This is a genomic window from Rhizobium sp. TH135 (assembly GCF_002855515.1).
GTDB lineage: Bacteria > Pseudomonadota > Alphaproteobacteria > Rhizobiales > Rhizobiaceae > Allorhizobium.
On sequence record NZ_PKRP01000001.1, the window covers coordinates 1 to 222,522 of the forward strand.

Genomic DNA, 222,522 nt, shown 5'->3' on the forward strand with positions numbered 1-222,522 from the left:
ACGGCGATGTCCTTCTCGGGGAATTCCTCACGGAAGATGCGCTCGATCTCGTCACCGGTGCCGACCGGTACGGTGGACTTGGTGACGACGACCGTGACGCCGGTGACGGCAGCGGCAATCTCGCGGGCGGCGGCGTAGACGTAAGTGAGGTCGGCATGGCCGTCACCACGGCGGGACGGCGTGCCCACCGCGATGAAGACAACATCGGCATTGGCGACCGGGCCTGCGAGGTCGAGCGAGAAACTCAGGCGTCCGGAGGCGCGGTTATGCGCAATGATCGCTTCGAGGCCCGGCTCGAAGATCGGCACCTCGCCGCGCTCCAGCGCCTCGACCTTCTCGGTCGACTTATCGACACAGATCACCTCGTGACCGAAGTCCGCCAGACAGGCTCCCGACACCAGGCCGACATAACCCGAACCGATCATCACAATGCGCATTTTCAACCACACCTTGGGCTTCAAGGACCCTTACGTCGAAGCTCCATCAACGGGCTCAGAACGAGGATGGCAGTTCGTAAAGTTTTCGACAGGCGTCGTGATAACGAATCCTCCTAGAGAGGCAATGTGAAATTTAGTTCAAATATACAAATCGCGGCTCCCATTAACCATATCGGAGCTGTCCGTTCCGGATGCGTTCTATTTGCCTTGTCGGCGAGCCATCTCCGGGCTAAGTCTGGGCTGTGCCGGAAAAATAACGATCTCCAGAACTTAAGCGGCCCACGCTGGTGTTCGAGCACCAAACGAGGGCCTGACCCGCAACCTTGGCAAGAAGGAATTGGGCTATGAAGACCCTTAACCGCTTCGCTTCCGTGATGGAAGCACTCCCCACATGGATCCTGTTGATCCCCTTTTCGATCATACGGCGGCAACCAGGCGCTCTGCCTTCGCCGGCGCAGGTTTGACGGCTGCGCTTCCGCAAGCCTGATCGAACTCTTATGACATCGCTGGCATCAGTTGAGGTCGAGCGCGCCGGACGACGTCCTGAGCCGGGCCATGGACTTTGCCCTGATGTCGCTCAACACAGGATACATAATATGACCAACACCGTTTCCGGTGCGGCTTCCTCACCAACCCATCCGCATGCTGTAAATCCAGATGTGCTGCATCCGAGGCTTGATGGACTATGCCGTCAGGTGCTGACATCAAGCTTTGGCTCGACCTCTCTGATGGCCGCGCTTGAGTAAGGACTTTCTGACGTTTCCAGCCTGCTGCGCGGTGTGCCGGCGGCCGAGAGCCGCCTGATCGAGCGCGGCATTCAGATGATTGTCGGCCTCTATCCCGAACTCGTTGTGCTGACGGAAAACATTCGTCTGCCGGTGAGCAAAGCAGCGCTGGATGTCGTCGAGCGCAACGAACCTCGTCAATATGCATCCTTGACGCGACGGCTGGCCGAACTCGATCTCTACCAACAGGCAGCCGTCGCAGGTCTGCTTGACGAGCGCACTTATGACGCTGGTGGGAGTGCTGGTCCGACCTGGATCAGTCACTGGGTGCCGACAGCTGAGCTGATGCATCTGTTATCGCTTGGACCTCCGGGCAAAAAGATCCTGTGTCGCAGGCTCGGACATGACGGCCAGCACCGCGATCCCCTCGCGGAGGCCTCGCAGTCTCAGCCGGCGTCAACGGCACCCGATCGAAAAACTCCGATGTCGACGTCGTCATTGGTATCGTCGTCAGCATCAGATACGGATTCTCAGCGCCAAGCCGCATGGCACTGGGCTGCTCTCCGTGAACACCTGCCGCTTACGAAAGCAGCACCCGTCGCGGTGGCTCTGCTGATTGCCCGCGCAGTCGGATCACACCTTGGCGGATGGGAGGCGCTGCGGGCGATCCTGCGCCGCCCCGACCCGTTCATCGTGATGTGCATCCCAGTCCCCGGCTTCCAGCGCCATTGTGGCCGCTCCCTGGAGGACGGACTGCTCATCCTCCAACCGCACAAAGAAGATGAAGTCCGGACGCAATATCCGATTCTCGTTGGCATCCTCATAGATGAGGCCGAGTGAATCCTGACCAGAGCGGGCTGGGTTGCGATACCAGCCGATAGCCTCATTGCGCGCCAGTTCCGCTTTCAGAACTGCTGACTCCCAGGTTGAAGTGAAGTCTTGCGGAAAGTGTCCCTTTTCATCACAAAGCAGGTGGCGCTCATAACGAGGCAGATCGACCTCTTTGCCGTTTTCGCGCGCGGTCGTCATTTGCAGCCACATATGCGGGCGGACCATTTCGACCGGCAGCGGGTCGGCGCTCATTTCCCTGATCTGGCGATAGACGTCTTGCCGCGAGCTTGTAAACCGTGGACGGAGGCAGAACATCGATGACCTGAACCATCCATCCATATGGGCCGATCGCTATCCTCAATGGAAGCAATGAGCAGTTAAAATTCGAACGAAATTTTCCATCCCAGATTCAAGTATGCGTGCTACCTCCGATGGAAATGCGGAGATGTATTGTGGTTATTCTATATTCAGTGGCTTCCATCTTATTTTTGTGTGTAACTATCTCAGTCGTATCGCTCGAATGGTTTAGGCACCTGGCTAAGCAACTACAGCTCTACATGCTACTTACTGCCCTGGTGAGCGGCATGTGGTGGTTCGCAAGTTCGCAATTGTCCGCGTTTGCGATGAAGCCTGGGGCTAACGAACTTATGAATAACCTGAACCGTTGGGCAGCCGGTGCAGCAGTGCTCTCAGCGGCCTTAGGAATAGGGATTTACGTAGGTAACGCCTCATCCAAAACAATCGAGAAGCGGCGAAGGGAGAAGAAGCGGATCCAGGACGCTGCCATTGAGGCAGCCATTCAGAAGCATGCCTCAAATTCTGATACGCCGTAGCATTTGAAAGATCAAAGAGTTGCCAGAACTGGCAATCGCTTGAGCAAAGGCAGACTTTGCGTGCCTCAAGCGAGGCTCTACCATCCTCGATACTTTTGCAAGGCACCCCAACACACTAGATACTGGTGGGGAAACCCTTGCACCCCAAGGGTTCACGATGGCGGAGAGGGTGGGACACTAATCCACGCCGGATAGGCAATTAAATTCAAATACTTAGCTGCAGCCCATCACTGTGTTTGCAGTCCATTTTGTAGCTAGGTTTGGGGGCGGAAAACTGTGGATTTCCGCCCCTGCCCTACTCTAGCTGCTAGGCATGGCCGTTCTGTTCAGCGTCGGCCTTGATCGTCTCGGGCCAAATGTCACCGAAGACGCCGATCGCTTCCTTCACGCGGGTTTCGTCCAGGTCGCCGGTGACAGGGCAAACCAGATCCCCCGAATTGATGGCGCTGCAAAGCTGATCGATCAGGCGATCATATGCGGTCTTCTCAAGATAGATGGCGTTCATGTTCGGCGCTCCATTGGCTGGTTGATGCACCGATTCTGATTCAAGTCGCGAAACTTATAAAGAGATATTAATAAATAATTTCAGATACTTAGGATAAGTAAGTAGTGACTTATCAGTCTAGTTTGCTGCAACTGCCTACCGCCACAAAGAGGGTATCTGTGCTGTCGTTGTAGTGGGAGAAGAGATAGGCGCTTATGAATTTGCGGGTTTCGAAGCTGAATCGAAGCGAGCCTAGGTATGTGCTGCAAATCAATTCGTCGGAGATCAGCGCTTCAGTCGTAGGGATATTCATACAAGTGACGTCGTTCTTAAGATCGGTGTCAGTGAATGTGACCTTGTAGGAGTCGGGGCCGCTACCCGGACGTATCTTAAGGATCGATCTAATCCGTGTGGTATCGAATGCGCCGGCAATCCATTGTTTCGTTTCTTTGTTGTAAGCCATCCCGCCGGCCGCGTCTGCGAGGCAAAGGTAGTTGCCGGTAACGCCTTCAGCCTGTGCCGCGCCAAATGCGCCGATCAGTGCCAGGGTAAGAGCGAGCCGCTTCATATGGAATCCGCTTAAGGTTGTTCTTTCGACAACCTAGCGTGACAATTCGAGCGCTGCAATCACGGCGCACCGGGGCTTGTGAGCGGGTGGGTTTCTTTGACTCATAGCGGGCCGCTGGCAAGCGCCTGGGCTTCGCGCTGTCATTGGCCGGCGAGGCCTTAGAAACGCGCGGGCGGGCTGCTGTGGCCTTTTTGGAGCCGTGCCAGGCTTCAGCTTCACGCCGGAAGCTTTCGGTGATGAAGTAGGGCTTGCCAGCGAGCCGTTCGCCGGTCTTCGCGAAGTCCTTCAGGGTGTAGCCATGCCAGCCGGTCGAGTCTGAAATAGGAACCAGTTCCACCATGCGGCCCTGTCCATACTTCGATTCCGCCTTCCCGGTCGTGCTGTAGAGCGCGGCCCTGATCTGGTCCGGATCATGAGCGCCGGGAATGATGACGCCGTGAGCGTGAAGCTTGCCGGTGAGCGGTGAGAATTCGAAGGCGAAGGCATATTCGAGCGCGTGGCCGAGGTGCTTCTTCAGAGCGCGATTTAGCGAACGCGACAAAGCGCGCGCCGGATCGTCAGACTTCCGCAAGCGGGCTTCGTTGGCCTTGGAGAATTGAAGGGTGAGCGCGAGGCCGTCACGTTGGGCTGCGAACCTGAAGGTGAGAAGAAGGCGCTGTTCCGGGGTGAGGCTGCACCATTGCCGGCGGATAGGCATCACCTGGGCTGCACGCTTGTCGTCGGCTTCGCGTTGGCGGGTCTTCCTATTCTCTTCAGCCTTCCGGATGGTGTCGAGAAGAGACGGCGGGCGAACGATCGGCGCACGTGGCGAAGTCGTCGGCTTGTCCAGGTCGGTGAAGATCGCGGCGAGGTCGGAAGCTTCAGGTGTAAGGGTTGTGGTAGGAAGGGGAAGAGAGAGGGGTGAAGGGCTAACTACACCTTCACCTTTCGAAGCCGGTTCTTCAGGCTGCGGAAAATAGGGTTCCGGCTCTTCCTGAGCTTCAAAAAGTTGCACTGTTTCGCAACTCTCATCTTCCGAAAAATCGAGCGCGGCGATCTCATCCAAGATGGATTGCGCAACGCCGCAATTCTTCGTGACGATGAATTCGGGGGAAGCGGCGACCTGTTCGCCATCGAAGAAATTTTCAAGGCGACGTGTTTTTTCTGCAAAATCGTCGCGGTCATTGCTATAATGCACTTAGTGATCCTTCAGCACAAGGATTGCGTTAAGAAAACCGAAGCCGGAAGGATTGCGCCCCTTCCGGCTGTTTCTTTTTCAGCAACTATTATAGCAAGCCGATCAGCGATATTTGCGAAAAAGTGACGCCGCGTGTCGATTTATATTGAACGACTGCCCAAGCGTTGCTTCAGCGGTCCTTACGCGGGCATTACACCTTACTGCCGGGAAGTGTGCCCGATTGATAGCGTCGTGCATCTGTCCAATCATCGAACCGGTCTGGTCGATCAGATACCGTCCCGCCGATGACTGATCTTCATGCCCCATGATCAGCCTCATCGCGGCTTCAGGCGCGCCGCCGCGCGTCATCGTCGCTTTCATCGTGTGCCTGAAGGTGTAGAAATCATTGTCTTCCGTCTTCACGCCGAGGCCTGGGAGGAATGTCCTGTTGATCCATCTGTTGATGTTATCATCCGTCACCCAATCAGGTAGCAACCTCTTATCACTTCGCCGGTTCGCGGCTTCGACGTGTTTTAGAAAGCCGAGATTGATCAGGTCATCGTGCAACGGAACCAACCGCTTCGAACGCCTGTTTTTTGTGGCGGTGTTTAGGTCGATCACCCAATGTCCATTTTCCTTATAGACCCGATCAGCCGTAGCCAGACGCAACTCACTAGAGGGGCGCGCCGCCGTCAAAAGGGTGAGTAGGATTGCCCATTGCCGGGTTCCCCAAGTCGGTTCCGAGAACAGATCACTTTCGAATATCTTGGCTAGCTGGTCCGGTGTGAAGATCGCTCTAGTGGTGTCACCATCGACCTTCTTAGCCTTCACCTTCACCCCCTGGGCCGGATTCGCGGGCATGAATTTTTGACGCACCGCCCATCCGAGGATAGTTGATAGGTGCATTAACCACTTGTCATTTATGGTTTTCTTGTCGAGCGGCGCATACGGTCGCGCAAGGGCCTTGTTCAATTCGATCGCTTGAGGGAGCGTCGCCCCTTTAAACCGCTTCGTGTAACTTGATGGCAACTCGACAAGAGCATTCTTGTAGGCAATCACATGATCATCCGTGATCTGGTCTAGATAGAAGTCACCGCCGAGAAACTCGCTAAACATGCGGATAGCAACCGAATGCTCTCTAACGGTTCGTGCTGCCAGGTCATCGTTCTCCTTCTCGAAGCGCTCCACTAGTCCAGAGAGCCTTATGCGGTTCCTGGCGCCCATTGCCTTTGTGGGGGATGCCGGCCCTGCCTCTTCCGGGGCTGTCGCTAAGATCGCCGCGCGGGGTTCGGGATCGTGAGCCTGCCCCGATCGGCGCGAAGCTTCTATCTGCAACGTGTCTAATCGAACCTCTGCCAAGGCGGGAAGCAAGGCCGAACGGTCTTGTGTGGTCATGTGCTGCGATTGTAGGTCCTCGTCGATCGCGTAGCCTAAGAGTGCTTCGGCCTCATCGTCGGGAAGCGAACCATTCGCCACGGCCCGAAGCTTGTTCGCCAGGACGCCGGCACTGAGCTTGAAGAACTCTTCATTCTGCGACGGAAGGGCCGATAGCTGTTCGGCCAGGATCGCCGTTTTTTTCACGTTCGAAGAATTCGCGCGCCATCTTGCGAGCATCGAATGCGCTAGCCGGATTGGCTAACGACATACGCGCGGCATTTAGGATCTGCTCAAACTCTTCGAGGATTTTTGCGGCCTGCCGGCGAGCTTTGATCGTATCGGGGCCGAGGGGTCGCAGAAGTTCTCGCTTCCCAACGATTACCCGTAACTCTTCCGGAACGGCCTTTCAAGCCACCCATTGATTCTTGATCCACGGGACATTGACCATGAGTTTCTTAGGCATCGTCAGCGGTCGCTTTTGTAGTTGATTTTGTAGCGAGCTTTGGATGCTAAACGCCGGATTTTCAAGGGGTCTTGAGCGATATCAGGGCGTTAGGATCGTTATGGCGGAGAGGGTGGGATTCGAACCCACGATACCCTTGCGAGTATGCCGCATTTCGAGTGCGGTGCTTTCGACCACTCAGCCACCTCTCCGGTCACATTGGTCGGCGCTTGTTGGCGCGGGCTGTCTCATAGCGGCAACTCACCCCCCACGCAAGAGCGATATGACGCTTTTTCCACTCTTCTGCAGAAACAGCGGCGCCCTCCCCCGCGCGCTGCTTCCTTCAGAGATCCCGGCCGTCAGTTCAACGCCATATCGTTACTCACGAGTCGCAGAAGAGGCGCGTCAAGGATCGCCGATGAGAGCGACTGTAGAGCCCCGGTGAACATCGACCTGTCCAAACGCGTTGGCAAATCAAAGCCAAAGATCCGGAACCCGAGATAGTCGATTCCGCCGATCTGGGATGGTGGAGATTGTCGAACCACTTCCTTGAAGTTGAACGGACTCCGTACGCGGACTCCGCAGCCCTCCCCCCCTCACCTCACGCCACCTCCGGCAAGCCGCCAATCAGCTTATCGAGCGTCACAGGATATTCGCGCACCCGCACTCCGGTCGCATTGTAGACAGCATTCGAGATCGCGGCGGAGACGCCGCAGAGGCCGAGTTCGCCGACACCCTTGGCCTTCATCGGCGACGACATCGGATCGGTCTCGTCGAGGAAGATCACCTCCTGATGCGGGATGTCCGCATGCACAGCCACCTCATAGCCGGCGAGATCATGGTTGACGAAGAAGCCGCGGCGCGTGTCGACCGCCAGCTCCTCCGAGAGGGCCGCACCCACGCCCATGGTCATGGCACCAATCACCTGGCTGCGCGCCGTGATCGGGTTCAAGATGCGCCCGGCGGCACAGACGGCCAGCATGCGTCGCACACGGCACTCGCCGCTTGCCATGTCGACGGCAACTTCGACGAAATGCGCACCGAAGGTCGATTGCTGGTGAGTCTTGGAAAGATCGCCCCATTCCATCGTGTCCTCCGCCACCAAACCTTCGGGCCCGGCGACCTCCGCGAGCGGGACGGCGCGATTTCCGGAGCGAACCTGGCCACCCTCGAAGACCACGTCTTCAGTGTTGAGACCGATCGTCTTGACGACAGCATCGCGCAGCTTCACGCAGGCCGCATAGACGCCCGCGGTCGAGCAATTGGCCCCGAACTGCCCGCCGGAGCCGGCAGAGACCGGAAAGCGGGAATCGCCGAGGCGTACATCGACCTCCTCGACCGTGACCCCCATCATCTCGGCCGCCGTCTGCGCGATGATCGTATAGCTGCCGGTGCCGATATCCGTCATGTCGGTCTCAACGGTCACGCGGCCCTCCCGTGTAAGCCGGACACGGGCGCCCGAGGGAACGAGGAGGTTGTTGCGGAGTGCCGCAGCGACGCCAGTGCCGATGAGCCAGTTGCCCTCGCGGCGGGAGCCTGGCGTCTGGCGCCCTTGCCAGCCGAAGCGCTCGGCGCCGAGGCGCAGGCAGCCAATGAGGTCGCGGTGCGAGAACGGCCGCTCAGGATGCTCCGGGTCGACCTGGGTATCATTGATGATCCGGAACTCGACCGGATCGATGCCCAGCTTATCCGCCATCTCGTCCATGGCAATTTCCAGCGCCATCAGGCCCGGCGCTTCGCCGGGCGCGCGCATGGCGTTGCCTTCGGCGAGATCGAGCGTTGCAAGGCGCATAGCGGTCATGCGGTTCGCCCCGGCATAGAGAAGCCGCGTCTGGTTGACCGCCGTCTCGGGTTTGCCGCCCGGCAGGTCGCCGGACCAGCTCTCATGCGCGATCGCCTCGATCTTGCCATCGGCCGCAGCGCCGATCCGGATGCGCTGGACAGTAGCCGGTCGGTGGGTGGTATTGTTCATGATCATAGGCCGCGGCAAGGTCACCTTGACCGCACGCCCGGCGGCTTTCGCGCCCAATGCTGCGAGCACGGCATCGGCCCGGAGGAACAGCTTGCCGCCGAAGCCACCGCCGATGAATGGCGACATCAGCTGGATCTTCTCCTTGTCCATGTCGAGGAAGGTCGCCAGATCCTGCCGCCACCAGTCGATCATCTGGCTGGATGTCCAGACGCGCAGCGCATCGCCAGCCCAGGCCGCGATCGAGGCATGCGGCTCCATCGCGGCATGCGACTGGTCGGGCGTCCGGTAATGCGCATCGAGCGTCACGGGGGACCGAGGGAAGGCTGTGTCGAAATCGCCAAATTCGGTGTCGGGCTCTTCCTCTTCGTCCGGCTTGACCGCCGTCTTCATCGCTTCATCGAGGTCGTAAGAGCCCGCCTCCTCTTCGTATTCCACCTTGATCAGCGACGCGGCGGCACGTGCCTGTTCAAAAGTTTCGGCAATCACCAGCGCCACGGCCTGGTGATAGTGCTGCACCTTGCTGCCGCCGAAGAGGGTCGCGGTGTTATACTCACCCTTCTCGCGGTCGCCGACATCAAGCGTCGTCACAATGGACAACACGCCGGGCGCGCTCTTCGCCGCCTCGACGTCCATAGCCAGTATCCGCCCTTTTGCGATGGCGGCTCCCAGAGGGTAGCCATAGGCATAGTCGAGATCGGGCTCGTGTCCCTCATAAGCGTAGGTCGCCTGGCCGGTGACCTTCAGCGCACCGTCGATGCGGTGGATTGGACGCCCGACAACCGTCAAATTGTCGATGGGGTTCGTCGTGGCGGGTCTATCGAATTTCATTGCCTCAACCCCTCGCTTCCAAGATCACGGCGCTCAAGACGCGCTCCACCAGATCAAGCTTGAACCGGTTCTGCTCGGTGGGACGAGCGCCGGAGAACAGTACAAACGCAACCGCAGCCGCGCCCTTGGGCAATTCCGCCTCGGCTTCGGCCTTCCGCCAGGGTTTGTGCGCAACCCCGCCAAGGGCGACCCTGCCCGTCCCGTCCGGATGGATCACGGCGCCGACGGAAACGAGGGCAAAAGCATAGGACGCACGGTCGCGGACCTTGCGGTAAATCTGCCGTCCACCGACCGGCGGTGGGAGAACCACAGCCGTGATGATCTCGCCCTGCTCCAGCACCGTCTCGACGTGAGGCGTATCGCCCGGAAGACGGTGGAAGTCTTCCATGGCGATCATGCGCTTGCTACCGTCAGGCTGGACGGTCTCGACCACTGCATCCAGAGCACGCATAGCAACCGCCATGTCGCTCGGATGCGTCGCGATACAGGCATCGCTGACGCCCACCACCGCGTGCTGGCGGCTGAAGCCACCAATGGCGGAACAGCCGCTGCCGGGCTGACGCTTGTTGCAAGGCTGGTTGGTGTCGTAGAAATACGGACAGCGCGTCCGCTGCAAGAGATTGCCTGATGTCGTTGCCTTGTTGCGCAGCTGGCCGGACGCGCCGGACAGCAGGGCGCGCGTCAGAAGCGGATAGTCGCGGCGTACCGTCTCGTGAGCCGCGAGATCCGTGTTGCGCACCATGGCGCCGATGCGCAGCCCACCGTCCTCGGTCACCTCGATCTCATCAAGGCCAAGCCCGTTGACGTCGATCAGATGGGTCGGCGTTTCGATCTCAAGCTTCATCAGATCCAGCAGGTTGGTGCCGCCAGCGATGAATTTCGCGTCTGGATTGCTCGCAGCCGAGCTTGCGGCCGCCTCGATCGAGGAGGCACGTTCATAGGTAAAGGCTCTCATGCGCGTGTTCCCGCCACTTCGGTGATGGCATCGATGATGTTGGAATAAGCCCCGCACCGACAGATATTGCCACTCATCCGCTCGCGAAGTTCGTCGGCGGTGATCTCGGCCTTGGCGGTGAGATCTTCAGTGACATGGCTCGGGATATTGGCCGCGATCTCCTCCAGCACGGCAATGGAGGAACAGATCTGGCCCGGGGTGCAGTAGCCGCATTGGAAGCCGTCATGTTTCACGAAGGCGGCCTGTATCGGGTGGAGGTCGCCCGGCTGGCCGAAGCCTTCGATCGTTTTCACGCTGGCTCCGTCATGCATGACGGCCAGCGTCAGACAGGCATTCACCCGACGCCCGTCGATCATGACGGTGCAAGCGCCGCACTGCCCGTGATCACAGCCCTTCTTGGTGCCGGTCAAGTGGAGATGCTCGCGCAGAAGGTCGAGAAGGCTCGTCCTGTTGTCGACATCGAGTTGGTGTGGCTGGTCATTGACCGTCAGGGAAAGCGTGGTGCTGTGGCTCATCGAATGTCCTGGTCTCTGCATCGCCGACCCGCAGGCGGGACTTTTGGCGGTGATGGTAAGGGGGGATTTTCGTGGAATGTGGCTTCAAAGGGGGAACGCTGGAGAGGATGCCGGTCGGTGGAAAACCGATCGTCTCGCGGTCCGTCAGCGGTTACCAGACCTCCACTGTCGATAGGGTGCCAGAAGCTGCCCTGGAAAGCGGCGTTCGATCTCGTCCTCGACAAGCGCGATCCTGGCCAGGATCTCATCCCGGTCACTGGTCGAATCTTCACTGCGCATTTCCAGGGATTTCATGGCAGCGAAGACCTCATCATCGGTCATCGCCTCAAGCCGGGACGCAAGGTCCGATACGTCTTCTGTCTGAATATCGCTGGCCATGATCATGCGCCTCCCAATGGCTGGGAAAGGCAGACGACGGCAGATTGTTCCCGAAGCTTTTCAGGAATGAGACCGGAAAATGCCGACAGCGATTACCTTCGCAACCCGGAGGCACAGGTTCAATACCGGTCAGCGCTGCAGGTTATGATGGGAAGCAGTATGAGCGGCTGACCGCCTTCCGGGCGGCCAGCCAGGGACATTACGCCTCGACAGTCTCGCGGACGTCATCGAGCAGGAAATGCACCACCACATAGCGTGTCGAATAGGTCCGCCCGCTGTCGGAGACGCTCTCGACCGTGCCGCCGTCTGCCGGGTGCCACTGGCTGTAATGAGGATTGTTGACGATGAGCGTGATCGCCTTGCCGGCGAAGGCTCCCTGCAAACGGTAGCGCGCTTCAGCGAGCGGCCAGATGCGTTCGAAATCGGCTTGCGTTACCCGGACTTTCAGCGCCTGGCGGCGAATGGCCTCGCTATGCGAACCATCTTCTCGCTGACGCGCCGCACTTTCGAGCGTCACTTCCTCCGCCCCGTCGAGAATAGAGCTGAGTTCCTCCGGCCACATGCGTCTCATAGAATTGCTCCTCCCCGAGCGTGTTCATGGTGACACGGTCGAGTGTAGCGCGTCTGGCGCGGGATACAACGCGCCAGTGCTTGGTCGGATCAATTCGACGCAGAAACTGCCGCCGGTCGCCGAACTTTAGGAGAAGCCAGGAGGCTCACTCCGTGCAGCCGGTATCCTTTAGAGCCTGGGCATGGAAGCGGCGCAGTGCTGCTTCGATATCGGCCTTGGTAAAGCTGTGGCCGGCAGTCGCGAGGTCACGCGACAGGCGTGCAATTACATCGCCGTCACCGCTCACCACATGGTCGACCATGTGCAGGTCGCGGGCATAGCGCCCGAGGTCATCACCGGCAAAGCCGATCAACGATCCGGCCCAGTAGCCGGCGAGCAGATTACGACGGGCGCGAATGCTGCCGAGACCGTCCTCTTCGTGCGGATGGACGGAATGGGCGGTGGTCGTAACAGCGGATAGGGGCATGGCGCGATTCTCCTCCTCGGTCATGGATCAGGCTTCAGCTTCAGCGGAAACGAGATAGCTGGCAAGCGGCGCACAGGCCGGGTTTGCGGCATCGAGCAATTCAGCCGGGCTTGTCAGGCCGCTGACGACCGAAACCACGGTCGTGCCGGCCCACCAGAGATCACCGGTCGCGCGATCGATAAGCTGCGGGCCTGTGGTGCGCAGGCAGTCACCGGCCTGGCTGACAACCTCGACCGGGGCCTTCATCTCTTCGAGGCGCTGACGGATGTCGGCCTCGATCGGATCGACGACAAGCATGGCGAAAATCGATGCAATCCACTCGGCGATCATCGGGCAGTCCTCTGAAGCGAGGACGAGGGGCCGAACTGACGCTGCGTCTGCAGGCGTGGCTTCGGCTCACCGGGGCGCGCGTATGCCCCGTCGGCCGACGGAAAACGGCCGGGTGAAATCAAGATGGAGTGGTGGCGTCTCATGAACTGGTCCTTGGACCGGCAGCGGTGTCGAAAAGGTCCGACATCGCAAGAGCGCCGGGAGCTCTTACCAGAGGGGCCCGGACCAGCGGGTTGATCGCCATATGGGGAGCGATTCGGGCGTCTTCAAGGCATCGGCACATGACGATATGGAAAAGTCGGGCCATGCAGCCGGGGTCTTGTCTGGCCCCATTCTGCATGGCCCGGGCGGCGGGCGATCAAGGCTCGAGCCTCAGGGCGAAAGCCGTCCGGCTCCGCAGCCATTCCTCATCAGTAGCGGATGACCGGGCAGCCGCGGACATTGGCGAAGACCATCCGGTCGCGGCCGCCGTGGCGAACACCGGCAACCACCACGCGACGCGGCGTCACATCGGCAACGAAGGCACGACGCAGGCCGTTCCAGCGGGCCTTTTCTACGGCATGGTGCGGACGGCACTCGCCGCGGTGCGGACGGTCACGACCGGGGCCATCCCAGCCCGGGCCACGGCCGGGACGATCCCAGCCGGGACCGCCATGGCGCGGGCCTTCGATATAGACGCCCCAGCCGAAGCTGTCGGCAGATGCGGTGGAAGCGACGCCCGTGGTCGCCATGACCGAGACGAGGGCAGCAAGACCGATTTTGCGAAGCATGCCGAACATGTTCTCTCTCCTTGAAAGGCGCATCCTTGCGCCGTCGTTTCCATCCCGCCGTTGAAAGCGATTGATGTGAGAGTAGAATCGGTCGCCTGAATGCAGTCCGAATCCCGTATTCAGCAAGTGTTCACCTAGTTACCACAAGCCGGTTCGAGGCGTCAGACATGCAGGACGACTTCGCGGCGATGGGGGCTGTCGCGGTGCTCGAAGAGGTAGATCCCCTGCCATGTGCCGAGCAGCAGGCGCCGATCGGCAAAGGGGACCGAGAGCGAGACCGGCAAGAGGGCTGCCTTGATATGGGCCGGCATGTCGTCAGGCCCCTCGTCGCGATGCGTGATGAAATCCATCGCCGGATCCGTCGTCGGCGGCACGAGGCGGCGGAAAAACGCCTTGAGATCGGTCTGCACCAAAGGATCGGCATTTTCCTGGATCAGCAGCGAGCACGAGGTGTGGCGCACGAAGACCGTCATCACGCCCTCCTCCTCCGCTGCGCTCTCTCGCAAAAACTCCCGGACAGACTGGGTAAACTCGTAGAGGCCTTGTCCGCGGGTGGAGATTGCCAGTCGCATCATCGCCATGTGTAACACCCTTCTCCTGCTCCGGGGAAAGCTGCGCCGCCGCCCCTAGTCAGCCCCGGCCGACCTCTGTAGTCTCCCGCTGAAAAACGGAGGACGACGCACCGATGAGCCTGATCGAAACCATCGAAAGACAGGAAACCCAGCTCGTTTTCAAGAGCTTCGACGAGTTGGTGGCCTTCGAGGTCGGCCGCCGTCTGGTGGATCTCGCGCTGTCAGAAAAGGCGCCCGTGGTCATCGACATCCGCACCCCGGACCGCACCCTGTTTCATGCCGCCCTGCCCGGCGCCTCACCGGATAACGACCATTGGGCACGCCGCAAGAGCAATGTGACGCTGCGCATGCACAAGGCCTCACTGCGCGTCGGCGAAATGAATCGAGCCCGCGGGCGTAGCGTGTCTGCAGAAATCGGCCTCGATCCTATGGAATACGCAGACCATGGCGGCAGCTTCCCCGTCCGGGTCGCCGGCACCGGCGTTGTTGCGGCGATCACCGTCTCCGGCCTCAAGTCCGAGGAAGACCACGCGATGATCGTGACCGTCCTCGAAGCCTATCTCGGCGAAAGCTGAGCAGTCTCGGCCTTAGGGACGGGCGCCGGCAAACAGACTGAGGCGCGAGAAGAGATCATTCTCGCGCTCTAGCACCAGGACTGCCGGCAAGGCGTAGGGCCCCTGGTCTCCGGAGGGACCGCCTTCCGCATCGCGGCGATCAGAGCCATTAAGCGTACACTCGACCGCAACCCGGAAACCGGCCCGGTCGGTCATGACGACATGGTCCGAGAGCGTGATGCCGTGGCGCAGCACATAGGCCGCCAGCGTATCCCGAAAAGACGCGTGCCCGATCACCCTGATACCGTCGGGAAGATCGAGCACCGCCTCCTCCGCGAACATCGGGAGAAGCGCGTCGAAGTCGTGCCGGTTGAGGGCATCAATGACGGCAAGTGTCTGGTCTTCCAATGACATGGGCCTCTCCTTCTTTGTCTTGAACATAGGCCCGGCATTTGCCGTGGCAAGTCTGGACAAGCCGCCAGAGTGCCTCATCCAAGGGGGCGCAGCACGCCGCTCGCGGCCTGCAGCACGGCGTCCGTGACAGGTTTCATAGCCGGGGCTACAGTGCGGCTCACATGCCAGTAGAGCGGCACGTCGAGCGGGTTTCCGGGTATCAACTCCCGCAGCCTCCCGTCGGACAAGGCGTCAGCGGCCAGCGGCTCCGGGTTCATGCCCCAGCCAAGACCGGCAATTGCGGCATCGACAAAGGCATGGCTTGACGGCAGCCAGTGGGACGGTCCGGTAACGCCCACCCCGAGCGCCTTCTCGGCCCAGCGGGTCTGGAGCCGATCCTTGGCATTGAAGGTTATCACGGGCGCATCCTTCAACCTGGCCGCGGTGACTTCCTCCTGTCCGAACCAGCGCTCGACAAAGGCGGGGCTTGCCGTCGCCAGATAGCGCAGCGATCCCAGTGGCCGGCAATCGCAGCCCTGCACCGGTTTCGGCGACCCGCTGATCGCCGCCCGCACATCCCCGCGCTGCAGCCATTCGGCGCTGTGATCCTGATCGTCGATGACGAGATCGAACAGCATGTCGTCCACCGCCGCCATCGCCGGGATGAACCATGTGGCGAGACTGTCGGCATTCACCGCAAGCCGCAGTGTCGGCCAAGCGCCCGTCTCCCCGCCCGTTTTCGATGAAAGACCGAGATCCCGGCGCACGCCCTGCTCCAGCAGGCGCAGCTCCTCGGCATGGCGGAACAGCCTTTCCCCGGCCTCCGTCGCCCGGCAGGGCTGCGACCGGATGATCAGCGACGTGCCGACCTGTTCCTCCAGTTGGCGTACCCGCTGGGAAATCGCCGACTGCGTGACATGCAGCGTCTGGGCCGCACGCTCAAAGCTGCCGGTTCGGAGCACCGCAGACAGAGCAGAGAGCTGGGCCGGGTCAAACATTAGCAACGCTTATGCAGGATTAGGATTATTATCTTTCCTAATGAAAAGGCCCTGGCTAGTCAAAGCGGCATCTCAGGAGAGTTTAACATGGTGCTTGCAGCCACTGCCGGTTTTTTCCTCGGGCTCAGCCTGATCGTCGCGATCGGTGCCCAGAATGCCTTCATCCTGCGCCAGGGGCTACGCCGCGAGCATGTGCTGCCGCTGGTGCTGACCTGCGCCATCTCGGACGCCATCCTGATCGCGGCCGGTGTTGCGGGCTTCGCAACCGTGCTGTCACGCCTCGATTGGCTCGAGCCGGCGCTCCGCTATGGCGGTTCGGCCTTCCTCTTCGCCTATGCGCTGCGCAGCGCCCATTCTGCCTGGACGGGTGGCAACAGCATGCGCGCCGGCGACACCACGGCAACGGGTCTGCGCACCGCGCTCTTGACCTGCCTCGCCTTCACCTGGCTCAACCCGCATGTCTATCTCGACACCGTCGTCCTGCTCGGCTCGATCTCGACCCGCTATGCCGGCCACGAGGTGGCATTCGCCCTGGGCGCCATGACGGCATCCTTCTGCTTCTTCTTCAGCCTCGGTTACGGTGCCCGCCTCCTCGCCCCACTGTTTGAAAGGCCCGTGGCGTGGCGTGTGCTCGATGGGGTGATTGCGCTGGTGATGGCTTCGATTGCGGTCAAGCTCCTGCTCTGAGGCCCGCAGCTCCCCTTGGGTGACCTGGCTGATTGATGTAAATACCGGGTCGAACAAGGGGAGACGATGCGCATGTTCCTGACCAACCGTGACGTGGTGGAGCTTCAAGCCTTTAGGCATGACCTGCACCGACACCCGGAAGTCTCGGGCGAAGAGCGCGAAACGGCGCGTCGGGTTGTGGAAGCGCTGCGTCCGCTCGCACCGTCGAAAGTCCTGACCGAGCTTGGCGGTCACGGCGTGGCGGCGGTCTTCGAAAGCAATGAGCCAGGCCCCACCCTCCTCTTCCGCGCCGAGCTTGACGCGCTGCCGATCGAGGAAAAATCGCAAGCGGACCACCGCTCGACCGTCGCTGGCAAAGGGCATTTGTGCGGCCATGATGGTCACTCGACCATCCTTCTGGCACTGGCGACAGGCCTGTCGCGACAGCCGTTTGCCCGCGGCCGTGTCGTGCTGCTCTGGCAGCCGGCCGAGGAGGACGGCAGCGGCGCCGCAGCTGTGCTTCAAGACCCGCGATTCGCCGAGATCTGCCCGGACTTCGCCTATTCGCTGCACAACATGCCGGGTCTTGCCTTCGGTACCGTCGCGCTGAAGAGCGGACCGGTGAACTGCGCCTCCCGCGGCATGAAAATCCGGCTCTCTGGCAAGACGGCCCATGCCTCCCAGCCGGAAACCGGCCTCTCGCCCATGGCCGCGATGTCGAGACTGATGCCGGCACTGACGGCGCTCTCGAACGGCGCGCCACCTGCGACAGACTTCACGCTCGCAACCGTTACCCACGCCTCGCTCGGCGAACAGGCCTTCGGTATTGCCCCGGGCGATGCCGAAATCTGGGTGACGCTGCGCACTCTCATCGACGATCGGATGGCCGAGCTTTGCGAGAACGCGGAACAGCTGGTGGTCGAGGCGGCACGGGAAGCCAGCCTTGAGCACGCCATCAGCTACCACGACATCTTCTTCCACTGCGAAAACGCACCGGAGGCCGTTGCCCATCTTGAAGAGGCATTGACGTCGGAGGGTGTACGATTCGACGAAGGGACCCTGCCGATGCGCGCCTCGGAAGACTTTGGCCGCCTGCGCGCCATCTGCCCCTCGGCGATGTTCTTCCTCGGCGCGGGCGAGAAACACCCTGCCCTGCACAATCCCGACTACGACTATCCCGATGACCTGACCGCTATCGGCGCCCGGGTCTTCATGGCAGTGATCCGCAAGGCCTTGGACTAAGCGACACCGCCGTCACGTATCGGGAAAGCCTCGCTCGGCCCATTCGGTGCGCGGCACGGTCTTTCCAATGGAGAGCGAGAAGCGCACCACCTGTGTGGCATCGTCATCGACTTCACAGCGCACGGAGATATTGATCCAGGCGCCGTTTATGTCACGGAAAGCCGCGAGCGGCACATCCACAACATTGCCGTCCTTCAGACGCAGGATCGGTAGGAGATAGGGAACATATGCCGGGCTGCCGTTGCGAAGCTGCTGGCTGAGTTCGGTACCGCAAAGCTGATCGCCGCGCTCCTGCCGCGTCAGCCCTGCCATTGCGGTCATTGCAGCCTGGTCGCCGGAGATGGCAGAAGAAAACAGCTCAGTCACCTCGCGCGGCTCAAGTTGCGCCTCCTGGAGCGCAGCCTCCGACGGTAGATCCGACGGCTGCGGGGTAGCCGAGGTTTCCGCTTCGCCGCTGGTCTCACTCGTCACGTCAGCCGCTTCGGCAACCTCCGTCTCGACCGGCGGTGCTTCCGGCAAGGTGATCTCCGGCTGCGCGACGGTAGGTGCAGCTTCTTCGGTCTCCGCTTCGTCTGGGGCGGTCGCCTCCGCCGCTGCCTCGGGTTCAGCCTCAGTGCCGCGCGAGAGTTCCGGCCCTTGGTCCTGCTCACCGAATCGGACCACCGGCCTCAAAACGGGAATGGGCACCTGCGCTGCATCCGGCACCTCCGGCTCCGGCACTTCGGGCGCCGGGACAGGCTGTTGCGGTTCTGGTTCTGGCTGCGGCTCGACGTCAGGCTCCGGCGCAGGTGGCGGCGCCTCAGGTTCGGGTGCGGCGGCCTCTTCCGTTTGCTCCGGTTCCGGTTCCGGCGCCGGCGGCTCTGGCGCCGGCTCCTCCGGCGGCGCAACCAGCGTCACCTCGATCGCCGGCTCCTCTTCGGCAAGCTCGACGGGGCTGTCGAAACTCAACAGAAAGACTTCCACTGCAAGCGCGTGCAGCAGCAGGGAAATCGTCATCCCGCCGCCGAGACGCCGCCAGCCTGTCTTCCTCGTTTCCGTCATGGCGTGATCCATAACGACGATTGCGGCGAAAAGGGAGGAGAAAGCGAGTTTGCTGAATTAAACACTGTACCACCGGCCTTTTAACGCACAGCACCTGATGCTACTATGACCATAATTCTAGTCATCTAGTTCAAACGGGTGCAGCGTCAATGACCACTGTCAACATCGCGACCGCCAAGGCGCATCTCAGCGAACTGGTCAGCAAGGCGGAACAGGGCGAAACCATCGAGATCGAGCGGCACGGCAAGCCGGTCGCCAGGCTCATGCCTGCGGAACATCCGCGCGAGCCTATAGACTTCGCCTGGCTCGACAGTGTGATCAATCAGATGCAGAAAACAGAGGCGGACGGCACCCGCCGCCTCCGCGATGAAGACCGCTACTGATGATCTATCTGGATACATCGGTCCTTGTCGCTCTTCTGACGCGTGAACCAGCAGCAGAATGCGTGTCTGCATGGCTGAGGCAGCAGGGATCGGCATCGCTCCACATCAGCGGTTGGACCATCGCGGAATTCTCCTCAGCCCTTTCCCTGAAACTGCGCACTGGCCAACTCGACGTGTCACAGAAGACAAGCGCTCTCGCCGCCTTCAATCACCTCGTTACGCGTTCGCTGGTAACCTTGCCTGTTTCACCGTCCGACTACCACGCCGCCGCCCGGCTCTGCGATCGGACCGAACTGGGCCTGCGGGCCGGCGACAGTCTCCATATTGCGATCGCCGTTAGCAACGGTCTCCCGGTGGCAACGCTTGACAAGGTCATGGCCGGAGCCTGCAGCACGATCGCCCATCCTATCCTGCCAATCTAACGCAAGCAAAAAACCCGCCGGATTGCTCCGACGGGCTCTGATTACAAACCTCAATGTCCAGCTTAGCTGTCCAGGAAGCTCCGCAGCTTGCGGCTACGGCTCGGGTGCTTCAGCTTGCGCAGCGCCTTCGCCTCGATCTGACGGATACGTTCGCGAGTAACCGAGAACTGCTGGCCGACTTCTTCGAGCGTATGGTCGGTGTTCATGCCGATGCCGAAGCGCATGCGCAGGACGCGCTCTTCACGCGGCGTGAGCGAGGCGAGAACGCGGGTCGTCGTCTCGCGCAGGTTCGCCTGGATGGCGGCATCGATCGGCAGAAGCGCGTTCTTGTCCTCGATGAAGTCACCGAGATGCGAATCCTCTTCGTCACCCACGGGGGTTTCGAGCGAGATCGGCTCCTTGGCGATCTTCAGGACCTTGCGGACCTTTTCGAGCGGCATGGCGAGCTTTTCGGCCAGTTCTTCCGGCGTCGGTTCGCGGCCGATTTCGTGCAGCATCTGGCGCGATGTGCGGACGATCTTGTTGATCGTCTCGATCATGTGCACCGGAATACGGATCGTGCGGGCCTGGTCGGCGATCGAGCGGGTGATCGCCTGACGAATCCACCAGGTCGCATAGGTCGAGAACTTGTAGCCGCGGCGATACTCGAACTTGTCGACCGCCTTCATCAGGCCGATATTGCCTTCCTGAATGAGGTCGAGGAACTGCAGGCCGCGGTTCGTGTACTTCTTGGCGATCGAGATGACGAGACGCAGGTTCGCCTCGACCATTTCCTTCTTGGCGATACGCGCCTCGCGCTCGCCCTTCTGGACCATCGACACGATACGACGGAATTCGGCGATCGAGATGCCGGTTTCGGTGGCGAGGTTCTGGATCTCACCCCGGATGTCGCGGATCGTCTGGTATTCTTCCTTGGCGAATTCCTTCCAGCCACGGCCAGACAGGTTGGCAACAGACTTCATCCAGTTCGGATCAAGTTCGGCACCCTGATACTGCTCGAGGAAGGCTTCGCGCTTGACGCCGTAGCTCTCGGCGAGACGCAGCAGGCGACCTTCGTTCTGCATCAGACGCTTGGAGATGTCGTAGAGCTGCTCGACAAGGCTGTCGATGCGGTTCTGGTTCAGCGACAGCGACTTGACGGCCGTGATCAGCTGATCCTTGAGCTCCTTGTAGCGGCGCTCCTGGCCAGACGACAGCGTGCCGGCGCAGGCAAGACGTGCCTCCACCTGCTGGTCCTGCAGCTTGCGCAGCTTCTTGTAGGTGTCGGCAATGAGGTCGAGGGTCTCCATGACCTGCGGACGCAGCTCCGATTCCATCGCGGCCAGCGACAGGTTCGATTCGTCCTCGTCTTCTTCCTCTTCTTCCGGCGGCATGCCTTCGCCGCCGATCGCGGTGATGTCGTCGTCGTCACCGGAGGCAGCCTGCGGACGGCGCTTGGCGCGCTCCTTTTCCTTCTCTTCGGCAGCCTTGCGGTCCGCCTCGATCTTTTCAGGAGACTGGAACTGCGGAGCAGCCTTGGCTTCCGGACCGGAATAGGTGGTTTCGAGATCGATGATCTCGCGCAGCAGCGTCGTGCCTTCGTTCAATTCGTCGCGCCAGATGATCAGCGCCTGGAAGGTCAGCGGGCTCTCGCAGAGGCCCGAGATCATCGTCTCGCGGCCGGCCTCGATGCGCTTGGCGATGGCGATTTCGCCCTCGCGCGACAGAAGCTCCACGGAACCCATTTCGCGCAGATACATGCGCACCGGATCGTCGGTACGATCGGTCGGCTCTTTCTTCTTGGCAGTGGCAACGGCAGTACCGGCGGATGGCGCGAGTTCGCCGCCCTCGCTTTCGCCGTCTTCGTCATCGCTCTCTTCGGCAGCAGCCGGCTCATCAACGTCTTCGTCTTCGATGACGTTGATGCCCATATCAGAAAGCATGGCCATGGTGTCTTCGATCTGCTCCGAGGTCACTTCCTCAGACGGCAGAACCGAATTCAGTTCATCCATGGTGACATAGCCGCGCTTCTTCGCGGCTTTGATCATCTTTTTGACCGCGTCATCGGAAAGATCGAGAAGCGGACCGTCCGTCGCGCCGTCGCGTTCGCCGTCGGCTTCTTCGTTTTCTTTGACTTTCGATGCCATTTATCTTGTCGCTTTCCCTGACGTCTGATCATGCTGCTGGTCGCCTGAGGAATGGGAGACGGACCACTCACCCGGGCGGATAGCTGTCACTGACCTAACGGAGTGTTGCTTAATTCCTGATTAACTATGGGCATTGCGGTCACAGCCCCGAAACCTTGATTGTCTGCATGACCGGTCATCATACCAGAGATCCGTCCGAACCCACTTCACCCTTGTGTGCTTGGATTGGTGATTCCCACAATTTTTCCTGACGTCAAGCCTTTCCGCAGGCTGGATCGGGAAAATCAACAAAACAAGCCGTATTACGGCGCCTTTATCACCGATCTTCGCAGATGTAGGACGTGACGCACCAGAAACAAGGGGTAACCACCCGCAAGCCCGCCTTCAGAGAGAGGCAGCGACCTCGGCCTTTACGCCGGTCAAAAACCAGACTCGCATCGCTCCCTTGCCCTTGACCTCGATATTGCCCCGCAACTCGAAATCGAAACGGTCCTCGAGCCTCGTCTTCAGACAGTCGGCAACCTGGATCCGGCTGGCCACGCCATGTGATTCCATATGTGCGGCCGTGTTCACCGTATCACCCCAGACGTCGTAAAGCAGCTTGTTCGGCCCGATCACACCGGCAACTACCGGACCCGTGTCGAGCCCGATCCGCACCTCGACCGGCTCGCCCACCTGTTCCGAGATCCTCCGACAACAGTCGAGAAGATCGAGCGCCATCAGCGCCACCGCCGCCTCGTGGTCTGGCTGCGGTTCAGGCAACCCGCCCGCCACCATATAGGCATCGCCGATCGTCTTGATCTTTTCGAGCCCATGCGCGCTGGCGATCGCATCGAACTGGCTGAACACGCGGCTCAAGAATGCGATGACCTGCTGCGGCTCCCAGCGCGCGGCCCGGGGCGTGAAGTCGACAATATCTGCAAACAGGATCGTTGCAGAAGGGATCTGGTCCGCCACCAGTTGCGTGCCATGATCCCGAAGGCGCATGGCGACCGCATGCGGAAGAATATTCTGAAGCAGCCGCTCGGAAAACTCATGCTCCGATTCGAGCGCCATCTCCGCCTGGGAGGCCTCCTTGAAAGCGAAATAAGACGTCGTGAAGATCAAGAGAAAGGCAAAGGGAACCGTCAGGTAGTAGAGCGCATCCAGAAACAGCGGTTCGACCTGAATGAAGTCAAGCGGCGCAACGAACACCACCTCCGTCACCAGGAAGGCAATGATCGCAGCGATCGTCACGCAGGCGGAGAGGACGAGGCGCTCCGGTCCGAAAACCAGCATCGAGGCCGCAGCCCCCGGCAGAAAATAGAAATGCAGGCCGGATTCCCGCCCGAAAAACATGCAGTAGCCGATGCCGAAGATCAGCCAGATACTGCAGAGGTAAAGTGCAGCAGAGGTGGGACCGAAGCGATGGAAAAAGGGCGTGACCGCATAGAGCACGATCTGCGGCGAAAACGCGATGATCGCCGGCAGAAGACCATACCAGTCGTAGAAGGCGTAGATCAGGATGTAGGGAATGGTCATCAGGCTGACCATGGCCGAGATCACATTGGTCACCGCAAGCCTGCGGCGCACGCGCGGTGGGTAACCTGACGTGCCGATCCGCGCCACCCACCAGACCGCATTCGGCAATCGCCAGAACGATCGGAATTTTCGCCCGTTGCGGGCTATGAAATCGAACTCGTCCTGCGACACTCTTGCTTCCGGCAGCCATGGAACAGGTCCTGAATCCCCTATTTGCCGCCGCAGTGCAACAGATTTATGCAAACGATTACATTAGCCGTGTCCCGTCGCCGGCCCCTTCACGCGACCGGACATCACGCCGAAGCCATCGATGATCGCCTCCTGGTTTTCCATTCGCGCAACCTCGAGCTGAACCTCGTGCAGCGCGCTGATCACCTGCTCGATGCGGCCGGCATCGTCTGTCTCGGTCGCCTCGGCGATTTCGCGCTCGAGTTCCATGCGCTGCCGCTTCAGAGCTCGCGCCCGCTTGTAGAGGGCGAGAGCCTGGCCATAGCCCTCCCGCGCATCTTCGGAAGCCGCAATCTCGGTTGCGATCCAGAGCCTTGCATTGCGGATCTGCTGATCGAGACCGCGCAGCAGCGTGCCGTGGCCATGCGCCTCCAGCTTCTGGATCAGAACCTCACGCGTCAGTGAAGCGCCGGCTTCAGCAACCGCCGTCAAAAGCGACGACCACAGCTTCTGCAAGCCGACATGTTCATAGTCGATGGCAGCGATCTCGTCATACTCGTCTTCGAGCAATTGCGGATGGTTGACGATGGTCAGTGCCAGCACGCTCTCGCGCAGGGTCGGCTGGTCGAGCGCACCACGCACAAGCCCGGAACGCGCCAACCGATCTGATATCGCTCCACGGCTCGACGCAACCGGCCCTGGAGGCCGTCCGCCATTGCGCGCACCCTGCCCCTGCCCCTGCCCACGGCCGCCACCCTGGAAATTGCCGCGCTCGCCACGCCCAGGCTGGGCGCTCTGGAAGAAGCCGTAGAGCCTGTCGCGCACATCCTGCTGGTAATGACGCCGTACGTTTTCGTCGCCGATGACGTTGACGATCTGCTTGAGTTTGGCTTCGAGTTCTGCCCGCTTCTCCGGCGTATCGAAACCGCCGCCCTGCGTCTCGCGCATCCAGACCATCTCGGCCAGCGGCCGCGCCTCTGACAGCACACGATCGAAGGGCTGGCGTCCATCACGCGTGACGAGATCGTCCGGATCCTTGCCATCAGGCAGCATGGCAAAGCGCAGCGACTGGCCGGGCTTGATATGCGGCAGCGCCAGATCGACGGCCCTGAAAGCCGCCCGCTGGCCAGCACCATCGCCATCGAAGCAGAGCACCGGCACCGGCGTCGTCTTCCACATCAGCTGCAGCTGGTTTTCGGTGAGTGCCGTGCCGAGCGGCGCCACGGCATTCTCGATCCCCGCCTGATAAAGCGCGATCACATCCATATAGCCTTCGACGGCAATCAGCGTATCGGCACCGTCCGCTCCTTGCATCGCCCGGCGGGCGCGCGAGAAGTTGTAGAGAACGTTGCCCTTGTGGAAGAGCTCGGTCTCGTTGGAGTTGAGATACTTCGCCATGGCATCCGCCGCCATGGCGCGACCACCGAAGGCGATGACCTTGTCGCGGGACGACAGGATCGGAAACATGATGCGATCGCGGAAGCGGTCGTAGGAGACGGGAATGTCCGGTCCGTGCACGACGAGCCCGCAGGCCTCGATCTGCTCCTTCGGTACGCCCTTCGACGCCAGATACTCTTTCAGCGCATTGCGGCTCTCCGGCGCATAACCAAGCCGAAACGTCTCGATCGTGCGGCCAGACAGCCCGCGTTCGCGCAGATAGGCCCGCGCCCTCGCCCCACTCGCCGTCTGCAACTGATCTTGGAAGAACTGCGTCGCCATCTCCATGACGTCTTGCAGCGTCGTGCGTTCCCGCTCGCGGCGTTCCGCCTGCGGATCGGGCTGCGGCATGGAAATGCCGGCCATATCGGCGACCTGCTGCACCGCCTCGACGAAGCTCAAGCCTTCGAGATCAGTCAAAAAGCGGAAATGGTCGCCGGACACACCGCAGCCGAAGCAGTGATACCGACCCTTGCGATCTTCACAGTGAAAGCTTGGGCTCTTCTCGCCGTGAAAGGGGCAGCAGGCCCAATAGTCCTGGCGCGACACATTGGTTTTCTTTCGATCCCACGTCACGCGGCGACCAACGACGGCCGAAATAGGCACGCGGTCACGGATCTCGTCGAGGAAGTCGCTGGAAAAACGCATCTGTATCCCTGGGAAGCTGATCCTCCATATAGGCGCCCCGCGCGCAGAGCGCCAAGGCTTTCGCGCGGCATACCCGTTATTCACAGAGGTTGATTGTCATGACGTCTGTATATACAATCGCGCCTTCAGACTTTGCCGGACCTCGCCTTGAGACGATGACTGTTACCAACGGAGAGCATCATATCCTTGCGACATGCCCGGAAAGCGGCCGATTGATTACAGCAGTCTACACCATGAGAGGAAACGCCTGCCGGATCATCTCCGCCCGCGTTGCGAGAAAAAATGAGCGAAGAGAATATCACGCGCACTACCATCGCTGAAATTCAGGAAAAGCGAGCGCGCGGGGAAAAGCGTCAGACCGATTGGGCCCGCGTCGATGCCATGACGGACGAGGATATCGAGCGCGCCATGCGCGACGATCCCGACTGGAAGGACCACATGGACATAGACTGGTCCAAGGCGAGAATGGTCATCCCGGATAGGAAGAAGGCGATCTCCATCCGCCTCGACCCCGATATCATCGATTTCTTCCAGGCGACCGGCAAGGGATACCAGACGCGGATCAACGCGGTCTTGCGCCATTTCGTCGACGAACAGAAGCGCTCCAAGCCCTGAAACGCAAGACGCCGCCCGAAGGCGGCGCCAAAGATCGGACAAGGCGCAAGTCGAACCTACTTCAAAAGGTCCTTGACCACGCCCGAAGCCTTGCCGAAGTCCATCTGACCGGAATAGCGCTCCTTCAGCGTACTGATGCACTTCCCCATGTCGCGGAGGCCCTGAGCGCCCGTTTCGGAGATAACGGCCGCGCAGAGCTCGCGCACTTTCTCCTCAGGCAACTGCTCAGGCATGAAGGACTTGATGATGACGATTTCCTCACGCTCCTGCGCTGCGAGTTCCGGCCGGTCGTTGTCGGAATAGATCTTGGCCGATTCATCCCGCTGTTTGATCATCTTCATCAGGATCTGCATGATCTCGTCGTCCGTGACGGGATCCTTGCCGGTTCCGCGGTTGGCAATGTCGCGATCCTTGATCGCCGTCTGGATCAGACGAACGGTCGAGGTCCGGCGGACATCCTTGGCTTTCAGGGAGTCTTTCAGCGAGTTGGCGAGCGTGTCGCGTATCATTTTTTTCTCCGGGGAAGCGCCGTTTCACCGTCGGTGATTGTGGCTTTTCCGTGTTCGTTGAGTGGTTCTCATAGCCAGACGCGTGCTGCAGTGCAAACGAATTGAACAAACCATTGAAATGGCTTGGTGGAAATCAGGCCCCCAAGCAACTCCGGAATTGACCTCGCCACGCGATATGTCTATTGCTCGGCACCTGCACGCAAATTGTCATCAGGGCTGAAAACGCGCGACCTCGCGCGCCCTCGATCTGCAACATAAATGGTCCTGCGACACCGCTCCGACAAGGGGCCGGGACGCGGGCGAACAAGGAACGACCATGACCGCGACAGCCCCCTGGACGACCCGCAAGCCGACCGCCCTCCTCGTTCTCGCCGACGGCACCGTCATCGAAGGCCACGGTATCGGCGCAACGGGCAAGGTCCAGGCAGAAGTCTGCTTCAACACGGCACTGACAGGATACGAGGAAATCCTTACAGATCCCTCCTATCTCGGCCAGATCGTCACCTTCACCTTCCCGCATATCGGCAATGTTGGCACCAATGACGAAGACATCGAAGACCTGACGCCGGCTGCCCGCCACGGCGCGGTCGGCACCATCTTCAAGGCCGACATCACGGAGCCTTCAAATTATCGTTCCGCAAGCCATCTCGATGCCTGGCTGAAGAGCCGCGGCATCATCGGCCTGTCGGGCGTCGATACCCGTGCGCTGACCGCCTGGATCCGCGAGAACGGCGCGCCGAACGCCGTCATCGCCCATGATCCGAACGGCGTCTTCGACGTGGAAGCTCTGAAGGCAGAAGCCAAGGCCTGGGGTGGCCTCGTGGGCCTCGACCTTGCCAAGGTCGCGACCTCGGGCCAGTCTTCCGTCTGGGACGAAAAGGCATGGTCCTGGACCGAAGGCCACACAACGCTCGGCGCCGCTGACGCCAAGTATCACATCGTCTGCGTCGACTTCGGCGTGAAGCGCAACATCCTGCGCCTCTTTGCCGGCCTCGACTGCAAGGTCACAGTAGTCCCCGCCACGACATCAGCCGAAGACATCCTCGCCCTGAACCCGGACGGCGTCTTCCTGTCGAACGGCCCGGGCGACCCGGCTGCCACCGGCGAATATGCCGTGCCGGTCATCCAGAACCTGGTCAAAAGCGACAAGCCGCTCTTCGGCATCTGCCTCGGCCATCAGATGCTGGGCTTGGCACTCGGCGGCACGACCGAGAAGATGCACCAGGGCCATCACGGCGCAAACCACCCGGTCAAGGACTTCACCACGGGCAAGGTCGAGATCGTCTCGATGAACCACGGCTTTGCAGTCGACTCGAAGTCGCTGCCGGAAAGCGTTGAAGAGACTCATGTTTCCCTGTTCGACGGCACGAATTGCGGCCTGCGTTTGAAGGGCAAGCCGGTCTTCTCCGTGCAGCATCACCCGGAAGCGTCGCCCGGCCCCCAGGACAGCCACTACCTCTTCCGCCGCTTCATCAACATGGTGCGCGAGACGAAGGGCGAACCGGCACTCGCCGAACGCTGAGCCTATTCAATCAGAGTGGAAATTGGCGGCCCGGGTTCATCCCCGGGCCGTTTGCATTTCATGCCGGACCTTCAGATAGAAGCGCAGGCTGAGCATGACTGCGGCACTCGCAAGCCCGAGGCAGAAGCCGTACCAGATGCCGATGCCTCCGATCCCAAGCGGAAAGGCCATCAGCCAGGCGAGGAAAAAGCCGATCGGCCAATAGGATACGAGCGCGAGGATCATCGGCACGCGCGCATCCTTCAGTCCGCGCAAGAGCCCGGCCGCGATCGCCTGGAGGCCATCGACCAGCTGGAACAGCCCCGCCACCATGACAAGCGGCCCCGCATAGGCGAGCACCTCGGCAGCGGCCGGGGCATTTTCGTTGATGAACGCAGCCGACAGCTGCTCCGGCACGATCAGGAACAGGATCCCGCCCGACAGCGACAGCAGTCCGGCAATGGCAAGCACCGTGATCGACGCCCGCACCAGTTCCGGATAATTGCCCCGTCCATGGGCAAGGCCGACCCGAACGGTTGCTGCTTGCGCCAATCCGAGCGGCAGCATGAAGGCGATCGATGCGAGCTGCAGCGCGATGCCATGCGCCGCGAGTTCGATCGTCCCGATCCTGCCCATCAGCAGGGAAGCCGCGCTGAACAGGCTCACTTCAGCAAGTACAGTGACGCTGATCGGCATGCCGAGATGCAGCACTTCGCGAAAGGCCTGCCAGTCGGGTCGCCAAAAACGGATGAAGAGCTCATAGCGCTTCGTCTCCTCGCGGGTCTGGATATAGATGACCATCGCCACGAAGCTCACCCATTGCACGATAACGGCAACGATCGCCGCCCCGGTCATGCCGAGCGCCGGCAGGCCGAAATGGCCGAGTACAAGCGCATAGGCGAGGATGGCGTTGAGCACGAGGATGCCGAGCGTGACCCAAAGCACGATCCGTGCCCGTCCCGTCGCGCTGACCAATGCACGCAGAACCGCAAAGAGAAGCGCGGGCAAAAGACCAAGCTGGATGATGAAGACATAGCCCGCCGCAAGAGCGGCCACTTCAGGCTTCTGCCCAAGCGCAAGCAGGATAGCCTCCGCATTGAAGAAGAGCGGCATCGTGAGCAGCACATAGAGGATCGACACCCACATGCCCATGCGGATGGAGCGCCGAACGGACACCACATCGCCGCGGCCATAGGCCTGCGCCACCATCGGCATGACGGCCATGGAGAAGCCCGAGCCGAAGATGAAGATGGTGAAGAAGAACTGCCCTGCAAGCACCATCGCGGCCAGCGGCACGGCCCCGAGCTGACCGACAATCACGACATCCGTCGTATGGATCCCGAGCTGTGCCAGCTGCGCCCCGATCAGGGGAATGCCGAGCGAGAGCGTCGCACGGATGTGAGACATCCAGCTGCCGGCACCGATTGGCGCAGGGCTATGGGTTTCGAGCGAGGCGATGTCGGTGTGCATGGCAATAATCTCAACGAAAAAAGCCGCTTCCAGGATACTGGCGAGCGGCATGTCGCAACGGGATAAGCGCCATCGCGCATTCCAGCAAGATGGAATCACGAGGCTGCAGAATTTTTGCGCGATACATCAGAGATATTGATGGAAAATTCGCCGGCGCCTGCAGGCGGCCTCTTCGACATCAGCGGAAAATGCAGGGCCCGAACGGAAGCGGGCCAAACCGCCCTTTTCTGCCTGATCGGAACCCGCTTATGGTCGCCGCTCCTGAAAGCAACAAGAGATTGATCGAGACATGTTGGAACTGGTTTGGCGCGGCGTGATCATCGGCCTCGGAGCAACCGTCGCCATGGATATCTGGGCGATCCTTCTCGCCACTGTCTTCAAGCAGCCGAAGCCAAACTGGGCGCCTGTCGGGCGCTGGTTCTACCACCTGAAGTCCGGCCGCATCTTTCACGACACCATCGCGACTGCAGAACCCTACCGCCACGAACTGGCCCTTGGCTGGATTTCGCACTACGCCGTCGGCATCGCCTACGGCATGATGCTCGCTCTCTTCGTCGGGCCGATCTGGTTCGCGGAGCCGACCTTTCTGCCAGCCTGGATCTGGGGGATCCTGACGGTTGCCGCTGGCTGGTTTCTGCTGCAGCCTGGCCTCGGCATCGGATGGGCCGCCTCGAAGACCCCGAACCCGACCAAGGTCCGCACCCTCAATCTTTTGGCCCACACCGTTTTCGGTCTTGGCCTCTGGCTGACGGCCCTGCTGATCCGTTGAAGGGGCCGGCGCGTTAGATCGCGCCGGAGAAGGTGTCGCAGGCACCGACATTGCCGCTATCATAGCCCCGCTTGAACCACTTCATCCGCTGTGCGGAGGTGCCATGGTTGAACGCGTCTGGCACGACATAACCCTGACTGCGCTTCTGCAATGTGTCGTCGCCAATCTGCTGGGCGGCATTCAAAGCCTCCTCAAGGTCGCCGTCGGACAGGATGCCCTCCTTGTCTGCGGACTTGGCCCAGATGCCGGCATAACAATCGGCCTGCAGCTCGACGCGCACGGACATCTGGTTCGCCTCGCGCTCGCCCATGGAGCGGCGCTGGCGGTTGAATTCCGGTAGCACGCCCGTCAGATTCTGCACGTGGTGACCGACCTCATGGGCAATGACATAGGCCTGGGCAAAGTCACCGGCCGCGTCAAACTGCTGCTCAAGCTGATCGAAGAACTGGGTGTCGAGATAGACCTTGCTGTCAGCCGGGCAATAGAAGGGACCGGTGGCCGAGGAGGCCTGGCCGCAGGCAGAAACCGTGCCGCCGCTGAAGAGAACCAGCGTCGGCTCGCGATACTGCTCCCCCGACGCCGAGAAGATGGCATTCCAGGTCGTTTCCGTCTCCGCCAGAACCGTGCGGACGAACGCTGTCGTATCGTCGCTGGACTGCCCCGCCGGACGCTGGCCGATCGATTGCTCGTAACCGGACCCCGCACCTCCGACATTGCCTTCGCCCAGGACCTGCAGCATGTCGATGCCCATGGCCTTGAGCACGAAATAGATGATCACCAGAAAGATGATCGTCCCCAAGCTCAAGCCACCGCCACGGCGCCCACCCATCGGGATCTGGATGCCGGATCGACCAAAGGGGCTGCGGCCCAAGCCTCCGCCGGAGGATTGCCCACGCCGGTCCTCGATATTGTCCGACTGACGACGGCCCTTCCATTCCATGATGCTTCCCCTCTGCGCTCTAGCCCTCACAATGAAAAGATAGCCGAACTGTTCCCTAACACCAGTGACGGCATGACGTTTGCGCCGTCAATGCGTCAACCAGAACGCTGGCGGGAGCTAGAACGCTGGAGGAAGAGCGTCCGCGTCAGGCTTTGGCATAACCGTATTCCCCACCCCGCGCCAGCGCGCGCTGATAGGCCGGTCGCGCCCGGATCCGCTCGATCCAGCCGCGCAACGCGCTCGTGTCCTTTCCCTGAGAAATCCGGGTCAGCCCCGCCTCGACCGGGAAACTCATGGCGATATCGGCTGCGGAAAAATCCTTTCCCGCAAACCAGCCATCTCTAGCAACTTCGGCCATCCAAAGGTCCAGATGGTCGGAAAGTTGCGGATCGAGCAGCTTGCGCGAGACGCCCTGGCTGATCATCTTCGCCACCGGCCGAATGAAGAAGGGCACTTGCCCCGGGATGCGCGAGAAGATCAGTTTCATCACCAGAAGCGGCATGGCTGACCCTTCCACATAATGCATCCAGTAGCGGTAGCGCAGGCGCTCGTCGGTACCGGCAGCGGGACGCAGCCCCTCCCCGCCATAGGTCTCGATCAGATATTCCATGATCGCGCCGCTCTCGGCGACAATCCGGCCGTTATCTTCGATGACGGGCGACTTGCCCAGCGGATGCACCGCCTTGAGCTCCCTAGGCGCCAGGTATTCCTTTGTCCGATGATAGACCTTGACCTGATAGTCGAGCCCGAGCTCTTCCAGCAGCCAGAGGATCCGGTGGGCACGCGAGTTGTCCAGGTAGTGAACGGTGATCATCAGAAAGTGCCCTTCGATTGTCGTTGATTGAACTATCTAGAAGCTGATGACCGCCCCGTCGAGGCGCAGGTCGCAACTTTCTCAGGCGCCGACGAACCGATCACACGTCAGGACCGCTTGGCAGCCCACCTCCCGCATGCAAGTCTCGGCCCCATCAAGCGCTTTGGGAGGAGTAGCACATGAAGGCAATGCGACTGGAGGCGACGGGCCAGCTTTTCACGCGTGAGGTGGAGAAGCCTGAGGCCGGGCCGGATGACCTTCTGGTCCGGGTCGAGGCCTGTGGCGTCTGTGGCACCGACCGACATCTCTTCCACGGTGAATTTCCCTGCACCCCACCGGTGACCCTCGGCCATGAATTCAGCGGCCTCGTGGAGGCCGTGGGAAGCGCAGTCACAGGCTTTGCGGTCGGAGACCGGATCACCGGCGACCCCAATATCGCCTGCGGCCGCTGCAGCCACTGCGTGAACGGTCGCATCAATCTTTGCCGGAACCTGAAAGCCATCGGCATCCACCGCGACGGCGGCTTCGCCGATTATGTCGTGGTTCCCCACAAACAGGCCTTTCTCCTGCCAGCAGACCTCGATCCCATGCATGGCGCCTTTTGCGAGCCGCTAGCCTGCTGCCTCCACGGCATCGACCTTGCCGAGATCAAGGCCGGGGCCTCCGTCGTCGTTCTCGGTGGCGGGGTCATCGGCCTGCTCACGGTACAGCTCGCAAGGCTGGCAGGCGCAACCACGGTGATCCTCGTCACCCGCCAGGCTACCCGCCGCAAGCTCGCGGAAGACCTGGGCGCCACGGCCAGCGTCGATCCCACAGCAGGCTACATCATCGCCCAGATTGCGGGTGAGACGGGCCTTGTCCCTGGGGGCGTCGATGTCGTCATGGAATGTGCCGGCGTCGGCGAAACCGTGATCCAGGCGACGAAGCTCGTGCGTCCGGGTGGTACCGCCGTCATCCTCGGCGTAATGCCGCAAGGCGAAAAGATCGCAATCGAGCCCTTCGACTTGCTCTTCAGGGAAGTGAAGCTGGTCACATCCTTCCTCAACCCCTTCACCCATCGCCGCGCAGCCGACCTGATCGCTTCGGGCAAGATCGAGGTCAACAAGCTCATCTCGCGCAAGGTCTCGCTCGACGAGGCACCGGCGGTGGTCAGCAACCCGCCACAGCCCGGCGAGGTCAAGGTCCTCGTCGTCCCCGGCCTCTGATCGGCAACGTCACAGCAGCGGGCGCTTGTCCTTCCAAGGCCGCGCATGCTCCAACTGACCGGCGAGCGAGAAGAGCGTGTTCTCGTCGGCAAAGCGGCCAACGAACTGCATCCCGATCGGCAGGCCTTCGGGCGACCACCCTGTCGGCACCGACATGGCCGGCTGGCCGGTAACGTTGAAAACCGGCGTCCACGGGATGAATTCGAATGTCTGGGCGGCCAACTGCTCGGCGATCCCGAGTTTCTTCAAGAGCCGCCCACCGCCGACATAACCAAGCACCGTCAGGAGCTTCTTCTCGATTGCACTCGGCTGCAGCGCGCCGATCTTGACCGGTAGCGTTGAAAGCACCGGCGTCATTAAGACGTCGACATCCTCGAAAAACCCAAGGATCGAGCGTGCCGAGAGCGTGAGATAGCGATGGGCGGTGATGAGGTCGGAGGCCGTGAACCCCTCGCCCAGAAGGCCCATGCCGAAGGATGAGGCATCGTAATCGCCGGGACGGATCTTCACCCCGAAGGTCTTTGCCGTGAATTCGATATCGGCGCGCAGCTCCCCGGCCAGCGCCGTCAGGAAGGCCATGGAGAAGGCCTCTCGCTCGACGGGCGGCGCAGCCTCGATCACCTCGTGGCCGAGATCGACGAGCAGCTTCACCGTGTCGTCGAAGGCAGCGATCACCTCAGGGGCCACCGCCTTGCCGAGCATCGGTTGCCGTGACACCGCAATCTTCAGCTTCCCCGGCTGGCGCTGCGACGCGGCGAGGAACGTGCCCTCCTGCACCGGCAGCGGATGCGGCGAGCCGCGATCCGGCCCATGTGTCAAATCGAGTACGGCCGCGCTGTCGCGCACCGATCGTGTGAGCACATGTTCGACCGCAAAGCCCGACCACGCCTCGCCGATAAAGGGACCGGCCGGTGTCCGCCCACGGGTCGGCTTCATCCCGAAGACACCACAGGCCGAGGCCGGAATGCGGATCGACCCGCCCCCATCGCCACCGGATGCGATCGGCACCATGCCCGCGGCGACCGCAGCGCCGGAACCGCCGGACGAGCCGCCGGGTGTCCGGGTCAGATCCCAGGGATTGCGCGTCGGTCCATTGGCGCCGGGTTCGGTATAGGGCGTGAGGCCGAATTCCGGTGTATTGGTGCGCCCGGCAATCACAAGGCCGGACCGCTCCCATCGCTCGACGAGCTCGCTGCTGCCGCTTGCCACCCGCGTCGCCCAAAGCCGGTTGCCATTCCCCGTCGGCACGCCGTCGATCTGTGCCAGCAAATCCTTGACCAGGAACGGCACGCCAGAAAGAGCACCCTCCGGCACGCCGGACGCCACTTTCTGGCGCGCCCGGTCGAACAGCGGACGAACGACGGCGTTGAGCTGCGGATTGACCGCCTCAATACGCGCGATCGCCGCTTCGAGGACCTCCGAGGCAGAGACCTGTCCGCGCCGGATCAGATCGGCCAGCCCTAACCCGTCATGATCCGCATACTCCGTGAACATCGGCACTCCCCCCAGATCGACTCGCGAAATCCCGGCCACCTTCCGGTCAATCGGTCTGCCAATCAAGCAGCGCAGCGCATAACGGCTTCGTCGAATATAAATATCTACTTAACCATGGGCAGCTAAAGTCTGCTTCAAAGGCCGGCGCAAATCCGGCGCGGCGGCGGTTGTCCGCTGCCTTGCAGTCATAGGCTCATGAGGGAACGGCCCATGTTATTCAAATCCGCCACCAGCCGGAACATCTTCTCGACCGTCGGATTGGGCGTCGTCACCACGATCGGCGTCGCAGCGACGCTGGTCGGGCTGAGCTACGGGACGATCCGGGGGGCCGGTATCGACAAGATGCAGACAGCCGCATCCGACGCGGCAGCTGAGGTCAATCGAACCCTGAGCGTCGCCCACGAAATGGTGGCTGGTCTCGACTATTCCGTCTCCGCACTGCGAGAGAAGGGAATAGTCGATCGCGACGTGGTGATGGCCGTTCTGACGAAAACGCTCGAAGGCTTTCCGGGCGCCATCGGCCTCTCCACGGGCTGGGAGCCCAATGCCTTCGATGGCAAGGATGCAGACTTCGTTGGCAAACCCGCTCACGATCAGACGGGCCGCTTCGTGCCATACATCTATCGCGCGGGCGGGACCATCAAGACGGATGTGCTTGTTGACTACGACAAGCCGGGGACGGGCGACTATTACCAACTGCCGGTCACGACCGGGAAAACGGTTCTGCTCGAGCCCTATGTCTATCCCGTGGACGGCAAAGACGTCCTGATGACCACCATCTCCATCCCGGTGATGGAAAACGGCAAGGCCCTCGGCTATGTCGGCGCCGATATCGACCTCGACAAGACAGCCGCCGATCTCGCCGCCAAACGCCCCCTGGGCGACGGCTATGTGGCACTCCTGTCCTCTGCCAACGCCTTCGTCAGCCATCCGGACAAGGCGGCCATGGGCAAGGCGCTGAAGGATAGCGGCCTTGACGCCACCGCCTGGGAAAGCCTGCTGAAGTCCCCAGGATCTGTTGGCACCATGGTCGACAAGGACGGTGTGGAGCGCATGGCAATCGCGGTTCCGATCGAGCCTTTCCCCGGCGCCGTCTGGAACGTCGTCGTGGCCGTCCCGAGCGCAACGGTTCTCGGCGCAGTCTCTGAGACCGTCTGGACCTCGGCCCTCGTCATCGCCGGTGCGACCCTGATCCTGATTGTCGTCGGCTGGTTGCTCGCCCGCCGCTTCATCGGCCGCATCAACCGCGTCATCGGCCAGACGACCGATATCGCCGCCGGCCGCCTCGACGTCGAACTGACGGACAAGGACCGCGCCGACGAACTGGGCGACCTCTCGCGTTCGCTGGCCGTGCTTCTGGAAAGCAATCGCAAGAAGGTCGAGCTCGAAAAAGCCGCCGAAGCCCGTTATGAGCAGGAAGAAGTCGAACGCGTCGAACGCTCCAAGGGCCACAAGGCGCGTGAGGAAGAGATCCGCTTCGTCGTCGACGAACTGCGCTCCGGCCTTGCTCGCCTGTCGGACGGCGATATGACCGTGCGTCTGGAAAAGCCCTTCTCTCCGGCACTCGACGAGATCCGCGGCAACTTCAACGACTCGATCGAGAAGCTGCGCGCCGCGATGATCTCCTTCCGCGACAATGCCACCACCATCGAGAACGGCTCGAACGAGATCCGCTCGGCCGCCGACGATCTCGCCCGCCGCACCGAACAGCAGGCAGCCTCGGTCGAAGAAACCTCGGCGGCCCTCTCCCAGATCACCCGCTCGGTCAAGGAATCGACCCAGCGCGCGGAAGAGGCCGGCCAGCAGGTCAGCCGCACCAAAGAAAGCGCTGAACGTTCGGGCGAAGTGGTCCGTTCGGCAATCGATGCCATGAGCGCGATCGAACAGTCCTCGCAGTCGATCTCCAACATTATCGGCGTAATCGATGAAATCGCCTTCCAGACGAACCTTCTGGCGCTCAATGCCGGCGTCGAGGCTGCCCGCGCTGGCGAGGCCGGCAAGGGCTTTGCCGTCGTCGCCCAGGAAGTCCGCGAACTTGCCCAGCGTTCGGCCAATGCGGCAAAGGAAATCAAGGCCCTGATCACCGCCTCGGGCGAACAGGTCAAGCACGGCGTGTCGCTCGTCGACGAGACGGGAGAGGCCCTCTCGGCCATCGTCGCCGAAGTGCAGCAGATCAACACCAATGTTCATGCGATCGTCGATGCCGCCCGCGAACAGTCGACAGGCCTCCACGAAATCAATGCGGCTGTGAACATCATGGATCAGGGCACCCAGAAGAACGCCGCCATGGTCGAGGAGACCAATGCGGCCTCCCACACGCTGGTCTCGGAAGTGCAGTCGCTCTCGGCCCGCCTTGCCCAGTTCAATCTCGGCTCCGGTCCGCGACAGCAGGCATCATCGGCGCCTGCCGCTCGCAGCTTTACCGCGCCCACACAAACGGCAGCCCGTCCGGTCGCCCCGTCTCGTCCTGCAACGGTCGCAGAAACGGCGCGCCCGGTCGCCTCCCCGGCCCGCGCCCTTGCCGGCAAGATCGCCTCCGCCATGGGCGCCAAGCCCGCCCCGAGCGGCGCGGAATGGGAAGAATTCTGAGATCGTCTGAAAGACGCATGCCTAATGTGGCGGGCCTCGGCCCGCCATTTTTCGTTGGCGACGGCCTCAAGCCGGCTCGAAAACCAAAAGCTCTTCGAAATGGTTCATGTCATCGAAGGCGCAGAAGGCCGGCGCCCTGAGTTCGATGACGGGAGCGCGGCGGCGTATATCCGCGGCGACCTCCTCAAGAAACGGGATCCAGGCCGACAGCGTCGCATCGTCGAAACGCTCGATCATGTAGGCGAAAGTGATGTGGAAGGCATAGGTCTCGTGGTCCGGATGCCGATAGCCCAGGAGATCCGCGAGCCGGTCGCGCCAGTCCTTGAGGACGGCCCGATCATCGTCGGTTACCCCATCAACGACCAGCCCGAGCGGCGTCGCGTGTTTCACCTCGACGGCAAAGGCTTGCCCTGAACGGAAATGCGCCAGACGGTCCATGAAGATCCCCGTCATGTCGTCGACCGGCGTTTCGACCGGCACATCGCCCGGCCAGTAGGGCAGCGCCCGTCGCGTCTCGATGATCCCCTGGAAGAGAGTCATATGCAGGCTGGACGGTGCCGTGAAGGCGAGTTTATCCGCACGCGGCATCGACGTGTAACGGGTCCGAGCCTCGAGAATCGCAGCAGCTGACTCCGAACCCTCGACCAGATGGCAGACCACGGTATTGCCGCGCTCGGTCAAAAACCTGCCGGTGGTATCGTAGCGGATCCCGAGATGCGGGATTGGCCCGGGATTGAGGCTGCGGGAGGAGAAACGAAGATGGTCGGGGAGTTCTGGAATGGTCATGTGCAGTTCCTTCGGGTCTGATCCGCTTGCGGTAATCGTCCTGCACGAAGCGCGTATGACGGCCACCCCGGGAGAGCGCCAAAGTCCCTCCCCAACTTTCCTGTCGGAGGCTGCAAATATGGGGTTCCTTCCCGGCCAACATTTCCCTATAAGCCGCTTCTAGCCTGAAAAGACCATCTCTCTGCGCCCGGCCGGTGACCTCCCTCACCCAGGCCGGTTTTTCGCGCAGGTCAAAGAACGGATAGATCCATGCCCAAGCGCCAAGACATTAAGTCCATCCTCATCATCGGCGCGGGGCCGATTGTCATCGGCCAGGCATGCGAGTTCGACTATTCCGGCACCCAGGCTGTGAAGGCGTTGAAGGAAGAAGGCTACCGGGTCATCCTGGTGAATTCCAACCCGGCCACGATCATGACTGACCCGGGCCTTGCCGACGCAACTTACGTTGAGCCGATCACGCCTGAAGTCGTCGCCAAGATCATCGCCAAGGAACGCCCGGACGCGCTGCTCCCCACCATGGGCGGCCAGACGGCACTCAACACCGCGCTTTCGCTGAAGCGCATGGGCGTGCTCGACCGCTACAATGTCGAAATGATCGGCGCCAAGCCCGCCGCCATCGACATGGCCGAAGACCGCGCCCTCTTCCGCGAAGCCATGACCCGCATCGGGCTTGAAACGCCGAAGTCGATGCTGGCCAATGCGACCGAGATCAAGGACGCCGACCGCAAGACGCATGAAGTCGCCCGCAACGAGCTGAAGGCGAAACTGTCAGGCGCCGAACTCGACAAGGCTCTCGACGAACTCGAAAACCAGTGGAACCTCGGCGAGACGGACCGCAAGCAGCGTTACATGGCGCATGCCATGGCAATCGCTGCCCAGGCACTCGACGTTGTCGGCCTGCCCGCCATCATCCGTCCGTCCTTCACCATGGGCGGCACCGGCGGCGGCATTGCCTACAACCGCTCGGAATTCTACGAGATCATCAATTCCGGCCTCGACGCCTCTCCCACCACCGAAGTCCTGATCGAAGAATCGGTGCTCGGCTGGAAGGAGTATGAAATGGAGGTCGTCCGCGACAAGGCGGACAACTGCATCATCGTCTGCTCGATCGAAAACATCGATCCGATGGGCGTTCACACCGGCGACTCGATCACCGTTGCTCCGGCACTGACGCTGACGGACAAGGAATACCAGATCATGCGCAACGCCTCGATCGCGGTTCTCCGCGAGATCGGCGTTGAAACCGGCGGCTCGAACGTGCAGTTCGCCGTCAACCCGGCCGATGGGCGTCTGGTCGTCATCGAAATGAACCCGCGCGTCTCGCGCTCGTCCGCGCTCGCTTCGAAGGCAACCGGCTTCCCGATCGCCAAGATCGCCGCCAAGCTCGCGATCGGCTACACACTCGACGAACTGGAAAACGACATCACTGGCGGCGCAACGCCGGCCTCGTTCGAACCGTCGATCGACTACGTCGTCACCAAGATCCCGCGCTTCGCCTTCGAAAAATTCCCGGGCGCAGAACCGACGCTGACCACCGCCATGAAGTCGGTCGGTGAAGTCATGGCGATCGGCCGTACCTTCTCGGAATCGCTTCAGAAGGCACTGCGCGGGCTTGAGACCGGCCTCACCGGTCTCGACGAGATCGAAATCCCCGGCCTTGGCCAGGGCGACGACAAGAACGCCATCCGGGCTGCCATCGGCACCCCGACGCCCGACCGTCTGCGCATGGTCGCCCAGGCGCTTCGCCTCGGCATGTCGCCGGAAGAGGTGCACGAAGGCTGCAAGATCGACCCGTGGTTCATCGCCCAGTTCAAGGCGATCACCGACATGGAAGCACGCGTGCGCGAGCACGGCCTGCCGGAAGACGCCGAAAACCTGCGCATGCTGAAGGCCATGGGCTTCTCCGACGCCCGCCTCGCCTCGCTCTCCGGCAAGCGCCCGAAGGAAGTCGCCGAGCTCCGCAACGGCCTCAACGTCCGCCCGGTCTTCAAGCGCATCGACACCTGCGCTGCCGAATTCGCATCGCCCACCGCCTACATGTACTCGACCTACGAGACCCCCTTCGTCGGCGCGCTGCGCTCCGAGGCTGAAGTCTCTGATCGCAAGAAGGTCGTCATCCTCGGCGGCGGCCCGAACCGTATCGGCCAGGGCATCGAGTTTGACTATTGCTGCTGCCACGCCGCCTTCGCCCTGAAGGATGCCGGCTTTGAAGCGATCATGATCAACTGCAACCCGGAAACCGTGTCGACCGACTACGACACCTCCGACCGCCTCTATTTCGAGCCGCTGACGGCCGAAGACGTGATCGAAATCCTGCGCGCTGAGCAGGAAAAGGGTGAAGTCGTCGGCGTCATCGTCCAGTTCGGCGGCCAGACCCCGCTGAAGCTCGCCGAAGCGCTCGAAAAGAATGGCATCCCGATCCTCGGCACGGCGCCCGACATGATCGACCTCGCCGAAGATCGTGACCGCTTCCAGAAGCTCCTTATGAAGCTTGACCTCAACCAGCCGAACAATGGCATTGCCTACTCCGTCGAGCAGGCCCGCCTCGTCGCGTCCGAGATCGGCTTCCCGCTGGTCGTGCGCCCGTCCTACGTGCTTGGCGGCCGCGCCATGCAGATCATCCATTCGGAATCGATGCTGCAGTCCTACCTGCTCGACACGGTTCCGGGTCTGGTCCCCGAGGACATCAAGCAGCGCTACCCGAACGACAAGACCGGCCAGATCAACACGCTGCTCGGCAAGAACCCGCTGCTCTTCGATAGCTACCTGACCAACGCCATCGAAGTCGACGTCGACGCCCTCTGCGACGGCGAGAATGTCTTCGTCTCCGGCATCATGGAGCATATCGAGGAAGCCGGCATCCATTCGGGTGATAGCGCCTGCTCGCTGCCCTCGCGTTCGCTCTCCAAGGCAACGCTCGATGAACTGGAACGCCAGACGGCCGCCATGGCCAAGGCGCTCAATGTCGGCGGCCTGATGAACGTCCAGTACGCCATCAAGGATGACGTGATCTACGTTCTCGAAGTCAACCCGCGCGCCTCGCGCACGGTGCCCTTCGTGGCGAAGACCATCGGCGCCCCGATCGCCAAGATCGCTGCCCGCATCATGACCGGCGAAAAGCTCGACGATGCGATCGCCGCCTATGGCAAGAAGCCCGATCCGCGCAACCTCAAGCACATCGCGGTCAAGGAAGCCGTCTTCCCGTTCGCCCGCTTCCCCGGCGTCGACACGTTGCTCGGCCCGGAAATGCGCTCGACGGGTGAAGTCATCGGCCTCGACACCGATTTCGCTCTGGCCTTTGCCAAGAGCCAGCTCGGCGCATCGGTTGAGCTACCGCGCGACGGCACGGTCTTCGTCTCCGTCCGCGACGAGGACAAGGCACGCGTCCTGCCAGCAATCCTGATCCTGACTCAGATCGGCTTCAAGGTTCTGGCAACCGGCGGCACCCAGCGCTTCCTCGCCGAAAACGACATTCCGGCGATCAAGATCAACAAGGTGCTCGAAGGTCGTCCGCACATTGAGGACGCCATCCGCAACCGTCAGGTTCAGCTGGTCATCAACACGACCGACGGCAACAAGGCGATCTCGGATTCGAAGTCGCTGCGCCGCGCCGCCCTGATGCAGAAGGTGCCCTACTACACGACCATGGCAGGCGCCCTTGCCGCCGCCGAAGCCATCCGTGCACTGAAGGGCGGCCAGCTCGAGGTTCGCCCGCTGCAGAGCTATTTCTGAGGCGCCAGCGTCTTGGCCGCTCCAAGGGTGGCTTGAGCAAGCGCTGAGAAGACATTGTCGCCGCATCCTCGGATGCGGCGATTTTTGTTTGTAGGCAATGTGTATTGAGGCTGCGGCTAAACTCCTGATCGCCCCAGCTGGAAATCCATCTCCGCCGCCTATGTAAGAGTGATCGCTCCTCCTGACCGGCAGACGAGACAGGTCCACAGCCATGTTTCTCGACCTCAACAACTACACGCCGCCACCGGACCCGCCGGGAGAACCGGACCGCCCCTCCCTGACACCCCGCCAGCAGAAGACGCTGATGGTGATCGTCGGCTTCAACATCTTCCTGCTGTTCGTTGCCCCGATCGGCGGCGCGACGGTCATCTCGGCACTTCTGGAATTGTTCGGCTGATTGTGGGCCCCCTGGCCCGCCGGCGTCAGTGATCGACCACGCGAGCCAGCGCACACCTCTACCAGCGCTTGACGCCCTGCGCCGGACAGGTTAATAAACCAAGCAGTTAATTAACCTGGTGGCTAATCATGAGCAGCGATCCCCTGTCCCTGACATTGGCCGCCCTGGCGGACCCGACGCGCCGTGCCATCCTTGCGCGCCTGTCAACGGGCGAGGCAACGGTGAACGAGTTGGCAGAGCCTTTCGCTATGAGCCTGCCGGCCGTCTCCAAGCATTTGAAGGTGCTGGAGCGCGCCAAGCTGATTTCGCGCGGCCGCAGCGCCCAATGGCGCCCCTGCCGGCTTGAACCTGAACCCTTGAAGGCCGTCGATGGCTGGCTGGGCGACTACCGCAAGCTCTGGGAGCAGCGTTTCGATCGCCTGGAGGAGTATCTGGCGGCGATCCAGAAAGAACGCGAAGACGTGAAGGAAGACGAGACATGACCGAAAAGCTGGAAATCGTAAACGAGCGCCTGCTGTCCGCAGAACCCACTGCCGTGTTCAATGCAGTCGCCGATCCCGAGACACTGGCGCTCTGGTGGGGACCGCATGGCTTCACCAATCGTATCGACGAATTCGATTTCCGCGTCGGCGGTGACTGGCGCGTGACGATGACCTCCTCGGACGGCACCGATTTTGCCAACCGCTGGACCTTTCACGAGATCGAACCCGCAAGACGGCTGGTCGCCCACCACCATGAACCGATGCATGTCTTCACACTGGAGATGACATTCGAGGAAGCCGAAGCAGGCACGCGCCTCACATGGCGCATGCTGTTCGAACCGACGGATGAGAACCGGGAACTGCAAAAGTTCATCCACGCAGCAAACGAGCAGAATTTCGAGCGCCTCGAACAGGTGCTTCTGGAAGCGGAAGGCTGAGATGGCTACGGAACTGGATCCTGCCCGTATTCTTCAGGTCGAGCGTCTGGTCGGCGCGCCGATCGATCTCGTCTTCGAGATGTTCACCGATGCGCGCCATCTGGATGCCTGGTGGGGGCCGGACGGCTTCCGCAACGAGACGCACGAGATGGAATTCTCCGTCGGCGGGCTCTGGCGCTACACCATGCATGGTCCCGACGGTAAGGACTGGCCCAACTGGATCCGCTATCAGGAGATCACGCCACCCACACGCATCGCCTATGAACACGGTGGCGAGATGGGCGAGGCCGCACATTTCCACGGCGTGATCACGCTCAAAACCGAAGGCGACCAGACCCGCGTCACCCTCACCCTGATCTTCGCAACGCCTGAAGCGCGCGATGCGACGTTGAAATTCGGAGCGGTCGAGGGCGGCAAACAGACGCTGGCCCGCCTCGACGCCTACGCCCGGGATATTAAAGCCTTAAGCTGAGGCGCCCTCTCGGCAGACTGGCTTCAGGTTTGACGCTGCTGCTTTGCGAGAATGGCAAAGGCGATGCCGCCGATGACGAAGGCCCCGGCGACCACGAAGTGCAGCGTCAATTGCTCGTCGAGAAACAGGATCGCGCCGAGCGAGGCGATGACCGGCACCGAAAGCTGGATCAGCGCCGCCCGGAATGTCGTCAGACCCCGCAGCGCCCGGTACCAGATGGAGTAGCCGAGCCCGGACGCGACGATGCCCGAGCCAAGCGCAAGCGCTAGGCCGGTCATCGTCGTGGTCTCGTAGAGGACAGCAAATACCGCGAGCGGCACACAGAATGCCGAGGCACGCACAAAATTGCCGGCAGTCTCGCCGATCGGATCCCGGGAGCCACGCCCGCGAAGGGTATAAACCGCCCAGGCAATGCCGGAGGCAATCATCAGAAGGCTCCCGCCAAGATCCGGACGCCCGACACCCGGCAGGATCAGGTAGACGAAGGCTGCAAAAGCAACTGCAAAACCAATCGCTTCGCGAAGGCTGGGCCGGTCCCCGCGCAGCAGGCCGAAGGCGAGCATGCTGGCCTGGACGGACGAGAAAAGAATGAGCGCACCGGTCGCGGCACCCAGAGAAAGATAGGCGGCCGAAAACGCGATGGCATAGACAAAGAGTGCGGCCGCTGCCCACCAGTCGCCAGGCAACGCAGCCTGCCTGTCCGAGCGTAACGCAGTTCCACCACGCCGCATCAGGGCGTAAAGCACAATGGCACCGGAGACGATCCGGACCGCCGTATAACCGGCGGCCTCGATCGACACGGTGCCCAGCGCCTCGCGCGCAAGCAACGAGTTGGCGGCAAAGGCGAGCATGGCCACCGCGGTCAGAACGAATGTCGATTGCAACGAGGCTCTCCTCCACGCCATGCCCGGCACTGACCTGTTAAGGCGCGCCGTGCGCCTGTTAAACGTGAGCTCCCCGGGCATTACAAGCCAGGACTGCGAAAAAGCTGCCATCCGGCAAGCGAGATCAAGGACTTCGTCCCCAAACTCCCACGTCCTTAGCCCGCCGGGCGCCCTGCTAAATAAAGTTGCACAATTTCACAAACGCAACCAAAATGACCCATCGCACGACCACGGGCACAACGGGAGAAATGAAATGTCGAAGAACATCGTCATTCTGTTCGACGGGACCTCCAACGAGATTTCTGCAGACCGCACCAACATCCTGCGCCTGTTCGGTTGCCTGAAGCGCTCCGAGGAGCAGATCGTCTATTACGATCCTGGGGTCGGAACCTTCGGCGCCGCCAATGCCTGGTCAAAGATGCATCGCGGAGCCTCCGAAGTCTGGGGTCTGGCCACAGGCTGGGGACTGGATGAGAACGTCAAGGAAGCCTACCGCGTGCTCGTCGACCATTACGATGCAGGCCCAGTCGACAGCGACGGCCGCCACACCGACCGAGACCGCATCTATATCTTCGGCTTCAGCCGCGGTGCCTATACCGCGCGGGTTCTCGCCGGCTTCATCCATGCCTTCGGCCTGACGAATAAGATCCACCTCAACTTGCTCGACTACGCCTACCGCACGTACAAGGGCATCTCCGAGCACGAACAAAAGGGACAGAAACAGGCGACAGGGGACGCCCCTTCCGCGTTCGACAGCATGCGCCTCTATGAGCGAACTCTCCGCAACGACCGCCCGCCGATCCGCCTGCTGGGCCTGTTCGACACCGTCGCCTCGGTGATCGAACCCGGCAAATGGGGCCCCCAACTGAAGACCCATCCCTTCACGCATCGCAATGCCAGCGTCGAAATGGTCCGCCATGCTGTCGCGATCGATGAACGGCGCACGATGTTTCAGCCCGAACTCTGGCCATCTGATCAGCCCTATTGGGGTGGGCCGTTTCAGCCGAGAAATCCGGAAGCGATCCGGCCGCAGGACGTGAAGGAAGTCTGGTTTGCGGGCGTCCACGGTGATGTCGGCGGCGGAGAGCCCGAGAAGGAAAGCGCGCAGATCAAGATCCCGCTGCAATGGATGATCAAGGAAACACAGACCACCGGCCTCATCTATCGACCACGCATGGTGGAGCAATTGGTGGAGGGAAAAGGCAATACGAAATATGTCCAGCCGGATGCCACCGTGCCGCTCCACGACTCCATGAAGAAGCTTTGGCCCCTAGTCGAATGGGTACCAAGAAGGATCCCGTCCACCTCCTGGCGAAACCGCGGCAGGCCTGCCGGGGGCATCTACCTTCCACGCCAGGATTACCGCCTTATTCCACAGGAGGCCCTCATCCACGGTTCCGTCCGCCTTCGTCAGGCCGCGACGTCCTACAACCCGCCAAATCTTCCCGCGGGTGTCGTCTTTGTGGAATGATCGCCGAGGCCTGCACGTCTCGTCTCGCGCCGCATTTGCCAGGATGTGAGCAGGATGGGATCCGGCCAACACATAAAAGCAGCTCAAGCGTTCCATCAAAATTTGACGTTTGTCGAAAGCCTGCCGCTACGGCACTCTGCCGCAGTTTGAAACTCGAGATATTCGTATGTCCGTTACGATTGACGGCCCCGCCGAAAGGGCGACGCGGCGGGAGTGGATCGGCCTTCTGATCCTGTCCATCGCCTGCCTGATCTATTCGATGGACCTCTCGGTCCTGTTCCTCGCCATGCCGGCGATCGTGGCCGACCTGGATCCATCGGCCACCCAGCTCCTCTGGATCAACGACATCTACGGCTTCATGGTCGCCGGCTTCCTGGTCACGATGGGCACGCTCGGCGATCGCATCGGCCGCCGCAAGGTGCTCCTGATCGGCGCCTTCTTCTTCGGCGCGGCCTCGGTCTTTGCGGCCTTCGCCAACACCGCCTCGATGCTGATCATCGCCCGTGCCCTGCTTGGCATTGCCGGCGCCACCATCGCCCCCTCCACGCTGTCGCTTGTCGTCAATCTCTTCCGCGACGAGCAGGAGCGCAACCGCGCGATCAGCATCTGGGGCACGGCCTTTGCGCTGGGTGGCCTGATTGGCCCGCTGATCGGCGGCGTGCTTCTGCAGTATTTCCATTGGGGATCGGTCTTCCTGATCAACGTCCCGATCATGGCAGCACTTCTGGCAAGTGCCCCCTTCCTGCTGCCGGAATACAAGGACGAAAATGCCGGCCGCCTGGACCTCTTGAGCGTTGCGCTATCGCTCCTGACCGTGCTGCCTGTCGTCTACGGGTTCAAGAAGATGGCCGCCGAAGGCTTCGAGCTGCTCCAGCTCCTGCCTATTCTCTTCGGCCTTGCCATCGGTGTGGTCTTCGTGAAGCGCCAGAAGGTGCTGGAGCACCCGATGATCGACCTCGCGTTGTTTCGGATCCCGGCCTTCACCGCCTCGCTGATGGTCAATCTCGCGGGCGTCTTCTTCATCTTCGGCATCTTCCTGTTCCAGAACCTCTTCCTGCAGCTCGTGATCGGGCTGACTCCACTCGAAGCTGCCCTCTGGTCCATCCCCTCCTCGCTGGTCTTCACCGTCATGTCCTTCCAGGCGTGGCGTGTGACCAACCTGCTGGGGCCGGTCAAAACCGTCCTGCTGGGCCTCGTCGTCAATGCGCTCGGCACCGGATTGATGGCAGTCGCGGCCTGGAATTCGAGCCTCGTCGGCGTGCTCGGCGCCAGCATGATCATGGGCCTCGGCTTCGTGCCTGTCATCCTCACGACAACAGGCCTGATCGTCGGCACGGCACCGCCCGCGCGAGCCGGTTCGGCCTCCGCTATCTCGGAAACCAGTGCGGAATTCGGCGGAGCGCTGGGCGTCGCAGTCCTCGGCAGCCTCGGCACGCTCTTCTATCGCTTCGGGATGCAGACGGCGGACCTCAGCGGCCTTTCCGCGGCGAACCAGACGGCGGTCACATCAGCGCTTGGCACGGCGCTCGAAGTGGCGCGCACGACCGGCAACGAAGCTGCCCCCTGGATCGTGGTGGCACGAGAAAGCTATGCCGGAGGCTTCGCGCTCTGCTGCGCGCTGGCGACCGTCACCCTGCTCCTGCTCGCGGTGATCGCCGCACGTGTCTATGCACGCACGGAGCTGGATGAGAGCCGCATCGGTGGGCATTGAAGACCGTGGTCAAACTGCAGGCAGCGTCTCATAGAGACGCTTCACGCCCTGTAGGTCGGAGCGGAACGCTGCGAGGCTGCGTGCCTTCAGATCCGCATCCGGCATGCGCAAGATTGCAGCGGGGTGCGTGGTGACGAGCAGCATCCGGTCATCCTGCATCGGGATCGGCATGCCGCGCACTTCGGCGATCGGTCGGCTTTCTCCGGTGAGGGAAAGATAGGCCGTCGCCCCCAGGGCCACCACGATGCGCGGCTTGATCACCTCGATCTCCCTGGCCACCCACCATCGACAATGGGCGACCTCTCCGGCATCGGGAGGCATGTGGATGCGGCGCTTGCCGCGCCGCTCGTATTTGAAATGCTTGACGGCATTGGTGACGTAGACCTCGCCCCGCTCGATCTCAGCCGCCCCCACCGCCTCGTCAAACACCTGGCCCGCCGGGCCGATAAAGGGCCTGCCCGCCAGATCCTCGGTATCCCCGGGCTGTTCGCCCACAAACATGATATCCGCTTGGTCAGGCCCCTCGCCGAACACCGTCTGCGTTGCATGGCAATGCAGGGGACAGCGCGTGCACCCGGCCGCCTCTTCGCGCAGCCGCGCCAGTGGTGAGAGATCAGCGTCCCCGCCCTCGTCTTCCCGCCCACGCCATTGCGCCTGCAACCGCTCGTGAAAGGCCGGCGGCTGGCTTGCCTGTCGCGCAGCCATTTCGGCCACCCGACGTTCCGCGCCCGCGATCAGGTCCGGAATAAGCGACGCCTCCGGCATGTTCTTCCAGTATTTCTTCGGCATCTCCGACTGCATGGCCCGGATCTTCAATCGTGCCGGGTTGAAGATGTTGGCAAAATAGGTGCGCCAGAGTTCGTCCGTCTCATCCTCGGCCTCAGGCCGGGCAGCCGGCTCACGCGAGGTCTTCAACTCCTCGCCGTTCCAGGCCGCAGAACCCTTGGGCGTTGCGATCAGCCAGTCCATGTCGGTGAATCGCCGCTGAAAGAAGCCAGCCGTGCGCGAGACGATGAAATGCTCCGGCTCGAACCAGGCGACGAAACGCCGACGCGCCGCCTGCAAGCCTTCCACCTCGCGGAACCGCACGAAGGCCTTCATTTTGTGGCTGTCGCGCCTGACATTCTTGATCAGTCGCGTCAGCTGAGAAATGTCGACATCGGAGGAAACCTGCAAGAGGCTGCGCTCCTCCTGCAGCCGCCAGAGAATACGATAGAGAAGTGCAAAACGATCCGGATCGGAATGGCAGATCGCCGCTTCTGCGGCCTCGATGAAGCCCTTCGGCACGACAATATCAGACGTCCCGCCTTCGTTGGTCGTCGCTTCCGCCATGGATCCGAAGAGATCACCGCCCTGCCCCGATAGCTGCCACCGCACCTGATCGGGCGTGACTGCATCGACAAGCAACCGCCGAGCCGCATCCCGCCACTCGCCGAAATCGCCCTGTCCCTCGAGCGTGACCGTGCGCATCAGAAAAGCGATAGCTGTTCGGCGGGTGGCGCGAACACGGCGCGCAGATCGGAGCGGTCGAGGCTGTTATGCGGCGACCAGCCTTCAGCCACGATGAAGGACCGCACCTTCTTCAAGGACACACCCAGCCGTGACAGATCTTCCAGACGCACACGCCTATGGCGCCGCGCCGACAAAAGCCCATTCACCGTCTTCGTGCCGAAGCCCGGCACCCGCAAAAGCGTCTCGCGGTCCGCCTTGTTCACGTCGACAGGAAACCGGTCGCGATTGGCGAGCGCCCAGGCGAGTTTCGGATCAAGCTCCAGATCGAGCATACCGCCCTGCCCGATCGAGGCGATCTCCTCGACGGAGAATCCATAGAAGCGATAGAGCCAGTCCGCCTGGTATAGTCTGTGCTCACGCATCAGCGGCGGCTTGATCAGCGGCAGATTGCGGGAACTATCGGGGATCGGACTGAACGCGGAATAGTAGACACGTTTCAGACCATAGCTGCTGTAGAGCCGAGCACTCGATCCGAGAATGGTTGCATCATCGGCGCCATCAGCCCCGACGATCATCTGCGTGCTCTGCCCGCCGGGCACGAACTTCTTGCGACGGCCTGTATGTGTCGGCTCGCGAGCTTCGTCGATCTTGAGCCGCAAGTCGGCCATGGAGCGACGAATGTTCACCGGCCGCTTCTCCGGCGCGTAGCGCTCCAGCCCGTGATCGGTCGGAAGCTCGATATTGATCGACAGGCGATCGGCATAGAGGCCGGCCTCTTCGACCAGATGCGCAGAGGCCTCCGGGATCGTCTTCAGATGGATATAGCCACGGAAGTCATGCTTCGTCCGGAGATCCCGGGCGACCTTGACCATCTCGGCCATCGTGTCATCAGACGATCGGATGATGCCGGACGAGAGGAACAGGCCCTCGATGTAATTCCGCCGATAGAACTCGATCGTCAGCCACACCACTTCATCAGGCGTAAAGCGCGCGCGCTCCACATTGCTCGAGGACCGGTTGATGCAATAGGCGCAATCGTAGATGCAGAAGTTCGTGAGCAGAATTTTCAACAGCGAGATGCAACGCCCGTCAGGGGCGTAGGCATGGCATATGCCCGACCCTTCTGTCGAACCGAGACCACCCGAGGCCGAGGAGTCGCGTTTCGTCGTACCGCTGGACGCGCAGGATGCATCGTATTTTGCGGCGTCGGAGAGAATGGCGAGGCGTTCTTTGAGCGACTTCTTCATAAGCTCGTTCTCTAAACGTTCTCATGACTTTCGTCAAGAAACTCCCCTGCGGCATTCCGTCCGTCCACGAATTTACCCTCTGATATTGCTCGGTTTTTGGCGCAGAAATGAGCGGTCGGGGATGGCATGTCGAAAACTCTGGAAATTGCGGCGGGCATTCTGCTATAGTGTTGGTCAACCTGATTTGTGACACGGTTCCGCAGCTTTGCTTCGGAACCTGTTTTCTTTTGTGCCCGCGCCTGCGGCCATGAAGACGAAGGATAAAGAAATGGTAGAAAAGGTACCGATGACGCAGAACGGCTTCGCCAAGCTCAACGAAGAGTTGCGCTGGCGCCAGCAGGAAGAGCGTCCGCGCATCATCGAGGCGATCGCAGAGGCGCGCGCCCATGGCGACCTTTCCGAAAATGCGGAATATCACGCAGCCAAGGAAGCCCAGAGCCACAACGAGGGCCGTGTCGGCGAACTCGAGGACCTGATCGCCCGCGCAGAAGTCATCGACCTCTCGAAGATGTCCGGCTCCACGATCAAGTTCGGCGCGACCGTCAAGCTGATCGACGAAGACACCGACGAAGAGAAGACCTACCAGATCGTCGGCGACCAGGAAGCCGACGTGAAGGCCGGCCGCATCTCGATCTCTTCCCCGATCGCCCGCGCCCTGATCGGCAAGGAAGTCGGCGACAACATCGAAGTCGTCGCCCCCGGCGGCTCTAAGGCCTACGAGATTCTCGCGGTCAAGTGGGGCTGATGGACCGGTCCCTGTGATGCCGAAGCGTAAGATTTACGTGGACCCAGCAGGGGTCCACGTCATCGCACCGAACTTCAAGCAACGCCTCTCCGGCGTCACCTCGACAATTATCCAGCTCGTACCTGTCCAGAACCGCCTCGGCCAGAAGGTCGCGGTTCTCGGACCGGGTCTCCCGCCCCATCTCCCGCACTTACGTTTCCGCGACCTTTGGAAGCTCTGGCGCGCACCGGAGGGCAGGAGGAACCGTGTCTGGCACGCGCGCCGCAACATCGAAATGCTGCCGGGCATATTGCTGCGCGACATCCTGCGCATGCCCCTGAAGCTTGTCTTCACCTCCGCTTCGCAACGCAAGCATTCCGGCTGGACGAAATTCCTGATCCGCCAGATGGACGCCGTGATCGCGACGAGCGCCAAGACGGCCGGCTATCTGGAAGTTCCCAGCACCGTCGTCATGCACGGCATCGACTGCGAGATTTTTAGGCCAGCCGATGATAAGGATCAGGCGAAACGCGCCTGCGGCCTCGATCCTGACCTGAATTACATCGGCTGCTTCGGTCGCGTCCGCCACCAGAAGGGTACCGACCTCTTCGTCGACGCAATGATCGAGCTCCTGCCGTCGCATCCCGGCTGGGCCGCCATCATCGCCGGTCGCGCCACCGCAAAGCATATCGACTTCGAAAACGGACTGAAGGCGAAGGTCAAGCAGGCAGGCCTCGCCGACCGCATCCTTTTTGTCGGAGAACACACCAACATCGCCGACTGGTACCGGACCCTCGACCTGTTCGTCGCCCCTCAACGCTGGGAAGGCTTCGGCCTGACGCCCCTGGAGGCCATGGCGACCGCCGTGCCAGTGGTGGCCACCGATGTCGGGGCATTCTCGGAGCTGATTGTCGAAGGAGAGACAGGAAAGTTGATTCCGGCAAACGATCTGTCCCGCATGGTACTTGCGGCCGGAGTGATGATGGGTGATGTGGACGCCCTGCAGGATCATGCGATGACGGCGCGGGAACGCACGAAAACACTGTTTGCTCTTGAGGGCGAAGCGGAGACTCTGGGAGTATTATACAAAAGAGGCGCAGCCTGACGCTTGATCACTGCAATCAGCTTCACGATAAAGTCGCCCTTTCCTCGTATTGAGAAGAAAATGAAGGCATTAGTGATCAACCTCGAAACGGCGGCGGAGCGGCTAGTTTTCCAGAATTTACAGCTGTCGCATCTCGGCATTGCGTTTGATCGCCTGCCGGCGGTTGACAAAAGCGCGGATGAAGTTGCGGATCTTCCCTATTGGGACACCTGGGAACGTCCGCTCGGGCGGGCCGAACGCGCCTGCCTCCTTAGCCATCAACAAGCCTGGCAAGTCGTGGCAGCTCAGGACAAACCTGTGCTGATCTTGGAGGATGACGCCATCCTATCGCAGACGCTCCCCGCTTTGCTTGTCCGTCTCGAGGGGGCAGCCGGGATCGACTTCATCACCTTGGAGACACGTGGCCGCAAAAAACTGCTCTCCCGGGTGCCTGCCAACGATCTGCCGTTAAAAAGGCTCTACCAGGATCGAACTGGAGCTGCCGCTTACATCCTCTGGCCCACCGGCGCGCGCAAACTCCTAGCAGCGAGCGAGACTAGCTGTGGCCTAGCTGATGCCATAATCTGCGCCTGCTACAGCCTTAAGGCATTCCAGGCAGTCCCGCCCCTCGCATTTCAGAGCGACAGAGCCTCAGCGGAACAGGTAAAAGTCCCCCTCCAGACAAATTCCTCCATCACGCACGGAGCGGTGGTGTGTAAGAACCGGACATGGCATCAGCGCCTCCGGCGTTTGACAGCGCAGGCGAGAATGGGCCTGCGTCAACTGCAAGTCTGGAACCGCGCAGAACGAGTGCTGCTTTCGGTCCGTCCCGAGGATTTCAATCACCTTAACCGACTACAGGCGATCACTCCGACCACCACCCGGTCCTCTCACGGCGATGATGCGCCTTGAGCCGCGCGTAGGCTGTGTCTTCCACCTGTAGACGGTCAAAAACGGTCTTGAGAATGAGCCCGACAGGCCCCTTCTCCATCAGCGGATCAAGGCGCCAGCGCATGTTGCGCAAGGTATCGTCTGTACCAACAGTGAAACAGGAAAGCCCTGAAAACAGTGGCACTAGCTCGTCCTGCACCCGCTCTATTTTCGCCTGCGAAAGCGGCAGAGCCCCCCCTTCAGCGAGCGCTCTCTCTGTCTCATAGATCTTGACGGTGTTGACAAGCAAAGACACCAAGGTAGCAAGTGTCGCGGTCTCCGCATCCCGGGAATGGTCGGCAAAGGTATCCGTGGCCGAGACCAGCCAGCGCAAATTGAGCGCTGCTGCGAGGAACGCCCCCTCCCGCTCCCAGAGACTCTCGAACTGAGCAAACACCTTGTCAGTCTCGACTCCGCGGCGGAGGAGAACGATCAGTTTCGCATGATGCCAGAGCAATTCCGGCTGTCCCACGAATTCGCGCCTGAGATCCTCCAGATGCGCATCGAGTGACTTCGACGAGCCACGTGTCTGCACAGGAACGTCGCCATCAACTACCGCCATCTTCATCGCGGCAAAGTCAGCAAAGGATTGAATATGCTTTGCGCCACCCAAACGCTTTCGATGCCAATTCAGAGAAAAGAACCGCTCAAAAGAAGTCTTTTTTCGTACCACGAAGGTCACCCTTTCAGCCGCCAGCTGCTTTCAGCATTCTCGTCCCCGCCTTCCTCAGATCTCCACCATACCCAGCTTCTTCACCTGCCGGATCGTCAGCATCGTCCTGACCGTGTCGACGTGTTCGTTCGCGGTCAGCACTTCGATGACGAAGTCCTGAAAGCGCGTCAGGTTTTCGGCCACGCAATGCAGCAGGAAGTCACTGTCGCCGTTCACCATCCAGGCCTGGCGCACGATCGGCCAGCTGTCGGTGGCAGCGGCAAAGGCCTTGAGATTGGCCTCCGACTGGTGTTTGAGCCCCACCATGCAGAAGGCGACGAGATCGTAGCCCAGCCGGCTGGCGTTCAAGTCTGCGTGATAGCTTTCGATCACGCCCGCCTCTTCCAGCTTGCGCACCCGGCGCAGGCAGGGCGGCGCGGAGATGCCGACACGCTCTGACAGTTCCACATTCGTCATCCGCCCGTCCCGCTGCAATTCTTTCAGAATTCGCAGGTCGATGGCGTCGAGTTCTACCTTGAGCACAGCCGCTCCTTTTAAAGATGTGTCCGTTATCTACTCCAACGATGGGAATTGGCAAGAATCCTCCGCACTCACGCACAATTATTGCGCGCCAGCGCAAAGCTCTGTTGCTAATGCAGCGCTACGCCTTGATCTGCGCTTCGCTTCGATCCTAAATGGGCGACAGTTGCGCGATGACTGGGTGAGCCCCATATCGAGGCCCCGGTCGAAAAGACGGACCGCGCGTTGAAAGGAAGCGACATGACTGCCCGCCACACCAAGGTGCTGATCATCGGCTCCGGCCCTGCCGGCTACACCGCCGCCATCTATGCTGCCCGCGCCATGCTGAAGCCGGTCCTGATCGCCGGCATGGAACAGGGCGGCCAGTTGATGATCACCACAGATGTGGAGAACTATCCGGGCTTCGCGGACCCGATCCAGGGTCCCTGGCTGATGGAGCAGATGCTCAATCAGGCCATCCACGTCGGCACCGAAATCGTCAGCGATCTCGTCACTGAAGTCGACACAAGCCATCGTCCCTTCACGGTGAAGACCGACAGCGGCCAGGTCTGGACGGCCGATACGCTGATCATCTGCACCGGCGCCAAGGCCAAGTGGCTCGGCATCGAAAGCGAACAGCACTTCCAGGGCTTCGGCGTCTCCGCCTGCGCCACCTGCGACGGCTTCTTCTATCGCAACAAGGATGTGATCGTCGTTGGTGGCGGTAACTCCGCCGTCGAAGAAGCGCTCTATCTCTCGCATATCTGCAAGTCGGTCACCGTCGTCCATCGCCGCGACAGTTTCCGCTCCGAGAAGATCCTGCAGGAGCGCCTCTTCGCAAAGGAGAACATCCGCGTTCTCTGGAACACGACCGTCGAGGAAATCACCGGCGCCCCGGCCAAGCCGCCGATGCCGCCCTCCGTCTCGGGCGTGAAGCTGAAGGATGCCCTGACCGGCGCCGTAACCGACATGCCGATTGACGGTGTCTTCGTCGCGATCGGCCATGCGCCCGCCGTGGAACTCTTCAAGGGCAAGCTGAAGATCAAGTCCAACGGCTATCTCTGGACCGCTCCAGATTCGACCGCAACCGACGTGGCCGGCATCTTCGCCGCCGGTGACGTCACCGACGATGTCTATCGCCAGGCCATTACTGCGGCCGGCATGGGATGCATGGCGGCTCTTGAAGCCGAACGCTTCCTCTCGGCCTTGCCCCTCGAGACACAACAAGCGGCGGAATAACCGCCATGAGAGGGGGCGGCATGCCGCTGGACTGGGACAAACTGCGCATTTTTCATGCGGCTGCGGAAGCCGGGTCCTTCACCCATGCCGCCGACAAGCTGCATCTGTCCCAGTCGGCGATCAGCCGCCAGGTCTCGTCGCTGGAGCAGGACATCGGCGTCAAGCTCTTCCACCGCCACGCCCGCGGCCTGATCCTCACCGAACAGGGCGAACTGCTGTATCGCACCGCCCATGACGTTCTCCTGAAGCTGCAGACCGTCAAGATGCAGCTGACCGAGACGACGGAAAAGCCGTCCGGCAAGCTGCGCGTCACGACGACCGTCGGCCTCGGTCAGGGTTGGCTCACCGACAAGGTGCAGGAATTCCTCCAGCTCTATCCCGACATGTCGATCCAGCTGATCCTCGACAACGAGGAGCTGGATGTGAACATGCGCCACGCAGACTGCGCCATTCGTCTGCGCCAGCCGCAACAGTCGGACCTGATCCAGCGCAAGCTGTTCACCGTGCACATGCACGTTTATGCGGCCCCCTCCTATATCAACCGCTATGGTGAGCCGCAGTCGATCGAGGATCTCGACAACCACCGCATCATCACGTTCGGCGAGCCCGCCCCCAACTATCTGCTCGACGTCAACTGGCTGGAAGTCGCCGGTCGCTCTTCTGACAATCCGCGCCTGCCGCATCTGCAGATCAACAGTCTGACGTCGATCAAGCGCGCCTGCCTGCTCGGCATCGGCATCGCGATGCTGCCGGACTATATTGTCGGTCGCGACCCGGGCCTGCTGCAGCTAGTCACCAGCGCAGACGTCCCCTCCTTTGATACCTATTTCTGCTATCCGGACGAGATCAAGAACGCCGCAAAGCTCAAGGCTTTCAGGGACTTCATCGTCGCCAAGGCCCGCAACTGGAACTTCTGAAGGCAGCTTTTTAGCTGCCTTTTTTGTTGTCCATCAAACAGACTTGCAAGTCACGCATGCCTGACATGCATAAAAAACCATTGTTCACTGCACAAAAAACCACCATATCGCACACAGCTGATGCACATGGTGGCTTTTTCCTCCCAGTTCCACCGCAGCAGCTGTTCCCCTCTGGAGGTTTTTGACCTTCACAATTCAAAGGGCCCTGGTTTTTCCGGTGGCCCTCTTTTTTTGTTTTCTCGATGGAACGATATGTTCCATTTTGCGTTTACGCGTCAGGCATAACTGGCGCCCTCCGTAAACGAAGCGCGAGAAGCGTTCGGTCAGCCCTAAACTCGAATGACTGTACGAATTGGAGGGGACATGTTCCTTGAGGACGTGATGAAAGCGCTGGCACATCCGGCACGCATGGAAATGCTGATCTGGCTGAAGGACCCGAAGGAATACTTCGGCGTGCCTAAGGAAGAGGCTGTCGACGGCATAAGCGCCGGGCAGTTCGAGCGATCCGGCCTGTCGCAATCGGCTGTGTCAGCTCATCTTGCAACGCTGCAGCGAGCCGGCCTGATCAGCTCCAAGCGGGTTGGCCAGCGTGTTCTTTATCGTCGCAACGAAGATGCCATCGCTGAGTTCGTCAAGACCTTGAACGGAACCCTCTAACGCCCCACATCGGGTCTCCCAATGACCAATCCTCCCATCATTGGAAGCTTCCGAGAGGTTTTATGTCCAAGCTTTTTGAACCGACATCCGTCGGCACGACCGCCGTTTCCAACCGTATCGCCATGGCGCCGCTGACGCGCAACCGCTCCCCGGGCGCCGTGCCGAACGAACTGAACGTCGAATACTATCGTCAGCGCGCGACAGCCGGCCTGATTATCAGCGAAGGCACGGCGATCACCCATCAGGCCCAGGGTTACGCGGACGTTCCGGGCCTCTACAAGTCCGAAGCGATCGAAGGCTGGAAGAAGGTGACCGACGCCGTGCATGCCGCGGGTGGCAAGATCGTCACCCAGATCTGGCATGTCGGCCGCATCTCGCACACGAGCCTGCAGCCAGGCGATGGCAAGCCCGTTGCCCCCTCGCCCATCGCCGCCAAATCCAAGACCTATGTCTTGAATGCCGATGGCTCCGGCGCTTTCGTCGAAACTTCCGAACCCCGCGCCCTTGAAACCGCCGAACTGCCCGGCGTGATCGAGGACTACCGCAAGGCCGCCCGTGCTGCCATGGATGCAGGCTTCGACGGTGTCGAGATCCACGCAGCCAATGGCTATCTGCTCGAACAGTTCATGCGTTCGAACAGCAATCAGCGCACGGACCAATACGGCGGCTCGATCGAGAACCGCATTCGCCTGACGCTCGAAGTCGTTGAGGCCGTGACCAAGGAAATCGGCGCCGACAAGACCGGCATCCGCATTTCGCCCACCACCCCGGCCAACGACGTCTCGGATCCGGATCCGAAGGCCGTCTACACCGCGCTGGTCGAGGCACTGGCGAAGTTCGATCTGTCCTTCGTGCATGTCATCGAAGGCGCGACCGGCGGCCCGCGCGACGTCCTGCCCTTCGACTGGAAGGCGCTCAAGGCCGCCTATCGTAATGCCGGCGGCAGGGGTGCCTGGATCGTTAACAACGGCTATGACCGTGCTTCGGCCATCGAAGCCGTCGAAAGCGGCTACGCCGATCTCGTCGCCTTCGGCCGTCCCTTCATCGCCAATCCGGACCTCGTCCGTCGCCTGAAGGAAGACGCAGAGCTTAATCCGCTCGACCAGGCCACGCTGTATGGCGGTGGCGCGGAAGGTTACACGACCTATCCTGCACTGGCCTAAGAAAGAAGGGCTCCCGGCAAACTCCGGGAGCCCTTTTCGCATCAGGCCTTCGCCGAGCGCAGCCTACATGCGAGACAGAAGGCGCACAGTCAGACTTGATGCGAGCAATCCCATCAGCAGCCCATTGACCGGATGCAGCGCCCCGATCAATGGCAAAGCTTCGCCGAGAGCCGCGAGCGTCACCTGCAGCAGATAGAGACCGAAGAGCAGGCTCGCCTGGGTCCGATGGGCCCGTAAACTCGTGCGGAACGACATCAGGAAGAGCCCGAGGATCGGCAGCCCCACCGCTCCTCCTGTTGCCGCATGGGCCTCCCATCCAGTCCCTGCCCCGAAGACCGTCATGCCCGCGAGGAAGAATTGAGCGGCGATGCCGCCAAGGGTGAGCACGGCGAAAGCCCGGAAAATCCGCGAAGCCGTGGGCGAGATTGATGTCACGGCACTCATTGTCCGCCTCCAGCGACCAGAGTTGCATGATTGCGGACCGCTGGAGAGGCGATCTCCGGAAGACAGCCGAGGCTCCGCAGCGTTGCCTTCACCGCGACATCGATCGGCGTGCGCGGTTCCTCGCCCAGGAATACCACGAGTGCACTGTTGTCGAGCCGGATCGTCTCCCGCCAAAGATAGCGCATCTCATGCAATTCCTTCAGCAGCGGCACGAAGCGCCGAGCAAGCCCCGCCAACCGCCAAGGAAAACCAAGCGTGAAGATGCGAGGCCGCCCAACGGTACGGCCGATCGCCTTCGCCATCTGCGTCCCGTCATGATCGTAGAAGCCGGCCATATGGAAGCGGGCAAAGTTGGGCAGGGCATCGGCTCTGTCCAGCAGCCGCATAAAGGTTTCCGCCACGTCAGGCAGATAGGCCCAGGCATGCCCCGCCCCCTTCCGACCGGGATTGATGACAAAGCGAACGGGCTTGCCCGGCTGGACCAGCCCCTGCGCGAACCAGTTGTTGCCGGCGTCAGGCCCGAAGAAGTCGCCAGCGCGCACGAGGATCACCGGCACCCCCTCACCCGCTGCCCGCTCGAGGCGTTGCTCCAGCGTCACCCGGATTCGCCCTTTGACCGTCTGCGGCTGCTGGTTGCTTTCCTCGACAAGCAAAGGAAACGCATCGGGGCCGAAATTGTAGATCGTGCCCGGCATCAGAATGCGCGCGCCAACCGCACGAGCGGCCGCGATCGTGTTGTCGATCATCGGCAGGACCAGCTCGCCCCAGTTCTGATAGCCGCGCGGATTGACGCCGTGCACGATGACGCTCGCACCCTCGGCGGCATGCAGCACGTCGCCAGCATTCATCGCATCGCCTGAAACCCATTCGAAGCGCGGGCGCGCGGCGATCTGCTGATCGGCTCGCCGGTGCATCGCCCGCACCCGGTAGCCGCGCTGCAGCAGTGCCTCGGCGAGCGCGCCGCCCACCCCGCCGGTTGCCCCGAGAACGAGAGCAATGGGCTTTGCAAGAGCTGCATTGGAAAGATCGGTCATGGTCGTCTCCTGTGTTTGAACTGCGGAGACACTGCCACTGATCTCAGATATTCAGAATTGCCAAAGAATGTCGAGTTGATATACAAAAATGTATGTCAATAGATCAGATCAGCTGGGACCACTATCGCACCTTTCTCGCCGTTCTCGAAACCGGCTCCCTGTCTGGCGCCGCCCGCTCTCTTGGGCTCACCCAACCGACGGCCGGACGCCATGTCGAAGCGCTGGAGGAAGCCTTTGGCGCCCCACTCTTCCTGCGCACGCCACAAGGTCTGCTGCCGACAGAAAAGGCGCTCGCCATGAGGGGCCACGCCCGCAGCATGTCCGCCATGTCAGCGGCGCTGGCACGCATCGCATCCGGCGATATGGAGGAGGTCCGCGGTACGGTGCGCATCAGCGCCAGCGAGGTGATTGCCGCCGAGACGCTTCCCGCAATCCTGGCGAGGCTACAAGATGCGAACCCGGCTCTCGAGATAGAACTCTCCGCATCTGACGCGGTCGAGGACCTGCTACAGCAGGAAGCGGATATCGCAATCCGCATGGTGCGCCCCAGCCAGTCGGCACTGCTAAGCCGGCGCATCGGCAAGATTACGCTCGGATTTCATGCGCACCGAAGCTATCTCGACCGGCACGGCATACCCTCCAGGCTTGCCGAACTGCCCAATCATCGCTTGATCGGCTTTGACCGGCAACTCGCCTATATCAGGGACATCCTGAAGCAGCGGCCGGATCTGGCAGGCATCGGCTTCGACTTCCGTGCCGACAGCAATCTGGTCCAGCTTGCCGCTATCCGCGCGGGTCTCGGCATCGGCATGTGCCAGCACGCCTTTGCAGCCAGAGACCCAGAGCTGGTCGAAGTGCTGCCTGGAACGCTGGAGATCGCGCTCGAGACCTTTGTCGTGATGCATGAAAACCTGAAGACGGTGCCACGCTTCCGCGCGACCTTCGACGCCTTGGTCCAGGGGCTGGACGACTGGATACGCCTGCCAAAGCAGCTTTCGCCGAGCGCCAGTCAACCGGAATCATGATGCGAACAAGAGGCCACAAACCTCTGTAATGACGGCCTATTCTCTGCCAAAAATCACGCGGATGGAGGCTGCTCGCCGACGAAACTGTCGATGATCTCGACCTCCGGTCGATCGCCGCCGTCGCTGTATTCCTCACGCCAGCGACCACTCTCATCCTGATAGCTGATGGTCACCGGCTCATCGCCGACCTGCTGCTCTTCCATCACGATGCGTGCGGCTTCCAGGGCCTGGTCATGGGTCGGAAACGCCTCCGAATAGACGCCGCCGAGCCGGTAGGCCCAACCGCCATCATGAGGAACGATCTCATAGATGATCTTCACCATGGCCTTCTCCTCCTAGGCTGCGAGGAGTATTCCATCAAAAGTCCCGAGGCGCAAACATGATCGGCCGGGCGGGAACAGCATACCCGTCGGCACCGTTACCGGACGTCGATCGGCAGAAGGAGAAGCACGTGTCGCGCATCAGGCAGGAAAGACTTCTTCTGATCCCGATTTTTGCGGCGATCCTCGCCCTTGCATTGGAACATGCCATCCTCGGTGCAGGCCAGGTGGCATCGCTGCTCGGGGCTGCAGCCCTGATCGCCGCCATCGTCGTAGGCTCCATGCGCGTTGCCCATCATGCCGAGATCCTCGCCCACAAGGTCGGCGATCCCTATGGCACAATGATCCTCACCCTTTCGGCCGTCGCCGTAGAGGTGTTGATCCTCGCGATCATGATGAGCAACGGCTCGTCACCCACGCTGGTGCGCGACACGATCTATTCGGCGGTCATGCTGGATATCAACGGTATCCTCGGCCTCGCCGCCCTCCTCGGCGGCCTGAAGCACGGCGAGCAGGCCTATAACGACGACAGCGGCAAGACCTATGGGGTGATGATCCTGACCGCCATGGGCATCTCGATGATCGTGCCCGAATTCATCCCGCGCGACCGCTGGCAGTATTATTCCGTCTTCACGATCGGCGCGATGATTGCGCTCTATGCACTCTTCCTGCGCATGCAGGTGGGCACGCATAGCTATTTCTTCTCCTACAGCTATCCGGGTCGCCAGGCCGGCCGGCCCTGGGATCGGCAGGACGAGACACCGGCGGACAGCGCGCCCCATGCCGTGAAAGACGAGCATGAGGGATCAACCCTCTGGTCGATCGGCGTCATCCTGTTCGGCGTCGTTCTGATCGGTGTTCTCGCGGAAGTCATGTCGGTCCTCATGGATGCCGGCCTCGAAGGCACCGGTGCGCCGGTTGCCCTGACCGCTATCCTGGTTGCCGGCATTTCGGCTGCGCCTGAAATCCTAACCGCGCTGCGCGCCGCCTTGCGAAACCGGATGCAGGCGGTCGTCAACATCGCGATGGGCGCATCGCTTTCGACAGTCATTCTGACGGTCCCGGTGATGGAGGCGATTGCCCTCTACACAGGCCAGCCCTTCGTCATGGCCATGACCCCGGTGCAGACCACCATGGTTGCGATAACCCTGGTCGCAGCAGCTATCAATCTCAACGACGGCGAGACCAATGCGATTGAGGGCATGACCCATTTCGTCCTCTTCGCCACCTTCATCATGCTCGCCTTTCTCGGCCTCTGAACACCACTGATTCGCTCGCCTCTGCGACATCTGGGCACGGATCCGTGAGTACTTTTGCGCGGAACTTTTGGGGAAAGCTGCCGTTCCCCCCGCACGGATCGGCCCCCATTGGGCCTCCCGCCGCATTCTCAACATGATGCGGATGATGATCGCCGCCGCGGGTTACCGGGGGGCCAACTCGGGAGTCGAACGTGAAGAGATTGGACGTGATCGACGGCATGCGGGGTTACTTCCTCGTCTTCATGCTGATCAACCACCTGGTGTTCACGGGGGGCCTTTGGCTCGTTGAAATCAACCACCGCAACCTTGCCTTCGTCGAAGATGCGCAGGGCTTCGTTTTCCTGTCGGGCCTGCTGACCGGCATGGTCTACAGCCGCAAGATGATGAAGGATGGCTATACCGTCGGCCGCGACAAGATCTGGTCCCGGGCTCTCGAGCTCTATCGTTATGCCATGGCGATCATCCTGATCGTCCTTGCCCTGCAGCTGATCCTGCCGGGCGCGGTGTCCGCCTGGGAAAACTGGCTGGGCGACGCAAGTCTGCTCAACCCGAGCTCGCTCGCACCGATCGCGACCTTCCTGGTCCAGCCGACCTTCATGGACATCCTGCCCCAGTACATTGCCTACATGGTCTTCGCGCCGGTCGTGATCTGGCTCTGCCTGCGCGGCCATTGGCTTGGCGTCGCCGTCGGCTCCCTGCTCGTCTGGCTCGCTGCCCAGCTGGGCCTGCACCGCATTGTCACCTACCCTCTCGACACGTGGCTGGCCGGCGCACCGGATGAGGAAGGGTTGCGCGTCTCCTTCAACCTGCTCGGCTGGCAGATCGTCTTCTTCGCGGGCATCATCGCAGGCACGCTGACCTCGATGAAAAAGATCGAGTGGCAGAAGGTCTTTGATCCCAACCGCACCACGCTCGCCTGGACGGCGCTTGCCATCACCCTCTTCTTCCTGCCGCTCCGCGTCGCGACCGCCCATGGCTTCATGCCGGGCTTCGTGTTGGAAAAATTCGGCCTCATGGAAGTGCGTGCCGACTTCGGCCCGGTCTATCTGATCAACTTCGCCGCCGTCGCCTATGGCCTCGCCTGGATCCTTATCGCCGGCCCGCGCCACGAAAGCCCGGTCATCCAGAAGATCGCCTCGGCACTGACCAGCCTCTTCACGCTGAACTTCCTTCAGCTGCTGGGTCGCCACTCGCTGCAGATCTATGTCTGGCACGTGCTGATTGTCTATGCGGTCTATTACCTCGACGCCCGCACCCCGGAACTGTCGCAGCTGACCAAAACCTTCATCACCATCGCCGCGCTTGGCATTCTTGCGCTTCCGGCCTTGTGGCGAGACCGTGAGAAGATCTTCGCAAATGCGCCATACCTTGGCAGCTGGATCAAATCCCCGGCATGACGAGAAACCATCAAAACGGGCCGTCGGGGCCCGCTCTTTCGTTTGAGACCACGCCTCTCCTCACCAACAGATAAAGCGAACTTGATCTCACCTGCCCTACCGGTCGGGAGCTTTGTGACCACTTGAGGCGTTGAACGGGTCCAATCATTCGACCAGGAGGAACTGATGAAACGACTGCCGCACATTTTCGCCGGAACCATGCTGAGCCTTGGTGTCGCGACAATCCCCGCTATCGCCCAGCAGGCCGGCACTCCGGCGGAGACACAGGCACCCAACGCGCCGGACCAGCAGCCGGCTTTCACCGGCCAGACCCGCGCGCCCCAACCCGCTCAGGCGGTCGAGATCAAGCAGGAAGTCGTAGCCGAAGGACTGCCGCATCTGTGGGCAATGGAGTTCCTGCCCGATGGCCGGATGCTGGTGACCGCCAAGCAGGGCGCAATGCACATAATCGGTGAAGACGGCAAACCCGGCCCCGAGATCGCAAACGTGCCAGAAGTCCTGGCTGACGGTCAGGGCGGCCTGCTCGATGTCGCGCTTGCACCCGACCACGAAACCTCAGGCAAGATTTTCTTCTCGTTTGCCGAACCGCGCGATGACGGCAACGGCACCTCGGTCGCCTCCGCCCGCCTCGTCCCCGATGATCAGGGCGGCGGTTCGCTGGAAGACGTGAGCGTCATCTTCCGCCAGACACCGGGCTATGACGGCAACAAGCATTTCGGCTCGCGCCTGGCATTTGGCCCTGAAGGCCAACTCTACGTGACCGTCGGCGAGCGTTCCGACGCCGAACCGCGTGTCCAAGCGCAGGATCTGCAGAGTGGACTGGGCAAGATCTTCCGCATCAGTCAGACCGGTGAAGCCCTGCCCGACAACCCCTTTGTCGGCCAGGAAAATGCCCAGCCGGAAATCTGGTCGCTCGGCCACCGCAATCTCCAGTCTGCCACGGTCGACGGCCAGGGTCGCCTCTGGACCGTCGAGCACGGCCCCAAGGGCGGCGATGAGCTGAACCTGCCTGAACCCGGCAAGAACTATGGCTGGCCGGAAGTCACCTACGGCGTCGAATACAGCGGCGCCAAGGTCGGCGACGGCGTCACTCAGATGGCCGACACGGAACAGCCCGTCTACTACTGGGATCCGGTCATCGCGCCCTCGGGCATGGCCTATTATGACGCCGACGCCATCCCGGAATGGAAAGGCGCCTTCCTGGTCGGCGGCCTCGTCAGCCAGGGCGTCGTCGTCCTGCACATGGAGAACGACCGCGTGAAATTCGAGGAGCGCGTCAATCTTGATGCTCGTATCCGCGATGTGAAGGTCGGGCCCGATGGCGCGGTCTACGCCGTCACAGAACAGCGAGGCGGCGGCAACTCGACCATCGTCAAGCTGACCAAGGGTTAAGCGAGTTTTCCGCCCCTGGTCTGAAACGATCAGGGGCGGAACGCCAAGGGGTGATTGACGAGGGCACGATCAACCGTGATCAATTTGCGCCCTTCCACATGACATTGGGCGAGCAACAGCCGGTCGAAGGGATCCCGGGTGGGCGGCTCGGGATCGAGTGTGTGAAGAACGTGAGGCATAGAAACGGGCAGGATCGTCGCGCCAATTTTCTCAAGTGCTATGGGAATTCTGTCCAGATCCGTTAAGGGGTAAAGCTTGCCAAGCCTAGACTTGAGAGCAATTTCCCAGACACTCGCCACACTGACAAACCCGAAGAAACCTGGAGCTTGGACTACCCGAGCGGGCCCCGGAAAACGCTCGATCAGCTCATCCTGCAACATCGAAATTACGATGTGGGTGTCGAGCAGGCAGCGCATGGTTAGGGAAGCGGCCTGAGCAAGAAGTCTTCGGGCAGTGGCTCGTCAAAATCCTCCGCGATATAATCGAAGGCTTTCGTTACGCCTATTGACCGCAAATACGCCTGCCCAGCTTCAAAATCCAAACCGCCCTTCTTCTCCTGCGCCGATCCCGCCCCCACATGCGGCACCAGATCCACCACCGGCTTGCCGTCCCGCGTCACAGTCACGACCTCGCCCTGCTCGACCGCACGGGCGAGCGCATCCAGATCACGTGTGGCTTCCTGCAGGCTGACCGTCTTCATGCAACCGAGAATACCACAAGCACTCGGCCCCCTCAACAAACCCGGAAAATGCGAAAACGGCCCGCCGTTCGGCGAGCCCTTCCCAAAACCGATAAAGCTCAGTGCTTACTTCAGCGAAGCGCAGAAGCGCTGGATGCGGCTGCAGGCCTCTTCCAGCTTAGCATTCGAGGTCGCGTAAGAGACGCGGAAGTTCGGGCCAAGGCCGAAGGACGAGCCGTGAACGGTCGCTACACCTTCGGTCGCCAGCAGTTCCATGACAAAGTCCTCGTCCGTCTCGATGACCTTGCCCGACGGGGCGGTCTTGCCGATCAGGGCTGCGCAGGACGGATAGACATAGAAGGCGCCCTCCGGCTTCGGGCAAACGATGCCGGACGCCTGGTTGAGCATCGAGACAACGAGGTCACGGCGCTCCTCGAAGGCCTTCTTCGATTCCGTGATGAAGTCTTGCGGACCATTCAGCGCCTCGACAGCCGCCCACTGGGCAACCGAGCAGGCGCCGGAAGTCTGCTGACCCTGGATCATGTCCATCGCTTTGATCAGCGGCAGCGGACCGGCTGCATAGCCGATACGCCAGCCGGTCATCGCATAGGCCTTTGAAACGCCGTTCATCGTCAGCGTGCGCTCATAGAGCGCGGGCTCGACCTGGGCCGGCGTGTAGTAGACGAAGTCGCCGAACACGAGATGCTCGTACATGTCGTCGGTCAGCACCCAGACATGGCTGTGCTTCATCAGCACGTCGGTCAGCGCCTTCAGCTCGTCCTTGCTGTAGGCCGCACCCGACGGGTTCGACGGCGAGTTGAACATGAACCACTTGGTCTTCGGCGTGATCGCCTTGTCCAGCTGCTCGGCCGTCAGCTTGAAATTGTTCTCGATCGTCGTTTCGACGAAGACCGGCGTGCCGCCGCACAGCGCGATCATTTCCGGGTAGGACACCCAGAACGGTGCCGGGATGACGACTTCATCTCCCGGATTGATCGTTGCCATGAAGGCGTTGAAAAGAATCTGCTTTCCGCCGGTACCGACGATCACCTGCTCGGGCTTGTAGTCGAGCCCGTTCTCGCGCTTGAACTTGTCAGCGATCGCCTTGCGCAGTTCCGGAATGCCGGCAACCGGCGTGTACTTCGTCTCGCCACGGGCGATCGCAGCGACAGCCGCGTCCTTGATGTTCTGGGGCGTATCGAAGTCGGGCTCGCCGACGGAGAGCGAAATGACGTCTTTCCCCTGCGCTTTGAGCTCCCGGGCCATCTGCGTGACGGCGATGGTCGCGGAGGGCTTGATGCGGGAAAGGGCGTCGGCAAGGAAAGCCATTTTTGCGTGTCCTGAGCTGATTGAACATCGACCCCGCTGTCCGGGGCCTCAGGTTCAAGCTCTATGGCGAAAGAGCCCCTGGCTTTCAAGCGGAAAGCACCGCGTGCCGAAGAGATTTGCGTCACCATGGCAATGGCGGAATTCGCCACGATTTCGCGCCACCGCCGAAATCACAATTCGGCACGGGGACCGCCACATTTCCGTCGCTCTACCGACGCGATCACGCTGTTTCATGCGGTCAACGCAACGAGACGGAGGTTCTCGCCATGGATTTCGAACTGGAGACATTTCGACGGCCCTCCCGCCGCAGCCGCCCCCTCGCTTGGCTCGCAGCGATCAGCGGCGTTGCTTTGGTCACTTTGGCGCTCGCCAGCACGCCTGCGACCCTGGCACCCGGTTCTAGGTCTTTCGCCGCGAGCACAGAGATTTCTCACACCCGCCCAGACGCAATAACCACCTCGAGCATCGCCGCATCCACCACGCCGCTAAATGTGTCGGCCGCCATGGTTGATCGCAACCACCAGACGCCCCTGCCCCAGAACGAGCGCCATTTGCTGATCCTTCTGATCTTCGCCTGCTTCACAGTGATGGCGATCGGTGGTTTTGCCCTGTGGAAGCGTGGCTGGCAGGACCTGGTCCAGCGAGCGCGTGGGCACCAGAACCTATAAAATAGTCTACTTGTTATCTATGTAGTTTCGTAGATACTTCCTCTTATCAAATGGGAGGAACCGTCATGAAACGCATTGCAGTCCTGGGTGCCGGTCTCGGCGGCACGATCATGGCCTATGAATTGAGAGATCGCCTCGGCAAAGAGGTCGAGATCCATCTGCTGAGCAAGGGAGCGACCTATTCCTTCGTCCCCTCCAACCCTTGGGTCGCGGTCGGCTGGCGAGGACGCGAGGAAATCGAAGTCGACCTCCGCCCCGCCTGTGCCAAACGCAATATCACCCTGCACAGCCAGGGGGCGACACGCGTCCACCCCGCCGAGAACCGGATCGAAATGCTCGATGGCAGCTCTCTCGACTATGATTATCTGGTGATCGCCACCGGCCCCGATCTCGCCTTCGACGAGATCGAAGGCTTCGGCCCGCATCAGCACACCCAATCCGTCTGCCACATCGACCACGCACTGGCTGCCAAGCAGGCCTTCGACAGGCTGGTCGCCAATCCCGGACCGGTGGTGATCGGTGCCGTGCAGGGTGCCTCGTGCTTCGGCCCGGCCTATGAATTCGCCTTCATCCTCGACAAGGCCCTGCGGGACGCCAAGGTTCGCGACCGTGTGCCGATGACCTTCGTCACCTCGGAGCCCTATATCGGCCATCTCGGCCTCGACGGCGTCGGAGATACCAAGGGGCTGCTCGAAAGTGCGATGCGCTCCAAGCACATCAAGTGGGTCACCAACGCGCGTGTGAACCGTTTCGAGAGTGACAAGGTCGTTGCCGAGGAGATCAATGACGACGGCAGCATCAAGGCGACCCACGAGATCCCGTCGCTGTACACGATGATGCTGCCGGCATTCCGTGGCGTCGAGGCCATCAAGGGCATAGAAGGCCTGACGAACCCGCGCGGCTTCGTGCTGGCCGACAAGCACCAGCAGAACCCGACCTTCAAAAACGTCTTCTCTGTCGGCGTCTGCGTCGCGATCCCGCCGATGGGCAAAACACCCGTGCCCGTCGGCGTGCCGAAAACCGGCTTCATGATCGAATCCATGGTAACGGCCACAGCCCACAACATCGCCAACTTGATCGCTGGCGAGGAAGCCAATGCTCAAGGAACCTGGAACGCCGTCTGCCTCGCCGATTTCGGCGATGGGGGTATAGCCTTCGTCGCGCAGCCGCAGCTGCCACCGCGCAACGTCAACTGGTCGTCCCAGGGCAAATGGGTTCACGCAGCCAAGATCGGCTTCGAGAAATACTTCCTCTACAAGGTGAAGCTCGGAAAGTCGGAGCCCTTCTACGAGAAGCTGGCGCTTCAGGCGCTTGGCATCGACAAGCTGAAAGCGGTGAGCTTCGACACCTGACGCCACGTCGGCGCCTCTTCACTTTTCGGTCAGGAGGCGCCCTCCGTCATCGCGCTGCCTTGTCGCCGGCACCGCTGTTCCCACATTCTGAGCGGGTTAGCCGCCGGACAAGGAGATGACGATGCCAAACCGCTTGAACCAGACTGCGTGGATGGTCGCGCCGCTTCTCGCTCTGTCCATGGCTCTACCACTCTCGGCGCAAGAAACCCGCGAGCATGCTGTCGGCACCGTCAAGATCGAGGTCACCAGCATCGCCGGCGGCCTGGAGCACCCCTGGTCGGTCGAGGTCGTGCCTGATGGTGCCTATATCGTGACCGAGCGCCCCGGCCGCATCCGCATCATCCGTGACGGCGAGGTCGGCCAGCCCTTGGGCGGCTTGCCGAGGATCGCTGCCGTCGGCCAGGGCGGCCTACTCGACATCGCCCTCGCCCCCGATTTTGCCGAAACGCGGCGCCTCTTCTTCACCGCAGCCACTCCCGGCCCGGGCGGCCAGGGCACTGGCGTCTTTTCTGCCCGCCTCAGCCAGAATGAGAGGCGCCTTGAAGACGTGCGCCGTATCTTCCTGATGAACAAGCTGACCCGCGCCGGCCAACATTTCGGCTCACGCATCGCGATCGCTGCAGATGGCAGCCTGTTCTTCGGCATCGGCGACCGCGGTGAGGAAGATCGCGCGCAGGATCCCGCCGATCACGCCGGCAAGATCATGCGCATCAATGCCGACGGAAGTCCGTCCGCAGCCAACCCCAAGGGCCAGCCCTTGGCCGAAGTCTGGTCGAGCGGTCATCGCAATCCGCAAGGCCTCACCATCGATCCCGCCGACAACAAGCTCTACACCGTCGAGCATGGTGCGCGCGGCGGCGACGAGATCAACGCTCCGGATGCCGGCAACAATTACGGCTGGCCGGTCATCTCCTACGGCAAGCACTATTCGGGCGCCGAAATCGGTATCGGTCAGTCCGCCGACGGCTACGAACAACCCCTCCACTACTGGGATCCCTCTATTGCTCCGGGGGCGCTTGCCATCTATCGCGGCGCGATGTTCCCGGAATGGGAGGGTGACTTCCTCGTTGCGGCCCTCAAGTACCAGCTTGTTGCCCGTATCGATCGCAGCGCCGATGGCTCGATTGGCGCAGAGGAGCGAATGCTGCAGGGCGAGTATGGCCGCATCCGCGACGTCAAGGTCGCCCCTGATGGCTCGATCCTGCTCGTGACCGACGACGAAGATGGTCAGCTCCTGCGGATTACCCGCAGCGGCGAGAGCTGAGTACCGGCTCAGCGCCCTCTCAAAGCCGTCAATCGTCCCTTTTAGGGGCTAATTTGCGGCTCTAGCGCCGCTCGTTTCCACGCTGCGCAGAAGCGAACACGGAAAATTTTCATCCGCAATTTTCCGTGTTTGCGCAGGCTTTTCCCGCGATCTCCATCGCAAGCGATGCAAATTTTCGCCAAAACGACGCAAAGCGGGCTTGCCGCCAATTCGAATCACCCTGTTCGCACTGAAAACAAAGGACTCTCCCCTTCGGAAGGGTTAAAACTTTCACTTGCCAATTTCCGCCAAACCAAGCACTCTTCGTGAGTTCGGGCAATTTTGCGAGCATGGGAAGACCTATAAAGTAATGCGCGCCGGGGACGCTATAACAACCCCGGGCAGTCGAACTTGAGAAGATGGAAACATTGACTGGAGTTAGTCTGCGGTAACAGGGCCCCTTTCCTCCAATATCGACAAATGCCTGTCGCTCACCCGCTTGCGGGTACATTGCAATGCTGCCCCGCCGAATACGGGCAGAGAGAAAAGGACCTGACGCATGGCCGAGACTGGCACTGTAAAATTCTTCAATACCGACAAGGGCTTTGGCTTCATCAAGCCCGACAATGGCGGCGCGGACATCTTCGTCCACATCTCCGCTGTTCAGGCATCGGGCCTGTCGGGTCTGACCGAAAACCAGAAGGTCAGCTTCGACACCGAACCCGATCGCCGTGGCAAGGGCCCTAAGGCCGTAAACCTGCAGATCTCCGGCTGATATCATCCGGTTTTCGACGAATTGCGGCCCGGCATTTTTGCCGGGTTTTTTCGTTCAGTTTGCGTTCAGGCGGCGCCTCATAGATTGCAATCATCGCCGGTGGCCCGAACAGCCCGCACCGGCCCCTGGTTAGCCAAGGCTTGAGGAACAGACGTCATGATGAAATTCGCGCAAAACGCTCTTCTCGCGGCCGCAGTCACCCTGACGCCGATCGCCGCTACAACACAGGCCGAGGCCGGTGACCGCTACTATCGCCATCACCGTGGCGATGATGCACTCGCCCTCGGCGTGATCGGTCTGGCGACCGGCGTGATCGTCGGCTCCGCACTCGCAAATCCGGCACCGCAGCGCCGCGTCTATATCGACCGTCCGGTCTCCGTTTATGACGACCGCGACTACTATGTCGACGATTATCCGCCGCCGCCGCCGCGTCACACCTATCGCCCGCGCCCGGTCTATCAGCAGCCGCGCCCTGTTGTTCAGTCCTACGGTGTCGAGCCCTGGACCGGCGCCTGGTATGACTACTGCTCGCAGCGTTACCGCAGCTTCAATCCGCGCACCGGCACCTTCGTCGGCTATGACGGCCGCACCCATTTCTGCACGGCCGGCTGAGCCAAGCAGTGCCGCACAAATGAAAAAGCGCCGGTCATCCGGCGCTTTTGTCGTTCAGAGACCCTGGATGAAGGGATTGGAGCGACGCTCGTCCCCAATCCGGCTGCCAGGGCCGTGGCCGCAGATGAAGCCGACGTCATCGCCGAGCGGCAGGACCTTGTCGCGGATCGAGTTCATCAACGTCTGATGATCGCCGCCCGGAAGGTCCGTGCGTCCGACGGAGCCACTGAACAGCACGTCACCGAGATGGGCGAACTTCTGCGACCGGTTGAAATAGATGACATGCCCGGGGGCGTGGCCCGGGCAATGATAGACCTCGAATATGTGGTCGCCGAACGAAACCGTTTCGCCGTCTTCCAGCCACTGGTCCGGAACGACGCTGCGCAAACCGTCGATGCCATAGGTCGCCGCCTGGGTTTCGATCCGCTGCAGAAGCGGCAGGTCGTCCTTGTGCGGCCCGATGATGGTGAGGCCGGTCTTTTCCTTGAGTTCGGCCGCACCGCCCGCGTGATCGAGGTGACCATGCGTCAGCCAGATCGCCTTGAGCGTGATCGCATTCTCCGTGATCACCTGCAGGATGACGTCGACATCGCCGCCCGGATCGACGATCACGCCTTCGCGCGTCTCGTCATCGAACAGGATGGTGCAGTTCTGCTGAAAAGGGGTGACGGGGATGATGCCCGCTTGAATCTGTCCCATCGGCTGGCGGTCCTTCCATCGGTTCGGTGAAGCGCATTAACACGCCTTGGAAACGAGAGAAACCGCAAGCGAAGCGGCGCAGAGATCAGCGCGACAGGCCGTAGACCTGCGACACCGGAGATGCCGGCAGAATTGAGGCCTGGGCCACCAGGAAGCTCGCAACCATGATCTTTGCGGTAAAGACCAGCATGGCCACAGGGCGCAGGCTGGATGTCTCGGTGGTCTGCTCACGATCCGTCATGGTGAAAGTCCTCTCTCCTTCGCCAAGCTTCGCCCAAATGGCTTGTCCCGGGCTTGCGCTTGATCAGTGCTGTAGTAACGAGGCTGGTGGCGATAGGTTTCGCATCCCGCTCGTAAGCTGTGCGATCAGCGTAAATTTGTTGGAAATTTGCTACACTTGCGCATAGTTTTGCCGGCAATCACCGTCAGTGAGACGTGGATCAATGGCCGCCCAGAAAACGGACCGGCCACGGGGGAAGCATCGGCCCTGAGCGATGAGTGGATGAACCGGCGTGGGCGATCTGACAGTCGCTTGCGCCGGAGGAAAGGAATGACGAGCGTGGCCCGACAGTCTGCGACGAAGACTGCCAAGAAGACCCTGCCGGACCTGCCGGTGGTCGATGACAAGACGATTGACTTCGAAACCATCGAAAGCCTGTTTTTCGCCTATCGCGATTTCGTGTCTGATCCGGATGCCATCCTGGCCAAGCTCGGCTATGGCCGCGCCCATCACCGCGTTGTACATTTCGTCAGCCGCCGGCCGGGCATGACGGTCGCAGACCTCCTGGGCATCCTGCAGATCACCAAGCAGAGCCTCGCCAGGGTTCTGAAGGAGCTGATCGACAGCGGCTATATCCGCCAGATGGCTGGTCCCGCCGATCGCCGCCAGCGCCGCCTCTATCCGACGCTTGCCGGCCGCGAGCTGTCGCTGGCGCTCTCCGAGCCGCAGTCCCGCCGCATTGCCCACGCCATGGACGGCATGACATCAGACGAGCGCGCGACCGTGCGTCGCTTCCTTGAAGGCATGCAGAAACAGACCGTGACCCAGCCCCTCGAGACGGATGGAGCCGACTGACGTGTCGAAGAAGATTGAGCTCACTGACGACGCCCCGCACCTTCTCGTGGTCGACGACGACACCCGCATCCGCGACCTGCTACACCGCTTCCTGACGGAAAAGGGATTTCGCGTCTCGGTCGCCGCCGACGCCGCAGAGGCTCGCCGCAAGCTGGAGGGGCTGAGCTTCGATCTCCTCGTCCTCGACGTGATGATGCCCGGCGAATCTGGCCTGTCGCTCACCCAGAGCCTCTCCGATGAGAAGCGGGTGCCGATCATTCTCCTCACCGCCCGCTCGGAAGCCGACAGCCGCATCGCAGGCCTTGAAGCCGGCGCCGACGATTATCTCGCCAAGCCCTTCGACCCGCGCGAACTCGTGCTCCGGATCAACAACATCCTGAAGCGCAACATGAACCCGGACGCGCCAAAGATCGAGCAGGTCATGTTCGGCCCCTACACCTTCTCGGTGCTGCGCAAGGAATTGCGCAAGGGCGCCGAGGTGATCCGCCTCACCGACCGCGAGCAGGATATCATGTATCTCTTCGCCACCCGCGCGGGCGACACGATTCCGCGCCACGAACTCGTCGGCAACGATGCCGAGGTGGGCGAGCGCACGATCGATGTGCAGATCAACCGCTTGCGGCGCAAGATCGAAGACGACCCGGCCAACCCCGTCTGGCTGCAGACAGTCCGTGGCATCGGCTACCGCCTGAGCATGGATTGAAGCCCTCGGCAACGGCGCAGAATGCGTCGAGGAAAGTGACATGACGCTGTTCGATCAGATCCGCCGCGATCAGGACCGCAGCCCGGCGACCGGCATCTCCGGCATGCTGCGCTGGCTGCGGCACCGTCTGCCGACCGGCCTCTATGCCCGCTCGCTGCTCATCATCATCCTGCCGATGCTGATCCTGCAGACCGTAGTCGCCTTCGTTTTCATGGAACGCCACTGGCAGCTGGTGACCGAACGCCTCTCCGAAGCCGTCACCCGTGACATTTCCGCGGTGATCGAACTCATCGAGCTCTATCCGGAGCGGGAAGACTTCGACAAAATCGTCAACGTCGCAGCCAGCCGCCTGAACCTCATCGTCTCTCTGGAACCCGGCACCGAACTCCCCTCACCCCGCCAGCGGCCCTTCTTCTCCATTCTTGACCAGATCCTGTCCGACGAGATCGCCGAACAGATCCGCCGCCCCTTCTGGATCGACACCGTCGGCATGTCGCGGCTGGTCGAGATCCGCATCGTGCTCGAAGACCAGACGCTGCGCATCTTCGCCTCGCGTAACTCCGCCTATGCGTCCAACACTCACATCTTCCTTGTCTGGATGGTCTCGACGGCGCTCGTGCTGATCGTCATCTCGATCCTCTTCCTGCGCGGCCAGATCCGGCCGATCACGGCGCTCGCAAACGCAGCCGAGAGCTTCGGCAAGGGCCAGCGCCCGCCGGAAGGCTTCTCCCCCCGCGGCGCCGACGAAGTCCGCCGCGCCGGCCTCGCTTTCATCCTCATGCGCGAGCGCATCGAGCGTCAGATGGAACAGCGCACGGCCATGCTCGCCGGCGTCAGTCACGACCTGCGCACCATCCTCACACGCTTTCGCCTGCAACTGGCGCTCGCCGGCGACGGGCCGGAACTCGACAGCCTGAACCAAGATATCGACGACATGCAGAGCATGCTCGAAGGCTACCTGGATTTCGCCAAGGGAGAGGTCGAAGAAGATGTCGGCAGGCTCGACCTCAGCGAACTGTTCGAGCGGGTCGAAGCAGACTTTGCGCTGCATGAGCGCGCGCTCACCTGGAAGCTCGAGGGCGATCCGCTGGTCTTCGTGCGTCCGACCGCCTTTACGCGCCTCGTCACCAACCTCGCGTCGAATGCCCGCCGCTATGCGAACCGGCTCGACATCGATGCGAGACACACCGCGAAATGGCTGGTGATCATATTCGACGACGATGGACCGGGCATCCCCAAGGAAGCCCGCGACGACGTCTTCAAGCCCTTCTACCGCCTCGATGAAGCGCGCAACCTCGACGCATCGGGCACGGGCCTCGGCCTTGCCATCGCCCGCGACATCGCGCGCAGCCATGGCGGCAACGTCACGCTCGAAGACAGCCCGCTCGGCGGCTTGCGCGCCGTGATCCGCGTGCCCGTTTGAGGGCTTGAGAAAAAGAAAGGGCCCGAAGGCCCCGCAGATCACATCAGCTTCTTGCCGTTGGGCACCGGCTGTTCGACTGCCGCCAGGACGATCGCGCCATGCTCATCCTCGAAGCCGAGGGTCAACACCTCGGAGCGAAACGGTCCGATCTGGCGTGGCGGAAAGTTGACCACACCCAAAACCTGACGGCCGACCAGCGTCTCCGGCGTGTAATGCACGGTGATCTGCGCAGAGGACTTCTTGATGCCGATCTCGGGACCGAAATCGATCTTGAGCTTGAAGGCAGGCTTGCGCGCCTCCGGAAATGCCTCGACCTCGACGATCGTGCCGACACGGATGTCGACCTTTTCGAAATCGGCAAAGGTGATCTCGGTGCCGCTCACTGGGCGAGTTCCTCTGCTCGCTTGCGCGCAGCCTCGATCGCCACATCGAACAGCGGCTGCATGCCATCCTCGGCCATCAACACGGAGAGTGCTGCCGCCGTCGTGCCACCGGGCGATGTCACGTTCTTGCGCAATTGAGAGGCAGGGTCGGGGGACTGGTGCAACAATTCACCAGCCCCCGCGACCGTTTCTCGTGCGAGACGCATGGCGAGGTCCGCCGGCAGGCCCGCTTTCCGGCCTGCCTCTGCCATGCATTCGACGAGGTAGAATACATAGGCCGGACCACTGCCTGAAAGCGCAGTCACGGCATTGATGTCTGCTTCGCTGTCGACCCATTCGACGGGCCCCGAAACCTGGAGCAGACGGTGAACGATATCACGCTGAGTGGCGGAAACAGCCGCATTGGCATAGGCACCAGTGACGCCACGGCCGACCATGGCTGGCGTATTCGGCATGGCGCGCACCATGGCCGCCTTGCCGAGATGGGCTTCCATCGAGGCGATGGTCTTGCCGGCTGCGACGGAGACGACCGTTGTCGGCGGGCCAACGACGGATGCCAGTCCCGGAAGAACGGCGTCCATCACCTGCGGCTTCAAGGCAAGGAAGAGAATGTCCGCGACCAAGCCATCCGGCGGCGCAATAGAGTGGCTTGCACCCGCCTCGCGGATCGCGGCCATCATTTTATCAGAAGGACCGGGATCGAGCACCGTGACCGACGCCCCCGGCACGCCACTCTTCAGCCAGCCGGCCAGCATCGCGCCGCCCATATTGCCGGCCCCGACGAGGACGATGCGTCCGAATGCGGCATTCGTCATGCTCAGGCTTCTCCGACGGTCTCGAAAAGGACCGCATCCATGGCGCTCTTGGCGTCCATGCCGGACCAGACGACGAACTGGAACGCCTGGTAATAGGCTTCGCAGGCATCGACGGCTGACGAAAGCAAGACCTCGACCTGTCGATTGGTCGGCTCGGCACCACCGGCCAGCAGCAGAGACTGGCGAAAGATTACCACGTCCTCGTTCCGCCACAGGTCGAAATGCCCCATCAGCACCTGGCCATTGACGTAGGAGAGAAGCTTGATGACTTCGTTGAGCCGGTTCTCAGGGATTTTCAGATCGAAGGCAGAGGCGAGATGCAGTGCCTCGAACTCCTCCATCCAGGAGAAGGAGACGTGATAGTCGGCCCAACGGCCTTCGACTGTCATCGCGATTTCGTCTTCGCCCGAACGTTCGAACGACCAGTCATTGGTCGCCGCAACAAACTCGATCATGTCGACCGGGTTTGACTGGCGTTCGATTTCGATTTCCATGAGGCTCATGCATCACCTTCTTGACCGGAATGAATACGGGCACCCGGCGAACCGCCGGGCCACTCGGACACCTGAACCGGAAACTACTGAAAACGATTCCGAAGGACCCCAGGGTAGAACACGCACCCTGCCCGAAACTTACGCGGCCCCCGCTCAGAATCATCGTTGAAAATCAGTGTATAATCGTGGGGGGCCAGCACCAGCCCCCTCAGCCACATTTGGCTCAGACGCCTGTGGATGGCGCTTTCAGAATCGCCTTTGCATCACCCCATAAGCGACTCTGCCGATTGGCTTTTTGGGAGATGTCCACAAGCTGCAATTTTTTCGTGAGAAAACACCTTGGCGTCGCCGGTCAAGGCTCTGAAAAGACAAAAAGACCCAAAGCCACAGGCAATGGGTCTTCGACACACATGACAGCGAAGCGCTAAGCGTTTCGAAACGGAACAGCGGCCTTACTTGGCCTGGGCCGAAAGCTGTGCTTCCAGGGCCTCGAGGCGCGTTTTCAGTGCCTCGTTCTCCTCAAGCGCCTTCAGTGCCAGTTCCCTGACCACATCGAACTCCTCGCGCTTGACGAGGTCCATGCTGTTCAGCCAGCGCTCGGCCTGGGCGTGGAAGGCGGTTTCCACCTCTTTGCGAACGCCCTGCGCCGCACCCGCGGCATCGGTCATCAACTTGGCGAAATCATCGAGAATACGGTTGGGGCCGGTCGACATGGAAAACTCCTCTCAAGCAGACAACGGACTGGGATTGAACCCTTGGAAAAGGAGGTAGGACCAGATCCGTCGGCATGCAAGACGGCAGCAGCAGATAAAGGTGGTTGACGGTGTCGCAGACGGCCCGATTCCATCTTGACCCTGCCTATCCGCAACGCCATTTTCCAGCAGCATTAACGAAAGTACTCCATTGTTGTCAGTCCTGGACCTTTTCGCCGCCGTATCCTTTCCCGCGATCGACCCGGTCGCCTTCTCGATCGGCCCGCTGGCGGTCCATTGGTATGGGCTGGCCTATGTCGCCGGCATCCTTCTCGGCTGGATGATCGCCCGCGACTTGCTGAAACGCCCGCATCTGTGGCCGAACGGCCAGGCTCCGGCCACCCTGCAGCAGATCGACGACTTCGTCCTGTGGGCCGCAATCGGTGTCGTCGCCGGCGGTCGGATCGGCTACATCTTCTTCTACGATTTCGCCTCGGTGGCTGCCAATCCGATGCGCGCCATCGAGGTCTGGAACGGTGGCATGTCCTTCCATGGCGGCTTCATCGGCGCCACGCTGGCCATGGTCTTCTTTGCCCGCAAGCATCAGATCCGGCTCTGGAGCCTCTTCGATCTCGTGGCGAGTGTCGTCCCGCTCGGCCTGTTCTTCGGCCGCATTGCCAACTTCATCAATGGCGAGCTCTGGGGCCGCCCCGCCGATGTGCCATGGGCCATGGCCTTCCCGACCGGAGGCCCCTTCCCCCGCCATCCGAGCCAGCTCTATGAAGCAGCCCTCGAAGGCATCGTGCTTCTGATCGTATTGCAGATCCTTGCGCGCGCCTTCGGAGCCTTGGCCGCACCCGGACGCATCACCGGCATTTTTGTCGCCGGCTACGCCGCCGCCCGCATCTTCGTCGAATTCTTCCGCGAGCCGGACGTACAGATCGGCTACCTCTTCGGCGGCTGGCTCACCATGGGCATGGTGCTCTCACTACCCATGGTGTTGATCGGGATTTGGATTTTCGTGCGATCGGGCCGACGCGCCCCCGCGACGCAAGGCTGAGGAGCGCCGATGGCCACACCGCTCTCCGAGAAGATCAAGTCGCTGATCGCAGCCAATGGGCCGATCAGCGTCACCGACTATTTCGCCCTTTGCCTAGCCGACCCCGAGCATGGCTACTATCGCACGCGCCACCCCTTCGGCCGCGCCGGTGATTTCGTAACCGCCCCTGAGATCAGCCAGCTCTTCGGCGAGATGCTCGGCATCTTCATGATCAACGCCTGGCAGCGCCACGGCGAACCCCGGGACGTGCGCCTCGTCGAGATCGGCCCCGGCCGCGGCACGATGATGGCAGACATGCTGAGGGTCATCGCGCGTGCGGCCCCCAATCTCTATGAGACAGCGACCGTGCATCTGGTCGAAACCAGCGCGCTCCTGAAGCTCACCCAGATGGAAACCCTCTCCTCGCATGGCGACAAGGTTTCCTGGCACGAGAGCTTTGACGGCGTGCCCGACGGTTTCACCCTGCTCGCCGCCAACGAACTCTTTGACGCGATCCCGATCCGCCAGTTCGTCAAGACGCCGAATGGCTTTCGCGAGCGCATGGTCGGGCTGGACGAAAACGACGAGCTCTGCTTCACGCTCGGCGTCGCGACGCTGGATCCTGCCATGCTGCCCCAGGGCATCAGCCAGCCGCCCGACGGAGAAATCTTCGAGGTGGCCCCTGCCCGCCAGTCGGTGATGCTGACGATCTGCGAGCGTCTGATCGCACATCACGGCAGCGCCTTGATCATCGACTATGGCCACATGGTCAGCAATTTCGGCGACACGCTCCAGGCCGTGCGCGCCCATGAATACGATCCGCCGCTCGCCCATCCCGGCCTCGCCGACTTGACCAGCCATGTCGACTTCGAGAACCTCGCCCGCACAGCGCTCGCAGCCGGGGTGCATCTCAACGGCTGCATGCACCAGGGCGACTTCCTCGTCGGCCTCGGCATCGAGCAACGTGCCGCCTCTCTCGGCCGCGACAAGGACGACGCGAAACAGGCCGAAATCGTCGATGCGCTGCATCGTCTGGCCGGTTCCGGCAACGGCTACATGGGCGAATTGTTCAAGGTGCTCGCCGTCTCCATGCCTGCCGTACAATTGCTGCCATTCAAGCCGAAGCATTGACAGGGGCGGGTGCGATCTGCACGATCGCGCCTGCTCCGAACGGCTAAAATCGACAAAAGCCAATTGAATTCAACACTTTCGCCGCATCCGCATAGCATACGCGTGATTTGCCAAGGCTCAGGAGACCGATCATGAGCACAGCCGACCAGCCGCGCCCCGTCACAGCCAACAGCCTCGAAAATCTTGGCACAGCCGGCATCCGCCACGGTTTCTTCACCCGCGACGGCGGCGTCTCCGAGGGCATCTATCGCGGCCTCAATGTCGGCCTCGGTTCCAACGACGATCCCGACAAGGTGCGGGAGAACCGTCGCCGCGTCAGTGCCTGGTTCGGCCTGCCACTGGAACGCCTTGCCACCGCCCATCAGGTGCATTCGCCCGACGTCGTGGTGGTGACAGGCGATTACGATGGCAACCGTCCCCAGGCCGATGCGCAGGTCACCGCAAGCCGCGGCATCATCCTCGGCGTACTCACGGCCGATTGCGGCCCTATCCTCTTCGCCGATCCTGAAAACCGGGTCATCGGTGCTGCCCATGCCGGTTGGAAAGGCGCCCTTGGCGGTGTGCTGGAGAATACGATCGAGGCGATGATCGGCCTTGGCGCAAAGCGCGACAACATCCGCGCCACGCTCGGCCCGTCGATCTCCCAGGCCAGCTACGAAGTCGGCCCCGAATTCGTCGATCGCTTCCTCGCATCCAACCGCGACTTCGAAGCCTTCTTCACGCCGTCGCCTAAACCCGGCCACGCAATGTTCGACCTGCCGGGCCTCACCGTCCGGCGCCTGACACAAGCCGGTGTCACCGCCGACAGCGTCGGCCTCTGCACCTATGCCGCCCCTGAAACGTTCTTTTCCTATCGCCGGACCACCCATGCGGGCGAACCCGATTATGGGCGGCAGATTTCGGCGATAGCGATCAAGGAGGACTGAGATGGCCCTGCACTTCCCCGAGAGCGAATTTTCCGCCCGCCGCGCCCGCCTGATGGCCCGCATGGCCGAGGAAAAGCTCGATGCCCTGCTGCTCTTCGCGCAGGAAAGCATGTACTGGCTGACCGGCTTCGATAGCTTCGGCTACTGCTTCTTCCAGACCCTGATCGTCCGGGCAGACGGCAGCCTCACGCTGCTAACCCGCACGCCCGACTTGCGCCAGGCTAAGCACACCTCGACCATCGACAACATCGTTGTCTGGGTCGACAGGCCGAATGCCGACCCCGCCGTCGACCTGCGCAACCTGCTGAGCGACCTCGATCTCCTCGGCATGCGCGTCGGCGTCGAATACGACACTCATGGCATGACGGGCCGCGTCGCGCGCCTCGTCGACAATCAGCTGACCAATTTTTGCGAGGCGATTGATGCCTCCTACATCGTCAGCAACTTGAGGCTGGTGAAATCCGCAGCCGAGATTGCCAAGGTAACCCATGCGGCAGAGCTTGCCGACCTCGCGTTTGATGCGGCGCTGCCATTGATCGGCGAGGATGCCGACGAAGCAGAGATCCTAGCCGCCATGCAGTCTGCAATCCTGGCCGGCGGGGGTGACTATCCCGCCAATCCCTTTGTCATCGGCTCGGCCGCAGACGCACTTCTCTGCCGCTACAAGTCCGGGCGGCGCAAGCTGTCGGCCTCGGATCAGGTGACGCTGGAATGGGCGGGCGTCTCCTCGCACTACCACGCGCCGATGCTGCGCACCGTCTTGGTCGGCGACCCCTCGCCCCGCCACCGCGAGCTTTATGCCGCCGCCCTCGAAGGCATGCGGGCAATAGAGCATGTCCTGCGCCCCGGCCACACCTTCGGCGAGGTCTTCGACGCGCATGCCAAGGTGATGGATGATCGCGGCCTCACCCGCCATCGCTTCAATGCGTGCGGCTATTCGGTCGGCGCCCGTTTCGCGCCCTCCTGGATGGAGCACCAAATGTTCCATGCCGGCAATCCGCAGGAAATCTCCGCCGACATGAGCCTCTTCGTCCATATGATCATCATGGACAGTGATCGGGAAACCGCCATGACGCTCGGCCACACCTACCTGACGACCGAGACCGCGCCGCGGGCGCTCTCGCGTCATTCACTCGACCTGATCAACTTGTGAGGCCGATGAGCCGGAAAGCGTGAGGTAAAGAGGCATTGCCCGCTTGTTCAGGGAATTGACAGGCTGAGAATGCTAGTCACATTAATTGTGACAGAGTGAAGGGGAAGGACCCGCAGTGGTGAGACGTTCCCGTAGAATGACCACGAGACTGGCCGGAGCCTTCGGCCTTCTCCTCATGCTTGCCGGCTGCAACAGCACCGAAGTGCTGACACCGCCTGCGGAGGTCGGTGACGGCAGCCAGCCTGCCACCTATTCCCAGCAGCTCGCCTCACCGGCAGTCGGCACCCAGCCGGTGCAAAGCGCACCGCTCGGCCAGCCGGGCGGCTATGCAGAACCTGTCCGCGGCCCGCAGAACTCGCTGGAAGCCCAGGCTGCGGCTCTGGCGCAAGGCGGTCGCAACCCCGTCGCCTCCGCCCCCCTCGAAGGTGCCGACACCCAGGCCTTCCCAGCCGCCCCGCAACAAACGGCGGCCCAGCAGCCCGCAAGCCAGTCACAACCCGCCCCGCAACAGGCACAAAGCCAGCAGGCCGCCCTACCCCCTGCCGCTCAGGCGACCGGCAGCATCCGCTTTCTGCCGATCATCGGCGCGCCGGTTCAGGCCGTCACGCCGCTCTCCCGCCAGCTTGGTGCCGAGGCTCGTGCCCGCGGCCTCACCATCAAGAGCGCGAGCGACGCTTCGAGCGAGCACATCCTCAAAGGCTACTTCTCCGCCTTCGCCGACAGCGGCAATGTGACGATCACCTATGTCTGGGATATCCTCGATGCCAGTGGCGGTCGCCTGCACCGGATCCAGGGCCAGGAGATCGTCCCCTCCGGCGCACAGGACCCCTGGGCTGCCGTTCCCGCCTCGGTCATGCAGCAGATCGCCACGAAGAGCATGGCAGAATATGTATCATGGCGGAACAGTCGCGCCGGCTGAGAACCGAGCGATATCCGTCCTGTAAAACCGCAAATCATGCGCCCCATTTGGCGCATCAACCGAAAATATGGGCCTTACCGTCCAAACCTCTTGCATTCAGGGGGAAGGGCGCTAAAAAGCCCGCATCTCAGCATGGTAACAGGCGGGCCAAGATGAAGGTTTTCGCAGGTAATTCGAACCGGCAACTTGCCGAAGCGATCTGCTCCTATCTCAACGTACCACTCGGCAAGGCCAGCGTCCGCCGTTTCGCAGACCAGGAAATCTTCGTAGAGATCCAGGAAAACGTGCGCGGCGAGGACGTCTTCGTCGTTCAATCGACGTCCTTCCCGACGAATGACCACCTGATGGAACTGCTGATCATGATCGACGCCTTCCGTCGATCCTCGGCACGCCGCATCACGGCCGTTCTTCCCTATTTCGGCTATGCTCGTCAGGACCGTAAACCCGGCCCGCGCACGCCGATCTCGGCAAAGCTCGTTGCCAACCTGATCACCGAAGCCGGTGCCGACCGTGTTCTCACGCTCGACCTGCATGCCGGTCAGATCCAGGGTTTCTTCGATATCCCCACCGACAACCTTTATGCCGTGCCGCTTCTCGCCCGCGACATCAAGGAACACTACGACACGAACAATGTCATGGTTGTGTCGCCCGACGTCGGCGGCGTTGTGCGTGCCCGTTCGCTGGCCAAGCGCCTCGACTGTCTGCTCGCCATCGTCGACAAGCGTCGTGACCGTCCGGGTGAATCCGAAGTCATGAACGTCATCGGCGAAGTATCCGGCAAGGATTGCATCCTGATCGACGATATCGTCGATTCCGGTGGCACGCTCTGCAATGCGGCGGAAGCGCTGCTGAAGAACGGTGCGACCAGCGTGACCGCTTATATCACGCATGGCGTGCTCTCCGGCGGCGCCGTCACCCGCGTGGCCTCGTCGAAGCTCCGCGAGCTTGTGATCACCGACTCGATCCAGCCGACCACGGCCGTCCAGTCGGCACACAATATCCGCGTACTCTCGACCGCCACGCTGCTCGGTGAGGCAATTAACCGCACCAGTCAGGAAGAGTCGGTTTCCAGCCTCTTCGACTGAGGAAAACGCGGCCTCGCAAGTTAACTCTAAGCAACGAAATGCAGTGTCAGCGGTGTCACGGCCTCTTGCACTGCGTCTACGCTTTGCATACAGCTTGCCGCGCATTGTTCCATCTTGGAACGGGGCATTTCGGACGACGACACCCTTACGCGTGATTTGATGTCACTGACCGTTGAACAGCTGCTTGCCAATCTGGACCTGCATGAGGCGGTGAGAGACCAGTCACGGGCACTCCTGCAAGTCAATGACGAAACCCCTCGCCTGGCAGCCGTCTTCGGCACACAGCAGCGCTGGCTGCTCGGCCATCTCGCCATGGGACAGTATTTCTCGGAAGTCGCACGCGGTAATCCAGAACCCGTCATCCTGATGGCCCGCTACCTCGAGCAGGTGAAAACGCTCGGCATCTCCTCGGTCAACACCGCAGACGCCTTCATCAAGGAAATGCTGGTCTACGGCATCGCGCAGCACGGTCAGACGCCTGACCGCCGCAACCGCCCCTTCGTGCCGGCCCCGCAGACCATCGCCGCCACCCGCCGCTGGGTCTCCATTCACTTGGCCACCCTCGATCGCCTCGACGGTGGCAGGAGGCTCGATGGCCTGGAGACGGACGACAGGATCCTGTCGCGCCTGCACCCGGAAATCACGACCCGCGCCATGATCTCGCCGGAACTGCGCAGCCCCACCCAGACCTGGTCGCTGTTCACCTGGCTCAACAACGGCGGCATTGTCATGGACTGGCTGATGGTAGGCGTGGAGCCGGTCGATCCGTCGGTCAAGCGCATTCCGACCCAACTCCGCTCGGTACCTGAACTGGCCGAAAACTTCCGCCTGTCGCGCACCCACCTCACCCGCAAGCTGCGCGAGGCAGAAGCAATCGGCAGCATCGGCTGGGAGGGTAATCGCGGCCGCTCCGTGATGTGGATCTCAAGGGAATTCCTGCTCGAATATCACACGACGCAGGCCTACAAGCTCGCGATCATCGATGCCGCCTGCGAAAAGATCGGCCTGCGCTGAAGCCTGCCCCGATCTCAGCCCCGCTGTAGCGGCAGCGGACAGGCCTCATCTCCGGAAAACAAACGTGACCGTGTGAGGAAGCGCCGCTCGCGGCCATTGTCGAGCGAGAACATACCCCCTCGCCCCGGCACGACATCGATGATCAGCTGCGTATGCGCCCAGACGGCATACTGGCTGCCGCTGATGTAGAAGGGCACGCCACCGATCTCGCCGAGCTTCACGTCGGTCTCGCCGACCCGGTAGTCGCTCGCCGGATAACACATCGGCGAAGACCCGTCGCAGCATCCGCCGGACTGGTGGAAGAGGATCTCGGGATGATCCCTCTGGATTTCGGCGAGAAACGCGAGTGCGGCGTCCGTTGCCACCACACGCGGCTGAATTTCGCTGGTCACTGTCTGCCCTCCTGGTTTCAGAACGAAAGAACCCCTCCCCCTGAATAGGAACAGGAAGAGGGGTATCGGGGCGGTATTGGCGGAACACCGCCCCTGGGGAGGGCCTCAGAAGAAGCCGAGTGCCTTCGGGCTGTACGACACCAGCATGTTCTTGGTCTGCTGGTAGTGGTCGAGCATCATCTTGTGCGTCTCGCGACCAATGCCCGACTGCTTGTAGCCACCGAAGGCGGCATGCGCCGGATAGGCGTGGTAGCAGTTGGTCCACACACGACCGGCCTGGATGTTGCGGCCGAAGTTGTAGCAGGTATTGGCATCACGGCTCCACACGCCGGCCCCCAGGCCATAAAGCGTGTCGTTGGCAATTTCGAGCGCCTCTACTTCGTCCTTGAAGGTCGTGACGGATACGACGGGCCCGAAGATCTCCTCCTGGAAGACGCGCATCTTGTTATGGCCCTTGAACACCGTCGGCTTGACGTAATAGCCGCCGGCCAGCTCGCCTGAAAGGCTGTTGCGCTCGCCGCCGATCAGCACTTCCGCGCCCTCCTGGCGACCGATATCCATATAGGACAGGATCTTTTCCAGCTGCTCGGAGGATGCCTGCGCGCCGATCATGGTCGACATGTCGAGCGGGTCACCCTGTTTGATGGCGGCCACACGCTTCAGTGCCTTTTCCATGAAGCGGTCGTAGATCTTCTCATGCACCAGGGCACGGCTCGGGCAGGTGCAGACTTCACCCTGATTGAGGGCGAACATAGCAAAGCCTTCAAGCGCCTTGTCGAGATAGTCGTCATCCTCGCGCATCACGTCTTCAAAGAAGATGTTCGGCGACTTGCCGCCCAACTCCAGCGTCACCGGAATGAGGTTCTGGCTGGCATATTGCATGATCAGGCGGCCGGTCGAGGTCTCGCCGGTAAAGGCGATCTTGGCTATGCGCGGGCTCGTCGCAAGCGGCTTGCCGGCTTCGAGGCCGAAGCCGTTGACGATGTTCAGCACGCCCGGCGGCAGGAGATCGCCGACCAGTTCGATCCAGACGAGGATCGAGGCTGGCGTCTGTTCGGCAGGCTTCAGCACAACGCAGTTTCCGGCGGCAAGCGCCGGTGCCATCTTCCAGGCCGCCATCAGGATCGGGAAGTTCCAGGGAATGATCTGCCCGACAACGCCGAGCGGCTCATGAAAGTGATAGGCGATCGTGTCGTGATCCACCTCGCCGATCGTCCCTTCCTGGGCGCGGATGCAGGAGGCGAAATAACGGAAATGGTCGATGGCGAGCGGAATGTCGGCGGCCATGGTCTCGCGCAACGGCTTGCCATTGTCCCAGGTCTCGGCCCGGGCGAGCAGTTCGAGGTTGTCCTCCATCCGCTGGGCGATCTTCATCAGGATGTTGGAGCGCTCGGTGGTCGAGGTCCGGCCCCACTTGTCCTTTGCGGCATGGGCTGCATCGAGGGCGAGGTTGATGTCATGCTCATCGGAACGGGCGATGTCGCAGAGCTTTCCACCGGTGACCGGCGTCGTGTTCTCAAAGTAGCGCCCATTCACCGGCTCGCGGAATTCGCCGCCAATAAAGTTGCCGTATTTCAGCTTGAACGGCGAAGCCGCAATTGTCTGGACCTGAATGTTCATCTGTCATCCTCCCTGTGAAAGGACCCCTCCTCGGGTCCCGATGGCAGGATGATTGCCGCCTTCTCTCTTCAGGAATAGTGCCGCGAAACAGTGCTGCAGCGCACAGTGTTTCAGTCTTGCGACACATATTGGAGATCAGTGCAGCTGGAAGCGCTTCATCTTCCGGTGCAGCGTCGCGCGGCTGATGCCGAGCATCTGGGCTGCCTGCGAAACATTGCCATTGGCACGCGACAGCACCCGGCGGAGCGCCGCCCGCTCGGCATCGTCGAGATCGCTGGTGCGGCCATTATGGGTTTCGCGAAGCGCATCGGCGGCCGGCAACCCTTGCGCAATCAACCCGTCATCGAGCTTCAGCGCCACCCGTGCAGCCTTGGTCGCACCGAGGATCAGGTCGTCGCCATCGACGGCGATCAAGGCTGAAAGCGACTGGGCCTGCGGCACCACGACGATGCGTGCGCCGGCAAAGGCCTGCCGAAACAGATTGCTTTCCACCCTTGCCGCCGCATCGCGCACCGCCTGAGACAGGACAGCGAGCGTCATGTCGGAAACATCGTTGCGGCAGGTGGATACATCGAGTGCCGCTGTAACACGGCCGAGATGGTCTCGGATCGGCGCCGTCGCGCAGGAGAGTTCGATATTCGCGCTCATGAAATGCTGATCGCGATGGATGACGACGGTCCGCTCGTCAGCGAGTGCGGTGCCGATCCCGTTGGTGCCGACACTCGCCTCGCTCCACAGCGTCTGCTGCCAGAGCCCAAGCGCCCGGAACTCGACATCATCACCCGGCGCACCACGCCTGTCGACCACGATCCCACTATGATCCGCAAGGACGATGCAGCAACCGGATCGCCCGACCATCTGGTAAAGCCGATCGACCTCATCGGCGGAACTGCCGATCAAGCGCTCCATGCGCTCCCGCGCCTCGCGAAACGTCGCCTCGTCCACCTGGACTGGCTTTCGCGCCTCTTCCGGCTGCAGGCGATAAAGGTTGAGACACCGGCTCCACGAGGCGGCGACCGGTGAGGTCACCGCCGCGGATGCCTTCTGCGCCGTCGAGTAGACGAGATCGGAATGACTGATATCCTGACGCATCGGCTCCTCCCAAAGCACTGGCATCAGTATGCGCCATCCGCCTGAAGAGGCAATCGCTCATGTGAGCGTCAAATGACCACCCCTCACGGCCGTCCGCAAAGTGGCGCAAATCTGCGACAGTTCACCCAGACAAAGACCAAAGCGCTTAAGCCGCAAGCCCGTCCTTCGTATCATCGGCCACAATCCGCTCATCTGCATCAGCGGGCGCTGCCGGATTGACGATGGCCTGGAGTTCGGAAAGCGGCACCGGGCGACCGTAGAAATAGCCCTGCACCTGCGCGCAGCCTTCGTCCTGCAGGAACCGCAGATGCTCGGCATTCTCCACGCCCTCGGCCAGAACCGGGATATCGAGGCTCTGCGCCAGGATCAGCGTCGAGCGCACGATCGCCGCCGACTGCCGGTTATCGGCAACGTTGTCGATGAAGCCCCGATCGATCTTGATCTTGTCGAAGGGGAAGAGCTTCAGCGTCGAGAGCGACGAGTAACCGGTGCCATAGTCATCCATCGCGATCTTCACGCCGATCGTCTTCAGCTGCCGAATGATCGAGAGCGCGTTCTGCTGGTCGGCGATAATGCCGGATTCGGTGATTTCGAGCTCAAGGCGGTCGGCGGCAAGGCCGGTTTCCTTGAGAATATCCCGCACACGCTGCGGGAAATTGCTGTTGGCGAGCTGCTTCGGCGCGACATTGACGGCGATCCGCAAGGGATTGTTCCACTTGATCGCAGCCAGGCAGGACTGCCTCAACACCCAGTCGCCGAGCTCCATGATGAAGCCGGTCCGCTCTGCGATCGGGATGAACTCGACGGGCGATACCATGCCGCGCTTCGGATGCAGCCAGCGCAGCAAAACCTCGAAACCGACGACTTCGCCCGTCACCGTGTTGTTCTGCTGCTGGAAGTAGAGCATGAACTCGCCGCGTTCGAGACCGGCCCGCATGTCCATGGCAAGGGCGCTGCGTTCGCGGGCTGCCTGGTCCATCGACCGGTCGTAAAAACAGATCTGGTTGGAACCGATGGACTTGGCGCGGTACATCGCCGTATCCGCCTGCGCCAAGAGGTCATCGATCGTCTCGGCGCCGTCAGGCGAGACGGAAATACCGATGCTGGTGCCGATGGAGAGTGTCATGTTCTCCCACTCGATCGGCTCACCGAGATCCCTGACGATCCGTGCCGCCATCTGCTCGGCTTCCGAATGCGTAAACAACCGGGACGTCACGGCGACGAATTCGTCCCCGCCGATGCGGGCAACGAACTCACCCTCGCGAAGGCGGCGCCCCAGTCTCTCGGCAGCAATCCTCAGAACGTGATCGCCAGCCGCGTGCCCATGCACGTCGTTGATTTCCTTGAAGCGGTCGAGATCGAAGGACAGGAGATAGACCCGGTCGCCCCCTGCCGCCGGCCGCTCCAGCATGTCGCTCAGTCGCTCGACAAAGGCGCTCCGGTTCGGGAGGCCTGTCAGCGCGTCATGCAGCGAAAGCTGGCGGTAGCGCTCGACGGCCGACTTGGTGGACTGCCGGTCGATCACATAGGTCATCGAACCGATGGAGAGGATAAGGACCGTGACCAGCATCAAGACGACGGTCAGCACGCTTTCGGGTAGCATGTCGGCCGGCAGGGCCGCGGATGCATCCGGCACGACGGTGACGCCGGTCATGCCGATGAAATGAGTGGAGGCAATCGCCAGCACAAGCGCCACACCGCCGCCATAACGGCAGAACCGGGTCACGGGCCGCGCCACGCGACTCGTCGCAATCGCTCCGAAAAGCGCACCGGCCACGAGCGAAACGGCAACATAAGTGCCGTTCCATTCGAGATGCCCCTGCACCTGATAGCCCGCCATGCCGACGTAATGCATGGCGGCGATGCCGGCGCCCACCACCGCACCGCCCGCCTCGATCAGCAGGCTGCGCTGGGTCGCCGCTGCAATCGCAAAGCCGATCCCGGTAACGGTGATGGCAAGAACAAGCGACGCCAGCGTCGCCTTTGGCTCGTAACCGGCCAAGACGTCTGCCTCATAGCCCATCATCGCCACGAAATGGGTTGTCCAGATCGCGGCGCCACCGATCACGCTGGTCAGCGAGATCCAGCTCGCCCGTGCCACACCCCGCGTGTTTCTCACCCTGCCGAAGAGCCGCATGGTCAGCAGCGAACCGAAGACGCAGATTGAGACAGCCGCAATCAGCGACAGCGGGTCATGTTCAACAACGATACAAGTGAGAACTTCGAGCATGAAATGGGACCACGTGAAAAACCAGAGCCTGATTTAGCATTGGTCAATTTCGAAGTGCTTGAGCGGAATGGTTACCAAATCGACTTCGCCGCACCGAATGCACTTAACGCGATCACAAATGTGTAATCGGCACCGGCAGCCCGCAGAACCTTGCTATTGCGCATCATCTGGTCTATAGGCGCCCGATCCGCACAGACACCCTTGGAGGCAATGTGGATGGGACCGGCAACGGTCTCCGGTTCTGGCATGGCATCTAAGCCGCCAGGGCTCTCCAGTAACTTGAAAGGTAAAAGCCATGAGCCACGCTTCTTACGAGCTCAAGGCCGTAGCACGCGAACGGGTAGGTAAGGGGTCCTCCCGCGAACTTCGCCGCAACGGTCTCATCCCGGCTGTCATCTATGGTGACAAGCAGGCCCCGATTGCGATCTCGATCAATACGAACGAGGTCACCAAGCGCATCCACGCCGGCGGTTTCATGACCACGGTTGCAACCATCGATCTCGATGGCCAGAAGATCCGCGTTCTGCCCAAGGACTACCAGCTCGACGTCGTTCGTGATTTCACGATGCACATCGACTTCCTGCGCGTCTCGGCAGACAGCCAGGTTTCGGTTCAGGTTCCGGTTCACTTCGTCAACGAAGAGAAGTCGGCCATCAAGACCGGCGCCGTTCTCAACATCGTTCGTCACGAAGTTGAACTGCACTGCCCGGCTTCCGACATTCCGGAAGCGATCACTGTTGACCTCGCCGGCCTGAAGGTTGGTGATGCGATCCACATTTCGGCCGTCAAGCTGCCGAAGGGTGTGACCCCGGTCATCGCTGACCGCGACTTCACGATCGCCACGATCGTAGCTCCGGCAGGCGGCGTTTCCGAAGAAGAAGAAACGACCGAAGCCTGATCTTCAGCTCGGTTGTAACAATTGAGCCCATCCCTTCGCGGGGATGGGCTTTTTGCTGTCCGATAGACTCGATTCCGACCATTTCTCTTTAGTTAGATTTAAAGTATTTCGTGAAAGCCTTCGCCTCGCAATTATTGCGTGAGGGGAGTTTTGAGCATCATGCTGCATCATCCCGCGCCTCCCGAGGCGGACTGCTGATGACACGTTCGGTCGAGAGCCGATTTCTCGCCATTGTGGGGATCACGATCTTTATTCTGGTCGTGCCGCTCTTTGCGCTGTTCCTGTCTCTGGCGACGGAACGCGCTTCCAACGAACTGCAGCAAAACCTGGACATCCTGCTGGCGGCCAACGCTCAGGCCCTGGCAAAACCGCTCTGGGACTTCGACGAGGAAAGCGTCGAGCAAATCACCGCCACCATCGTCTCCAACGGCCCCGTCAGCCGCGTCAACGTCAAGGATATCTCCGGCGGCATCTCGGTCTCCATGCCAGCGCTGCCAAAATGGCCGAAGAACGGCCTGGAATCGATCACCCGCGAAATTTTCTACCGCGCCGTCGAAGGCCCCAAGTCGGTCGGCACCATCACCATCTATTATAGCCGCATCGACATGTTTTCCTCGCTGCGCCAGGCAGAGGTCATGCTGATCGGCATCTTCATGCTCGCGGTCGTGGGCGTGGTCGGCGCAGCCATCGTCGGTAACCGGCTGATGGTCATGAAGCCGCTCCTGAAGCTCACAGCAGCAATTGAGGCGACCCGCCGGCTCGGCTCCCGCCACCATGTCGACTGGCAGTCCAACGACGAGATCGGGCGGCTGGCGCGCAGCTTCAACGCCATGCAGATCAAGCTGGAGCAAGAAGAGGCCGAACTTCGCCTCGCCCACCGGCGCTCGACCGATATCTACAACACCACCCCCGCCATGCTGTTTTCCCTCGACGAGGAAGACCGTATCACCGGCGTCAGCGACTACTGGCTCGTCGCCACAGGCTATCAGCGCCACCAGATCGTCGGCCGTCGCTTCATCGAACTCGTGCCTGCTGAGGCCCGCTCCGGCTACCTGGAGCGCAAGAAAACCCGCTCCATCGCCGACGTGCTGGAGGCCACCACCCAGTTCGTCTGCGCCGATGGATCCGTGATGGATGTGCTAATTGCGGAAGCAAACCGCACGATCGAGGGTGCACAGGAAGACTTGTCCCTGTCGGTCATGACCGATGTCACCGCGCTTAAGCAGTCCGAAGAGCGCAACCATCGCCAGGCGATCACCGACCATCTGACCGGCCTGCGCAACCGCCAGGGCTTCGAGACCGCCCTCGACAGCGAGATTATCGCAACCGATGCCGCAGGCGAGGAACTGGCCTGCATCTTCGTCGATCTCGACCGCTTCAAGTGGATAAACGACAATCTCGGCCATCAGGCCGGTGACATCGTGCTCTGCCGTTTTGTCGAGCGCATGAATGATCGCCTGCCAAAGGGTGCGATTGCCGCCCGTCTCGGCGGCGACGAATTCGCCGTTCTCTTGCGCGGTCATGCGATCGAGCCTGTCGCAACCGAAATCAGCCGCGCCCTCTGCGAGATCTTCGTCGACCCCTTGACGATCGAAGGCTCGACGGTGCGCCTCAGCGCCAGCATCGGCATCGCGCTTTATCCCCGCCACGCCGCCAATGCCGCCGAGCTGCTGCAGAAGTCGGACATGGCGATGTACAGCAAGAAGCGCGACGGCAAGAACGGCGCGATGCTCTACAATTCGGAGATCCAGGACCACACCCGCCGCCGCGCCGAAATCGAGCACGACATCGAAGAAGGCTTGGCGGAAGACTGGTTCGACGCCTTCTTCCAGCCGATCGTCGAAGTCGGCACCGGTCGCACCGTCGGTTACGAGGCCCTGATGCGTCTCGTTCATCCAGAACGTGGCGTCATCCCGCCGGCCGAACTCATCTGCGTGGCGGAAGAGACCGGCGCGATCAGCCGCCTCGGCGGCCAAGTGCTGGAAAAGGCGCTCTCGAACCTTGCCCGCCTGAGTGCCGCGACCGGCGATCACGACGCCTATCTCGCCGTCAACTTCTCGCCGCTGCAGTTCGATCAGTCACTGCCCGTCCGCCTCGCCGCGCTGACCACCCATTTCGACATCGCCCCGCACCGCATCGTCATCGAAATCACCGAAGCGACGCTGCTGCATGACAATCCGCAGATCCGCACGATCCTCGATGAATTCAACCGCTACGGCTATCGCCTCGCGCTCGACGACTTCGGCACGGGCTACTCCTCGCTCAGCTACCTGAACCGCTTCCCCGTCGACATCGTTAAGATCGACCAGTCCTTCATCCGCTCGCTGACAGAGGATGAAGCGGAACTGCGCCACAAGAGCCGCATGCTCGTGGAAGGCATCACCGCAATCTCCCACAAGATGGAATGCGCCGTGGTCGCAGAGGGCATCGAGACCGATGAACAACGGCAGATCCTGGAAGAATTCGGCGTCGACTACGGCCAGGGCTATCTCTTCGCCCGGCCACAGCCGCTGGCCAAACTGATCGAACAAGCCACCGCCACACCGGCCCGCCTGCAAATGGCCTCCGCCGGCTGACACCAAACGCAAGAGGGAACCGCAATGAAAGTCCTTGGCCTTCTACTTTCACTTGCGGCGGCCCCGGTCGCCGCCGCAGACATCGTCCACTTCACGACGGAAGACTACCCACCCTACAACTTCCGCGTCGGAGCGGAGATCCGTGGCGCAGGCTACGATCAGGTCCTCCTGATGATGGAAGAGATCAAAGTCCCCTACACGCTCGAGATGATGCCCTGGGCGCGCGCCATCGCCCTGGCTGAAACCGAGCCAATGCATTGCGTCTTCACGACCGCCCATATTCCGGAACGTGACAAGAAGTTCAAATGGGTGGAGCCCATCGCCGTCGGCCGCAACTTCATGGTCTCCGACAAGAGTTCGGGCATCAAGGTCGCCAATATCGAAGAGGCCAAGCGCTACATCGTTGGCACCCAGCGCAACGACTACACCCAGACGCTTCTGGAAAACGAAGGCTTCCCCAAGATCGACCTCGCCACCGACCTGAAGCTGACGCTGAAGAAACTGCAGAGCAAGCGCATCGACCTGATGCCGATTTCCGAGCAGCATTATATCGAGCTGCAGGAAAAGGGTGAGGAGCTCGAGGCTCAGTTCGTCTTCTCGGAGCAGAAATTCGCCATCGCCTGCAACGCAAATTTCCCGGAAGATCTGCTTGCCCGAATGCAGGGCGCGCTCGACAAGCTGATCGCCGACGGCACCCAGGCCGAGATCTTTGAGACCTATAATCTGCGCTATTCGAACTTCGGAATGGTTGCCGCCAAACCGTGACGATCCGACATCCGTCTTGACATTCAAGCCGTTTCGCTGTCGGGAAAGGCAAAGAACCTCAAGACGGATCTCGGGCAATGATCATCCTGGCCGGCCTCGGCAATCCCGGTGCGCAGTACGCGAAGAACCGGCACAATATCGGCTTCATGGCGGTCGACGCGATCCAGCGTCGCCACGGCTTCTCGCCATGGGCGAAGAAGTTCAAGGCCGAGATCGCCGAAGGCACGCTCGCCGGCGAGAAGGTCATGCTGATCAAGCCGCAGACCTTCATGAACCTCTCGGGCGAGAGCGTCGGCGAGGCCATGCGCTTCTACAAGCTCGGCCCCGAAGACATCGTCGCGATCTATGACGAACTCGACCTCCTGCCCGGCAAGGCCCGCATCAAGACCGGCGGCGGTCATGGCGGCCACAACGGCATCAAGTCGCTCGACGCCCATTGCGGCCTGAACTACCGGCGCCTGCGCCTCGGCATCGGTCATCCCGGCGACAAGTCAAAAGTCCACAACCACGTGCTCGGGGACTTTGCCAAGCTGGACGCCGAATGGCTCGATCCGCTGCTCGAGGCGCTCGCCGACAATGCCGAGATGCTGGTGCGCGGTGAGGATTCGCAGCTGATGAACAAGCTCGCGCTCGCAACCGGCGGCAAGGCCGAGGACGAGAAACCAGCCAAGGCCCCAAAGGCTCCGAAACCGGCTCAGTCCCACATCCACCAGGCCCGCAACTTCAACCAGCCGAAGAAGCTTCCCGAGAGCGGCCCCATGGCCGAGATGCTGAAGAAGATGTTCGGCCCCAAGGGCGACTGACCACACCCTAACGGGCGCGCCCTGCCCCGCCCTAAAACAACAGCCGCGCAAACGACCGGAAGACGACCATGAGCCACGACATCACCACCGACCTCGTCACCCTGCGCGACTACTGGCGTTATGCCATCTCCCGCTTCAATGCCGCCGAACTCAGCTACGGCCACGGCACCCACACCGCCGTCGACGACGCAGCCTTCCTCATCCTTGACAGCCTCGACCTTCCGATCGACACACTCGACCCCTTCCTCGACGCGAAACTGCTGCCCTCGGAACGCCGCCTACTGGCAGACCGCATCGAGAAGCGTGTCGCGACCCGCAAGCCCTCGGCCTATCTGACCGGCCGTTCCTACATTCAGGGTCTGCGCTTCTTCGTCGACGAGCGCGTGATCGTACCCCGCTCGCATATCGGCGAGATCCTGTTCAACGAATATGGCGGCGAATTCGGCTCGACCTTCCTGCCCGATCCCTTCGCGGTGGAAAGCGTGGTCGACATCTGCACCGGCTCCGGCTGCCTCGCCATACTCGCCACGCGTTTCTTCCCGCTCGCTGCCGTCGACGCCGTCGATCTCTCCGCGGATGCGCTGGAAGTTGCCGAAAAGAACCGCCAGGCCTATGGCCTCGAAGACCAGCTGATGCTGCATCAGGGCGACCTCTTCACGCCGCTATCAGGCCGCAAGTTCGACCTCATCATCACCAACCCGCCCTATGTTGACCACGAAGCGATGGAGACCTTCCCGGCCGAATACCGCGCCGAGCCCGCCATGGCCCATGACGGCGGCGAAGACGGCCTCGATCTCGTCCGCACGCTGCTCACTGAGGCCCCCAAGCATCTGAACCCGGGCGGCGGCATGCTCTGCGAAATCGGCCGCGGCCGCGATATCCTCGAAGCCGAATTCCCCGACCTGGACTTCCTCTGGGTCGAGACGACGGAAGAGGAAGACGCGGTGTTCTGGATCAGCGCGGAAGCATTGGGGGTGAAGACGAAGAAGGGCAAGTGAGGTTAGCGTATCACCAAGTGAAGGTTTCGATCCGGTACCAGAAGAGATCGACGAGCGCTGCGAGGCTCCAGTCGATCCAGTAGGCAATGACTTTCGAGACATCGGGAACGAGCAGCAGCACGACAAACCCGCTCAGCATGGCCCAGCACACCGCGAGCCGTAAGTTATGCAGGCTGTCGAGGCGGTAATAGCCCGCATCGTCATACTCGGTCTTGAAAATCATGTCGGTCCAGCTGTAACCGTCGCTGATCACGAGATCCATGACAGGTCGATCCGACAGGCGGTCCGGCAAGAGGTTGAAAACGGCGCGCGAAACATGCCCCAGCGCACCCAACAGGGCAAACACAGCCAGCGCCACGACATAGTGCCAGGTGGCTGCTTCGGCGAGTGTCTGCGGATCGGGCGTCATGGGGCAAGTCTAGCCAGCAGACGTAATGATTTGGTTTCTGGCCTTAAGTCTGCACCGGCTTCGCAAGCAACCCTTCAACAAGTGCCCGAAACGCCTCCTGCGCCCGCGGCAGCACGCTCTCGGGCTCCGCGCTGGCGGCAATCCACATCGCAGCATTGAGCGCTGCCCCGCTGATCAGCCGCGCCGCGGCTTCCGCATCGACCGGTTTGAGGATCCCTTCCGATATCAGGTCCTCGACGGCCTGACGTGTCACCTGGAGGCAGGAATTCTGGCTCGGCCACTGCGAAGGGTCACCCAGCACCGCCGGACCGTCAAGCAGCACGATCCGCTGCACCTCGGGATCGAGCGCCATCTCGATATAGGCTGCCCCTTCCGCCAGCAGTGCATCCCATCCCTCCGCGGCCGCAGCACCGCGCGCCTTGGCCCGTTCGGCCATGTCGCTGTCGATCTGGTTTACGACAGCGGCGAACAGCCCGCGTTTGTCGCCGAAATTGTGGTAGAGCGCGCCGCGTGTCAGCCCCACATCTGCGGTCAGCGCATCCATGGACGCATCCGCATAGCCCTTCTCCGCAAAGGCTTTGCGCGCAGCCGCGATCAGCTTGCCGCGATTTTCCGCCATGCTTTCTGACCGTGTGCGCTTCACGCCAATCTCCTGACTTCACATACATTGCGTATATGAATTTGACATACGACCCGTATGCGGATAAATCTACATACGCAACGTATATGAAATCTTCAGCCTGCAGCCAAGCGGCATTTCACCGACCCACCCACGGGCGGAAGGATGCCGCATGCCCGAAAGGATACCCATGACCAAGCCTGAACCCGTTTTCCCCGCAAACCGCCACGCCCTTTACGAAGAGCACGGCTATTCCGCCGCGATCCGCACCGGCGACCTGCTCTTCGTCTCCGGCCAGGTCGGCAGCCGCGATGACGGCACGCCCGAGCCAGACTTCGAGGCCCAGGTCCGCCGCGCCTTCGCCAATCTCGAGGCAACACTGGCCGCCGCCGGCTGCAGCTTCGCCGATCTGGTCGATGTCACAAGTTTCCACACCGACCCGGAAAACCAGTTCGCAACCATCATGAAGGTCAAGGCGGAAGTCTTCCCCGCTCCGCCCTATCCGAACTGGACGGCGGTCGGCGTGACCTGGCTCGCCGGTTTCGCTTTCGAGATCAAGGTCATCGCCCGCATTCCACAGGCGCGATGAGCAGGCGCAGGTACTCGCTTGCAAATGAAGAGGACGCGAGCAACGCGTCCTCACTCCTCCGGTTCGGCCGTAAACAACAGCGGCATGCCCGCCTCCTTGGCGAGATCCATGGCTTCCGTCACCTTCGTCTCGGCGATCTCCCGCGTGCAGACCACGACCACCGCCGAGCCGAACTTGTGCGCCGTCATCATCACCCGGTAGCCCGTCTCCTCGCTCATCCGGAACACCACCTTCAGGACGATCGTAACGAATTCGCGCGGCGTATAGTCGTCATTGTGCAGGAGCACCTTGTAGAGCCGTGGCTTCTCCACCTTGGGCTTGGTCACCGTCTTCGGCGTCAGTACCGTATCTTTCGCCATAGGTTCCTTCCGGATCTAGAGGCCGCATCAGGCCCGCAACACTTGACCATGCCCTTCCTATACCCCATAGGCGTGGGCAACGAAAATCCATCCCGAGCAGGTATATAGAGCCATGGGCTTCAAATGCGGTATCGTCGGGCTGCCGAATGTCGGCAAGTCCACTCTTTTCAACGCGCTGACCAAGACGGCGGCAGCCCAGGCAGCCAACTATCCCTTCTGCACGATCGAGCCGAACACCGGTGAAGTGGCAGTTCCCGATCCGCGCATGAAGAAGCTGGCCGATATCGCCGGCTCCAAGGAAATCATCCCGACCCGCATCTCCTTCGTCGACATCGCCGGCCTCGTGCGCGGCGCCTCGAAGGGCGAAGGTCTCGGCAACAAGTTCCTCGCCAACATCCGCGAAGTCGATGCCGTGGTCCACGTGCTGCGCTGCTTCGAAGATGACGACATCACCCATGTGGAAGGCAAGATCGACCCGGTCGGCGACGCCGACACGATCGAGACCGAGTTGATGCTCGCCGACCTCGAAAGCCTGGAACGCCGCGTCGAGCAGACCCGCAAGCGCGCCGCCTCCAAGGACAAGGAATCGACCGCCCAGCTGCCGATCATGGAGCAGGTGGTGAAGCTCCTCAACGAAGGCAAGCCCGCCCGTCTTCTCCTGAAGACGCTTGCCCCCGACGAGATCGAGATCCTCAAGGGCCTCAACCTCCTCACCTCGCATCCGGTCCTCTACGTCTGCAACGTCGCCGAAGGTGACGCCGCAACCGGCAACAAGCACACCGAAGCCGTCGCCAAAATGGCAACGGAACAGGGCGCCGAATGCGTCATCATCTCGGCAGCCATCGAAGCCGAAGTGGCCCAGCTGCCGGAAGAGGAGGCAACCGAATTCCTCTCGGCCCTTGGCCTCGACGAAGCAGGCCTCGACCGCCTGATCCGCGCCGGTTACCACCTGCTTGACCTGATCACTTACTTTACCGTAGGCCCGAAGGAATGCCGTGCCTGGACCATCGTCCGCGGCACCAAGGCGCCTGCCGCAGCCGGCGTCATCCACACCGATTTCGAACGCGGCTTCATCCGCGCCTTCACCATTTCCTATGACGACTACATCGCCTTCAAGGGCGAAGTCGGCGCCAAGGAAGCCGGCAAGGGCCGCGACGAAGGCAAGGAATATGTCGTGCAGGACGGCGACGTCATCCACTTCCGCTTCAACACGTAAGTGTACCGATCAGAACGAAGAAAGGCCGCGATCCCCTCGCGGCCTTTTTTTTGCATTTCAGAGCTCTGTGAGCCTCAGGCCCGCTTCACCGGGCAGGTCGAGAGACCCATGATCGAATAGAGCGGGCAGCTCGACATCAGGCCGGTTGCAAGTGGCACGATCCCGATAAGCGTGAAGTAGCGCCACCAGGCGCCCGGATAGATGAAGAACAGCGACAGAAGCGCGAGACCGGCAACGATGCGCAGGATGCGGTCGAGACCGCCGACATTCTTGGCAAACATGGTGATTTCCCTCCGTTGTTTTAACGATGGGATAACACTAGCGCCGCCTTGCCGCCGCGTCGGTGACTTAGTCACGGGCTTTGCAAAGTCTTAACCGTCTGAAGCCCGCGCCATGCGGGCAAGCTCGGCGCGGTTGATGATGCGGATTTGCCCGCGTTCATTGGCAACCACACCCTTCGAGACGAGCGCCTCCAGCCGCCGCGACACCACCTCGCGTGCCGTGCCGATGATCACGGCAAGGTCATGATGGGTGAGGGCGACATGCCGCTCCTCGTCCGCCCGCTCGAGAAGCGCATGCGCCAGCCGCTGCTCCACCTTCACGAAGGCCACCTGCTCCAGCACGAACATCAGGTCGCCCAGCCGGTCGGCGAAGGCTCGGAAGACGAAATTGCGGAAGGCCATCGAATCCGCCATCAGCCGCTCGAAGACGGCGGGCGGAACCATCACGGCCACGAGGTCGCTCTCGGCCACCGCCTCGCCCGAATAGGGCGCACCGCCCAGCACACCGAGCGTCGTCTGCACACAGGTCTCGCCAGGCGTCACGGAATAGAGGAGCAACTCCCGCCCGTTTCGCCCGGTGAGGTAAACGCCGATCCGGCCAGATAGCAGAATGACGAAACTCTGCGCGGCATCACCGGGTCGAAACAGCGTCGTGCGGTGAGGCACATGCATAGGCGTCAGCGCCTCCAGCGCCTGCCGTGCCTCTGCATCGATGCCTGCCAGAAAGCCGGCCTGATCTGCCCAACCCGCCATGGACCACCTCTCGATTCCCGCTTATGACCATAGCGACTGGCAAGGCATTGGAGAACACGACGTATGCAGGAAGACAGGCTTCACTACGAGGACTTCACGGAGGGCCGAAGCTTTGTGCTCGGGCCGCGTCTGGTGACATCAGAAGAGATCATCGAATTCGCGACCGAGTTCGATCCGCAGCCCATGCATCTCTCGGAAGAAGCCGGCAAGGCCAGCATCCTCGGTGGCCTGTCGGCCTCCGGCTGGCACACGTCCAGCCTCTTCATGCGCCTGATGATCGATGCCTACGTGCTCAAAGCTGCATCCGAAGGCGCGCCCGGCATCGAGTTCATGCAATGGCGCAAACCGGTGCTTGCCGGCGACACACTCTCTGGCCAGTCGGTCGTCGAAGAGGTCCGGGTGATGCGCTCGCGCCCCCATCTCGGCATCGTCACCTTCGGCCATGAATTGCACAACCAGCGTGGTGAAACGGTGCTGAAGGCCCGCAATGCCGTCATGGTGCGCCGTCGCGAGACGTCGGAGGTGACCGCATGAGAATGCTCGACCTCTATCCCGCCGGCACCCGCCTCGAACTCGGCAGCGTCACCTTTACCGCCGAAGACATCGTCCGCTTTGCCGAGAAGTTTGATCCGCAGCCTTTCCACATCGATGCGGAAGCCGCAAAGACCTACGTCTTCGGCGCGCTCTGCGCCTCCGGCTGGCACACCTGCGCCAACTGGATGAAGAGCTTCATCGGCTTTATCGGCCGCGAAATCGAGCGCCTGAAAGCCGAAGGCATCGCGCCGCCGAAGCTCGGCCCCTCGCCTGGCTTTGCCGAGTTGCAATGGCTGAAACCCGTCTTCGCCGGCGACACCATCACCTTCTTCATGATCCCGCTGGAAAGCCGCACCGTTCAGGGCCGAAACCGCTACATCCTGAACTCGGCCCTCTCCGAAGGCGTCAACCAGCACGGCGAAACCGTGTTGCGCTTCAAGAGCAACCTGATCGAATTCTTTCCCGACGAGGAACAAGCCCCATGAGCGTCTACGATTTCACCATGACCGCCATCGATGGCACCGAGCGCAGCCTGAAAGACTACGCAGGCAAGGTGCTGCTCATCGTCAACACGGCAAGCGCCTGCGGCCTCACGCCCCAGTACGAGGGCCTGGAAGCACTCCACAAGGACAATCCCAACCTCGTCGTGCTTGGCTTCCCCTGCAACCAGTTCGGTGCCCAGGAACCCGGCACGGAGAAGGAAATCGCCCTCTTCTGTGAGACACAGTTCGCCGTCACCTTCCCCCTCTTCGCCAAGATCGAAGTGAACGGCGCGGGCACCCACCCGCTCTACGCCTGGCTGAAGGCGGAAACACCGGGCGCAGAACAGGGCCAGGAGATCGGCTGGAATTTCGCGAAATTCCTTATTGGCCGCGACGGCCAGCCCATCGCTCGCTACTCCCCGCGCACGGCTCCGTCGGATCTTGCCGACGACATCGCCAAAGCGCTCGCCCTCTGATCCGCCATGGCCGGCTTCCGCTTCCATCCGACATCTCTCAGCGGCCTGGAAGCGGTCTCGGCCACAAGCGCGCATGTCTTTCCAAAACACACCCATGACACCTATGGCATCGGCTTTCTCTCCGCCGGCGGCCAGATCTCGGCGTCGGGCCGGGGTCAGGTGGAAGCCGGAGCCGGCCAGCTGATCACGGTCAATCCGGGCGAAGTCCATGACGGCTCCCCGATCGGCCGGACGCCGCGCAGCTGGCACATGCTTTACCTGACGCCAGCACTGCTCACCGACAGCGTATCCGATCTGGTCTCCTCGACTTCGGATCTGGAATTCGAGCTGCCCGTCTTCGCTGACCAAGATGTTCACCATCATCTCACCGCCTTGCATCGCCGGTTTGACAATGGACCGGAAGACCTGCCCGCGGACGCCCTGCGCGAAGTGCTTGTCCTCATCGTCGGAAAGACGCTGCTCCGTAGCCGGGAGACAGCGCCTGCCCTGCCCGCCAGCCTTGCCCGTGTTCGCCAACGCCTGGACGAGGATCCGACAACACTTGCCGATCTCTCGGACCTTGCTCGCGAAGCCGGCCTCAGCCGCTTTCAGCTGATCCGCACCTTTCGGCAGTACACCGGCCTCACGCCCCATGCCTACCGCATGCAGAGCCGCGCCAACCTCAGCCGCCGACTGCTCATGGACGGTCTCGCCCCCGCTGAGGTCGCAGCCGCCTGCGGTTACGTCGATCAGAGCCATATGCACCGCGAATTCCGCCGCCGCTTCGGGCTGACGCCCGGCGTATATCGCAGCGCCCAGCTCGGCTGCAATCCTGTACAAGACCACAGCGCCTGACACCGGCATGCTCGCTCCACCAACGCAGGAGACCAGCATGACCCTCGATTTCCTACTGACGACCCTCATCATTGTCGCAACGCCCGGCACGGGCGCGCTCTACACGCTGGCAGCAGCCCTCGGCGGCGGACGGCGAAACGCACTCATCGCCGCCTTCGGCTGCACGCTCGGCATCGTCCCGCATATGCTGGCGGCAGCGCTGGGGCTCGCAGCCCTCGTTGCCGCAGAACCACGTCTCTTCGAACTGATACGCTATGCCGGCATCGCCTATCTGATCTGGATGGCGATCGGTCTCTGGAAAAGTGGCATCGTCCAGGAGCAGGCAGCCGATCCGCACCGCGCGGCCTGGCGGATCATCCGCAAGGCAGTGCTCATCAACCTGCTCAATCCGAAGCTGTCGCTCTTCTTCCTGGCCTTCCTTCCGCAATTCGTCGATCAGGCCGATCCGGCACCCCTGGCCACAATGGCCGGTCTCAGCCTCGTCTTCATGGCAGTGACATCAGTGGTCTTCGCACTCTACGGCCTTGCCGCAGCCGCAATGCGCCATGGCCTCGTTGCGCGCCCGCACCGGATGCGGATCGTCAACCGGCTACTCGCAGGTGGCTTCGTGCTGATGGCGGGGAAATTGGCGCTGGCGCAACGCTGAGACACCAGCAGGAGGTCGACCGGGCGAGAGCGCCCGGTCGTCATAAAAGGCTCAGTGCCCCTCGAATTCCACGAGTGTGCGAACCTCGACGCCGAGTGCCTCGAGCTTCTTGCGGCCGCCGAGTTCCGGCAGGTCGATGACGAAGCAGGCAGACACGACGTCAGCGCCGATCTGGCGCAGCAGCTGGACGGCACCGACGGCCGTGCCGCCGGTCGCGATCAGGTCGTCGACCAGGATCACCTTCTCGCCGGGCTTCACGGCGTCCATGTGGATCTCCATCTCGTCCACGCCATATTCCAGGCTGTAGGCGATCCGCACGGTCTCGTGTGGCAGCTTGCCCTTCTTGCGGATCGGCACGAAGCCCGCCGAAAGCTGGTGGGCAACAGCGCCACCCAGGATAAAGCCGCGCGCCTCCATGCCCGCGATCTTGTCGACCTTCAGACCGGCATAAGGCTGCACCAGCTCATCAACCGCGCGCCGAAACGCCCGCGCGTCACCGAGCAGTGTGGTGATGTCGCGGAAGATGATCCCGGGCTTCGGATAGTCGGGAATGGAGCGGATCGAGCTCGTGAGATAGTTCTGCGTGTCGGGGTTCATGAGGCTTCCGGATTGTGTCGGGGAGGTCTTGCGCGGGACCTTACCAAGAATGGTGTGGGCTCCCAATAAAAAAGGCGGCCCGAAGACCGCCTTTTTCCATGAACGTGATCCCTTCGGATCAGTGTTCCTTGTTCGCGTAGACCGACTTCTTCGTCAGGTAGATCAGCGCGGTGAAGATCGCGAGGAACACCATGACCATGAAGCCCATGCGCTTGCGGTCTTCGAGATGCGGCTCTGCAGCCCACATCAGGAAGGCGGAAACGTCACGCGAATACTGCTCAAGCGTTTCCGGCGAACCGTCGTCATAGGTGACCTGACCGTCGGAGATCGGCTGTGCCATGGCAAGCGACTGACCGGCGATGAAGTACGGGTTGAAGTAGGTGCCTTCGGCAACTTCAACGCCTTCCGGCGGATCCTGGTAACCGGTGAGCAGCGCGTGGATATAGTCCGGGCCGCCCTGCTGGTACTGGGTGAAGATGTCGAAGACGAAGGTCGGGAAGCCGCGGGTGACGCCGCGTGCCTTTGCGATCAGCGAAAAGTCCGGCGGAGCCGCACCGTTGTTGGCCGCAGCAGCCGCTTCCTTGTTCGGGAACGGTGCCGGGAAATGGTCGGATGCGACAGCCGCACGGGTGAACATCTCGCCATCGGCGTTCGGGCCGTCGGTCACTTCGTAGTTGGCCGCAAAAGCCTTCACCTGCGCTTCAGAGTAGCCCAGGTCTTCCAGCGTGCGGAACGCAACCAGGCTCATCGAGTGACAGGCTGCACAGACTTCAGAGTAGACCTTGAGGCCACGCTGCAGCTGGCCCTTGTCATATTTTCCGAACGGGCCGGCAAACGACCAGTCCATCTGCTCGGGCTTCAGGATCGGGTAGTGACCGGTCTGCGCAGCATGATGCGTCATCTCGGCCAGATCGCCACCTTCCGCTGCCATCGCCTGGCCGGAGAACCCGGCCAAGGCGGCGATCAGCGCGATGCTCGTGACAAGCTTTTTCATTGTTATCTTCCTCTCACGTGCTCAGGCTTGGGCAGCAGCGGACTTGCCGCTCTTTTCGAGAACCGCTTCGGTGATCGAGTTCGGGATGCGCCTTGGCGTCTCGAACAGGCCCAGCAACGGCATGATCACAAGGAAGAAGCCGAAGTAGTAGGCAGTGCCGGCCTGCGACAGGACGACGTAGATGCCTTCTGCCGGCATCGCGCCGAGCCAGCCCAGCAGGATGGAGTTGGCAACGAAGATCCAGAAGAACAGCTTGTACCACGGACGGTAGACGGCCGAACGAACCTTGGACGTATCCAGCCAGGGCAGGAAGAACAGCACGATGATCGCACCGAACATCACCAGAACGCCACCGAGCTTGGAGTCGATCGGGCCAACGTTGAAGGTGATCGCACGCAGCATCGCGTAGAACGGCAGGAAGTACCATTCCGGAACGATGTGAGCAGGCGTCTTCAGCGAGTCAGCCGGGATGTAGTTGTCCGGATGGCCGAGATAGTTAGGCATGTAGAAGACGAAATACGCGAAGACCAGCAGGAAGACCGAGAGGCCAAGTGCATCCTTCAGCGTCGCATAGGGCGTGAAGGGAACGGTATCGGTCTTGGACTTCACTTCGACGCCGGTCGGGTTGGTCTGACCAGTGACGTGCAACGCCCAGACGTGCAGGATAACCACACCGGCGATCATGAACGGCAGCAGGTAGTGCAGCGCGAAGAAGCGGTTCAGCGTCGGATTGTCGACCGCAAAGCCGCCGAGCAGGAACTGCTGGATGCCCTCACCGACGAATGGGAAGGCGGTGAAGAAGCCGGTGATAACCGTCGCACCCCAGAAGGACATCTGACCCCAGGGCAGAACATAGCCCATGAAGGCGGTTGCCATCATCAGGAGGAAGATCACAACGCCGAGGATCCAAAGGATTTCGCGCGGTGCCTTGTAGGAACCGTAGTAGAGACCACGGGCAATATGCAGGTAGACGGCAATGAAGAAGAACGACGCGCCGTTGGCATGCATGTAGCGCAGCAGCCAGCCGTTGTTGACGTCGCGCATGATCTTCTCAACCGAGTTGAAGGCGACGGTCGTTTCAGCGGCATAGTGCATGGCGAGCACGACGCCGGTCAGGATCTGCACCAGCAGCATGACGGTCAGCATGCCACCGAAAGTGTAGGCATAATTCAGGTTGCGGGGAACCGGATAGGAAACGAAGCTGTCATACATCAGACGCGGCAGCGGAAGGCGCGCATCGATCCACTTCTCGACGCCGGTGGACGGCTGGTAACTCGAATGGCCACTCATTGTATCTTATCCCCTCAGCCGATCGTGATGACAGTGTCGGATGTGAATGCGAAGGTCGGCACCGGCAGGTTCGTCGGCGCGGGACCCTTGCGGATACGGCCCGCCGTATCGTAGTGCGAGCCGTGGCAGGGACAGAACCACCCGCCGAAATCACCGGACTGGCCAAGCGGCACGCAACCCAGATGGGTGCAGGAGCCGATCATGACGATCCAGTTTTCCTTGCCTTCACCGGCCGAACGCGCGAGGTCCGTCGCATCGGCAGTGGCCTCGACATTGGCGTTACGCGCGACCGGATCCTTGAGATCGGCCAGCTGAACGGCGTTTGCCTCTTCCACTTCCTTGTCGGTGCGGTTGCGGATGAACACCGGCTTGCCGCGCCACTTGACGGTCAGCGACATGCCCGGCTCGAGCGCCGATACGTCCACTTCGATCGAAGCGAGCGCGAGCGTCGATGCATCCGGACGCATCTGGTCGATGAACGGCCAGGCGAACGAGGCCGCACCGACCGCGCCGGCAATACCGGTCACCATATAGAGAAAGTCGCGGCGCGTAGGCTCGGCCGCATGTTCTGTCGTTGTCTCGTGTTCGCTCACGGTCACTTTTTCCTCTCGCAATCCTGCGACATACCGCATTTGCCCCCGCAGCGGGAATCACAGTTCGGCCACTGTGCAGCCACAGATTCCCCGCCAGATTGGCGCGTTCTAAGCCCGATAATCTATTCTGTCCAGTCTTCCGCAGGCAAGGAGCCACGATGTCGCGGATTTCATGGATACCATCCCCAATTGCTTGATTTATCGCAAGTGTGAGCGGCAGTTCATCAAGCGATGCAAATGGTTGCGGGTTCCGCCCAAGAGGGCGAAACGGTCAGGCCGTGGCAAGCTCGGTGCGCGTATCGAGGAAACCGCCGGATTGGCGCGCCCAGAGCTCCGAATAGAGCCCGCCCTGCGCCACCAGCTCCTGGTGGGTGCCCTGCTCGATGATCCGGCCCTTGTCCATGACCACCAGGCGATCGAGCGCCGCGATGGTCGACAAACGGTGTGCGATGGCAAGCACGGTCTTGCCCTGCATCAGCCGGTCGAGATTGGACTGGATCGCCGCTTCCACTTCTGAGTCAAGCGCGGATGTCGCCTCGTCCAGCACCAGGATCGGCGCATCCTTGAGCATCACCCGCGCAATCGCGATGCGCTGACGCTGCCCGCCGGAAAGCTTCACGCCCCGCTCGCCGACATGGGCGTCGAAGCCCTTGCGGCCACGCTGATCCTCGAGCCGCTGAATGAAGTCGAGCGCCTCCGCCCGCTCCGCCGCCTTCAAGAGCAGGTCCTCGCTCGCATCCTCTCGACCGAACAGAATGTTGTCGCGGATCGAGCGGTGCAAAAGCGCCGTGTCCTGCGTGACCATGCCGATCTGCGACCGCAGGCTCTCCTGCGTCACGGTCGAGATATCCTGCCCGTCGATCAGGATCCGCCCCCCCTCCAGATCGTAGAAGCGTAGCAGCAGGTTGACGAGCGTCGACTTGCCCGCGCCGGAACGCCCGACAATACCGACCTTCTCGCCGGGCTCGATCGTCAGCGTCAGGTGATCGATCGCGCCCTTCTTGCGGCCATAGTGGAAGCTCACGTCCTCGAAGCGGATTTCGGGAGACTTTACCTGAAGCTTGGCCGCATCCGGCTTATCGGTAAGACCGATCGGCTTGGCGACCAGCTCCGCCGAATTCTGGATAGTACCGATATTGCGCATGATGCCGTTGAGCTGCGTCATCATCCGGCCGAGAAGCATATTGAGGCGCAGGACTAGGCCGAGCGTGAAGGCGACGCCACCCGCTGTCACTGCACCGGCAAACCAGAGATCGACGGACAGAAGTGCCACCATCAGGATCATGAAGCCGGACAGGATGGCAAGCGAAGCCCGCACGCCGGTGAGCAGCCGCGCAAACGGGCGCAGCGTGTCCTGGAACCGGTCGAAGCCGGCCCGGATGTAATGGTCGTTCTGCCGCTCGCGGGCGAAAAGCTTCAGAGTCTGGATGTTGGAATAGCTGTCGACAAGCCGGCCATTCAGCATCGACGACGCCTCCGCCGTCTCGCGTGCATGATGGCGGATCTTCGGGACGAAATAGCGGGCGAGCACGAGGAAGATCGCTACCCAGGCGCCGATGATCGCCGCCAGTCGCCAGTCGAGCTGCGCGACCAGCGCCATGGTCGAAATGGTGTAGATCACCATGAACCACACGACCTGCAGCAATGACGTCAGCAGATCCCCAGTCGATTGTCCTGCCGACCAGACCTTGGTGACGATGCGTCCGGCAAAGTCGTTCTGGAAGAAGGAGAGCGATTGTCGCGCCACATGCGCATGCGCCTGCCAGCGAACGAGATTGAAGAAGTTGAGGACGATGACCTGCTCTTCGACCAGCGCCCCAACCGTCACCACCAGGAAGCGCCCGATGAGGATGATCAGCGCCATGGCCAGGAGCTCGCCGCCATGCGCCGCGATCAATCCGTCCCAGCCGGCCTCCTTCGGCACCGTATCGAGAAGGTCGACAAGCCGTCCGACGAACCAGAACAGCCCCGCCTCCAGCATGGCGACCGCCCCACCGAAGATTGCCATCAGGAAGAAGGCAAGCTTGGCCTGCCGGACATAGAACCACACGAAAGCCCAGGTCTTTTCCGGCGGACGCAGATTGTCCGTCCGGGCGAAAGGATCGAGCCAGTTTTCGAAAAGGCGGGCGACAGCTTGAAACATGACAAGCGATATAGGCGGTTTGCCCGGGACGGCAAAGCTTTTGCGCTGCAGACCAGATTACATTTTGGTCAGCATCGGCGAAACGCGTCGACCGCGCCTCTGTGGCTCAGCGCATCCGGCGACCGTAGAGCGCCTCGTAACGGCGGAGCGTGGCGGCATCGGCCGAGACTTCCGCAAAGACCGGCACGAGGCTCTCCGTCAGCTCTGCCCGCTGCAGCGACTGGCGCGCGGCACCATAGAGCTGCGCCGCCAGCACCGGGCGATGGGTTCGCGCACACCCGAAATGGCAGGCGAGCTTGGGCATCGACTTAATCGACCGCCGCGCAATGGTTTCGGCATCCGTGACCACCCGCGCGATCTTCTCGCCGAGTTGGGAAAGATAGGTCTCGCTGCTGGCCCCGACGAGCAGGCTGAGTTCGTCCGGACCGGTCCAGTAGGCCGTATCGCTCTTGTCGATCAGACGGTGCGTGAAGCGCGCCAGCGTATTCTTCATGTAGTCGCCGACCTGGGCAAGCCCGCTGCGGTTCATCGGCTCAAGCCCGTCGATACGACACAGCATCAGGCTCACGCCATCCTCCGGTACGCCCTCGCCGAATATCGATGCAAGCCGCTCTTCGAGCGCCGCATAACCCGGAAGGCCAAAGGTAAGTTGCACCGCCAGATGCTCCTGGCCTGCAGCATCCTGCGGCTCCGGCGTCACCAGCCGCGAGACAGCCTGCAAGGCCTCGATGCAATGGCCGATCTGCCCATCAAGCGCCGCCAGCTGCTCGGTCGCCCCTTGATGCGCCTCGGCAACGCTCACCGTTCCGCCTTCCAGCGCCTTGCGGAAACTGTCCAGCGCGCCAAGCGCCTCTTCGCTGACGCTCTTGAGCGTCGCAAATAAAGGCCGCTCCGGCAGAAACTGCTGCGCAACCATCGACAGCGCAGCCTGGCTGACCGGTTTGGGCAACGCGACGAAGGCCTCGCGAAGTGCTTTGTCCCGGCCCGTCAAAACCTCATAGATCAGCTCGAAATTGCGCGGCGTGAGATCGAGCCGGTTCTTGCTCAGGAATTCCAGCGCCTTGCGGCCGATGATCTCGGCCTCTCTGGCATGCGGGGCTGTGCGATAAGCGAAGTTTGACATGGGATGCACCTCCGTCGGGTGTTCCGGTCAAAACAGGCTACGCCCCAAATCGAAACCGATCGTTTCGGAGATCGCTAAAATGCAACGGGCCAGAAACCTCGGCCGTCACCGCTAAACTCACCGCGTATAGCGCGTGAGATAGATGCCCGTCAGGATCAGCCCCACGCCCGCCACCTGGCCGGGATGGAAATGCGCCGTGCCCCGGGCAAGGTCGATCAGCAGCCCGGTGATCATCTGGCCGCCGATGATCAGCAGGCCAGAGCGCGCCGCTCCGATCCGGGGAAAGACATAGGAGCTGATCACCACGAAGCAGGCCCCGATGACGCCGCCGACCAGATAGAAAAACGGCACGTCGGCAAGCAGCGGCAGGCCGACCCGATGGAAGAGAAGGATATAGACTGAGAGCAACAGGAAGCCGATCCAGTGGTTCCAGGCCGACGCCGTAAACGCCCCGCGGTCCATGGTCAGGCGCCCGTTGATCGAGCGGCTCATGCCAACAGCAGCACCGCCGATGAGCGCGATGAAGACAGCTCCGAGCATCTCAGGCCCCCTTCGAGAAGATGAGCAGCGCGCTGCCGCCGATCACGCAGATCGTGGCGAGAAAATCGAAGCGGTTCAACACGCGCTTCGGCGTCCCGAAAAGGCCGAACTGGTCGGAAAGAAGCCCGAACAGGATCTGCCCGACGAGAAGCAATGACAGCCCGCCGGCCAGCGCCAGCTCGGAATTGACGGCAATCGAGCTCAAGGCCACCGCGAAGGCACCCGGCGCGCCACCGAGATAAGACCAGAGCGGTGCCTTGCCACTAGCCGGCATCCGGCCAGCCCGCCTCGCGACAGCGCCGTTTGCGATCAGCAGGAAGAATGCCGCGACGCCACCCACGCCATGCACCACCCAGGACGCCGTAAACGGCGTCGTCAGCGCGGCAAGCCCGCTGTTGATGGTCACCATGACCGCCAGCAAGGCGCCGGCAAGCACAGCCCATGTCCAGTCGATGTATTTCAGCATGACGCTCCTGACCGGGCCTCCGGGACCGCGATCGATCAAATCGACCCGGATGGCCGAAGGCACCGCATAGCCGCGACCCCGTCCCGGCGACAAGCCAATTCGGCAAATGAAACGATCAGCCCCGTGAATGGAGAGCCGATCGAAAAACGCAAAACGGGGCATCCCTGCCCCGTTTCAATGTGAGAAGCTTGCCGCCTGCGGCAATCAGAATTCCGACCACTCCGAGGCAACCGCCGCATTGCCCTTGAAGGCACCGGCGATCTTGCGGCCGAGCGCCCGCGCAGGCGAAGCCTGCGGCCGGCTGTCAGGCTGGGCCATCCGCGGCGCGACCATGCGCTGCGTCTCCTCGCCAAGGCGGAACTGACCGAGCAGCTGCATCAGGGCGGTTGCCTGCTGCGCCAGACCATGGCTTGCAGCCGTCGACTGCTCGACCATCGCCGCATTTTTCTGCGTACCCTGATCCATCTGGTTCACGGCCATGTTGATCTCCGCAAGCCCCGTGGACTGCTCGCGCGCCGAGGTAACGATCGCCGTGACGTTCTGGTTGATCTCCTGAACCTCGCGCACGATGGCTTCCAGCGCCTTGCCGGTCTCGCCGACAAGCGCAACACCGTTGCGCACCTGCTCGCCGGATGTGTTGATCAGCCCCTTGATCTCCTTGGCGGCACTCGCCGAACGCTGCGCCAGTTCGCGAACCTCCTGGGCGACCACGGCAAAACCCTTGCCGGCCTCGCCCGCACGGGCCGCCTCGACACCGGCATTCAGTGCCAGAAGATTGGTCTGGAAGGCGATTTCGTCGATCACGCCGATGATGTTGGAGATTTCCGAAGACGACTTCTCGATCGCATGCATGGCATCCACGGCACGGCGCACCACTTCGCCGGAGCGCTCGGCGCCGACCCGCGTCCGCCCGACCAGCGCACCGGCCTCTTCGGCGCGCACCGCGCTGTCCTTGACCGCCGTTGTCACCTGCTCGAGCGCCGCAGCAGTCTCCTCGACGGAAGCTGCCTGCTGTTCAGTGCGCTTGGAAAGATCGTCCGCCGCCGCCAGCATTTCGCTGGCACCTGCGTCGATCGCCCGGGCATTGTCGCCCACCGCCTGCATGGCGTCACGCAGCCGCTCAACAGAATGGTTGAAGTTGACCCGCAACGGATCGAGATGTTCGGCAAAGCGCTCGCCGATCTCCACGGCGAGGTCTCCGTCCGAAAGCTTCTGCAGACCGCCGGCCAGCCGCTCGACGGCAAACTGCACCTCGGCAGCCTCGCGCGCCTTCTGCTCTTCCCGACGCATGCGCTCGGTTTCGCTGAGGCTGCGGCTTTCCTCCGCCTGGCGCTCCAGAGTGGCGCGTTCGATCGCATTGTCGCGGAAGACGGAGACGGCTGCCGCCATCTCGCCGATCTCGTCACGGCGATCGGCAAACGGGATCGCCGTTTCCGTGTTCCCAGCAGCCAGTGTGCGCATCGAACCGGTGATCGTCGAGATCGGACGGGCAACGCGCACCACCGAGACAATGGCCGCACCGAGCGCCATCAATGCCGCAAGGATAACGGCGGCCAGCGACAGACGCATCGCGAGCGTGGCCGAGGCATCGGCCTCTTGGCGAACCTGGACACCGGTTGCGCGGTTGATCTCGGTGATCTCCTGCAGGCTCTCTCCGGCGGCGTTGCCGAGCGGTACCATCTGGGCGATGGTTTCCTTTGCCTGATAGATCTTGGAAGCCAGCGCCTGCTCGACGAAGCTTTCGCCCAGCGTCCCATAGTCGGCGACGGTGGTTTTGAAAGCATCAAACCGCTCGCGCACCTCTGGGAGGACGATCACCGCATCGAACTGCGCGATCGCCGCATTCAGCCGCTCGCGAGCGCCTGCGAGCGTGTCGATCAGCGCCTTCTTCTCCGCCGAGGTGGCGGCCGTCAGGATCATCAGGTTGAGACGGCGAACCTCGCCGAGAACGGAATCGATATCCGCAATCATGATGGACCGATCGAGGCGTCCGCCCAGCGCTTCCATCTGGCCGTCCATATCCGAGACCGAGTGGACGGCGATGGCGCCCTGGCCGAGCGACACAATTACCATCAGGCCGAAAAGGAGCGGCAGGAGAAGTTTGATCTTGAGATTTTGCACCACTGAAATCCTGAATTGAAATGGAAGTAGGCGATCGGAAAAATACCCACAGCCTCCATGCCAATCCTAATTCTAACAAAGCCTTACGGTCCGAAGGGCAATTCTCGCCTCGTCCACAGGCACCCGGTGCGACGGCCAAACAAAAAAGGAGGGGCATCGCTGCCCCTCCCTCTCTCATTGTCGAATGCGAATGATCAGAATTCAGACCACTCGGCCGCGACAGCCGTATTGCCCTTGAAGGCATTGGCGATCTTGCGGCCGAGCGCCCGGGCGGGTGACGGCTGCGGCTGGGCAGAAGACGTCGCCGGCGCGAGGCGCGACGATGCCTGATAGCCGCCCTCGTCCGTCTTGAACTGCGACATCAGCTGCATCAGCTGGCCCGCCTGCTGCGCCAGCCCATGGCTTGCAGCCGTAGACTGCTCGACCATAGCAGCGTTCTTCTGCGTCCCCTGGTCCATCTGGTTGACCGCCATGCTGATTTCCTGCAGGCCGGTCGACTGTTCGCGGGTCGAGGTGACAATGGCCAGAACGTTCTGGTTGATCTCCTGCACTTCACGGACGATGGTCTCGAGCGCCCGGCCGGTTTCGTCGACCAGGCTCACGCCGTTGCGAACCTGCTCGCCCGACGTGGTGATCAGCGCCTTGATCTCCTTCGCCGCATTGGCAGACCGCTGGGCAAGCTCGCGCACTTCCTGGGCGACAACGGCAAAACCCTTGCCGGCTTCACCTGCACGTGCAGCCTCGACGCCGGCGTTCAGCGCCAGCAGGTTCGTCTGGAAGGCAATGTCATCGATCACGCCGATGATGTTGGAGATTTCCGAAGACGACTTCTCGATCGCCTGCATCGCAGAAACGGCGCGGCGGACGACCTCACCGGAATGCTCGGCCCCTTCCCGCGTGCGGCTGACCAGCTGGCCTGCCTCGTCGGCGCGGATTGCGCTGTCCTTGACGGCCGTCGTCACCTGCTCGAGTGCTGCGGCCGTTTCCTCGACGGACGCCGCCTGCTGTTCGGTGCGCTTGGACAGATCGTCGGCTGCCGCCAGCATCTCGTTGGCACCGGCATCGATCGAGCGGGCGTTTTCGCTGACGGCGCGCATGGCCTCCTTCAGGCGGGCAACCGACTGGTTGAAGTTGAGACGCAACGGGTCGAGGTGATCGGCAAACCGTTCGTTGATCTGGGCGACGAGGTCACCGTCCGACAGGCGCTGCAGACCGGAGGCCAGCTGGTCGACTGCAAACTGAACCTCGGCGGCTTCGCGAGCCTTCTGTGCCTCGCGTGCCTGACGCTCGGTTTCGCTCAACGAGCGATTTTCTTCTGCCTGGCGCTCCAGGGCAGCACGTTCGATCGCATTGTCGCGGAAGACGGCGACGGCAGCGGCCATATCGCCGATTTCGTCATGACGGCCGGCAAATGGGATCTCCGTCTTGGTGTCGCCGGCGGCAAGCCCGCGCATCGAGTCGGTGATGGCCGAAATCGGACGCACGACACGGGCAAAGCTGAAGAAGGCAGCACCGGCTGCAATCACGCCGCTGATGATAACGGCGAGGATGGTGATGCTGATCGCGGATGACGAAACCTGGTCCGCCTCCGCAATGGCGGCATCGCTCAGTTCGACATTGGCCTTGATCGTTTCATCCATCACGCTTACGAGTTCGCGAGCACTGGCAGCCATTGAGCCGGTAAACAGCGCCTTGGCCGCAGACTCGTTGCCCGTCCGCTTCAGTTCGACCATCTGCGAGGCAAGACGGTCATATTCGGCAAGCGCCACCTTCATCCGGTCGAAGCGTGCGCGCGTCGCCGGCATGGTGATCATCGGCTCATAGGCAGCAAACGCGGCATCGCGATCTGACAGCGCTGTCTTGGTGGCCGCAGAAATGGCGTCCAGCTCGTCGGGTGCAGCACTGAGAAGCATGGAGTAGTCACGGCGCACTTCGGCGAAAGTCGCATTCATCCGCGCCACCGCCAGCGTTCTCGGCAGGCGCTCGCGGCCAATGATATCCACCTGTTCCTTGACGTTTTCGATGAAGGTGACGGCGAGGATGCCCTGGCCGATGCCGAATGCCAGCACGACAGCAAACAGCAGCGGCAAGACGACTTTGATCTTGAGATTGGACATGATTGATCTCCGGAGAGGAAAAAGCATTCCCAACCCGACGTGGGAGGTCGCCAGGATGTAAGGACAAGACATCGTCCAATAGGTCGGGATGAAACCGTTCTAAAGAATCAACAATGAATAAATTACTTAAACTGCACGCAACCTTTGATGGCGGCGCAGACGGGTGAGCCGGTCGCGAAATGGCATCGCCGAAAAAAGGGCGGCGGCGGATTGCTCCGCCGCCGCCAAGTCTCAAATGATCCAACGAGCAGGTGTGCCTCGTGTTACTCGGCCGCCTCATCGGCGGCATCGCCGAGCGCCTTCGCCTCGGCGTCCGCACGGCGCGTCTTCTCCAGCTCCTGCTCCGGATCTGTCTGGTCCGGCAGGAAACCACCCGACTGGCGGTTCCACAGATCAGCATAGATGCCGCGGGTCTGGACCAGTTCCTGATGCGTGCCTTCTTCGACGATCCGGCCCTTGTCGAGCACGATCAACCGGTCCATCTGCGTCAGCGTCGACAGCCGGTGCGCAATCGCGATGACCGTCTTGTCCTCGATCAACTTGAACAGGCTTTCCTGGATCGCCGCCTCCACTTCCGAGTCGAGCGCCGATGTCGCTTCGTCGAGGATGAGGATCGGTGCGTCCTTGAGGAACACGCGAGCGATCGCGATACGCTGCCGCTGGCCACCGGAGAGCTTCACGCCGCGCTCACCGACATGCGCCTCGAGACCGTTGCGCCCCTGCATGTCCGACAGGCCCTGGATGAAGTCCCAGGCATTGGCCCGCTTCGCCGCCTCGATGATTTCGGCATCGGTGGCATCGGGGCGACCATAAGCGATGTTGTCGCGGATCGACCGGTGCAACAGCGAGGTATCCTGTGTGACCACGCCAACGAGCGCCCGCAGGCTGTCCTGGCTGACCGCCGAGATATCCTGGCCATCGACAAGGATCTTGCCCTTTTCCAGATCGTAGAAGCGCAGGAGCAGGTTCATGAGCGTCGTCTTGCCCGCACCCGAGCGTCCGACCAGACCGACCTTTTCGCCTGCCTTGATGGTCAGGGAGAAGTCTTCGATCACGCCCTTCTGCTTGCCATAATGGAAGCGCACGGCGTCATAGACGATCTCGCCCTTCGGCGCGGCAAGTGCCTTTGCCTCCGGCTTGTCGACGATGTCGTGACCCTTCGTCATCATGCCCATGCCGTCGTAGACAGTGCCGATGTTTTCGAACAGGGCTGCCACTTCCCACATGATCCACTGCGACATGCCGTTGATACGCATGGACAGACCGATGGCAACCGCGATTGCGCCGACCGTGACCGTGCCGTTCAGCCAGAACCAGATGCCGAGCGCTGCAACGAAGAACTGCACGATGGCATTGTTGATGTCGACGCAGATGTTGAGCAGCGAGATCTGCCGCATCTGCCGGTGCACCGTGCCAAGAAACGCATCCATGCCCTCCCGCGCATAGACCTCTTCGCGGCCCGCGTGCGAGAACAGCTTCACCGTCGCGATGTTGGTATAGCTGTCGACAATCCGGCCAGTCATCATCGAACGGGCATCCGCCTGCTCGCTCGAAAGCTTGCGCAGCTTCGGAATGAAGTAGCGCAGGATCAGCGCATAGACGATCAGCCAGAGCACCAGCGGCACGCCGAGCCGCCAGTCGACGGAGGCGACCAGCGCCAGCATCGAGACGAAGAAGGTCGTGGCATAGATGAAGACGTCGATGATCTTCATCACGCTTTCGCGGATGGAGAGCGCCGTCTGCATCACCTTGGTGGAGACACGGCCCGCGAACTCGTTGGCGAAGAAGGTCATCGAATGACGCAGCAGGAAGCGGTGCATCTGCCAGCGTGCAATCATCGGGAAATTACCCGCCAGCACCTGGTGCATGGTGATGCTGTGGATGGCTCCGATCACCGGCAGACCGATCAGCAACAGAGCGGCCATCCAGGCGAGGGTACCGCCCTCCGTCTGAAGGAAGGTGGAACGTTCGGCCGTCGACAGCCAGTCGACGATGTTGCCGAGGAACTGGTACAGAAACACTTCCGCGACTGCGATGAGACCCGAGCACAGCCCGAGCAGAACCAGCCACCAGCCCGCAGGTTTGGTGTAGTGCCAGCAAAAGGCGATCAGCCCCTTCGGCGGCAGGCTCGGTTCATCGACCGGGTAGGGATTCAGGCGGCTTTCGAACCACGAGAACATGGAAAATCTCCAGAAATGGCGCGCAGGCGACACCGGAAAAAGGTGACGCGGACACGCGAATATTCAATGATTGAGGCCACTTATGGCCGCAGGATGAATCAGTTTGGAAAAAGACGCGAGGGTTACGCCGTCAGGCGGCAGCAGCCATAAATCGGGGCTGGCGCGAGATACCGAATAGATCCATCGATGGCCCTCCCTGGTGCGTGTGGAACAAGAGCCTCGTTCTAGCGGGCGCGCGCGCTTTTCGCCAGCCGGCTTTTCCCGCGAGCGCGACATTCGGCGCCAACTGTTGCAGACCGATCACAGAGCAAACCCGTGGTATCTCGCCATGCTTGAGCGTCCGCCGGGGATCGCCTATGAGCCTTGCATGTCCGACCTTCGCATCGCCCTTTACCAGCCCGACATCCCCGGCAATACCGGCACCATCCTGAGGCTTGCCGCCTGTCTCGGGCTGAAAGTCGACATCATCGAGCCCGCAGGCTTCGTCCTCTCCGACAAGAACCTCAAGCGATCCGGCATGGACTATCTGGCGAGTGTCGCCATGACACGCCACATCAACTGGGAGCGCTTCGACGCCTGGCGCCTTGAGGAAGGCCGCCGCCTTGTGCTCGCCTCGACCAAGGCAGCCCTGCCCTACACCACCTTCGACTACGCCCGGAACGACATTCTCCTCTTCGGTCGAGAGAGTGCAGGCGTCCCCGACCATGTGCACGATCGGGCCGACCATCGTGTGATCATTCCAATGGTCGAAGGCCAGCGCTCGATCAATGTTGCGATGTCGGCGGCGATGATCGCCGGCGAAGCACTGCGCCAGACCGGCTTCCCGGCCTGAACCTCGAAATCTCCACGTCATCAGCACCTCCTCTTTAGAACAGAGGTACCGTGCAACCTCAACCGCAGTTGAGGTCAAGAGCTTTTGGTCTTCTCTCGAAACGCGTGCGCCAGAGGCCATTCGCGCATTGCCTATTTATCCGAAAACCGTTATGTTGCATTGCAGCAAAATGGGAGATGGAGTCATGTTTGAGACAGCATTCGCCCTGGGCCTTACCCAGTTCGCCCGATCCTTGAGCTTCCCCGAGCGCGTCCGGCATCGCACGATGCGCAATGCAGCGCTCGAACCCTGGCGGCTCCGCAACACCGGCATCGACGCCCTCTACTATGACGTGAAGGCGCTGACGGCCGACGAAACCTTCTATATCAGTGACAGCATCGCCTCCGAAGGCCTGATCATGATCGTCCCGCCCACAGGCGGCGGCATGCTGACCCTGTGTGACAGTGTCGAGGAATTCCGCCTGCGCGGTGGCCGCAACGTCCGTGCCATGGCAGTTGCCGGCATCGGCGGCTCGGCCATCGGGGCGGCCGCCTTTGCCCGCAACGTGGCGGACGCAATCGACGCACCGGTGGCAGCCGTCGTCTCCGGCTACGGCCTCGGCGACATCGTCAACGAGGCGATCGGCGGCGCCTTCCTCTTCGGCTGGCTCGGCCATATCAGAAGCAATCTCGAAGTGATCGACGACGTTGTCGGTCGCCCCAAGCTCGGCGCCTATGGCAAGCGCGACGAAGACACCGATACGGACCGCAAGACCGGGCTCGATACCGATACGGTGGCAACCCTGCTCGCCGATCCGAGCCTTTCCTTTACCCTGATTGCCGGGCATTCCCGCGGAAACCGCGTCATCGCGGATGCCCTCCACGCGATCAAGGCCAGCGATCCGGGCCGGCTTGAAACCCTTGTGAACACCGCCCGCGTTATCACCTTCGGCGGCCGCATCAAGATGCCGGAAGCGTTCACCGAGGTGATCGACGTCGTCGGCGAACTGGATTGGTTCGGCGAGATGAATTCGCGCCCGAAAATCGCGACCGACATCAAGGTCCCCCTCTGCGGCCACTCGACGAACACCGACTTGCCGACGGCGCTCTCCGTGACCAAGATCCTCAGCGAGATCCTGAGGGGCGAAGCGCCGGTTTCGACAGCACTGCCAGAAACCATCGTGCCCGAGCCTATCGTGGCCGAACCCGTCGTCGCAGCCATTGTGGAAGAGGTTGTCGCCGAACAGGTAGCATCACAGGCCGAGCCGATCGAAGCAGCGCCCCTCCCTGCAATGGTCGAGGACGCCCCGCTACCGGCCGTCATCAAACCCGAACCGTCAGTGCTAACCGAAACGGAAACGCTGCGGGCAGAGCCCGCGATCGCCACAGCGGCATCAGAGGAGGCCGAAGCGGAACCTCCGCCGACCGCGAAAGCCGCGCCGACGCCAAAAGCCCAGAAGGCGGCGACCCCGATCATGGTCCCGCTCCCACGCGGCAAGACCAAGCGCCCGCGGACCAAGACCTGAACACAGGACCGACAGCAAAAGGCCCGCGCAAAGCGGGCCTTTTCGATTCCGCATCAGAGAGATACGCTTAGAGCCTCAACCACGACGTCATCGAGACATTGGCCATGTTGAGCGACGAGGATTGCAACTGATCCTGCACCTTCTCGGCCGTCAGCCGCACGCTCTGTTCGTTGAGTTCCGTGTCCACCAGGCGGCTGACGCCGAGTTCCGTCGCTCCCTGCAGCCCTTGCGCAAGCACGCTGTCACCCGTCACTTGGTTGCGGGTCGCACTCACTTCGGCACTCGCCCCGACCATGTCGATCATCACCCGGTTGAGCGATGAAATCATGCCGTCGATCTCGTCACCGGTCGTCTGGCTGTCGATCTTGATCTCGCGAGCACCCGGCTCGTTCGGTTCGCGCGACTGAGCGTCCATGAGGTAGTAGTTGTAGGGAACGCCACCAAGGCTCGTACCGGCATAAGCCCGCGTCAGCGTGCCGTCCTTCGCCTCTTGGCGCGAGACCAGCGTCGACTTGGCCGTGTCGAAATCCACCATGTTGATCGACAGGCTGCCATCCTTGTCCGTCGTAACGGACGCGAGCAGCGAAGCGACCTTGGGCCGTCCGCCGGCCTCGACTGCCAGCCAGTTGTCACCGTTGAACGTGCTGTCCTCGACAACCGCGGCGAGATCCGTCTTCATCTGGGAGATATCGGCATTGATCGCATCGCGATCGGCGCCAACGGTCTTGGCGAGCACGAGCTTCTGCTGAATACGAGCGACGATATCGGTTGCCTGCTCAAGCCCGAAAGCGGCGGTATCCGTGACCGCGGCTGCAATCTCATTCGCCTCCTGCACGCTGCCCATGGACAGGCTGCCCGCACGCATCGTGGTGGAAATCGACCAATAGTTGGAGGAACTCGGATCAGTTTCGACGGCTGGCTTGGCAGCGGGCTGCGTCGTCACCCGGTCGAGCGCGGACACGGATGCCCCCGCCATCGAAGCGCCACCGGCAACGGACGGGTTGAGCCAGACTGAACTCATGAGAAAACCTTGTGTCGCATGTCATGTCGATCCAAAGCCGGCATCATTCCGGCTGTATGGCGACCACATTAGAGATCAGGTTTTGCAATTGGCTTTCTGCCAAAGTTAGGATTTTAGCGATTGGCGTTTTAAACGCCTCAAGCGCCCGCGCCGCTCAGTCCGCTGAAGGCAGCCGCCGCATGGTGAACTCGATCTGGTCGCCGTCGAGCTGCCGCCAGCTTTCGACTTCTGTCCAGTAGGCGGCCTTGGGGAAGGTATCGAACCATTCGCGCGCCTTGGCCCGCGCCTCTTCGCGCGTCAGGCAATAGGTCTCACGCACATACTGCCCGCCCACGCGTCCGGCGGTCCCGGCTCTGTGGTCGGCGATGCGCTTCTTGAGGCCGTTGAACGATGGCGGGCCAGGCATCTTCATCATGAAATCCCTCGCATGGCCCAAGATTAATGCAGCTGAAACCGGAAGGCGAGTCGAATTTCCGGGGACACCCCCGCCCCGATATGGTCGCCTGCGATTTCACCTGATATTCGTTTGTCCTGAGAGAGTTGCGTGAGGACGTGGAGGGGGACGACATGGAGCGACCGGTACTGGCGAAAGGCCTGCCCGAGGACATCGAGGAAAAGAAGACGGCTGCGCGTGCCTGGTTCGAAAGCCTGCGCGACACGATCTGCGCCTCGTTCGAAACCCTGGAAGACGAACTGTCCGGGCCCATGGCCGATCGCGAGCCTGGCCGCTTCACTGCCAAGGACTGGCAGCGGGAGGAAGGCAAGGGCGGCGGCGGCCGCATGTCGATGATGTATGGCCGCGTCTTCGAAAAGGTCGGCGTGCACACGTCCACCGTCCACGGGGAGTTCTCGCCGGAATTCCGCAAGCAGATGCCGGGCGCCGAAGAGGATCCGCGCTTCTGGGCCTCGGGCATCTCGCTGATCGCCCACCCGGTCAATCCGCATGTGCCCACCGTGCACATGAACACCCGCATGGTGGTCACCTCCAGCCAGTGGTTCGGCGGCGGTGCAGACCTGACGCCGGTGCTCGACCGCCGGCGCACCCAGGACGATCCGGACACCCGCCTCTTCCACCGCGCGATGGAAGTCACCTGCGAACGCCATCCCGCCGTCGCCGACTACACCGCCTACAAGAAGTGGTGCGACGAATACTTCTTCCTGCCTCACCGCAACGAAGCCCGCGGCATCGGCGGCATCTTCTTCGACTGGCTGACGGCAGACGAGGAAAAGGGCGGCTTCGACGCCAATTTCGCCTTCGTTCAGGACGTCGGTCGCGCCTTCAATCTCGTCTATCCGAAGATCGTGCGCGCCAATTTCAACAATCCCTGGACGGACGAAGACCGTGAGGAACAACTCGTTCGTCGAGGCCGGTATGTCGAGTTCAACCTGCTCTACGACCGCGGCACGATCTTCGGTCTGAAGACCGGTGGCAATGTCGAATCAATCCTCTCCTCGCTGCCTCCGCTGGTCCGTTATCCCTGATCCCAGGGGTTACCGCTGACATAGGTTATGCACAGCTTGCTCACGAAAAAGAATGAGCGGTGATTCCCGCCGCTTACGACAATGTGTGTCGTTAACTTGACAGTTTGCATTGCGCTCCGCCCGCGCCCGGCCCATTCTGCGGCCTCACGCAGTATCGAGGAGGAGATTGCGATGACCCCATCCAGCTCAGTATCCGTGTCCCGCGTCAGTGAACCCGCAGACCGCGCGCTTCAGGCGCCCGAACTCATCGATCGTCTGGCCGAACAGATGCGCCAGTCGAGCGATATCGACCTGCCCCATTCCTATTTCGTCGAGCAGGTGCGCCTCGGTTTAGCCGGCAAGGACCTGGCCGACCGGCTTGCCGCCAACGACATCGAAAGCGGAGCCCACCGTGGCAAGCGCCAGCCAGCCCGCTCCGTTTTCCACGCCTGGGCCATGCCCGACTGAATATTCCTATCCACCGCGTCGGTTGCCTCTGCCCGCACCTGGTGCGGGCATTTTTTTGCGCCTGAAGCCGAACAAAAGCAGGCAGCCCGTGTTTGATCCTGCATCATGACACGGGAGGAAACGATCATGAAACGCTTCGAATGTGGCACCCTGGTCCCCGGCTGCGAATGGCACACGCGTGCCGAAGACGAGGCAGAAGTGGTGCGGCGAGCCGTGGAGCACATGCGCGGCACCCATGGAGAAGAGGTCATTCATCCCAAGATGGTGGAACACATCAAGGAACGCATCCTCGACGACCAACAGGCGGCAGCAGCCAATCAAGACTGATCTGGCCCGGCAAGATGCGGAGCCCGAAGAACAGGCTCCGCCAACGTCAGGCTCAGCTGCTCGGCAGCATGACTTTGTCGATGACGTGAATGACGCCGTTATCCGTGCGGATATCGGCGGACACGACGTTTGCGCCATCCACGGTCACGCCCGCGCCCGACTTGGAGACGGCAAGTGTCCGGTCACCACCGCCCTTGATGGTGCGGACATGGATGGTCCGGCCCGGCAGCATGGTCGAGGTCAGTTCGCGACCCACCACGTGATAGCTCAGGATGGCGGCCAGCTGATCCTTGTTTTCAGGCTTGAGCAGGTTCTCGACGGTCCCGGCCGGAAGCGCGGCAAAGGCTTCGTCGGTCGGTGCAAAGACGGTGAGCGGGCCGCCGCCGGAGAGCGCGTCGACCAGGCCTGCAGCCTGTGCCGCGGCGAGAAGCGTCTTGAAGCTGCCGGCCTGCTGGGCAGTCTCGACGATGTTGGCGGACTGCGCCGAGGAAGCGGCGACCGTCATGCCTGCGGCGACAATTGCAAATGCGATGCGTTTCATGGAAGTCCCTCCTTTGATGGGCCAGACCGACGTCATGTCGATCATCTGAAGCCGACAGGGATACGCGCCCCACCTCGCCCTTGGATCGCGCAGCTTCAGACACTCTTTGTTGAGGGCCGCCCGCAAATCCGATGGCGAAATTGAACGTATTGGCTCATTCCGTTTTCATGAAACGTCAGGACTTGGCGAGCGTCTCGATCCGCGCCAGCAGATCTTCACGGCTGAGGTTGAACTGCGAAGCAATCCACCCCTCCTCTAGTTTGCCTAGGATCTCGCCCACCTTGGGGCCGGCCGCGATCCCGGCTGCGAGCACATCGGCACCCTTGATCGGCAGCACCGGCCGCACGAAGCCCTCGGCCCGCTTGAGAAGCGCAAACAGCCGCGCACTGCGGGCCATCGCCTTCTGGTCGCCCTCGGCCCGCGCACGGACAGAAGCTAGCTCCAGCTTCAGCACAGAGATCATGCCATCCTTGCCGAAGCGATAGAGATCGCGGTCGAAGGCGACATCCGTCACCGTCTCCTGCGGCTTCGGCGCCCGTGCGAAGCGATCAAGTGCCAGCGCCTCGGCATTGGAAAGCTTGAGCCGCTCAGACAGCGTCACCAGCCTTGCTGCATCCTTCGGCACCATGGCGCAGAGCCTGAGCAGTGCATCAGGCTCCCAACCGAGTGCCTGTTCGGCCGCGATCAAACCAGGGATCGCGTCGATGCCCCACTTCTCTGTCTCCGGTAGGATTTCGGTCAGAACTCCCGACTGCCGCATCCAGAGCAGCGCCCGGCCCGGATCACGCGCGGACAAGAGCTTCTTGATCTCGCTCCACACCCGCTCCGCCGACAGCGTCTTGAGCTGTGCCCGCGCCCGAGCGCATGCCTTCAGGCCATCCGTATCGGGACGGCCGCTGCCATAATGGGCAAAGAAGCGGAAGAAGCGCAGGACGCGCAGATAGTCCTCGGCAATCCGCTGCTCGGCATCGCCGATGAAGCGCACCGTCTTCGTCTCGATATCCTTCAGCCCCCCGACGAGATCAACCACCTCGCCGTCGGCGCCGACATAAAGCGCATTGATGGTCAGGTCGCGCCGGTCGGCATCCTCCTGCCACGTCGCCCCGAAGGCCACCTGTGCATGCCGTCCGTTCGTCTCGACGTCGCGCCTCAGCGTCGTCACCTCGTAACCCTTGCCGTCGATCACAAGCGTCACCGTGCCGTGCTCGATGCCCGTCGGCACCGCCTTGATGCCCTTGGCAGCCGCCCTTCCGCTCACCTCTTCCGGCAAAAGCGTGGTGGCCAGATCGATATCGCCGACGGCAAGCCCCATCAGGCTGTTGCGCACCGCCCCACCGACCACGCGCGTCTCCGCGCCGCCACTGTTGAGCAGCGTCATCAGCTTCTGCAATCCAGGCTCCTGGAACCAGTCGCGATCGGCAAGATTGGTCATGCATAGAGCCTTTCGTAGAGCGTGCGGATGATCCCCGCCGTAATGCCCCAGATATGCCGTTCCCGATAGGGCATCACATAGAAATGCCGGACGGCCCCCTGCCACATCCGGCTGTCCTGCCGATGATTGGCCGGATCCATGAGGAACGACAACGGCACCTCGAAGACGCTGTCCACTTCATCGGGATTGAGCGTCAGCGCAAAGCCCGGCTGCACCACGGCCAGCACCGGCTGGATGCGGAACCCAGTCCCGGAGAGATACTGTGGCAGGCGCCCCACCGTCTCGACGAAACGGCGGTCGAGGCCGATCTCCTCCTCAGCCTCGCGCAGCGCCGCCTCTTCCGGAGAGGCATCCGTCGCATCGATGCCGCCGCCGGGAAAGGCGATCTGGCCCGCATGCTTGCGCAGCTTGTCGGTGCGTTGCGTGAGAATGATCCGCGCTTCGTCGCAATCGTCGACAACGCCGATCAGCACCGCCGCATCCTTCAGCTTTAGCTGTTCATATTGGAGGATGGTGTCGGGGTTCAGCACATGGTCGCCATGATCGCGCCAGGCATGCTCAAGCGGCGCTCCCACCTGTTCGAGCGCCCGGCGGCGGAAATCCTCGGCGGTAAAAGTCATCAGGCTCACCGGGACAGTCGATCGAGTTCGTCGGCCGGCATGACGGGGAAGACGGCACCGCGCGAGCGGATCACGAACATCGCCCTGCCCTCGACATCGAGAACTTCCCCGCGCTCGACGAGATCATACATGACCGCGCGTGACACCAATGCCTCCAGCCGGCCGCGCACAGCGAGATAAGGCTTCAGTTCGTGGATCTCGCCGACAACCTCGAAGCGGAGCGTATGCTCCGGCCCCGCCTCGACCACATCGCCGACATTGGTGCGAAAGGTCAGCACCGACTCACCCGCCTCTTCCGTCACACTCATCTCGACGGCGACAAAATGCGCATCCTGAACGCGGATGCCGACCTTTTCCACAGGCGTGACGAGGTAGGTTTTCCCGTCCTCATCCTTGCGCAAAACGGTCGAAAACAGGCGCACCAGAGGCTCCCGACCGATCGGGGTCCCCATGTAGAACCAGGTGCCGTCGGCCCTGATTTCCATGTCGAGATCCCCGCAGAACGGCGGTTCCCAGCGTTCCACCGGCGGTAGTGATGCCTTTCCGCCCGATGTTTGCGCTGACGCGCGCGAAATCAGCGCAGCAAGGCCTGCCGCATCCGTCGTCGCCTTCAGCGTATCGCTTGCCATTTTTGCGTCCCGGTTTTGTCTTTAGCCTATAACAGTCACGAGATAGTCATTCAAAACGTCCTTGTCAGCCGTCCTCTCGCCAATAAGTTAGTTTCAGTAACATGCACCTTCGCGCGTCCGTTCGATTCTCCGGACCAGGCCAAACCAATTGGAGCAGACCATGGGCATGATGCCAAATCCTGATGTCGCACTGGATGAGAAGGCGATCGTCGTGGAGGCCGAAAAGGCCCTCGCCGACATTGCCACGATCCGCCAGGAGGTGGCGAAGGTCATCTTCGGCCAGGAAAAGGTCGTCGAAAACACCCTGCTCGCAATCCTCTCCGGTGGCCACGCCCTCCTCGTCGGCGTGCCCGGTCTTGCCAAGACCAAGCTCGTCACCACGCTCGGCACCGTTCTCGGCCTCGACGCGAACCGCATCCAGTTTACCCCCGACCTCATGCCATCGGATATTCTCGGCACCGAAGTCATGGACCAGGACGACACGGGGCGCCGCTCCTTCCGCTTCGTCAAGGGTCCCGTCTTCGCCCAGCTGCTGATGGCCGACGAAATCAACCGCGCCAGCCCGCGCACCCAGTCGGCGCTTCTGCAGTCGATGCAGGAATATCACGTCACCATCGCCGGCCAGCCTTACCAGCTGCCCGCCCCCTTCCACGTGCTCGCGACCCAGAACCCGCTGGAGCAGGAAGGCACATATCCGCTGCCCGAAGCACAGCTCGACCGCTTCCTACTGCAGGTCGACGTGCTCTATCCGGAACTGGCTGCCGAACGTCAGATCCTGCTCGAAACGACGGGTGTCAGCGACCGCCGCGCAAGCGCCGTGATTTCCAGCGAGCGCCTCCTGGAAATCCAGAAGCTGATCCGCCAGATGCCCGTTTCCGACACCGTCGTCGACGCGATCCTCACGCTCGTCCGCTCCGCCCGCCCCGGCCATGGCAACGCGTCCACCGACAAGAATGTCGCCTGGGGTCCCGGCCCGCGCGCCGGTCAGGCGCTCATGCTTTGCGCCCGTGCCCGAGCCCTCTATGAAGGCCGCCTCGCGCCCTCGATCGATGACGTCTACTCGCTCGCCGAGCCTGTGCTCGAACACCGCATGGCGCTGACCTTCCCGGCCCGCGCCGAGGGCATGACCGTTCGCGACGTCATCGCGAGCCTCGTTTCCGACCTGCGCAAGTAAGGGAGGCCTTAACCGCGTGGCATTGATCGGCCAGATCGTCGAGCAGACCCCAGGAAGCGAAGTGCTGAAGCGCGCCCGCCAGCGCGCTGTGCTGGTGCCCGACTGCATGGTCGAGGCAAAGCGCATCGCCAACACCGTGATTGCCGGCTGGCATGGCCGCCGCAAGCGCGGCATCGGCGAGAATTTCTGGCAGTTCCGCCCCTATGCCGATGGCGAGAGCTTCTCGCGCATCGACTGGCGCCGCTCGGCACGCGACGACCATATGTATATCCGGGATCGCGAATGGGAGGCCGCCCACACCGTCTGGCTCTGGGCCGACATGTCGCCGTCGATGATGTACAAATCGACGTTCGCCTCTGTCTCCAAGGAAAGCCGCGCGCTCGTGCTGATGCTGGCCCTTGCCGAAATCCTCGCCCGCTCCGGCGAACGCATCGGCTGCCCCGGCATCATGGAGCCGATCTCGGCCCGCAACGCCGCCGAACGCCTGGCAACGGCGATCATGCATGCCCCTATCACCGAAGGCCTGCCCGACACCCGCATGATCCGGGGATCGAGCGACATCGTGCTGATCGGCGATTTCCTTGATGATGCAGACCGGGTCATGGAACGCATTACGCCGCTCGCCCGCCGCGGTCTGCGCGGCCATGTGGTCGAGGTCGCCGATCCCGCGGAAGAGACCTTCCCCTATACCGGCCGCACGGAATTTACCGATCCCGAGACTGGTGAAAAGCTGACCTCCGGTCGCGCCGAGACGCTGCGCGACGACTACCAGCAGGCCTATCTCGCCCGCCGCGACTCGATGTCGGACCAGCTCCGTCGCATGGGCTGGAGCTTTACCCACAACCGCACCGATCGCCTCGCTTCCGAGGCCCTCGTCGCCGTGCACATGCACCTGTCGGGCATGCCGCCCGCTGCCATCAGGAGTGCGGGCTGATGTTCGGATTGCCGCTAGCCTTCGGCGCTCCCGCCATTCTCGGTGCCCTGCTCGCGCTGCCGCTGATCTGGTGGCTGCTGAAGCTCACCCCGCCGCGCCCCAAGGCGGAAATCTTCCCGCCGCTTAAGATCCTGGCCGGCGTGTTGAAGCGCGAGGAAACGCCTTCGAAAAGCCCGTGGTGGCTGACGCTCCTGCGCATGTTGATGGCCGCCATCGTCATCTTCGCGTTGGCCGACCCCGTGCTCAATCCGCGCAACTCGACCCTGTCGGGTGACGGCCCGCTGCTGCTCGTCGTCGACAACGGGTGGGCAACCGTCGGCGACTGGGAGCGTCGCGTGGAGACTGCAACAGCGCTGATCAGCGATGCCGCCGACCGCAGCCTGCCCGTCTCGATCGTCTTCACAGCGGACGCAACCCATGACGCGATCCCCGGCACGCCTGCCGTGGCGCTGGAAAAGCTCGCCGCCGCAACGCCCCATCCGCTTCGCCCTGATCGTGTGCGAACGATCGAGGCCCTGCGCACGACCTTTTCCTCGGAACGCCCCGGCACGCTCGCCTATGTCTCCGACGGCATTGCCCGCGATGCGGAAGACCCCTTCCTCTCGGATCTGGCGAGCCTCTCACCCGCCGAATTCCGCATCGTCGAAGGAGACGGCGCAGCAAGCGTGGCAATCACCGGTGCCAACAATGGCTCGGATGCCCTGACCGTGACGCTCTCGCGCCTGAACGCCTCGGAACCTCGCAGCCTTATTGTCGATGCCCAGGACCGCCAGGGCCGCGTCATTGCCTCCGGCCAGGTCGATTTCGCAGCGGGCACGTCAGAAGCCTCCGGCGAGATCGCCGCGCCCTTCGAACTGCGCAACGATTTCGCCCGCCTCTCGATCGCAGGCATCGCCTCGGCTGGCGCGACCCACCTTCTCGATGACGGCTTCCGCCGCCGCAAGGTCGCCCTCGTGTCGGGCGACAGCGGTGATGGCTTCCAGCCGCTTCTCTCGCCGCTTTACTACATCGAGCGCGCCCTCGGGCCCTATGCCGATGTGGTCAAGCCCGGCCAGACGGATCTCGCCGTCGCCATCCCTGAGATCCTCAACCAGAACCCGTCCGCCCTCGTGCTTGCCGATGTCGGCCGCTTGCCCGCCGACGTCTATGATCCGCTGCAAGCCTGGATCAACCGCGGCGGCACGCTGATCCGCTTTGCTGGCCCCCGTCTAGCCGCAGCACCGTCAGACGACCCACTCGTGCCCGTCATCCTGCGTCAGGGTGAACGTGCACTCGGCGGCGCCCTCTCCTGGGCCGAGCCGCAGCCGCTTGCCGATTTCCCGACCTTCGGCCCCTTTGCCGGCATGCCGCGCCCCGAAGGCATCCTCGTCAAGCGCCAGGTACTGGCCGAACCGACGCCTGACCTCGCCGCCCGCACCTGGGCAAGCCTTGCCGATGGCACCCCGCTTGTGACCGTCGAGGACAACGGCGCCGGCCGCATCGTGCTCTTCCACGTCAGCGCCGAGGCCACCTGGTCCGACCTGCCGATCTCGGGCACCTTCGTCGAGATGCTCCGCCGCATCGTCCAGCTCACCCGCGTCGGCGCTGCCGAAGCGGAAGGCAGCCAGGCGACCGCCCCTTCGCTTCCGCCCTTCCGCCTGCTCACGGAACGCGGCGCGCTGACTGCCGAGGCCGGCACGGCAAAGCCCCTCTCGCTCGGCCCCGACCGCCCGGAAGCCGCGACCTTCGACAACCCGCCCGGCCTCTACGGCACGGAAGACGGCTTCACCGCACTCAACCTGTTGCCCGCAGATGCGACGCTCCGCCCGCTCCCCTCGCCGACAGGGCTCACCGTGACCCGCGACCCCATGGCCGGAACCGCCGCAACACCGCTGAAGCCCAGCCTCTTGACCCTCGCCTTCCTGCTTCTGGTGATCGACAGCCTGATCGTGCTCTTCATGGGCGGCGCCTTCTCGCGCATGCCGAAGCGTGCGCCCGCTGCCGCAGCTTCGATCCTCGCGCTTGCCGTAGCGCTCGCCGCCGTCGCTCCCGCGGGTCAGGCGCTGGCGCAGTCGGCCGATGCCAAGCCCGGCGACGAACAGATCCTCGAACGCCTCGACAACACCCACCTTGCCTATGTCATCACCGGCGAACAGGATGTTGATCGCATCTCCGAACAGGGCTTGGCTGGCCTCACCGATTTCCTTACCTACCGCACGACGCTCGAACCCGAGCCACCTGTTGGCGTTGATATCTCGAAGGACGAACTCTCCTTCTACCCGATCATCTTCTGGCCGATCTCGGCCAGCGCACCCATGCCGTCGGCGGCTGCCATCAGCCGCATCGACGCCTATATGCGCGCCGGCGGCACCGTGCTGTTCGACACCCGTGACCAGGGCTCGATGCTGGGCGCAGACTCTGGCGCATCGCCAAACGGCGAACGCCTGCAGGCAATCCTCGCCAATATCGACATCCCGCCGCTGGAGCCGGTCCCCTCAGACCACGTGCTGACCCGCGCCTTCTACCTGCTGCAGGGATTCCCCGGCCGCTACAGCGGCAGCCCCCTCTGGGTGGAATCCCGCCAGGAAGCCCAGTCGAGCAACAGCGCGGTCGCTTCCTCCGGCGATGGCGTGACGCCGATCATGATTACCGGCAACGACCTGCTCGGCGCCTGGGCGATCGACGCGAATGGCGCAAGCGTCCTGCCCGTCGTGCCAGCCGACGAGATGCAACGCGAAATGTCCTTCCGCTCCGGCGTCAACATCATGATGTACATGCTGACCGGCAACTACAAGGCAGACCAGGTCCACGTGCCTGCGCTGCTCGAACGACTGGGGCAGTGAGACCATGACGCTCGAATTCGCCCCCTTCATTCCCTGGATCGCCATCGCCTCACTCTCAGTGCTGGCCGTGGTGCTTTCCGTCCTTGGCTTCCTGCGCAACGTGCGCGGCACGGCCATCCGCCTAGCCGCCTCGATCGCCGTGCTCGCGGCCCTTGCCAACCCGCTCCTTCTCCAGGAAGAGCGCGATCCGCTGACAACAGTCGTGCCCGTCATCGTCGACCGCAGCCAGAGCCAGCAGATCGCAGGCCGCGTCGAACAGACCGACCAGGCGCTCCAGGGCATCCGCGACCGCCTTGGCCGCTTCCCGAATATCGAGCCGCGCATCATCGAGGTCACCGATCCCGGCGACAGCGACGCCCCCTCCACCAAGCTCTTTGAAGCCTTGGCTGCCGCGACCACCGACGTTCCGCCGACCCGAGTCGGCGGGGCCATCTTCGTCACCGACGGCCAGGTGCATGACATCCCCGGTGAAAATCAGGCGCTCCCCTTCGATGCTCCCGTCCACTCCCTAATCACCGGCAAGGCCGACGAATTCGACCGCCGCATCGAAATCCTGCGCGCCCCGCGCTTCGGCATCGTCGATGAAGAACAGGAACTCACCTTCCGCGTCTTCGATGACGGTGAAGCCTCGAACCAGCCCGCCGACGTCTCGGTCAAGATGAACGGCGAAGACCTCGGCATCGTCCCGGCCGTACCCGGCGCCGAGACCTCGTTTGCCTTCCGCGTGCCTCGTGGCGGCAACAATGTGCTGGAATTCTCGGTCGCCGCGACACCGGGCGAAGTCACCGACGTGAACAACCGGGCGATCCATCTGATCGAAGGAATCCGCCAGAACCTGCGCGTGCTGCTCGTGTCTGGCGAACCCCATGCTGGAGAGCGCGCCTGGCGCAACCTCTTGAAATCGGACGCCTCGGTCGACCTCGTGCACTTCACCATCCTGCGCCCGCCGGAAAAGCAGGACGGCACGCCGATCAACGAGCTATCGCTAATCGCCTTCCCGACCCGCGAACTCTTCGTCGAAAAGATCAATGATTTCGACCTGATCATCTTCGACCGCTACCAGCATCGCGGCGTCCTCCCGATCCTCTATTACGACTACATCGCCGAATATGTCCGAAACGGCGGTGCGCTTCTGATCGCCGCCGGCCCCGAACATGCAGGCCAGGATTCGATCGCGCTCACTCCGCTCTCCTCGGTCCTGCCCGCCACTCCGACCGGCGACGTGCACCAGGCCGGCTTCTATCCGCGCCTCTCCGATCAGGGCAAACGCCACCCGGTGACCCGTGGCCTCGATGGCTCTGCCGTCGAGCCGCCGCAATGGGGCCGCTGGTTCCGCAGCGTCGATGTCGGCCGGACCGACGGCGAAACGGTCATGACCGGCGACGGCGATCGCCCCCTGCTCGTCCTCAACCGCGCCAATGAAGGCCGGGTCGCCATGCTGCTCTCCGACCAGGGCTGGCTCTGGGCACGTGGCTTCGAAGGCGGCGGCCCGCATGTCTCGCTCTATCGCCGCATCGCCCACTGGCTGATGAAGGAGCCGGAACTCGAGGAAGAGGCGCTGAAGGCCCGCGCCACCGGCCGCACGCTGGAAGTCACCCGCCAGACCATCGGTGACGCCCCCGGCCCGGCGACGATCACCACGCCGTCGGGCGAGACGATCGCGCTCAATCTCTCGGAAATCCAGCCCGGCCTCTATCGCGGCGAACGCCGCATGACCGAAACAGGCCTCTTCACCATCACCAATGGCGACTTCTCCACCCTCGTCCATGTCGGCGCCGTCGACGCCCCCGAATTCCGCGCGATGATCTCGACCACGGACACGCTGTCCCCGATCAGCGATGAAACCCGTGGACTCACCGCCCGCCTCGACGACGGCGACGCCTCCGTCCGCATCCCCGACATCCTGCCGGTGCGCGGCGAAGTCCGCGTCGCCGACGACCGCCGCATGCTGATCAGGTTGACCGACGAGACTGTGCTGAAGGGCGTGAACACTCTGCCGCTGTTTGCGGGATTTGCTGGCTTGGGGATCTTGTTGCTAGCTGTCTCGGCCATGTGGTGGCGCGAGGGGCGGTAGCCCTCATACCTCAACTGTTGTGAGATCTGCGAGTTGACGAGGCTACCTAGGCAGACGCTTTGGGATAGTGGCGATAGACGAGATCATCCGGCGCAGGCCGCGCGGCAGCGCGATCCAGAACAGCACCGAGCCGCATGGCAAGACGTGCCGATCTCACGTTCTCAGCATCGACATAACTCACGAGGCTTGGGAGCCGCCGGACTTCTATTGCCCAATGAAGCATCGCAGCGGCGGCTTCCTTTACATATCCCAATCCTTCGAACTCCGAATACACGAACCAGCCCAGTTCAAATTCCGGAAACAGTGGACCGGCATTGATCACAACCTGACCGATACAGGCACCCGTCGCCAAATCATCAATCATCAAAGCACCACAGCCGAACAGTTCCCATTGGGCATGGTCACTGCAGAACATGCCCCAGGCTACAGAGTCGGGGAACGGGCCACCCATAAATTGCGCTCGTTCCGAAGCCATCAGTTGCCGATAAGCGGGCCAGTCGTCGGACCGCATGGCACGCAGGATAAGACGAGAGGTGCTGAATGTCGGTATCGGGTGCATCGAAGATTTGCGCTCAGGTCATTTCAGTGACGCTCGCAAGCCTACAAAGATCTTCCCCTCGATGCTACCGACAAAACCCGGCCAGACCTCACCCCGCCAGCGCCTTGGCCTTATCCCGCGCCAGGCCACGCGACGCAGGGATGCCCTTTGGAAACCCGCTGCGATCGCCAAAGTCCCTGATCTCGCCGCGGTGACGCATATGACGCCCGGTCGTGGCGCCCACGGCGAGCAGATCGAGCAGTGTCACGCCGGCGACTATCACCAGCGCGATCGCCACATTATCCCGCTTCGGATTGTCCGAATGCAGGGCGGAACCCAGCGTGACGATATCGATCCCGTCACCGGCGATGCGACTTGCAAGCCCCACCTCCTTGTCGACCGAGAGCGTCATCATGCCGGCCCCGATCTCGCGAAGGCCGTAGGCTCTGACCATGGTCTCCTGCCCGTCTAGGCCGAGCGTACGGGTGATACGATGTGCCCCGAAGAGCTCGACAAGCCCGAGGCCGATGCTGAACCAGCCGAGATTGCGGGCAAGCCGGTCGGAAGACGAAAGCGAACTTGGTCCCTTTTCGAGAACCTTTGGATCACTCTTGGAGCGCTTGAGAGTGCTGAATAGATTCACGGCAGTACCTCCGGTTACGGCTTCAGGACAACCTTGATGCAGCTGTCCTGTTTGTCGCGGAACACCTTGTACATCTCAGGCCCCTCTTCGAGCCCGACGGTGTGGGTGATGACGAAGGAGGGGTCGATCTGCCCCTTCTCGATGCGGCGAATGAGATCATCGGTCCAGCGCTTCACATGGGTCTGGCCCATGCGGAAGGTCAGCCCCTTGTTCATCGCCATACCCATCGGGATCTTGTCGACGAGCCCGCTATAAACGCCGGGGATGGAGATGATGCCGCCGGGCCGGCAGACATAGATCATTTCGCGCAGGACATGCGGCCGGTCATTCTCGAGCATGACCATCTGCAGGGCGCGATCGACCAGACTGTCCGGATGGCTCATCGAGACGTGGCTTTCCATACCGACGGCATCGATGCACTTCTCAGGCCCCTTGCCCTTGGTCAGTTCGTTGAGCCGCTCGATGACACTCTCTTCCTTGAAATTGACTGGGATTGCCCCGCCAGCTTCTGCCATTGACAGCCGCTCGGGCAGATAATCGATCGCAACCACCTGGGCTGCTCCCAGCAACACCGCGCTGCGGATCGCCATCTGGCCGACCGGGCCGCAGCCCCAGACGACGACGGTGTCCGTTGGTTCGATCTCGCACTGCACCGCAGCCTGCCAGCCGGTCGGAAGGATGTCGCTCAGGAACAGCGCCTGCTCGTCGCTCATGCTGTCCGGCACCTTGATATGCGTACTGTCGGCATAGGGCACCCGCAGATACTCGGCCTGCCCGCCCGGATAGCCGCCGGTCAGGTGCGTGTAGCCGAACAGGCCACCCGTCGCGTGGCCGAACGCCTTTTCCGCCAGTTCCTTTTTGCGATTGCTCGTTTCGCAGACGGAGAAGTTGCCGCGTAGGCACTGTTCGCATTGACCGCAGGAGATCGTGAAGGGAATGACCACCCGGTCTCCCTTCTTCAAGGAGCCGTTGAGGCCCGACCCGACCTCGACCACTTCGCCCATGGTCTCGTGGCCCATGATGTCACCGGGCATCATCGCCGGGATCATGTTGTGGAAGAGATGCAGGTCCGAGCCGCAGATCGCGCAACTCGTCACCTTGATGATCGCATCGCGCGGATCTTCGATCTCTGGATCGGACACCCGATCACACCGGATGTCCTCCTTGCCGTGCCAAACCAGTGCGCGCATCGGGTCTTCCTCGTTACTTTGTTCAGATCGATGCCAGCACAACAAGCCCTGCGCCGAACGGTTCCCGAAGTTCGCGCATACTCTCGACAAGCACCGGACAATTGGCGATGCTGCCTGCCATGACGACGCATCTGCCCATTTCCGACACCGTCCCCGAAGCCGCCCGCGACGCGATCCTCGCCAGCATCAAGGCGCACAATGACACCCTGCTCGGCCCGACAGACCGACGTGATCTCTTCATTCCTATCACGACAGACGACGGCGCCGTCGACGGTGGGCTCGTCGGCTATACCGGTCGCGGTTGGCTCTACGTGGAATTGCTCTCGGTCCCTGAGCGGCTGCGCGGTCAGGGCATGGCCGGCCGATTGCTGGCAAGCGCCGAAGAAGAGGCGAAGGCGCGCGGCTGCATCGGTGCCTATATCGACACGATCAATCCCGTGGCCTGCCGTGCCTATGAGCGCGCCGGATACACTGTCTTCGGAAGGATTGAGAATTTCAGTCAGGACCAGGATATCTGCTGGCTGATCAAGCGGTTCGATATCGATCTTGAATCGGGACAGAAGGACCAGTCGTGAAAAGGGCCGCGTATCCTGCGGCCCTCATCCAACTTAGAAAATCAGCTTGAACAACAGGACCACCACGATCAGGCCGATGAGGAAAATAGCGCCGATCGTGCCACCGATGAATTTCAGCATGTCAGTCTCCTGTTTCATTCGAATGCGAATTGGACAGGGAAAACCGATCGAAGCCCACTTGGTTCCTTAGACAATCGACAGCGGCACTCAGGCGGATGCATAGGCCTTGCTCAACGCGAAATCATCAACAGGCGATGTTTCGGCATTTTCCGCCCCGCACACCCGCCAGGCAATCACGCCCTTCAGCCGGTCATGCACATCGTGGCCGAGCGGCACGATCAGCACCCGGTTCGGATCAACAGGTCCTGGAAAATCGAGCGCCTTGTAGGCCACCTTCTCGAAACCGAGCGGCATATAGTATGGCGGATCACCGATCAGGATGACGCCTTCCGAACCCTTGCGCCGGGCAGCCTCGATGGCGATGCGGACGAGTTCGCGGCCGATGCCCCGGTTCTTGTGGGAAGGACGCACGGCAAGCGGCCCGAGCAGATGCCCTTGAACGCCGCCGGCCAGCACTGGCGTCATGCGAACGGAAGCGATCGTTTCGCCATTGTCGGCGCAGATGAAGGAAAGCGAGCGGTCATGCGGCCCCTGCTCGCGAATGCGGGCTGCCGCACGGGTGTGCCGGCCAGGACCGAAAGCTTCTTCATTGATGAGTTCGATGACAGCGTCGTGCGACGCATCCTCGGTGAGGTAGACAAGGCCAGAGTGAAACATGGATGACCGAAACCAGAAGACAGACAGCAATAGGGTTCACGCGCACGGATCTCGTGCGTTTGAGAGCTTCAGCGTCGTCGTGGGTTCCGTGCTGTGGTCATCGGGGCCTTCAGATCTTGAGTTTTGTTCCGATAGCAGCAAATTTTCCGCTCGTCCAACGGAAAACGCACTGTTCAATCGTCAGCCCCTCGCAATCCCAGCCAACAACCGTATTTTCCGGATCAAGTTCAAACGAGAAGGAAGCGACCATGGGCAGACTGGTGGATGGCGTCTGGCAGGACGTCTGGTACGACACGAAATCGACCTCCGGGCACTTCAAGCGGGCGGATTCGAGCTTCCGCAACTGGGTGACCGCAGACGGCTCCGCCGGTCCTTCGGGCAATGGCGGCTTCAAGGCCGAGGCCGGTCGCTACCACCTCTACGTCTCCTATGCCTGCCCCTGGGCGCACCGCACCCTAATATTCCGTGCCCTGAGAGGCCTCGAAGACCTGATCTCGGTTTCTGTCGTCGATCCGCTGATGCTGTCGAACGGCTGGGAATTCCACGATCGCGAGGGCGCCACGCCCGACCATCTCTTCGGCTCGGATTACCTCTGGCAGGTTTATGTGAAAGCCGATCCGACCTTCTCGGGCCGCGTGACGGTCCCGGTCCTCTGGGACAAGAAGGAAGGCACGATCGTCTCGAACGAAAGTTCGGAGATCATCCGAATGTTCAACTCGGCCTTCGATCACCTGACCGGCTCGACCCTCGACATGCACCCGCAAGACCTGCATGCCGAGATCGACGACGTCAACAAGCGCATCTACGACACCGTCAACAACGGCGTCTACAAGGCCGGCTTCGCCACCACCCAGGAAGCCTATGAAAGCGCCGTCTATCCGCTGTTCGAGACACTCGACTGGCTGGAGAAGCGACTGACCGATCAGCGCTATCTCTTCGGCAACCGCATGACAGAGGCCGACTGGCGTCTCTTCACCACGCTCGTCCGCTTCGACCCCGTCTATGTCGGTCACTTCAAGTGCAACATCCGCCGCATCGCCGATTATCCGGCCCTGTCAGGCTATCTCCGCGACCTCTACCAGACGCCTGGGATCGCCGAGACGGTCGAGATGCGCCACATCAAGCACCACTATTATCGCAGCCACACCATGATCAATCCGACAGGCGTCGTTCCCGTCGGTCCGGCGGAGGACCTGATGGCTCCGCATGGCCGGGAAAAGCTCGGCGCCTGAACCTACCAATAATGCGCGGGGGAGATCTCCCCGCGCAGCTCCGCGATCCGCCGGCGGGTCGCTTCGGTCGTGGCGTCCGGCAGTGCGTCGAGAGGGAAAAACCCGCATTCCGCAATTTCCCGATCTGCCGGCCGTTCGGCGGTCTGCCGGACATCGGCCCGATAGAGCAACACGTGGTCGCGGCCGCTTACCTTGGCATTGAAATAGACATGAAAGAGTTCGGGGTCGCTGACAGCCTCCAAGTTCCCCTCCTCTCGCATTTCCTTGAAAAGCGCCTCAATCGCCGTCTCGCCGCGCTCCACCCCACCACCGGGCAGATGCCAGCCCGGCACATAGGTGTGGCGGACGAGAAAGATCCGGCCCGCCTCGTCGAAACAGGCAGCCCGCACCCCGAGCGTCATGCCGCGGCTCAAGGCGAAATACACATGCAGAAGACGAACAAGGAACCTCTTCGGCCATCCGAGCCTTTCGCTATCGGTGCCGGTCCCGGCACCACCCGCTGGCGTCATTTTCCTTGCCCCTCGGTTTCAGCGTCGTTAAGAGAAGCGCCATGTTCAAGCTCGCCCACATCTCCGACGTGCATCTCGGCCCGCTGCCGAACCTGACGATCCGGGAATTGGCCTCGAAGCGGATTACGGGCTATGTGAACTGGCATCGCAACCGCCGCAAGCACCTTTTCCCCAATGCGCTGGAAATGACCCTGAAGGCATTGCGCGCCGAAAACCCCGATCACCTCGCGATCACCGGCGACCTCGTCAACCTCGCCTCCAAGCTTGAGGTCAAACTCGTGGCCGAATGGCTGAAGGAGGCAGGCGCGCCGCTCGACACGTCAGTCGTCCCCGGCAACCACGACGCCTATGTGCCCGGTGCCCATGAACGTGCAGTCCACGCCTGGTACGACTACATGCGTGGCGACGACGATCCGCTGATCTTCCAGGACGACCACAAGCTGTTCCCCTATATCCGACGCCGTGGGCCCGTCGCTCTGATCGGCTGCTCGACCTCGATCGCCACCCCGCCCTTCTCCGCCCAGGGCTATTTCAGCGGCCGCCAGGCTCGCGAAACGGCAGCGCTTCTGAAGGCTGCCGGTGAAGAGGGTCTCTTCCGCGTCGTCATGATCCACCACCCGCCGATCCGCGGAGCCGCGCCTCAGCACAAGCGTATGATCGGCATCCGCCGTTTTGCGGCCGCCATCCGCACCGGCGGCGCGGAACTCGTGCTGCACGGTCACACCCATCTCAACACGCTCTACTGGCTGGCCGATCGTGAAAAGAAAGTCCCCGTCGTCGGCATAGCCTCGGCAAGCCAGGGCCCCGGCGCCAAGAAGCCCGCCGCCGGTTACAATCTGTTTTCGGTGGATGGTGAAGCGGGCAAATGGCAGCTCGACTGGCAGCGCTACAAGATCGAAAGCGAAGACGCCCCCCTGAAGCTCGACCACAGCGAGCGCCTGCTCGGCGGCTAAGTTCAGCCTGCCTCCACGGCAGCTGCGATCGCTAAAGCCACCGCCTCCGGCGCCTCATCGATCAGCATGTGACCGACAGCTTCGATCAGGGTCACCTCAGTAGTCGCCCATATGGACTCGGCTTGCCTGACCGGCAGGATTGGATCTTCCGTCCCCCAGAGTAGCCGTGTTTCCACGCTAAGCCCCTCGAACGAGGAAACAGGCAGCGTGCCCTGCCCGATCCGCCCGTCGGTGTACACGAGGAAGGAATTCAAGATCTCCATCAGCCGCTGAGTGGCTCCGGGAAGACGACGAGCATCAGCAAGCCGCTCAAGACCCGCCGCATCTATCATGCTCCCCGGGGCAGACATCTCCACCAAGCCCAGTGCCAAGTCTTCAAGCCCAACCGCCGAACCATAACGCCTCAGCGCCTCATGATTGATCTCGGGGCCGAAACCACCCGGCGCCAGCAGCGTCAGGGAGCACACACGATCGGAGGCTTTCAGCGCAATCAGGCTAGCAATCGCCCCGCCCATCGAATGTCCGCAGATATGAAAGCTGGATATCCCGCGACGATCGATATCGCCGAGAATGGCTCTGGCCATCACACCGGCATGTCCAATACCGTCAGCATCGAGCGAGCGGCCATGCCCCGGTAGATCATAAACGACAAGCGATAGGTCTGCGTCGAGCCGGCGCAAAACCGGCTCCCATGCTGCCCCAATCCCGCCAAAGCCATGCAGCAGCACAAGCGGGGGCTTCGCCGAGGACATATGTCGAACCTCGGCGAAGAGCGTCATGGCTTCACGCCTTCTTCTGCTCGTCGAGCACGCGGTTGGCGGCCGAGACGATCGCCTCCAGCGAGGCTGTCACGATGTTGGTGTTGATGCCGGCACCAAACAGTTTGCCGCCCGCATGTGCCATCTCGACATAGGCGATGGCCGCTGCGTTCGAGCCATGCTGCAGCGAATGCTCGGAATAGTCCTGTACCGAGAGATCGATGCCGAGATAGGTCGAGAGCGCATTGACGAAGCCGTCAATCGGGCCCGTCCCCTTGCCCTCGATCCGCTTTGTCTCGCCATTGTCGGTGATTTCGGCCGCAACGACTCGAATGCCCTTCTGATCCGTACCCGCCGGATAGGTATGGTGGTCAACGAATTTCAGCCGCGCGCCGGTCTGGTCGACATAACGCTCGATGAAGCGCTCGTAGATCTTCTTCGACGGCAGTTCCTTGCCTTCCTCGTCGGTGATCCGCTGGATGTCCTCGCGGAACTCGATCTGCAGATTGCGCGGCAGGTTGATGCCGTAGTCTTCCTGCAGGATATAGGCGATGCCGCCCTTGCCCGACTGCGAATTGATGCGGATGATCGCCTCATAGGTGCGGCCGACATCCTGCGGATCGATCGGCAGATAGGGCACTTCCCAGACCGGGTGATTGGCGGTCTTGATCGCCTTCATGCCCTTGTTGATCGCATCCTGGTGCGAGCCGGAAAAGGCGGTATAGACCAGCTCGCCGACATAAGGGTGGCGCTCGGGAATGACCATCTCGTTGGAATATTCATAGACCGCCTTGATCCGCTCGATGTCGGAGCAGTCGAGCTCGGGATCAACGCCTTGCGTGAACATGTTGAGCGCCAGCGTCACGATGTCGACATTGCCGGTGCGCTCGCCATTGCCGAACAGCGTGCCCTCGACGCGGTCAGCGCCGGCCATCAACCCGAGCTCGGTAGCCGCAATGCCCGTGCCGCGGTCATTGTGCGGATGCAGCGAGATCAGCACGTTCTCGCGGTTGTCGATGTTGCGGCACATCCATTCGATCTGGTCGGCATAGATGTTCGGCGTCGCCATCTCGACGGTCGACGGCAGGTTGAGGATCAGCTTGTTTTCCGCCGTCGGCTTCACCTCGGCGATGACGGCGTTGCAGATTTCCAGCGCCACCTCGAGCTCGGTGCCGGTAAAGCTCTCCGGCGAATATTCGAAACGATAGCCGCCATTGTCCCGATTGGCGGCCTTGGCCGCCATGTCCATGATCATCTTGGCGGCATCGACGGCAATCTGCTTGATGCCGGCGACATCCTTGCCGAACACCACGCGACGCTGCAGTTCCGAGGTCGAGTTGTAGAAATGGATGATCGGCTTGGTGGCCCCCTCCAGCGCCTCGAAGGTCCGCGTGATCAGCTCGGGCCGGCACTGCACCAGCACCTGCAGCGACACATCGGCCGGCACACCGCCCTCTTCCACGCACCACCGGGCAAAGTCGAAATCGGTCTGGGACGCAGACGGGAAACCGATCTCGATTTCCTTGAAACCCATGTCGAGCAAGAGCTGGAACATGCGGGCCTTGCGGTCATGGCCCATCGGGTTGACCAGCGACTGATTGCCATCGCGCAGATCGACCGAGCACCAGATCGGCGCCTTGTCGATCACCTTCGACGGCCAGGTGCGGTCCGGAATGGCGATCTGTGGATAAGGGCGGTACTTCTGCGAAGCGTCCGGCATGCCCTGCTTCACGGTATGGGTCTTCAAAATCATGGTCTTCGTCTCTTCTCGTCCTCGTCGGCGTGAACGGCTGATAGCAAATCAGCACAAGTTTGACACGTCCGAACGAACCCTTCTCAGGGAATTACTGATGTCGATAGGGGATTTTCGAGGAGCAATCGCCAAACGGCTAACCCGGCCGCCGGGCGCTCCTCAATGGACCCGGCAACCGCGGATAAGGCCGAGAAGAAGAAGCGAGTTTGGCACCGACGCGACTAAGCAGGCCGCAGCGCGGGCCGTCATTTCTGTCGCAGCAAAGGTTGTGCCGTTGGTCTTCATGTGATCAGGAATAACGCGATGAATTGAATCGCGCAAGGGTGTTATTCGGCGGCGGATTTCGGGGGCTGCTTGAGGCGCTCGCGTATCCATAGTGAGACCAGCTTATGTCGCGAGGTATTCAAACGCGCGGCCTCAGCGTCGAGCGCGGACAGCTCCTCCTTCAGCAACTCGAGTTCGATGACCGCGTGCTCCCAATTGACACGTCGTGCATTGGCCCAATCGAAATACTCGCTGACATCTTCTCCGTCGTCGAATTTTTGGTCCAGTTCAGCCGCTGTTATGGTCTTCATAATACTTTATCTCCGCCTTTCTGGCCCTGCGAACAGAAATGATCCGGATTTTGTTGTACCGGAGCGTGAAGTATCCCACCCAGAACTTGTCATCGATAAGACCGATAATACCATAACGAACTTCATCCTGCGAGCGGGCGTCGACGGTTAGCCCAAGCCCCGGGCGCCACAACTCCTGCGCCGCCACGAAATCGATTCCGTGCTTCGCCTTGTTCGCCTCACTCTTGGCCGGATCGAATTCAAACTCCATGCGCAAAACCTAGCGCAACCCTTACGATTGCACCAGATCGAGCACACTCACATCACCGCCGCCCGAACTGTGCGATCAAGGCCGCAACCAGGAAGCCAAACGCAATCACACCCCAGACCATGCCGCCATCGGTGACATTGCTGCCATCAGACGTCACACAACTCGACTGCGATGCCGCGATACAATCGCGCCAGATCCAGTAGCGGGTGTGGAACACGAAGCCGAAAAAACCTGCCGCAAAGCCCAGGAAAATCGCGCGGATGCGTATCCGTCTCATCCCCTTGCCTTGGCGAGCTTCACCAGCCCGAGCATCGCCACCCCGGCAATCAGCCCCCAAAACGCCCCCGAGATCCCTAGGATCGAAATCCCCGACGCCGTAACCAGGAACGTCACGGCCGCCGCCTCACGCGTCTCCGGCACCTGGAACGCCGCAACCGAAGACCCCGAAAACGCCCCGATCAGCGCCAGACCCGCGACCGATTGAATGAGGATCGGCGGCGCCAGCGACACGAAGCCGGTCACGGCACCGGCCGCCAAGCCCAGCAGCACATAACCGATGCCGGCAATGATTGCCGCCCAATAGCGCCGCTTTGGATCCGCATGGGCATCCTCGCCCGCGCACATTGCCGCCGTGATCGCTGCAAGATTGACCGCATGCCCGCCAAACGGCGCTGACAGGGCCGAAAACAGACCCGTCACGGCAAACATCGGCCCCGGCTTAGGCTCGTATTTGTTGACCTTGAGGATCGCGATACCCGGAATGTTCTGTGAGGCCATGGTGACGATGAAGAGCGGCAGCGCGATCGAGATCAGCGCCGGCAGCGTGAATTGCGGCGCAACGAATTCTACCGGCGGCGCGAGCGACGCCGCCCAGCTCGCCATGGCGCCATCCGGCAGGTCGACGCCGAAGACGATGACAACGACGAAGGTCAGCAACGCAGCCGGCACCGCATAAAGCCGCTTGAAGGCCGCGACGACAGCCCAGACGACGAGGATCGGCAGACCGAGAGCCGCATCGAAGGCCACCGCCTTGAACGGCGCAAAGCAGAGATTGAGGATGACGCCGGCCAGCATCGCATTCGCAATCGGCGCCGGGATCGCAGCCACCGCGCGCCCGAAAGGTCGTATCAGGCCCGCAAGAATGATCAGCGCCGCACAGACGAGGAACGCGCCCACCGCTGCCGGAAAGCCACCCAGCGGAATGCCCGCCGTCGCCATGAGCGCCGCCCCCGGCGTCGACCAGGCAACCGAGACCGGCAGCTTCGTCCAGACACTCAAAACGATCCCGCAGATCCCCATGGCGACCGACAGCGCCATCAGCCCGGAAGCCGCCTCGTAATCCGTCGCACCCACCCCCTTCAGCCCCTGCAGGACGACGGCAAAGGAACTGGCAAAGCCGACAAAGGCGACGAGCACGCCCATGAAGGCAGCCTGGGGGGAGAAGTCTTTCAGCATGGCAGGACTCACAGCACCGGTCTCGATAGACGACAGCCGAACCAAATTTACGTCCATCTGGCAAGGCAGGCGCGGCCACCGCAAGACCTGCAGCCGGTGTTCAGGCGCCGGTCGCGGTCATTATGGCGCCGTCCCACGAGGCTTGCTCTACCGGGTCTGGCTCCTCGTAGAGCCGCACGCGGTTTCGCCCCGCCCGTTTGGCGACATAGAGCGCATGGTCCGCGCGCGCGGCGAGCCGCTTGGTTGACATCTCCTCCGTTGCCACCGAGGCACCGGCGCTCAGCGTCACGGGGATCGTCACGCCTTCATAGACGACGGTAAGGGCTTCCACCGCCTGGCGAAGCATCTCGCCGATCGCCAGCATTTCGTCTTCGGAGGCGCGGGGCAGATAGAGGCCGAATTCCTCGCCACCCGTCCTGGCAAAATAGGCGCCTTCGCCCAGCCGCGCCGCCATCGCCTGGGCCGCACTCTTCAGCACCAGATCCCCGGCCAGATGGCCGTAGAGGTCGTTCACCCGTTTGAAGTGGTCGAGATCTATGACCATGAAGCCGCCGCCTTTAGGTGCGAGCTTCGGCAGCCGATCCATCAGCCAGTAGCGATTGTGAATGCGTGTCAGGCTGTCCGTCTCCGTCAGCGCGATGAGCCGCTGCTCTGCCCGCTCCTGGACAAGGATGAGAACGAACATGGCGATCGCAAACTGGCACAGGATCAGCACCAGAAAGGTCGCAGCCGGCGGAAAGCGAAAGAGCTCAGGGGTCACGATCCCTGCAATCGTCGTCAAGGCGATCAGCGCCTTGAACGCCAGCGCAGCCGCAAGCCCGTACCGGCTGCCAAGCCGTTCCTGCTGTGGATCGGACAAGGCGAAGGCGGCGCTGCCAAGGGCATAGAGCGCCATGGCGGTCAGGAATGCCGAAGCGCGGTAGAGATTGACCAGGTGAAACTGCGTGACGAGGGCCACGACGGTGAGCACGGCAGGCGCCAGCATCAGCCACCACCAGCGCCCGGCCGGCCGCTCTGTCAAAAGATTGGCAAGGCCAATGAAGAACAGCGTGTAGGCCACGGGCCCTGTGGTGAAGGATACGAAGGTCCACGTCGCGTAATCGACCACCTCCTGCTCGCCAGCCCCGGCAATCAGAGATCCCAGCGCCAGAATGAGAAAGGCGACCGCCATCTTGCCAAGCCCCCGGTTTCGACGCGACCGGTAGCGCAGATAAAGGAAGCACAACGCGCCCACCGTCAGAGACAGAGGATGCAGGATCAGAATGGTCGCGAGGTCGAGATGCATGAGTTGTCCAGGACGTAACCGTTACCTCTGCAAGTAACAGCGCAGAGATTTCCGATTGCTGAAGACTGCCCGGCGCCCAACGCATGGCTGCACTCGCAGGAATGCAAGGCGGCAGGTCGCGAGTCGTCTAACCCGCTGCGTCATCTGCCCTTCATGAAAATCGGGCAGGCAATCTCTGTGCCGAAACCCTGAGCTTCCGCTTGCCTTTTTACCCCCTTTTGCCTATGGGACCCCTCCGACGCATTCGGGGCGTCCCGTTCACTTCCGCCAGATATGGCTGGGTTCACGAAGGATAGAGCCTTGATCCAGACTCCCTATTACCTGATCGACAAGTCCAAGCTGCTCCAGAACATGGAGAAGATCGCGACACTGCGCGAACTCTCCGGCGCGAAAGCCCTGCTGGCGCTCAAATGTTTCGCCACCTGGTCGGTCTTCGACTTCCTGCGCGATTACATGGACGGCACGACCTCCTCGTCGCTCAACGAAGTCCGCCTCGGCCACGAGCGCTTCGGCAAGGAAACTCACGCCTATTCCGTGGCCTATGCCGACTACGAAATCGACGAAGTCGTCTCCCATGCCGACAAGATCATCTTCAATTCGATCGGCCAGCTGACCCGCTTCGAGAGCCAGTCCTCCGGCATCATCCGCGGCCTGCGCCTGAACCCAGGCGTATCCTCTTCCAGCTTTGATCTGGCTGATCCCGCCCGCCCCTTCTCTCGCCTGGGCGAATGGGATCTGAAAAAGGTCGAGCCGGTCATGGAGCTGATCTCAGGCTTCATGATCCACAACAACTGCGAAAACGGCGACTTCGACCTTTTCGATCAGATGCTCGGCGACATCGAACAGAAGTTCGGTCCCCTGCTGAAGAAGGCCGAATGGGTCTCACTCGGCGGCGGCATTCATTTCACCGGCGAGAACTACCCGCTGGAGAAGTTCGCGGAGCGCCTCAAGCGCTTCTCCGGCGAGTTCGGCGTCCAGGTCTATCTGGAGCCCGGCGAAGCCTCGATCACCAAGTCGACCACGCTCGAAGTCACCGTGCTCGACAAGCTTTACAACGGCAAGGATCTTGTCGTGGTGGATTCATCCATCGAAGCGCATCTCCTCGATCTCCTGATCTACCGGGAAAGCGCGAAGGTCCACCCCAACCAGGGACCGCACCGGTACCAGGTCTGCGGCAAGTCCTGCCTTGCTGGCGATATCTTCGGCGAGTTCAATTTCGAACAGGAATTGAACATCGGCGACCGCATCTCGCTGCAGGACACCGCCGGCTACACGATGGTCAAGAAAAACTGGTTTAACGGCGTGCAAATGCCGGCAATCGCCATCCGCGAACTGGATGGCAGCCTCAGGACGGTCCGTGAGTTCGACTACACGGACTACGAACAAAGCCTGTCTTGAAATCCTTCAAGCCCAGGTTCTGACGATTGGACATAGGAGTTGGTCCCATTATGAAGAAGAACGTGCTCATCATCGGCGCCGGCGGCGTCGCGCAGGTGGTTGCCCACAAGTGTGCGCAGAACAACGACGTGCTCGGCGACATCCACATCGCCTCGCGCACCAAGGCGAAGTGCGACGCCATCATCGCTTCGGTTCACGAGAAGAAGGCGATGAAGCAGGAAGGCGTTCTCGAAGCCCATGCGCTCGACGCTCTCGACATCGAAGCCACCAAGGCCCTGATCAAGAAGCTCGGCACCGAGATCGTCATCAATGTCGGCACCGCCTTCCTCAACATGTCGGTGCTCCGCGCCTGCATGGACACCGGCGTCGCCTACATCGACACCGCCATCCATGAAGAGCCGAACAAGATCTGCGAAACCCCGCCGTGGTACGGAAACTACGAGTGGAAGCGCGCGGAAGAATGCGCTGAAAAGGGCATCACCGCCATCCTCGGCGCCGGCTTCGATCCAGGCGTCGTCAATGCCTATGCCCGTCTCGCCAAGGACGAATATCTCGACAAGGTGACCGACGTCGACATCGTCGACATCAATGCCGGCAGCCATGGCAAATACTTCGCCACGAACTTCGACCCGGAAATCAACTTCCGCGAATTCACCGGCGTCGTCTATTCCTGGCAGGGCGGCGAATGGAAGGTCAACAAGATGTTCGAGATCGGCAAGGACTACGACCTGCCGGTCGTCGGCACCCGCCGCGCCTATCTCTGCGGCCATGACGAAGTGCATTCGCTGGCCAAGAACATGGACGGCGCCGACGTGCGCTTCTGGATGGGCTTCGGCGATCACTACATCAACGTCTTCACCGTCCTGAAGTCGATCGGCCTCCTGTCCGAACAGCCGGTCAAGCTCGCCGACGGTTCCGAAGTGGTCCCGCTCAAGGTCGTCAAGGCCTGCCTGCCGGATCCTGCCTCGCTTGCCCCCAACTACGAAGGCAAGACCTGCATCGGCGACTACGTGAAGGGCTTCAAGGACGGCAAGGAAAAGACCGTCTTCCTCTACAACGTCGCCGACCACAAGGAAGCCTATAACGAAGTGGGCAGCCAGGGCATCTCCTACACCGCCGGCGTCCCCCCGGTCGCAGCTGCAATGCTGGTGGCCACCGGCGAATGGGACGTGAAGAAGATGGCCAACGTCGAAGAACTGCCGCCCAAGCCCTTCATCAACCTCCTGAACAAGATCGGCCTGCCGACCCGTATTCAGGACGAGGATGGCGACCGGGCTGTGGAGTTCTGAGAGCGCGGGCTAAGCGCTTGAGGATTGAGGGAATGCGGACCCCGCCGGAGCGATCTGGCGGGGTTACAAGTTTCTGCAGTTACACAATGGGTTTAGTGGCGTCAAAATAGCAAGCGTCACGCCAGATCACACATGTTATGCTGTGATGCAAAATGGGAGAGATCAACATGAAGACCGTGTATACCATCGGCTATGAGGGTACCGACATTGATCGCTTCGTTCAGACGCTTAAAGCGGTCGGCGTTCAATCCGTTGCGGACGTTCGCGCTGTCCCTCTTTCTAGGAAGAAAGGTTTTTCCAAAAACGTCCTTCGAGATCGGCTTGCACAAGAAGGTATTCGGTACTTGCCAATGCAAGATCTGGGAGATCCGAAGGCAGGGAGAGAAGCGGCAAAGGCGGGCAACTACGAGCTATTCCGGAAAATCTACACGGCCTATATAGAGCAATCCAACGTCGTTCCCGTAGTTGCAGATTTGGCCGACAAAGCCGAAGACAGTAGTACCTGCCTACTTTGCTTCGAGCGTGATCCTAAGACATGCCACCGCCTTATAGTGGGTGAGAAAATGGCGATGTTTGGATATCAGATGATGCATCTCTATGCCGATGATCCAAATCGGTACGTTCGAAACAGAGAGCGACTTACGGTTAGAGCAGAAGGCCTTGCTTTGCATGAGGCGGGTATATGAGGCTAATTAAAAGCCACTGATCCTGAAAGCGATGCTGGTTACCCATAAGAAACATAAGGTCATTTGAGGGAATAGCGACTTCCAGCTTAGCGCGGAATTTATCTTCCCACATGCTCCCGTAGTTGCTTTTGCAGTTCCAAAAAAGCGCACCCACTTCCCAGTCGACCAACTTGTGACGGAAAGAGACGTTTCCGGTTTCTGAAGCGCATTCATATCGATAGTAGAAGTCAAATGGCAGCTTTCGCAGCCGCCGAATCGAATGCTTATCTTCATCGAATAACCCGCCTTGCTTCTGCTCTTGTGCAAGCTTGGCAATCTCATCGTCCGTCCAGTCCGGGTTGGAAACCGGCTCGATGTCGAGACCTAAAACACGGGTCGGCTTCAAAAGAGCCAATGAGCTTTGCGTCTCAGCCTGATGGGAAACGATATCATCGAAAGAACCAAACAACTTCAGCTTAGACAGCAGACCGCGCCTTGCCATCCATTCCTTTTTGGTCGGTACTGTCGCACCCGGCAAAATGGTATCTACTTTGATCGAATAGCTCTCAGGACGATGATCACCTCGGGCCTTTTCAACCTTCGCGTCTATCCACTGCCATTTCCGAAACTGATGCTCTTCCGCAATATGGCGAAAAGGAACTGGGAATAGTCTAATCAGGGCGCCACTTTCAAGCATCCCCGCGACGCAGGATGTTTCTGCGTACTTGCCGCTAGGCGACGGATATGTCTTGCAAAGGATTAGTATTTTCTGGTCGAAGACTGGCATCGCCCCTCCACAGCCATCTATATATTTCAAACATGCCCAAATCGCCTTATGATTGCAAATATCAAATATTTGGCGGCGCGGAGATAGTAGGCTCCACCCATGCCAACATGAAGGAAATTCGGGTGCGGTTCGGGAAACAGGTCTGGCGTTTCGCCTTCGCCTTTGATCCGTCCCACAGCGCCATCATCCTCTGCGGCGGCGACAAGCAGGGCATGAGTCAGACGCTGTTTTACAAGACCGTGATCCGCAAGGCCGATACCCGGTTTTCAGCCTGGCTCAAGCAGAAACGCAATGGACACTGACTGGAAAACACTGCGCGCAGAACTGCCCGACGACGTCCGCGCACGGCTCGATGCCAAGCGCAATGAGCGACGGCTGGGCAAGGCGCTGGCCGAGGTCCGCAAGGCCATGCAGGCCACCCAACAGGATGTCGCAGCCCGGGCCGGTATGACGCAGAACACCGTGTCGAAACTCGAACGCGCCGACGACGTGCTCCTCTCCTCCGTCGTCCGCTACATGCGCTCGATCGGCGGCGGCGTCGAACTCGTGCTGAAGGCGCCAGATGGCAAGGAAAGCCGTGTCGATCTGACAACAGAAGCGAACTGAGCATATCCACCCCGCCCCCACCATGGTACGAGGCCGCCACACACCACCCACACCCGCCGAGACACCCGCCCATGCCCCCTGCCCTCCAAACCGACCTCACCGCCACGCTGCGTCCCCTCCTCACCGAACTCCACCAGTCCCCCGACCTCTTCCAGACCTGGGATGCCCATCTGGAGCTTGTCGCGGCCGGCGGTCTTGTGGTGGTGAAGTCGAAGCGGGCGAAGGGGCTGGTCGACAGCCTGTTCTGGGGCCGGGCGCCGGGATCCTCGGAGAACAAGCAGTTGCCCGAGGCGACCGCCTTTGCCGCCATCGACCGTTTTCTCGGCCTCGGCGCCCATCTCGCTCTGTCGGATGCGCTGCCCGAAGGTGCAGTGCTCGACGCGGCCTACCCCCACTGCGCGGTGAAGCTCTCCTATCGCAAGAAGGGCGCCCCGAAGGCGAGATCGCTGTCGATGATCTTCATCGGCTTCAACGACGAGGCAGAGGCGCTTGGCCATGCCGAGCGTTCAGGCGATGCACTGCCGCTGGTCAGGACTCGGCCTTTGATGGGCGAGCGCCTGCACGAATGGCGCTGAATCAATCCCTCTTTGCCTGAGACAAGGGAACTTTTGGGCGTCCACGGGCTTTCTCCGCCACGACAACGAAGGAGTTTCCCCATGTCCGCCAAGTTCCTGCGCGCAGCCCTGGTCACCACGCTTGCCCTCGCCGGCCTTCCGCTCGCCGCGCCCTTTGCAGCCACCGCGTCGGCGCAGGGCGTCGAGTTTCGCATCGGCCCGGATGGCGTTCGCCCGATCATCCGCGAGCGTGACGTCGACCGCCGCGATCGCAACCGTGGCTGCAGCCCGCGCGAAGCCCGTGCCGCGGCTGCCGAAGAAGGCCTTCGCCGCGCCGAAGTGGTGCGCGTCACCGATCGCAGCGTGACCGTGCGCGGCTTTACCCGCCGTGGCCCCGAGCAGATCCGCTTTGCCAATCGCCGTGGCTGCCCGATCATCTGATCGCAGCCTCTGAAGTCCAAGACATGAAAAAAGCCGCCGGATCGCTCCGGCGGCTTTTTTGTTTGTTGTCAGGCGAAAGCCTCAACCGATGTCGGCGTGGCTCTCGATGATACGGCCGACCAGGCCATAGGTGACGGCGTCTTCGGCGGAAAGCCAGTAGTCGCGGTCGATATCCTTGGCGATCTTCTCCTGGCTCTGGCCGGTGGCCTTCGCGTAGATCTTGATCAGGCGCTCGTTCATCTTGATGATTTCGCGGGCCTGGATCTCGATATCCGAGGCCATGCCGCGGGTGCCGCCAGACGGCTGGTGCATCAGGAAGCGGGTGTTCGGCAGGGCCAGACGGCGTTCCTTCGGAACCGCGACGAAGATCAGCGAGCCGGCAGATGCCGCCCAGCCGGTCGCGATGATGAAGACCTTCGGCTTGATGAAGCGGATCATGTCATGGATCGCGTCGCCGGCTTCCACATGGCCGCCCGGCGAGCAGACGAACACGCGGATGTCTTCATCGGAAGCGGCAGCGAGCGCGACGAGCTGCGTGCAGACCTTCTGCGCCAGCTCCATGGTGATCCCGCCATAGATGAAGATCGAACGCGACTTGAAGAGGTTCGCTTCCGTTTCCTTGCCGATCGGCAGTTCCTTGCTCTTGTCGTCTTCGTCTTCGTTCATCACAGGGGACAGTCCTCGTTGGTTTGGCTTATCCGCACATAGTGCGTCTGCAGGCTTAAGACAATGCGGGAAAAAGACAAGCATGGAAGCGATGAACAGGAGGTTGACACACATGCTTCGCCACCCGGTGTTCAACACCCGTTCTTAATATTAGCGGGATAATCTGCCGCTGACGAAGGAGCCCCCATGACGAACACCATCCGTCTTGCCGAATTGATCGAGGCACTCAGCCACGCGCTCGACATGACGGAAGGCCAGCCCGCCGGCCATTGCGTCCGCTGCTGCTTCATCGGCACGCGGATCGGCCAGGCGCTGGGCCTCGGTGAAGAGGCGCTGCGCGATCTTTATTACACGCTGCTCTTGAAGGATCTCGGCTGCTCATCCAACGCAGCCCGCATCTGCGAACTCTATCTGGCCGATGATCTGAAGTTCAAACACGACTTCAAGCTGGTCGATGGCTCCTTCCCGCAGATCCTCAAATTCGTGCTCTCGCACACCGGCATGGAAGCGGGCCTCGCCGAACGCTTCCGCGGCATTCTCAACATTTTCAAGAATGGCGGCGAGATCACGACCAGCCTGATCCAGACACGCTGCCAGCGCGGCGCCGAGATTGCCCGCCAGATGCGCTTCTCCGAAGAAGTGGCAAAGGGCATTCTCGATCTCGACGAACATGTCGATGGCGGCGGCCAGCCACAGGGGCTGAAGGGCACGGAAATCCACCTCTTTGCCCGCATCGCCCTGATGGCGCAGGTCATCGACGTCTTCTTCGTCCACCAGGGGCCGGAGGCCGCCCTTACCGAAATCCGCAAGCGCGCCGGCGGCTGGTTCGATCCCGAGATCGTCACGGTCTTCGAAACGCTCGCCACGCCCGTCTTCTTCGCCGAACTCGGCGCGGACAATCTGGAAGCCTATGTGCTGGCGCTCGAACCCGGCCGTCAGGCCATCCTCGCAGACGAGGACTATCTCGACGACATCGCCGCCGGCTTTGCCCGCGTCATCGATGCCAAGAGCCCCTATACGTCAGGCCATAGCGACCGCGTCGCCCTCTTCACCGACCTGATCGCCGAGGAGCTCGGCATGCCCTCGGCAGAGCGCCGCCGCCTGAAGCGTGCCGCCCTCCTGCATGACATCGGCAAGCTCGGCGTCTCCAACAGCGTGCTCGACAAGCCGGGCCGGCTCGAGGGCGAGGAGTGGGAGCAGATGAAGCGCCACGCGGAATTCTCCGAGACCATCCTCTCGCGCATCGCAGCATTCGCCGATCTCGCCTTGATCGGCGGCGCCCATCACGAAAAGCTCGATGGTTCCGGCTATCCGCGAGGCCTCAAAGGCGACCAGATCTCCTTCGAGACCCGCATCGTCGCAACCGCTGACGTCTTCGATGCACTAACCGCCGACCGCCCCTATCGTGCGGCTATGCCGGTCGCAAAAGCGCTTGCCATCCTCTGGGAGGGGGCGGGCCGTCACCATGACGAGACCTGCATCGCCGCCCTGGAACGGGCGCTTGCCCGGGCAGAACTCAAGGCAGCGTGAAAGTGCCGAAACCAATTAGGGAATTTCCGATATTCCTGGAGGTGTGATCTGGGAGTGCAGACCGGTGGTCACCTGCAGGGTAAAGTGATCAGTGCCCTTTTGCGGCTCGTCATCACCAAGCCCGATCGAGAGAACCGTCGAAGACTGCTGCCACTCGGCAACGATTTCCAGACCACCTTCGCGCGACGGCTGGATATGCCCACGCCACTGCGTCTCCATGGGACAGTCGGCGACGCCGTTGCGCCAGCTCACCTGAAAGGCGATCGTCTCGTCCACCATCCGCCCGCTGAGCTCATAGGGAATGCCGCGACAGCCCTTGCCGGGTGCGTTGTTAACGAAATAGCCCTGCAGCAACCCGTCGCGCCCGCGATCCAGCACCATCACCGAGCCGTGCCTGTTGACCCAGGTGGAGGTACCCGCGGCGATATCGAGAGGCAAGCGCCCCTCGCCGCGCGGCGCCGCCAGCAAGACGGTCGGCCAGAGAACCGATGCAAACAACAATGCAACCACTGTCATGCCAACCCTCCCGAAGTATCCGCGAATCAATATCAACACATGGTTGATTAAGAATTTATGGATATAGCGATGAATCGGTCGCGTTTCCTCGGGCTGTCACCGGGCGATGCGCGTCGAGAGGATGATCGACGACAGCGTCCGCTCGACACCCGAGAGCTCGCCGATCCGGTCGATCAGGCGATCGAGTTCCGAGATCGACGGCGCAGCGACAATGGCGATCAGGTCGTAAGGGCCGTTGACGGAATAGAGCGCAGACACCTCGCGGATCGCGTTGAGCTCCGCAGTGACAGCGGACAGCGCCTTGGGCGCGATCGTGATCATCACATGTGCCCGGATCAGCCCGCTCTGATAGGCATCCGACAGCCGCACCTGATAGCCGGCAATGACCCCCTGCCCCTCCAGGCGCTCAAGCCGCGCCTGGACGGTCGTGCGCGACAGATCGAGCCGCCGGGCAAGTTCGGCCACCGGCATGCGGGCGTTTTCCGAAAGCAGGGACAGTAGCTCCCGATCCTTGTCACTGATCTGCATTTCGCCCATTCCTTACGTCGATCTGTTCATATGGATACTGCATATTGGACATATCGTCACTTGGAATCGACATGCACCGCAGCCACACTGGTGGGATCAGTGAAAACAGGCTCGTGTCACACGGGCTCTCATGCATGCGAGGGGCAAATCCATGAAACACGTCACCATCATCGGCGCCGGCAAGATTGGCGGAGCGATTGCGCGCATGCTGGCTGAGACCGGAGACTATCAGGTTACCGTCGCCGATCGCAGCGCCGAACAGCTGTCCAAGCTCGACGCCCATCCGGCGGTCAAGACCGCTGAAATCGATATCGCCGATGCCGCCGCCCTCGACAGCCTGCTCTCCGGCCAATTCGCCGTGCTCTCCGCCGCCCCCTTCCACCTGACCGGCGCGATTGCCGAAAGTGCAGCCCGCACCGCGACCCACTATCTCGACCTGACCGAGGATGTCGCCACCACCCGCCATGTCGAAGACCTCGCCCGCGGCGGCCGTTCCGCCTTCATCCCGCAATGCGGCCTTGCGCCCGGCTTCATCTCGATCGTCGCGCATGACCTCACCAAACATTTCGAGACACTGGATACGGTCCGCATGCGCGTCGGCGCGCTGCCGCAATACCCGTCGAATGCGCTCAACTACAATCTGACCTGGTCGACCGACGGGCTGATCAACGAATACATCGAGCCCTGCGAGGCGATCGTCGAAGGCAAGCTGTCTGTCGTGCCGGCCATGGAAGAGCGCGAGGAATTCTCCCTCGACGGCGTGACCTACGAGGCCTTCAACACCTCGGGTGGCCTTGGCACCCTGGCCAAGACGCTGGAAGGCCGCGTGCGCACGATGAACTACCGTACCATCCGTTATCCGGGCCACCAGGCGATCATCAAGGCTCTTCTGAACGACTTCAACCTGAAGAACCGCCGCGACGTGCTGAAGGACCTGTTCGAAAACGCGCTGCCCGCCACCATGCAGGATGTCGTCGTCATCTTCGTCACCGTCTGCGGCTGGAAGGACGGTCGTTACCTGCAGGAAACCTATGCCAACAAGGTCTATGCCGGTGTGGTCGCTGCCAAGAAGATGAGCGCCATCCAGATCACCACGGCCGCCGGCATCTGCACGGTTCTCGATCTGCTCGCCGACGGCACGCTGCCGCAGGCCGGTTTCGTGCGCCAGGAAGAAATCGGCCTCGAAGCCTTCCTTGCGAACCGCTTCGGCCGGGTATATGACCCCGAGGTGATGAAGGTCGCCAAGGCGAGCTAAGAATTCTCCGGGGGGAGGCAGGACCGGAAGGTCCTCGAGGGGCGGTTCGTCTGACGGCGGACCGCCCCTATCGCGTTCCCGGCACGGCATCCGCCACCCACTACCGTCGAAACAAGTTGATCATCGAGATACACTGTTTCTTTAGCCACCTAAGTTAGGATATCCTCATTCTTGGATCTCCTGAAGCAGCGCGGCGCAGAGGTTCGATCCAGAGCCTTTTGGCACGATTGGGCGGGACATGATCGGAAAGGGCAGTCAGGAGCACAAGGTCGCTCGGGTGATCCGCGTCTATCAGGCCGTGTCGCTCGCAGTGGCTGCCTTCGCCCTTTTCTGGACCGTCATCTTCTTCGTCAATGGCCGCCCGATGATGGCGCTGGCCGAACTCTTCCCCGTCGTAGCCGCCCTCATCTGCTTTGCCCTGGTCACCCGCGGCCGGCTTGATCTCTTCCTGCTCGTTGCACAATTCAGCTTCCTGATCTTCGTCATCGCCTTCTGCCTGATGTTTGACGTGCCGCAAAATGGCGCACCGCGCGTCACCCATCTCTTCCTGCCGGTGCTCGGCATGCTCGCCTATATCAACCACCTGCGTCGCCCCTCGCGCCTGCAGCTGTCAGTCATTGCCGCGAGCCTCGTGGCCTTCGTCGTCCTCCATGCGGCAGATCTGCGCCTGCCCTTCGCCCAGCCGATCCCGCCGGAACTGCATCGCTACGGCATGTGGCTCAACCCGGCGATGGCAGCCCTGATCTTCTGCGGCGCGATCTATATGCTGCAGCGGCGTCTCTCCGCCCCGCGCGGCATCGCCCGCGATCTGCTGGCTGCGCTTCGGCACGGTGAACTCACCCTCGCCTACCAGCCCCAGACCGATCGGCAGGGCAAGGTTCTGGGCGCCGAAGCCCTGCTGCGCTGGAACCACCCGACCCGCGGCCCCATCTCTCCCGCCACTTTCATTCCAGCTGCCGAGGAAATGGGCCTGATGCCGATCGTCGGCACCTATGTTCTCGAACAGGCCCTGGAAACTCTCGTCCGCTGGCAGGCCGACCCGCAGCTCAGCGCCCTCAGGCTCTCGGTCAACGTCAGCGCCAGCCAGTTCAACGAGGATGATTTCGAGACGACTCTGCGCGACCTCATCACCCGCTACAACATCGACCCGACACGACTGAGGCTGGAGCTTACCGAAAGCGTGCTGATCGCCGGCCTTGAACCGGTCGCGGAAAAGATGGCGGCCCTGAAAGCGCTCGGTCTGACCTTCTCGCTCGACGATTTCGGAACCGGCTTCTCCTCACTCGCCTATCTGCGCCGCCTGCCAGTAAGCGAGCTCAAGATCGACCGCAGCTTCGTCGCCACGGTCGCCGATAACGATCGCGATGCAGCCCTCGTCCGCTCGATCCGGGCAATCGCCACCGATCTTGGCCTCGAAACCGTGGCGGAAGGCGTGGAAACCCCAGCCCAGCTCGCCTTCCTCGAAGCAACCGGCTGTCGGATCTTCCAGGGCTATCTCTTCGGCCGGCCGATGCCGCTGGCCGATTTCGAACTGTCCGTCGTCGCGCCTCAGCCGCAAGCCACGGCATCGCAGCGCCCCTCCCCGCGCCTCGCCGCCGGCTGAGCGGCGGCAACGCACATCGTCAGCCGAACCGCCCGAGCATCTTCAGCATGAAACTCGCCATGCGCCCATAGGGCGGGTAGAGGAACTTCACGCCCGAGATCGCCGACTGTTTGAGAACCGGCTTCTCCTTGCTGAGCGCCAGGAACCCCGCCTCGCCGTGATAGGCGCCGTAGCCGGAAGCACCAACGCCGCCGAAGGGCAGATCGTCCTGGGCGAGATGCAGGATCGTGTCGTTGACCGTGACGCCACCGGCAATCGTGCCCGAAAGCACCCGCTCCTGCGCCTGCTTGTCGTCGCCGAACCAGTAGAGCGCCAGCGGCCGGTCGCGATGGTTGACATAGGCAATCGCCTCGTCCAGCGTGTCATAGGGCACGATCGGCAGGATCGGCCCGAAGATCTCTTCCTGCATCACGGTGGTGTCGTCGGGCGCGCCGATCACGGCAACCGGTGAAAACACGCGGGCGTCGGGATCATGCGGACCGCCAAGCTCGACCACCTCGGCGCCCTTGTCGCGGGCTTCCTCGACGAGCCGGGTGAGCCGCGCGTAGTGGCGTGGGCTGATGATCGAGGTGTAGTCGGCATTGGCAGGCAGGCCGGGATATTGCCGGACGACCTCCGCCTTCACGGCGGCAAGGAAATCCTGAACCCGCCCGCGTGGCACCAGCGCGTAATCGGGCGCGACACAGGTCTGGCCGGAATTCAAAAGCTTACCCCAGACGAGGCGCGGCACGGCCTTGTCGAACTGCACGGAGGCATCGAGGATGGCGGGCGACTTGCCGCCGAGTTCGAGGGTAACAGGCGTCAGGTTCTTCGCCGCCGCTTCTGCCACCTTGCGGCCGACAGCAGTCGAGCCGGTGAAGACGAGGTGGTCGAAGGGGGCAGCGCTAAAGGCAGTCGCCACGTCGGGCCCGCCGGTGACAACGACCACCTCGTCCTCGGAAAACGTCTCGGCGACGGCCTTGGCCAGCACCTCGGAAAAGGCGGGCGTCAGCTCGGAGGGTTTCAGCATCGCCCGGTTGCCGGCAGCAAGACCGCCTGTCAGCGGCGAGAGCATCAGGTTCAGCGGATAATTCCAGGGAGCGACGATCCCGACCACGCCAAGCGGCTGGCGAAGGATGACGGCCGATGCGGGCTTGCCGGTCCAGGCGAGCGACACGCTTCGCGGCCGCATCCAGCGCTTCAGCTGCCTGCGCGCATGGCGGATCGCGGCGCGCACCGGCACAACATCGGTGAGCTCAGTGACCACAGCCGGCCGATTGCCGAAATCCTGCGAGATCGCTGCGGCAAAGCGCTCCTGCCAGGCCTCCACCATCCGATCGAGCCGCACCAGGCGATCGTCGCGGGTGGCATGAGCAGGCGTGACGTCCTTCGCCCAGGCCGCCTTTTGCGCGGCAAGCAGGGCGGCGATGCGCGCGGCGGGATCTGCAGCCTCTGCTTTCGGCGATACCTGTCCGTCCATGGCGGTTTCCTCTCGTTTTTTCTTCTTGTCCAATGTGGGCAGTTTACGCCTGTTTGTTCAAGGGAGAACAAATGATTTTTGGTGCGGCTCATCTCCCCCCTTGCGGGGGAGAACGGAAAATCGAAGGCTTAGGCGAGCGCAAGCCGCCTAAACTTCAGATTTTCCAAGAGAGGGGCAGCGTTCTGTTGGTGCTCAGCTTACCGAGCCCCCCTCTTGCGAAATCTGAGGTTTGGCCCTGATCGGGCCAATTCCTCGATTTCGCTTTCTCCCCCGCAAGGGGGGAGATTGGCCGCCGCATGCTTCGCCGCCGGTCGGGATTGCTCCCTCCGGGTGGGCTGAAATTTGTCTCGGACGAGGCGCCAGAAGCAACCTGTCTAAGTAGTCTATGTGGCTCCTTCCGGCGCCCCGTTCGGCGTTTTTTTCCCGCTGCATGCGTCTCTCTGGCAAGGCGGCGACGGTCTTCGGGACCTTCGTCCCGAGGAATGACCGGGCGCGGGTCCGGCTGCGACGTCACCATGAGATGACGCTTCAGCCTGGCCGGTGGCCCGGGAGGTTCCCGCCGGATGGTGCACCAATCCGACCGGGACCCTCGCCCGGGGGATGATCGTCTGGCCATTGGCGGCCCGGCGCTCATCCCCGCCGTTTGTTTCGCCCCGCTGTCTGGATGTTCGCGACAGCGCTGGCGCCTTGTCTGTGTGCCTCTGAGGCACGTCCTTCCAATCAGGGGTTTCAGGCGTCAGGCATCCGACCGTCCGCCATCACTTCCACCCCTTCGTCCGGAGGGAGACCGTTGCAGCGGGCCGGGGGTCTGTACCTGCGAGAGTACTCGCCCCCGGCGCCGGCCCCGCCTCGCCTGACATCGCATCGTCAGGTGTATCCGAGGGCGGGACGGGGATGAGTCTAAGGGGGTGGAAATGGTGGGGGATGAAAAAACATGTCGGGGTTTGATTTTGTTGGGAAATCGCTGCGGAGCGTCCCCCTTCTTTTGCCGATTTGCGGCTCACGGGGCCTATCTCCCCCCTTGCGGGGGAGACTTCGGAGCGATGGCCGAAGGCCAGAAATCGATCCAGTGAATCGATTTCAGCGAACGGAGGCCTGAGCGCGACGCCGCGCGAAGGCTGTGAGAGGAATTGGCCCGATCAGGGCCAAACCTCAGATTTCGCAAGAGGGGGGCTCGGTGAGGTGAGTACCAACTGAACCGTGCCCCTCTCCTGGAAAATCTGAAGTTTAGGCGGCTTACGCTCGCCTAAGCCTTCGATTTTCCTTCCTCCCCCGCAAGGGGGGAAGTAGCGTCGATGCTACCCGTGCGCGCCATGGTCGGCATCGCCGAACGCGTCAGCGATCAAACACGGTCGGAAACAAACGTTCTTTTAAATCTGCAAATACTCCATCGAGCCCCGGCATCAACGATGCTGCAGTTATGCCCATCAAACGCAATTCTTGCATCACCTTGGCGCGAGCCGACTTAGGTAGATCGAACGCTTTAAGGTAGCGACACCCCCTAGCGTCTTCGTGGAGCTTCACGAACTGCTCGACGTTGTCGACTGTACATATGCTGCACCATGCTTGTTGAGCGACCGCTCTCGGATTCGACAAAGGATAGGGCTGGAAGAATGTTACATGTGGACGAACATTTAAGGTCGAAAGGCTAGGAGCCTGATCCTGATGCCATCTCTCGAGTTCGAACTCAAAGATCCTTACTGAACCCTCCGTTTCGTTGGTGACACCCGAGAAGGCAAAGTAGGCTGCAACAAATGGAGAGGCGCTCCAATCAAGAAGCGGAGTAGGGAAACCATGGTGCTGAAGCAGATACCAAAACGATGCTCGATCGTCAGGATCCTTCAGGTCAAACCGGCGATCCAGCACATTGATGGCTGAACTTAGAGCCCTGCGAACATCATCAACCGCAAACCGGTAAAGATCTTTGCGAGAGGTACGATGAAATGACGTTCGAAGGGGATAAGGCTTCATTTGCCCCCTGAACACCGATTGATGCTCCCTTTGGGAAAGAACATAATCCCGGAACGAGTCCCAGTCTTTAATTGTCTCGTCAGCGAGAACGATGCTGGAGTTCGGCACACCCGGTCTGTGCGCGACGCCTGACAATGTGCCTACTGTCTTACTCGATCCATCAGTAGCCCGATCCAGTGTTGTCAAGGCTACATCCATTCGATCAGCCTTTACACTAAGGGAGACCAAGACTTCATTTGGCAGAACAAACCCCTGTGAAGCTTTGGCCAGATCGCTTGTAGAAGCCGGAATCGCCTCACCGACCATTTCGTACTCGACCCTAGCGACGAACGATGCAGATTCAGCACGGCCAGCTATCGAAAATTTAGTGATGAACACGAGATCGTTCTCAAGCCCCTCCTGAAAGAAGGTAGCACGACCTTGATATCCACTTGGAAGGTCATCGATTTCGATGACGCACAATCCCTTTGCGTAACCAAGAAGTTCACCGAACCATTGTCCTGCCAGCATACAAACTGCCCCACCACCGCCAAAACACTAAAATAAGCTGTAACACCCCACAAGAACAACTATCAGCTTCAGGCGCGCACAAAAAACCCGCCGGCCATACAACCGACGGGTCCATAACTCTCAGAGCGAACCGCCCTGCCCTCAGCTGCGCGGCTTCAAGTTCTCAGGATCATACAGCGGCTTGTAACCCACCGCTGCGACCTCGACCGGGAAGCTCTCGGCGAAGTATTCCACGTTCAGCTTCCGACCCACCTCGCAATATTCCGCCGGCAGATAGGCGAGCGCGATGTTCTTGCCGATCGTCGGGCCATAGGCCACCGACGTCGTGTAGGAGCGACGTCCAAGGCTGTCGATCAGGACTTCGCCGGTATCAGGATCCATGACCGGCATGGAGCCGACCGGGTAGCGGGCGACACCCGACTTGTCGACATTGTCGGTCATCACGAGCGTGCAGAGCATGGCCGGCTGCTTGTCGCGGGCCTTGTATTCGAGATGCTTGGCCTTGCCGCGGAAATCGGCTTCTTTGACCTTCGGACGGGCGAGATCGGCTTCGATCAGGTTGTACTGGGTCAGAAGATCGGCGTTCTGCAGGCGCAGGCTCTTTTCCATGCGGCGGGAATTGGCATAGGTCTCGACACCGAAGGCCATGACGCCGGTGGCGCGCAGAGCATCCCAGACGGCAAGGCCGTCTTCGTACTTCATATGCAGTTCCCAGCCCTGCTCGCCGACATAGGAAATGCGGAAGGCGGTGACCGATTTGCCGGCGATTTCGATCTGCTTGATCGCGGCGAAGGGGAAGTTTTCGGGGTCGAGACCGGCGGGGTCCGCGACGGCCTTTTTCAGCGTATCGCGGGCGTTCGGGCCCCAGATGCCGATGGTGATGTATTTTTCCGACGTGTCGGTGATGGTGACATCGAGGCCGCGATCCTGGGCGACGCGCTTCATGTAGTGGAAGTCGCGCGGTCCGGCGTCGGCACCATTGACCAGGCGGCAGCGGTCGGCGAGCCGGAAGACGGTGAAGTCGGCGCGGACCATGCCCTCGTCGTCGAGGAAGTGGGTGTAGATGCCCTTGCCGATATTCGCATCACCACCGATCTTGGCAGCGCAGAGCCATTCCAAGAGCTCGACATGGTCAGGACCTTCGATGTCGACCATATGGAAATGGCTAAGATTGACGATGCCGCAATCCTCGCTCATCGCCAGATGTTCGGCATTCGAAACGCGCCAGAAGTGTCTGTTATCCCACTCGTTTTCACGAACAGGAACGCGATCGCCGTATTTCTCCAGGAGGTGCTCGTTGGCGGCGTAGCCATGCGCACGCTCCCAGCCGCCGAGTTCCATGAAGTGACCGCCGAGTTCGACTTCGCGCTCATACATCGGCGAGCGCTTGGCGCCGCGACCGCTGGCATAGGGTTCGCGGGTGTGAACGGCGGGGAAGTAGATCTTCTGGGCGGCCTCGTAGCAGCGGCCGGCGATGAAGTCTTCGGTGAGCTGGTGCGGGTAGAAGCGGGCGTAATCGATCGAGTTGTGGTCGATCTCGGTGCGGCCATCGGTCATCCAGTCGGCGATCAGCTTGCCGTAACCGGGGCCGTCCTTGACCCAGATGGCGACGCAATACCAGAGGCCACGCACCTTCTGGCTTTCGCCGCAGGACGGGCCGCCAGCAGCCGAGACCTGCAGCAGGCCGTTGAACGAATGGCTCTCGTTATAGCCGAGCTCGCCAAGGATCGGGGTGAGTTCCATGGCGCGCTCGAGCGGCTCAAGGATCTGCTCCATTTCGAGGTCGCGCTGCGAGGGCGAGAGGCGTGCCTCGTGCTTTTCCAAGAGTTCGCGCGGATGGCACATGCGCGGATTGTGCTGCTCGTAATAGCCCCATTCGATCTGGCCGCCTTCCGAGGTCTTCGGGTCGCCGGTGTCGCGCATATAGGCCGAATTGCCCTGGTCGCGCAGCAGCGGGTAGCCGATGTCCTTGCCGGTGCCTTCGAACTCGTTGTACGGACCGAAGAAGGTGAGCGGATGGTCGACCGGCATGACCGGCAGGTCTTCGCCGACCATTTCCGCAATCAGGCGGCCCCAGAGGCCGGCGCAGACCACGACGTGGTCGGCCATGATCGTGCCGCGATGGGTGACGACGCCCTTGATGCGACCACCCTCGACGATGAGAGACTGGGCCGGCGTATTGCCGAACATTTGGAGCTTGCCGGACTTTTCCGCCGCATCGACAAGCTTGCCGGCAACAGTCTGGGAGCGCGGGATGACGAGGCCGGCATCGGGATCGAACATGCCGCCCATGACCTGGTCTTCCTCGATCAGCGGGAAGAGTTTCTTGATTTCGGCGGGCGAGACATAGTGAGCGCGGGTGCCGAAAGCCTTGGCAGAGGAGAGCTTGCGCTTGATCTCTTCCATCCAGGTGTCGTCGCCGGTGCGGGCGACTTCGAGACCGCCGATACGGGCGTAGTGGCCCATCTTCTCGAAGAAATCGATCGAATACTGCGTGGTCCAGACCGAGAGATAGTCGTGGCTCGTGGTGTAGCAGAAGTCCGAGGCATGGGCGGTCGAGCCGATGTCGGTCGGAATACCCGACTTGTCGATACCGACGATGTCGTCCCAGCCGCGCTCGATGAGATGATGCGCGATCGATGCGCCGACGATGCCGCCTAGACCGATGATGACGACTTTCGCCTTGGTCGGAAACTCTGCCATAGCCTTGTGAACCCTGATGTCTGGGAGTGAATGATGTGGCACCGATCTTAAAAGCCCGGGCGGGGCATTTGCAGCCTGTCTGCGACATTCTGCAAGAGACCCACGACCACTTGTCCACGCCCTGATCCGCCGGATCGCGGCGAGAGGGTGGCTTTGCATACCGCAGAGAGGACAAAAAAGGGCGTCGGTTATCACCGACGCCCGTCTTCTCCGTTGCCGCATGGCGCTTTTGCGTCACGCGGCGATGTTGCGATCCGTCAGAGGCGGATGGTGCCGTTGTCCTCGCCATCCCAATACTGAACCGTATCGGCATGGACCTTGATCAGCACCAGGCCGGGCGTCGCGGTGCCCTCGGGAAACCAGCGGTCGAGATCGGAATTCCAGTGGCCTTCGAAGACGGCCTGGTCGGCGATCAGGCTGGCGCGGCCCTCGGCAGTGATGAAGATGCCCGGCTTGCCGAGCAGGCTGGGCGGCGCGGTGAAGCTGAGAGTCACGGTGGAATCGGCCGTCAGCTCGCGGATCTTGGCGGTGTCGGTATAGGAAAAGAAATAGCTGTCGCCATCATATTCGACGTCGCCATTGTTGCTCATCGGCCGACCGGCGATGGCGCCGTCTTCCGCCCGGGTGAGCATCATGCAGAAATCGATCTTCTGCATCTTCTTGGCAAGTTCGGGGAGAGTGAGTGTCATGGGTGCCTCCGGCTTCTGATGTCCGGGACAAGCCCGAAGGCGACCATTTGTTCCGGAGTGAAAGGCGCAGCCCGCGATCGTCGGGATAGGCCGATAAGCCGGTGGATCGCCATTTTGCGGCCTATCTTCAGCCTCAGTTGGATCAATCTTTGCCGATAGGCGTTGTTCCACGCTGCCTGAGAAGCCGAAAACGGCCACCCCTCCCCGGCAGCCGAACATGGAAGGAGAATTGCCATGAAGAAAATGCTCATCCTGAGCCTCGCCACCCTGCCCGTCTTCACGAGCGCCGGCATCACCGCAGCGGCCGACATGACGGCTGGCGCCCCGGCTCCCGCCGTCATCGAGAGCGACCGCGTCGGTGGTGTGCGCATCGGTTACCTGGATTGCCAGATCGGTGGTGGCCTCGGCTACGTGCTCGGCTCTGCCAAGACCGCAGACTGCGCCTTTACCTCCGTCATCGACGGCGAACCGCTCGACACCTACACCGGCTCGATCAAGAAGTTCGGCGTAGATCTCGGCTTCACCACCAAGAGCCGCGTGATCTGGGCCGTCTTTGCTCCGACCGCCGGTTATCACAAGGGCTCGCTCGGTGGTCTATATGGCGGTGCGACCGCAGAAGCGACCGTCGGCGCCGGCATTGGCGCCAACGTCCTCTTCGGCGGCACCTCCGGCTCGATCCATCTGCAGCCGGTCAGCGTCTCCGGCCAGATCGGCCTGAACATCGCCGCCACCGGCACCTCTATGACGCTGCAGCCGTCTGCTATCTGATCGGCAGCATCAGTCAGATCATGAGAAAGGCGCCTCGCAAGGGGCGCCTTTTTTGATGTCCTGGAGTATGACGGCTGACGTCGGTGTTAGCCCTCCGCCTCCAGAAACCCACCCGACTGCCGCGCCCAGAGACCGGCATAATGGCCGCCGAGCGCGAGAAGCTCGGCATGCGTGCCCTGCTCGACGATGCGGCCCTTGTCGAGGATCACGAGTCGATCCATGGCGGCGATAGTCGAGAGACGGTGAGCGATCGCGATGACCGTGCGATCCTGCATCAGGCCTTCGAGACTGGTCTGGATCGCCTGCTCGACCTCCGAATCCAGTGCAGAGGTAGCCTCGTCGAGGATCAGGATCGGCGCGTTCTTCAGGATCACCCGGGCAATCGCGATGCGCTGGCGCTGGCCGCCGGAGAGTTTCACCCCGCGTTCGCCGACATGGGCATCAAAGCCGGTGCGACCGTTCCAGTCGGACAGCCGTTCGATGAACTCGACCGCATGCGCCTGGCGCGCTGCTTCGATCACCTCCGCGCGCGTGGCCGAGCGGCGGCCATAGGCGATGTTGTCGTGGATCGAGCGATGCAGCAGCGAGGTGTCCTGCGTGACGACCGAAATATTCTGACGGATGCTCGCCTGCGTCGTGTGCGCCACGTCCTGTCCGTCGATGGTGATACGGCCAGATTCGAGATCGTAGAAGCGGAGCAGCAGGTTCATCAGCGTCGACTTGCCCGCACCTGAGCGGCCAACGAGACCGATCCGTTCGCCGGGTTTCATGTCGAGCGAGAGGTTCTCGATGATCCCGCCCTTGCGGCCATAGTGGAACGAGACGTCGTCGAAGCGGATTGCGCCCTGGGTAACCACCAGCGGTCGGGCGGCTGGCGTGTCGGTGAGCCCGATCGGCTTGGCGATCGTTTCCATCGCCTCATGCACCGTGCCGACCTGATCGGAGATCTGGGTGATCTCCTGCGCCACGCGGGCGGATGTGCCAGAGATCTGCAGCGTCATCGGCAAGACCATGGCGACCACATCGATGCCGATGGCGCCATCGACCCAGAGCCGGACGGCAACCCAGGTCGTTCCGGCGATCAAGAGGCCGGAGAGGATGGTGAGGCCGATGGAGAAGAGCGACAGCCAGCGATGCTGGGTGATCATCCGGCCGGTATGCTTGTCTACGCTTTCGCGCACGAAGGCATCCTCCTCCTCGGGCCGGGCGAAGAGCTTCACCGTCATGATATTGGTGTAGCTGTCGACGATGCGACCGACCATTTCCGAGCGCGCATAGGCAATCGCCTTCGAGCCGCGGCGGATCTGCGGCACGATCAGGATGAGAAAGCCGATATAGGCAATCGTCCACAGCGCCACCGGCAGCACCAGCCACCAGCTGGCGGCAGCCAGAAAGGCCGACGTGATGACGCCAAGAGCTGCGAGATACCAGACGACCGAGATGATCGAGACAACCGAGCTTCGAAGCGTGTGGCCGATTTCCAGGATGCGCGAGCCGATGCGACCGGCAAAATCATTCTGGAAGAAGGAAATGTTCTGGCGGATGACATGCCAGTGGCTCTGCCAACGGACCATGTTGGTCACACCCGGCGCAATAGACTGGTTGAGCACCAGCCCCTGCAGCGTCGTCACCAGCGGGCGGATGACGAGGACCAGGACAATCAACCCGAAGATCAGCCCGGAAGCTTCGGAAAACACCTGTTCTTTCGGCGTTGAGGTCAGCACCTCCACAAGCCGCCCCATCAACACCGGGATCGCAGCATCGGCAATGGCGACGAGCAAGCTCGCGAGCAGAAGTGCGATGAACAGGCCCTTCGCCTGGCGCACGAAGAACCAGTAGAAATTCAGAAGTCCTTCCGGCGGATCCCCCGGCGTCTCGCGGGCGGTGGGAACGATAATGGTCTCGAAATAGCGGAGCATGAAATTGTCTCTGAAAATGGGAGGCGGCGGGGCAGTGCAGGCGGGAGACTCAAGCGAGCACTGGACGACAACTCCTAGCACTCCACGCTGGCAATGGGACAATTTCGCGACGGCGCTCAGACCGTCTCAGACCGGCCCCGCTCGCTCATCGCCCACCAAGGCACGGATTCGATCTGCGACCTCGGGGTCGATCGGCGTGTAGACCATCAGGTTGAGATCGACCCGTCCGTCGACGGCGAAGGCGGAGTATTCGAGATCGATGGTGCCGAGGACAGGATGCGCCAACCGCTTGGCCCCTTCCCCGGGAACGCTGATCTCGTTCTCGGCCCAGATCCTGCGAAAGTCGGCGCTCACTTCGGAAAGCTCATCGACAAGGTCGCCGATCTGCGACACCGCGCCGGCTCTGGCGGCATCGGCTCGAAAAGCGGCGATCGAAAAGCGCGCAATCGCCTCCCAGTCATGCTGCTTGGCGCGGACCTCGGGATTGCGAAACAGATAGCGCAGCATATTGCGCTCGCCCGGCGGCAGCTTTCCGTAATCGGAGAGAACGATGGTGGCCGCCCGGTTCCACGCGACCACATCCCAGGTTGCAGTCTTCACCACGGCGGGGCAGGTGTCGAGCCGGTCGATGAAGCGCTGCAAGCGCGGGCTGACGCCGTCCACGGACGTGTAGCGCGCCTCAGGCGGACGCCCCAGCCCTAACATGAACAGGTGCTCGCGCTCCGCTTCCGTCAGCAGCATGGCCCGTGCGATGCGGTTGAGCACATCGGCGGAAGGCGCACCACCGCGCCCCTGTTCGAGCCAAGTATACCATGTCGGACTGATATTGGCGCGCTGGGCAATTTCCTCGCGCCGCAGACCCGGCGTGCGTCGACGTCCGGACAGGCCAAAGGTGGCCGGGTCCAGACGCGTCCTGCGGTCGCGAAGAAAACTTGCCAATGTCGTCGCGGCCATGAAGGACTGCCTATCCTGAGAGTTATTATACCATGATAAGATCACTACTTTAACAGGATAACAGATCTGCCATTGCTTGTCCCGTTCACTGGAAAGGATACAGGCATGCAAATCTTCATCACAGGAGCCACCGGCTTTATCGGCTCGGCCGTCATTCCCGAACTGCTCAGCGCCGGACACCATGTTGTGGGGCTAACCCGATCGCAACGAGGCGCCGATATGCTGCGGAAGGTTGGCGCGGAGGCGCATCTGGGCGCACTTGAGGACTTGGACAGCCTCTCCCGCGGGGCCGAGAGGTCGGATGCCGTCATCCATCTCGCCTTCGACCATGATTTCTTAAACTACGAGGCCAATTGCCGGAAGGATGCCGACGCGATTGCAGCGCTTGGTAAGCCGCTTGTCGGCTCCGACCGCCCGATGCTGATCACCTCGGCAATTGGCATGGGCATCGCAACCCCAGGCGAATTGGCCAAGGAAACCGTACTCGACCTCCAGCATGGGAACCCGCGCATCGCGTCCGAAAAGGCGGGACAAGGCCTGCTTCAGGCGGGCGTCAACCTCATCACCATCCGCCTCTCGCAAATTCACGATATCAGGCGCCAGGGCCTGGTCAGCTATCTCATCGACGCGGCACGGGCGCGAAACACGGCAGCCTACGTCGGGGATGGCGCCGGCCGCTGGTCGGCCTGCCATGTGAGCGACACCGCCCTGCTGTACCGGCTGGCCCTGGAAAAGGGTGAACGCGGTGCGCGCTACCACGCCGTCGAAGAGGAAGGCATCAGTCTTCGCAACATCGCTCACGCGATCGGTGTGCGGTTCGACCTTCCGGTGCAATCCGTGACGGCAGAACAGGCCCCGGATTATCTCGGTGCCATGTCAGGCTTTGCGACCTTCGACATGCCGGCGTCATCAGTGCTGACACAGGCAGCACTGGGCTGGAAACCAACCGGTCCCGGCCTCCTAGACGACATCAGGGCCATGCCACGCGAAACCTGACGCGCGAAGCCCTGATCGCCTCACGTCCCGCAGAACGTCCGCGTTACCCGCTCGTCCGGTCTGGGCGGCACCCGCAGATCGGCGGTACTGGGATCCTCTGCATAGGGATTGGCAAGCGCCTCGACGAGACGATGGAAGAAGGAGAAGTCGCCATAAACAGCAGCGGCGATCGCCTCTTCGATGCGATGGTTGCGGGCGATCAGTGCCGGATTGACCGCCTCCATCGCGGCCTGTCGCTCGGGCGCTGACCTGTTGTCGTCGATGCGGGCATGCCAGCGGGCGAGCCAGTCGGAGAGACCCGGCTGAGGGACCGTGAAGAGATCGGTCAGCGTTTCCACGGCTGCCCCGCCGACGACTTTGGAGAGTGCGCGGAAGGTCAGTGTAAAATCCGCCTCGCCCTGATGCATCAGCTCGAGGAAGTCGGTGACAAGCTGGCGGTCGTCTTCACCCTCGCCCGTCACACCGAGCTTTGCCGCAAACAGCGCCAGCCATTCAGCCTGGAAGACATCGCCGAAGGCCTTGAGCACGCCGTTAGCCGCCTCCAGCGCTTTTTCTTCGTCTGCATCAAGGAGCGGCAGCAGGCATTCGGCGAGCCGCGCGATGTTCCATTGGCCGATACCGGGCTGGTTGGCATAGGCATACCGGCCGCGCTGGTCGATCGAGGAGAAGACCTTGCGCGGATCATATTCGTCGAGGAAGGCGCAAGGGCCGAAATCGATGGTTTCGCCCGAGATCGCCATGTTGTCGGTGTTCATCACGCCATGGATGAAGCCGATCGACAGCCAACGGGCAATGAGCCGCGCCTGCCGTTCCGCAACCAAGGTCAGCATGGCGAGATACGGGCTCTCGGCCCCCCGCGCTTCCGGATAGTGTCGGTCGATGACGTGGTCGGCGAGCATCTGGACGGCTTCTTCATCGCCTTGTGCGGCGAAGAACTGGAAGGTGCCGACGCGGATGTGGCTGGCAGCGACCCGGGTGAAGACGGCGCCCGGCAGCATGGTCTCGCGCATCACGGTTTCACCGGTCGCAACCGCCGCAAGCGCCCGTGTTGCAGGCACGCCAAGCGCGGCAAACGCCTCCGACACGATGTATTCGCGCAGAACCGGGCCAAGGGCCGCCATGCCATCGCCATTGCGCGAAAACGCTGTTGGCCCCGATCCCTTGAGCTGAATATCGTGGCGGCGCCCCGCGCGATCGACGACCTCGCCGAGAAGCAGCGCCCGCCCATCACCGAGCTGCGGGTTGAAATGGCCGAACTGGTGGCCCGCATAGGCCTGCGCCAGCGGCTCGGCGCCAACGGGGATCACCTGCCCGCCGAACAGCTGGGCGAGACGCGCGCTATCGACATCCGCAACATCGAGCCCCAACTCCTCCGCCAGCGCCTGATTGAAGCGGATCAGCTGCGGTGCGCGGGCGGCGGCAGGTTTCGCCGGTCGGTGGAAGCGCTGCGGCAGGCGGGCGTAAGTGTTGTCGAAGGAAAACAAAGGGCACTCCTGGTCCGGCAGCAGGCCGGACAATGTCATGGGCATCATCCAGATATGGGATCACGCGGCGGCGAGACAAGCAAAACCGCAGGGCATGACCGGGTTTCGGCCTAAGGCAAAGCTTTGCGTTCGGCGGCGAGCGGAGCGGGCGGCAGCGGAGGCGCGTCGAGACCGACAAAGGGATCAGCCCAGGCGGGCAAGGCCTCCAAGCGCCCATACCACGCCTCAATGGCCGGATAATCGCCAAGCGGCAGGCCGGCCACATCATTGAACGGCAGGAAGGACGCCATGCGGAAGTCGGCATAGGAGAGGCCACTGTCGAGCAGGAAGGGGCGTTCAGCCAACTCCGCCGCGAGAAGACCGGCGGAGCGGTGGAAAGCGGCAAGCCCTTCCTCCACCGATGCCGGATCGACAGGGCCGATGCCATAACGCTGCTTGGTGCCGAATTCGAAATGCACCATGTCGCAGGCATGGACGAAATTGGCCTTGCCCCAGCTCAGCCACCGGATCATCTCGGGTTCTTCGTCGTCGTTACGCCAAAACCCCTCGCCGGAGAGCCGCGAAAGCCGGCAGGCGATGGCATCCGCCTCCCAGAGGCTGCGCCGGCCCTCCTCCTCCAGGATCGGGATCGAAAGACCTGGATTGAGCGCCCTGTATTTCTCAGCCTGTCCGGGCGAAAAGGGCGATGCAAAGACAAAGTCCACCGGCGAGCCCAGATGCCGGGCGACGGCCACGGCAAGGCGTGGATTGGGATTGCGACTGTAGTGCAGCTTCATGATAGTCCTCCCGCCTCGTCTGGACACGGGCAGCACATGCCGCCTCACACAACCGATCCACAGGAAGCCACGGAACCGCAAGGTGGTCCAGCCTTCTGCCGCGCATGCCCGGATTTGGCTGTTGGTCGAAGCCATCGCGCAGTACCGATCCCTTGCGGGCAAATGACCGGACGCGCTACGATCGGCGATGAAGTCCCGGAAGGCCATGCGGCCTCTCTGGCCAATGCCTGCGAGACCCCAATGCGCCCTGCCCGACAGCTGATTGCCGCCCTGATGCTCCCTCTTGCAGCGCTTGCCGCCTGCACGACGACCGAAGACGCCAATCGCGCGCTGCAATCCCGCTGGATCGGCCAGCCGGCCGAGCGCTTCTTCGCAGCCTATGGCCCACCGATCGACGAATATCCGCTATCCTCGGGCAAGATCTACACCTGGCGGGGTGGCGACAAGACACGCTACATCCCACCGGTCTACTCGCGTCCCGAACCGGCGCGCACCATCGTGCGCACCGAAACCCGCCAAGACGGCTCGGGCCAGACGGTGACCCAGACCCGGGTGATCACCCGCGACCCCTTCTGGGAGCCGGAAGTGATCACGCCCGGTCGCTACGAGCAGCTCTTCTGCGAATTGCAGATCAACACCGACGCATCAGGCGTGATTTCGACGATCCGCGCCAGCAACGACACCACCGGCAACGGCTTCAGCCTCTCCCGCTGCGCGGAAGTCCTGGGCGTCGGGAAGTGATGACTTTGAAGTAATTCTGAAAGCAACAACTGCGGAATTAAGATTAGAAGCAATACATCGCTTGAACGAACGATCAGACGATGTCTGTTTTGAGCCAGGATTCAACGCGACCAACCGGGCGCTAAGGATGCATCAGTTGATCGATGCGACCTCTGCGGCCATCGCGCGGTCATCCTGTGAGGCCTTGGGCAGAAGCGCGTCGCAGGCGCCCTTGTGGCCGGTCAATTCCTTGACGAGATCATAGGTCGCGTCGGCGAGCGTCCAACGGACGGCAGCCTGCAACCCTTCCTGCGACTTGCTGCCGATCTTGATGTCGAACAACTCGTCGGAGAAGAAGCGGAAGACCGAGGCGAAGACTTCGCGACCGACCGCCTGCTTCGAGTAGGAATTGGCCTTGATGATGCGGGTGGACTTGGTGTCCGTGACCCGAATGTCGACGGCGGCTGTCACGGCAAAACGTCGGGCACCGGCACCGGCACCTCCGACGCTTGCCTCGAGGCCACCGGAATAGGTGTTGAAGTCAAGCTGGGTGATCACCCCGTCGATGACATAATCGGAGCCACGCAGCGCACCCTTGACCAGCGGCCGGAAGGGCAGGCTCTCATCACCGACCACAACATTGCCGCCATCCCCCAGGATCTGCTCGCGAGCACGGGCGATTTCCCATTCGGAGACGGCCGTATTCGACCGATTGACCTGCTTCACGCCCGCCTTTTGCAGCAGGGACACCATCATGCCAGCACTGTCGCGCGGCAGATAATTGCCGGTTTCTTCAGACGAATAACGCCCGGTTTGATCCGTGATCACATGCACGGCAAAGATGCGCGGGTAGCGCTGAACTTCGGGTGTCTTGCTCAGGCATTCCAGAGCTGCATCAACAGGCGTGCGTGTCGCAATCGGAACAGGGCCGAGGAAGGGTTCCTTAGGGGCTTGCTCCGCCGTTTGCGATTGGCAGGCGGCGAGAAAAATGACCGGAGCAAGCAGGAGGCCACGCAATATACCAGAAGTCATGCCTCGGGCCTCAATTGTTCAGGATCGAATTGTTGCTGTCGGTCTGGGTGATCGTCTGGGCACCCGAATTGGTCTGGGTGGTCGTGATCGTGTTGCCGGATCCGTTGATCGTGATGGTCGTGGCATTCCCGGTCTGCTGCGTGCCCAATCCCGCCGCCGAACCGACGCCCGTCGCGGGGAATTTGCCCTGCAATTCCAGACGTGTGCGTTCGAGATTGAGAAGCACCTGGCGCTCATTGGCCGAGCGGAACTGATAGGGCCGATCTTCGCCAAGACCATTCGCGACCGCCGCCGAGGGCGCCATGACAGCGAGCACCAACAGCCCCGCAGAATATCTAGAAACGTCCATAACACCCCCCTAAAATTCTACAGCTTACTCGTCTCTTCCTACCTGTAATCTAAGGATGGGATAGCACTAAAGACAGCCGGAGACAGCGAAAATCTACTGCAAAAATAGATAAGCCGAGAAGACACCGGAAACTCGTTGCCGAAAGACAACACCATTTAACAACAACGCACAAACCACTGATGACACTGGACAATAGAAGATTGATGACGCAACAATCATACGACGTCGAGCGAACGTATAGGTCAACTCCATGCGTATATTTATATCTATGACACTTGCTATCGGTCTAGCTGCCTCTCCGGTGGCGGCTGAGACGAATACGGTGGAAAATTTTGTCCGCGCCATGGTAGAGTTGAAGCGCGCTGGGGCGACTTGTGAGCCCTATGTGCAAGGCTCTCCGCTCAGTCTCATGGCTGGCATCGACGCCTATTTTGTTGCGTTGAAACAGCCCGTCCCCAACACCGTGGACGAGCGGACCAGGGACAGCATCGGCAAATTGATCAAGCAGCATGCGGCTTACATTTGCTCGACGAAACTTGTGAAAGCGCAGAACAATTACATCAGCGCTGCTGCGAGTTACATGGACAACAAGCCGGCGGAATGGCCGGATGCGCCCTGGATCGACTTCCCGCAGTGGTGTCAGGACCCGGCCTGCGCGGAATACTGACATCCGGTTTCCGAGCTGCACTCAGACGAAGTTCGCGCCTCGTCAGAAGGAAATTCCTCAGCGTTCGATTACGACCGCATTGCCGGTCTGGGACACGGCGCCCGCGTTGGCACCCTGGACGGACTGGCTGTATTCTGCCGACTGCAACACGTCGACGGTCTGCGAAGACCCATCTTCAGCCGTCGCTTTCAGGACAATCATGTTGACGTAGTTGTTGGAGTTCTGCGTGATGTTCGGCGAGGTGATCTGCGTAAGCCCCTGAAGGGTCATCACCTCGACGCGGTTGTTCACAACCTGCTCGCCATTGCTGGAGGTCTGCTCCAGATAGCCGATGTTCTCCGCCTCGATGTAATTGGCGATATTGGTGCCGTTCTGGCTGATCGAACCCCAGCGCGCGCCATCTTCAAGCCGCACGACATTGTTGATGATCTGATCGCCGGAAAAGTCGCGGATCACTTCATCGACGTTGCGCGCAACGATAATATTGCCGAGATTGCTCCCCTCCTGAACGATCGCACCCGCACCACCCGCACCCGTGACATCAATCTGGTTGTCGACACGCTGCTCCGCCTGCTTGGTGAAATTCTGGGAGCTGAGCGCCACCGACTGCTCGGAATAGACCAGGTTCATGGTGTTGGTGCCCGACTGGCGCAGCGTGCCCGGAAGGTCCGGCAGAACAAGGCTGTTCTTCGCGTGCTGCACCGAACCATCGGCGAAATACTGCTCGACATTGCCGATATCACCGCCGACGACGGCGTTGCCGGTGTTGGACGCCTCCTGTTCGAGCGTTTCAAGCGCGGAGACCGCATTCAGGATGATGTCATTGACAGAGAGCTGCCTGCCCTCGAAATCCTGGCGGACGCTATCGAGCGGCCGATCGCTGACATCGATGATGTTACCAGCATTGGCCGCAGTCTGGCGCGCCGACTTCGCAAGGGACACATTGGTCCAGCCGAGCGCCTGACTTGCATCCTGCTGCCCCTCAAAGCTCTGGACGATCTGCGCCGACCGAACAAGTTCCTGCGCCGGAATGAGCGCAAGCGGCTCAGCGACCGGAAGACCGGGCCAGGCAACCAGAACCGCGCATGTCACGACTAAGGAAACTCGATATCTCCGGGACATCGGAACAAACACCTTGGCTCATCATGAGCCAGGCCCCCACACATTCATCGACAGAAATGAAAAGGCCAGGCTGACGGATCAGCCTGGCCAAAGCTTCAATCAGTTCATGTCGCCGATCGAGTTGGCAACGTTGGTTGCGCTCTGAACGACGGCCTCGACGGTGCCATTGGCATCGATCAGGTTCGAAGCATTCTGAGAGACGAACGCGACCTGGCTGATGCCAAGGCCAACATCGATTTCATCGATCGAAACGAGGTTGGTTGCGTTGACTGCCGTCTGCTCAAAGTCCCAGATATTCGAATTGCTGCCGACGGAATCGGCCACGTTGCGAGCCTTCTGATCGACCGCGGAGAACTGCGCGAGTGTGTAGTTCACGCTCTTGACCGAGACGCTGTTGATGACGTTCGTCGCATCCTGCGTGGACGGAACGACCTCGCCGTCGACCGTAGCATTCCCATCAATCCACTTCTTGAACTGGATCGTGTTCAGGGCATCCTGATCTCCGACAGCAACCTGTTCGATCTTGTCGAGGTCCGGCGCATCCAGATCGACCGTAATCAGATTGGACGCATTCACAGCAGTCTGACTCACATCGAGGACGGTGTCCGCGACAGCGATGTCGTTCGTGGCGTACTGGTCAACAAATGCACCCTGCTTGATCCAGTCGAGCACGTTGGCTGTTCCCGGAATATCGTCGTCGCCGAGCGATACGGAGTTGGCAACGTTGGTCGCGCTCTGGGTCACATCGTCAATAGTGACGTAGTCACGCTCCATTTCCCACTTGTGCTTTTTCCAATTCCAGTCCCAGCTATAGCCCGATTCAATGCTGTTCTCAGCATCCTGCTCGACGGCGGATTTCTGCAGGATCGTATCCAGGTTGCCAGCGCTCGCCTTGGAAACAAGGTTTGCCGCGTTTACGGCTTCCTGCACCCCTACTTTCACCTTGGTCACATCTTCGATGTCATTCAGGGCTTCCTGAATGCCGATCGCAAACTGGCTGATATCGGCATCCACGTCCGTCGCAAACGCCGACGTCGACGCCATCAGCGCCAATACTGAAGCTGCGATTACACTTTTCATGGTCTCTCTCCTCTGCTTCACCTATCGCCCCGATTTCAATCCGTACTCAACCACCTCAGACAGAGAATAGGTCGTACCAGACAACAGAGCTTCTCACTCCCCCAGAGTCATTCTGGAGAATATCAAATAAATTCAACGATATTTTTCAGCCATACAGAAGATACGCGGCTTTTCTGATTACAGAACAAGAACGTTCGCACTCGCAGCAATGACGCAGCCACTCAATACAGCACTCAAACATAGCGATATTTCAATGGTTGCGTAACAATACTAGTGGCGAAACAGACTTCTGCCAATAAGATACAAGCACGCCTTCTTTGCTTGCGTCAATACTGTATTAACACAAAATTAATGACGATAAATGACACTGGATTGCCGGTTTATTTCGTTTTCGAATCAGCCGCTTGAATATCTTTAGTTGCACGAGCGACTGAATGTTCCGCCAAAACACCCCAAAATTAGCGTGGTTTCGGCGTGCAAAACGAGCGCGTCGAGGGCTGCGCGACCATGCGTGCGGCGCGGTCGCGAAGTATCCGTCTGTTCTACTGTCGGTCCTGCACAAGGCTCCGCCGCAGACGCCATCGCCCACCCCCGGCATTCGACGTAGGCTTGTCTGAGCCTTTGCCGTGGACATCCGCGGACGGGTTACGCTAGGCTTAGGGATGGTTTAAGGGGACGATCGGCGGGACCGAATTCCGGCCGCCTTGAGTCGACCAATTAGAGGGACGAAAAAGACATGTTGAAGCGCCTTTCATTCACCGCCGCCCTGCTCTCGCTGGCAGCAAGCCCAGCCTTCGCGCACCTGGATCCGGCAGCCCATGGTTCGCTGATGGCAGGCATCTCGCACCCGCTCTTCGGCGCCGATCACATCCTGGCAATGGTCGCTGTGGGTGTCTGGGCAAGCCAGATCGGTGGTCGCGCACTCTGGGCCGTCCCAGCTGCCTTCGTCTCGATGATGGCCGTTGGCTTCGGCCTCGCCGTCGCGGGCGTCGGCCTGCCCTTCGTGGAGCCGGCGATCCTCGCTTCGGTCATCGGCCTTGGCCTGCTGGTCGCCGCCGCCGTGCGCCTGCCGGTCGCAGCGTCCGCCGCAGTCGTCGGCATCTTCGCCCTCTTCCATGGCCATGCCCATGGTGGTGAACTGGGTGCCGCGGGCGCTCTGTCCTTCGGCCTCGGCTTCCTGATCGCAACCGCCGCCCTGCATGGCGCCGGCGTCGCGCTCGGCCTTGGCGTCACCCGCTTCGGCCCGGCTGTCGCCCGGATCCTCGGCCTCGCAACCGCTATCGGCGGTGCCGCGATCGCCTTCGGCTGACACCACCCTTCGGGCCGCCTAACGGCTCTTTCATTCGACCGCCGCGAAGCCCGGTTCCATGCCGGAACCTTCGCGGCGGTTTTGCGTTTCGGTCCGCCGACAGACCGCGCCCGGCCAAGCGACGACGGCAGAGAATGAGCAAAATATTCTCATTTGCCCATTTTATTTGCTCTTTTCTCTCATCCCTCACGGGCTGCGATCTGCGAAGACGGCGATACCGAATTATGCAATGAAAGGACCTTCCGATGCGTTGGCTCAAGACGATCGCAGTGGCTGCAACCCTGCAGACTCTCATTTTCCCGCAGGCCTTCGCTGGCGAGAACCTCGACCAGATCAAGGCGGCAGGCGTCATCAAGATTGGCACCGAGGGCACCTATGCGCCCTTCACCTTCCACAATGCCGACAACAAGCTTGTTGGTTTTGATGTCGAAATCGGCGAAGCCGTCGCCGCCAAGCTTGGCGTCAAGGCTGAGTTCGTCGAAGGCAAGTGGGATGGCCTGATCGCCGGCCTCGACGCCAACCGCTATGACGCCGTCATCAACCAGGTCGGCATCACCGAGGCCCGCAAAGAAAAGTACGACTTCTCCGATCCCTATATCGTTTCCAAGGCCGTACTGGTCGTCAAGAACGACAACGACGAGATCAAGAGCTTCGAGGATCTTGATGGCAAGACGTCTGCCCAGTCGCTGTCGAGCAATTTCGGCAAGATCGCCGAAGCGGCCGGCGCCGAACTCGTCGGCACCGATGGTTTCGACCAGTCGATCCAGCTTGTGTTGACCGGTCGCGCCGACGCCACGATCAATGACAGCCTCTCCTTCCTCGACTTCAAGAAGCAGAAGCCCGACGCGCCGGTGAAGATCGCCGCCGAAAAGGCTGAAGCAGATGCCTCCGGCATCATCGTTCGGAAGGGTGATCCGGAACTGGTCGCCGCGATCAACCAGGCGCTGGCAGACATCAAGGCCGACGGCACCTATCAGAAGATCGCCGACACCTATTTCGGCCAGGACGTCTCGAAGTAATCTCTACCCTCCCCTCGAGGGGGAGGTGGGAGAACGCCACCGGTCGCAGCGGCTTTGCCTCTCGGTCGGGGCAAAAGCATCTTTGTTGTCCAATGCGGCAGGGGCGCTTCTCGTCCCTGCCGCAAAATCGTTTCGGTTCCCGTTCTCAAGGATACCCCCAATGCCGCACTGGCTCGACCTGATGCTGACCTCGCTGCCGACCCTCTTATGGGCCGGTGTGAAGTTCACCATTCCCCTGACGCTGCTGTCGTTTGCATTCGGCATCACCCTCGGCCTGATTACAGCAGTGACGCGGCTGTTTGCGGCAAAGCCTCTGGTGCTGGTCGCGCGCTTCTATGTGTGGGTGATCCGTGGCACGCCGCTTCTGGTGCAGCTCTTCGTCATCTTCTACGGCCTGCCAAGCGTCGGCATCCTGCTCGATGCCTTTTCCGCCGCCCTGATCGGCTTCACGCTGAATGTCGGTGCCTATACCTCAGAGATCATCCGCGCCGCCATCTCTTCCGTGCCCAAGGGACAGTGGGAGGCGGCCTATTCGACCGGCATGACCTGGGGTCAGGCCATGCGCCGCACCATCCTGCCGCAGGCCGGCCGCGTCGCCGTGCCGCCGCTGTCCAACACCTTCATCTCGCTGGTGAAGGATACCTCGCTTGCCGCGGCCATCACCGTGCCGGAGCTCTTCCAGTCGGCCCAGCGCATCGTCGCCACGACCTACGAGCCGCTGATCCTCTATATCGAGGCGGCCCTCATCTACCTGGCGCTCAGCTCCGTTCTGTCGGCGCTGCAGGCGCGGCTCGAAACCCGCTTCGCCCGTTATGGCGGGATGCTGGAGGCTAACCGATGATCACGCTCTCCCATATCGTCAAGCGCTTCGGCGACGCGACCATCCTCAACGATATCTCGCTCTCGATCCCCGAGGGCAGCGTGACCGCGCTCGTCGGCCCCTCCGGCGGCGGCAAGAGCACGCTGTTGCGCTCCATCAATCTTCTCGAGCAGCCGACATCCGGCAGGGTGCAGATCGGCGCGCACGGGATCGACTTCACGCCGGGGCGCAAGGTTGCCTTTGCGGAACTCCAGAAGATCCGTTGCGAGACCGGCATGGTCTTCCAGAACTTCCAGCTTTTCCCGCATCGGACCGCGATCGAGAATGTCATGGAGGGCCTGATCACGGTGCAGAAATGGCCGCGCGACAAGGCCCATGCCCGCGCCACAGAGCTTCTGCAAAAGGTCGGCATGGCCCACAAGGCTGATGCCTGGCCGTCGGAACTGTCAGGCGGCCAGCAGCAGCGCGTGGCGATCGCACGTGCCCTGGCGCCTTCCCCGAAAGTCCTGCTTTGCGACGAGCCGACCTCAGCGCTTGATCCGGAACTGGCCGGCGAGGTGGTCGACGTGTTGAGCCAGCTGGCGGCCGAGGGCACGACCATGGTCATCGCCACCCACGACCTTCGCCTTGCCTCGAAGATCGCAAGCCAGGTGGTGTTTCTGGAGGCGGGCGTCGTGGTCGAAACCGGGACCGGCGAGCAGATCTTCCGCAATCCTGAGCGCGAGCGCACGAAGCGCTTCGTCTCCTCGATCAGCGCCGCCCAGGCCCTCTGATCGAGGGCGCTCGACGCGCCGCAGCCGACGACAAAGAAATACGAGGAAGGGCGGCGCGAGGGATCGCGCCGCCCTTCTCATGTGTTCGATCGGAGCTGATCCGATGGATCAGAACTCCTGCCAATCACCATTGACCGCGGCATTGCCGTGGAAGGCAGTGGCCAGCTTGCGCCCCAGCGCCTTGGCCGGCGACGGCCGATGGGTCTCTGCAGCAGTGGGCGCACGGGGACGCGACGCAACGGGCGTGCCGTGGTCGACCACGCGGAACTGGGCGAGAAGACCGTTCAGGGCCACGACTTCCTGCGCCAGACCGTAGCTCGCAGCCGTCGTCTCTTCGACCATGGCGGCGTTCTTCTGCGTGTCCTGGTCCATCTGGTTCACAGCCGTGTTGATCTGCTGCAGGCCCGACGACTGCTCCTGGGCAGATTCGACGATGGCAAGCACATGGCGGTTGATTTCCTGGACTTCAGCAACGATCGTTTCCAGCGCCTTGCCGGTATGGCCAACCAACTGCACGCCTTCCTGAACCTGCTCGTTGGAGGTCGTGATCAGCGACTTGATCTCCTTCGCAGCGGTGGCAGAGCGCTGAGCAAGTTCACGCACTTCCTGAGCAACAACCGCAAAGCCCTTGCCAGCTTCGCCAGCGCGGGCAGCCTCCACGCCGGCATTCAGCGCCAGCAGGTTCGTCTGGAAGGCGATTTCGTCGATTACGCCGATGATATTGGAGATCGACTGTGAGGACTGCTCGATCTTCTCCATCGCAATGACGGCGCGGCGGACGATATCGCCCGATTCCTCGGCACCAGACTTGGCGCGCGAGACGAGCTGGCCCGCTTCCTGGGCGCGCTTGGTCGAATCCTTGACCGTGGTGGTGATTTCCTCAAGTGCTGCAGCCGTCTCTTCGACGGCAGCGGCCTGCTGTTCGGTGCGCTTGGAGAGATCGTCTGCGGCAGACTTGATCTCGTTCGAGCCCGCATCGATGCCACGGGCATTGGCCGCGACCCGCGACAGCGTATCCTCAAGCTTCGAGGCCGAGTTGTTGAAGTCCGTGCGCACGCCGTCGAGCGAGGCGACGAAGGGCTGCTGGATGCGGAAGGAAAGGTCCCCCTCGGCAAGCTTCGACAAGGCGAGCGCCAGATTGTCGACCGCAAACTTCACGTCCTCGGTTTCCCGCAGCGACTGCTCGTGGCGGACCAGGCGCTCCTGTTCGCTCATGCTGCGATTGGCCTCGGCCTCCCGCTCGAGGCGAACGCGATCCTTGGCATTGGCGCGGAAGATTTCCGCGGCCTGGGCGATCTGGCCGATTTCGTCCGACCGGTCGAGGCCTGGAATATCCTCCTCGACATTGCCGGCAGCGAGACCGGCAAGGCGGGCGCGCAGGCGAAGCATCGGCCCCGTGATCCCGACCTGGGAGATATAGAGCGCGACGGCAAAGGCGATGACGAGGCCGATGGCGACACCAGCCACGCTGGACCAGGTGGTCGACTGAACGGAAGCGCCGAGTGCTGCCGTGCCATCGGTCAGCAGAGCCTGCATGGCCTGATTGTGATTGCCGCTGAGGGTAGAGAGCTGGCCGAACAGCTCTTCATGCTGGCTCTGCAGTTCGGTGACCTTCGCAGTATCACCGGCTGCGGCAGCGGCCAGCATCTGGTCGAGATTGTCCTTCAACTCGCCGACAAATCCGACCAGCTCCTTCATGGCATCCGCCCGGCTCGGCAGTTCATTGCTGACCCGGCCGTAACGCTCATAGGCCGTCTTGAAGTTCTTCTCGTAGCGCTCGCCCAGAGCCTTGTACGCTTCGGACTTCGGATCCATGTCGGCCATGCGCAGCGACATCGAGACGGAGGTCCAGATGGCAGCGGAGGCGCGTGCACCGAGGATCGTCAGATCGGTCTCGCGGGTGAGCAGGCTCTGATAGCTCTGGTTTGTGGAGTTGAGGGCGACCGCCAGCCAGGCGGAGGTGGCGGTAGACATGATTGCCAGAACGAGCAGGGCGCACAGCACCTTGCTTCGGATCGTGAGCTTTTCCAACATGAAGTGTTCCTTTCGGGCACGAATAACGTGGAGCCAGGGCGCAGGACGTCGCGCCGCCGCCGCATGCGACTGCGGCACCGATCGGACACCATTCGCAGGTAAGGCTGCGCTTTTGACGCCCCTGAACCACAAATCAAAAAAAGTTGGGAAGCCCATTCATTGGGCCAAAGAACGAGACCTGCGGTGACCGGAAGCACACTGCCCGACAGGATCTCAGAAGTGAAAACCCGTCACGACCGGCATGTCCGTCGGAGGTCAACCGCGGAGAACAAGGACTGTCCGGAAGATGCTGTCATCCGCAACCATCTGTCGAACGAACGAATATCGAGATATCGTGAACAAATGGTTAGACCCGGCGCCTTCGGTTGTGTCCGGAGCAGCACTCGCCCTCTGGATATCACACCGGTGGGTCGGTCACGAAAGGCATGATATCGACCCCATCTCCGGGAAACACGGTGATGTGTGGATGGTCGACGAAGAGCCGGGCGGCGGCCTCCGCCGTCTCGGCCTCGACGATCAGATAGCCGCAAATGGCATTCGCCGCCGGCGAGACGCCAGCCAGCGTGACCCGCGTCGTCTTGCCAACCATGCCGCCTCGATTGACGATGGCTGCCGCATTGCGCTCTTCCCAATCGATCCATTGCGGAATGCCGGCGGCATCGATGGCATCCTGCTCAGCCTTGGGCAGGTTGCGAAAGCGCGTGAAATCCTCGTGCTTCATTGTGTAGACGGCGAGAAATTTCGGCATGTCAGCGGCTCCGGGTCGGTTAAGGACATGCCGGAGGCTAGCGCTTCGGGGGACCGAAGTCACCCGAAGCATTGGCGATTAGCCGCGACCGCGATAGGTGGCGACACCCTGCTCCGGCAGCCAGACGCCCTTGGGCGCCTCGCCGGTCTGCCAGAAGACGTCGATCGGGATGCCACCGCGCGGATACCAGTAAGCGCCAATCCGCAGCCACTTCGGATCGAGAAGCTCGACGATGCGCTTGGCGATATAGACCGAGCAATCCTCGTGGAAGGCACCGTGATTGCGAAAGGCAAAGAGGAAGAGCTTCAGCGACTTCGATTCCACCAGCCAGTCGCCGGGGATGTAATCGATGACGATATGGGCAAAATCCGGCTGGCCGGTCATCGGGCAGAGGGACGTGAACTCGGGTGCTGTGAAGCGGACGACATAATCCGTGCCGGCATTGCCATTCGGCACGCGCTCGAGAACGGCGGTTTCCGGGCTGGTGGGTGCTTCCACGCTCTGGCCGAGCTGGGTCAACCCGGACGTATCGGTCTTGCTCATGGGATATCCTTTTATTCTAAACGCCCGAATTCGATGCCGGCGCCATGCGCCACTTCGTTTTCAGGCTCTACATGAATGGTGACGCGCGTGCCCGGCACCGCCTTGTGCACCGCCATTTCCAGCCGGTCGCAGATCACATGCGCGTCGCGCACGGTCATCTTCGATGGCACGACCAGATCGAAGGCGACGAAGGTCGCGGCCCCTGCCCGGCGCGAGCGCAGGTAATGCACGCCGAGCGAGCCTTCGGAATTCTCCTTGATCGCCTGACGAATGGCCTCAGCCTCGTCCGGTGACACGGCGATGTCCATCAGGCCTGCCACCGACTGCGCAATCACCTTCCAGCCCTGCCAGATGATGTTGAGGGCAACCAGGATCGCGAGAACCGGATCCAGAATGGCATAGCCGGTCGCTAGTACCAGAAGAAGGCCGATGATGACGCCGATCGAGGTCACCACGTCGGACATGATGTGCTGGCCATCGGCCGACAACGCCGGCGAGCGATGGCTGCCGCCGACCCGGATCAGCAGCGTTGCCCAAGCTGCATTGATGATGGCAGCAAGGCCGTTGATCGCCAAGCCAAGGAACGGCGCTTCGGGCAAAGTGGGGTTCTGCAAGGCCGGGATCGCCTCGCGGATGATCAGCAAAGCTGCGACAACGATCAGCACCCCCTCGAGCACCGCCGAGAGATATTCCGCCTTGTGGTGACCATAAGGGTGATCGTCATCAGCCGGCTTCTGCGCATAGCGAATGACGAAATAGGCGATGAAGGCGGCAATCACATTGACGGTCGATTCCAGACCATCGGAGAGCAGCGCGACCGAGCCCGTCACCCACCAGGCGAGAAGCTTCAGCCCCATGACCCCGAAGGCAAGCGGAATGCCCCAGAAGGCGATGCGCCGCACCAGATTACTGTCCTCAGCCGCCATGGCCATCTTCCCTGCAGATGCGAGTGAATTGCAGCAGCAATTCCAAAAACGACAAAACCGCCCGGCAAAGCGGGCGGTTCGTTTGAATGTCGGCAGTGTAATGGCGAAGGGTTAAGGCGAGGTCAAGGCGAAAGGGCGGGTGTGCACAGGGGGATGTGTGACGAGAATTGAGCAGGTCCTTGCTGCAATACGGTGATTTTGAGATACTACCGATATCAACAAGCGGAGACGGCCATGTCGACGATCACCATCGCGATTACCGACGCCATGAAGGAGTGGATCGACGCGAAGGCGCAGAGCGGTGACTTCCAAGGTCCGGCTGACTATGTCGTTGATCTCATCAGGCGGGAGCAAGAGCGCGCCAACAAGATCACATCAATGCAGACATTGGTGGACGAAGGCCTAGCCAGCGGCATTGGCCACCGATCCAAGCAAGAGTTGCTCGAAGCCGCCCTCACCAACGTCCGGGCGAGGCGCGAAGGATAACATGGTGTATCGGCTAACATCAAAAGCCGAACTTGACATCATCGCCATTGCGGAAGTGGGCCTGTCCAAATGGGGCCGAGCACTGGCGGAGGAGTATATAGATGGGCTCTATGCACTCTTTGACCGGATTGCCTCCTCACCGCGCATGGCGAGAGAGCGAAACGAACTAGCTCCGCCAGTTCGGGTCCAGCGCTACAGGGCGCATCTGGTTCTCTATCTAGTGGAAGGCGACGACATCCTCATTGTACGCCTTCGCCATGGCCGGGAAGACTGGCAGTCAGACCCGTAGAGAAGCTGTCTCAGCGCGGCCTTTTCAAGCCGCGCCCCGCCCTCGCCTCCTCAGGCCGCCTTGACCTTCTTCCGCTTTGCGAGCTTCTCCACGACGTTTTCAATCATCCGCATGCCGGCGTCGCCGCCGAGCGTCATGATCGATTCCGGATGAAACTGGACGGCGGCCACCGGTTCCTTCGCGTGTTCGATGCCCATGATCGTGCCGTCCTCGCTTTCCGCGGTGATCACGAAATCACGGTGCAGCGTTGCCGGATCGGCAAAGATCGAGTGGTAGCGGCCGACGGTCACTTCCTTGCCCAGACCTTCGAAGACGAGGCCGGGTTCGAGCACGCGGATGCGCGACGGCTTACCGTGCATGGGAACCGCCAACTGGCGCAGGTCGCCGCCATAGGCTTCGGCCAGCGCCTGCAGGCCGAGGCAGACGCCGAAGATCGGCAGCTCGCGGGCGCGCGCCTTCTTGATCGTCGCCTTGCAATCGAAATCCGTCGGTGACCCCGGACCGGGCGACAGCACCACGAGATCCGGATTGAGACGGTCGAAGATCTCCTCCGGCACCGGCGTGCGCACGGTGTTCACCGTTGCCCCCGTCTGGCGGAAATAATTGGCGAGCGTGTGGACGAAGCTATCCTCGTGGTCGACGAGCAGGATGTTGACGCCCTCGCCCACGCGGGCCACGCCGCGCTTGGACTTCGGATCGGACTTGGCGTCACGGATGGCGGCGATCATGGCGGAGGCCTTCAATTCGGTTTCGGCTTCTTCTTCCTGCGGGTCGCTGTCATTGAGCAATGTGGCACCAGCGCGCACCTCGGCAATGCCGTCCTTGATGCGCACGGTGCGCAGCGTCAGCCCCGTGTTCATGTCGCCGTTGAAGCCGACCATGCCGATCGCGCCGCCATACCAGGCGCGCGGGCTCTTCTCGTGCTTTTCGATGAAGCGCATGGCCCAGAGCTTCGGCGCACCGGTGACGGTGACGGCCCAGGCATGGGAGAGGAAGCCGTCGAAGGCATCCATGCCGTCGCGGAGCCGCCCCTCGATGTGGTCGACGGTGTGGATGAGGCGCGAATACATCTCGATCTGCCGGCGACCGATGACCTTGACCGAGCCCGGCTCGCAGACGCGAGACTTGTCGTTGCGGTCGACGTCGGAGCACATGGTCAGCTCGCTCTCGTCCTTCTTGGAGTTGAGGAGCTTCAGGATCTGTGCCGAATCCTCGATCGGGTCGGCACCGCGCTTGATCGTGCCGGAGATCGGGCAGGTCTCGATGCGGCGGCCGTTCACCCGCACGAACATCTCCGGCGAGGCGCCGACGAGATATTCCTGGTTTCCGAGATTGATGAAGAAGGAATAGGGCGACGGATTGATTTCCTTAAGCCGCTTGGAGATCTGCGATGGCTTTGAATCGCAGCGTTCCATGAACTTCTGGCCGGGAACGACCTCAAACAGGTCGCCCTTGCGGAAGCTCTCCTTCGCCTTGGTGACCAGTTCGGCATATTCGCCCGGACGATGATCACCGCGCGGCGGGATCGTGTCCGTATGCTTGAATGGCTCAGGCGCGATCTCTTCCGACTGGCCGACGGTGGTCACATCGCCCTTGGTGAAATCGTAGCGATCGATCCAGGCCTTGGCGGAATAGTGGTCGACGACGAGGATCTCGTCGGGGAGGAAGAGCACCATGTCGCGCTGGTCGTCGGGACGGATGAGCTTTAGGTCGATAGCGTCGAACTGGAATGCGAGATCGTAGCCGAAGGCGCCGAACAGGCCGATGGCGGCGTCTTCTTCCGAATAGAAGAGTGCGGTAATGGCGCGCAGCACGGTAAAGACCGTCGGCATCTTCGAGCGCTCTTCTTCGGTGAAGACGCGCGACGGCAGCTTCACGTCAAGATCGAGACGCGTGGCGGTACGCTCGCCCAGCGCCAGGTCTTCGACGGAGGCAAGAGCCTCGGCGATCATGGTGAGCAGCGCTTCGCCGCGGCCGTTATAGGCTTCGATCCAGACCTTGCGGCCGAAGGAGGAAATGCCGAGCGGCGGATCGACGATCGCCGTATCCCAGCGGGTATAGCGACCGGGATATTCGTAGTTCGAGGAAAAGACAGCACCACGCCGCTCGTCGAGCTTGTCGACATAGCTGGAAACGGCATCGGCATAGGGCGTCGGGCGGCGCTTGCGCGAAACGGTGACACCGCCGCGCGTCTGATAGGCTTCCGCACCGTCTTCCTGCAAAATCGTCGACATGTCAGTCCTTTTCCGTTCTTCGAGGCCCTCTCCCGGCGCCTTGAATACAAAAAAGCCGCCTCAGGAGTGTGTCCGGGCGGCTTTGGGGTCAATCGTCTGAAGACATGACTGGTCAAGGCCGCGTTAGCGTGCCCACCACCATGCAAAGGTCTTCGATACGATCTTCATGGGCGATTTGATAACCCGAGGCGCAGCCGCGCGCAAGCGGGATTTCAGCGGAGAAAAATCGAACCTTTTGCGGCTCGCGCCGTTGTCGCCACGGGGCCAAGCATGGGAGCGGCGATGAGGACTGTAACGCGCCTGACACTGATATGGCTGGCAGCAACCGGCGTGACCCTGCCGCAAACCGGTCCAGCGCCCGTGCCGAAACCCGGTGAGCCGACGGTCGAAAGCGGATCCGAGACCGTGACCAAGCCGGAGGACGGGACAACGGCAGCAGATCCCGGCGAGCAACCCGCCCTGCCCTCCGGCAACGCTCCCAAACCCTTGGCCGACCCTCGCGACGAGGCCGATCCGGCGCCAGCGGACGCGGAGAAACCCGAAGCGAAACCTGAGACACCCAGCCGTGATCACGAAGCCGACGTGAAGGAAAGGCCGGCAAAGCCCGAGGCCGCTGCACCGCCGCCCCCTCCCGACCCCGCTCCAGTCGCGGAAACTCCGGAAGACCTGGCGCTCTGCCTGAAAGACCTGAAGGCGATTGGCGCTGATTTCAGCCAGGAACAGACAATCGACGGAGAATTCGGCTGTGGCATCGCTAACCCGGTCACCGTTCGCCGCATCCTGCCCGAGGTGGCCCTGGAGCCGGAGGCCACGCTTCGCTGCGACACGGCGCTGAGCCTTGCCCGCATGACCCGCGACATGCTGATCCCGGCAGCGGCCCGCGCCTTTCCGGACAAGCCAAAGCTCTCGGGCGTCGGCCAGGCCTCTGGCTATGTCTGCCGAAACCGCAACAGCGCGGACGACGGCAAGATTTCAGAGCACGCCTATGGCAACGCCGTGGACATCGCAGGCTTGAGCTTCGGCGATGAAAAGATGCCGGTGATGATCGCGAGACAAGACGACGGCACGGCGGAAGCGGCTTTCCAACGCGCCTTCAACGCCCTCGCCTGCCTGTATTTCACGACGGTGCTCTCACCCGGCAGCGACGCGACACATCAGGATCACATGCATCTGGATGTGATCGAGCGAAAGAGCGGGTTTCGGTATTGCCGGTAAACGAAAAACGGCGGCGCCCGGATGGGACGCCGCCGCAGGCGGTGGAAACGAAGGGTGGGTTAGAACTTCTGGGTGAGCGAGATTTTGAAGGTACGGCCTGGCTCGGAGTAGTAGTCAGCTGGCTGATATGAGGTGCCGGTGGTCTGGACGTCCCGCGTAGCGACTGCATTCCAGTAAGTCTTGTCAAAGATGTTGTAGACCCCGGCCTGAATGCGCAGCCCCTGGAACTGCTCGGGCGCCCACCATCCAGAAAGATTGAAAACTCCATATCCGGGTGCGTCAAAGGTCTCGTATGCTGTGGCCGTGCTTGTGTATTGCGTGCCATCGTCACGCATGCCCGCCGAGAAGACACCAGAGAAATCAGCGCCCCAGGTTGCCGTCTCGTAGCCGACGCCGATGACAGACTTGAACGGTGCGACGGAGCGCAGGTACTCGCCTGTGCTTTCGTCTTCGCCATAGGTATAGGCGAGCGACGCATGCACCAAGAAGCCGCTGTCGAACCGTTTGCTGGCAGACGCCTCAACCCCTGCAATCCGGACCCGGTCGAGATTGCGATAGGTATAGAGCGTTCCATCTCCACCCGTGAACGGGTTCGAGAAAGCATCCGTCGTCGTTTCGTACTGTTCGATGAAGTTGCGGTACTTGTTGTAGAAGCCCACAACACGGGCAGCATTCGCCCCATCTTCGAAATTCGCCCCGATCTCGAAGCCTTGTCCGGTTTCGGCCTCAAGGTCTGCATTGCCGACCGTTGCATAACCGCTCGATGCATTAGTGAAGTTTAGGTAGAGTTCGTTCACCGTTGGGGCACGATAAGCCATAGACCATTGGGCAAAAAGCTGCAGATTGGGTGTCAGGTCGTAGCTTGCCAGAAGCTTCGGCGAGAAGGCGGAACCATTTGCATCATCGGGGAGCCCGAAATAACCGGAGCCGGTATTATTGGAATAGCCGTCCGATGGCTCGGTGTTATAGTTATATAGGTCGAAGCGAAACCCGGGCGTCAGGGAGAAAGGCCCTCCGTTGAAGGTGATCTTGTCCTGGAGGTAGGCACCGAAGCGCACGCCGTCGACATCCGGGATGTCGGACTGAGATACTGTCGTCGTGGGAACGGCACTGAGGAAACTTTCAGCGCCGAAGAGAGCGACATCACCACCAACGGTGATTTCATGCGCCAGACCTCCTGCCTCGACGCTCGCATTGACCTGGCCCGTCAGACCATAGTCATTTTCCGAGAGGCTGTTTTCGCGTTCGTAAAGATAGGAGACGTTGGTGGTCGTTCTGAGGCGCGTTCCCGACGAGCCAGCCACCTTCTCAAGCCGCTGCCAGTAAGCGACCAACGAAGCACTGTCGATCAACGAGTCGGCAGCGATCGCTTCATAGGTATAGTCAACCGAGACCCGGTCACGGGCCGTCGTGTCGAAACCCACATAGTCGCGCTGGTAGACGCCGGTACTCGCCGAGCCGGTGCCCTGGATGGTGTTAAGCGTGGTGTCCGTATCGCGATGGAAACGCTCCGCGGTCAGGCCAATGCGATGGCCACCTTCGAGATCCTGACGGAGTTTGAGCAGCATGTTGTATTGCGTGTAATCAGCCGGATTGACCTCTGTGCGCATCACACCCGTGCCACCAACATCGCCCTGGCCTTGCAGTTCATGCCCCTTTTTGTATCCAGCCTGAAAGAGCACGGACGTGTTTTCGACCTTCTTTGCGGCAGCCACCGAACTGCCAAAACTGCTGTCGGCGCTGTCATAGTTGGTCTTGCTGACGACACCCCAATCCTTGCTTTCGCCGATGAGGTCTTCGGGTTCCAGCGTGCGCAAGATGACGCCACCCGCAAGACTTCCGCCACCAAGACGGCTGGAATCGGCACCCTTTACAATGTCAATCGACGACAGTGAGGAGAAGTCGTAGCTGTCCGAACTGTCACCGGTTGTGGTCGTCGGTGATTGCGTGCCTGAACGTGCGGTGTTCTCGATATACGGTATCGGCACGCCGTCGATCAGCGTCGAGATGCGAGCGCCGGTCAGGCCGCGAATATAGAGCCCTCCCGAAGCCCCTGGTCGGGTGCGGACATAGTCGACCGACGGATCCTCATTCGACAACTGACGCGGATCAGTGATCTCCTTCTGCCTGATCTCCTCAGCCGTCGTTTCCGTCGCCAGCGGTGTATCGACCACCGAGCCTGCCGGCACGCGTTTGCCCTTGACCACAATCGTCTGCAGCTGCGTCTCGTCGCCCGTGGTCGCCGTCGTGGCGTCCTGGGCATAGGCGGGAAGGATGGCAGAGCTGGCCATAAGAGCCGTGCAGGCAAGCAGGAGGGGGCGGAGAGACCGGGAGCCCATGCGAATGTCCTTTCAAAAGGCCAGCAGAAACTGATCCCGCACCCGGGGTTGGGGTGCAGGCTGGCCGAACGTGATTGCGTCAAAATCGGGGCGGAGCTGAAATTTCCGCCGTAATCACGCCGTATAAAACATGATTATCTGAGTCAACATATAAAACATGATTCTTTTAATCATGAATTGTGATCTGCGTCACCGTGGCGGAAATATCACAAATACCCGTTAGTTTCCGGAGGCTAGAACAGTCCCTCGATCGCCCCTTGCGCATCGAGGCGGATACGCTCGGAGGACGGTACGCGCGGCAGACCCGGCATGGTCATGATCTCGCCGGTGATCGCCACGATGAACCCGGCACCAGCGGAAAGACGGACTTCCCGCACATGCACGGCATGGCCCTCAGGTGCGCCGCGCAGGGTGGGATCGGTGGAGAAGGAATACTGCGTCTTCGCAATGCAAACCGGGAGATCACCATATCCCTGGCGTTCCCAGTCGGCGAGTTGCTCACGCACCGCCTTGTCGGCCGTCACCTCGCCAGCCCGATAGATCTCGGCGGCAACCCGCTCGATCTTGGAAAGGAGCGGCATGGCATCCGGATACAGCGGATGGAAGCTGGACGGGCTGTCGGCGATCCGCACCACGGCCTCGGCAAGATCCGTGATGCCGGCGGAGCCATCCGCCCAGTGTCGGCAGAGCACAGCCTCGGCGCCGAACCCCTTGGCAATCGCCTTGACAGCGGCAATCTCGGCGTTTGTATCGCTGGTGAAATGGTTGATCGCAACGACCGCCGGTACGCCGAACTTGGCGAGGTTTTCCAGATGCCGCGCGAGGTTCACGGCGCCACGCTCGACGGCAGCGACATCCTCGTGGGAAAGATCCTCCTTGGCGACACCGCCATTCATCTTCAGCGCCCTGACCGTCGCGACGATGACGACGGCGGAGGGTTTGAGGCCTGCCTTACGGCATTTGATGTCGAAGAACTTTTCCGCGCCGAGATCTGCACCGAAACCGGCTTCGGTCACAACATAATCGCCGAGCTTCAGCGCCGTCTTCGTCGCGATCACCGAATTGCAGCCATGCGCGATATTGGCGAAGGGACCGCCATGCACGAGCGCCGGATTGTTTTCGAGCGTCTGCACGAGGTTTGGCTGAAGCGCCTCCTTGAGCAGCACAGCCATGGCGCCGTCAGCCTTTAGATCCCGGGCAAAGACCGGCGTCTTGTCGCGCCGATAGCCGACGATGATCGCGCCCAACCGCCGCTCCAGATCGTCGAGATCGGTCGCGAGACAAAGGATCGCCATGACTTCCGAAGCCACAGTGATGTCGAAGCCGGCCTCGCGCGGGAAACCGTTCGAGGCGCCGCCGAGCGAGGTGACGATCTGGCGCAGCGCCCGGTCGTTCATATCCATCACCCGCCGCCAGCTGATGCGGCGCGTGTCGATCTCGAGGTCATTGCCCCAGTAGATGTGATTGTCGATAAGCGCCGAGAGCAGATTATGCGCCGAAGTGATGGCGTGGAAATCGCCGGTGAAGTGGAGGTTGATGTCCTCCATTGGCACGACCTGCGCATAACCGCCGCCAGCCGCCCCGCCCTTCACCCCGAAACAGGGCCCGAGCGAGGGTTCGCGAATGCAGATCACGGCCTTCTTGCCGATCCGGTTCAAGCCATCGCCGAGCCCGACCGTGGTTGTCGTCTTGCCCTCGCCTGCCGGTGTCGGGTTGATGGCGGTGACGAGGATCAGCTTTCCGTCCGGCCTCTCAGCGAGCGACTGAATGAACGCAGCCGAGATCTTTGCCTTGTCATGGCCATAGGGAATGAGGCTTTCGGAGGGAATGCCGAGCTTGCAGCCGATCTCCTGGATCGGCCGCTTGGACGCCGCACGGGCGATATCGATGTCGGATGCTACGGTCATGGTTCCCCCCTGCCTTCTGTTGGCCGGAGGATCGGACGGCGCGGCCCAACTAGCAAGCAGTTAGGCCGACTTTATTCACAACGAAACAGATTTGCCCAAAACCGACATGCCGCCGAAATCGCCCTCTTGCCTGAGAAGGCAACGATGTAATATTTGCGCCGCAACAATTGCCCTTAAGAGGACGCCTTGATGAAATCGCTGGAACTGCTGATCGAGAAAATCATCCTGTCGAGCCGCTGGATCCTGGTGGTCTTCTATCTCGGCCTGGTCGCAGCGCTGGCCGTCTATGCCGTCTCCTTCGGCTACAAATTCCTGAAGATCGCCCAGAATGTCTTCGTCTACGAAGACTTCGAGATGATCCTTGCCATGCTCGCGCTGATCGACGCCGCCCTGGTGGCGAGCCTGATCGTCATGGTGATGATCTCCGGCTATGAGAACTTCGTCAGCCGTTTCGACGAGGCCGATGATCAGGTTTCCTTCCTCGGCAAGCTCGACGCCGGCAGCCTGAAGATCAAGGTCGCCTCCTCGATCGTCGCCATCTCCTCGATCCACCTGCTGCAGGTCTTCCTCAACGCCAACCAGTATACCGATGGCAAGCTGATGTGGCTGACTCTGATCCACCTCGCCTTCGTCGTCTCGGCGGTGATGCTGGGCTATCTGGAAGTGATGATGAACGGCAAGAAGAAGGGCAGCGACGCAGACAAGATCTGAGATCTCCTCGCTGGCTGCCCTCTCTCGAGACACAGGACAAACCCGCCTTTGCAGGCGGGTTGTCTATTGACGATCAGCCCTCGCCGATCGCGATCAGGCTGGCATTGCCGCCGGCAGCGGCCGTATTCACCGAGATCACCTGCTCGACTGCAAACCGGCTGAGGTAAGCCGGACCACCGGCCTTGAAGCCGGTGCCGGACATGCCCGAACCACCGAATGGCTGGGTACCGACGACAGCGCCGATCATGTTGCGGTTGACGTAGATATTGCCGGTGTCGAGCGCTTCCGTCACGGTGCGGATCGTCGCCTCGATGCGGCTATGCACACCGAGCGTCAGGCCATAGCCTGTAGCGTCGATCGAGGCGATGACCTGGTCGAGAGCCTTGGCCTTCCAGCGCACGACATGCAGAACGGGGCCGAAGATCTCCTTGGTCAGCGCCTCGGGGCGGTCGAGCTCGACGATATGCGGGGCGAAGAAATTGCCGGTCGCGGGCACCTTTCCGGCATAGCGCACCTTCTGGCTCCGCTTCATCTCGGCGATATGAGCCTCCAGCATCGCCTTCTGCTTCTCGTCGATGACAGGGCCGATATCAGTGGTGATCTCGAGCGGATTGCCGAGATTCAGTTCGCGGGCAGCGCCCTCGATCATCTCCAGCATGCCATCGGCAATATCTTCCTGCAGATAAAGGATGCGAAGCGCCGAGCAGCGCTGGCCGGCCGATCGGAAGGCGGAAAGCACGACATCGTCGGCCACCTGTTCGGCAAGCGCCGTCGCATCGACGATCATGGCGTTGAGACCACCGGTTTCGGCAATCAACGGCACGATCGGGCCGTCCTTGGCAGCGAGCGTCCGGTTGATCGCCTGGGCGGTTGCCGTCGATCCGGTAAAGGCAATGCCGGCGAGCTTCGGATGGGCAGCGATGGCAGCCCCGACATCACCGGCACCGGGCAGCAGCATAAGCACATCCTCGGGCACACCGGCCTTGTGGAAGAGCTTCACAGCCTCAAACGCGATCAGCGGCGTCTGCGGTGCCGGCTTGGCGACAACCGCATTGCCGGCAACGAGGGCGGCAGAGATCTGACCGAGGAAGATGGCGAGTGGGAAATTCCATGGTGAGATGCAGGCGAAGACACCACGGCCGCGCCAGGACAGACGGTTGAGTTCGCCCGTCGGGCCCGGCATCACTTCGGCGTCGCCGAACTGGCGGCGCGCCTGATCGGCATAATAGCGGCAGAAATCGACCGCCTCGCGGATTTCGGCGACGCCATCATCCAGCGTCTTGCCTGCTTCGTGTGCTAGCAGCGACAGCAGCCGGTCACGATCGGCCTCCATCAGGTCGGCCATCTTGTCGAGGGTGGCAGCACGCTCCTCGATGGGCAATCGCGACCAGCCGGCAAAGCCCTTTCGGCCGGCGGCAAAGGCCCGGTCGACATCGGCGGGTGTCGCGTTGCGCACGGTGCCCACCTTGCGGGAGCGGTCGGCGGGCGAGAGCACCGGCTCGTCGCTCGTCGCGCCGGTCGCGCCGGGTACCAGCGGATGAGCCGCGATCTCGGCCAGCGGCTGGCCGATGCGGGCCATCAGCCGTTCCAGATTGTCGCGATGGCCGAATTCGAAGCCGGCGCTGTTCTTGCGGTCGCCGTAGAGCCCCAAGGGCATCGGGATCTGGCTGTGGCGGGCGCTGTGACCGTTGCCGAGGCCGAGCTTTTCCGTCGGGCGTTCGAGCAGCGCCGAAACCGGAATATTCTTGTCGCCGGCAACGGCGACGAAGGACGAGTTCGCGCCATTCTCAAGCAGACGACGGACGAGATAGGCGAGCAGATCGCGGTAGCCGCCGACAGGCGCGTAGATGCGGCAGGCAATGCGATCATTGCCGGAGAGAAGCGTGTCGTAGAGCGCCTCACCCATGCCATGCAGGCGCTGGAATTCGAAGCCGGTGCGGTCAGTGCCGGCCAGTTCGATGATGGTCGAGACGGTGAGCGCATTGTGGGTCGCAAATTGCGGGAAGATGCGCGCCCGCTTTTCCATCAGCTTGGCAGCGCAATGCAGATAGGAAAGATCGGTCGCAGGCTTGCGGGTCCAGACCGGGTAGTCGTCGAGACCACGCTCCTGGGCGCGCTTCACTTCTGTATCCCAATAGGCGCCCTTGACCAGACGCACCATCATCCGTCGACCATATTGCTGGCAGAGGGTGTCGATGTAGTCGATCACCTGCGGCGCGCGCTTCTGATAGGCCTGGATGGCAAGACCGAAGCCGTCCCAGCCTGATAGCGAGGGATCGGCAAAGACGGCAGCGATCACGTCGAGCGAAAGTTCAAGACGATCGGCCTCTTCGGCGTCGACGGTGAAGTCGAGCTGATGCGCCTTGGCCATCTGCGCGAGCTTCAGGAGATCCGGCACCAGCTCGCGCATGACACGATCGCGATGGGTTGCGAGATAACGCGGATGCAGCGCCGAGAGCTTGACCGAGATGCCCATGCGGTTTGGCAGCTGCTGGCTCTTGCCATGCTTGGCCATATGCGCGCCGATCGCCTCGATGGCGCTGGCATAGGACTGGAAGTAGCGCTTGGCGTCTTCAGCCGTGCGGGCGCCTTCGCCCAGCATGTCGAAGGAGTGGCGATAGCCGCGTTCTTCGCTCTTTGCCGCACGCGACAGGGCGTCCTTGATGGTTTCGCCGAGCACGAAGTGGTGGCCAAGGAAGCGCATTGCCTGCTTGGTGGCGGAGCGCACGGTGGGCAGGCCCAGGCGCTTCACGAGACCACGCATGACGCCCTCAGGCGTTTCGCCAGGACGAATGACGCGGGCCGACAGACCAAGCGCCCAGGCCGAGGCCGAGACGAACCAGCTGTCGCCATGCGCCTCGTGTTCGCTCCAGCCGCCCTCTTTCAGCTTGTCCTCGATCAGCCGGTCCTGGGTCAGCGCATCAGGCACGCGCAGCAGCGCTTCCGCCAGCACCATAAGCGCCAGACCTTCACGGGTGGAGAGACCATATTCGCGCAGAAAATCCTCGACGCCGCCGATCGAGCCGGAATTATTCCTGATGGCATCGATATAGGTCGTGGCGCGACGGTCGATGGCGCCGTTTTGGCTCTCCGACAGCGTCAGACGTGACGCAAAGTGGCGCATGAACTGGTCGTCGTCGCCGGCATAGGGGGCTTCGAAACGCGGAAAATCTGTCGTGGCTGGCTTGATCATTGTCACCTCCGTGGTATCCGCAACATATCTTCGCGTTTACCGATTTTCTCGCTATTCTTCATTCATTTTTCTGGCATATTCACTACAGAACTGGAGTCTGGTAGAGAATGAGCAAGGAAATCGACCGCCTCGACCGCAAGATCCTGCGCGCCTTGCAGGCGGAGGGCCGGCTGACCAACATCGAGCTTGCAGAACGCGTGAATCTCTCGGCCACCGCGACCGCCGAGCGGGTTCGTCGGCTGACTCGGGAGGGCTACATCACCGGCTACATGGCCATGCTCTCACCGCAGAAGCTCGGTCGCAACCTCCTGGTATTCATCGAAGTGAAGCTGGACCGCACGACGGCGGATGTCTTCGACACCTTCGCCGCGGCCGTAAAGCGTTCGGACGATGTGATGGAATGCCATATGGTGGCGGGCGGCTTCGATTATCTAGTCAAGGCGCGCGTGGCCGGCATGGAAGCCTACCGGCAATTCCTCTCGGAAGTGATTCTGCCCCTGCCCGGCGTGCGCGAAACCCACACCTATGCCGTGATGGAAGAAGTGAAGGCTGTGTCGGCTTTGCCCGTATGAAGATCACGATAATAGGCAAATGCCATTTTGATCGGCAGCGGTCAGACATTAGTCATATTAATAGTGACAACCCCCGAAAAACTGCTAGCTTTTCGACCGCACTGATATATTGGTCATAAACTTCCGATTTGTTGTCAACTTTCGAAATTGATAAAATGTTGTCAGAACGACAGACGCTCTTGAGCCAGGACATCGGGGGCTGTCAGAACCGCGCCGATTTGATGGATTGCTGGTCACGGGCGACGCGTGAATACGGCCTCGACTATGTGACCTTGGCGGCGGCACCGACCTCGCACGACAGGCTCCTCGGGCCATTGGTGCGGGAAACGACCCTGCCGACCGAGTATTGCCGTGAGTTCGACCGGCTGGAATTTCTGCGGCAGTGCCCGACAGTCCCGCACATCAGCAAGTCGATCATGCACAACCAGTGGACGATCGGCTCCGACGGCCAGACGCCGAGCTTCGATTGCCCACCCGAATTTGCCGCGCTGATGCGCAAGTTCCGGCTGATTTCGGGCATTCTCTTCTCGATGAATTCCGTCGATGGCAGCCGTTTCGTGGTGCGTTATGACGGCGACCGCGGCATGCTGAACATGGCGGAGATCAACGAACTGTCGATGCTGAGCATCCAGGCGTTTGATGTCTTCGATCGCCTGCGCCGCACGGCGACCAACACCAACGTCCTCTCGGCGCGCGAACTGGAAGTGGTCCGCTGGACCGCCCAGGGCAAGACCTCGCTGGAGATCGGCCAGATCCTGTCGCTCTCAGACCATACGGTCAACGCCTACATGACCAATGCCATCCGCAAGCTGGACTGCGTCAACCGCACCCAGCTCGTGGCCAAGGCCATCCGGATGAAGATAATCAGCTGAGGCGGACGACGCCTCAGTACATCGTCTGGCGGTAAGCGACCTCGAGATTTTCGTCCATCCGCGTCATCGCCTCGGGGTCATCAGGCGCACCCGTGGTATCGTCGAGGATCATCTGCATCAAGGACGGCATCTCGCTGCGATCCTGCCTGCTTCCCGGATCCCAGAGATGCGAGCGCCGGAATGCCTTCGCGCAGTGCAGGAAAACTTCGTCCACCTCGACCACGATGGCGAGTTTCGGAAGCCTCTCCCCGACCGCCATCTCTTCCAGCAGATCCCGCTGCGTCGTTAGACGCGCCCGCCCATTGACCCGCAATGTCTCGTCATATCCCGGGATCAGAAACAGCAGCCCGACCGATGGATTGGCGATGATATTGTCGAGCGTATCGAGCCTGTTGTTGCCCGGTCGGTCAGGAATGGCCAGTGTACTGTCATCGAGAATACGGACAAAGCCCGCCGCATCACCCCGCGGACTGACATCCGCCCTGCCCTCGTTCCCCTGCGTGCCGATGCACAGAAAGGGCGAACGGCGGATGAAGGCCTGAGCGTTCGGACCCAGCGTGTGGCGTTGCTTTTGCAACGCTAGGGCATGGGTCGGCTCGTAAAGACTGCGGAGCGAACCCGCGTCCTTGATCAGAAAATCCGGCTGTAGTTCAAATGTCGACATCACGGCGCCTCCCACGCAGCGTTGACACACCTCATCACAGCTGGTCCGCACCGGCGATCGTCAGCCTTGCGAATGCGCAATGAGGTACGTACCTCAGGAGATCTTTAGCGCACTTAGCGAGTGGCAGCAAGCGGATTTGAACGAGATAGTTGAGCGTGAAACAGCAGCGACAACCTTCGCTCGCCCGGCAGCCGGAGCAGCGGGCGAGCGATCAGGAAGGTATCAGCGATCCAGGATGGACTGTATCTCCACCATGTTGGAGCGCACCCGCAGGATGTAGAAACCCATGGTCGCGAGATGCGTCGGCATGATCCAGCCGTCCTCGCTGCCGTTCGAGATGATCGCCGGCTGGATGCGGAGCGCGCCCTGCAGCTGGCGTTCCATCTCGGTCCAGATGGCAGTCAGGTTACGCTCGCGGATGACGCCGCTGAAGTCGGCGCGCGTTGCCTGCAGCAAGGCATACTGGGCGTAGAGCTGGCCATAGGCGAACCAGAAACGGTCGTCGGCACGCGTGTCGAACCAGCCGGCATTGAACTCTTCCGAGCGGCGACGCAGGATATCGGAGGTATTGCCGAGATCGCTCGCCATGCCGTCCAGGAGCTGCAGCAGGTTGTCGGAGCGGGTGTCGAAGATTGCATCACAGCTGGCAAGCGATGTGTTGAAGCGGTTCCAGCTTTCGACCGCCGCCCGGTAGTAGCTCGGGGTCGGCGTCTTGAAGCCAAAGGGGTCGGTGCCGAAATACCAGGTGCTTTCGTCGAACTGAATGTTGCCACGCGCATCCTGCAGGTCATTGTTGATGCCCGATGTGCCGCGCACGCGACCAAGATTGTCGGCGAGCTGGATGCCGGTACGGCGCACCACCTGGTTCACGCCGCGCTGGAAGGACGCCTTGTTGTCCATGTAGGGCGTGTTGTCCCAATCGATCCCGAAGAGACCCAGCTTGTAGAGCAGCGTCGAGGAGATCCAGACGTTCTGGTTGACGTTCTGGTCGGTGAGCGCGGCACTGATCATCACCACCGCCGAATCCTGGCAGCGGTTGGCCTCGCCGGGCAGCGCAGTTCCCGCCGGCACCGTGCGTTCCTCGAACTTGTAGGCCTGGACGAAGGCCGGATCGAAGGCATACCAGACCTGGGTGCGATAGATGAACTGGCCATAGAAGATCACCAGCAGCACGAGCACGGCGAGGATCGGCCCCTTGATGATCCAGCTGCGGTCGCGATACCAGCCGTGAGCGGCGAGGAACGGCCAGAGGAACCACGCGACCACCATGCCGATGCCGCGCCCGATGGCGGCAAAGACGCGCTGGAAGAACGCGATGATCGGGTCAAGCATGGTCATCTCCTAGTCCATAGAGGCGTTTGCGGAAGGCTGCCTTGTCCTTCAGATAAGTGTCGGACAGGCGGGATACAACATAATCGCGATAGGCTTCCGGATACTGGTCATAGGCCCGGTAGAAGCCCTGCTTGTCGAAGACGAAGCGCGAGACGAAATCGTCTGCCGTCAGATGCGCGATCAGCCTGTTGGTCAGCCACTGGTCGGGATGGCCGGGCTCGGCGCGCACGAGCCAGAGCCTGAGCTTCGGATCGATATCCGCCATCCGGAGATTACCAGTGCGCGCCAGGGTCCTGAGCGCTTCCTGGAGCAGCGGATAGACCCCGCGCTCGTTGATCGCCTTGGCATTGCGATGCAGGAAGGTCTGCATCCAGACCGCATCGATGCGGGTGAGGTCCGGCACCGGATCGAGCGTGGCCGCCACCGACAGCAGCGCCATTTCCAACCGATGGGCAAACAGACCCGAACTCTCGACCCAGCTCGCCCGCGGCAGCTCGAGCCGGTTCGTGCGCGCCAGGAAGTCGCCGACCTGTGCCCCGTCATGGATCGAGATATAGCTCACCTGCCAGGGCCGCGACCGGCGAAAACCGGGCGCGCTTGGATCGCAGATGACGGTGGTGATCTTCTCGTCGACAAAGACGAAGACACCGCCGAAATGATCGGCCCAGAAAGCGTCGTGGCGGAAGACGAGTTTATCCGGCACCAGCGTATTTTGCCGAATGTCGCCGGTCTCTTTCGCCAGCGACACCATGCGCTCCAGCATCGCGTCGTCACGCCAGGCATCCGGGCTTGTGACCAGCGCATCGCAAAGCTGCCGGAGCTGCCCCGCCTTGCCGAGCAGGTCTTCCGCCGAGAGGACCTTAAACTTCACCTCGTTGATCGACAGCAGATCGTCGAGCGTCTTCACCTCGGAGACGCTATCCTCGATCTCGCCATAGAGCGTGTCCTTGAGCGTGATCGCATGGATGGCGCGGGCATTGGCGGCGAAGAACTCGTGCATCAGCCCGGCGGTGTTGGAAAAGCTCGTATGCACCACCGGCAGGCTGTCCTGCTCCGGGGTCAGGATGATGAAGCGACGGTTGACCTTCAGCGGATCAAGATAGTCGGGATCGCCGAGCTCAGCCGCCACCTGCGGCGAGAAACCGGTGATGTCGATGTTGAATTCGGTGAGCTTGGTCGCCGGCAGACCAAAGGCGACCAGCGCCTTGTTGTAGCGGGCAATCAGATGCGGCTCGCGAATGGGCAGCAGGCGGCCATAGATGAGTTCGGCTTCGAGGAGGCGGTTCATGGCTTTACCATTTCCCCTCCCCCTTCATCCTCTCGATCTCGCCGATCGCCCGCTCGCGCTGGCGCTCGCGGCGGATGATCTCCGTTACAGCAGCATCATCCGACTTTTCAGCATAGCGGAATTCGCTGTCAGCGTAGCGGTTGATCTCTTGGCAGATCATCTCCATCGTCACCGGGCCGCGAAGCTCCGCAATCATCGCCTTCTTCTCGTCGTAGCTCTTGTGAACGAAAGCGTCAGGCTTTTCGAACCAGGCGTCGGGCAGCTCGACATCCATCGCCCGCATCTTGATCGCATCGGTGATGTTCTTGATGGCGCGGCCGGTAAAGCGCGGTTCGGCGAGCTTGATGGCATGCAGATAGGCGCCGACATCGGCCAGCGTCTCTATTCTGCCCTCTGCCTTCTCGTAGCGTTCCCAAACAGCAACAAGCCCGTCTTCCTTGGGGCGGTCATGCTCTCCATAGGAGCGGCTGACGGCCTTCTGGATCTCCTGGCCGGCAAACAGCTGGTGTTCACCAAGCGGGATCTGGTGGTTCTTGCCGACCAGCAGCGAGAAGATATCGATATAGTCCTCGCGGGTCTGCGGCCCGTCGACGAGCCAGCGGGCGCCGGCGCGCTGGCGCAGGGCATCGTCGACATTCTCAGGGTAGTTGGAGAACATGCCGAAGGTGGCGTTGCCCCGCACGACGGTCGAGGCGCCGGCGAAACTCTCCATCAGCACAGCCGTCACCTCGTGCTGGCCGGCCGAGGCCCGGTCGTCGGAGCGCTTGGCCGTAACCTGGTCGACATCGTCGATCGTGCCAAAGCCAATGACGCGCGGGTTGAGCACGTTGTTGACGAAGCTTTTGCAATTCTGGCCGGACTTGCCCTGATAGGACGAGATCTGGTCGACGCCGAAATTCTCGTAATGGAAGGCATAACCCGCCATCTTGCAGTAGTCGTTGAGCAGCCCCGCCAGCATCTGGATCAGGATCGTCTTGCCCGTCCCCGGCATGCCATCACCGATGAAGGTGAAAAGGAAGCCGCCGAGATCGACGAAGGGGTTCATCTGCCGGTCGAAATCATAGGCCATCAGCATCTTGGCGAGCTTCAGCGCTTGATACTTGGCGATGTGGTTGCCGATGATCTCTTCGGGCTTCTTGAAACTCATCGAAAGCGGCTTCGATTTGACGCCCGGTACGCCATCGAAACCGTCGAGGGTGAAATCATCCTGATCGACGCGGATATGGGCGTTTTCGAAGACGCCAAGATGCTCGAAGCGGGCCTTGCGAGTGAGCAGCCCGTCGAGCGCGAGATCGGCAAGGCCGCGGACCCGGCCGATCAGGGTCGCATCGTCACCCGCCCCCTTCACTGCCGTATCGATGCCGGCGACCATGCTCTTGAGCGCGTCCTGCGCGGTGTCGAACAGGAAGTCCGGCTCGCGGATGCCGTCGAGTTGCTCGCCCTCGCCTGCGACGGTGGACTTCAGATAAGCGGCAAAGGCAAAGGCCGCGAGATAGGCCTGCGAGGCGAGAAGCGCCTTAAAACGGGCGGCCTCCTCGCCTTGCAGCGGCGCGCTGATGTTACGCGCCTGCAAGGGCTCAAGCTCGCTCTGCCGGGCAAAGACATCCGATATCGCAAGCGCCACCTGCGCACCGCGCCGCACGCGGTAGAGCACGGTATGCTGAGCAGGCGTCAACAGCGGATCGGCAGTCCCGGTCGCCTGGATGGTCTTGGAAAGCTCGATCTCGCGGGTGCGCCGCACCGATCCGGTCGAGACCGTCGAGACGAACCGGCGTCCCGTGCCGGCGATCGGAGCACCGGATGCGCCCTCGCCCTGGTCGAGAACCACGACGCGCGTCACCAGTCCCTGGGCGACAGCCATATGCTTCGCAATGTCTTCTTCACGCAGCGTCGTCAGCCCTGCCGTCAATTCACTCATGCTCAGACCTCACTCACGACCTGGTTGCCCGAAATCACATGCACCTTGAAATTGCCGAAGATCGGCTTGATCTCGCCGGCAGCATAGAGCGCCTGATAGGCGTCATGCGGCACCAGCGCGTGCTTCTCGTAGGTCGACACACCCATGCGCGCGGCCTCAAGATCATGCGTCTCGATGTGGAACTCCTGGGTGGCCGGCGTGGACGAAAAGAAGCCCTTCACCGCCGGCTGCTCGCGCTTGGAAAACACCTCCTGCACCGTCCAGGTCATCACCCAGGCGTTCTCAGGCTTGCGCACCCGGTCGAGGATCTCGGTCACCCGGCCGGAATTCTGGGTAAGCCCCGTCGAATAGAGCGGCCCGAGCACCACGCGCCGGATCGACTTCGGATGCAGGGTCGGGAAATCGCGGTCCATATTGGTCGCGATGGTGGCCGGCGTCAGTGAGTAAGCCGAGTTCTTGGCGCAGAAATCGTCGAATGTGCGGGCAAGCTCCGGATTGAGCAGACCGCCGACCGGCAACGGGATCTCGACCTCCTCGTTGAGCTTGCCGTCCTCGGTCACCAGGATCTTCGTGACGTTTTCGGCGGAATCCTCGATCGTCGCCAGATAGATCATCGGCAGCGTGCTCACGCCATCGAAGGCAGCCCAGCTGACGAGATAGGACGGTCGGCGTGACTGCGGATTGACGCTGACGGCAACTGTGGTCGGCAGCACGAAGGGCGAGAAGATCTCCCCGGCCTGAACCTGCTCCAGATAAAGCCGCTCGGCAATCTGCTGCTGCAGCGCCGCCGGAAACTCCTTCTGCCGCAGGATGAAATCGACCATCTCGGCGCGCAGCTTGCCGACATCAGGGATGGTGGAAAGTCTGGAGGCGGCTCCCGCGCGATCGTTTTCCAGCTCCAGCACGTTCTGGAAGATCGGAAAGCCGCTCTCCGCCTGGGCGATCTTGAACTGACCAGTAAAGCCGATGCGGTTCTGCCAGGAGTTGAAGGAGTTCCGCAGGCGATCGAGATAAGGCAGCAGATGCAGTGTCGGCGGCCCCTTCTCGCCGAAGCGGCGATCGGACTGGCCGAAGAACTGCTCGAGGCCCGCGAGCGCCGAGGCCATGGTGCTGAAATAGTGCGTCACGGCACTGTTGCGATCGACGACGTTCATGCCCCTCCCCCCATCGACAGGACCGCGCACCGCAAGAGCGGCACGCGGCCTGATGGCCGCGTCCACGTCATGGGCACGATCAAGGCTTCACGTAGTTGGCCGCATTGTGCTTGTCGAGAACCGACTGGAAGCGACGCGCAAAAGCGTCGTCGGCAAGCTTCTTGCGGCGCTGGATGTCCTGCGTCGAGAGCATGTTCTTCTCGTGCAGTTCCAAGAGATCGCCGATATGCCGCTGGGCGGCGGCACCAATGCCGGCCATCGTTTCTTCGGCCGCCGTATCGACCTGCGAACCCAGCGTGTTGATCCGGTGGGCGACTTCCTGCTGGGCAGCGGTCTTCAACGAATCTTCCAGCGCCTTGTAGAGCACGATGCGCTGCTCAGTATCGATCGTCAGCTTGTTGATCAGCGTGTTCTGGGCAGCGATCTGGTTGTTCAAGCTGTCGACGAAGGTCTGGAACATCGAGGTGTAGCGTTCCAGCGTCTGGCTCTCGGCAAGAAGCTCCTGCTCGCGGGCCTGCGCCTGATTGTAATCGGTCGCAAGCTTCGAGCGTTCGGCTTCCAGATCCGTGCGTTCCGAGGTGTCTGTCGAAGCGGCGATCTTGTTTTCGATATCGAGCAGCGCCGGATTGAGCGTTTCAATGCGCTTCTGGGTCTCTTCCAGATTGGCGATCGTTTGCTTGCGCCGCTCGATCACCTGCACGAGGCTGGCCTCGGAGGTCTTGTAGCGCTCTTCGAGAACCGTCTTCTGTTCCTTGAGAATGCCGACAATGCTGTCGGACTTGGCGAGCAGTTCCTGCAGATTGCCGGCAAGCGACATGTTGCGGACGCGCTCGGTGCGCATGCTCTGCGCCTTCTGCTTGGAAAAGATCCCGATGAATTTTTCCATGCCGGTCAGGCTCTTCATGCTTTCGAACTCGGCACCGAAGACATTGGTCGCGTCTTCCAGCCCGATGATCAGGTCAGCGATGTTCGCCTCCATCACCTTCTGCTGGTTGAGCACATCCGAGATCCGGGCATTCTCGATATCGAAGTCCTGGCCGACGAGCTTGGAATCGCTCTTGGCGAGCGTATCCAGCACCACACCGGACTGTTCGATCTTGCCGCGCATCTCCGACACGATCTTGCGCGTCTTCTCGATCTCGCTGTCGAAGGATTGCAAAGTCGCCATGTTGTCTCCCTGTCCCTCATGCCGGCGGCGCGCCGGACTCGTTGCCTACCACCATAGCGCGTTTCCCGTTGCGGGAAAGTATCGCAGCGCACAGGAGCAATCGCCTTCATCCGATATGGATGGTCGCAGCCCCCACACAAGAGGCGCTATCAGAGAAATGCGACAGCCGCGAAACGGCTGCCGCATCGGGGAGTTGTGTCGAGATCACTGGCCGCCGGCAGCGGGGTCCTTGAGATAGGCGATGATGTTGGCGAGATCATCGTCCTTCTTGACGCCGGCATAGGCCATCTTGGTGCCTTTCACGACGGCCTTGGGCGCCTTCAGATATTCGGAAAGCAGCGCCTCATCCCAGACCTTGCCGGCACCGAACTCGGTCATGGCAGGCGAATACTTGTAGTCGGCGATCGAAGCGACCGGGCGACCGACGACGCCCTGCAGCGTCGGGCCGACCTTGTTCTTGGCTTCGGTCGCGATGTGACAGGCCTGACAGGCCTTGAAGGCCTTGGCACCGGCAACCGGATCACCATCGGCAAAGGCGGGAAACGGTGCTGCGGCAAGCGCGAGCAGCATAACCAGAGATGACGTCTTCATCGGAACTCCTGTATCCAAACAACGGGCGCGGAGGCGCCGCATTCATCGCATCACCAATTCGCATGGCACGCAATCCAACACTTTGACGGCCATCAAGATCCCGAACTTTTTTTGAAATGCGGCTGCCCCCTGCGCAGAAAGGGCCTCAGGTCGCAAACAGGGCCGTTCCTGCGACGCAAACGCGCGGGCATCCTTGCATTTCTCCGGTATTGAATGTTGACTTGGGAACATCATAAAAAACCGGGAGCCTGCAAATGACGTATCGTACCTCTTGTCGCCGAACACTCGTAGCCGCCGTTTCGCTGATCGCGATCAGCGCGGTGCCTCTCGCCGCCCAGGAAGCCGAGAGCTGCTCGACCGTGCGCTTCTCCGACGTCGGCTGGACCGACATCACGGCGACCACCGCCACTGCCACCGTCATCCTGAAGGCTCTCGGCTACGAGCCGACGACCACGGTCCTCTCCGTCCCGGTCACCTATTCTTCGCTGAAGAACAAGGACATCGACGTCTTCCTCGGCAACTGGATGCCGACCATGGAAGCCGACATCGCCCCTTACCGCGAAGAAAAGTCGGTCGAAATCTTCGGACCGAACCTGGAAGGCGCGAAATATACGCTCGCCACCAATGCCAAGGGCGCCGAACTCGGCATCAAGGACTTCGCGGACATCGCCAAGAACAAGGATGCGCTCGAAGGCAAGATCTACGGCATCGAGCCGGGCAATGACGGCAACCGCCTGATCCTCGACATGATCGACGGCAACAAGTTCGAGCTCGGCGACTTCGAAGTCGTCGAATCCTCCGAACAGGGCATGCTCGCTCAGGTCGCCCGCGCCGAAAAGGATGGCACGCCGGTCGTCTTCCTCGGCTGGGAACCGCATCCGATGAACGCCAACTTCAAGCTGACCTATCTGTCCGGCGGCGACGATGTCTTCGGCGCGAACTTCGGTGGCGCGACCATCTTCACCAACACCCGCGCCGGCTACACGACCGAATGCCCGAATGTCGGCAAGTTCGTCACCAACCTCAAGTTCTCGCTCCAGATGGAAAACGAGATCATGGGCAAGATCCTCAATGACGGCCAAGATGCCGAAGTGGCAGCAAGCGACTGGCTGAAGGCCAATCCGGCTGCTGTCGAGCCCTGGCTCGCCGGCGTCACCACCAAGGATGGCGGCGACGGCCTCGCAGCGGTGAAGACGGCCCTCGGCCTCTGATCCCTGTCCATCGATCGTGGAACCGCGCGACCGGAAGGGGGATCCGGTCGCGCGGCCTCCCAGGCATTAAACCTGTGGCCAATCGGGGACTTCAATGGATTTTCTGACCGACAACAAGCTGCCCATCGGGCCCTTGTCGAAAAGTTTCGTCGATTGGCTGACGGCCAATGTCGATTTTGTATTCGATTTCATCGCGACCATATTGAGCGCTTCCATCAACGCCATGCTCTTCGTGCTGCAGGCGCCCTTTCTCAAGGGAACGGCAGTGGAAGCCTTCTATCCGCTGTTCATGATCCTGGTGTTCTCGCTGATCGCCTGGGTGATGCGCCGCTCTCTCGGCGTCACCGTCTTCACCTTCCTCGGCCTACTCCTGATCTATAACCAGGGCTACTGGAAGGAAACGATGGAGACGCTGGCACTTGTGCTCGCCGCGACAGGGGTCTGCATGGTCATCGGCGTGCCGATCGGCATTGCCTGCGCCCGCCGTCCCTGGCTCTATGCAGCCGTGCGGCCCGTGCTCGATCTGATGCAGACGATCCCGACATTCGTCTACCTCATTCCGGCGCTCATCCTCTTCGGTCTCGGCATGGTGCCTGGCCTGATCGCGACCGTGATCTTTGCGATCGCAGCCCCGATCCGCCTGACCCGCCTCGGCATCATCTCCACCCCGCCTTCCCTGGTGGAAGCCGCCGTCGCCTTCGGGGCAACACCGATGCAGGTGCTGCGCAAGGTTGAGCTGCCCTTTGCCACGCCGCAGATCATGGCAGGCCTCACCCAGACGATCATGCTCTCGCTGTCGATGGTCGTCATCGCGGCACTGGTCGGCGCAAGCGGCCTCGGTGTGCCGGTCGTGCGTGCATTGAATACCGTCAACATCGCCCGGGGCTTCGAGGCAGGTCTCTGCATCGTCATCCTCGCCATCATCCTTGACCGGATCTTCCGCATTCCCGGAGAAGACACATGACCGACGCCGTCATCTTCGACAATGTCGACATCGTCTTCGGCGACAACCCGCAACGCGCGCTTGATATGGTCGACCAGGGCAAGACCCGCGATGAGATCGGCGCTGAAACCGGCCTCGTCCTCGGCGTGGCCAAGGCATCGCTTGCGGTCAAGGAAGGCGAGATCCTCGTCCTCATGGGCCTTTCGGGCTCCGGCAAGTCGACGCTCCTGCGCGCCGTCAATGCGCTCGCCCCTGTGGTTCGCGGCAATGTCAGCGTTCGCACCGAAAGCGGCTATGTCGATCCCTACAAGGCGTCCGCCCAGGTCCTGCGCGATCTGCGCATGCACACGGTCTCCATGGTCTTCCAGCAGTTCGGCCTCCTGCCCTGGCGGACGGTTGCCGACAATGTCGGCTTCGGCCTCGAGCTCGCAGGCGTTCCGGAACCCGAGCGCAAGGAACGGGTGGCTGCCCAGCTCGAGCTCGTCAACCTGTCGAAATGGGCCGAGCGCCGGGTCAACGAGCTCTCGGGCGGCATGCAGCAGCGCGTCGGCCTTGCCCGCGCCTTTGCGACCGGCGCCCCGATCCTTCTGATGGACGAGCCCTTCTCGGCGCTCGACCCGCTGATCCGCACACGCCTGCAGGACGAGTTGCTCGAATTCCAGGCGCGGCTGAAGAAGACCATTCTCTTCGTCAGCCACGATCTCGACGAAGCCTTCCGCATCGGAAACCGCATCGCCATCATGGAAGGCGGGCGCATCATCCAGTGCGGCACCCCACAGGAGATCGTCCAGAACCCGACGAACCAGTATGTCGCGGATTTCGTTCAGAACATGAACCCGATCAACATGCTGATCGCCTCCGACGTCATGCGCCCCGGCGTCAGCGGCGAACAGGGCCAAGTGACCGGCACGACGGCTCCGCGCACGCCGCTGGTCGACGTGCTGGATGCGCTGGCACGACAGCCCGGGACGATCGGCGTCGTTGACAATGGCGTCGTCATCGGCACCATCGACGCTCAGGATGTGGTGAGCGGACTGACGAAGCACCGCCGCAAGGCGTGACGGCCCAGGCCCCGCATCGAAGACAGACGCATGCGGGAGACGGACATGAACGACAAGCCCCAGGTTATGAGGGACACGGACGACGATGCGCGCCGACAGGCGCGCATTTTGCTGCGCGGTGCGCGCTTTGCAGCGATCGGGGTGATCGAGCCCGAGACGGGCTTTCCCTTCGTCAGCCGCGTCCTGCTGGGCACGGACACTGACGGCGCAGCCGTGATCCTCGTCTCCGGCCTGTCGGCCCATACGACCGCCCTTCTGGCCGATCCGCGCGCTTCGCTGTTGACCGGCGAACCGGCCAAGGGCGACCCGCTTGCCCATCCAAGACTGACGCTGCAGTGCACGGCCGAAAGCGTCGAGCGGGACTCGCCGACCCATGCGAGACTGAGGGCCCGCTTCCTTGCCCGCCACCCCAAGTCGCAGCTCTATATCGATTTTCCGGACTTCCGCTTCTTCCGATTGAACCCAGAACGGGCGAGCCTGAATGGCGGCTTCGGGCGTGCCTACCATTTGAGCAGCGCCGACTTTTTCATACCGAAAATGGACGATGATTTGCTCGGGGACGAGGAAGCGCGACTGCGAGATTTAGGGGGTCGCCATCCCGATCTCGCATCACACATCGCTATGAAAATTTATGGGGCGACAGAGGGTGGCTGGCGCATTTCCGCCATTGATTCGCATGGATTGGACATTGTTTTCAAAGACTTGCTCATTCGGCACGAATTTGTGACGCCCATCACAAAAACAGAAGACCTGCTATTAGAGTTACCTAAATGAGTATACGCAGTACCTTAAATTTAGGCATATACAATTTTGATGATGCTGGTAGAGTTTGATTTCCAGTTAAGTCATGGATTTTTCAACGACTGCCACTCCCCCACGGCACTCGACCAAGGAAAGTTGAAGTGAGATGAAAACAAAAGCATTGTCCGAACAATCGACTGTCGCAGCCGGTTTGCTCTCCGCCATGGCAAACCCGAAGCGACTGATGATCCTCTGCAGCCTCGTTGAGGGAGAGGTTCCTGTCGGCGTTCTGGCGACCCAAGTGGGCCTGAGCCAGTCGGCTCTGTCGCAGCATCTGTCCAAGCTTCGTGCCCAGAAGCTTGTCAAGACGCGTCGTGACGCCCAGACCATCTACTATTCCTCGACCTCCGAGTCGGTGATCAAGATCCTCTCCACGCTGGAAAGCATCTATTGCCCCCCGGCAGCGAGCAAATCCGCCGCCTGATGACAGCGCTCCCAAAGGCGTGACGATCGAGGGTGGGGAGCGATCGGCGAACACTCGCAACAGCGCGTGGAGCCTTTGATGCACGACGATTTTCAAAGCCCCGGATGGCAAACGCCGCCGGGGCTTTTTCGTGACCTGCGGAAGAAGCCGTATCGGCCCTGCCGCACGATCCCGCCTCCCCTCCCATCACCGGAATTCAGCAATCCATGACCTTTGTTGATGCGGCCCCGGCCATGGCTTGACCGTGCTTTGGTCCCTGCTAACGTGACGGCGCATTCAACAGATCTCGGCGCCTGCGCCGACAGCCGGGAGAATGGCCGCCCGCGACCAAAGGGCCATGGAGAACACGATGTCTAACCGCCTGAATTCCACGCCGAACGACCTGCGCGCCTTCTGGATGCCGTTCACTGCGAACCGCCAGTACAAGAAGGAGCCGCGCCTCTTCGTCGGCGCCAAGGACATGCATTACACCACCCATGACGGACGCAAGGTGCTCGACGGCACTGCCGGCCTCTGGTGTGTGAACGCCGGTCACTGCCGTCCGCTGATCACCGAAGCGATCCGCGAACAGGCGGGTGAGCTCGATTACGCCCCGGCCTTCCAGCTCGGCCATCCCAAGGCCTTCGAACTCGCAAACCGCCTGATCGACATAGCCCCCGACAACATGGCGCATGTGCTGTACACCAATTCCGGCTCGGAATCGGTCGAGACGGCCCTCAAGGTCGCGCTCGCCTATCAGCGCGTGAAGGGACAGGGCTCGCGCACCCGCCTGATCGGCCGCGAACGCGGCTATCACGGCGTGAATTTCGGCGGCATCTCGGTCGGCGGCATCGTCTCCAACCGCAAGATGTTCGGCACGCTGCTGACAGGCGTCGACCACATGCCGCACACCCATCTGCCGGCCAAGAACGCCTTCACCAAGGGCATGCCCGAGCATGGCGGGGACCTTGCCGACGAGCTGGAGCGCATCGTCACCCTGCATGACGCCTCGACCATCGCGGCCGTCATCGTCGAGCCGGTCTCCGGCTCCACCGGCGTCCTGATCCCGCCGAAGGGTTATCTCCAGCGCCTGCGCGAGATCTGCACGAAGCACGGCATCCTGTTGATCTTCGATGAAGTCATCACCGGTTTCGGCCGCCTCGGCGCACCGTTCGCTTCGCAGTATTTCGACGTGAAGCCCGACATCATGGTCACCGCCAAGGGCCTGACCAACGGCGTCATTCCGATGGGTGCGGTCTTTGTCACCGCCGAAATCCACGACGCCTTCATGCAGGGCCCCGATCACATGATCGAGTTCTTCCATGGCTACACCTATTCCGGCAACCCGATCGCATCTGCCGCGGCTCTCGGCACGCTCGACACCTATCGCGACGAGAACCTCTTGACCCGTGCGGCTGAAATCGCGCCCTACTGGGAAGAGAAGCTGCATTCCCTGCGCGATTGCCCCAACGTCATCGACATCCGCAACCTCGGCCTGATCGGCGCGATCGAGCTGAAGCCGATCGACGGCGAACCGACGAAGCGCGCCTTCAACGCCTTCCTCGAAGCCTATAACGACGGCCTCTTGATCCGCACCACCGGCGACATCATCGCGCTCTCGCCGCCGCTGATCATCACCACGGAGCAGATCGACGAGCTCTTCGACAAGCTGCGCAAGGTGCTCGAGCGCAACATCTGAACCGAGCCTCCGCTCACAGAGAAAGGCGGCCCTCACCGGCCGCCTTTTTTTCGTAGCTTGCGCGAAGCTGACCATGCGCGCCGGCCTCGCTTGTCGACCGATTAGGCATCGCTTATTGTCGAGGGAATCGCACGTTCGATCCTGGCGCAGATGACCGCGAAAGGCCCGACCGACGACACAGGCACATCCGCAACCGTCATCACCGACATCACGTCGCGAAGGCCGCAAGCGGATCAGGTCCCGGGAGGAAATCCGTGGTCGACCTCTTCAAGCGCATGTTCGGTAAAGAAGCGTCCCCCCAAATGTCAGCCACGCCGGCTCCTGTCGAACCGGCAGTCCATGCAGCCGCCCGCGCTGACGAAGCGCGTCTCGCTGCCCGCCGCGCCCAGATCAGCAATGATCTCTTCGAACTGCAGCAGATCGCCATGGCCGAGCTCGCCTTGCGCCGCGAGCAGGATGCCGCTGCTGCCAAGGCAGGCTTCGAGGCGGAAGACGGCGTCGGCGGACGCGTGCTGACCGTCTGACCTTATCGCCTGAACATCTATCAAACCGCTCTTACAAAGCTGTGGCGTCTTCGCACACCACAGCATCGGGTCTTTTGCTGCCCTTCGTTTTTGGCTAAAGCCATGCCGGGGAGCAACAAAAGAACCCGAATGGCGTTCAAATCGACTGAGATCGATCGCGCCGACCCAAGGAGCAGGACATGAAATTTCAACTTCTCGCCAGTGCGGCGCTTGCAGCACTGATCGCCACCGCCCCCGCTGCCCGTGCCGAAATCGTGCTCGGCCTGATGGCTCCGCTGACCGGCCCGCTGGCAGCCGTCGGCGCGCAGATCAAGAATGGCGCCGAAACCGCCGTTGAAGAAATCAACAAGAAGGGTGGCATCAACGGCGAACAGGTAAGCCTGAAGATCGCCGATGACGCCGGCGAACCGAAGCAGGGCGTTTCCGCTGCTAACCAGCTCGTCGGTGAAGGCGTGCGCTTCGTCGTCGGCCCAGTCACCTCGGGCGTCGCCGTCCCCGCCTCCAGCGTTCTCGCCGAAAACGGCGTGTTGATGGTCACCCCGACCGCAACCGCACCTGATCTCACTGCCCGTGGCCTGACGACGGTTCTGCGCACCTGTGGCCGCGACGACCAGCAGGCCGATGTTGCCGCCAAGTTCGTGCTGGGCGCTTACAAGGACAAGAAGATCGCGATCCTCGACGACAAGGGCCAGTACGGCAAGGGTCTCGCCGATGCCTTCAAGGCAGCCCTGAACGCCGGTGGCGTCACCGAAGTCTTCAAGGATTCGCTGACCGCCGGCGAAAAGGATTTCGGCGCGCTCATCACCCGTCTGAAGTCGGAAGGCGTCGAAGTCATCTATTTCGGTGGCTACCACCCGGAAGCCGGCCTCATGGTCCGCCAAATGAAGGATGCAGGTCTTTCTGCCCAGCTGATCGCCGGTGACGGCCTTTCAAACAACGAATACGTCACGATCGGTGGCGACGCTGCCGAAGGCACGATCTTTACCAATGCGGCCGACGCCCTGAAGAATGCCGACAGCAAGGCCGCCGTCGACGCGCTCGCCGCCAAGAACATCCCGGCAGAAGCCTTCACGCTGAACACCTATGCCGCCGTCGAAGTCATCGCCGCCGGCATCACCAAGGCCGGAAGCACTGACGACGCCGAAGCCGTAGCCGCAGCTCTCAAGGACGGCTCGGAAATCCCGACCGCCATCGGCAAGCTGACCTATGGCGAAACCGGCGATCTGACCTCGCAGAGCTTCGCCGTCTACAAGTGGGAAGCCGGCAAGACGGTTTCGGCTGAGTAAGGCTTGGCAATCGCTGAAATGCAAAAGGCGGCCCACAAGGGTCGCCTTTTTTGTTTGTGCGGAAGGTTTGGATGATCAGCCCTCATCCTGAGGTGGGAGCAAAGTGACCCTCGAAGGACGAGGGCCGGTGGCGGGGCCTGGGCCTAGATCCTTCGAGGCCTGCTACGCAGGCACCTCAGGATGAGGGGACACCACGGCGCCATTCACTCCGCATAGATCATCTTCCGCGACATGCCGCCATCAAGCGTCAGCACCTCTCCGGTCACGAAGCCTGCGCTCGCCAGATAGAGCACGGCCTTGGCGACATCCTCAGGCCTGCCGACGCGGCCGACCGGGTGCTGGGCGTGGTCTTCCGGTCTGAGATCCGTATCGCGGGTGATCCAGCCGGGCGCAATGCCGTTCACCCGGATCTTCGGGCCGAGACTGACAGCGAGCGCATGAGTCAACCCGAAGAGACCGCCTTTCGACGCCGCATAGGCTTCCGTGTTCTTTTCCGACATGAAGGCACGGGTGGAGAGCACGTTGACGATCGAGGCCCCCTCGCCCATCAGCGGCACGGCAGCGCGTGTCATCAGAAATGCGGCGGTCAGGTGACTGTCGGTCACCATCCGCCACTGGTCCAGCGAGAGATCGGTGATCGGCCCGAAATCGGGGCTGGCGATGCCGGCATTGTTGACGAGAAGATCGAGGCTCTCCCAGCCGAGTTCGGCGAACCCTGCTGCAACGGCGGCCTCGTCCGAGACATCGCAGAGAAAAGAGCGTATGCCAGCCGGCGCCTGCCGGATATCGAAGCAAGCGACCTCGTAATCGGCCATCTGAAGGGCGGTGCAGAGTTCTGCGCCGATGAGGCCGGCGCCACCTGTGACGATTGCGTGTTTCATGAGCCCTCAACGGCGGCGGACGGGGAAAGTTTCAGCCAAGCCCTACAGCAGCCGATCGCGATATTCCGGCGCGGGCAACCAGCAGCTCTCGCGCCTGCCGAAAATCCGGTAACGATTGCGCGCGATCAGCAGATAGAGCGGATCGCGGATTGCACGCGGTATCAGCCGGAAGACGGTGAGCGCCTTCCATGGCCAGCCGAGGCCGCCATAGATCGAGAGAACCGCATCGCTGTCGCGCAGCATATGCTCGCCATCAACCACGATGATGCTGTCCGGATTGGTGGGATCGATGCCGAAGCGGCGATAGAGGGCAGAGCCAACCTCACCCTGCATCGATGCGAGACGAAAGCGCTTCTTGCGGTCGTTTAACAGAACGAATTGCGCATTGGCCGAGCAGAGGATGCATTCGGCGTCAAAAAGAATGATCGGGCCGGCGGTGTCGGGCTTGGCGTCCATGGTTTAAAGCTAGGCTTTCGGACCCATCGCTTCAATGGGACAAAGCGTCCTTTCGACCAAGGCAGGTCGTGACAGACCGAATTGAAGGAATAGGATGGAGAAGCTTGCAGAGCCGAAGCGAGGATCGATGATGAAGAAGGGTTACAAGGACTTGCTGGCGGAAGCCGAGGCGATGGTCGAGGCGGTGGATATAACCGAGGCCGCCCGCCTGCACGGCCGCGATAATGTCGTCTTCGTCGATCTGCGCGACCCACGCGAGCGAGAGCGGGAAGGCACGATCGCAGAGGCCTTTTCCTGCCCGCGCGGTATGCTGGAATTCTGGATCGATCCGGAAAGCCCCTATCACAAGCCTGTTTTCGCCGAAGACAAGCTCTTCCTCTTCTACTGCGCCAGCGGCTGGCGCTCGGCACTCGCCACGAAAACCGCCCTGGAGATGGGGCTTGAAAATGTCTGCCATCTCGAAGGCGGCTTCACCGCCTGGCGGGATCAAGGGCTGCATGTGGAACCGGTAGTGGTGAAGGCGAAGGGGTGAGCATTACCCCTCCGGCGGGCGGTCCCGGCGGCAATCGCTTGAACCCAGGGGAAAACACCCCATGTAAGCTGTGACAGTCGCACGACTTCAACCGCTGAGCATGATGCCCACCCGGTGAGGTCGATGAAGTGCAACAGTCCGCCGGTGCCGTGTCGATGACATCAAGTCGTCGACACCGGACCCCGGACCGGTCTCGTCAGGAGACATTCATGGTCGAACGGATCAGCCGCATTTCCCGCAGTGACGCCACCTCCCCGACAGACGTCAGTCACACCCTGAACATAGGCTCGGACGCCGACAATGCCTGGGTCGCAGCGCGCCAGTCGCAGATCAACCACGACATCGAGGAGCGACGCAGGACGATGTTGGAGGAGAAGGCGGAGCACGGCACGCTCGACGACGAGCAAGCCGGCAACATGCACGGACCACCATCGGATCCAAGCGTGGAGACCTCAGGCACGGATGAGACAGCTGAAAGCGGCGCTGAAGAACCACGCCTCTCGGGCGAAAGCGAGCGCATCGGCACCCAGAACTTTGACGAGGACACACCCTTCGGCGACCGCACCCTGATCGTCTGAAGCGGCCATCCGCATGCGCGGTGAACCTGCACCTCGACACATCTGCGTCGCACTTTGCCGGCAATCACTCTAGACTGCCGCAAACAGACGAGGATGACCCATGCCCCAGACGATTCGCATCGCCAACGCAGAGCTTGCCGTCGAAGTCTCGACGCTGGGCGCCGAGATGCAGTCGCTGAAGACGGCGGATGGCCGCGACTGGCTATGGAATGGTAATACCACATGGTGGACGGGTCGCTCGCCGATCCTCTTTCCGATCGTCGGCAAGGCACCGGGGGACCGATTGGCAATCAACGGCACGACCTATCCGATGGCCCAGCACGGCATTGCCCGCCGGCGCGAATTTGCAATCGTCGAGCAAACGACAGCCTTATGCCGTCACGAACTGGTCTCCACCGACGAGACCCGCGAGGTCTATCCCTTCGACTTCCGCCTGACGCTGGAGCATCGCCTCGACCAAAGCCGCCTCTCGGTAACGGCCGCGGTGGAAAACACCGGCGACAATCTGCTGCCCTTCGGCCTTGGCTTCCACCCGGCCTTCCTCTGGCCGTTGCCCGGCGCAGACGGCAAGGCTCACCACGTTACCCTCGACAACGGCGCCGAACCCGGCGTCATCCAGCTCGAAGCCGGCCTGATCGGCGAGACGCTGCCCACCTCACCCTTCAAGGTGGGACGACTGGAGCTCGCCCACAACCTGTTCGACAACGACGCGCTGATCTTCCCGGAAGGCGCCGGCAACGCGCTCACCTTCGGTGCAGACGGCGGCCCCTCGCTCCATTTCACATTCGAGAACCTGCCCAATATCGCGCTCTGGCAGAAGCCCGGCGCGCCCTTCCTCTGCGTCGAGCCCTGGCACGGGATGGCGGCGCATGCCGGCGGCACGGCAGAGCTGGTGGAGCGGCCCTATACGGTGGCGCTGCCGGCTGGCGACACCATGCGCTTCGGCTTCAACGTGGAAGTCAAGGGATAAGGAAAGGGCCATGCCGGTCAAGGCATCCAGGCGTCTGACTGAGATTGCGGAGGCCCTGCCGCTTCATCCCGGCATGCGCGTGCTGGAAATCGGCTGCGGGCCAGGCGTACTCGCAAGGCTCCTCGTCGAGCGCATGCAAGGCGAGGCCTTCGTGCTTGGCATCGACCGGTCGGCGAGCGCGATCGCCATGGCGACCGCATCTGTCCCGCAGGCGCCTTATCCCACCGCCCTTGCCTTCCGGCAGTCCGAAGCCGAGCACTTCACGCTTGCGGATGATGAAGCCCCATTCGATCTCGCCATCGCCATCCGTGTCGGAGCTTTCGATGGGCGCCACCCCGAGGCCGGCCGGCTGGCACTACCACGTGTTCGCGCGGCGCTTACCTCAAAGGCGTTGCTCCTCATCGACGGCGGCAATCCGCTGCGTGAAGTAACGCTCGACATGGCCGGTGGATAACCATGCCAAAACATACTCTACCACTTTGATAGAAAACAATTCTCCGCCGACTAGGAAGCCCGCCAAGTGCGCCCCTTGCCGATACCTGCCCTTCGGCTACTCTCCTCAGGTGGATGTCCACGTGGAGAGGGTAGAAACATGTGCAATCATTGCGTGATCGAGAATGTGAAGCAGAACATGCTGTCGCGGCGCTCGCTGTTCAAGGGCATGGCGTTTGCGGGCGCAGCCGTGGCCGCCGGCGGTATGGCCAAGCCGGTGCTGGCGCAACAAAGCGCGAGCAAGGTGGTCGACCTGACCCACGCCTATGACGAGACCTTCCCGACCTTCGACGGCAAACCGGGCATTGAGTACGAATGGGCCGTGGAATTTGCCGGCAACGGCTATCAGCTGCACAAGCTGACGATCTTCGAACATACGGGCACGCATATCGACGCGCCCTTCCACTTCAGCGCCGATGGCAAGAGCGTCGACCAGATCGAACCGCAGCAACTGGTCGCGCCGCTCGCCATCATCGACATCACCGATCGCGCCAAAGACGACGCGAACGCGACGGTTGAGGCTGCCGATGTCGAAGCCTGGATCAGCGCCAATGGCGAGATCCCGAAGGGCGCTGTTGTGGCGCTGCGCTCCGGCTGGGCAAAGAAGGTGACCGATCCCTCCTTCCGCAATGACGGCGAAGGCAAGTTCGCCTTCCCGGGCTTTGCCAAGTCAGCGACAGACCTGCTGGCGACCCTCGACGTCGCGGCGATCGGCGTGGACAGCCTCTCGCTCGACCCCGGCAATTCGGCCGATTTCGCCGTACACAACAGCTGGCTGCCGGGCGGTCGCTACGGCATCGAATGCCTCAACAACCTGGAGGAGCTGCCGGTCACGGGCGCGACGATCATCGTCGGCGCACCCAAGCACAAGCGCGGCACCGGCGGGCCTGCCCGCATCCTGGCGCTGGTCTGAGGGCGGGCGTTACGATGGCAGTTCTTCCCCTGTTGAACGATGAGGAGGCGAGCGCGGAAGCGCTTGCCGTCTTCGACGACATCCGCAAGAAACGCGGCACGAATTACGTCAACAACTTCTGGCGAGCGCTCGCCCATGATCCAGACGAGCTGAACTCCGTCTGGAACCGGCTGCAGACGGTGATGGCGCCAGGAGCCCTCGATCCGCTGGTGAAGGAGCTGATCTACATCGCGGTCTCGGCGACGAACGGCTGCGCCTACTGCGTCCACTCCCACACCGCCTCCGCCAAGGCGAAGGGCATGACGCCCGAGATGCATGCCGAGCTCTTGCAGGTCGTCGCCATGGCGAGCCGCACCAATGCGCTGGCGATGGCACTCGGTGTGCCTGTCGATGAACGCTTCGAGGCAGAGGTGCAGGCGAAAGGGCAGTAGCGCACACGATCATTTCACTCCGTTTCCCTTCGGCTCCGCCAATCGATAGAATACGCTCGGAACAACAGAATCGGAGACGCTGCATGACCGACCTCGAACGCCGCATCGATCAGGGGACCGGCCGCGAGCCGGCGGATATCGTGCTGAAAGGTGGGCGCTTCTTCGATCTGGTCACCGGCGAGCTTGTGGCTTCCGACATCGCGATCTGTGGCGAAACGATTATCGGCACCGTGGAGAATTACGAGGGCCGCGAGGTCATCGACATCACCGGCAAGATCGTCGTGCCCGGCTTCATCGACACCCATCTGCATATCGAGAGTTCGCTGGTCACGCCCCATGAATTCGACCGCTGCGTGCTGCCCTATGGGGTCACGACCGTGATCTGCGATCCGCACGAGATCGCCAATGTGCTCGGCACCGAAGGCATCCAGTTCTTCCTCGACAGTGCCGAGGAAACGATCATGGACATTCGTGTTCAGCTGTCCTCCTGCGTGCCGGCGACGCATCTGGAAACCTCGGGTGCGGATCTGCCGATCGAGCGGTTGCTGCCCTTCCGCAACCATCCCAAGGTCATCGGCCTTGCCGAATTCATGAATTTTCCGGGCGTGATCTACAAGGATCCGATCTGTATGGCGAAGCTCGAGGCCTTCCAGGACGGCCATATCGACGGCCATTCGCCGCTTCTGTCGGGCCGGGATCTGAACGGCTATCTCTCCGCCCGCATCCGCACCGAGCATGAATGCACAACGGCCGCGGAAGCGATGGAGAAGATCCGCAAGGGCATGCACATCCTGGTACGCGAAGGCTCGGTGTCGAAGGACCTGCATGCGCTGATGCCGATCCTGACCGAGCGGCTCTCGCCCTTCCTGGCGCTCTGCACCGATGACCGCAACCCGCTCGACATCGCCGAACAGGGCCATCTCGACTATCTGATCCGCGAAGCGATCCGGAACGGCGTCGAGCCGCTCGCCGTCTATCGCGCCGCCTCGATCTCGGCCGCCCGCGCCTTCGGGCTGAGAGATCGCGGCCTCGTCGCCCCCGGCTGGCGGGCGGATCTCGTCGTCATCGACAGCCTGGAAAACTGCAAGGCCGAGATGGTCTTCTCTGCCGGCCGTCGCGTGACCGACGCCCTCTTCGCCACCCGCAAGCCGATCGCCCCCGTCGGCCTCGACAGCGTCAAGGCGCGCATCGTGAAGGCTGCCGATTTCGGCGTGCCGGTTGCCGAAGGCGAAACGCCCGTGATCGGCGTCATGCCCGGCAAGATCATCACCGAGCATCGTCGCTACCGCCTGCCGACCTCCGGGAACCAGACCTCCGTCGATCTCGCCAACGACGTGATCAAGGTCGCCGTCATCGAGCGGCACGGCAAGAACGGCAACC

At 61.6% G+C, this 222,522-nt stretch carries 223 protein-coding genes and 1 tRNA gene (1 of these 224 only partly in view); 107 read left to right on the forward strand and 117 right to left on the reverse strand.

What is annotated here, in order from left to right; all coding sequences use genetic code 11:
* The 17 genes from C0V73_RS00005 to C0V73_RS00090 all read right to left on the reverse strand — a co-directional run.
* The coding region (locus C0V73_RS00005) for a 2-dehydropantoate 2-reductase N-terminal domain-containing protein (RefSeq protein WP_143708290.1) at window positions 1-437 on the reverse strand (437 nt) is incomplete at its 3' end.
* 704 nt (window positions 438-1,141) lie between these two features.
* Complete coding sequence (locus C0V73_RS22955) at window positions 1,142-1,363, reverse strand: hypothetical protein (protein ID WP_143708291.1); 222 nt, start codon at window positions 1,361-1,363, stop codon at window positions 1,142-1,144.
* A gap of 432 nt (window positions 1,364-1,795) precedes the next feature.
* The gene (locus C0V73_RS00015; RefSeq protein WP_102017961.1) at window positions 1,796-2,245 is read right to left on the reverse strand and encodes a hypothetical protein; all 450 of its coding nucleotides are present in this window, start codon (window positions 2,243-2,245) and stop codon (window positions 1,796-1,798) included.
* Window positions 2,246-3,133: 888 nt separating this feature from the next.
* On the reverse strand, window positions 3,134-3,331 hold the full coding sequence (locus C0V73_RS00025; protein WP_102017963.1) for a hypothetical protein: 198 nt from the start codon (window positions 3,329-3,331) through the stop codon (window positions 3,134-3,136).
* Between the two features lie 112 nt (window positions 3,332-3,443).
* On the reverse strand, window positions 3,444-3,878 hold the full coding sequence (locus C0V73_RS00030; RefSeq protein WP_102017964.1) for a hypothetical protein: 435 nt from the start codon (window positions 3,876-3,878) through the stop codon (window positions 3,444-3,446).
* Window positions 3,820-5,055 carry a hypothetical protein gene (locus tag C0V73_RS00035; RefSeq protein WP_102017965.1) on the reverse strand — a complete coding sequence of 412 codons (1,236 nt, stop codon included), beginning with the start codon at window positions 5,053-5,055 and terminating at the stop codon, window positions 3,820-3,822. The genes C0V73_RS00030 and C0V73_RS00035 overlap by 59 nt, the downstream gene beginning before the upstream one ends.
* Window positions 5,056-5,157: 102 nt before the next feature.
* The gene (locus C0V73_RS00040; RefSeq protein ID WP_172449952.1) at window positions 5,158-6,615 is read right to left on the reverse strand and encodes a tyrosine-type recombinase/integrase; all 1,458 of its coding nucleotides are present in this window, start codon (window positions 6,613-6,615) and stop codon (window positions 5,158-5,160) included.
* Window positions 6,616-6,975: 360 nt separating this feature from the next.
* Window positions 6,976-7,065: transfer RNA gene (locus C0V73_RS00045), tRNA-Ser, on the reverse strand.
* A gap of 389 nt (window positions 7,066-7,454) precedes the next feature.
* Window positions 7,455-9,653 (reverse strand): aldehyde oxidoreductase molybdenum-binding subunit PaoC, encoded by a 2,199-nt coding sequence (gene paoC, locus C0V73_RS00050; protein ID WP_102017967.1) that lies wholly within the window; start codon window positions 9,651-9,653, stop codon window positions 7,455-7,457.
* 4 nt (window positions 9,654-9,657) lie between these two features.
* Window positions 9,658-10,608, reverse strand: a complete 951-nt coding sequence (locus C0V73_RS00055; protein WP_102017968.1) for a xanthine dehydrogenase family protein subunit M — start codon at window positions 10,606-10,608, stop codon at window positions 9,658-9,660.
* Window positions 10,605-11,144: an aldehyde dehydrogenase iron-sulfur subunit PaoA gene (paoA, locus tag C0V73_RS00060; protein WP_102017969.1), complete on the reverse strand. Its 540-nt coding sequence runs from the start codon at window positions 11,142-11,144 to the stop codon at window positions 10,605-10,607. The genes C0V73_RS00055 and paoA overlap by 4 nt, the downstream gene beginning before the upstream one ends.
* Window positions 11,145-11,267: 123 nt before the next feature.
* Window positions 11,268-11,504: a hypothetical protein gene (locus tag C0V73_RS00065; protein ID WP_102018866.1), complete on the reverse strand. Its 237-nt coding sequence runs from the start codon at window positions 11,502-11,504 to the stop codon at window positions 11,268-11,270.
* 196 nt (window positions 11,505-11,700) lie between these two features.
* A complete protein-coding gene (locus C0V73_RS00070; protein WP_172450035.1) occupies window positions 11,701-12,063 on the reverse strand; it encodes a hypothetical protein in 363 nt (120 codons plus the stop codon).
* 154 nt (window positions 12,064-12,217) lie between these two features.
* Window positions 12,218-12,538: an ATPase inhibitor subunit zeta gene (locus tag C0V73_RS00075; protein ID WP_102018867.1), complete on the reverse strand. Its 321-nt coding sequence runs from the start codon at window positions 12,536-12,538 to the stop codon at window positions 12,218-12,220.
* A gap of 27 nt (window positions 12,539-12,565) precedes the next feature.
* Window positions 12,566-12,868: a hypothetical protein gene (locus tag C0V73_RS00080; protein WP_102017971.1), complete on the reverse strand. Its 303-nt coding sequence runs from the start codon at window positions 12,866-12,868 to the stop codon at window positions 12,566-12,568.
* Between the two features lie 410 nt (window positions 12,869-13,278).
* Window positions 13,279-13,647, reverse strand: a complete 369-nt coding sequence (locus C0V73_RS00085; RefSeq protein WP_102017972.1) for a hypothetical protein — start codon at window positions 13,645-13,647, stop codon at window positions 13,279-13,281.
* A 152-nt stretch (window positions 13,648-13,799) separates the two neighbouring features.
* Window positions 13,800-14,219: a secondary thiamine-phosphate synthase enzyme YjbQ gene (locus C0V73_RS00090; RefSeq protein ID WP_102017973.1), complete on the reverse strand. Its 420-nt coding sequence runs from the start codon at window positions 14,217-14,219 to the stop codon at window positions 13,800-13,802.
* A 104-nt stretch (window positions 14,220-14,323) separates the two neighbouring features.
* Here C0V73_RS00090 and C0V73_RS00095 point away from each other — a divergent pair, with 104 nt between their 5' ends.
* Window positions 14,324-14,785, forward strand: coding sequence for a heme-degrading domain-containing protein (locus tag C0V73_RS00095; RefSeq protein ID WP_102017974.1), 462 nt, complete (start codon window positions 14,324-14,326; stop codon window positions 14,783-14,785).
* Window positions 14,786-14,797: 12 nt separating this feature from the next.
* Here the strand turns inward: C0V73_RS00095 and C0V73_RS00100 are convergent, their stop codons facing one another.
* Both C0V73_RS00100 and C0V73_RS00105 read right to left on the reverse strand, forming a co-directional pair.
* Window positions 14,798-15,178: a nuclear transport factor 2 family protein gene (locus C0V73_RS00100; protein WP_102018868.1), complete on the reverse strand. Its 381-nt coding sequence runs from the start codon at window positions 15,176-15,178 to the stop codon at window positions 14,798-14,800.
* Between the two features lie 74 nt (window positions 15,179-15,252).
* Window positions 15,253-16,155, reverse strand: coding sequence for a LysR family transcriptional regulator ArgP (locus tag C0V73_RS00105; RefSeq protein ID WP_102017975.1), 903 nt, complete (start codon window positions 16,153-16,155; stop codon window positions 15,253-15,255).
* Between the two features lie 87 nt (window positions 16,156-16,242).
* Here C0V73_RS00105 and C0V73_RS00110 point away from each other — a divergent pair, with 87 nt between their 5' ends.
* Together C0V73_RS00110 and C0V73_RS00115 are read left to right on the forward strand one after the other, a co-directional pair.
* Complete coding sequence (locus C0V73_RS00110; RefSeq protein ID WP_102017976.1) at window positions 16,243-16,842, forward strand: LysE/ArgO family amino acid transporter; 600 nt, start codon at window positions 16,243-16,245, stop codon at window positions 16,840-16,842.
* Between the two features lie 72 nt (window positions 16,843-16,914).
* Window positions 16,915-18,063 carry an amidohydrolase gene (locus C0V73_RS00115; RefSeq protein WP_102017977.1) on the forward strand — a complete coding sequence of 383 codons (1,149 nt, stop codon included), beginning with the start codon at window positions 16,915-16,917 and terminating at the stop codon, window positions 18,061-18,063.
* 12 nt (window positions 18,064-18,075) lie between these two features.
* Here the strand turns inward: C0V73_RS00115 and C0V73_RS00120 are convergent, their stop codons facing one another.
* Window positions 18,076-19,104, reverse strand: a complete 1,029-nt coding sequence (locus tag C0V73_RS00120; protein WP_143708292.1) for a DUF930 domain-containing protein — start codon at window positions 19,102-19,104, stop codon at window positions 18,076-18,078.
* Between the two features lie 149 nt (window positions 19,105-19,253).
* On the opposite strand from C0V73_RS00120, the gene C0V73_RS00125 reads away from it, so the two are divergent.
* Complete coding sequence (locus C0V73_RS00125) at window positions 19,254-19,487, forward strand: type II toxin-antitoxin system prevent-host-death family antitoxin (RefSeq protein WP_102017979.1); 234 nt, start codon at window positions 19,254-19,256, stop codon at window positions 19,485-19,487.
* A complete protein-coding gene (locus C0V73_RS00130; protein ID WP_102017980.1) occupies window positions 19,487-19,909 on the forward strand; it encodes a type II toxin-antitoxin system VapC family toxin in 423 nt (140 codons plus the stop codon). The genes C0V73_RS00125 and C0V73_RS00130 overlap by 1 nt, the downstream gene beginning before the upstream one ends.
* Before the next feature lie 62 nt (window positions 19,910-19,971).
* On the opposite strand, the gene rpoD is transcribed toward C0V73_RS00130, so the two are convergent.
* The 3 genes from rpoD to dnaG all read right to left on the reverse strand — a co-directional run bounded on the left by rpoD (window position 19,972) and on the right by dnaG (window position 25,809).
* Entirely contained in the window at window positions 19,972-22,035 is a 2,064-nt protein-coding gene (rpoD, locus tag C0V73_RS00135) for an RNA polymerase sigma factor RpoD (protein WP_102017981.1), read from the reverse strand.
* A gap of 384 nt (window positions 22,036-22,419) precedes the next feature.
* Window positions 22,420-23,727, reverse strand: coding sequence for an adenylate/guanylate cyclase domain-containing protein (locus C0V73_RS00140; RefSeq protein ID WP_102017982.1), 1,308 nt, complete (start codon window positions 23,725-23,727; stop codon window positions 22,420-22,422).
* Window positions 23,728-23,808: 81 nt separating this feature from the next.
* On the reverse strand, window positions 23,809-25,809 hold the full coding sequence (gene dnaG, locus C0V73_RS00145) for a DNA primase (protein ID WP_102017983.1): 2,001 nt from the start codon (window positions 25,807-25,809) through the stop codon (window positions 23,809-23,811).
* A gap of 155 nt (window positions 25,810-25,964) precedes the next feature.
* Here dnaG and C0V73_RS23425 point away from each other — a divergent pair, with 155 nt between their 5' ends.
* Window positions 25,965-26,129 carry a BrnT family toxin gene (locus C0V73_RS23425; protein WP_348627168.1) on the forward strand — a complete coding sequence of 55 codons (165 nt, stop codon included), beginning with the start codon at window positions 25,965-25,967 and terminating at the stop codon, window positions 26,127-26,129.
* Window positions 26,092-26,424 carry a BrnA antitoxin family protein gene (locus tag C0V73_RS00155; RefSeq protein WP_102017985.1) on the forward strand — a complete coding sequence of 111 codons (333 nt, stop codon included), beginning with the start codon at window positions 26,092-26,094 and terminating at the stop codon, window positions 26,422-26,424. The genes C0V73_RS23425 and C0V73_RS00155 overlap by 38 nt, the downstream gene beginning before the upstream one ends.
* Window positions 26,425-26,480: 56 nt before the next feature.
* On the opposite strand, the gene C0V73_RS00160 is transcribed toward C0V73_RS00155, so the two are convergent.
* Window positions 26,481-26,933: a GatB/YqeY domain-containing protein gene (locus C0V73_RS00160; protein ID WP_102017986.1), complete on the reverse strand. Its 453-nt coding sequence runs from the start codon at window positions 26,931-26,933 to the stop codon at window positions 26,481-26,483.
* Window positions 26,934-27,249: 316 nt separating this feature from the next.
* Between C0V73_RS00160 and carA the strand changes: the two genes are divergently transcribed.
* Window positions 27,250-28,455, forward strand: a complete 1,206-nt coding sequence (carA, locus tag C0V73_RS00165; RefSeq protein ID WP_102017987.1) for a glutamine-hydrolyzing carbamoyl-phosphate synthase small subunit — start codon at window positions 27,250-27,252, stop codon at window positions 28,453-28,455.
* 36 nt (window positions 28,456-28,491) lie between these two features.
* Here carA and C0V73_RS00170 read toward each other — a convergent pair whose 3' ends face one another.
* The gene (locus tag C0V73_RS00170; RefSeq protein ID WP_245407841.1) at window positions 28,492-29,904 is read right to left on the reverse strand and encodes an MATE family efflux transporter; all 1,413 of its coding nucleotides are present in this window, start codon (window positions 29,902-29,904) and stop codon (window positions 28,492-28,494) included.
* 289 nt (window positions 29,905-30,193) lie between these two features.
* On the opposite strand from C0V73_RS00170, the gene C0V73_RS00175 reads away from it, so the two are divergent.
* The gene (locus tag C0V73_RS00175; RefSeq protein ID WP_102017988.1) at window positions 30,194-30,673 is read left to right on the forward strand and encodes a DUF2938 domain-containing protein; all 480 of its coding nucleotides are present in this window, start codon (window positions 30,194-30,196) and stop codon (window positions 30,671-30,673) included.
* A 13-nt stretch (window positions 30,674-30,686) separates the two neighbouring features.
* Here C0V73_RS00175 and C0V73_RS00180 read toward each other — a convergent pair whose 3' ends face one another.
* Window positions 30,687-31,613 (reverse strand): neutral zinc metallopeptidase, encoded by a 927-nt coding sequence (locus C0V73_RS00180; protein ID WP_102017989.1) that lies wholly within the window; start codon window positions 31,611-31,613, stop codon window positions 30,687-30,689.
* 145 nt (window positions 31,614-31,758) lie between these two features.
* Window positions 31,759-32,427: a glutathione S-transferase gene (locus C0V73_RS00185; RefSeq protein ID WP_102017990.1), complete on the reverse strand. Its 669-nt coding sequence runs from the start codon at window positions 32,425-32,427 to the stop codon at window positions 31,759-31,761.
* Window positions 32,428-32,606: 179 nt separating this feature from the next.
* On the opposite strand from C0V73_RS00185, the gene C0V73_RS00190 reads away from it, so the two are divergent.
* Window positions 32,607-33,632 carry a zinc-dependent alcohol dehydrogenase family protein gene (locus tag C0V73_RS00190; protein WP_102017991.1) on the forward strand — a complete coding sequence of 342 codons (1,026 nt, stop codon included), beginning with the start codon at window positions 32,607-32,609 and terminating at the stop codon, window positions 33,630-33,632.
* A 9-nt stretch (window positions 33,633-33,641) separates the two neighbouring features.
* Here the strand turns inward: C0V73_RS00190 and C0V73_RS00195 are convergent, their stop codons facing one another.
* Window positions 33,642-35,126, reverse strand: coding sequence for an amidase (locus tag C0V73_RS00195; protein WP_102017992.1), 1,485 nt, complete (start codon window positions 35,124-35,126; stop codon window positions 33,642-33,644).
* 210 nt (window positions 35,127-35,336) lie between these two features.
* Here C0V73_RS00195 and C0V73_RS00200 point away from each other — a divergent pair, with 210 nt between their 5' ends.
* Window positions 35,337-37,715: a methyl-accepting chemotaxis protein gene (locus C0V73_RS00200; RefSeq protein ID WP_102017993.1), complete on the forward strand. Its 2,379-nt coding sequence runs from the start codon at window positions 35,337-35,339 to the stop codon at window positions 37,713-37,715.
* Between the two features lie 66 nt (window positions 37,716-37,781).
* Here C0V73_RS00200 and C0V73_RS00205 read toward each other — a convergent pair whose 3' ends face one another.
* Window positions 37,782-38,501: a DUF1868 domain-containing protein gene (locus C0V73_RS00205; protein WP_102017994.1), complete on the reverse strand. Its 720-nt coding sequence runs from the start codon at window positions 38,499-38,501 to the stop codon at window positions 37,782-37,784.
* A 249-nt stretch (window positions 38,502-38,750) separates the two neighbouring features.
* On the opposite strand from C0V73_RS00205, the gene carB reads away from it, so the two are divergent.
* From carB to C0V73_RS00230, 5 genes are all read left to right on the forward strand, one after another.
* Entirely contained in the window at window positions 38,751-42,233 is a 3,483-nt protein-coding gene (gene carB, locus C0V73_RS00210) for a carbamoyl-phosphate synthase large subunit (protein ID WP_102017995.1), read from the forward strand.
* 211 nt (window positions 42,234-42,444) lie between these two features.
* Window positions 42,445-42,630, forward strand: a complete 186-nt coding sequence (locus C0V73_RS00215) for a hypothetical protein (protein WP_102017996.1) — start codon at window positions 42,445-42,447, stop codon at window positions 42,628-42,630.
* A gap of 128 nt (window positions 42,631-42,758) precedes the next feature.
* The gene (locus C0V73_RS00220; protein WP_102017997.1) at window positions 42,759-43,112 is read left to right on the forward strand and encodes a metalloregulator ArsR/SmtB family transcription factor; all 354 of its coding nucleotides are present in this window, start codon (window positions 42,759-42,761) and stop codon (window positions 43,110-43,112) included.
* Window positions 43,109-43,549: an SRPBCC domain-containing protein gene (locus C0V73_RS00225; protein WP_102017998.1), complete on the forward strand. Its 441-nt coding sequence runs from the start codon at window positions 43,109-43,111 to the stop codon at window positions 43,547-43,549. The genes C0V73_RS00220 and C0V73_RS00225 overlap by 4 nt, the downstream gene beginning before the upstream one ends.
* Before the next feature lies 1 nt (window position 43,550).
* Complete coding sequence (locus C0V73_RS00230; protein ID WP_102017999.1) at window positions 43,551-44,021, forward strand: SRPBCC family protein; 471 nt, start codon at window positions 43,551-43,553, stop codon at window positions 44,019-44,021.
* Window positions 44,022-44,044: 23 nt separating this feature from the next.
* On the opposite strand, the gene C0V73_RS00235 is transcribed toward C0V73_RS00230, so the two are convergent.
* On the reverse strand, window positions 44,045-44,905 hold the full coding sequence (locus C0V73_RS00235; RefSeq protein WP_102018000.1) for a DMT family transporter: 861 nt from the start codon (window positions 44,903-44,905) through the stop codon (window positions 44,045-44,047).
* A 253-nt stretch (window positions 44,906-45,158) separates the two neighbouring features.
* On the opposite strand from C0V73_RS00235, the gene C0V73_RS00240 reads away from it, so the two are divergent.
* Window positions 45,159-46,376 carry a DUF2235 domain-containing protein gene (locus C0V73_RS00240; RefSeq protein ID WP_102018001.1) on the forward strand — a complete coding sequence of 406 codons (1,218 nt, stop codon included), beginning with the start codon at window positions 45,159-45,161 and terminating at the stop codon, window positions 46,374-46,376.
* A 166-nt stretch (window positions 46,377-46,542) separates the two neighbouring features.
* Window positions 46,543-48,087 (forward strand): MFS transporter, encoded by a 1,545-nt coding sequence (locus C0V73_RS00245; RefSeq protein ID WP_102018002.1) that lies wholly within the window; start codon window positions 46,543-46,545, stop codon window positions 48,085-48,087.
* Window positions 48,088-48,096: 9 nt separating this feature from the next.
* Here C0V73_RS00245 and C0V73_RS00250 read toward each other — a convergent pair whose 3' ends face one another.
* Complete coding sequence (locus C0V73_RS00250; RefSeq protein ID WP_102018003.1) at window positions 48,097-49,557, reverse strand: UdgX family uracil-DNA binding protein; 1,461 nt, start codon at window positions 49,555-49,557, stop codon at window positions 48,097-48,099.
* A complete protein-coding gene (locus C0V73_RS00255; RefSeq protein WP_102018004.1) occupies window positions 49,557-50,786 on the reverse strand; it encodes a putative DNA modification/repair radical SAM protein in 1,230 nt (409 codons plus the stop codon). Before C0V73_RS00255 ends, C0V73_RS00250 begins: the two co-directional genes overlap by 1 nt.
* Before the next feature lie 268 nt (window positions 50,787-51,054).
* On the opposite strand from C0V73_RS00255, the gene greA reads away from it, so the two are divergent.
* The 3 genes from greA to C0V73_RS00270 are packed head-to-tail and all read left to right on the forward strand — an operon-like array spanning window position 51,055 to window position 53,506.
* On the forward strand, window positions 51,055-51,531 hold the full coding sequence (greA, locus tag C0V73_RS00260) for a transcription elongation factor GreA (protein ID WP_102018870.1): 477 nt from the start codon (window positions 51,055-51,057) through the stop codon (window positions 51,529-51,531).
* A gap of 16 nt (window positions 51,532-51,547) precedes the next feature.
* Window positions 51,548-52,615: a glycosyltransferase family 4 protein gene (locus C0V73_RS00265; RefSeq protein WP_102018005.1), complete on the forward strand. Its 1,068-nt coding sequence runs from the start codon at window positions 51,548-51,550 to the stop codon at window positions 52,613-52,615.
* A 3-nt stretch (window positions 52,616-52,618) separates the two neighbouring features.
* The gene (locus C0V73_RS00270; RefSeq protein ID WP_143708293.1) at window positions 52,619-53,506 is read left to right on the forward strand and encodes a glycosyltransferase family 25 protein; all 888 of its coding nucleotides are present in this window, start codon (window positions 52,619-52,621) and stop codon (window positions 53,504-53,506) included.
* Here the strand turns inward: C0V73_RS00270 and C0V73_RS00275 are convergent.
* Both C0V73_RS00275 and C0V73_RS00280 read right to left on the reverse strand, forming a co-directional pair.
* Window positions 53,460-54,197, reverse strand: coding sequence for a hypothetical protein (locus tag C0V73_RS00275; protein WP_102018871.1), 738 nt, complete (start codon window positions 54,195-54,197; stop codon window positions 53,460-53,462). The two genes, C0V73_RS00270 and C0V73_RS00275, sit on opposite strands and share 47 nt — an antisense overlap.
* 54 nt (window positions 54,198-54,251) lie before the next feature.
* The gene (locus C0V73_RS00280; protein ID WP_102018007.1) at window positions 54,252-54,719 is read right to left on the reverse strand and encodes an Lrp/AsnC family transcriptional regulator; all 468 of its coding nucleotides are present in this window, start codon (window positions 54,717-54,719) and stop codon (window positions 54,252-54,254) included.
* Window positions 54,720-54,956: 237 nt separating this feature from the next.
* Here C0V73_RS00280 and trxB point away from each other — a divergent pair, with 237 nt between their 5' ends.
* The 4 genes from trxB (at window position 54,957) to C0V73_RS00300 (ending at window position 58,671) form a co-directional block, all read left to right on the forward strand.
* Window positions 54,957-55,934 carry a thioredoxin-disulfide reductase gene (trxB, locus tag C0V73_RS00285; protein WP_102018008.1) on the forward strand — a complete coding sequence of 326 codons (978 nt, stop codon included), beginning with the start codon at window positions 54,957-54,959 and terminating at the stop codon, window positions 55,932-55,934.
* Window positions 55,935-55,954: 20 nt separating this feature from the next.
* Window positions 55,955-56,851, forward strand: coding sequence for a LysR family transcriptional regulator VtlR (locus C0V73_RS00290; protein WP_102018009.1), 897 nt, complete (start codon window positions 55,955-55,957; stop codon window positions 56,849-56,851).
* Between the two features lie 363 nt (window positions 56,852-57,214).
* Window positions 57,215-57,508, forward strand: a complete 294-nt coding sequence (locus C0V73_RS00295) for a metalloregulator ArsR/SmtB family transcription factor (RefSeq protein ID WP_102018010.1) — start codon at window positions 57,215-57,217, stop codon at window positions 57,506-57,508.
* A 62-nt stretch (window positions 57,509-57,570) separates the two neighbouring features.
* The gene (locus tag C0V73_RS00300; protein WP_102018011.1) at window positions 57,571-58,671 is read left to right on the forward strand and encodes an alkene reductase; all 1,101 of its coding nucleotides are present in this window, start codon (window positions 57,571-57,573) and stop codon (window positions 58,669-58,671) included.
* A gap of 63 nt (window positions 58,672-58,734) precedes the next feature.
* On the opposite strand, the gene C0V73_RS00305 is transcribed toward C0V73_RS00300, so the two are convergent.
* The gene (locus C0V73_RS00305) at window positions 58,735-59,115 is read right to left on the reverse strand and encodes a DUF6220 domain-containing protein (RefSeq protein ID WP_102018012.1); all 381 of its coding nucleotides are present in this window, start codon (window positions 59,113-59,115) and stop codon (window positions 58,735-58,737) included.
* Window positions 59,112-60,149 (reverse strand): NAD(P)H-binding protein, encoded by a 1,038-nt coding sequence (locus C0V73_RS00310; protein WP_102018013.1) that lies wholly within the window; start codon window positions 60,147-60,149, stop codon window positions 59,112-59,114. Before C0V73_RS00310 ends, C0V73_RS00305 begins: the two co-directional genes overlap by 4 nt.
* A gap of 92 nt (window positions 60,150-60,241) precedes the next feature.
* On the opposite strand from C0V73_RS00310, the gene C0V73_RS00315 reads away from it, so the two are divergent.
* Entirely contained in the window at window positions 60,242-61,174 is a 933-nt protein-coding gene (locus C0V73_RS00315; protein ID WP_102018014.1) for a LysR family transcriptional regulator, read from the forward strand.
* A gap of 53 nt (window positions 61,175-61,227) precedes the next feature.
* Here the strand turns inward: C0V73_RS00315 and C0V73_RS00320 are convergent, their stop codons facing one another.
* The gene (locus tag C0V73_RS00320) at window positions 61,228-61,497 is read right to left on the reverse strand and encodes a DUF2188 domain-containing protein (RefSeq protein WP_102018015.1); all 270 of its coding nucleotides are present in this window, start codon (window positions 61,495-61,497) and stop codon (window positions 61,228-61,230) included.
* A gap of 128 nt (window positions 61,498-61,625) precedes the next feature.
* On the opposite strand from C0V73_RS00320, the gene C0V73_RS00325 reads away from it, so the two are divergent.
* The 3 genes from C0V73_RS00325 to C0V73_RS00335 all read left to right on the forward strand — a co-directional run bounded on the left by C0V73_RS00325 (window position 61,626) and on the right by C0V73_RS00335 (window position 65,542).
* Window positions 61,626-62,753 (forward strand): calcium:proton antiporter, encoded by a 1,128-nt coding sequence (locus C0V73_RS00325; RefSeq protein ID WP_102018016.1) that lies wholly within the window; start codon window positions 61,626-61,628, stop codon window positions 62,751-62,753.
* 191 nt (window positions 62,754-62,944) lie between these two features.
* Window positions 62,945-64,150, forward strand: coding sequence for an OpgC domain-containing protein (opgC, locus tag C0V73_RS00330; RefSeq protein ID WP_102018017.1), 1,206 nt, complete (start codon window positions 62,945-62,947; stop codon window positions 64,148-64,150).
* Between the two features lie 198 nt (window positions 64,151-64,348).
* Window positions 64,349-65,542: a PQQ-dependent sugar dehydrogenase gene (locus tag C0V73_RS00335; protein ID WP_245407873.1), complete on the forward strand. Its 1,194-nt coding sequence runs from the start codon at window positions 64,349-64,351 to the stop codon at window positions 65,540-65,542.
* 29 nt (window positions 65,543-65,571) lie between these two features.
* On the opposite strand, the gene C0V73_RS00340 is transcribed toward C0V73_RS00335, so the two are convergent.
* The 3 genes from C0V73_RS00340 to C0V73_RS00350 form a co-directional block, all read right to left on the reverse strand.
* Window positions 65,572-65,958, reverse strand: a complete 387-nt coding sequence (locus tag C0V73_RS00340) for a type II toxin-antitoxin system VapC family toxin (RefSeq protein ID WP_102018019.1) — start codon at window positions 65,956-65,958, stop codon at window positions 65,572-65,574.
* 2 nt (window positions 65,959-65,960) lie between these two features.
* Window positions 65,961-66,242 carry a type II toxin-antitoxin system prevent-host-death family antitoxin gene (locus C0V73_RS00345; protein WP_102018020.1) on the reverse strand — a complete coding sequence of 94 codons (282 nt, stop codon included), beginning with the start codon at window positions 66,240-66,242 and terminating at the stop codon, window positions 65,961-65,963.
* Window positions 66,243-66,347: 105 nt separating this feature from the next.
* Window positions 66,348-67,550 carry a pyridoxal phosphate-dependent aminotransferase gene (locus C0V73_RS00350; protein ID WP_102018021.1) on the reverse strand — a complete coding sequence of 401 codons (1,203 nt, stop codon included), beginning with the start codon at window positions 67,548-67,550 and terminating at the stop codon, window positions 66,348-66,350.
* Between the two features lie 266 nt (window positions 67,551-67,816).
* On the opposite strand from C0V73_RS00350, the gene C0V73_RS00355 reads away from it, so the two are divergent.
* The 5 genes from C0V73_RS00355 (at window position 67,817) to C0V73_RS00375 (ending at window position 72,200) form a co-directional block, all read left to right on the forward strand.
* Window positions 67,817-68,218, forward strand: coding sequence for a hypothetical protein (locus C0V73_RS00355; protein WP_102018022.1), 402 nt, complete (start codon window positions 67,817-67,819; stop codon window positions 68,216-68,218).
* 65 nt (window positions 68,219-68,283) lie between these two features.
* Window positions 68,284-69,570: an FAD/NAD(P)-binding oxidoreductase gene (locus C0V73_RS00360; RefSeq protein ID WP_102018023.1), complete on the forward strand. Its 1,287-nt coding sequence runs from the start codon at window positions 68,284-68,286 to the stop codon at window positions 69,568-69,570.
* A gap of 151 nt (window positions 69,571-69,721) precedes the next feature.
* Window positions 69,722-70,834 (forward strand): PQQ-dependent sugar dehydrogenase, encoded by a 1,113-nt coding sequence (locus C0V73_RS00365; protein ID WP_245407874.1) that lies wholly within the window; start codon window positions 69,722-69,724, stop codon window positions 70,832-70,834.
* 538 nt (window positions 70,835-71,372) lie between these two features.
* Window positions 71,373-71,588: a cold-shock protein gene (locus C0V73_RS00370; RefSeq protein ID WP_006725577.1), complete on the forward strand. Its 216-nt coding sequence runs from the start codon at window positions 71,373-71,375 to the stop codon at window positions 71,586-71,588.
* A 156-nt stretch (window positions 71,589-71,744) separates the two neighbouring features.
* Entirely contained in the window at window positions 71,745-72,200 is a 456-nt protein-coding gene (locus C0V73_RS00375; RefSeq protein WP_102018025.1) for a BA14K family protein, read from the forward strand.
* A gap of 54 nt (window positions 72,201-72,254) precedes the next feature.
* Here the strand turns inward: C0V73_RS00375 and C0V73_RS00380 are convergent, their stop codons facing one another.
* Window positions 72,255-72,899, reverse strand: a complete 645-nt coding sequence (locus C0V73_RS00380) for an MBL fold metallo-hydrolase (RefSeq protein ID WP_102018026.1) — start codon at window positions 72,897-72,899, stop codon at window positions 72,255-72,257.
* Between the two features lie 85 nt (window positions 72,900-72,984).
* On the reverse strand, window positions 72,985-73,140 hold the full coding sequence (locus C0V73_RS23000) for a hypothetical protein (RefSeq protein ID WP_172449954.1): 156 nt from the start codon (window positions 73,138-73,140) through the stop codon (window positions 72,985-72,987).
* A gap of 309 nt (window positions 73,141-73,449) precedes the next feature.
* Here C0V73_RS23000 and C0V73_RS00385 point away from each other — a divergent pair, with 309 nt between their 5' ends.
* The 3 genes from C0V73_RS00385 to C0V73_RS00395 are packed head-to-tail and all read left to right on the forward strand — an operon-like array spanning window position 73,450 to window position 76,100.
* Window positions 73,450-73,974: a MarR family transcriptional regulator gene (locus tag C0V73_RS00385; RefSeq protein WP_102018027.1), complete on the forward strand. Its 525-nt coding sequence runs from the start codon at window positions 73,450-73,452 to the stop codon at window positions 73,972-73,974.
* Window positions 73,961-74,677: a response regulator gene (locus tag C0V73_RS00390; protein ID WP_102018028.1), complete on the forward strand. Its 717-nt coding sequence runs from the start codon at window positions 73,961-73,963 to the stop codon at window positions 74,675-74,677. Before C0V73_RS00385 ends, C0V73_RS00390 begins: the two co-directional genes overlap by 14 nt.
* Before the next feature lie 40 nt (window positions 74,678-74,717).
* On the forward strand, window positions 74,718-76,100 hold the full coding sequence (locus C0V73_RS00395) for an ATP-binding protein (protein ID WP_102018029.1): 1,383 nt from the start codon (window positions 74,718-74,720) through the stop codon (window positions 76,098-76,100).
* Window positions 76,101-76,138: 38 nt separating this feature from the next.
* Here the strand turns inward: C0V73_RS00395 and C0V73_RS00400 are convergent, their stop codons facing one another.
* From C0V73_RS00400 to C0V73_RS00415, 4 genes are all read right to left on the reverse strand, one after another.
* A complete protein-coding gene (locus C0V73_RS00400) occupies window positions 76,139-76,483 on the reverse strand; it encodes a tRNA-binding protein (RefSeq protein WP_102018030.1) in 345 nt (114 codons plus the stop codon).
* On the reverse strand, window positions 76,480-77,298 hold the full coding sequence (gene proC / locus C0V73_RS00405) for a pyrroline-5-carboxylate reductase (RefSeq protein ID WP_102018031.1): 819 nt from the start codon (window positions 77,296-77,298) through the stop codon (window positions 76,480-76,482). The genes C0V73_RS00400 and proC overlap by 4 nt, the downstream gene beginning before the upstream one ends.
* A gap of 2 nt (window positions 77,299-77,300) precedes the next feature.
* On the reverse strand, window positions 77,301-77,801 hold the full coding sequence (locus C0V73_RS00410) for a YbjN domain-containing protein (RefSeq protein WP_102018032.1): 501 nt from the start codon (window positions 77,799-77,801) through the stop codon (window positions 77,301-77,303).
* 443 nt (window positions 77,802-78,244) lie between these two features.
* Complete coding sequence (locus C0V73_RS00415; protein ID WP_102018033.1) at window positions 78,245-78,505, reverse strand: accessory factor UbiK family protein; 261 nt, start codon at window positions 78,503-78,505, stop codon at window positions 78,245-78,247.
* 190 nt (window positions 78,506-78,695) lie between these two features.
* Between C0V73_RS00415 and lgt the strand changes: the two genes are divergently transcribed.
* The 7 genes from lgt (at window position 78,696) to C0V73_RS00450 (ending at window position 85,751) form a co-directional block, all read left to right on the forward strand.
* Entirely contained in the window at window positions 78,696-79,544 is an 849-nt protein-coding gene (lgt, locus tag C0V73_RS00420; RefSeq protein WP_102018034.1) for a prolipoprotein diacylglyceryl transferase, read from the forward strand.
* A gap of 9 nt (window positions 79,545-79,553) precedes the next feature.
* A complete protein-coding gene (locus tag C0V73_RS00425; protein WP_102018035.1) occupies window positions 79,554-80,654 on the forward strand; it encodes a class I SAM-dependent methyltransferase in 1,101 nt (366 codons plus the stop codon).
* Window positions 80,655-80,785: 131 nt separating this feature from the next.
* Entirely contained in the window at window positions 80,786-81,580 is a 795-nt protein-coding gene (gene pgeF, locus C0V73_RS00430) for a peptidoglycan editing factor PgeF (protein ID WP_102018036.1), read from the forward strand.
* 1 nt (window position 81,581) lies between these two features.
* Window positions 81,582-82,733 (forward strand): Xaa-Pro peptidase family protein, encoded by a 1,152-nt coding sequence (locus tag C0V73_RS00435; RefSeq protein ID WP_102018037.1) that lies wholly within the window; start codon window positions 81,582-81,584, stop codon window positions 82,731-82,733.
* Window positions 82,734-82,869: 136 nt separating this feature from the next.
* Window positions 82,870-83,652, forward strand: coding sequence for a hypothetical protein (locus tag C0V73_RS00440; RefSeq protein WP_102018038.1), 783 nt, complete (start codon window positions 82,870-82,872; stop codon window positions 83,650-83,652).
* 152 nt (window positions 83,653-83,804) lie between these two features.
* Complete coding sequence (locus tag C0V73_RS00445) at window positions 83,805-84,737, forward strand: ribose-phosphate pyrophosphokinase (protein ID WP_102018039.1); 933 nt, start codon at window positions 83,805-83,807, stop codon at window positions 84,735-84,737.
* A 159-nt stretch (window positions 84,738-84,896) separates the two neighbouring features.
* Window positions 84,897-85,751 carry a hypothetical protein gene (locus tag C0V73_RS00450; protein WP_102018872.1) on the forward strand — a complete coding sequence of 285 codons (855 nt, stop codon included), beginning with the start codon at window positions 84,897-84,899 and terminating at the stop codon, window positions 85,749-85,751.
* Window positions 85,752-85,765: 14 nt separating this feature from the next.
* Here C0V73_RS00450 and C0V73_RS00455 read toward each other — a convergent pair whose 3' ends face one another.
* From C0V73_RS00455 to C0V73_RS00470, 4 genes are all read right to left on the reverse strand, one after another.
* On the reverse strand, window positions 85,766-86,143 hold the full coding sequence (locus C0V73_RS00455) for a DUF779 domain-containing protein (protein ID WP_102018040.1): 378 nt from the start codon (window positions 86,141-86,143) through the stop codon (window positions 85,766-85,768).
* Between the two features lie 105 nt (window positions 86,144-86,248).
* Window positions 86,249-87,763, reverse strand: coding sequence for an aldehyde dehydrogenase (gene adh, locus C0V73_RS00460; protein ID WP_102018041.1), 1,515 nt, complete (start codon window positions 87,761-87,763; stop codon window positions 86,249-86,251).
* A gap of 135 nt (window positions 87,764-87,898) precedes the next feature.
* On the reverse strand, window positions 87,899-88,855 hold the full coding sequence (locus C0V73_RS00465; RefSeq protein WP_102018042.1) for a helix-turn-helix domain-containing protein: 957 nt from the start codon (window positions 88,853-88,855) through the stop codon (window positions 87,899-87,901).
* A gap of 145 nt (window positions 88,856-89,000) precedes the next feature.
* On the reverse strand, window positions 89,001-91,085 hold the full coding sequence (locus C0V73_RS00470) for a bifunctional diguanylate cyclase/phosphodiesterase (RefSeq protein WP_102018043.1): 2,085 nt from the start codon (window positions 91,083-91,085) through the stop codon (window positions 89,001-89,003).
* Window positions 91,086-91,380: 295 nt separating this feature from the next.
* Between C0V73_RS00470 and C0V73_RS00475 the strand changes: the two genes are divergently transcribed.
* From C0V73_RS00475 to prmB, 5 genes are all read left to right on the forward strand, one after another.
* Window positions 91,381-91,983, forward strand: coding sequence for a 50S ribosomal protein L25/general stress protein Ctc (locus C0V73_RS00475; protein WP_102018044.1), 603 nt, complete (start codon window positions 91,381-91,383; stop codon window positions 91,981-91,983).
* A 197-nt stretch (window positions 91,984-92,180) separates the two neighbouring features.
* A complete protein-coding gene (locus tag C0V73_RS00480) occupies window positions 92,181-94,559 on the forward strand; it encodes an EAL domain-containing protein (protein WP_102018045.1) in 2,379 nt (792 codons plus the stop codon).
* 24 nt (window positions 94,560-94,583) lie between these two features.
* On the forward strand, window positions 94,584-95,324 hold the full coding sequence (locus C0V73_RS00485; RefSeq protein WP_102018046.1) for a transporter substrate-binding domain-containing protein: 741 nt from the start codon (window positions 94,584-94,586) through the stop codon (window positions 95,322-95,324).
* 77 nt (window positions 95,325-95,401) lie between these two features.
* A complete protein-coding gene (pth, locus tag C0V73_RS00490; RefSeq protein ID WP_102018047.1) occupies window positions 95,402-96,127 on the forward strand; it encodes an aminoacyl-tRNA hydrolase in 726 nt (241 codons plus the stop codon).
* 68 nt (window positions 96,128-96,195) lie between these two features.
* Window positions 96,196-97,125 carry a 50S ribosomal protein L3 N(5)-glutamine methyltransferase gene (gene prmB, locus C0V73_RS00495; protein WP_102018048.1) on the forward strand — a complete coding sequence of 310 codons (930 nt, stop codon included), beginning with the start codon at window positions 96,196-96,198 and terminating at the stop codon, window positions 97,123-97,125.
* Between the two features lie 10 nt (window positions 97,126-97,135).
* Here the strand turns inward: prmB and C0V73_RS00500 are convergent, their stop codons facing one another.
* On the reverse strand, window positions 97,136-97,534 hold the full coding sequence (locus tag C0V73_RS00500) for a hypothetical protein (RefSeq protein WP_102018049.1): 399 nt from the start codon (window positions 97,532-97,534) through the stop codon (window positions 97,136-97,138).
* A gap of 43 nt (window positions 97,535-97,577) precedes the next feature.
* Window positions 97,578-98,177, reverse strand: coding sequence for a TetR/AcrR family transcriptional regulator (locus C0V73_RS00505; protein ID WP_102018050.1), 600 nt, complete (start codon window positions 98,175-98,177; stop codon window positions 97,578-97,580).
* A 166-nt stretch (window positions 98,178-98,343) separates the two neighbouring features.
* On the opposite strand from C0V73_RS00505, the gene C0V73_RS00510 reads away from it, so the two are divergent.
* A complete protein-coding gene (locus C0V73_RS00510; RefSeq protein WP_102018051.1) occupies window positions 98,344-98,742 on the forward strand; it encodes a RidA family protein in 399 nt (132 codons plus the stop codon).
* Window positions 98,743-98,792: 50 nt separating this feature from the next.
* On the opposite strand, the gene clpS is transcribed toward C0V73_RS00510, so the two are convergent.
* On the reverse strand, window positions 98,793-99,101 hold the full coding sequence (gene clpS / locus C0V73_RS00515) for an ATP-dependent Clp protease adapter ClpS (RefSeq protein WP_006725606.1): 309 nt from the start codon (window positions 99,099-99,101) through the stop codon (window positions 98,793-98,795).
* Between the two features lie 112 nt (window positions 99,102-99,213).
* Between clpS and ychF the strand changes: the two genes are divergently transcribed.
* Window positions 99,214-100,317, forward strand: coding sequence for a redox-regulated ATPase YchF (gene ychF, locus C0V73_RS00520; protein WP_102018052.1), 1,104 nt, complete (start codon window positions 99,214-99,216; stop codon window positions 100,315-100,317).
* Window positions 100,318-100,391: 74 nt separating this feature from the next.
* Here the strand turns inward: ychF and C0V73_RS00525 are convergent, their stop codons facing one another.
* Window positions 100,392-100,598 (reverse strand): DUF2892 domain-containing protein, encoded by a 207-nt coding sequence (locus C0V73_RS00525; protein ID WP_102018053.1) that lies wholly within the window; start codon window positions 100,596-100,598, stop codon window positions 100,392-100,394.
* Window positions 100,599-100,688: 90 nt separating this feature from the next.
* Window positions 100,689-101,351: a Crp/Fnr family transcriptional regulator gene (locus tag C0V73_RS00530; RefSeq protein WP_102018054.1), complete on the reverse strand. Its 663-nt coding sequence runs from the start codon at window positions 101,349-101,351 to the stop codon at window positions 100,689-100,691.
* A gap of 63 nt (window positions 101,352-101,414) precedes the next feature.
* Between C0V73_RS00530 and C0V73_RS00535 the strand changes: the two genes are divergently transcribed.
* The 5 genes from C0V73_RS00535 to C0V73_RS00555 are packed head-to-tail and all read left to right on the forward strand — an operon-like array spanning window position 101,415 to window position 104,323.
* On the forward strand, window positions 101,415-101,885 hold the full coding sequence (locus tag C0V73_RS00535) for a MaoC family dehydratase (RefSeq protein WP_102018055.1): 471 nt from the start codon (window positions 101,415-101,417) through the stop codon (window positions 101,883-101,885).
* Window positions 101,882-102,370 (forward strand): MaoC/PaaZ C-terminal domain-containing protein, encoded by a 489-nt coding sequence (locus tag C0V73_RS00540; protein ID WP_102018056.1) that lies wholly within the window; start codon window positions 101,882-101,884, stop codon window positions 102,368-102,370. The genes C0V73_RS00535 and C0V73_RS00540 overlap by 4 nt, the downstream gene beginning before the upstream one ends.
* Window positions 102,367-102,843 (forward strand): glutathione peroxidase, encoded by a 477-nt coding sequence (locus tag C0V73_RS00545; RefSeq protein ID WP_102018057.1) that lies wholly within the window; start codon window positions 102,367-102,369, stop codon window positions 102,841-102,843. Before C0V73_RS00540 ends, C0V73_RS00545 begins: the two co-directional genes overlap by 4 nt.
* A gap of 6 nt (window positions 102,844-102,849) precedes the next feature.
* A complete protein-coding gene (locus C0V73_RS00550) occupies window positions 102,850-103,677 on the forward strand; it encodes an AraC family transcriptional regulator (protein WP_102018058.1) in 828 nt (275 codons plus the stop codon).
* A gap of 37 nt (window positions 103,678-103,714) precedes the next feature.
* On the forward strand, window positions 103,715-104,323 hold the full coding sequence (locus tag C0V73_RS00555; RefSeq protein WP_102018059.1) for a LysE family translocator: 609 nt from the start codon (window positions 103,715-103,717) through the stop codon (window positions 104,321-104,323).
* A 51-nt stretch (window positions 104,324-104,374) separates the two neighbouring features.
* Here the strand turns inward: C0V73_RS00555 and C0V73_RS00560 are convergent, their stop codons facing one another.
* The 11 genes from C0V73_RS00560 to C0V73_RS00610 all read right to left on the reverse strand — a co-directional run bounded on the left by C0V73_RS00560 (window position 104,375) and on the right by C0V73_RS00610 (window position 118,487).
* Window positions 104,375-104,920, reverse strand: a complete 546-nt coding sequence (locus C0V73_RS00560) for an adenine phosphoribosyltransferase (protein ID WP_102018060.1) — start codon at window positions 104,918-104,920, stop codon at window positions 104,375-104,377.
* Between the two features lie 118 nt (window positions 104,921-105,038).
* Window positions 105,039-105,914: a cytochrome c1 gene (locus C0V73_RS00565; protein WP_102018061.1), complete on the reverse strand. Its 876-nt coding sequence runs from the start codon at window positions 105,912-105,914 to the stop codon at window positions 105,039-105,041.
* Window positions 105,915-105,935: 21 nt separating this feature from the next.
* Window positions 105,936-107,204, reverse strand: coding sequence for a cytochrome b N-terminal domain-containing protein (locus C0V73_RS00570; protein ID WP_102018062.1), 1,269 nt, complete (start codon window positions 107,202-107,204; stop codon window positions 105,936-105,938).
* Window positions 107,205-107,218: 14 nt separating this feature from the next.
* A complete protein-coding gene (gene petA, locus C0V73_RS00575) occupies window positions 107,219-107,797 on the reverse strand; it encodes a ubiquinol-cytochrome c reductase iron-sulfur subunit (protein ID WP_102018063.1) in 579 nt (192 codons plus the stop codon).
* 271 nt (window positions 107,798-108,068) lie between these two features.
* The gene (locus C0V73_RS00580; protein ID WP_102018064.1) at window positions 108,069-109,940 is read right to left on the reverse strand and encodes an ABC transporter ATP-binding protein; all 1,872 of its coding nucleotides are present in this window, start codon (window positions 109,938-109,940) and stop codon (window positions 108,069-108,071) included.
* 106 nt (window positions 109,941-110,046) lie between these two features.
* A complete protein-coding gene (locus tag C0V73_RS00585; protein WP_102018065.1) occupies window positions 110,047-111,063 on the reverse strand; it encodes a diguanylate cyclase in 1,017 nt (338 codons plus the stop codon).
* A 117-nt stretch (window positions 111,064-111,180) separates the two neighbouring features.
* On the reverse strand, window positions 111,181-111,603 hold the full coding sequence (locus C0V73_RS00590; protein WP_102018066.1) for a DMT family transporter: 423 nt from the start codon (window positions 111,601-111,603) through the stop codon (window positions 111,181-111,183).
* 1 nt (window position 111,604) lies between these two features.
* Window positions 111,605-112,069, reverse strand: coding sequence for a DMT family transporter (locus C0V73_RS00595; protein WP_102018873.1), 465 nt, complete (start codon window positions 112,067-112,069; stop codon window positions 111,605-111,607).
* 204 nt (window positions 112,070-112,273) lie between these two features.
* Window positions 112,274-114,190, reverse strand: a complete 1,917-nt coding sequence (locus C0V73_RS00600; RefSeq protein WP_102018874.1) for a methyl-accepting chemotaxis protein — start codon at window positions 114,188-114,190, stop codon at window positions 112,274-112,276.
* 194 nt (window positions 114,191-114,384) lie between these two features.
* A complete protein-coding gene (locus C0V73_RS00605; protein WP_102018067.1) occupies window positions 114,385-116,307 on the reverse strand; it encodes a HAMP domain-containing methyl-accepting chemotaxis protein in 1,923 nt (640 codons plus the stop codon).
* A 263-nt stretch (window positions 116,308-116,570) separates the two neighbouring features.
* Entirely contained in the window at window positions 116,571-118,487 is a 1,917-nt protein-coding gene (locus tag C0V73_RS00610; protein ID WP_102018068.1) for an ABC transporter ATP-binding protein, read from the reverse strand.
* 367 nt (window positions 118,488-118,854) lie between these two features.
* Between C0V73_RS00610 and C0V73_RS00615 the strand changes: the two genes are divergently transcribed.
* Together C0V73_RS00615 and C0V73_RS00620 are read left to right on the forward strand one after the other, a co-directional pair.
* A complete protein-coding gene (locus tag C0V73_RS00615; protein ID WP_102018875.1) occupies window positions 118,855-119,319 on the forward strand; it encodes a tRNA (cytidine(34)-2'-O)-methyltransferase in 465 nt (154 codons plus the stop codon).
* A 184-nt stretch (window positions 119,320-119,503) separates the two neighbouring features.
* The gene (locus tag C0V73_RS00620) at window positions 119,504-120,823 is read left to right on the forward strand and encodes a cell envelope biogenesis protein OmpA (RefSeq protein ID WP_102018069.1); all 1,320 of its coding nucleotides are present in this window, start codon (window positions 119,504-119,506) and stop codon (window positions 120,821-120,823) included.
* 67 nt (window positions 120,824-120,890) lie between these two features.
* Here C0V73_RS00620 and C0V73_RS00625 read toward each other — a convergent pair whose 3' ends face one another.
* Together C0V73_RS00625 and C0V73_RS00630 are read right to left on the reverse strand one after the other, a co-directional pair.
* A complete protein-coding gene (locus C0V73_RS00625) occupies window positions 120,891-121,844 on the reverse strand; it encodes a flagellar hook associated protein (protein ID WP_102018070.1) in 954 nt (317 codons plus the stop codon).
* A gap of 154 nt (window positions 121,845-121,998) precedes the next feature.
* A complete protein-coding gene (locus tag C0V73_RS00630; RefSeq protein WP_102018071.1) occupies window positions 121,999-122,259 on the reverse strand; it encodes a hypothetical protein in 261 nt (86 codons plus the stop codon).
* Between the two features lie 152 nt (window positions 122,260-122,411).
* Here C0V73_RS00630 and hemF point away from each other — a divergent pair, with 152 nt between their 5' ends.
* The 3 genes from hemF (at window position 122,412) to C0V73_RS00645 (ending at window position 124,100) form a co-directional block, all read left to right on the forward strand.
* Window positions 122,412-123,326: an oxygen-dependent coproporphyrinogen oxidase gene (gene hemF, locus C0V73_RS00635; protein ID WP_102018072.1), complete on the forward strand. Its 915-nt coding sequence runs from the start codon at window positions 122,412-122,414 to the stop codon at window positions 123,324-123,326.
* A 171-nt stretch (window positions 123,327-123,497) separates the two neighbouring features.
* Complete coding sequence (locus tag C0V73_RS00640; RefSeq protein ID WP_102018073.1) at window positions 123,498-123,773, forward strand: hypothetical protein; 276 nt, start codon at window positions 123,498-123,500, stop codon at window positions 123,771-123,773.
* A 126-nt stretch (window positions 123,774-123,899) separates the two neighbouring features.
* Window positions 123,900-124,100, forward strand: a complete 201-nt coding sequence (locus C0V73_RS00645) for a DUF1059 domain-containing protein (protein WP_102018074.1) — start codon at window positions 123,900-123,902, stop codon at window positions 124,098-124,100.
* A 52-nt stretch (window positions 124,101-124,152) separates the two neighbouring features.
* Here the strand turns inward: C0V73_RS00645 and C0V73_RS00650 are convergent, their stop codons facing one another.
* From C0V73_RS00650 to C0V73_RS00665, 4 genes are all read right to left on the reverse strand, one after another.
* A complete protein-coding gene (locus C0V73_RS00650; protein WP_102018075.1) occupies window positions 124,153-124,641 on the reverse strand; it encodes a fasciclin domain-containing protein in 489 nt (162 codons plus the stop codon).
* A gap of 175 nt (window positions 124,642-124,816) precedes the next feature.
* Window positions 124,817-126,073 carry a CCA tRNA nucleotidyltransferase gene (locus C0V73_RS00655; RefSeq protein WP_102018076.1) on the reverse strand — a complete coding sequence of 419 codons (1,257 nt, stop codon included), beginning with the start codon at window positions 126,071-126,073 and terminating at the stop codon, window positions 124,817-124,819.
* Window positions 126,070-126,693, reverse strand: a complete 624-nt coding sequence (locus C0V73_RS00660; protein WP_102018876.1) for a CoA pyrophosphatase — start codon at window positions 126,691-126,693, stop codon at window positions 126,070-126,072. Before C0V73_RS00660 ends, C0V73_RS00655 begins: the two co-directional genes overlap by 4 nt.
* A gap of 5 nt (window positions 126,694-126,698) precedes the next feature.
* Window positions 126,699-127,322 (reverse strand): DUF1285 domain-containing protein, encoded by a 624-nt coding sequence (locus C0V73_RS00665; protein ID WP_102018077.1) that lies wholly within the window; start codon window positions 127,320-127,322, stop codon window positions 126,699-126,701.
* 160 nt (window positions 127,323-127,482) lie between these two features.
* Between C0V73_RS00665 and C0V73_RS00670 the strand changes: the two genes are divergently transcribed.
* The 4 genes from C0V73_RS00670 to C0V73_RS00685 are packed head-to-tail and all read left to right on the forward strand — an operon-like array spanning window position 127,483 to window position 134,326.
* Window positions 127,483-128,496: a MoxR family ATPase gene (locus C0V73_RS00670; protein WP_102018078.1), complete on the forward strand. Its 1,014-nt coding sequence runs from the start codon at window positions 127,483-127,485 to the stop codon at window positions 128,494-128,496.
* A 16-nt stretch (window positions 128,497-128,512) separates the two neighbouring features.
* Window positions 128,513-129,430 carry a DUF58 domain-containing protein gene (locus C0V73_RS00675; protein ID WP_102018079.1) on the forward strand — a complete coding sequence of 306 codons (918 nt, stop codon included), beginning with the start codon at window positions 128,513-128,515 and terminating at the stop codon, window positions 129,428-129,430.
* Window positions 129,430-132,252 (forward strand): DUF4159 domain-containing protein, encoded by a 2,823-nt coding sequence (locus C0V73_RS00680; protein WP_102018080.1) that lies wholly within the window; start codon window positions 129,430-129,432, stop codon window positions 132,250-132,252. The genes C0V73_RS00675 and C0V73_RS00680 overlap by 1 nt, the downstream gene beginning before the upstream one ends.
* Before the next feature lie 4 nt (window positions 132,253-132,256).
* On the forward strand, window positions 132,257-134,326 hold the full coding sequence (locus C0V73_RS00685; RefSeq protein ID WP_102018081.1) for a hypothetical protein: 2,070 nt from the start codon (window positions 132,257-132,259) through the stop codon (window positions 134,324-134,326).
* Between the two features lie 46 nt (window positions 134,327-134,372).
* Here the strand turns inward: C0V73_RS00685 and C0V73_RS00690 are convergent, their stop codons facing one another.
* The 3 genes from C0V73_RS00690 to C0V73_RS00700 form a co-directional block, all read right to left on the reverse strand.
* Window positions 134,373-134,885 (reverse strand): GNAT family N-acetyltransferase, encoded by a 513-nt coding sequence (locus C0V73_RS00690; RefSeq protein WP_102018082.1) that lies wholly within the window; start codon window positions 134,883-134,885, stop codon window positions 134,373-134,375.
* 88 nt (window positions 134,886-134,973) lie between these two features.
* Window positions 134,974-135,507 carry a hypothetical protein gene (locus C0V73_RS00695; protein ID WP_102018083.1) on the reverse strand — a complete coding sequence of 178 codons (534 nt, stop codon included), beginning with the start codon at window positions 135,505-135,507 and terminating at the stop codon, window positions 134,974-134,976.
* A gap of 14 nt (window positions 135,508-135,521) precedes the next feature.
* Window positions 135,522-136,697 carry a zinc-dependent alcohol dehydrogenase gene (locus tag C0V73_RS00700; RefSeq protein WP_102018084.1) on the reverse strand — a complete coding sequence of 392 codons (1,176 nt, stop codon included), beginning with the start codon at window positions 136,695-136,697 and terminating at the stop codon, window positions 135,522-135,524.
* A 107-nt stretch (window positions 136,698-136,804) separates the two neighbouring features.
* Here C0V73_RS00700 and C0V73_RS00705 point away from each other — a divergent pair, with 107 nt between their 5' ends.
* Complete coding sequence (locus C0V73_RS00705) at window positions 136,805-137,272, forward strand: GNAT family N-acetyltransferase (protein ID WP_245407842.1); 468 nt, start codon at window positions 136,805-136,807, stop codon at window positions 137,270-137,272.
* Window positions 137,273-137,479: 207 nt separating this feature from the next.
* On the opposite strand, the gene C0V73_RS00710 is transcribed toward C0V73_RS00705, so the two are convergent.
* On the reverse strand, window positions 137,480-138,049 hold the full coding sequence (locus C0V73_RS00710) for an N-acetyltransferase (RefSeq protein WP_102018085.1): 570 nt from the start codon (window positions 138,047-138,049) through the stop codon (window positions 137,480-137,482).
* Between the two features lie 248 nt (window positions 138,050-138,297).
* Here C0V73_RS00710 and C0V73_RS00715 point away from each other — a divergent pair, with 248 nt between their 5' ends.
* The gene (locus tag C0V73_RS00715; protein ID WP_102018086.1) at window positions 138,298-139,281 is read left to right on the forward strand and encodes a glutathione S-transferase family protein; all 984 of its coding nucleotides are present in this window, start codon (window positions 138,298-138,300) and stop codon (window positions 139,279-139,281) included.
* Between the two features lie 2 nt (window positions 139,282-139,283).
* On the opposite strand, the gene C0V73_RS00720 is transcribed toward C0V73_RS00715, so the two are convergent.
* Window positions 139,284-139,790 carry an NUDIX domain-containing protein gene (locus C0V73_RS00720; RefSeq protein WP_102018087.1) on the reverse strand — a complete coding sequence of 169 codons (507 nt, stop codon included), beginning with the start codon at window positions 139,788-139,790 and terminating at the stop codon, window positions 139,284-139,286.
* Window positions 139,791-139,831: 41 nt separating this feature from the next.
* Here C0V73_RS00720 and C0V73_RS00725 point away from each other — a divergent pair, with 41 nt between their 5' ends.
* On the forward strand, window positions 139,832-140,743 hold the full coding sequence (locus tag C0V73_RS00725) for a metallophosphoesterase (protein ID WP_102018088.1): 912 nt from the start codon (window positions 139,832-139,834) through the stop codon (window positions 140,741-140,743).
* Window positions 140,744-140,745: 2 nt separating this feature from the next.
* Here the strand turns inward: C0V73_RS00725 and C0V73_RS00730 are convergent, their stop codons facing one another.
* The 7 genes from C0V73_RS00730 to C0V73_RS00760 all read right to left on the reverse strand — a co-directional run bounded on the left by C0V73_RS00730 (window position 140,746) and on the right by C0V73_RS00760 (window position 146,819).
* Window positions 140,746-141,522, reverse strand: coding sequence for an alpha/beta fold hydrolase (locus C0V73_RS00730; protein WP_102018089.1), 777 nt, complete (start codon window positions 141,520-141,522; stop codon window positions 140,746-140,748).
* A 4-nt stretch (window positions 141,523-141,526) separates the two neighbouring features.
* Complete coding sequence (leuA, locus tag C0V73_RS00735) at window positions 141,527-143,254, reverse strand: 2-isopropylmalate synthase (RefSeq protein WP_102018090.1); 1,728 nt, start codon at window positions 143,252-143,254, stop codon at window positions 141,527-141,529.
* A gap of 326 nt (window positions 143,255-143,580) precedes the next feature.
* The gene (locus tag C0V73_RS00740; protein WP_102018091.1) at window positions 143,581-143,829 is read right to left on the reverse strand and encodes a CopG family transcriptional regulator; all 249 of its coding nucleotides are present in this window, start codon (window positions 143,827-143,829) and stop codon (window positions 143,581-143,583) included.
* Window positions 143,807-144,079: a BrnT family toxin gene (locus tag C0V73_RS00745; protein ID WP_102018092.1), complete on the reverse strand. Its 273-nt coding sequence runs from the start codon at window positions 144,077-144,079 to the stop codon at window positions 143,807-143,809. The genes C0V73_RS00740 and C0V73_RS00745 overlap by 23 nt, the downstream gene beginning before the upstream one ends.
* 52 nt (window positions 144,080-144,131) lie before the next feature.
* Window positions 144,132-144,356 carry a hypothetical protein gene (locus C0V73_RS00750; RefSeq protein ID WP_102018093.1) on the reverse strand — a complete coding sequence of 75 codons (225 nt, stop codon included), beginning with the start codon at window positions 144,354-144,356 and terminating at the stop codon, window positions 144,132-144,134.
* Window positions 144,353-145,534 (reverse strand): benzoate/H(+) symporter BenE family transporter, encoded by a 1,182-nt coding sequence (locus C0V73_RS00755; protein WP_102018094.1) that lies wholly within the window; start codon window positions 145,532-145,534, stop codon window positions 144,353-144,355. Before C0V73_RS00755 ends, C0V73_RS00750 begins: the two co-directional genes overlap by 4 nt.
* Before the next feature lie 100 nt (window positions 145,535-145,634).
* Window positions 145,635-146,819, reverse strand: coding sequence for a GGDEF domain-containing protein (locus C0V73_RS00760; RefSeq protein ID WP_102018095.1), 1,185 nt, complete (start codon window positions 146,817-146,819; stop codon window positions 145,635-145,637).
* Between the two features lie 300 nt (window positions 146,820-147,119).
* On the opposite strand from C0V73_RS00760, the gene C0V73_RS00765 reads away from it, so the two are divergent.
* The 3 genes from C0V73_RS00765 to C0V73_RS00775 all read left to right on the forward strand — a co-directional run bounded on the left by C0V73_RS00765 (window position 147,120) and on the right by C0V73_RS00775 (window position 150,192).
* A complete protein-coding gene (locus C0V73_RS00765) occupies window positions 147,120-148,217 on the forward strand; it encodes a carboxynorspermidine decarboxylase (RefSeq protein ID WP_102018096.1) in 1,098 nt (365 codons plus the stop codon).
* Window positions 148,218-148,267: 50 nt separating this feature from the next.
* On the forward strand, window positions 148,268-149,506 hold the full coding sequence (locus C0V73_RS00770; RefSeq protein WP_102018097.1) for a saccharopine dehydrogenase family protein: 1,239 nt from the start codon (window positions 148,268-148,270) through the stop codon (window positions 149,504-149,506).
* Between the two features lie 167 nt (window positions 149,507-149,673).
* Complete coding sequence (locus C0V73_RS00775; protein ID WP_102018878.1) at window positions 149,674-150,192, forward strand: DUF488 domain-containing protein; 519 nt, start codon at window positions 149,674-149,676, stop codon at window positions 150,190-150,192.
* Here the strand turns inward: C0V73_RS00775 and C0V73_RS00780 are convergent.
* Window positions 150,152-150,958 (reverse strand): hypothetical protein, encoded by an 807-nt coding sequence (locus C0V73_RS00780; protein WP_102018098.1) that lies wholly within the window; start codon window positions 150,956-150,958, stop codon window positions 150,152-150,154. The two genes, C0V73_RS00775 and C0V73_RS00780, sit on opposite strands and share 41 nt — an antisense overlap.
* Before the next feature lie 32 nt (window positions 150,959-150,990).
* On the opposite strand from C0V73_RS00780, the gene C0V73_RS00785 reads away from it, so the two are divergent.
* The 4 genes from C0V73_RS00785 (at window position 150,991) to C0V73_RS00800 (ending at window position 152,559) form a co-directional block, all read left to right on the forward strand.
* Entirely contained in the window at window positions 150,991-151,260 is a 270-nt protein-coding gene (locus C0V73_RS00785) for a type II toxin-antitoxin system RelE/ParE family toxin (RefSeq protein ID WP_245407843.1), read from the forward strand.
* Entirely contained in the window at window positions 151,250-151,564 is a 315-nt protein-coding gene (locus C0V73_RS00790) for a helix-turn-helix domain-containing protein (protein ID WP_102018100.1), read from the forward strand. The genes C0V73_RS00785 and C0V73_RS00790 overlap by 11 nt, the downstream gene beginning before the upstream one ends.
* Before the next feature lie 71 nt (window positions 151,565-151,635).
* The gene (locus C0V73_RS00795) at window positions 151,636-152,139 is read left to right on the forward strand and encodes a hypothetical protein (RefSeq protein WP_102018101.1); all 504 of its coding nucleotides are present in this window, start codon (window positions 151,636-151,638) and stop codon (window positions 152,137-152,139) included.
* Window positions 152,140-152,220: 81 nt separating this feature from the next.
* Window positions 152,221-152,559, forward strand: a complete 339-nt coding sequence (locus C0V73_RS00800; RefSeq protein ID WP_102018102.1) for a hypothetical protein — start codon at window positions 152,221-152,223, stop codon at window positions 152,557-152,559.
* 81 nt (window positions 152,560-152,640) lie between these two features.
* On the opposite strand, the gene C0V73_RS00805 is transcribed toward C0V73_RS00800, so the two are convergent.
* Entirely contained in the window at window positions 152,641-153,225 is a 585-nt protein-coding gene (locus C0V73_RS00805) for an ATP-dependent Clp protease proteolytic subunit (protein ID WP_054151449.1), read from the reverse strand.
* A 186-nt stretch (window positions 153,226-153,411) separates the two neighbouring features.
* Between C0V73_RS00805 and C0V73_RS00810 the strand changes: the two genes are divergently transcribed.
* Window positions 153,412-154,755 (forward strand): HD-GYP domain-containing protein, encoded by a 1,344-nt coding sequence (locus tag C0V73_RS00810; RefSeq protein WP_102018103.1) that lies wholly within the window; start codon window positions 153,412-153,414, stop codon window positions 154,753-154,755.
* A gap of 15 nt (window positions 154,756-154,770) precedes the next feature.
* Here C0V73_RS00810 and C0V73_RS00815 read toward each other — a convergent pair whose 3' ends face one another.
* Complete coding sequence (locus tag C0V73_RS00815; RefSeq protein WP_102018104.1) at window positions 154,771-155,271, reverse strand: avidin/streptavidin family protein; 501 nt, start codon at window positions 155,269-155,271, stop codon at window positions 154,771-154,773.
* A 96-nt stretch (window positions 155,272-155,367) separates the two neighbouring features.
* Window positions 155,368-155,799: an Lrp/AsnC family transcriptional regulator gene (locus C0V73_RS00820; protein WP_102018879.1), complete on the reverse strand. Its 432-nt coding sequence runs from the start codon at window positions 155,797-155,799 to the stop codon at window positions 155,368-155,370.
* Window positions 155,800-155,950: 151 nt separating this feature from the next.
* Between C0V73_RS00820 and C0V73_RS00825 the strand changes: the two genes are divergently transcribed.
* Both C0V73_RS00825 and C0V73_RS00830 read left to right on the forward strand, forming a co-directional pair.
* On the forward strand, window positions 155,951-157,054 hold the full coding sequence (locus tag C0V73_RS00825; RefSeq protein WP_102018880.1) for a saccharopine dehydrogenase family protein: 1,104 nt from the start codon (window positions 155,951-155,953) through the stop codon (window positions 157,052-157,054).
* 238 nt (window positions 157,055-157,292) lie between these two features.
* Window positions 157,293-158,657 (forward strand): EAL domain-containing protein, encoded by a 1,365-nt coding sequence (locus tag C0V73_RS00830; RefSeq protein WP_102018105.1) that lies wholly within the window; start codon window positions 157,293-157,295, stop codon window positions 158,655-158,657.
* Window positions 158,658-158,676: 19 nt separating this feature from the next.
* On the opposite strand, the gene C0V73_RS00835 is transcribed toward C0V73_RS00830, so the two are convergent.
* From C0V73_RS00835 to C0V73_RS00850, 4 genes are all read right to left on the reverse strand, one after another.
* Entirely contained in the window at window positions 158,677-160,116 is a 1,440-nt protein-coding gene (locus C0V73_RS00835) for a coniferyl aldehyde dehydrogenase (protein WP_102018106.1), read from the reverse strand.
* 1,335 nt (window positions 160,117-161,451) lie between these two features.
* Window positions 161,452-162,597 carry an FRG domain-containing protein gene (locus C0V73_RS00840; RefSeq protein ID WP_102018107.1) on the reverse strand — a complete coding sequence of 382 codons (1,146 nt, stop codon included), beginning with the start codon at window positions 162,595-162,597 and terminating at the stop codon, window positions 161,452-161,454.
* A 141-nt stretch (window positions 162,598-162,738) separates the two neighbouring features.
* Window positions 162,739-165,300, reverse strand: coding sequence for an FAD-dependent oxidoreductase (locus C0V73_RS00845; RefSeq protein WP_102018108.1), 2,562 nt, complete (start codon window positions 165,298-165,300; stop codon window positions 162,739-162,741).
* 257 nt (window positions 165,301-165,557) lie between these two features.
* Entirely contained in the window at window positions 165,558-165,989 is a 432-nt protein-coding gene (locus C0V73_RS00850; RefSeq protein WP_102018109.1) for a pyridoxamine 5'-phosphate oxidase family protein, read from the reverse strand.
* 234 nt (window positions 165,990-166,223) lie between these two features.
* On the opposite strand from C0V73_RS00850, the gene C0V73_RS00855 reads away from it, so the two are divergent.
* Complete coding sequence (locus C0V73_RS00855) at window positions 166,224-166,757, forward strand: DUF992 domain-containing protein (protein ID WP_102018110.1); 534 nt, start codon at window positions 166,224-166,226, stop codon at window positions 166,755-166,757.
* Between the two features lie 86 nt (window positions 166,758-166,843).
* Here C0V73_RS00855 and C0V73_RS00860 read toward each other — a convergent pair whose 3' ends face one another.
* Both C0V73_RS00860 and C0V73_RS00865 read right to left on the reverse strand, forming a co-directional pair.
* The gene (locus C0V73_RS00860) at window positions 166,844-168,676 is read right to left on the reverse strand and encodes an ABC transporter ATP-binding protein (RefSeq protein WP_102018111.1); all 1,833 of its coding nucleotides are present in this window, start codon (window positions 168,674-168,676) and stop codon (window positions 166,844-166,846) included.
* A 126-nt stretch (window positions 168,677-168,802) separates the two neighbouring features.
* Window positions 168,803-169,630: a helix-turn-helix transcriptional regulator gene (locus C0V73_RS00865; protein WP_102018112.1), complete on the reverse strand. Its 828-nt coding sequence runs from the start codon at window positions 169,628-169,630 to the stop codon at window positions 168,803-168,805.
* 105 nt (window positions 169,631-169,735) lie between these two features.
* Between C0V73_RS00865 and C0V73_RS00870 the strand changes: the two genes are divergently transcribed.
* Complete coding sequence (locus C0V73_RS00870; RefSeq protein WP_102018113.1) at window positions 169,736-170,626, forward strand: SDR family oxidoreductase; 891 nt, start codon at window positions 169,736-169,738, stop codon at window positions 170,624-170,626.
* A 20-nt stretch (window positions 170,627-170,646) separates the two neighbouring features.
* On the opposite strand, the gene C0V73_RS00875 is transcribed toward C0V73_RS00870, so the two are convergent.
* Both C0V73_RS00875 and C0V73_RS00880 read right to left on the reverse strand, forming a co-directional pair.
* The gene (locus tag C0V73_RS00875; RefSeq protein WP_102018114.1) at window positions 170,647-172,149 is read right to left on the reverse strand and encodes a protein adenylyltransferase SelO; all 1,503 of its coding nucleotides are present in this window, start codon (window positions 172,147-172,149) and stop codon (window positions 170,647-170,649) included.
* A gap of 71 nt (window positions 172,150-172,220) precedes the next feature.
* A complete protein-coding gene (locus C0V73_RS00880) occupies window positions 172,221-172,886 on the reverse strand; it encodes a glutathione S-transferase family protein (protein ID WP_102018115.1) in 666 nt (221 codons plus the stop codon).
* A 162-nt stretch (window positions 172,887-173,048) separates the two neighbouring features.
* On the opposite strand from C0V73_RS00880, the gene C0V73_RS00885 reads away from it, so the two are divergent.
* A complete protein-coding gene (locus C0V73_RS00885) occupies window positions 173,049-173,627 on the forward strand; it encodes a hypothetical protein (protein ID WP_102018116.1) in 579 nt (192 codons plus the stop codon).
* Between the two features lie 132 nt (window positions 173,628-173,759).
* Here the strand turns inward: C0V73_RS00885 and C0V73_RS00890 are convergent, their stop codons facing one another.
* Together C0V73_RS00890 and C0V73_RS00895 are read right to left on the reverse strand one after the other, a co-directional pair.
* On the reverse strand, window positions 173,760-174,638 hold the full coding sequence (locus C0V73_RS00890; protein WP_102018117.1) for a CsgG/HfaB family protein: 879 nt from the start codon (window positions 174,636-174,638) through the stop codon (window positions 173,760-173,762).
* A gap of 10 nt (window positions 174,639-174,648) precedes the next feature.
* Window positions 174,649-174,987, reverse strand: coding sequence for a hypothetical protein (locus C0V73_RS00895; RefSeq protein WP_102018118.1), 339 nt, complete (start codon window positions 174,985-174,987; stop codon window positions 174,649-174,651).
* A 250-nt stretch (window positions 174,988-175,237) separates the two neighbouring features.
* Between C0V73_RS00895 and C0V73_RS00900 the strand changes: the two genes are divergently transcribed.
* Entirely contained in the window at window positions 175,238-175,654 is a 417-nt protein-coding gene (locus C0V73_RS00900) for a hypothetical protein (protein WP_143708294.1), read from the forward strand.
* 57 nt (window positions 175,655-175,711) lie between these two features.
* Here the strand turns inward: C0V73_RS00900 and C0V73_RS00905 are convergent, their stop codons facing one another.
* Together C0V73_RS00905 and C0V73_RS00910 are read right to left on the reverse strand one after the other, a co-directional pair.
* Window positions 175,712-176,746 carry a hypothetical protein gene (locus C0V73_RS00905; protein WP_102018120.1) on the reverse strand — a complete coding sequence of 345 codons (1,035 nt, stop codon included), beginning with the start codon at window positions 176,744-176,746 and terminating at the stop codon, window positions 175,712-175,714.
* Between the two features lie 129 nt (window positions 176,747-176,875).
* On the reverse strand, window positions 176,876-177,856 hold the full coding sequence (locus tag C0V73_RS00910) for a hypothetical protein (RefSeq protein WP_143708295.1): 981 nt from the start codon (window positions 177,854-177,856) through the stop codon (window positions 176,876-176,878).
* A gap of 736 nt (window positions 177,857-178,592) precedes the next feature.
* On the opposite strand from C0V73_RS00910, the gene C0V73_RS00915 reads away from it, so the two are divergent.
* From C0V73_RS00915 to C0V73_RS00930, 4 genes are all read left to right on the forward strand, one after another.
* Window positions 178,593-179,165 carry a HupE/UreJ family protein gene (locus C0V73_RS00915; RefSeq protein WP_102018122.1) on the forward strand — a complete coding sequence of 191 codons (573 nt, stop codon included), beginning with the start codon at window positions 178,593-178,595 and terminating at the stop codon, window positions 179,163-179,165.
* A gap of 245 nt (window positions 179,166-179,410) precedes the next feature.
* The gene (locus tag C0V73_RS00920; RefSeq protein ID WP_102018123.1) at window positions 179,411-180,184 is read left to right on the forward strand and encodes an amino acid ABC transporter substrate-binding protein; all 774 of its coding nucleotides are present in this window, start codon (window positions 179,411-179,413) and stop codon (window positions 180,182-180,184) included.
* Window positions 180,185-180,344: 160 nt separating this feature from the next.
* Window positions 180,345-181,025: an amino acid ABC transporter permease gene (locus C0V73_RS00925; protein WP_102018124.1), complete on the forward strand. Its 681-nt coding sequence runs from the start codon at window positions 180,345-180,347 to the stop codon at window positions 181,023-181,025.
* Window positions 181,022-181,777, forward strand: a complete 756-nt coding sequence (locus C0V73_RS00930; protein WP_102018125.1) for an amino acid ABC transporter ATP-binding protein — start codon at window positions 181,022-181,024, stop codon at window positions 181,775-181,777. Before C0V73_RS00925 ends, C0V73_RS00930 begins: the two co-directional genes overlap by 4 nt.
* A gap of 108 nt (window positions 181,778-181,885) precedes the next feature.
* Here the strand turns inward: C0V73_RS00930 and C0V73_RS00935 are convergent, their stop codons facing one another.
* The 4 genes from C0V73_RS00935 to C0V73_RS00950 form a co-directional block, all read right to left on the reverse strand.
* Complete coding sequence (locus tag C0V73_RS00935) at window positions 181,886-183,811, reverse strand: methyl-accepting chemotaxis protein (RefSeq protein WP_102018126.1); 1,926 nt, start codon at window positions 183,809-183,811, stop codon at window positions 181,886-181,888.
* 397 nt (window positions 183,812-184,208) lie between these two features.
* Entirely contained in the window at window positions 184,209-184,559 is a 351-nt protein-coding gene (locus tag C0V73_RS00940; RefSeq protein WP_102018127.1) for a hypothetical protein, read from the reverse strand.
* Window positions 184,560-184,637: 78 nt separating this feature from the next.
* Window positions 184,638-185,102, reverse strand: a complete 465-nt coding sequence (gene queF / locus C0V73_RS00945) for a preQ(1) synthase (RefSeq protein ID WP_102018128.1) — start codon at window positions 185,100-185,102, stop codon at window positions 184,638-184,640.
* Between the two features lie 11 nt (window positions 185,103-185,113).
* The gene (locus C0V73_RS00950) at window positions 185,114-186,028 is read right to left on the reverse strand and encodes a cation diffusion facilitator family transporter (protein WP_102018129.1); all 915 of its coding nucleotides are present in this window, start codon (window positions 186,026-186,028) and stop codon (window positions 185,114-185,116) included.
* A gap of 234 nt (window positions 186,029-186,262) precedes the next feature.
* Here C0V73_RS00950 and C0V73_RS00955 point away from each other — a divergent pair, with 234 nt between their 5' ends.
* Together C0V73_RS00955 and C0V73_RS00960 are read left to right on the forward strand one after the other, a co-directional pair.
* On the forward strand, window positions 186,263-186,514 hold the full coding sequence (locus C0V73_RS00955) for a type II toxin-antitoxin system ParD family antitoxin (protein WP_102018130.1): 252 nt from the start codon (window positions 186,263-186,265) through the stop codon (window positions 186,512-186,514).
* A gap of 1 nt (window position 186,515) precedes the next feature.
* Entirely contained in the window at window positions 186,516-186,803 is a 288-nt protein-coding gene (locus C0V73_RS00960; RefSeq protein ID WP_102018131.1) for a type II toxin-antitoxin system RelE/ParE family toxin, read from the forward strand.
* A 50-nt stretch (window positions 186,804-186,853) separates the two neighbouring features.
* Here C0V73_RS00960 and C0V73_RS00965 read toward each other — a convergent pair whose 3' ends face one another.
* The gene (locus tag C0V73_RS00965; RefSeq protein WP_102018132.1) at window positions 186,854-189,037 is read right to left on the reverse strand and encodes an anthranilate synthase; all 2,184 of its coding nucleotides are present in this window, start codon (window positions 189,035-189,037) and stop codon (window positions 186,854-186,856) included.
* A 282-nt stretch (window positions 189,038-189,319) separates the two neighbouring features.
* Here C0V73_RS00965 and C0V73_RS00970 point away from each other — a divergent pair, with 282 nt between their 5' ends.
* Window positions 189,320-190,252 (forward strand): extensin family protein, encoded by a 933-nt coding sequence (locus C0V73_RS00970; RefSeq protein ID WP_102018133.1) that lies wholly within the window; start codon window positions 189,320-189,322, stop codon window positions 190,250-190,252.
* 59 nt (window positions 190,253-190,311) lie between these two features.
* Here the strand turns inward: C0V73_RS00970 and C0V73_RS00975 are convergent, their stop codons facing one another.
* Both C0V73_RS00975 and C0V73_RS00980 read right to left on the reverse strand, forming a co-directional pair.
* A complete protein-coding gene (locus tag C0V73_RS00975; RefSeq protein ID WP_102018134.1) occupies window positions 190,312-192,591 on the reverse strand; it encodes a TonB-dependent hemoglobin/transferrin/lactoferrin family receptor in 2,280 nt (759 codons plus the stop codon).
* A gap of 233 nt (window positions 192,592-192,824) precedes the next feature.
* Window positions 192,825-194,498 carry a formate--tetrahydrofolate ligase gene (locus tag C0V73_RS00980; RefSeq protein ID WP_102018135.1) on the reverse strand — a complete coding sequence of 558 codons (1,674 nt, stop codon included), beginning with the start codon at window positions 194,496-194,498 and terminating at the stop codon, window positions 192,825-192,827.
* Between the two features lie 189 nt (window positions 194,499-194,687).
* Here C0V73_RS00980 and C0V73_RS00985 point away from each other — a divergent pair, with 189 nt between their 5' ends.
* On the forward strand, window positions 194,688-195,209 hold the full coding sequence (locus C0V73_RS00985; protein WP_102018136.1) for a TIGR00645 family protein: 522 nt from the start codon (window positions 194,688-194,690) through the stop codon (window positions 195,207-195,209).
* A gap of 73 nt (window positions 195,210-195,282) precedes the next feature.
* Here the strand turns inward: C0V73_RS00985 and putA are convergent, their stop codons facing one another.
* On the reverse strand, window positions 195,283-198,402 hold the full coding sequence (gene putA, locus C0V73_RS00990) for a bifunctional proline dehydrogenase/L-glutamate gamma-semialdehyde dehydrogenase PutA (protein ID WP_102018137.1): 3,120 nt from the start codon (window positions 198,400-198,402) through the stop codon (window positions 195,283-195,285).
* A 107-nt stretch (window positions 198,403-198,509) separates the two neighbouring features.
* On the opposite strand from putA, the gene C0V73_RS00995 reads away from it, so the two are divergent.
* Window positions 198,510-198,974, forward strand: a complete 465-nt coding sequence (locus tag C0V73_RS00995; protein WP_102018138.1) for an Lrp/AsnC ligand binding domain-containing protein — start codon at window positions 198,510-198,512, stop codon at window positions 198,972-198,974.
* Between the two features lie 155 nt (window positions 198,975-199,129).
* On the forward strand, window positions 199,130-199,846 hold the full coding sequence (locus tag C0V73_RS01000) for a LuxR C-terminal-related transcriptional regulator (protein WP_245407844.1): 717 nt from the start codon (window positions 199,130-199,132) through the stop codon (window positions 199,844-199,846).
* Window positions 199,847-199,859: 13 nt separating this feature from the next.
* Here C0V73_RS01000 and C0V73_RS01005 read toward each other — a convergent pair whose 3' ends face one another.
* The 7 genes from C0V73_RS01005 to C0V73_RS01035 form a co-directional block, all read right to left on the reverse strand.
* A complete protein-coding gene (locus C0V73_RS01005; RefSeq protein ID WP_102018139.1) occupies window positions 199,860-200,510 on the reverse strand; it encodes a pyridoxamine 5'-phosphate oxidase family protein in 651 nt (216 codons plus the stop codon).
* A 222-nt stretch (window positions 200,511-200,732) separates the two neighbouring features.
* The gene (locus C0V73_RS01010; protein WP_102018140.1) at window positions 200,733-201,842 is read right to left on the reverse strand and encodes a DUF2333 family protein; all 1,110 of its coding nucleotides are present in this window, start codon (window positions 201,840-201,842) and stop codon (window positions 200,733-200,735) included.
* Window positions 201,835-203,130, reverse strand: coding sequence for a DUF6638 family protein (locus tag C0V73_RS01015; protein ID WP_102018141.1), 1,296 nt, complete (start codon window positions 203,128-203,130; stop codon window positions 201,835-201,837). The genes C0V73_RS01010 and C0V73_RS01015 overlap by 8 nt, the downstream gene beginning before the upstream one ends.
* 4 nt (window positions 203,131-203,134) lie before the next feature.
* Window positions 203,135-205,048 carry an AAA family ATPase gene (locus C0V73_RS01020; protein WP_102018142.1) on the reverse strand — a complete coding sequence of 638 codons (1,914 nt, stop codon included), beginning with the start codon at window positions 205,046-205,048 and terminating at the stop codon, window positions 203,135-203,137.
* Between the two features lie 2 nt (window positions 205,049-205,050).
* Entirely contained in the window at window positions 205,051-206,202 is a 1,152-nt protein-coding gene (locus tag C0V73_RS01025; RefSeq protein ID WP_102018143.1) for a hypothetical protein, read from the reverse strand.
* A gap of 79 nt (window positions 206,203-206,281) precedes the next feature.
* On the reverse strand, window positions 206,282-207,370 hold the full coding sequence (locus C0V73_RS01030) for a hypothetical protein (protein WP_102018144.1): 1,089 nt from the start codon (window positions 207,368-207,370) through the stop codon (window positions 206,282-206,284).
* 204 nt (window positions 207,371-207,574) lie between these two features.
* A complete protein-coding gene (locus C0V73_RS01035) occupies window positions 207,575-207,961 on the reverse strand; it encodes a cytochrome c family protein (protein ID WP_102018145.1) in 387 nt (128 codons plus the stop codon).
* A 254-nt stretch (window positions 207,962-208,215) separates the two neighbouring features.
* Between C0V73_RS01035 and C0V73_RS01040 the strand changes: the two genes are divergently transcribed.
* The 8 genes from C0V73_RS01040 to C0V73_RS01075 all read left to right on the forward strand — a co-directional run bounded on the left by C0V73_RS01040 (window position 208,216) and on the right by C0V73_RS01075 (window position 215,889).
* Window positions 208,216-209,172 carry a choline ABC transporter substrate-binding protein gene (locus C0V73_RS01040; protein ID WP_102018146.1) on the forward strand — a complete coding sequence of 319 codons (957 nt, stop codon included), beginning with the start codon at window positions 208,216-208,218 and terminating at the stop codon, window positions 209,170-209,172.
* Window positions 209,173-209,266: 94 nt separating this feature from the next.
* Entirely contained in the window at window positions 209,267-210,136 is an 870-nt protein-coding gene (gene choW, locus C0V73_RS01045) for a choline ABC transporter permease subunit (protein ID WP_102018147.1), read from the forward strand.
* A complete protein-coding gene (gene choV, locus C0V73_RS01050) occupies window positions 210,133-211,176 on the forward strand; it encodes a choline ABC transporter ATP-binding protein (protein WP_102018148.1) in 1,044 nt (347 codons plus the stop codon). The genes choW and choV overlap by 4 nt, the downstream gene beginning before the upstream one ends.
* Before the next feature lie 45 nt (window positions 211,177-211,221).
* Window positions 211,222-211,950 (forward strand): pyridoxamine 5'-phosphate oxidase family protein, encoded by a 729-nt coding sequence (locus C0V73_RS01055; protein ID WP_102018882.1) that lies wholly within the window; start codon window positions 211,222-211,224, stop codon window positions 211,948-211,950.
* A 133-nt stretch (window positions 211,951-212,083) separates the two neighbouring features.
* Window positions 212,084-212,401, forward strand: coding sequence for a metalloregulator ArsR/SmtB family transcription factor (locus tag C0V73_RS01060; protein WP_102018149.1), 318 nt, complete (start codon window positions 212,084-212,086; stop codon window positions 212,399-212,401).
* Between the two features lie 349 nt (window positions 212,402-212,750).
* Window positions 212,751-214,079: an aspartate aminotransferase family protein gene (locus C0V73_RS01065; RefSeq protein ID WP_102018883.1), complete on the forward strand. Its 1,329-nt coding sequence runs from the start codon at window positions 212,751-212,753 to the stop codon at window positions 214,077-214,079.
* Window positions 214,080-214,333: 254 nt separating this feature from the next.
* Complete coding sequence (locus C0V73_RS01070) at window positions 214,334-214,603, forward strand: hypothetical protein (protein WP_102018150.1); 270 nt, start codon at window positions 214,334-214,336, stop codon at window positions 214,601-214,603.
* 179 nt (window positions 214,604-214,782) lie between these two features.
* Window positions 214,783-215,889, forward strand: coding sequence for a branched-chain amino acid ABC transporter substrate-binding protein (locus tag C0V73_RS01075; protein WP_102018151.1), 1,107 nt, complete (start codon window positions 214,783-214,785; stop codon window positions 215,887-215,889).
* Window positions 215,890-216,092: 203 nt separating this feature from the next.
* Here the strand turns inward: C0V73_RS01075 and C0V73_RS01080 are convergent, their stop codons facing one another.
* Window positions 216,093-216,770 (reverse strand): SDR family oxidoreductase, encoded by a 678-nt coding sequence (locus C0V73_RS01080; protein WP_102018152.1) that lies wholly within the window; start codon window positions 216,768-216,770, stop codon window positions 216,093-216,095.
* A 42-nt stretch (window positions 216,771-216,812) separates the two neighbouring features.
* Entirely contained in the window at window positions 216,813-217,226 is a 414-nt protein-coding gene (locus C0V73_RS01085) for a DCC1-like thiol-disulfide oxidoreductase family protein (RefSeq protein ID WP_102018153.1), read from the reverse strand.
* Between the two features lie 130 nt (window positions 217,227-217,356).
* Here C0V73_RS01085 and C0V73_RS01090 point away from each other — a divergent pair, with 130 nt between their 5' ends.
* The 7 genes from C0V73_RS01090 to ade all read left to right on the forward strand — a co-directional run.
* Window positions 217,357-217,758, forward strand: coding sequence for a rhodanese-like domain-containing protein (locus C0V73_RS01090; RefSeq protein ID WP_102018884.1), 402 nt, complete (start codon window positions 217,357-217,359; stop codon window positions 217,756-217,758).
* A gap of 209 nt (window positions 217,759-217,967) precedes the next feature.
* Window positions 217,968-218,336, forward strand: a complete 369-nt coding sequence (locus C0V73_RS01095) for a hypothetical protein (RefSeq protein WP_102018154.1) — start codon at window positions 217,968-217,970, stop codon at window positions 218,334-218,336.
* Window positions 218,337-218,436: 100 nt separating this feature from the next.
* Window positions 218,437-219,306: an aldose 1-epimerase family protein gene (locus C0V73_RS01100; RefSeq protein WP_102018155.1), complete on the forward strand. Its 870-nt coding sequence runs from the start codon at window positions 218,437-218,439 to the stop codon at window positions 219,304-219,306.
* Window positions 219,307-219,316: 10 nt separating this feature from the next.
* A complete protein-coding gene (locus tag C0V73_RS01105; RefSeq protein WP_102018156.1) occupies window positions 219,317-219,760 on the forward strand; it encodes a methyltransferase domain-containing protein in 444 nt (147 codons plus the stop codon).
* A 138-nt stretch (window positions 219,761-219,898) separates the two neighbouring features.
* The gene (locus C0V73_RS01110) at window positions 219,899-220,711 is read left to right on the forward strand and encodes a cyclase family protein (protein WP_102018157.1); all 813 of its coding nucleotides are present in this window, start codon (window positions 219,899-219,901) and stop codon (window positions 220,709-220,711) included.
* Between the two features lie 14 nt (window positions 220,712-220,725).
* Entirely contained in the window at window positions 220,726-221,142 is a 417-nt protein-coding gene (locus tag C0V73_RS01115; protein ID WP_102018158.1) for a carboxymuconolactone decarboxylase family protein, read from the forward strand.
* Window positions 221,143-221,225: 83 nt separating this feature from the next.
* Window positions 221,226-222,522, forward strand: the 5' portion of a protein-coding gene (gene ade, locus C0V73_RS01120) for an adenine deaminase (RefSeq protein WP_102018159.1). The gene runs 398 nt beyond the window's last position; 1,297 of the gene's 1,695 nt are visible here — the first part of the coding sequence; the start codon lies at window positions 221,226-221,228; the stop codon falls past the right edge of the window.

Excerpts from the sequence above, each read along its gene's own strand:
- C0V73_RS00015 (WP_102017961.1), bottom strand. The coding sequence starts at position 2,245 with ATGAGCGCCGACCCGCTGCCGGTCGAAATGGTCCGCCCGCATATGTGG.
- C0V73_RS00025 (WP_102017963.1), bottom strand. The coding sequence starts at position 3,331 with ATGAACGCCATCTATCTTGAGAAGACCGCATATGATCGCCTGATCGAT.
- C0V73_RS00030 (WP_102017964.1), bottom strand. The coding sequence starts at position 3,878 with ATGAAGCGGCTCGCTCTTACCCTGGCACTGATCGGCGCATTTGGCGCG.
- paoC (WP_102017967.1), bottom strand. The coding sequence starts at position 9,653 with ATGAAATTCGATAGACCCGCCACGACGAACCCCATCGACAATTTGACG.
- C0V73_RS00055 (WP_102017968.1), bottom strand. The coding sequence starts at position 10,608 with ATGAGAGCCTTTACCTATGAACGTGCCTCCTCGATCGAGGCGGCCGCA.
- paoA (WP_102017969.1), bottom strand. The coding sequence starts at position 11,144 with ATGCAGAGACCAGGACATTCGATGAGCCACAGCACCACGCTTTCCCTG.
- C0V73_RS00070 (WP_172450035.1), bottom strand. The coding sequence starts at position 12,063 with ATGTGGCCGGAGGAACTCAGCTCTATTCTCGACGGGGCGGAGGAAGTG.
- C0V73_RS00075 (WP_102018867.1), bottom strand. The coding sequence starts at position 12,538 with ATGCCCCTATCCGCTGTTACGACCACCGCCCATTCCGTCCATCCGCAC.
- C0V73_RS00080 (WP_102017971.1), bottom strand. The coding sequence starts at position 12,868 with ATGATCGCCGAGTGGATTGCATCGATTTTCGCCATGCTTGTCGTCGAT.
- C0V73_RS00085 (WP_102017972.1), bottom strand. The coding sequence starts at position 13,647 with ATGTTCGGCATGCTTCGCAAAATCGGTCTTGCTGCCCTCGTCTCGGTC.
- C0V73_RS00090 (WP_102017973.1), bottom strand. The coding sequence starts at position 14,219 with ATGGCGATGATGCGACTGGCAATCTCCACCCGCGGACAAGGCCTCTAC.
- C0V73_RS00095 (WP_102017974.1), top strand. The coding sequence starts at position 14,324 with ATGAGCCTGATCGAAACCATCGAAAGACAGGAAACCCAGCTCGTTTTC.
- C0V73_RS00100 (WP_102018868.1), bottom strand. The coding sequence starts at position 15,178 with ATGTCATTGGAAGACCAGACACTTGCCGTCATTGATGCCCTCAACCGG.
- C0V73_RS00105 (WP_102017975.1), bottom strand. The coding sequence starts at position 16,155 with ATGTTTGACCCGGCCCAGCTCTCTGCTCTGTCTGCGGTGCTCCGAACC.
- C0V73_RS00110 (WP_102017976.1), top strand. The coding sequence starts at position 16,243 with ATGGTGCTTGCAGCCACTGCCGGTTTTTTCCTCGGGCTCAGCCTGATC.
- C0V73_RS00115 (WP_102017977.1), top strand. The coding sequence starts at position 16,915 with ATGTTCCTGACCAACCGTGACGTGGTGGAGCTTCAAGCCTTTAGGCAT.
- C0V73_RS00120 (WP_143708292.1), bottom strand. The coding sequence starts at position 19,104 with ATGACGGAAACGAGGAAGACAGGCTGGCGGCGTCTCGGCGGCGGGATG.
- C0V73_RS00125 (WP_102017979.1), top strand. The coding sequence starts at position 19,254 with ATGACCACTGTCAACATCGCGACCGCCAAGGCGCATCTCAGCGAACTG.
- C0V73_RS00130 (WP_102017980.1), top strand. The coding sequence starts at position 19,487 with ATGATCTATCTGGATACATCGGTCCTTGTCGCTCTTCTGACGCGTGAA.
- rpoD (WP_102017981.1), bottom strand. The coding sequence starts at position 22,035 with ATGGCATCGAAAGTCAAAGAAAACGAAGAAGCCGACGGCGAACGCGAC.
- dnaG (WP_102017983.1), bottom strand. The coding sequence starts at position 25,809 with ATGCGTTTTTCCAGCGACTTCCTCGACGAGATCCGTGACCGCGTGCCT.
- C0V73_RS23425 (WP_348627168.1), top strand. The coding sequence starts at position 25,965 with ATGACTGTTACCAACGGAGAGCATCATATCCTTGCGACATGCCCGGAA.
- C0V73_RS00155 (WP_102017985.1), top strand. The coding sequence starts at position 26,092 with ATGAGCGAAGAGAATATCACGCGCACTACCATCGCTGAAATTCAGGAA.
- C0V73_RS00160 (WP_102017986.1), bottom strand. The coding sequence starts at position 26,933 with ATGATACGCGACACGCTCGCCAACTCGCTGAAAGACTCCCTGAAAGCC.
- carA (WP_102017987.1), top strand. The coding sequence starts at position 27,250 with ATGACCGCGACAGCCCCCTGGACGACCCGCAAGCCGACCGCCCTCCTC.
- C0V73_RS00170 (WP_245407841.1), bottom strand. The coding sequence starts at position 29,904 with ATGCACACCGACATCGCCTCGCTCGAAACCCATAGCCCTGCGCCAATC.
- C0V73_RS00175 (WP_102017988.1), top strand. The coding sequence starts at position 30,194 with ATGTTGGAACTGGTTTGGCGCGGCGTGATCATCGGCCTCGGAGCAACC.
- C0V73_RS00180 (WP_102017989.1), bottom strand. The coding sequence starts at position 31,613 with ATGGAATGGAAGGGCCGTCGTCAGTCGGACAATATCGAGGACCGGCGT.
- C0V73_RS00185 (WP_102017990.1), bottom strand. The coding sequence starts at position 32,427 with ATGATCACCGTTCACTACCTGGACAACTCGCGTGCCCACCGGATCCTC.
- C0V73_RS00190 (WP_102017991.1), top strand. The coding sequence starts at position 32,607 with ATGAAGGCAATGCGACTGGAGGCGACGGGCCAGCTTTTCACGCGTGAG.
- C0V73_RS00195 (WP_102017992.1), bottom strand. The coding sequence starts at position 35,126 with ATGTTCACGGAGTATGCGGATCATGACGGGTTAGGGCTGGCCGATCTG.
- C0V73_RS00200 (WP_102017993.1), top strand. The coding sequence starts at position 35,337 with ATGTTATTCAAATCCGCCACCAGCCGGAACATCTTCTCGACCGTCGGA.
- C0V73_RS00205 (WP_102017994.1), bottom strand. The coding sequence starts at position 38,501 with ATGACCATTCCAGAACTCCCCGACCATCTTCGTTTCTCCTCCCGCAGC.
- carB (WP_102017995.1), top strand. The coding sequence starts at position 38,751 with ATGCCCAAGCGCCAAGACATTAAGTCCATCCTCATCATCGGCGCGGGG.
- C0V73_RS00215 (WP_102017996.1), top strand. The coding sequence starts at position 42,445 with ATGTTTCTCGACCTCAACAACTACACGCCGCCACCGGACCCGCCGGGA.
- C0V73_RS00220 (WP_102017997.1), top strand. The coding sequence starts at position 42,759 with ATGAGCAGCGATCCCCTGTCCCTGACATTGGCCGCCCTGGCGGACCCG.
- C0V73_RS00225 (WP_102017998.1), top strand. The coding sequence starts at position 43,109 with ATGACCGAAAAGCTGGAAATCGTAAACGAGCGCCTGCTGTCCGCAGAA.
- C0V73_RS00230 (WP_102017999.1), top strand. The coding sequence starts at position 43,551 with ATGGCTACGGAACTGGATCCTGCCCGTATTCTTCAGGTCGAGCGTCTG.
- C0V73_RS00240 (WP_102018001.1), top strand. The coding sequence starts at position 45,159 with ATGTCGAAGAACATCGTCATTCTGTTCGACGGGACCTCCAACGAGATT.
- C0V73_RS00245 (WP_102018002.1), top strand. The coding sequence starts at position 46,543 with ATGTCCGTTACGATTGACGGCCCCGCCGAAAGGGCGACGCGGCGGGAG.
- C0V73_RS00250 (WP_102018003.1), bottom strand. The coding sequence starts at position 49,557 with ATGCGCACGGTCACGCTCGAGGGACAGGGCGATTTCGGCGAGTGGCGG.
- C0V73_RS00255 (WP_102018004.1), bottom strand. The coding sequence starts at position 50,786 with ATGAAGAAGTCGCTCAAAGAACGCCTCGCCATTCTCTCCGACGCCGCA.
- greA (WP_102018870.1), top strand. The coding sequence starts at position 51,055 with ATGGTAGAAAAGGTACCGATGACGCAGAACGGCTTCGCCAAGCTCAAC.
- C0V73_RS00265 (WP_102018005.1), top strand. The coding sequence starts at position 51,548 with ATGCCGAAGCGTAAGATTTACGTGGACCCAGCAGGGGTCCACGTCATC.
- trxB (WP_102018008.1), top strand. The coding sequence starts at position 54,957 with ATGACTGCCCGCCACACCAAGGTGCTGATCATCGGCTCCGGCCCTGCC.
- C0V73_RS00290 (WP_102018009.1), top strand. The coding sequence starts at position 55,955 with ATGCCGCTGGACTGGGACAAACTGCGCATTTTTCATGCGGCTGCGGAA.
- C0V73_RS00295 (WP_102018010.1), top strand. The coding sequence starts at position 57,215 with ATGTTCCTTGAGGACGTGATGAAAGCGCTGGCACATCCGGCACGCATG.
- C0V73_RS00300 (WP_102018011.1), top strand. The coding sequence starts at position 57,571 with ATGTCCAAGCTTTTTGAACCGACATCCGTCGGCACGACCGCCGTTTCC.
- C0V73_RS00305 (WP_102018012.1), bottom strand. The coding sequence starts at position 59,115 with ATGAGTGCCGTGACATCAATCTCGCCCACGGCTTCGCGGATTTTCCGG.
- C0V73_RS00310 (WP_102018013.1), bottom strand. The coding sequence starts at position 60,149 with ATGACCGATCTTTCCAATGCAGCTCTTGCAAAGCCCATTGCTCTCGTT.
- C0V73_RS00315 (WP_102018014.1), top strand. The coding sequence starts at position 60,242 with ATGTCAATAGATCAGATCAGCTGGGACCACTATCGCACCTTTCTCGCC.
- C0V73_RS00320 (WP_102018015.1), bottom strand. The coding sequence starts at position 61,497 with ATGGTGAAGATCATCTATGAGATCGTTCCTCATGATGGCGGTTGGGCC.
- C0V73_RS00335 (WP_245407873.1), top strand. The coding sequence starts at position 64,349 with ATGCTGAGCCTTGGTGTCGCGACAATCCCCGCTATCGCCCAGCAGGCC.
- C0V73_RS00340 (WP_102018019.1), bottom strand. The coding sequence starts at position 65,958 with ATGCGCTGCCTGCTCGACACCCACATCGTAATTTCGATGTTGCAGGAT.
- C0V73_RS00345 (WP_102018020.1), bottom strand. The coding sequence starts at position 66,242 with ATGAAGACGGTCAGCCTGCAGGAAGCCACACGTGATCTGGATGCGCTC.
- C0V73_RS00350 (WP_102018021.1), bottom strand. The coding sequence starts at position 67,550 with ATGGCTTTCCTTGCCGACGCCCTTTCCCGCATCAAGCCCTCCGCGACC.
- C0V73_RS00355 (WP_102018022.1), top strand. The coding sequence starts at position 67,817 with ATGGATTTCGAACTGGAGACATTTCGACGGCCCTCCCGCCGCAGCCGC.
- C0V73_RS00360 (WP_102018023.1), top strand. The coding sequence starts at position 68,284 with ATGAAACGCATTGCAGTCCTGGGTGCCGGTCTCGGCGGCACGATCATG.
- C0V73_RS00365 (WP_245407874.1), top strand. The coding sequence starts at position 69,722 with ATGGTCGCGCCGCTTCTCGCTCTGTCCATGGCTCTACCACTCTCGGCG.
- C0V73_RS00370 (WP_006725577.1), top strand. The coding sequence starts at position 71,373 with ATGGCCGAGACTGGCACTGTAAAATTCTTCAATACCGACAAGGGCTTT.
- C0V73_RS00375 (WP_102018025.1), top strand. The coding sequence starts at position 71,745 with ATGATGAAATTCGCGCAAAACGCTCTTCTCGCGGCCGCAGTCACCCTG.
- C0V73_RS00380 (WP_102018026.1), bottom strand. The coding sequence starts at position 72,899 with ATGGGACAGATTCAAGCGGGCATCATCCCCGTCACCCCTTTTCAGCAG.
- C0V73_RS23000 (WP_172449954.1), bottom strand. The coding sequence starts at position 73,140 with ATGACGGATCGTGAGCAGACCACCGAGACATCCAGCCTGCGCCCTGTG.
- C0V73_RS00385 (WP_102018027.1), top strand. The coding sequence starts at position 73,450 with ATGACGAGCGTGGCCCGACAGTCTGCGACGAAGACTGCCAAGAAGACC.
- C0V73_RS00390 (WP_102018028.1), top strand. The coding sequence starts at position 73,961 with ATGGAGCCGACTGACGTGTCGAAGAAGATTGAGCTCACTGACGACGCC.
- C0V73_RS00395 (WP_102018029.1), top strand. The coding sequence starts at position 74,718 with ATGACGCTGTTCGATCAGATCCGCCGCGATCAGGACCGCAGCCCGGCG.
- proC (WP_102018031.1), bottom strand. The coding sequence starts at position 77,298 with ATGACGAATGCCGCATTCGGACGCATCGTCCTCGTCGGGGCCGGCAAT.
- C0V73_RS00410 (WP_102018032.1), bottom strand. The coding sequence starts at position 77,801 with ATGAGCCTCATGGAAATCGAAATCGAACGCCAGTCAAACCCGGTCGAC.
- C0V73_RS00415 (WP_102018033.1), bottom strand. The coding sequence starts at position 78,505 with ATGTCGACCGGCCCCAACCGTATTCTCGATGATTTCGCCAAGTTGATG.
- C0V73_RS00425 (WP_102018035.1), top strand. The coding sequence starts at position 79,554 with ATGGCCACACCGCTCTCCGAGAAGATCAAGTCGCTGATCGCAGCCAAT.
- pgeF (WP_102018036.1), top strand. The coding sequence starts at position 80,786 with ATGAGCACAGCCGACCAGCCGCGCCCCGTCACAGCCAACAGCCTCGAA.
- C0V73_RS00435 (WP_102018037.1), top strand. The coding sequence starts at position 81,582 with ATGGCCCTGCACTTCCCCGAGAGCGAATTTTCCGCCCGCCGCGCCCGC.
- C0V73_RS00440 (WP_102018038.1), top strand. The coding sequence starts at position 82,870 with ATGACCACGAGACTGGCCGGAGCCTTCGGCCTTCTCCTCATGCTTGCC.
- C0V73_RS00445 (WP_102018039.1), top strand. The coding sequence starts at position 83,805 with ATGAAGGTTTTCGCAGGTAATTCGAACCGGCAACTTGCCGAAGCGATC.
- C0V73_RS00450 (WP_102018872.1), top strand. The coding sequence starts at position 84,897 with ATGTCACTGACCGTTGAACAGCTGCTTGCCAATCTGGACCTGCATGAG.
- adh (WP_102018041.1), bottom strand. The coding sequence starts at position 87,763 with ATGAACATTCAGGTCCAGACAATTGCGGCTTCGCCGTTCAAGCTGAAA.
- C0V73_RS00465 (WP_102018042.1), bottom strand. The coding sequence starts at position 88,855 with ATGCGTCAGGATATCAGTCATTCCGATCTCGTCTACTCGACGGCGCAG.
- C0V73_RS00470 (WP_102018043.1), bottom strand. The coding sequence starts at position 91,085 with ATGCTCGAAGTTCTCACTTGTATCGTTGTTGAACATGACCCGCTGTCG.
- C0V73_RS00475 (WP_102018044.1), top strand. The coding sequence starts at position 91,381 with ATGAGCCACGCTTCTTACGAGCTCAAGGCCGTAGCACGCGAACGGGTA.
- C0V73_RS00480 (WP_102018045.1), top strand. The coding sequence starts at position 92,181 with ATGACACGTTCGGTCGAGAGCCGATTTCTCGCCATTGTGGGGATCACG.
- C0V73_RS00485 (WP_102018046.1), top strand. The coding sequence starts at position 94,584 with ATGAAAGTCCTTGGCCTTCTACTTTCACTTGCGGCGGCCCCGGTCGCC.
- pth (WP_102018047.1), top strand. The coding sequence starts at position 95,402 with ATGATCATCCTGGCCGGCCTCGGCAATCCCGGTGCGCAGTACGCGAAG.
- prmB (WP_102018048.1), top strand. The coding sequence starts at position 96,196 with ATGAGCCACGACATCACCACCGACCTCGTCACCCTGCGCGACTACTGG.
- C0V73_RS00500 (WP_102018049.1), bottom strand. The coding sequence starts at position 97,534 with ATGACGCCCGATCCGCAGACACTCGCCGAAGCAGCCACCTGGCACTAT.
- C0V73_RS00510 (WP_102018051.1), top strand. The coding sequence starts at position 98,344 with ATGACCAAGCCTGAACCCGTTTTCCCCGCAAACCGCCACGCCCTTTAC.
- clpS (WP_006725606.1), bottom strand. The coding sequence starts at position 99,101 with ATGGCGAAAGATACGGTACTGACGCCGAAGACGGTGACCAAGCCCAAG.
- ychF (WP_102018052.1), top strand. The coding sequence starts at position 99,214 with ATGGGCTTCAAATGCGGTATCGTCGGGCTGCCGAATGTCGGCAAGTCC.
- C0V73_RS00525 (WP_102018053.1), bottom strand. The coding sequence starts at position 100,598 with ATGTTTGCCAAGAATGTCGGCGGTCTCGACCGCATCCTGCGCATCGTT.
- C0V73_RS00530 (WP_102018054.1), bottom strand. The coding sequence starts at position 101,351 with ATGGCGGGTTGGGCAGATCAGGCCGGCTTTCTGGCAGGCATCGATGCA.
- C0V73_RS00535 (WP_102018055.1), top strand. The coding sequence starts at position 101,415 with ATGCAGGAAGACAGGCTTCACTACGAGGACTTCACGGAGGGCCGAAGC.
- C0V73_RS00540 (WP_102018056.1), top strand. The coding sequence starts at position 101,882 with ATGAGAATGCTCGACCTCTATCCCGCCGGCACCCGCCTCGAACTCGGC.
- C0V73_RS00545 (WP_102018057.1), top strand. The coding sequence starts at position 102,367 with ATGAGCGTCTACGATTTCACCATGACCGCCATCGATGGCACCGAGCGC.
- C0V73_RS00550 (WP_102018058.1), top strand. The coding sequence starts at position 102,850 with ATGGCCGGCTTCCGCTTCCATCCGACATCTCTCAGCGGCCTGGAAGCG.
- C0V73_RS00555 (WP_102018059.1), top strand. The coding sequence starts at position 103,715 with ATGACCCTCGATTTCCTACTGACGACCCTCATCATTGTCGCAACGCCC.
- C0V73_RS00560 (WP_102018060.1), bottom strand. The coding sequence starts at position 104,920 with ATGAACCCCGACACGCAGAACTATCTCACGAGCTCGATCCGCTCCATT.
- C0V73_RS00565 (WP_102018061.1), bottom strand. The coding sequence starts at position 105,914 with ATGAAAAAGCTTGTCACGAGCATCGCGCTGATCGCCGCCTTGGCCGGG.
- C0V73_RS00570 (WP_102018062.1), bottom strand. The coding sequence starts at position 107,204 with ATGAGTGGCCATTCGAGTTACCAGCCGTCCACCGGCGTCGAGAAGTGG.
- C0V73_RS00580 (WP_102018064.1), bottom strand. The coding sequence starts at position 109,940 with ATGTTTCAAGCTGTCGCCCGCCTTTTCGAAAACTGGCTCGATCCTTTC.
- C0V73_RS00585 (WP_102018065.1), bottom strand. The coding sequence starts at position 111,063 with ATGTCAAACTTCGCTTATCGCACAGCCCCGCATGCCAGAGAGGCCGAG.
- C0V73_RS00590 (WP_102018066.1), bottom strand. The coding sequence starts at position 111,603 with ATGCTCGGAGCTGTCTTCATCGCGCTCATCGGCGGTGCTGCTGTTGGC.
- C0V73_RS00595 (WP_102018873.1), bottom strand. The coding sequence starts at position 112,069 with ATGCTGAAATACATCGACTGGACATGGGCTGTGCTTGCCGGCGCCTTG.
- C0V73_RS00605 (WP_102018067.1), bottom strand. The coding sequence starts at position 116,307 with ATGTCCAATCTCAAGATCAAAGTCGTCTTGCCGCTGCTGTTTGCTGTC.
- C0V73_RS00610 (WP_102018068.1), bottom strand. The coding sequence starts at position 118,487 with ATGTTCTCGTGGTTCGAAAGCCGCCTGAATCCCTACCCGGTCGATGAA.
- C0V73_RS00615 (WP_102018875.1), top strand. The coding sequence starts at position 118,855 with ATGTCCGACCTTCGCATCGCCCTTTACCAGCCCGACATCCCCGGCAAT.
- C0V73_RS00620 (WP_102018069.1), top strand. The coding sequence starts at position 119,504 with ATGTTTGAGACAGCATTCGCCCTGGGCCTTACCCAGTTCGCCCGATCC.
- C0V73_RS00625 (WP_102018070.1), bottom strand. The coding sequence starts at position 121,844 with ATGAGTTCAGTCTGGCTCAACCCGTCCGTTGCCGGTGGCGCTTCGATG.
- C0V73_RS00630 (WP_102018071.1), bottom strand. The coding sequence starts at position 122,259 with ATGATGAAGATGCCTGGCCCGCCATCGTTCAACGGCCTCAAGAAGCGC.
- hemF (WP_102018072.1), top strand. The coding sequence starts at position 122,412 with ATGGAGCGACCGGTACTGGCGAAAGGCCTGCCCGAGGACATCGAGGAA.
- C0V73_RS00640 (WP_102018073.1), top strand. The coding sequence starts at position 123,498 with ATGACCCCATCCAGCTCAGTATCCGTGTCCCGCGTCAGTGAACCCGCA.
- C0V73_RS00645 (WP_102018074.1), top strand. The coding sequence starts at position 123,900 with ATGAAACGCTTCGAATGTGGCACCCTGGTCCCCGGCTGCGAATGGCAC.
- C0V73_RS00650 (WP_102018075.1), bottom strand. The coding sequence starts at position 124,641 with ATGAAACGCATCGCATTTGCAATTGTCGCCGCAGGCATGACGGTCGCC.
- C0V73_RS00655 (WP_102018076.1), bottom strand. The coding sequence starts at position 126,073 with ATGACCAATCTTGCCGATCGCGACTGGTTCCAGGAGCCTGGATTGCAG.
- C0V73_RS00660 (WP_102018876.1), bottom strand. The coding sequence starts at position 126,693 with ATGACTTTTACCGCCGAGGATTTCCGCCGCCGGGCGCTCGAACAGGTG.
- C0V73_RS00665 (WP_102018077.1), bottom strand. The coding sequence starts at position 127,322 with ATGGCAAGCGATACGCTGAAGGCGACGACGGATGCGGCAGGCCTTGCT.
- C0V73_RS00670 (WP_102018078.1), top strand. The coding sequence starts at position 127,483 with ATGGGCATGATGCCAAATCCTGATGTCGCACTGGATGAGAAGGCGATC.
- C0V73_RS00680 (WP_102018080.1), top strand. The coding sequence starts at position 129,430 with ATGTTCGGATTGCCGCTAGCCTTCGGCGCTCCCGCCATTCTCGGTGCC.
- C0V73_RS00685 (WP_102018081.1), top strand. The coding sequence starts at position 132,257 with ATGACGCTCGAATTCGCCCCCTTCATTCCCTGGATCGCCATCGCCTCA.
- C0V73_RS00690 (WP_102018082.1), bottom strand. The coding sequence starts at position 134,885 with ATGCACCCGATACCGACATTCAGCACCTCTCGTCTTATCCTGCGTGCC.
- C0V73_RS00700 (WP_102018084.1), bottom strand. The coding sequence starts at position 136,697 with ATGCGCGCACTGGTTTGGCACGGCAAGGAGGACATCCGGTGTGATCGG.
- C0V73_RS00705 (WP_245407842.1), top strand. The coding sequence starts at position 136,805 with ATGCTGCCTGCCATGACGACGCATCTGCCCATTTCCGACACCGTCCCC.
- C0V73_RS00710 (WP_102018085.1), bottom strand. The coding sequence starts at position 138,049 with ATGTTTCACTCTGGCCTTGTCTACCTCACCGAGGATGCGTCGCACGAC.
- C0V73_RS00715 (WP_102018086.1), top strand. The coding sequence starts at position 138,298 with ATGGGCAGACTGGTGGATGGCGTCTGGCAGGACGTCTGGTACGACACG.
- C0V73_RS00720 (WP_102018087.1), bottom strand. The coding sequence starts at position 139,790 with ATGACGCCAGCGGGTGGTGCCGGGACCGGCACCGATAGCGAAAGGCTC.
- C0V73_RS00725 (WP_102018088.1), top strand. The coding sequence starts at position 139,832 with ATGTTCAAGCTCGCCCACATCTCCGACGTGCATCTCGGCCCGCTGCCG.
- C0V73_RS00730 (WP_102018089.1), bottom strand. The coding sequence starts at position 141,522 with ATGACGCTCTTCGCCGAGGTTCGACATATGTCCTCGGCGAAGCCCCCG.
- leuA (WP_102018090.1), bottom strand. The coding sequence starts at position 143,254 with ATGATTTTGAAGACCCATACCGTGAAGCAGGGCATGCCGGACGCTTCG.
- C0V73_RS00740 (WP_102018091.1), bottom strand. The coding sequence starts at position 143,829 with ATGAAGACCATAACAGCGGCTGAACTGGACCAAAAATTCGACGACGGA.
- C0V73_RS00745 (WP_102018092.1), bottom strand. The coding sequence starts at position 144,079 with ATGGAGTTTGAATTCGATCCGGCCAAGAGTGAGGCGAACAAGGCGAAG.
- C0V73_RS00750 (WP_102018093.1), bottom strand. The coding sequence starts at position 144,356 with ATGAGACGGATACGCATCCGCGCGATTTTCCTGGGCTTTGCGGCAGGT.
- C0V73_RS00755 (WP_102018094.1), bottom strand. The coding sequence starts at position 145,534 with ATGCTGAAAGACTTCTCCCCCCAGGCTGCCTTCATGGGCGTGCTCGTC.
- C0V73_RS00760 (WP_102018095.1), bottom strand. The coding sequence starts at position 146,819 with ATGCATCTCGACCTCGCGACCATTCTGATCCTGCATCCTCTGTCTCTG.
- C0V73_RS00770 (WP_102018097.1), top strand. The coding sequence starts at position 148,268 with ATGAAGAAGAACGTGCTCATCATCGGCGCCGGCGGCGTCGCGCAGGTG.
- C0V73_RS00775 (WP_102018878.1), top strand. The coding sequence starts at position 149,674 with ATGAAGACCGTGTATACCATCGGCTATGAGGGTACCGACATTGATCGC.
- C0V73_RS00780 (WP_102018098.1), bottom strand. The coding sequence starts at position 150,958 with ATGCCAGTCTTCGACCAGAAAATACTAATCCTTTGCAAGACATATCCG.
- C0V73_RS00785 (WP_245407843.1), top strand. The coding sequence starts at position 150,991 with ATGCCCAAATCGCCTTATGATTGCAAATATCAAATATTTGGCGGCGCG.
- C0V73_RS00790 (WP_102018100.1), top strand. The coding sequence starts at position 151,250 with ATGGACACTGACTGGAAAACACTGCGCGCAGAACTGCCCGACGACGTC.
- C0V73_RS00795 (WP_102018101.1), top strand. The coding sequence starts at position 151,636 with ATGCCCCCTGCCCTCCAAACCGACCTCACCGCCACGCTGCGTCCCCTC.
- C0V73_RS00800 (WP_102018102.1), top strand. The coding sequence starts at position 152,221 with ATGTCCGCCAAGTTCCTGCGCGCAGCCCTGGTCACCACGCTTGCCCTC.
- C0V73_RS00805 (WP_054151449.1), bottom strand. The coding sequence starts at position 153,225 with ATGAACGAAGACGAAGACGACAAGAGCAAGGAACTGCCGATCGGCAAG.
- C0V73_RS00810 (WP_102018103.1), top strand. The coding sequence starts at position 153,412 with ATGACGAACACCATCCGTCTTGCCGAATTGATCGAGGCACTCAGCCAC.
- C0V73_RS00815 (WP_102018104.1), bottom strand. The coding sequence starts at position 155,271 with ATGACAGTGGTTGCATTGTTGTTTGCATCGGTTCTCTGGCCGACCGTC.
- C0V73_RS00820 (WP_102018879.1), bottom strand. The coding sequence starts at position 155,799 with ATGCAGATCAGTGACAAGGATCGGGAGCTACTGTCCCTGCTTTCGGAA.
- C0V73_RS00825 (WP_102018880.1), top strand. The coding sequence starts at position 155,951 with ATGAAACACGTCACCATCATCGGCGCCGGCAAGATTGGCGGAGCGATT.
- C0V73_RS00830 (WP_102018105.1), top strand. The coding sequence starts at position 157,293 with ATGATCGGAAAGGGCAGTCAGGAGCACAAGGTCGCTCGGGTGATCCGC.
- C0V73_RS00835 (WP_102018106.1), bottom strand. The coding sequence starts at position 160,116 with ATGGACGGACAGGTATCGCCGAAAGCAGAGGCTGCAGATCCCGCCGCG.
- C0V73_RS00840 (WP_102018107.1), bottom strand. The coding sequence starts at position 162,597 with ATGCTGGCAGGACAATGGTTCGGTGAACTTCTTGGTTACGCAAAGGGA.
- C0V73_RS00845 (WP_102018108.1), bottom strand. The coding sequence starts at position 165,300 with ATGGCAGAGTTTCCGACCAAGGCGAAAGTCGTCATCATCGGTCTAGGC.
- C0V73_RS00850 (WP_102018109.1), bottom strand. The coding sequence starts at position 165,989 with ATGACACTCACTCTCCCCGAACTTGCCAAGAAGATGCAGAAGATCGAT.
- C0V73_RS00855 (WP_102018110.1), top strand. The coding sequence starts at position 166,224 with ATGAAGAAAATGCTCATCCTGAGCCTCGCCACCCTGCCCGTCTTCACG.
- C0V73_RS00860 (WP_102018111.1), bottom strand. The coding sequence starts at position 168,676 with ATGCTCCGCTATTTCGAGACCATTATCGTTCCCACCGCCCGCGAGACG.
- C0V73_RS00865 (WP_102018112.1), bottom strand. The coding sequence starts at position 169,630 with ATGGCCGCGACGACATTGGCAAGTTTTCTTCGCGACCGCAGGACGCGT.
- C0V73_RS00870 (WP_102018113.1), top strand. The coding sequence starts at position 169,736 with ATGCAAATCTTCATCACAGGAGCCACCGGCTTTATCGGCTCGGCCGTC.
- C0V73_RS00875 (WP_102018114.1), bottom strand. The coding sequence starts at position 172,149 with ATGACATTGTCCGGCCTGCTGCCGGACCAGGAGTGCCCTTTGTTTTCC.
- C0V73_RS00880 (WP_102018115.1), bottom strand. The coding sequence starts at position 172,886 with ATGAAGCTGCACTACAGTCGCAATCCCAATCCACGCCTTGCCGTGGCC.
- C0V73_RS00885 (WP_102018116.1), top strand. The coding sequence starts at position 173,049 with ATGACCGGACGCGCTACGATCGGCGATGAAGTCCCGGAAGGCCATGCG.
- C0V73_RS00890 (WP_102018117.1), bottom strand. The coding sequence starts at position 174,638 with ATGACTTCTGGTATATTGCGTGGCCTCCTGCTTGCTCCGGTCATTTTT.
- C0V73_RS00895 (WP_102018118.1), bottom strand. The coding sequence starts at position 174,987 with ATGGACGTTTCTAGATATTCTGCGGGGCTGTTGGTGCTCGCTGTCATG.
- C0V73_RS00900 (WP_143708294.1), top strand. The coding sequence starts at position 175,238 with ATGCGTATATTTATATCTATGACACTTGCTATCGGTCTAGCTGCCTCT.
- C0V73_RS00910 (WP_143708295.1), bottom strand. The coding sequence starts at position 177,856 with ATGAAAAGTGTAATCGCAGCTTCAGTATTGGCGCTGATGGCGTCGACG.
- C0V73_RS00915 (WP_102018122.1), top strand. The coding sequence starts at position 178,593 with ATGTTGAAGCGCCTTTCATTCACCGCCGCCCTGCTCTCGCTGGCAGCA.
- C0V73_RS00920 (WP_102018123.1), top strand. The coding sequence starts at position 179,411 with ATGCGTTGGCTCAAGACGATCGCAGTGGCTGCAACCCTGCAGACTCTC.
- C0V73_RS00925 (WP_102018124.1), top strand. The coding sequence starts at position 180,345 with ATGCCGCACTGGCTCGACCTGATGCTGACCTCGCTGCCGACCCTCTTA.
- C0V73_RS00930 (WP_102018125.1), top strand. The coding sequence starts at position 181,022 with ATGATCACGCTCTCCCATATCGTCAAGCGCTTCGGCGACGCGACCATC.
- C0V73_RS00935 (WP_102018126.1), bottom strand. The coding sequence starts at position 183,811 with ATGTTGGAAAAGCTCACGATCCGAAGCAAGGTGCTGTGCGCCCTGCTC.
- C0V73_RS00940 (WP_102018127.1), bottom strand. The coding sequence starts at position 184,559 with ATGCCGAAATTTCTCGCCGTCTACACAATGAAGCACGAGGATTTCACG.
- queF (WP_102018128.1), bottom strand. The coding sequence starts at position 185,102 with ATGAGCAAGACCGATACGTCCGGGTTGACCCAGCTCGGCCAGAGCGTG.
- C0V73_RS00950 (WP_102018129.1), bottom strand. The coding sequence starts at position 186,028 with ATGGCGGCTGAGGACAGTAATCTGGTGCGGCGCATCGCCTTCTGGGGC.
- C0V73_RS00955 (WP_102018130.1), top strand. The coding sequence starts at position 186,263 with ATGTCGACGATCACCATCGCGATTACCGACGCCATGAAGGAGTGGATC.
- C0V73_RS00960 (WP_102018131.1), top strand. The coding sequence starts at position 186,516 with ATGGTGTATCGGCTAACATCAAAAGCCGAACTTGACATCATCGCCATT.
- C0V73_RS00965 (WP_102018132.1), bottom strand. The coding sequence starts at position 189,037 with ATGTCGACGATTTTGCAGGAAGACGGTGCGGAAGCCTATCAGACGCGC.
- C0V73_RS00970 (WP_102018133.1), top strand. The coding sequence starts at position 189,320 with ATGAGGACTGTAACGCGCCTGACACTGATATGGCTGGCAGCAACCGGC.
- C0V73_RS00975 (WP_102018134.1), bottom strand. The coding sequence starts at position 192,591 with ATGGGCTCCCGGTCTCTCCGCCCCCTCCTGCTTGCCTGCACGGCTCTT.
- C0V73_RS00980 (WP_102018135.1), bottom strand. The coding sequence starts at position 194,498 with ATGACCGTAGCATCCGACATCGATATCGCCCGTGCGGCGTCCAAGCGG.
- C0V73_RS00985 (WP_102018136.1), top strand. The coding sequence starts at position 194,688 with ATGAAATCGCTGGAACTGCTGATCGAGAAAATCATCCTGTCGAGCCGC.
- putA (WP_102018137.1), bottom strand. The coding sequence starts at position 198,402 with ATGATCAAGCCAGCCACGACAGATTTTCCGCGTTTCGAAGCCCCCTAT.
- C0V73_RS00995 (WP_102018138.1), top strand. The coding sequence starts at position 198,510 with ATGAGCAAGGAAATCGACCGCCTCGACCGCAAGATCCTGCGCGCCTTG.
- C0V73_RS01000 (WP_245407844.1), top strand. The coding sequence starts at position 199,130 with ATGTTGTCAGAACGACAGACGCTCTTGAGCCAGGACATCGGGGGCTGT.
- C0V73_RS01005 (WP_102018139.1), bottom strand. The coding sequence starts at position 200,510 with ATGTCGACATTTGAACTACAGCCGGATTTTCTGATCAAGGACGCGGGT.
- C0V73_RS01010 (WP_102018140.1), bottom strand. The coding sequence starts at position 201,842 with ATGCTTGACCCGATCATCGCGTTCTTCCAGCGCGTCTTTGCCGCCATC.
- C0V73_RS01015 (WP_102018141.1), bottom strand. The coding sequence starts at position 203,130 with ATGAACCGCCTCCTCGAAGCCGAACTCATCTATGGCCGCCTGCTGCCC.
- C0V73_RS01020 (WP_102018142.1), bottom strand. The coding sequence starts at position 205,048 with ATGAGTGAATTGACGGCAGGGCTGACGACGCTGCGTGAAGAAGACATT.
- C0V73_RS01025 (WP_102018143.1), bottom strand. The coding sequence starts at position 206,202 with ATGAACGTCGTCGATCGCAACAGTGCCGTGACGCACTATTTCAGCACC.
- C0V73_RS01030 (WP_102018144.1), bottom strand. The coding sequence starts at position 207,370 with ATGGCGACTTTGCAATCCTTCGACAGCGAGATCGAGAAGACGCGCAAG.
- C0V73_RS01035 (WP_102018145.1), bottom strand. The coding sequence starts at position 207,961 with ATGAAGACGTCATCTCTGGTTATGCTGCTCGCGCTTGCCGCAGCACCG.
- C0V73_RS01040 (WP_102018146.1), top strand. The coding sequence starts at position 208,216 with ATGACGTATCGTACCTCTTGTCGCCGAACACTCGTAGCCGCCGTTTCG.
- choW (WP_102018147.1), top strand. The coding sequence starts at position 209,267 with ATGGATTTTCTGACCGACAACAAGCTGCCCATCGGGCCCTTGTCGAAA.
- choV (WP_102018148.1), top strand. The coding sequence starts at position 210,133 with ATGACCGACGCCGTCATCTTCGACAATGTCGACATCGTCTTCGGCGAC.
- C0V73_RS01055 (WP_102018882.1), top strand. The coding sequence starts at position 211,222 with ATGAACGACAAGCCCCAGGTTATGAGGGACACGGACGACGATGCGCGC.
- C0V73_RS01060 (WP_102018149.1), top strand. The coding sequence starts at position 212,084 with ATGAAAACAAAAGCATTGTCCGAACAATCGACTGTCGCAGCCGGTTTG.
- C0V73_RS01065 (WP_102018883.1), top strand. The coding sequence starts at position 212,751 with ATGTCTAACCGCCTGAATTCCACGCCGAACGACCTGCGCGCCTTCTGG.
- C0V73_RS01075 (WP_102018151.1), top strand. The coding sequence starts at position 214,783 with ATGAAATTTCAACTTCTCGCCAGTGCGGCGCTTGCAGCACTGATCGCC.
- C0V73_RS01080 (WP_102018152.1), bottom strand. The coding sequence starts at position 216,770 with ATGAAACACGCAATCGTCACAGGTGGCGCCGGCCTCATCGGCGCAGAA.
- C0V73_RS01085 (WP_102018153.1), bottom strand. The coding sequence starts at position 217,226 with ATGGACGCCAAGCCCGACACCGCCGGCCCGATCATTCTTTTTGACGCC.
- C0V73_RS01090 (WP_102018884.1), top strand. The coding sequence starts at position 217,357 with ATGAAGAAGGGTTACAAGGACTTGCTGGCGGAAGCCGAGGCGATGGTC.
- C0V73_RS01095 (WP_102018154.1), top strand. The coding sequence starts at position 217,968 with ATGGTCGAACGGATCAGCCGCATTTCCCGCAGTGACGCCACCTCCCCG.
- C0V73_RS01100 (WP_102018155.1), top strand. The coding sequence starts at position 218,437 with ATGCCCCAGACGATTCGCATCGCCAACGCAGAGCTTGCCGTCGAAGTC.
- C0V73_RS01105 (WP_102018156.1), top strand. The coding sequence starts at position 219,317 with ATGCCGGTCAAGGCATCCAGGCGTCTGACTGAGATTGCGGAGGCCCTG.
- C0V73_RS01110 (WP_102018157.1), top strand. The coding sequence starts at position 219,899 with ATGTGCAATCATTGCGTGATCGAGAATGTGAAGCAGAACATGCTGTCG.
- C0V73_RS01115 (WP_102018158.1), top strand. The coding sequence starts at position 220,726 with ATGGCAGTTCTTCCCCTGTTGAACGATGAGGAGGCGAGCGCGGAAGCG.